Origin of the sequence: Streptomyces sp. NPDC001678 (assembly GCF_042892945.1) — a bacterium.
Lineage (GTDB): Bacteria > Actinomycetota > Actinomycetes > Streptomycetales > Streptomycetaceae > Streptomyces.
The window spans coordinates 244,284-470,973 of record NZ_JBIAUP010000001.1; the positions used below are offsets into that span (position 1 = coordinate 244,284).

The window sequence follows — 226,690 nt, forward strand, 5'->3', positions numbered from 1 at the left end:
ACCTACCTCACCTCCGCGCCCCCCCCCCCCCGCCGGGGGGGGGGGGGGGGGGGGGGCCCCCCCCCCCCCGGGCCCCCGCCCCTCAAGCGCATTCATGGTGGTGCCGGCTCAGCCTGCCAGGCAGGACGGGCCGAGCAGCTGCTTCAGGTCGCCGAAGAGCGCCGGATCGGGTGTCACCCGGTGGCGGTCGAGCCGGAGGACGGTCGTCTTGCGGGCGCCCTGGAGCTTGATCCGTACCTCGGTCGAGCCCCGGTGGTGGCTGAGCACCTGGCCCAGTCGCTCCACCAGCGGCGGGGTGACCTTGACCGTGGGGATGGAGATGATCACCGGGGCGTTGGTGCCGGCGTTGGAGAGGTCGGGGACCATCAGCTCCATGGCCACCAGCCGGGGGATGTCCTCGCGCTTGTCGAGGCGGCCCTTGACGAAGACGACGGCGTCCTCGACGAGCTGGGTGGAGACCAGCTGATAGGTGGCGGGGAAGAACATGCAGTCGATGGAGCCGGCCAGGTCCTCGACGGTGGCGATGGCCCAGGCGTTGCCCTGCTTGGTCATCTTGCGCTGGAGGCCGGAGATGATGCCGCCGATGGTGACGATGGCACCGTCGGCGTGCTCACCGCCGGTGAGCTGGGAGATCGAGGCGTCGGCCTTGTCGTTGAGGACGTGCTCGATGCCGAAGAGCGGGTGGTCGGAGACGTAGAGGCCGAGCATCTCGCGCTCCTGCGCGAGCAGATAGGCCTTCTCCCACTCGACGTCGGAGAACTCCACGTCCAGCCCGAAGCCGGGGCCGTCGTCGCCGCTGTCGTCGCCCATGCCGCCGAAGAGGTCGAACTGTCCCTCGGCCTCCTTGCGCTTGACCTGCACCACGTTGTCGATCATCGGTTCGTAGTGCGCGGTGAGGCCCTTGCGGGTGTGGCCCATCTCGTCGAAGGCGCCGGCCTTGATCAGGGATTCGACGGTGCGCTTGTTGCAGACGACGGCCTCGACCTTGTCGAGGAAGTCCGGGAAGGTGGTGTACTTCCCCTTGGACTTGCGGCAGCGGATGATCGAGTCGACCACGTTCTGCCCGACGTTGCGGACGGCGGTGAGGCCGAAGAGGATCACGTCGTCGCCCTGGGCGGCGAAGTTGGCCTCGGACTCGTTGACGTTCGGCGGGAGCACCTTGATGCCCATGCGGCGGCACTCGTTGAGGTAGATCGCCGACTTGTCCTTGTCGTCGCGCACCGAGGTGAGGAGCGCGGCCATGTACTCGGCGGGGTAGTTCGCCTTGAGGTAGGCGGTCCAGTACGAGACGAGGCCGTACGCGGCGGAGTGGGCCTTGTTGAAGGCGTAGCCGGCGAAGGGGACCAGCACGTCCCACAGGGCCTGGATGGCCTCGTCGGTGTAGCCGTTCTTCCGGGCGCCGGCCTGGAAGATGGTGAAGTTCTTCGCCAGCTCCTCGGGCTTCTTCTTGCCCATGACGCGGCGGAGGATGTCGGCCTCGCCGAGCGAGTACCCGGCGATGATCTGGGCGGCCTTCTGGACCTGCTCCTGGTAGACGATCAGGCCGTAGGTGACGGCCAGGACCTCTTCGAGGGGCTTCTCCAGCTCCGGGTGGATCGGGGTGATCTCCTGCTGCTTGTTCTTGCGCAGCGCGTAGTTCGTGTGCGAGTTCATGCCCATCGGGCCCGGCCGGTACAGGGCGGACACGGCGGAGATGTCTTCGAAGTTGTCGGGCTTCATCAGCCGCAGCAGCGACCGCATGGGCCCGCCGTCGAACTGGAAGACGCCGAGGGTGTCACCGCGCTGGAGGAGCTCGAAGGTCGTGGGGTCGTCGAGCGGGAGGGCCAGGAGGTCGATGTCGATCCCCTTGTTGGCCTTCACCATCTTGACGGCGTCGTCCATGATCGTGAGGTTGCGCAGGCCGAGGAAGTCCATCTTCAGCAGGCCGAGCGACTCACAGCTCGGGTAGTCCCACTGGGTGATGGTGACGCCGTCGGAGTGCCGGACCCAGACCGGGACGTGGTCGGTGATCGTCTCGCTGGACATGATCACGCCGGCCGCGTGGACACCCATCTGACGGACCAGGCCCTCGACGCCGCGCGCGGTGTCGATGACCTTCTTGACGTCCGGCTCGTTCTCGTACATCCCGCGGACCTCGCCGGCCTCGCTGTAGCGCGGGTGGGAGGGGTCGAGGATGCCGGAGAGCGGGATGCCCTTGCCGAGGACGTCGGCGGGCATGGCCTTGGTGATGCGGTCGCCCATCGCGTACGGGTAGCCGAGGACGCGGGCGGAGTCCTTGATCGCGTTCTTGGCCTTGATGGTGCCGTAGGTGCCGATCATGGCGACCTTGTCGGCGCCGTACTTCTCGGTCACATAGCGGATCACCTCGGCGCGCCTGCGCTCGTCGAAGTCGATGTCGACATCGGGCATCGAGATGCGCTCGGGGTTGAGGAAGCGCTCGAAGATCAGGCCGTGCGGGATGGGGTCGAGGTCGGTGATGCCCATGGCGTAGGCCACGATCGAGCCGGCCGCGGAGCCTCGGCCGGGGCCGACCGCGATGCCCTGGTTCTTCGCCCACATGATGAAGTCGGCGACCACGAGGAAGTAGCCCGGGAAGCCCATCGAGATGATCGTGTCCATCTCGTACTCGACCTGCTTCATGCGGTCCTCGGGGATGCCGCCCGGGAAGCGGCGGTGCATCCCGCGCATGGTCTCCTCGCGGAACCAGGTGACCTCGGTGTAGCCGTCGGGGATGTCGAACTTGGGCATCAGGTTCCGGAACTGGAACATGCCCTCGGTGTCGATCTGGTCGGCGACCAGCTTGGTGTTGGCGCAGCCCTCCTGCCAGGCGTCCGAGGAGTCGATGGCGTACATCTCCTCCGTGGACTTCAGGTAGTAGCCCGAGCCGTCGAAGCGGAAGCGGTCCGGGTCGGAGAGGTTCTTGCCGGTCTGGATGCACAGGAGGGCGTCGTGGGCCTCGGCCTCGTGCGCGTAGGTGTAGTGCGAGTCGTTGGTGACCAGGGGCGGGATGCCGAGCTTCTTGCCGATCTCCAGCAGGCCGTCGCGGACGCGGCGCTCGATCTCGATGCCGTGGTCCATCAGCTCCAGGAAGTACCGGTCCTTGCCGAAGATGTCCTGGTACTCGGAGGCGGACTTCAGGGCCTCGTCGAACTGGCCGAGGCGCAGCCGGGTCTGCAGCTCGCCGGAGGGGCAGCCGGTGGAGGCGATCAGGCCCTCGGACCACTGGCTGATGGTCTCCTTGTCCATCCGGGGCCACTTGGTCAGCCAGCCCTCCTTGTAGGCGTCGGAGGACAGCCGGAAGAGGTTGTGCAGGCCGGTGGCGTTGGCGGCCCAGATCGTCTTGTGGGTGTAACCACCCGAACCGGAGACGTCGTCCCGCTTCTGGTGCGGCTGGCCCCACTGGATGCGGCGCTTGTTGCGCCGGGACTCGGGGGCGACGTACGCCTCGATGCCGATGATCGGGGTGATTCCGGCCTTCTGGGCGGAATGGAAGAAGTCGTACGCCCCATGGAGGTTGCCGTGGTCGGACATGGCGATGTGTGTCATGCCCATCTCATTGCAGGCATTGAACATGTCCTTGAGCCGCGCGGCACCGTCCAGCAGGGAGTACTGGGTGTGGACGTGCAGGTGCGTGAAGGGCGGCTTGTTGGCCACGGTGGGAGACCTCCGGCGGGAGCGGGCAGCGGGGCGGACGGGACTGTTTTGAAGGTTACCGGCCCCCACCGACAGCCGGGGGCACGCGCCGGTACCCTCACGCGTTGAGCACGACAGCACACACGTTCGTTCCATGCCCCACCCCAGGAGGAACCCGCGATGGCGACCGAGCACGAGCGGGCCGCACAGCGCGGCGAGGAGATCCTCGCCGTCTTCGACACCGCCTTCGGCGAGCTGCTGGCGGCCGACCCGGCGGCCTTCCGCGTGAAGTTCCGGAAGATGGCCGCCTCCGCCTTCGCCTTCTACCGGGGCACCGCCTGCCTCTTCTACTCCGACCTGGCGCGCGGGGGCGACGCCGGCCCCTACCTGGACGAGCGCACCGGCCGGGTGTGGATCCACGGCGATCTCCACGCCGAGAACTTCGGCACGTACATGGACGCCAACGGCCGCCTCGTCTTCAACGTCAACGACTTCGACGAGGCCTACGTCGGCCCCTTCACCTGGGACCTCAAGCGCTTCGCCGCCTCCGTGGCGCTGCTGGGCCACGCCAAGGCGCTCAGCGACGAGAAGATCTCCGAGCTGGTGCGGATCTACGCCGCCGCCTACCGCGAGCGGATCCACGCCCTGGCCACCGGCGCCAAGGACGACGAGATCCCGCCCTTCACCCTGGACACCGCCGACGGCCCCCTCCTCGACGCCCTCCGCGAGGCCCGCTCGCTGACCCGCTTCGGGCTGCTGGCCACGATGACGGAGATCCGCGACTTCGACCGGCGCTTCCTGCCCGGCGAAGGCACCGTCGAGCTGGACGCCGCCACCCGCTACAAGATCCTCGACGCCTTCGACGGCTACCTGGAGACCCTCCCCGACACCAGCCTGGCCCGCCCGGACTCCTACCGCGTCAAGGACGTCGTCGGCCGCCGGGGCGTCGGCATCGGCAGCGCCGGCCTGCCCTCGTACAACATCCTCCTGGAGGGCAACAGCGACGCCCTGGAGAACGACGTCGTCATCTACATGAAGCAGGCGCAGACCCCGGCGGTCTCCCGGCACATCACCGACCGGGCCGTGCGCGAGTACTTCCACCACGAGGGCCACCGCACGGTGATCTCCCAGCGGGCGCTCCAGGCGCACGCCGACCCGTGGCTGGGCTGGACCGAGCTGAACGGGACCGGGCAGCTCGTCGCCGAGGTCTCGCCCTACGCCGTGGACCTCGACTGGTCGGACATCGACGACCCCGAGGAGATCGCCGCCGTCGTCGCCGACCTGGGCCGGGCCACCGCCGCCATGCACGCGGCCGCCGACGACCAGAGCGGTCACTCGCTGGTGCCGTTCTCCACGGAGCGTGCCATCGACGCCGTGATCGCCGCCGACGAGGAAGGCTTCGCGACGCTCCTCGTGGACTTCGCCCACACCTATGGCGCCCGGGCCCGCGCGGACCACCAGATCTTCGTGGATCTCTTCCGCAACGGCCGTATTCCGGGCCTTTAGTCGCCTTTAGTCGAGGTTTATCGCGCGACATGACAGACTCGGCCCTCATGGACATATCAGCGGCACGGTTGCGGGCACTGCGCGCGGCGCTCTTCGCGGCGCTGTGCGTACTGCTGTCCGCGGCCTCCCACGTGCTGCTGTCCGGAAAGCCGCTGCCGCCGGCGACCGTCGCCGGGGCCGGCGTCGCCGTCTTCGCGCTCGCCTACGCCCTCGCGGGCCGCGAGCGCGGCTACGGGCGCATCGCCGCCCTCCTGGTCCCGCTGGAGCTGGGCGCCGCCGCGCTCTTCACCGCCGGGCAGGACACCTGCTACGGCCGGCCCGGCCACCCCGCCACCGGCGGGGCGCTGACCTGGCTGTGCGAGGGCGGCATGGGCGGCCCGCTGGCCCGCTGGGCCGCCCCCGGCACCGCCCCCTGGCTGCTGCTCGCCGGGCACGTCGCCGTGGGCCTGCTGGCCGCCGTCTGGCTGCGGCGCGGCGAGGCCGCGCTCGCCGGGCTGCTGCGCGCCACGGCGGCGGTGGCCTTCCGCCCGCTGCGGCTCGCCGCCGCGGTGCTGGACGCGCGCGCCCGCGCCGCCGCGGGGCCCGTGCGGTCCGTACGGGCCCGCCGCGAGGCCCCCTCCCGCCACGCCTTCCCGCTCCTGGTCCACTCCGTCGTACGACGCGGTCCGCCGGCCCCGCTGCCCACGCCCTGCTGACCGCCGGCCCGTCCGCCCCCGGACGGGCCCCGCGCAGGCCGGGCCGCACGCGACCGACAGCCACGACACGCATCACCACGCATCACGGAGAAGACCACCATGAGCAAGCGCAACAACTGGGAGAACAAGCAGTCCGCCCGCGACCGGCTGCGCGCCGAGCGCGAGAAGCAGGCGAAGCAGGAGAAGACCCGCCGCCAGCTCCTCGTCGGCGGCGCGATCGTCGGCGTCCTGGCGATAGCCGGCGGCGTCGGCTACGCGGTGACCCAGTCCGGCGGCAAGAGCGACTCCGCCTGGTCCGCCGCCGCCGACAAGACGCTCGTCAAGCCCGCCAACACCGGCGGCGACAAGGGCACCGAGATCGTCGTCGGCAAGAAGGACGCCAAGCACACCCTGGAGATCTACCAGGACATGCGCTGCCCGATCTGCTCCGTCTTCGAGCAGAACGTCGGCGGCACCATCGACAAGGACGTCAAGGACGGCAAGTACAAGGTCTCGTACCACATCGGCACCTTCCTCGACCGCAACCCGCAGATCCGCGGCGACGGCTCGAAGAACGCCCTGAGCGCGCTCGGCGCCGCGCTGAACGTCAGCACCGACGCCTTCAGCGCCTACAACAAGGCCCTCTACTCCAAGGCCAACCACCCCGAGGAGACCAAGGACGACTTCGCCAAGGACGACGTCCTGCTGAAGGTCGCCCAGCAGGTGCCCGCGCTCAAGGGCAACGCCGCCTTCGAGAAGGACGTCAAGGACGGCACCTTCGACAAGTGGGCCCTGGAGATGTCCGACTCCTTCGACAGCCACAAGGACGTCACCGGCACGCCCACGCTCAAGCTCGACGGCAAGAAGCTGTCCGTGAAGACCGCGTACGGCGAGGGCGCCCCGAACACGCCCGACAAGTTCAGCGAGCTGGTCGCCGCGCAGCTCAAGTAGCGCCCCCGAGGGGCGGGCCCGGCCCGCCCCTCATCGATGCCGAATCTTGACCGGACAGCCGACGGCCGCCGTGGCACACTCCCCCTCATGGAGGGGACGGGCGTTCGGCTCAGGGCGGTGCGCGCCGGGCTGTTCACGGCGCTCTGCCTCACGCTGTCCTCGGCGGCCCATGTGCTGCTCTCGCACGCCCCGTTGCCCCTGTCCACGGTCGCCGTGCTGGCCGCCGCCTTCTTCGCCGTCGCCTACGCGCTGGCCGGCCGGGAGCGCGGTTTCTGGCCGATAGCGGCCCTGCTCGTCCCGCTGGAGCTGACGGCGGACACCGTCTTCACCACCGGCCAGCACGCCTGTTACGGCCAGGCCGGCGGCCCGGTCGCGGGCCCCCTCCACTCGATGGGCGTCGATCTGGTCTGCCGGGGCGGCGAGTTCGGCTCGCCCCTGGCCGGCGGGCCGGCCGCCACGAGCTCCGCGACGCCCTGGCTGCTGCTCGCCGCGCACGTCACGGTCGGGCTGGTCGCGGCCGCCTGGCTGCGGCGCGGCGAGGTGGCCGTGGCCCGGCTGCTGCGCGCGCTGGCCGCGCTGGCCTTCCGCCCGCCGCTGCCGGCCGCCGAACTCCGGGCGTACGGCCCCGCCGGCACCGCGCCCGTACGGCCCGTACGCGACACCCTGTACGCCCGTACGCTCCCCCTGCTCGTCCACTCCGTCGTACGGCGGGGACCGCCGTCGCTCCCGGCCTCCGCCTGAGCACGGCAGCACATCCCTTCCGTACCTTTTCTCTCCACGGAGCCGAGTCATGAGCAACCCCCAGAACAAGGCCGCCGCCCGCGAACGCCTGCGCGCCGAGCGCGAGAAGCAGGCCAAGCGCGACAAGACCCGCCGTCAGCTCCTCATCGGCGGCGCGATCGTCGTCGTCCTGGCGGCGGCGGGCGGCATCGGCGTGGCCGTCACCAAGGCCACCGACGGCGGCAAGAACACCAAGGTCAGCAGCGAGGACTGGGAGACCGCGGCCAAGGACCGGGGATTCAAGCAGCCCGCCAACACCACCGGCGACAAGGGCACCACGGTCGTCATCGGCAAGCAGGACGCGAAGAACACCCTGGAGGTCTTCGAGGACATGCGCTGCCCGGTCTGCTCCGGCTTCGAGCAGGCCGTCGGCTCGACCGTCCGGAAGGACATCAAGGACGGCAAGTACAAGGCCCAGTTCGAGATGGGCACCTTCCTCGACCGCAACCCGATGATCAAGGGCTCGGGGTCGAAGAACGCGCTGAGCGCGCTGGGCGCGGCCCTCAATGTGAGCCCGGACGCGTTCCTGGCGTACAAGGAGGCTCTCTACTCGGCCAAGAACCACCCCGACGAGCGGGACGACGCCTTCTCCGACGACGGCAAGCTGATCTCCGTCGCGCAGGAGGTGCCCGCGCTCAAGGGCAACGCCGCCTTCGAGAAGGACGTCAAGGACGGCACCTTCGACAAGTGGGCCCTGGAGGTGTCCGCCGCCTTCGACAAGCAGGTCGGCCCGAACAAGCCCATCCAGGGCACCCCCGGCCTGAAGCTCAACGGCAAGGTGCTGGGCGACCAGCGCGGCCAGGCGCCGCAGGACCCGAAGACGTTCACGACGCTGGTCGACGGGGCGCTCGTGAATTGAAACCTCCCCTCCCTGATGGGAGGGGATTCCTGGCTCAGGCCGCCTCCTGGAGCAGCGCTCCAGGAGGTCTTCCGCCATCAGCACCAGCCGGGTTGAGACCAGCCCGGACGAGCATCACGCGTGCGGAGTTCTTGTCCCGTGGGGACACATTTCCACACGTGATGCAGGTGTAGGTGCGCTCTCCCAGCGGCAGTGCGTGCTTGGCTCTCGCTCCGCAGTGCGCGCAGTCCATCGTGGTGTGCGCGGGGTGTACCAGGCGGATGTCCCGCCCGTGTTTGCGGCCCATCTCGATCAGGGCGGCCTTGGTGGCGCCGATGGCGGCGTCAGCGGCTTTGCGGGCCATGGTGCTCCTGGCCAGGAACCTCGGGCGGAAGTCCTCGACAGCGATGGCGTCGTGGTCGCGGACCACCTTCTTGGCCCACTTACGGCCGGTGTCCTTACGCCGCCTCGCGACCTTCTTGTGCGCCTTCGCCCGCAGCTTCCTCGCCTCACGGTAGCCCCTCGATCCGGGACGGCCCTTCTCCGGCCTGCGGCGGGCCATCATCCGGTCATACCGGGACACCTTCGCCCGGGCCTTCTTGCCATGCTCGGCGTGCGGCAGGTCGTGCGCGTCCGACGTGGTGGTCGCGGTCTGCTTCACACCCCAGTCGACGCCGAGAACGCGGCCGGTCTCCGGCAGCGGCTGGACCTGGGCGGGGACGACGAACGAGCAGTACCAGTGCCGCAGGCTGTCCTGATAGACGCGCACCGAGGACGGCTCGGCCGGCAGATCCCGCGACCACACCACGGTGACGACGATGCCCCCGGCCAGCTGCAGCCGACCGCCCTTCAATCGGAATCCGCGCCGCGTGTAGTTGAGGGTCGGCAGCGCCTCGCGCTTGGCCTTCCACTTCGGCATCCCCGCCCGGCGCGCCATGGGCAGGCGCTCCGCGATGTCCTTGTGCGCCTTGGCGCGGGAGCGGCCGAAGTCGCGGACGACCTGCTGCTGGGGAACCGACGAGCCCTCACGCAACCACGACGTACAGGCACGGGCCTCGGTCAGCATCCTGTCGAGCCGAGCCGGGCCACACGTGGCCTTCCGGCCGGTGGCCTTGTTGTGCAAGTGCACGGCCCTGGACTTGGCGACACACTCGTTCCACACCCACCGGCACCGGTCCCACTCCGCCACCAGAGCAGCGCGAGCGGCGGAGGACACGCGAAGCCGGTAGGTGTAGCGAGCATGCCCGGCATCCGCAGCCACCCTCACCCACGCCACCTCCCCCATGGTCCCCGGCCGGGAACCATGACATCCCCACCCCCCGAAGGACCATACGCACGACTGCCGCACACACGTACCTCGATTTCATAGCAGCCACCCCAACCAGCGACAGCAGGTGCACGTGTTCGTATCACCTCGGCGATGACTGACAGCGATACGGGCGCTCCACGCCCTGAACCGGATGAGGCAACGCTCCGAGCCACGGCATCCGGATGTGATCCCCCCGGCGCGGACGCCGGGACCTCCTCGCAAGAATCAGATGACGGGCGACCAACGCCCCACCGGCTGATGAGCCATCATGGATGTGACGGGCGGACGAACACTCGGTGATCGTCCGCCGAAGCCCTTGTCACAGGACTTACCGCTGGTTCTACCGGGCAGTAAAGTGACGGCCCGTGACATCCCACCACATATCCCGCCGCACCGCCGTCACGGCCGTCGCCGCCACCGCGACCGCCGCCCTGATCCCGCTGGCCACCGCCCCGGCCGCCCTCGCCGACTCGGACCCCCCGGGCCCGCCCCGCCCGGCCTTCCTCCACGGCGTCGCCTCCGGCGACCCGCTGCCCGACGGCATCCTGCTGTGGACCCGCGTCACGCCGGTACCGGACGCCGTGCCCGGCTCCGGGCTCGGCCCGGACGTGGACATCGCCTGGCAGGTCGCCGAGGACGCCGGCTTCACGAAGGTCGTCGCCCGGGGCACCGTCACCGCGACCGCCGCCCACGACCACACCGTCAAGGCGGACGTCCGCGGACTGCGCCCGGCCACCGCCTACTTCTACCGGTTCACCGCCGGGGACACCGCCTCCCCGACCGCCCGCACCCGCACCGCCCCCGCCCACGACGCGGCCACGGCCGGGCTGCGCTTCGGCGTGGTGTCCTGCGCCAACTGGGAGTCCGGCCACTTCTCCGCGTACCGCCACCTCGCCGGCCGCAAGGACCTGGACGCGGTCTTCCACCTCGGCGACTACATCTACGAGTACGGGACCGGCGAATACCCCGCCGCCAAGTACGTGGTCCGCCGGCACGAGCCCACCCACGAGATCATCTCGCTGGCCGATTACCGCACCCGCCACGGCCGCTACAAGACCGACCCGGACCTCCAGGCCGTCCACCACGCCCACCCGATGGTGGCCATCTGGGACGACCACGAGTTCGCCAACGACGCCTGGTCCGGGGGCGCCGAGAACCACACCCCGGGCGCCGAGGGCGCATGGGCGGACCGGGTCGCCGCGGCGAAGCGGGCGTACTTCGAGTGGATGCCCGTACGCCCCTCCGTCGAGGGCACCACCTACCGCCGGTTGCGCTTCGGCAAGCTCGCCGACCTCCACCTGCTGGACCTGAGATCCTTCCGCTCGCAGCAGGTCAAGCCCGGCAGCGGCAAGGTCGACGAACCCGGCCGCACCATCACCGGCCGCGTCCAGCTCGACTGGCTCAAGGAGGGCCTGGCGAGCTCCGACACCACCTGGCGGCTGGTGGGCAACCCCGTGATGATCTCCCCGGTCGCCTTCGGCGCCCTCCCCGCCCACCTCCTGGAGCCCGTCGCCAAGCTCCTGGGCCTCCCGGCGGGCGGCCTCGCCGTCAACACCGACCAGTGGGACGGCTACACCGAGGACCGCCGCGAGCTGATCGACCACCTGGAGCGGCGGGCCATCCGCAACACCGTCTTCCTCACCGGCGACATCCACATGGCCTGGGCCAACGACGTCCCCAAGCGGGCCGCGACCTACCCGCTGTCGTCGTCCGTCGCCACGGAGTTCGTGGTGACGTCCGTGTCCTCCGACAACCTCGACGACCTGCTGCACGTCGCGCCCCACACGCTGTCGGTGCCCGCGGCGGCGGCCATCAAGGCCTCCAACCGGCACGTGAAGTGGCTCGACATGGACGGCCACGGCTACGGCGTCCTCGACGTCACGGCCGAGCGGGCGCAGATGGACTACTACGTCCTGTCGGACAAGCGCGACGCGAAGGCGACGGTGTCGTGGGCGCGCTCGTACACCACGCGTTCGGGCACCCAGCGCGTGGAGCGCGCGGACGCACCGGTGCGCTGACGTTCCCCGAGGCTCCGTCCCCCGGCCCCGGGATCCGGGGGCGGAGCCCCGGCGGTCAGGGATGTGCCTGGAAGTGCGCGTCGCGGCCCATGGCGGCGAGAGCGCGCTGCGCCGCGGGGTCACCGCCCAGGGAGTAGTCGCAGGAGTCGTGGTGGGCGTGATCGTTCCAGTACAGGACCGCGCCGATCTGCTGATGGGCCGCCACGTAGCCGGTCATGGCGCGGACGTACGAGGCCCGTACGTCGGATCCGGTGAACGGGACGCTGCCCCACTCCGGGACGAACACCGGCTTGCCCGGGGCGTGGGCGGCACTCCAGGTCAGCGCCGAATCGAAGACAGTGCCGGGCTTCGGGGCGGTCTTGGACGGATTCACGTAATTGCCGCTGGCCTGCTTCGAGCAGCCGCCGGAGACATATCCGTCGACCCCGACGACATCCACATTCTCGGCACCCGGCCAGTAGCGCTCGGGGGTGCCGGACTGGTGGAAGCCGTTCGCGGTCAGGATCCACACCCAGCTCAGGTGGCCGCCGTTCCGGGCGTCCAGGCGTGCGTCGGTTGCCAGTCGACGCATGTGCCGCCAGGCCGCGACGAACTGCGCCGGGCTCCCTTTCCTCTCGTTCTCCTTTGCATTGGGCTCATGGCTGAACGACACGTAGACCGTCTTCAAGTGATGCGTTGTGGCGGCGCTGTCGACCGCACGCAGGAATCCGAGCGCAGCGGTGTCGGATTTCCCCGCGGCGACGGACGCCCAGTCCCGGTCGCGCCCCGTGCCCAGACTGGCCAGCAGAGTCGCTCCGGCGCTCAAGGCACGAGTCTCCTCTGCGGAGGGGAATGCCTTGGCATTGTCCAAGGTGTCATAGGTGCGCACGATCGCCGGGGACCGGCCGAGATCCGGCAGACCGGTCAGTTGCGCGTCGCCGCCGAACAGCACGCCCGACGACGCCGCCGGTGCGGGGGCGGCGCCCGGCTTCGACGCGTCCGCAGCAGCCCCCGGCTGCGCGGCCGCGCCTTGGCCGGAACAGCCGGCCGAGGCCAGCGCGACCAAAGCCAAGGAGGCGGCCGCGCCCGCCGCGCGCCGACGGGTACGGGGCCTTCGGAACGAACGCATGACTTGCCAACCTCCTCCTGGGCAGCTGCCGCAGCCGCCCGGTGCAGGTCATAGGACGGCGCAGGCCAACGCGAGGGTTCGCGAGATTCCTATGGATTCCCCAAGGGGTCGGCTGGGAGATCGTCCGAGCCAAGTCGGATATCTCCTGCACTTACCGAATGCCACCCGAGTCACGCCTGGGCAGCCATACTCCACGAGATCGTTTCGGCAACGGCCTCCGGTGAGTCATGGAATTGCCCCCGTACATAGCTCTCTGCGTAGAGGACTTCGCTGCCATCCGGTCTCCCGAGCAAGATAAACGGCGTCCCTCTGGGTGGGGCGCCGAAGGGAAGCACCTGCACCGTGATCCGCGGGTGCTCCGATACTGCTGCGAGATACGCCGGGTTGCCCGCGCCGACTGCTCGCTGGCGCATGCGCGCGTACACGCCTGGAGTACCGAACACCTTGTCGCACTGCTCGGCGAAAGTGACGCTGGCGAGCTGCTGCCCGCGGGCGTACCTGATCTCCTTGCCGAACGTCACCTCGGGCGACTCCGGTTCGCTCACGCGTTCAACTCCCCGCATTCCGGAAGGGTTTGGAATGCAAGACACCCTGGTCAACGCGTCAGCGCGGGTGGAATCTGAGCCTCAGTAAGTGGCTCTGTCGCCCTCGCACGTCGACACAGCGCTGGTCGCATGGAAGGAGCCCACTGCATGGGGAAGAAGGACGACGACTGGGACCCGAACGAGAACCGGGACCAGGTCACCGACCCCGATACGCACGTCTCGCAGAACGGTAACGTCTACAGCAGCATGGCCGACGACGAGGAGCGCGAAGGGAAGTAGCGCGATGGTCCACGGCGAGAACCTGGCGAAAGACCTGCGGCGCGACCACGGCTTCGTCCACGTCGGGCGCACCAGGGACGGCAAGGCCGTGATCATGCGTAAGGGTGCCCGCTGGACCGTCGTCCCCCTGCGGTGGCTCACCAGTGACGCCGTGGACACCATCAAGGCCCAGGCCGGGATCGGCCTCGTCTGAGCCGTGCCGTGAACGGCCCCCGCCCGCGCGGGGGCCCGTTCGCGGGCGGCTACGCCGCCACGTCCTCCAGGAACGCCAGGGCGACCGCCCACGTCCGCTCCGCCGCCTCCGCGTCGTAGTCGTCCAGGTCCGGGTCCGTGAAGAGGTGCCCCGCGCCGTGGTAGCGGTGGACCTCCACGTCCGCGCCGGCGCGGCCCATGCGCAGGTACCACGCGTTCAGCCAGTCGTGGGGCTCGAAGGGGTCCGGGTCGGCGACGTGGAGCTGGACCGGCAGCTCGTCGACGGCCGCGTCCTCCGGGAGGTCGGACGTGCCGTGGAGGAGCAGCAGGCCGCGGGCCTTCTCGTCGGCCAGGGCCAGGTTCTGGGCGATGGAGCCGCCGAGCGAGAAGCCCGCGTAGACCAGGCCCCGGTCCGACAGCGGGGCCGCCGCGGTCACGGCGCGCCGCAGGAGCTCCTCGTGGCCGATCTCGTCCTTGATGGCCATGCCGTCCTCGACGGTCTCCGCCGTGCGCCCCTCGTACAGGTCGGGCACGTGCACCTCGTGCCCGGCGGCCCGCAGGCGGTCGGCGGCGGCGTGGACGGCCGGCCGCAGACCGTAGGCGGAATGGAACAGAACAATCGTGGTAGGGGACGTCACTGGAGTCACTTCCTTACGGCATGGATCGCGTGCCCCCATCGTGCCAGCCAGCTACGTTCGAAAGAGCGGAGGTGTTGCTCATGGAGCACATACTGCGTCCCCTCGCGGTTCTCGGCGGGGCGGTCCTGATCACCCTCGTGGCGGGGTGGATGGCCGACCAGGCGGTGCGCCGCGTGGGGGCACTGCATCCCGAGACCCCGCTGTGGGGGCTGCTGGAGCGCTGCCGGATGCCGTTGCGGCTGGTGCTGTGCACCGCGCTGCTGCGCGCCGGGTATCCCTCGGCGGAGCTGCCGAAGGGGTCCCGGGGCGCGGTCGGGCAGGTGCTGACGCTGATATTGATCGCGGCGTGCGCCTGGCTGGCGGTCCGGGTGGCGGCCGCCGTCGTGGAGTCCGGCTACGCGCGCTACGCGGCGGGCGCGCAGGATCCCTACCGGGTGCGCCGGGTACGGACCCAGGTGACACTGATCCAGCGGGTCGTCACGGCCGCCGTGTCCGTCGTGGCGGTGGCGGCGATGCTGCTGACCTTCCCCGCGATGCGGGCGGCGGGGGCGTCCCTGCTGGCCTCGGCCGGAGTGATCGGCGTCGTCGCGGGCATAGCCGCCCAGTCGACGCTGGGCAATCTCTTCGCCGGGCTCCAGATCGCCTTCGGCGACATGGTGCGCATCGGGGACACGGTCGTGGTCGACGGCCAGTGGGGCACCGTCGAGGAGATCACCCTCACCTATCTGGTGGTGACCACCTGGGACGAGCGGCGCATCACGATGCCGGTGTCGTACTTCACCAGCAGGCCCTTCGAGAACTGGTCCCGGAGCAATCCCCGGATGACCGGCACCGTCTTCCTCCATCTGGACCACGCGGCCCCCATCGACCTGATCCGCGAGCGGCTGCACGAGGTCCTCAAGGAATGCCCCGAGTGGGACGGGCGCGGCTGGAGCCTGGTCGTCACCGACACCACGCCCTCCACCGTCCAGGTGCGGGCGCTGGTCACGGCCAAGGATCCCGACGACATCTGGACGCTGCGCTGTGTGGTCCGCGAGGCGCTGATCGCCTGGCTGCGCCGGGAGCACCCGTACGCGCTGCCGCGGATCAACACCGCTCCCGCGCCCGGCCTGAAGCAGGCCCCGGACCGCCGGCAGGCCCCTCCCACGTCGGGGGACATCGGTCCCGGGCCGGGGACCACCTGAGTAGATCGCTCACGCCCCGCGCAGGCTCCGCATGTCGAGCTGCCGCAGCACCCGGTCCACCACCTCCGGGTCCATCCACGGCTCGCTGCGCGCGTCGAGCACCGCGTGCCGGGCTGCCGAGAGGAGTTCGGCGTGGATGGTCTGGATGGTGCGCAGCCGCTGGACGCGCTGGACGTGGGCCTCGCGGCGTTCCTCGTCGACCATCTCGGGGCTGATGCGGGCGCCGATGTCGTAGGCGCGCCGGTGGAGCATCTCCACCAGGTCCTCGGGGAGCTCTTCCTGTCGTTCGATCTCCAGCAGCCGGTGCTTGGCGGCCTTGGCGGCGCGGATGGCCAGCTGGCGCTCCAGCTCCCGGGTCCAGTCGGAGTCGGCGCGCACGCCGAGGAGCTTGACCAGCCGGGGCAGGGTGAGGCCCTGGACGACGAGGGTGGAGACGATGACGGCGAAGGCGATGAAGAGGATCTCGCCCCGGGCGGGGAAGGGCGACTTGTCGTCCGTGGTCAGCGGGATGGCCAGGGCGAGGGCCACGGAGGCCACGCCCCGCATCCCGGACCACCACATCACCAGGGTCTCCCGCCAGTTCGTCAGGATCTCCTCGTCGACGTCGCGGCCCTTGTGCAGCCGTCTGGCCAGCCAGGCGGCCGGCAGGAGCCAGGCCAGGCGCACGCCCACCACGACGGCGATGACGACGCCGCCGATGCCGAGCATCTCGCCCCAGCGGCCGTACGCGGTGCTGATGGCGTTGTGCAGTTCGAGGCCTACGAGGCCGAAGGCGACGCCGGTGACGAGGGTGTCGACGATCTCCCAGAAGGTGTGCCCGGCCAGCCGGCCCAGGACGTCGTCGGCGTCGCTCGCGAACTCGGCGAGGAAGAGCGCGGTGGTCAGCACCGCGAGCACCCCGGAGCCCTTGAACTCCTCGGCGAGGACGTAGGAGACGAACGGCACGAGCAGGGTGAGCCCGATCTGGAGCGTGGGGTCGCCGAGGACGTCCATCAGCCGCTTGGCGATCCAGCCGAGCCCCAGGCCGACCACCACGGCCACCACGGCGGAGAACACCAGTTCGCCCGCCGCCCTGGGCAGGGAGAAGCTGCCGCTGACGGCGGCCGCGATGGCCACGTGGTAGAGCACGATGGCGGTGACGTCGTTGAAGAGCCCCTCCCCCTCCAGGATGGAGACGAGGCGGCGGGGCAGCCCCAGGGAGCCCGCGACGGCGGTGGCGGCCACGGGATCGGGCGGGGCGACGAGCGCGCCCAGCGCCACGGCGGCGGCCAGCGAGATCCCGGGCACGATCGCGTTGGCGACGGCGGCGACCGCGGCGGTGGTGACGAAGACCAGCGCGACCGCGAGCAGGAAGATCGGCCGCCGGTTGGCGGCGAACTGCCGCCAGGAGGTGCGCTGGGCGGAGGCGTAGAGCAGGGGCGGCAGGACCAGCGGGAGGATGAACTCCGGCGGGATGTTCACGTTCGGCACGTACGGCAGCAGCGCCAGGACGATCCCGCCGAGCGTCATCAGCACCGGCGGCGGCAGCCCGAGCCGGTCGCCCAGCGGCACGGTGACCAGCGCCCCCAGCAGTAGGACGAACAGCAGGGCGAGCTGGTCCACGGATGCCCTCCGGGCGGGTCGGTCGGTGCGGGTGTGACTGCCGGGGCCGTTCCCCCAGCCTGCCTCACCCGCCTCCGGCCCGCCCTCCGGGCCGTTCCCCCGGACCGCCCTCCGGGCCCGGCGGCTACGCGCTCTCGGCGCGCACTGTGTCCAGGGCGTACCGCAGATCGTCGGGGTACTCGCTCTCGAACTCCACCCAGCGGCCGTCCGAGGGGTGCTCGAAGCCCAGGCGCACGGCGTGCAGCCACTGGCGGGTGAGCTTCAGCCGCTTGGCGAGGGTGGGGTCGGCGCCGTAGGTCATGTCGCCGACGCAGGGGTGCCGGTGGGCGGACATGTGCACACGGATCTGGTGGGTGCGGCCCGTCTCCAGCTTGATGTCCAGCAGGCTGGCGGCCCGGAACGCCTCGATGAGGTCGTAGTGGGTCACGGACGGCTTGCCGTCGGCGATGACGGCCCACTTGTAGTCGTGGTTGGGGTGCCGGCCGATGGGGGCGTCGATGGTGCCGCTCATCGGGTCCGGGTGGCCCTGGACCAGCGCGTGGTAGCGCTTGTCGGTGATCCGCTCGCGGAACTGGTGCTTGAGGTGGGAGTAGGCGCGCTCGGACTTGGCGACCACCATCAGGCCCGAGGTGCCGACGTCCAGGCGGTGGACGATGCCCTGGCGCTCGGCGGCGCCCGAGGTGGAGATGCGGTAGCCCGCGGCGGCGAGGCCGCCGATCACGGTGGGGCCCGTCCAGCCGGGGCTGGGGTGGGCGGCCACGCCCACCGGCTTGACGATCACGACGATGTCGTCGTCGTCATGGATGATCTCCATGCCCTCGACGGGCTCGGCGACGATCTGCACCGGCGCGGGCGCCGCGGGCATCTCGACCTCCAGCCAGGCGCCGCCGGTCACCCGGTCGGACTTCCCGGCCGCGGCCCCGTCGAGCTGGACCTTTCCCGCGGCCGCCAGCTCGGCTGCCTTGGTGCGGGAGAAGCCGAACATACGGGCGATCGCGGCGTCGACGCGCTCGCCCTCCAGGCCGTCGGGAACGGGCAGGGCGCGGATCTCGGGAATGGTGCTCACCCGTCGAGTATGACGGACGGGTGCGACATCCCCGCCCCGGGCCTCGGCCGGGGCCCGGCCAGGGGCTCAGTCCGGGGCTCGGCCCGGGGCTCAGTCCTGGTGGACGGTGCCGTCCGGGTCCAGGCCCCGGAAGGAGAGGATCACGATCAGGAAGCCACCGCAGACGATCGCGGAGTCGGCGAGGTTGAAGACGGCGAAGTGGGCGGGCGCGATGAAGTCCACCACGCCGCCCTGGAAGCCGCCGGGCGAGCGGAACAGCCGGTCGGTGAGATTGCCGAAGGCGCCGCCCAGCAGCAGGCCGAGCGCGATCGCCCACGGCATGCTGTGGAGCTTGCGGGCGATCCGGGCGATCGCCACGATCACGGCGGCGGCGATGACCGTGAAGACGATCGTCATCGCCTCGCCGAAGCCGAAGGCCGCGCCCCGGTTGCGGATCACCTCGAACTGGAGCCAGGTGCCGAACACCTGGATGGGGTCGTGGTGCTCCAGCTGGGCGACCACGAGGAGCTTGCTGCCCAGGTCGAGGAGGAACGCGAAGGCGGCCACGGCCAGCAGCGTCCCGATGCGCCGCGGGCCCTTGGGCACGCTCTCTCCACCGGCCGTCGCCGTCGCCCCGGTGGGCTCGGTGGGCCGTCCGGCCTGTTCCGCCTCAGTCACGTGAATCCCTGGATGTCGTCCCTGCTGGCTGAGGACGAGGGTACGGCACATGGTGCGGGGGCGGTCAGCGACGTTCCTGCCGCTGCTTGCACTCCACGCACAGCGTGGCCCGGGGAAATGCCTGCATACGGGCCTTGCCGATCGGTTTGCCGCAGTTCTCGCAGAGGCCGTACGTACCGGCGTCCAGGCGCTCCAGCGCCCGCTCGGTCTGCTCCAGCATCTCCCGGGCGTTGGCGGCGAGGGCCAGTTCGTGCTCCCGGGTGATGTTCTTGGTGCCGGTGTCCGCCTGGTCGTCGCCCGCGCCGTCGCCCGAGTCGCGCATCAGGCCGCTGATCGCGGCCTGGGCGGCCTCGATCTCCGCGCGCAGCCGCATCGTCTCGCTCATCAGCTCGGTACGGGCCTCGGCCACCTCCGCCGCGGACCAGGGCTCCTCCCCCGGCCGTACGGCGAGCTCGCCGGGCGCGGCCGCGGCCGTGCCGGTCGTGCCCGCGCGGGCCCCCGGCACCTTCTTCGCGGCCTGCCCCATGGTCTTCTTCGCAGCCACCGTCCTGGCTCCCGTCTCCTCAGCGGACAGCTCATCGGCGGCGGCCGCGCCCTGCCGGGCCCGGCCGCCCTTCTTCGCTGGTGCGGTGGCCTCGGCGGCTCCGCCCTTACGGGCCGCCGCGGCCGTGGCCACCGTGGCAGTCTTCCCCGCCGCGGCGCTTTCTCCCGTGCCGCCGGACTTTTTGGCCGGGGCGACCCCCTTGGCGGCCTCGCCGCCGGAGGCGGCCTTACGGGCCGGGGTGCCCCCCTTGGCAGCGGCCGCCGCACCGGAGGCGCGCGTCCTGGCGGGGGCCGCCTTCGCAGCGGACGGGCTCTCCTTGGCAGAGGCGCGTCCCTTCGCCGGGGCGGCGACCTTCCCGGCCGGGGCCCCCTTACCACCCCGCGCGCTCCCCGAGGGGACGGCCTTCGCGGCCTTGATCGCTTTGGCCGCGACCTTGGCTGTCTTGGCCGCCGTACCGCCGGAGGATGCCGCGGCCTCGGACGCGGCTGCCCCGGCTTTCGCGCCGGAGGCACGCGTGCGGGCGGGGGCGGCCTTCGTGGCGGTGGTGCTCTCCATGGCGGCGGCGCGCCCGTTCGCCGGGGCGGCCTTCGCCGCCTTCGCGGCCTGCTTGGCGGGCGCCGCCTTCGTGGCGGAGGTGTCCTCCTTGACGGCCACGCGTCCCTTCGCCGGAGCGGCGGGAACGGTCTTCGCCGCCTCCGCCGCCTTCTTGGCGGGAGACGCCTTCGGGACGGGGGCGGCCTCCGTGGCGGCGGCACGCCCCTTCGCGGGCGCGGCCTTCTCGGCCGGAGCGGCCTTCCCGCCAGTGGCCTTCTCCTTCCCCGCCGAGGCAGCCTTGGCGGCCTTCCCGGCCGAGGCAGCCTTCTTGCCGGGCGCGGACGCCCCGGCCGCGGTCTTGGCCGAGGCTGCCGTCTTCACGGTCTTCTTCGCGGCGGCCTTGCCCGGCGCGGCCTTGCCGGACCCGGCGGCCTTCGCGGCGGGAGCCGCCTTCGCGGCCTTCTTCGCGGAAGCGGCCTTCTCCGGCGCCGCAGCGCCCTTGGCCGGGGCCGCCTTCCCCGCCGCCTTCCCGGCCGGCACGGCCTTCGCCGCCTTCCCTGCCGCGGACGCGGCGTTCGCCTTCCCCGCCGCGGACGCGGCATTCGCCTTCCGGCCCGCCGCGGCCGACTTCGCGGCCGACGCCGACTTCCCTGCGAGCGCAGGCGCAGCCGCCGCCGCAACCGCCGCCGACTTCTCCGCCATGGCCGCGATCCCTTCACATTTTATGATCTTGGGCGCAAATCGTGCGGGAACGATAAATCGCCCGGGCCCCCTCGGCAACGGGGCTCGCCGGTCTCCCCCTCCGCACCCCGCCTCCGGCCCCATATTCGGTCGGCCGACCCGTCGTGCGCCCCGTACACTGGGCGCAGCGAGAGGCGTGGAAGGGACCAGTAGCGCCGCACGCAGCCATCAGCGATCCGGGGACGGTGCGAGCCCGGGGGTGTGCGCGGAGTGAAGATCAGCCCGGAGCCGCCGGAAGAACGCCCCTGGACCGACAGCCGGCAGGGGTCAGTAGAACCGGCTTCGCGAGCCTAATGAGGGGGCTGGAGACGGGGAGCGTCTGCGGCCAAGGAGGGTGGTACCGCGGGAGCGCGCAGCGCGTCTCGTCCCTCCGACGGACAGTGCGATGACGTTCCGCCGGAGGAAGCCGATGACGCAGTACCGCCAGGTACCCGCACAGGTCGACCTGCCCGCCCTCGAGCACGCGGTGCTCGAGTTCTGGCGCGAGCACAAGACCTTCGCCCGCACCCTGGAGCAGTCCGAGGGCCGCCCCGAGTGGGTCTTCTACGAGGGCCCGCCGACCGCCAACGGCATGCCGGGCGCCCACCACATCGAGGCCCGCGTCTTCAAGGACGTCTTCCCGCGTTTCCGCACGATGCAGGGCTACCACGTCGGCCGGAAGGCCGGCTGGGACTGCCACGGCCTCCCCGTCGAGCTCGCCGTCGAGAAGGAGCTCGGCTTCTCCGGCAAGCAGGACATCGAGGCGTACGGCATCGCCGAGTTCAACGCCAAGTGCCGCGAGTCCGTGACCCGCCACACCGACGCCTTCGCCGAGCTCACCACCCGCATGGGCTACTGGGTCGACCTCGACGACGCGTACCGGACGATGGACCCGGACTACGTCCAGTCCGTCTGGTGGTCCCTGAAGGAGATCTTCAACAAGGACCTGCTGGTCCAGGACCACCGCGTCGCCCCCTGGTGCCCCCGCTGCGGCACCGGCCTGTCCGACCACGAGCTGGCGCAGGGCTACGAGACGGTCGTCGACCCCTCCGTCTTCGTCCGCTTCCCGCTGACCTCCGGCCCGCTGGCCGGCGAGGCCTCGCTGCTGGTGTGGACGACCACTCCGTGGACGCTGGTCTCCAACACCGCGGCCGCCGCGCACCCCGACGTCACCTATGTCGTGGCCACCGACGGCACCGAGAAGCTGGTCGTCGCCGAGCCGCTGCTGGAGAAGGCCCTCGGCGAGGGCTGGACGGCCACCGGCCAGAGCTTCAGCGGTCGTGAGATGGAGCGCTGGGCGTACCGTCGCCCGTTCGACCTGGTCGAGTTCCCCGAGGACGCCCACTTCGTCGTCAACGCCGAGTACGTCACCACCGAGGACGGCACCGGTCTGGTCCACCAGGCCCCGGCCTTCGGTGAGGACGACCTCCGGACCTGCCGCGCCTACGGTCTCCCGGTCGTCAACCCGGTCCGTCCGGACGGCACCTTCGAGGAGGGCCTCGGCCTCGTCGGCGGTCTGTTCTTCAAGAAGGCCGACGAGAAGCTCGTCGCCGACCTCGCCGAGCGCGGCATGCTCTTCAAGCACGTCGCCTACGAGCACAGCTACCCCCACTGCTGGCGCTGCCACACCGCTCTCCTCTACTACGCGCAGCCGTCCTGGTACATCCGCACCACCGCGATCAAGGACCGGCTGCTCCAGGAGAACGAGAAGACCAACTGGTTCCCCGACTCGGTCAAGCACGGCCGCTTCGGCGACTGGCTGAACAACAACATCGACTGGGCCCTGTCCCGCAACCGCTACTGGGGCACCCCGCTGCCCATCTGGCGCTGCGAGGACGACCACCTCACCTGCGTCGGCTCGCTGGCCGAGCTCTCCGAGCTCACCGGCACCGACCAGAGCGCCCTGGACCCCCACCGCCCGTACATCGACGACGTCACCTTCACCTGCACGGCGGAGGGGTGCTCGCACACCGCCGTCCGCGTGCCGGAGGTCATCGACGCCTGGTACGACTCGGGCTCCATGCCGTTCGCCCAGTGGGGCTACCCGTACAAGAACAAGGAGCTCTTCGAGCAGCGCTACCCGGCGCAGTTCATCTCCGAGGCCATCGACCAGACGCGTGGCTGGTTCTACACGCTGATGGCGGTCGGCACGCTCGTCTTCGACAAGTCGTCGTACGAGAACGTGGTCTGCCTGGGCCACATCCTGGCCGAGGACGGCCGGAAGATGTCCAAGCACCTGGGCAACATCCTCCAGCCCATCCCGCTGATGGACCAGCACGGCGCCGACGCGGTCCGCTGGTTCATGGCCGCGGGCGGCTCCCCGTGGGCCGCGCGCCGTGTGGGTCACGGCACGATCCAGGAAGTCGTCCGCAAGACCCTCCTCACGTACTGGAACACGGTCGCCTTCCAGGCCCTCTACGCCCGTACGTCCGGCTGGGCCCCCTCGGCGTCCGACCCGGCGGCGGCCGACCGCCCGCTGATCGACCGCTGGCTGCTCGGCGAGCTCAACACGCTCGTCGACCAGGTCACCCAGGCCCTGGAGGCCTACGACACCCAGCGCGCCGGCAAGCTGCTGTCGTCCTTCGTCGACGACCTGTCCAACTGGTACGTCCGCCGCTCGCGCCGCCGCTTCTGGCAGGGCGACGCCGCCGCGCTGCGCACGCTCCACGAGGTCGTCGAGACCGTCACGCGACTGATGGCGCCGCTGGTGCCGTTCATCACCGAACGCGTGTGGCAGGACCTGGTCGTCCCGGTCGACCCGCAGGCCCCGGAGTCGGTGCACCTCTCGTCCTGGCCGGTCGCGGACGCCTCCCTGATCGACCCGGCGCTCTCGCAGCAGATGCTGCTGGTCCGCCGGCTGGTCGAGCTGGGTCGTGCCACGCGTGCCGAGTCCGGCGTCAAGACGCGCCAGCCGCTGTCGCGCGCGCTGGTCGCTGCGGCCGGTTTCGAGACGCTGGGCGAAGAACTGCGCGCCCAGATCGCCGAGGAGCTGAACGTCTCCTCGCTCGCCTCCCTCTCGGAGGTCGGCGGTTCGCTGGTCGACACCACGGCCAAGGCGAACTTCCGTGCCCTGGGCAAGCGTTTCGGCAAGGGCGTCCAGGCGGTGGCCAAGGCGATCGCGGCGGCGGATGCCGCTGCGCTGTCGCTGGCCCTGCGCGAGGGGAACGCGACCGTCGATGTCGACGGCGAGACGGTCGCGCTGGCTCCCGATGAGGTGATCATCACGGAGACCCCGCGCGAGGGCTGGTCCGTGGCCTCCGACTCGGGCGCCACGGTCGCGCTCGACCTGGAGATCACTCCGGAGCTTCGGCGTGCGGGCCTGGCCCGCGATGCGATCCGGCTGATCCAGGAGGCGCGGAAGAACAGCGGTCTGGACGTCGCCGACCGGATCGCTCTGCGCTGGCAGTCCTCCGACGAGGAGACGGTGACCGCTCTGGGCGAGCACGCCGGGCTTATCGCGGACGAGGTCCTTGCCACGGACTTCGCGTCCGGCTCCGCCGACGACACGTTCGGTGAGCCCTTCACCGACGAGGGGCTCGGACTGACGTTCCGCCTTCGTAAGGCGTAAGCAATCGGGTGACCCCCGGCGCTACCGCGCCGGGGCTTTCGCCCACCCGCCCGCCCGGACCGTCATCGGCACCGACGGACTGACCGTGCCGGGTAATCGGGCGGGCGGGTGGGCGAAACCCGCGCCGAAGGCGCGGCAAAACGGGCCGGGGCCCCTGGACAATCCAGGGGCCCCGGCCCGTATAAGCCGCTCGCAGAGCAAACGGTCAGTTGTCGTCCTCATCGATGAGGAACCCACGCATCGGCGAAGGCGCCTGCATCGGCTGCTGACCCTGCGGCCGCACCGGAGCCATCGGCTGCGTCATGGCCGGCGACATCTGCTGCTGACCGCCGTACGACGGGGCACCCGTCGACGGACCGCCGTGGCCGCCCATGGACTGGTTGCCGCCCATGGAGTGACCGCCCATGCTCGCACCGGCCGAGGCCATCGACCCGCTCATCGAGGGGGCCGGCGGCAGCGACGCGGCGGCCGGGGTGCGCGGCGGGGCCAGCGAGTCGTCCGCCTGGTTCTCCAGCTGACGGAGCTGGCTCTCCAGGTAGGACTTCAGTCGCGTGCGGTATTCGCGCTCGAAGCCGCGCAGGTCCTCGACCTTGCGCTCCAGCGTGGCGCGGGCGGACTCCAGGGAGCCCATCGCGACACGGTGCTTCTCCTGGGCGTCCCGCTCCAGGGCGTCCGCCTTGGCACGGGCGTCCCGCTCCAGACCCTCGGCGCGGCTGCGGGCCTCGCCGACGATCTTGTTGGCCTCGGAACGGGCCTCCGCGATCGCCTGATCGGCCGTCTGCTGCGCGAGCGAGAGAACACGGGCCGCACTGTCGCCACCCGGGCCCTGGCCCGGCTGCGGCAGCTGCGGTGCGCCCATGGGGCCGTTCTGCGCCATGGGGTTCTGGCCCATCGGACCGTTCTGGCCCATAGGTCCGTTCTGCCCCATGGGGTTCTGCCCCATCGGTCCGTTCTGTCCCATGGGTCCGCCCATCGGGCCGTTCTGGCCCATCGGGCCACCCATCGGACCGTTCTGTCCCATCGGGCCGGGACCGTGCGGACCCTGGGGACCGTGGCCGTGACCGCCCGGACCGGCCGGCAGCTGCGGGGCACCGCCCGGAAGCTGCGGCGGACCGCCCATCTGCTGCTGGTTCGGCGGCACCGGCTGCGGGCCCGATATGGCGGCGGGCACCGGAGCACCGGGTCGCTGGTCCTGGGGCTCCGGCTTGCGCATGTTCTGCTGCTGGTTCTGCGCGGCGGCACGCGTCGCGGCGGCCAGCTTGGCGCGCAGGTCCTCGTTCTCCCGGAGCAGGCGGGTCAGTTCCGCCTCCACCTCGTCGAGGAAGGCATCGACCTCGTCCTCGTCATAGCCTTCTCGGAGGCGGACGGTCGTGAACTGCTTGTTCCGCACGTCCTCGGGGCTCAGCGGCATCTCTTCTTCACCTCAACGTAGTCGTCGGCAATCGGCAAGACCGTATCGTTCACAGCCGCGTTCACAGCCGGCTCACGACGGTGATCAGGATGTAGACGATGATCATCAGTACGAAGAAGGACAGGTCGAGCGCTACGCCCCCGAGACGCAGCGGCGGGATGACCCGCCGCAGAAGCTTGAGTGGCGGATCGGTGACAGTGTAGGTGGCCTCCAGGAGGACCACCATCGCCTTACCGGGTTGCCACGAGCGGGCGAACTGGAAGACGTAGTCCATCACCAGCCGGAAGATCAGCACGATCAGGAAGCAGTACAGCGCGATGTAGATCACCTGCTGTGCGATGCCCATCTCGCGCTTCCCTCTCCCCTTGCTCGTACCTCGGCCTGACTGGCCGTTGTCCGGATTGCCCGGTGTTGCGTCTCAGCTCTGGTTGAAGAACCCACCCTCTGCGATACGGGCCTTGTCCTCCGCCGTGACATCGACGTTAGCAGGCGACAGCAGGAACACCTTCTGTGTCACCCGCTCGATGCTGCCGTGGAGTCCGAAGACCAGACCGGCCGCGAAGTCGACAAGTCGCTTCGCATCGGTGTCGTCCATCTCGGTGAGATTCATGATCACCGGAGTGCCCTCGCGGAAGTGTTCCCCGATGGTACGGGCCTCGTTGTAGGTCCGGGGGTGCAATGTCGTGATGCGGTAGGGCTCCCGCTCGGACACAACCTTGGGCATGATCACCGGTGCGTTCTTCTCCAGAGAGTGGCGTTCGGGTGTGATGGACGACACGGGGGCGATTCGGGCGGGTCGTCCCGGTTCCGCTACGAGCGGAGCGGGTTCGCGCTGCGCGGGCGGCTGGGCGACTCGAACCGGTTCGTCCGATTGCGTCTGTTGTGCCGTGTGCGCCTGGTGTTGCTGCTGCCGGCGCCGGTCCGGCTCCGGCTCGGGTTCGAACTCGTCATCGGGGTCGAACCCCGGGCCGTCGTACCCATCGTCCTCCACGAGGCCGAGGTAGACCGCCATCTTGCGCATCGCGCCGGCCATTCTCCGCATCCTCCGCTCTGTGGTGGATCGGCTCCGTCAACGGCGCCCGGATCCACGCGGTCCGCCCGCCTTTTGGCGGGAATGACCATATTTTCTGCTGTGGTCCGACTTCCTGGCGACGTTACCCGAGCCGGGGTCGGACTCCGAGTACCGCTGAGCCGACACGTACATGTGTCGCACCGGCCGCCACGGCGTCCTCGAGATCCGCGCTCATCCCTGCTGACACCATGTTCGCAGTCGGATGAGTCGCGCGCAGGTCCGTTGCGATTTCCATCAGCCGGTCGAAGGCCGCCCTCGGTCTGCCCGCGTAAGGGCCGCTGAGCGGAGCGACCGTCATCAGCCCCGCCGGTCGCAGCCCTTCCGCCTCGGCGATCGCGTCGGCCAGGGCCGTCACGCCGTCGGGCGCGACACCTCCCCGGACCCCGCGCTCCCCGGACTCCGCGTCGAGCGCCACCTGGATCAGGCAGTCCAGGTCGGCCTCCCGGCCGGACCGGACGACCGACTGGGACAGAGACGTGACCAGTCGGTCCCGGTCAACGGAGTGCACCAGACCGGCGTAATCCACCACCGACCGGACCTTGTTCGTCTGCAACTGTCCGACGAAGTGCCAGGTAAGGGGCAGATCCGAGCACTGGGCCGCCTTGGGGGCGGCGTCCTGGTCGCGGTTCTCCCCGACGTGACGGACCCCCAGCTCCGCGAGGAGACGGACATCGCTCGCGGGGTAGGTCTTGGTGACCACGATCAGGGTCACCTCCTCCCGCTGTCTGCCGGCCGCGGCGCAGGCGGTGGAGATACGTTCCTCCACCCGGGCGAGGTTATCGGCCAACAGGGTCTTGCGGTCCGTCATGACTGCTCCTCCAGCCACACATAGGAGGCCAGCCGTCCCGTGGTCCGCTCGCGCCGGTAGGAAAAGTGGTCGGCGGACTCCATCGTACAGACGTCCGATCTGCCGACGCCCGTGACGCCCATTCGGCCGAGCTGGGCCGCGACCCCGTTCGCCACGTCCACCGCCGGGGTGCCCCGCCGGGTGGTGGCCCAGGACCCGGGCGCCGCCTCGGCGACCTCGGCGCGCATCGCCTCGGGCACCTCGTAGCAGCCGCCGCAGACCGAGGGGCCGATGCGGCCGACGATCCGGTCCGGCTCGGCGCCGAGCCGGAGCATCTCCGTGACCACCGCCGGGACCACCCCGGCGACCAGTCCCGGCCGCCCGGCGTGGGCGGCGCCCGTGACCCCGGCGACCGGGTCGGCCAGGAGCACCGGGACGCAGTCGGCGGTGAGCACCGCGAGGGCCAGGCCCCGACGGGCGGTCACCACCGCGTCCACCGCGGGGGTTTCCCCCTTTTGCCACGGTCCGTCCACGACTGCGACGTCCTTGCCGTGGACCTGGTTCATCCAGACCACGGCGGCGGGGTCGAGGCCGAGGGCCTCGGCGGCCCGCCGGCGGTTGGTGCGCACGGCGGCCGGGTCGTCGCCGACCGCTCCGCCGAGGTTGAGCTCCGCATACGGAGCGGCGCTCACCCCGCCCCACCTGTCGGTGGAGGCGAAGTGCGCGCCGCTCGCATGTGCCACGTGTTCTACGGGGGGCACGATGTGCTGTTGCCCTATCACTCGGTGCTGGTCAGCCGTTCCCTGAGAGGGTGGCCCGGGGCTACTTGAGGAAGTCGGGGACGTCGAGTTCCTCGGCCGTCGAGTCCTGGTACGGACGGGCCGGCGGCACCTGCGGGGAGCTGACCGGCGGCGGCGGGACCTCGGCGACCGGCGACGGCTCGGCCGCGGGCTCCTCGGTGCGCGGGGTCACGCTGCCGAGGCCGCCGAAGGACGGGCGCGACGGCTCGGACTGCGCCGGGGCCGGCCGGCTGGGGGCGCCGGCCTGGTTCTCCTCGCGGCCGGAGCCGTAGGAGGAGGAGCCGCCGAGCACCTTGTCGCGGCTGCCCTTGGCCGGCGGCTGACCGCCGTCGAAGCCGGCCGCGATGACCGTGACACGGACCTCGTCGCCCAGGGCGTCGTCGATGACGGCACCGAAGATGATGTTGGCCTCGGGGTGGGCGGCCTCGCTGACCAGCTGGGCGGCCTCGTTGATCTCGAAGAGACCGAGGTCGGAACCGCCGGAGATGGAGAGCAGCACACCGCGGGCGCCGTCGATGGACGCCTCCAGCAGCGGCGAGGAGATGGCCATCTCGGCGGCGGCCACGGCGCGGTCGTCGCCGCGGGCCGAGCCGATGCCCATGAGGGCCGAGCCCGCCTCGGACATCACGGACTTGACGTCGGCGAAGTCCAGGTTGATCAGGCCCGGGGTGGTGATGAGGTCGGTGATGCCCTGGACACCGGAGAGCAGGACCTGGTCGGCCGACTTGAACGCGTCGAGCACGCTCACCTGGCGGTCCGAGATGGACAGCAGCCGGTCGTTGGGGATGACGATGAGGGTGTCGACCTCGTCGCGGAGGCTGGCGATGCCGTCCTCGGCCTGGTTCGCCCGGCGCCGGCCCTCGAAGGTGAAGGGCCGGGTGACCACACCGATCGTCAGGGCGCCCAGCGAGCGGGCGATGTTGGCCACGACGGGCGCGCCGCCGGTGCCGGTGCCGCCGCCCTCGCCGGCGGTGACGAAGACCATGTCGGCCCCCTTGAGGACCTCCTCGATCTCCTCGCGGTGGTCCTCGGCCGCCTTGCGGCCGACATCGGGGTTCGCGCCGGCGCCGAGGCCGCGGGTGAGTTCCCGGCCGACGTCGAGCTTGACGTCGGCGTCGCTCATCAGCAGGGCCTGTGCATCGGTGTTGATCGCGATGAACTCGACGCCCTTGAGACCGACCTCGATCATCCGGTTGATGGCGTTCACGCCACCGCCGCCGATGCCGACGACCTTGATGACTGCGAGGTAGTTCTGCGGTGCTGCCACGTCGAAGGCCTCTCGCCTCGAGTTACGTATGCCTGGGGGCGGTTCTCAATGCCGACCCGAACCCTAACGTTGAAGTTTAGGGTTACCGGTGTCACTGTTCCCTGGGTTCTCTGAAGCAGGACACTAAGTCGACAAGCGGCGGCGCTTCAACGAACACGCCGAACCTCCCGTTTTTCTTTTCACCCTATGTGATCACCCATAGCCGTAGCCAACCAGGGTGCTGGCCAGCCGGGAACGACGTCAACTCCCGGACACCGCGGGCGCCGCCGGGGCGCTCACATCGAAGTGTTTCGCGCCCCCCGCGGCCTTGAGGAGCGCGACGAGCGTACGGGCCTTCGCCTCGCCCCGCTCACCACTGCCCCAGGCGATCGTCCGATCGTCCGTCAGCTCCACGGTGATGGAGTCGTAGGAGCGCACCCGGATGGCCCGGGTGTCCCGGCGCACGTCGGCGGGCAGGTCGGCGGCGACGCGGGCGGCCTCGCGCTCCAGCCGTTCCACCCCGAACCGGCGGTTGACGGGCGAGCCGGAGTCCTCCACCACGAGCCGGGGCACCCCGGGCACGGCCTGATCGACTGTGGCGAAGCGCACTCCGCTGCCGTCGATTTCAATAAACTTCCCGCTCTTTTCGAGCAGGACCTTGGGGCGGCGTTCGGTCACTTTCAGACCGATCGCGTGCGGCCAGGAACGTACGACGTCCACCGACTCGATCCGCTTCAGCCGGGTCAGCAGCCGCTCCTCGATGGCGTCGGTGTCCACGGACGCCAGGGGGTCGCCCAGCGGCACCCGGGCCGCCTCGGTCACCTGTGCGGCCGTCAGCACCGTGGCGCCGCTGACCTCCACGCGGGTGACGCGCAGCCAGCCGGAGCCGTAGAGCACCCAGATGGCGGCGGCGCCGGACAGCAGGCTGACGACCGCCCAGACGAGCGGTCCGCGCACACCGGAGCGGAGGCGGGCCCGGGGGCCGCCCGGGCCGCTCCGGCGGGGCGCGCGGCCCCGCCGGGGCGTGCCGGAGGACGGTGACCGGGACGGCTTGGGCCGCCTGGGCGATCCGGAGGACCCGGAAGACCTCGCGGCCCCGGAGGACTTGGACTTGCCGTTCTTAGCGGCCCCACGCCGGGCGGTCGTCGGTCCGGCCACGTTCCCCAGCCTCCTGCTCCTACGGGCCGTCAGCCCGCTCTGCGTGCGGCGATCGCCTCGTACACCATGCCGACCAGCAGCTCGTCGGCGTCGCGCCGGCCGAACTCGGCGGCGGCCCGGGACATGTCGTACAGCCGGTGCGGATCGGACAGCACCGGAAGCACGTTGGACGTCACCCACTCGGGGGTGAGCTCGGCGTCGTCGACCAGCAGGCCGCCGCCCGCCTTGACCAGCGGCTGGGCGTTGAGTCGCTGCTCGCCGTTGCCGATGGGCAGCGGGACGTAGGCCGCCGGGAGGCCGACGGCGGACAGCTCGGCGACGGTCATCGCGCCCGCGCGGCAGAGCATCATGTCGGCCGCGGCGTACGCGAGGTCCATCCGGTCTACATACGATACCGGGATATAGGGCGGCATTCCGGGCATGTTGTCGACGCGCGGCAGTTCGTTCTTCGGACCCACCGCGTGGAGGACCTGGATGCCGGCGCGCTGGAGGAACGGGACGACGTTCTGGACGACCTCGTTCAGCCTGCGGGCGCCCTGCGAGCCGCCGGAGACCAGCAGTGTGGGCAGGTTGGGGTCGAGCCCGAAGGCGGCCCGGGCCTCGGGGCGGACGGCCGCCCGGTCCAGGGTCGCGATGGTGCGGCGCAGCGGGATGCCCACGTAGCGGGCGTTGCGCAGCTTGCTGTCCGGGGTGGACACCGCGACGGAGGCGGCGTAGCGCGAGCCGATCTTGTTGGCCAGGCCGGGGCGGGCGTTGGCCTCGTGGACGATGATCGGCACGCCGAGCCGCTTGGCGGCCAGATAGCCGGGCAGTGCCACATAGCCGCCGAAGCCGACCACGCAGTCCGCCTTGGTGCGCTCCAGGATCTGCTCGGCGGCCTTGATGGTGCCGCGCAGCCGCCCGGGGACGGTGATCAGCTCCGGGGTGGGCTTGCGGGGCAGCGGTACGGCGGGGATCAGCCCCAGCTCGTAGCCCCGCTCGGGCACCAGCCGGGTCTCCAGGCCCCGCTCCGTGCCGAGCGCTGTGATCCCCACGGTCGGGTCCTGCCTGCGCAGGGCGTCCGCGAGGGCGAGCGCGGGCTCGATGTGTCCGGCGGTTCCTCCGCCGGCGAGTACGACATGCACCGAAATTCACCGCTCTCCGGACGGTCGCTTCTTGACGCGCCGTCTCATCGTCTTCCATCTCACCCCAGGCTGCCGCATGGCCAGCGCCGCCCGCGCACCGGGTTCGTCGCGCGCGAAGGCGATGAGCAGTCCGATGGCGAACATGGTCGGCAGCAGGGCGGACCCTCCGTAGGAGAACAGCGGGAGCGGGACACCGGCGATCGGCAGCAGTCCGAGCACCGCACCGATGTTGACCACGGCCTGGGCCGTGATCCAGGTGGTCACACCTCCCGCGGCGTACCTCACGAAGGGGTCCTCCGTGCGTCCGGCCACGCGGATACCCGCATAGCCTAGAGCCGCGAACAGGGCGAGTACCGACAGCGTCCCCGCGAGACCCAGCTCCTCGCCGGTGATGGCGAAGATGAAGTCCGTGTGCGGCTCGGGTAGTTCACCCCATTTTTCCACACTCGCCCCGAGTCCGGCACCGAACCAGCCTCCGTTGGCCAGCGCGTAGATGCCGTGCACGGCCTGCCAGCACTGGTCGTGGTCGCCCGGGTCCGTGGCCCCGATGCACTCCAGCCGGGACATCCGGTTCGCGCTGGTCTTGATGAAGAGTACGGCGAGGGCGGCGGTGACGCCGAACACCCCGGAGAAGAGCCTGGTGGGGGCGCCCGCCACCCACAGCAGGCCGAGCAGCACCGCGGTGAGGACCACGGTGGTGCCCATGTCGCCGCCGAGCATGATCAGGCCCAGCAGCAGGAAGGTGACGGGCACCAGCGGCACCAGCAGGTGCTTCCACTGGGTGAGGAGCTTCTTGGAGTGCTTGCGGGCCAGCAGGTCGGCGCCCCACAGCACGAGCGCGAGCTTGGCGAACTCGCTGGGCTGCATCTGGAAGGGCCCGCCGAGCGAGATCCAGTTGGTGTTGCCGTTGATGGTCTCGCCGATGCCGGGCACCTGGACCAGGCAGAGCAGGAAGACCGAGACGGCCAGCAGCGGGTAGGCCAGGGCGCGCAGCAGCCGGACCGGGGTGCGGGCGGCCGCGAGCAGCAGGACGGTGCCGATGGCGGCGGCCAGCAGCTGTTTGCGGAAGAAGTAGCTGGGGGCCAGGCCGTTCTGGAGGGCCTTGATCTGGGAGGCGGAGTAGACCATCACCAGGCCGAGCACGGTGATCAGCAGGGAGCCGCCGAGCACCAGGTAGTACGCGGTCAGCGGCCGGTCCCAGGCGCGCCTGGCGCGGGCGTGGAGGCCCCGCAGGCCGCCGCCCCGGCCGCCGGGGGGCCGCCGGGGCGCGGGGGCGCGCCCGGCCCCGCCACGGGCCGCCGGGCGGGGCCGTACGGACCGGGAGCCCGCCGCGGTCCCGCGCAGGGCCGTCCACACGCCGGCCGGCGTCAGCATGTCGTCCGCGTGCATCCGGGTCGCCCCTCCGCTGTCTGCCGCGCCGTCCGGCCGCGTCGCCGGGGCCGGATCGCCGCGCTTGTCGGTAGCTGACGGGCGCGGCGCCCGGCCGCGGGGACCGGCGGGCTACGCGTCCTTGCCGCGGCCGGCCGCCAGGGCCCGCACCGCTTCGGCGAAGGCCTCGCCGCGCTCGTTGTAGTTGGTGAACATGTCCATCGACGCACAGGCCGGGGCCATGAGGACGGTGTCCCCCGGGCCGGCGAGCCGCGCCGCCTCACGGACCGCCTCGGCCATCGCCCCAGTGTCGGTCCGGTCGAGGTCCACCACCGGCACATCCGGGGCGTGTCGCGTCAGGGCTTCCCTGATCAGCGCCCGGTCGGCCCCGATCAGGACGACTCCGCGCAGCCGCCCGGCGGCGGAGGCGACCAGTTCGTCGAAGGTGGCGCCCTTGGCGAGGCCGCCGGCGATCCACACGATCGACCCGTACGCCGCGAGGGAGGCCTGGGCGGCGTGGGTGTTGGTGGCCTTGGAGTCGTCCACGTAGGCGACGCCGTCGACGTCGGCGACGTGGGCGATGCGGTGGGCGTCGGGCCGGAAGGCGCGCAGGCCGTCCCGGACGGCCGCGGCCTCCACGCCGAAGGCGCGGGCCAGGGCGGCGGCGGCCAGGGCGTTGGCGATGTTGTGCGGCGCCGGCGGGTGGACGTCGGAGACCTCGGCCAGCTCCTGGGCCTGCTGGTGGCGGTTCGGAGCGAAGGCGCGGTCGACGAGCAGGCCGTCGACGACGCCGAGCATGGAGGGGCCGGGGGCACCGAGGGTGAAGCCGATGGCGCGGCAGCCCTCCTCGACGTCGGCCTGCTCCACCAGGCGCTCGGTGCGCGGGTCCTCGACGTTGTAGACGCAGGCGATCGTGTTGCCCTCGTAGATCCGGCCCTTGTCGGCGGCGTAGGCGCGCATGGAGCCGTGCCAGTCGAGGTGGTCGGGGGCGAGGTTGAGCACGGCCGCGGAGTGGGCGCGCAGTGAGGGCGCCCAGTGCAGCTGGTAGCTGGAGAGCTCGACGGCGAGGACGTCGTGGGGCTCGTCGCCGAGCACCACGTCGATGATCGGGGTGCCGATGTTGCCCACGGCGGCCGTGCGCAGCCCGGCGGCCCTCAGGATGGAGGCGAGCATCTGCACGGTGGTGGTCTTGCCGTTGGTGCCGGTGATCGCCAGCCAGGGCGCGGCGTCCGGGCCGCGCAGCCGCCAGGCGATCTCGACGTCGCCGACCACGTCCACGCCCGCCTCGGCGGCGGCCGCGAAGAGCGGGCTGTCGGGCCGCCAGCCGGGCGAGGTGACGACGAGGTCGGTGCCCTCGGGCAGGGTGTCCGCGTCGGCGAGGCGGACGGTGATCCCGGCGGCCTCCAGGGCGGCCGCGCGCTCGCGCAGGGCCTCGCCGTCGCCGCCGTCGACGACGGTGACCCGCGCGCCGAGGCCGGCCAGGGCGCGGGCGGCGCTGACGCCGCTCACGCCGAGGCCGGCGACGGTGATGTGCTTGCCGCTGAACTCTGCGGTGCTCACTTGATGGCCAACCATCCGGCGTAGAAGATTCCGAGTCCGACGGCCACGCACAGGCCCTGGATGATCCAGAAGCGGACCACCACAAGGACCTCGCTCCACCCCTTGAGCTCGAAGTGGTGCTGGAGCGGGGCCATCCGGAAGACGCGCTTCCCGGTCATGCGGAACGAGCCGACCTGGATCACCACGGACATGGTGATGAGGACGAACAGACCGCCGAGGAGGGCGAGCAGCAGCTCCGTGCGGGAGCAGATCGCCAGGCCCGCGAGGGCGCCGCCGAGGGCGAGCGAGCCGGTGTCGCCCATGAAGATCTTGGCGGGCGAGGTGTTCCACCACAGGAAGCCGAAGCAGGAGCCCATCAGGGCCGAGGCGACCACGGCGAGGTCGAGCGGGTCGCGCACCTCGTAACAGGCGGCGCCGGCGGTGAGCGAATTGCCGCACCACTGGCCGTGCTGCCAGGTGCCGATGAAGACGTACGCGCCGAAGACCATCACGGAGGCGCCGGTGGCCAGGCCGTCGAGGCCGTCGGTGAGGTTCACGCCGTTCGACATCGCGAGGATCATGAACAGCGCCCAGATCACAAAGATCACGGGGCCGACGGACCAGCCGAAGTCCTGGGTGAAGGACAGCCGCGTGGAGGCCGGGGTCTGGCCCCGGGTGTCGGCGAACTGCAGCGCGAGGACGGCGAAGGCGATGCCGACGATCAGCTGGCCGGCCATCTTCGCCTTGGCGCGCAGACCGAGGCTGCGCTGCTTGACGATCTTGATGTAGTCGTCGAGGAAGCCGACCAGGCCCATGCCGGCGGTCAGGAAGAGCACCAGCAGGCCCGAGGTCGTGGGCGCCTTGCTGGTGATCACCTTCGTCAGGGCGTACGCGATCAGCGTGGCCAGGATGAAGGCGATGCCACCCATGGTGGGCGTGCCCTTCTTCCCGGCGTGGCCGCGGGGGCCGTCGTCGCGGATGAACTGGCCGTAGCCCTTGCGGGCGAGGAACTTGATCAGCAGCGGGGTGCCGATGAGGGTCAGGAACAGACCGATGACACCCGCGAAGAGGATCTGGTTCATCAGCCGGCGACCTCGCCGTCGACCGCGAGCAGCGCCTCGGCCACCCGCTCCAGCCCCGCCGACCGGGACGCCTTCAACAGCACGACGTCTCCCGGGCGCAGCTCACTGCGCAACAGGTCGACGGCCGCCTGCGCGTCGGACACGTGCACCGACTCCTCACCCCACGAACCCTCGTTATAGGCGCCCATCTGCAACCAGGCCGCTTCCCTGCCCCCGACTGCCACGAGCTTGCCGACATTGAGCCGGACGACCAGCCGTCCGACCGCGTCGTGCTCGGCGAGTGACTCCTCGCCCAGCTCGGCCATCCGACCGAGTACTGCCCACGTCCGTCCACCCCTAGCCCGGGCGGCTTCGCCCATCGCGGCCAGCGCGCGCAGCGCCGCTCGCATGGATTCGGGGTTCGCGTTGTAGGCGTCGTTGACGATCGTCACGCCGTCCGCGCGCTCGGTGACCTCCATCCGCCAGCGGGAGAGCTGGCCCGCCCCGGAGAGCGCGGCGGCGATCTCCGCTACGGGCATGCCCAGCTCATGGGCGACGGCGGCCGCGGCGAGCGCGTTCGACACGTGGTGCTCACCGTACAGCCGCATGGTCACGTCGGCGCACCCGGTGGGCGTGTGAAGCGTGAAGGAGGGGCGGCCGAAGTCGTCGAGGCGGACGTTCTCGGCGCGGACGTCGGCGTCCGGGGCCTCGCCGAAGAGGAGCACCCGGGCCTTGGTGCGGGCGCTCATGGCGCGGACCAGGGGGTCGTCGGCGTTGAGCACGGCGACGCCACCCTGCTCGGCGGCGGGCAGCACCTCGACCAGCTCGCCCTTGGCCTCGGCGATCGCCTCGCGGCCGCCGAACTCGCCGATGTGGGCGGTGCCGACGTTGAGGACGAGGCCGATGCGGGGCGGGGTGAGCCCGGCGAGGTAACGGATGTGGCCGATGCCCCGGGCGCCCATCTCCAGGACGAGGTGACGGGTGTCGTCGGTCGCCATCAGCGCCGTGACCGGCAGGCCGATCTCGTTGTTGAAGTTGCCGGGCGTCCACACGGTGGGGCCGAGGCGCTCCAGCAGCTGGGCGATCAGGTCCTTGGTGCTGGTCTTGCCGGCCGAGCCGGTGAGCCCGACGACGGTGGCGCCGAGCCGCTCGACCACGGCGCGGGCGAGGGCACCCAGTGCCTCGACGACGTCGGGGACGACGATCGCGGGTACGCCGACGGGACGGGCGGCCAGTACGGCCGTCGCGCCCGAGGCGATGGCCCGCTCGGCGTAGTCGTGGCCGTCGACGCGGTCGCCGGGCAGCGCGGCGAACAGGCTGCCGGGCCGCACCTCACGGGAGTCGATCACGACCGGGCCGGTGGCGATGAGCCCCGGGTCCGGTATGTCGTGCTGCTGTCCGCCGACGATCTCGGCGATCTCGGCGAGGGACAGTGCGATCACCGGAGGTCACCTCCTGCCGTTCGGGGGAGCTGCCGGGGGGAGGGTTGTGCGCGCATGGCGGTTGGTCATCCCTGGTCGTTCCGGTGCGTGATGGCCGCCTGACGGTGCTCGATGGCCTCGCGCAGCACCTGGCGGTCGTCGAAGGGGCGTACCACTCCGGCGATGTCCTGGCCCTGTTCGTGGCCCTTGCCCAGGATCAGGACGGTGTCGCCGGGTTCGGCGCGGGCGACGGCGGCGGCGATGGCGGCGGCGCGGTCCTCCATCAGGAGGACGGTGCCGCGCTCGGCGGCGGGCACCTCGGCGGCGCCCGCGAGCATGGTGGCGAGGATCGCGAGGGGATCCTCGGAGCGGGGGTTGTCGGAGGTCAGCACGGCCGTGTCGGCGAGGCGGGCCAGCGCGCGGCCCATGGGGGCGCGCTTGGTGGTGTCGCGGTCGCCGCCGCAGCCGAGCACGGCGTGGACGCGGCCGCTGCCGACCGCGCGCAGGGCGTGGAGAACCGATTCGACGGCGTCCGTCTTGTGGGCGTAGTCGACGACGGCCAGGTAGGGCTGGCCCGCGTCCACGCGCTCCAGCCGGCCGGGGACGCCGGGGACGGCCGCGACGCTGTCGGCGGCCGCCTGCGGATCCGCGCCGGCGGCGACGAGCGCGACGATCGCGGCCAGGGCGTTGGCGACGTTGAACGGGCCGGCGAGCGGCGCCTTGGCGGTCACACGGACGCCCTCGGGGCCGAGCACGGTGAAGGCGGAGTCGAACGGGCCGATCTCGACGTCGACGGCGCGCCAGTCGGCGTCCGCGCGGCCCTCGGCGGAGAAGGTGATCACCGGGACCTCGGACTCGCCCGCGGCGAGGCGGCGGCCGTACTCGTCGTCGGCGTTGACCACGCCGAGGCGGCTGCGCTCCTTGGTGAACAGCTCCGCCTTGGCGGCGAAGTAGTCCTCCATGCCCGAGTGGAACTCCATGTGCTCGGGGCTGAGGTTGTTGAAGACGGCGACGTCGAAGACGCAGCCGTCGACGCGGCCGAGCCGCAGGGCGTGGCTGGAGACCTCCATGGCGACCGAGCGGACGCCGCGCTCGCGCATCACCGCGAACAGCGCCTGGAGGTCGGTGGCCTCGGGGGTGGTGCGCTCCGACTTGATCCGCTCGTCGCCGATGCGGGACTCCACGGTGCCGATCAGGCCGGTGGGGCCGCCCATGGCGCGCAGGCCGCCCTCGATCAGATAGGCGGTGGTGGTCTTGCCGGAGGTGCCGGTGATGCCGACGGTCAGCAGCTCGTCGGCGGGCCGGCCGTAGATCGTGGCGGCCAGGGCGCCCATCCGGTCGCGCGGGGCGGCCACGGTGAGCACGGGCAGGCCGGTGGCGGCGGCGCGCTCGGCGCCGGCCGGGTCGGTCAGCACGGTGGCGGCGCCGAGGCCCGCGGCCTGCGCGGCGAAGTCCGCGCCGTGGAAGCGGGCGCCGGGCAGGGCGGCGTAGACGTCTCCCCGGCGGACGGCGCGCGAGTCATGGGTGATCCCGGTGACCGCGACGGCCTCCGCGCCCTCGGGGGCGGTGATGCCCAGCTGAGCGGCCAGCTCCGTGAGGGGCACGGGGCTGACCCGGGTGGGGCGGGGCGCTCCCGGGGACACGGCGGGCGCGTCCTGGGAGGTGGTGTGGGACTGATCAGCGTGGGGCACGGCGGTGAGCGTACCGGGCGCACCCGCCTCGTCGCGAAGCGAGGGGCGTCGCCGGCCGTGGTTCCCCGGGTCGGGAGTGATCGTCGTCACGGCGGGCCCGGCTCACTCGTAGGTCACCGGCAGCCGCGGCGGCCGGGTGCCCGACGGGGGCACCTGGAGGGTCTTCAGCGCGAACTCCATGACCTGCTTGAAGACCGGTCCGCAGACCTGGCCGCCGAAGTAGCTGCCCTTGGTGGGGTTCTGGATGGCGCAGTAGACGGTGATCCGGGGCTGGTCGGCGGGGGCGAAGCCGGCGAAGGAGGCGGTGTAGCCGTGGTAGCGGCCGGTGGTGGGGTCCACCCGGTTGGACGTGCCGGTCTTGCCGGCGACCCGGTAGCCGGGGATCTTCGCCTTGGTGCCGGTGCCCTCCTGGTCATCGACGACCGACTCCAGCATCTCCGACAGCTGCCGGGCGGTCTTCTCGCTGATCACGCGGGTGCGCGGGGAGGTGTCGGCGGGGGTGAAGCGGCCGTCGGGCCCCTTGAAGCCGCGCACCAGGGAGGGCTGTACGCGCTCGCCGCCGGCCGCGATGGTGGAGTAGACGGAGGCGGCCTGGACGGCGTTGAGCGACAGGCCCTGGCCGAAGGGGATGGTGTAGGCCCGCGAGGACTTCCACTCCCCCGGCCTGGCCAGCAGACCGGGCGTCTCGCCGGGGAAGCCGAGGCCGGTGGGGCGGCCGATGCCGAACTTGCGGAGGTAGGTGTAGAGGACCTGGTTCGCCTCCTCCCGGGTCTTGCCCAGCTGCTCGCTGGCGAGGATCGTGCCGATGTTGCTGGACTTGGCGAGCACTCCGTTGAGGGTCAGGTGCCAGGTGGGGTGGTCCACGTCGTCGGCGAAGGCGCGGTCGGCGCGCGGCAGCCGGTTGGGGACCTCCACATGGGTCTCGGGCGTGGCGACGCCCTCCTCCAGCACCGCGGCCATCGTCATGATCTTGCTGACGCTGCCGGGCTCGTAGGCGTCCTGGAGGGCGGCGTTGCCCAGCGCGGAGCGGTCGGCGTGCTCCAGGTCGTTGGGGTTGTAGCCGGGGGCGTTGGCCATGGCCAGGACCTCGCCGCTGCGGGTGTCCTGGACGACGACGTAGCCGCGGTCCGCGCCGGACTCGCGCACCTGCTTGGCGACGGCGTTCTGGGCCGCCCACTGGATGTCGCGGTCGATGGTGAGCTCCACGTCGGAGCCGGGCACGGCGGCCTGTTCCTTCATGTCGCCGGTGGGCACCTGCCGGCCGCCGGACTGGGCGTAGACGCGTTTGCCGTTCTTGCCGGCGAGGGTCTCCTCCAGCTGGGCCTCCAGGCCGCCGCTGCCCCGGCCGTCGCCGTTGACGAAGCCCAGCAGGCCGGCGGCCAGGTCACCGTTGGGGTAGACGCGCTTGCTGTGCGACTCGCGGTTCACCCCGGCCAGGACGTTGGCGCCCTGCTTGCGGCGGGCCTTCTCCGCCTGCGCCTTCTTCAGCTCCGAGATCTTCTTCCAGACCTGCGGGGTCTGCCGGCGGGCCAGCACGACGTACTTCGACTTGGGGTTGGCGGTGAGCTTCTCCTCCAGCACGGCCGCGTCCTCGCCGAGGACGGGGGCCAGCAGCCGCGCGGCCTGCCCGGCCGCGCCCTCGGCCTTGATCCGCTCGGGGGTGAGCAGGTCGGGGGCGGCGGTGATGTCGTAGGCGTCGACGGTGGTGGCCAGGTCCACGCCGGTGCGGTCGGTGATGGCGCCGCGCTCGGCGGCCAGCGTCACCGGGATGTAGCGGTTGACGTTGGCGCGGGCCGCGTAGGCGCTGGCGTCGACGGCCTGCACCTGGAGCAGCCGGACCGTGAAGACCAGCAGGACGAGCGTGAGCCCCACGCCGATCGCCCGCAGCCGGGGCCGGGGGTTGCCCAGCCGCAGGGAGCGGTCACCGGGACGGGGGCGGGCCGGCCGGGCGACGGGGCGCGCGGGCCCGGGAACCGGGCGGCGGGGCTGCCTGGGCGCCGTCACGACTCACCTACCTGACCTGTTGGGGGTTCCCGCCCACCGGGGCCGGGGGGAGGGCCGGGTTGGGACGTGCCGGCGCGGGGGCGTCGGCGGGCCGCCGGTCGGCCGGGGGCCGCACGGGGGCCTGCGCCGCCGGGGAGGGCGCGTCCCCGCCGCGTAGCACGGCGGGCGGCGGCCCGGGGGTGGCCGCCGGGGCGACGAGGGGGTCGGGGGCCAGCGGGGGCAGGCCACGGGGCTCGGGGGGCGCGAAGGCCGCCGGGTCGGCGGGGTTGGCGGTGGTCGCCGGGGCGGGGGCGCCCTTGACCGTGCCGTCGGGCAGCAGGAAGGCGGGGCTGCCGCCGGGGATCATGCCCAGCTCCCGGGCGCGGCGCTCCAGCGCGTCCGGGGCGGCGAGCTGGTCGACGTCCTGCTGGAGCGCCTGCTGTTCGTCGGTCAGCTCGGTGGTGGTGCGCTGGAGCCGGCTGAGCTCGAAGGAACCCTGGTTCAGGGAGGAGTTCAGCAGCAGCAGCGAGATGAGGCCGGAGCCGAGGAGCACCACGACCAGCAGGACGAACGGCGTGCGCTTCGCTCCCGCGGGCCCGGTGGGCAGCAGCCGCACCAGGCGGCCGCCCCGGCGTCCGGCCGGGCTCACCGGACGTCCTCGCGGATGCGCTCGGCGCCGCGCAGCCGCGCGGGGGCGGCCCGCCGGTTCTCGGCGATCTCCTCCTCGGTGGGCAGCTCGGCACCGCGCGTCAGCAGCTTCAGGCGCGGCTGGTAGCGCTCGGGCACCACCGGCAGCCCGGGCGGCGCGGTGCTCGTGGCGCCGGCGGCGAAGACGCTCTTGACGATGCGGTCCTCCAGCGACTGGTAGGACAGCACCGCGATCCGGCCACCGACGGCCAGGGCCGCGACGGCGGCCGGGATGGCCGCCTCCACGCTGGCCAGCTCGGCGTTGACCTCGATGCGCAGCGCCTGGAAGGTGCGCTTGGCGGGGTTGCCGCCGGTGCGCTTGGCGGCCTGCGGCAGGGCGTCGCGGATCAGCTCGACGAGGCGGGCGCTGTTGCTGAAGGGCTCCTTCTCCCGCTCGCGGACGATGGCCGAGACGATGCGTTTGGCCTGCTTCTCCTCGCCGTACTGGCGCAGGATGCGCACCAGCTCGCCCGGCGGGTAGGTGTTGAGGACCTCGGCGGCGCTCATGCCGGTCGTCTGGTCCATGCGCATGTCCAGCGGGGCGTCCTGCGCGTAGGCGAAGCCGCGGTCGGCCTCGTCGAGCTGCATGGAGGAGACGCCGAGGTCGAAGAGGACGCCCTGGACCTTGGGGATGCCGAGGCGCTCCAGCACCTCGGGCAGCTCGTGGTAGACGGCGCGCACCAGCGTGGCGCGGTCGCCGTAGGGGGCGAGCCGCTCGCCGGCGAGCGCGAGCGCGGTGGGGTCGCGGTCGAGGGCGACGAGCCGGGCGTCGGGGAAGGTCTTCAGCAACGCCTCGCTGTGCCCGCCGGCGCCGAGGGTGCAGTCGACCACGACGGCTCCGGGCGCGGTCAGCGCGGGGGCGAGCATGTCCAGGCAGCGCTGGAGCATGACGGGGACGTGTCGCGCGTTGCTGCTCATGCGCCCTTCTGAGATATGGGGAGGCGCGGCGCCGCGTACCGCCGGGTCCCCGCCCGCTCGAAGGGGAACGGACGTTCCGGCGCCGGGGAAGTGACGCCGGGCGACCGGGAGCGGGAGGAGGCCGAGGGGTACGTACGCACCGTGCCACGTGGTGGTTCTTCGGTTCCGGGGAGCGTTCCGGGGAGCGTTACGCCTCCCACTTCGCGCCACTTTAGTCCACTCCTCCTCGCGGTCAATCAACCGGCCGGTGCGTGCGCGTCCCACCCCCCGCGCGGCGGGGACCACCCGGCGGAACGACCGGCTCCGGGCGGTGGCCGGCGGGGCCGGTGAACGGCCGGTTACCGGGCGCTGCCCTGGTCAGGGACGCCCGCGCGTGCGCGGCGGCCGGTCAGCGGCTACGTTCATCCCTATGCCGATATCCGCGTCACCGTCGCACACGCCCGGCCCCGGCCAGGGCCGTACGGGCACTCCGGAGCCCACCGTCACCGACCGGCTGGTACAGGCCAACGCCCAGTACGCGGCCGCGTTCGCCGACCCGGGCATGGACGCCCGGCCCGTGCTGAAGGTCGCCGTGGTCGCGTGCATGGACGCCCGTCTCGACCTGCACGCCGCCCTGGGCCTGGAGCTGGGCGACTGCCACACCATCCGCAACGCGGGCGGGGTCGTCACGGACGACATCATCCGTTCCCTCACCATCAGCCAGCGCGCCCTGGGCACCCGCTCGGTCGTGCTGATCCACCACACCGGCTGCGGTCTGCTGGACCTCACCGAGGACTTCCGGCACGAGATCGAGGCCGAGGTCGGCCAGCGGCCGGCGTGGGCCGTGGAGGCGTTCAAGGACCTCGACCAGGACGTCCGCCAGTCCATGCAGCGGGTGCGGACCTCGCCGTTCCTGCCCCACCGCGACGACGTGCGGGGCTTCGTCTTCGACGTGACGACCGGCCTGCTGCGCGAGATCGACCCGCGCCCCTGACCGCAAGGCCTGTGGACAACTGGTGCGGCGCGCGCCGCACCAGTTGTCCACAGGCGGTGACGCCACGCCGTGCGGGCGGCCAGAATGCGTAGGGACGCCCGGCCGCCACACGGCCCCGGGTGCCACAGCGGGGTGGGCCGGGCCGTGCGCCGCCGGAGGTTCCGGCGGGCCCCCGGCCCTGGTGAAGGGCCGAGGAGGGCCGGGTGACGACCTATGACGAGCGAGCCAGCCATGGGAGTCCGCCCGCTCCGGCGGAGCCGGGGGGAGCGGCGGGGCTGACCGCCACCGCGGAGCGGGTGCGCCGCTCGGTGGAGAGCGTGATCGAGGGCAAGCCGGAGGTCGTGCGGCTGGCGCTGACCGTGCTGCTCGCCGAGGGGCACCTGCTGATCGAGGACGTGCCGGGCGTGGGCAAGACGATGCTCGCCAAGGCGCTGGCGCGGTCCGTCGACTGCTCGGTGCGGCGCATCCAGTTCACCCCCGACCTGCTGCCCTCCGACATCACCGGCGTGAGCGTCTACGACCAGCAGCGCCGCGACTTCGAGTTCAAGCCCGGCGCGATCTTCGCGCAGATCGTCATCGGCGACGAGATCAACCGCGCCTCGCCCAAGACGCAGTCGGCGCTGCTGGAGTCGATGGAGGAGCGCCAGGTCACCATCGACGGGCACACCTATGAGCTGCCCAGCCCCTTCATGGTCGTGGCCACGCAGAACCCGGTCGAGATGGAGGGCACGTACCCGCTGCCCGAGGCCCAGCGCGACCGCTTCATGGCCCGGGTGTCCATCGGCTATCCGGGCCCCGAGGCCGAGCTGCGGATGCTGACCACCCACGGCGGGCTCTCCCCGCTGGACGACCTCCAGCCCGTCGCCCACGCTCACGAGATCGCCAAGCTGATCGACGCGGTCCGCGCCGTGCACGTCACCGAGTCCGTGCTGCGCTACGCGGTGGACGTGGTCGGCGCCACCCGGCAGCACCCCGAGCTCAGACTCGGCGCGTCGCCGCGCGCGACACTGCATCTGCTCCGGGCGGCGAAGGCCGCGGCCGCGCTGGCCGGGCGGGAGTTCGCCCTGCCCGACGACGTCCGGGCGCTGGCGGTGCCGGTGCTCGCCCACCGGCTGCTGCCCACGGCGCAGGCCCAGCTCGGCCGGCGCACCGCCGAGCAGATCGTCGTGGACATCCTGCGGCGCACCCCGCTGCCCGACCCGTTCGGCCAGCAGCAGCCGGGCGCCCGGCGGCTGTGATGCCCGCCCCGGGCGGCCCGCCCGACGACGGGGAGGCGCGCGGCGGGGAGGCCCGTGACAGGGAGGCGCGCGACGGCGAGGCGCGCGGCGGGCTGTGGGCGGCGTTCGGCGGGCTGACCACCCGGGGGCGCTCCTTCCTGGCGGCGGGCGTGGCCGCGGCGGCCTGCGCCTATGTGCTGGGCCAGGAGAATCTGCTGCGGGTGGGGCTGCTGCTGGCCGTGCTGCCCGTGGTGTGCGTGGTGGTGCTCCACCTCACCCGGCACCGGGTCACCGGCAGCCGCCGTCTCGCGCCCGCGCGGGTGCCCGCCTCCGCCGAGGCCCGGGTGAGCCTGCGCGTCGACAATGTCTCGCGGCTCCCCACGGGCCTGCTGATGCTCCAGGACCGGGTGCCCTACGTGCTGGGCCCGCGCCCCCGCTTCGTGCTGGACCGGATGGAGCCGGGCGGGCGGCGCGAGGTCTCCTACCGGGTCCGCGCCGAGCTGCGCGGCCGCTACCCCCTGGGCCCGCTCCAGCTGCGGCTGACGGACCCGTTCGGGATGTGCGAGCTGACCCGGGGCTTCAGCGCGTACGACACCCTGACGGTCGTGCCGCGCGTCGACCGGCTACCGCCGGTGCGCCTGGGCGGCGAGGCGGCGGGCCACGGCGACGGCCGGTACCGCGTCCTCGCCCTCGCCGGGGAGGACGACGTCATTCCGCGTGGCTACCGGCACGGCGACGATCTGCGCCGGGTCCACTGGCGCTCCACCGCCCGCTACGGCGAGCTGATGGTGCGCCGCGAGGAGCGGCCGCGGCGCGCGCACTGCACGGTGCTGCTGGACACCCGGGCCGTCGGCTACGAGGGCGCCGGGCCCGACTCCCCCTTCGAGTGGGCCGTCTCGGGGGCGGCCTCGGTGGCGTCGCACCTGCTGGAGCGGGGCTTCACCCTGCGGCTGCTGACCGACACGGGCAGCTCACTGCCGGGCCACGACGCCCCCGGCGGCTACGCGAGCGCCTCCCCCGACCCGTCCGGCGCCGCCGGCCTGATGCTGGACGCCCTCGCCGTGATCGACCATTCCGAGGGCACCGACCTGTCCCCCGCCCACGAGGCGCTGCGCGGCGCCGGCGGGGAGGGCCTGCTGGTGGCGTTCCTCGGCGACCTGGACGAGACACAGGCCGTGCTGGCCGCCCGGATGCGCCCACGCGGCGGCACGGCGGTCGCCTTCGTCCTGGACGCGGCCGCCTGGGCGGGCGCCCCCGAGGCCGCCCCGGCCCGGCGCGCGGCCGACGAGCGGCTGCGTGTACTGCGCGACGCGGGCTGGACGGCCCTGCCCGTCGCCCCGGGCACGGCGCTGCCCGACCTGTGGCGGCTGGCGGCCGCGCCGGGCCCCGCGGGCGGCGGGCAGGGCGGCCCGTACCTCGCGGGCGCGTACGGCGTGCCGGGCGGCACGACGGCCGGTGGCGGAGCACCAAAGGCGGCGGATGCCGGCGCGGCGGGCGCGGGCGCGCCCGGCGCGGTCGGCGCCGCGATGCCCGGCGGCAAGCCATCCGGGGTCGACGGCGCGGGCCCGGCGGGCGCCACGGGCGCGGGCCCGGTGCGTGGTGAGGTGAAGCCCGGCGGCGGAGCCGGTGGGCGGGCGGCGGGGGGCCCGGGGTGAGCGGGCGGGTGCGGTTGGCGGTTTGCGGGGTGCTGGCCACGCTGGGGGCGGCCTGCGCGATGCTGCCCCTGGTCGTCCGGACCGTCTGGATCCTCCAGGCCGCGCTCCTGCTGTGCGTCCAGACGGCGGTCGGCGTGGCGGCCCGCCGGGTGCCGCTGGCCCGGTGGCTGACGGTCGCGGCGCAGGCCCTGGTGGCCCTGCTGCTGCTCACGCTCGTCTTCGCCCGCGAACGGGCCCTCGGCGGGGTGCTGCCGGGCCCCGACGCCTTCGAGGAATTCGGCCGACTGCTGCGGCAGGGCGTGTCCGACGTCGGGCAGTACGCCATCCCCGCGCCCGCGACGCCGGCCATCCGGCTGCTGCTGATCGGCGGCGTCCTGCTGGTCGGGCTGGTGGTGGACGCCCTGGCGGTCACCTTCCGCGGCGCCGCCCCGGCGGGCCTGCCCCTGCTCGCGCTCTACTCGGTCGGCGCCGGGCTGTCCAAGGGCAGCGCGGACTGGCTGTGGTTCCTCGCGGCGGCGGCCGGCTATCTGCTGCTGCTCCTGGCCGAGGGCCGGGACCGGCTCGCGCGCTGGGGCAGAGTGTTCGGCGGCGCCCCGCCGGGCGCCGCCGCGGGCCTCGCGGCGGGCGGCGGCCCGGCCCTGGCCCCGGTGCGCACCGGGCGGCGCATCGGGGCGCTCGCACTGGGGCTCGCCCTGGCGCTCCCGGTCGCGCTGCCCTCGATCGACGGCGGGCTGCTGGCCGCGCGCGGCACGGGCGAGGGCCCCGGCTCCGGGGGCGGCACCATCTCCGCGGTCAACCCGCTGGTGTCGCTCCAGAACAGCCTCAACCAGCCGGAGAACCGGGAGCTGCTGCGCTACCGCACGTCCGCGCCGTCCGTCCAGGACCTGTACCTGCGCATCGTCGCCCTCGACCGGTTCGACGGTGCGTCATGGCGCGCCTCCGAGCGGCGCATCACCGATGTGCCCGACCCGCTGCCCACCCCCGCCGGCCTGGCCGCCGGGGTCCGTACGACCCGGATCGGCGTCTCCGTCGCGGCCTCCGACGGCTACGGCCAGAACTATCTGCCCCTGCCGTATCCGGCCGAGCGGGTGCGGGTCCCGGGCCAGTGGCGGTACGAGCCGGAGGGCCGGGCGCTGGTCGGCGACCACGGCCAGACCACGCGAGGCGTGCGCTACCAGGTGTCGGGGCTGCTCGTGGAGCCGACGTCCGCTCAGCTCGCGGCCGCGCCCGCGCCCCCGGAGCAACTGCTGCGCGAATACACACGGGTGCCCTCCGTGATGCCCAAGGTCGTGGCGGACACGGCCCGGAAGGTGACCGCCGGGGCCACCGACTCCTACCAGCAGGCGGTGAAGCTCCAGGACTGGTTCGCCGCGAGCGGTGGCTTCCGCTATGACACGGAGGTGCGTTCGGGCAGCGGCCCCGACGCCATGGCGCGCTTCCTGGAGGAGAAGCAGGGCTTCTGCGTCCACTTCTCCTTCGCCATGGCCGCCATGGCGAGGACGCTGGGCATCCCCGCGCGCGTGGCGGTCGGCTTCACCCCGGGCACCCCGCAGCCGGACGGCACGGTGTCGGTCGGCACCAAGGACGCCCACGCCTGGCCCGAGCTGTATTTCGAGGGCGCCGGGTGGACGCGGTTCGAGCCCACGCCGAGCCGTGGCACCCCGCCCGAGTACACGGTCGCGCAGGCTCCTTCCGCCCCCGACCCGGGCGTCCCGGCCCCGGAGCCCGGCCGGACCAGGGCGCCGCAGCCGGCGCCCTCGGCGAACGGCGGCTGCCCGCCCGAGCTGAAGAAGCTCGACGGCTGCCCCGGCGCCGTCCAGCGGGCGGAGACCGCCGAGGTCTCCGGCGGTACGTCGCCGCTCGCCCTGGCCGGCGTCCTCGTGGCCGCGCTGGCCGCCCTGCTGCTGCCCGCGCTGCCCCACCTGTGGCGCAGACGGGCCCGCGCCCGGCGGCTCGACGGCCGGGCCGGCCCGCGCCCGCTGGCCGCCTGGCGCGAGCTGACCGACTCCGCGTGGGACTACGGCATCCCGCCGGACGACTCCCTGACCCCCAGGATGGCGGCGGCCCGCATCGTCCGGGACGCGCGGCTGGCCGGGCCGCCCGCGGAGGCGGTGGGGCGGCTGGCGACGGCGGTCGAGCAAGCGCTCTACGCCCCGTCGCCCCCGCCGGCCGAGGCGGCGGCCGGCGCCGATGTCGAGGCCGCCCGGGCGGGCCTGCGGGCCTCGGCGGGGCGCTGGGCGCGGATGCGGGCCGTCGTGGCGCCGCGGTCGGCGGTGCGGATCGTCTGGGCGTGCGGGACGGCCCGGGCTAGGGCCGGGGCGCGGCTGCGGCGGGCCGTTCCCGAGCGCCGGACGGGCTGAGACCGGCCCCCGGATACATGTGGGGCCAGGACGTCCGTCCTGGCCCCACATGTCACGTGTAAAGACAGAGCAGGCTAGTGCCCCTGCTCATCCCGTCGTCGCTGCCACCGCTGTTCGATGCGGTCCATCATGCCGCGCCGGCGGCCGACCGGCCGCCGTGCCATACCGGCGGGCCCGCCGGGCCCGCCGACGCGCCGGACACCGGGCCTGGGCGCCTTGCGCCACCCCGTCACCGCGAGGACCGCGCAGCCCAGCATGACGAGGAAGCCCGCCACGCTGATCCAGATCCGCTGGGTGACCATTCCGGCCATGAGGAGCGCGATGCCCACCAGAAAACCCGCGACCGCCTGGTAGACCCGTCGCCGGGTGTACGTGCGCAGGCCGCTGCCCTCGAGCGCCGTGGCGAACTTGGGATCTTCGGCGTACAGCGCTCGCTCCATCTGCTCGAGCATGCGCTGCTCGTGCTCCGAGAGCGGCACGGAGTCCTCCTACTCGTCGGTCGCGGGGGGCGACCGGGTGCGACCCTTTCAGGATAGGCAGGGAATCGCCCCCGTGAAACCCGCCCCTCTGCGCCAATTCGGCCACCGGCCCCGGTGTGGCGATCGATGCCGTCGGGACGTACATTCCCTGCCTGCCGATCGGCCATGCCGGACGGTGTCCCCCGATCATACGGGGCGAACGAGCTGATCGGGTGGGGTCCGCCCGAGGGGTGGAGTCAGTCCCGCTCGGCCAGGACGTGCAGCTGCGTGGCGATGGAGTGGAAGGCCGGCAGTTCGGCGGCGGCGGCCTCCAGTCGCAGCAGGGCGTCCAGCGCGCCGGGCTCGTGGTCGACGAGCACGCCGGGCACCAAGTCGGCGAAGACGCGCACGCCGTGCACCGCGGAGACCTCCAGGCCCGCGTCGCCGACGAGGCCGGAGAGCTGCTCGGCGGTGAAGCGGCGGGTGACCGGGTCGCCGGCGCCCCAGTGGCCGGAGGGGTCGGCGAGGGCCTGGTGGGCCTCGGTGAAGTGCCCGGCGAGGGCGCGGGCGAGCACGGCGCCGCCGAGGCCGGCGGCGAGCAGGCTGAGGGTGCCGCCCGGGCGGAGCGCCGCGACGACGTTGCGGACACTGTCGGCGGGGTCCTCGACGTACTCCAGCACGCCGTGGCAGAGCACGACGTCGAAGCCGCCGCGGTCGACGACGTCGAACAGGCCGTGGGCGTCGCCCTGGACACCGCGCACCCGCTCGGCGACCCCGGCCTCGGCGGCCCTGCGCTCCAGCGCGAACAGCGCGTTGGGGCTGGGGTCGACGACGGTGACGTGGTGTCCGAGCCGGGCGAGCGGCACCGCGAACTTGCCGGAGCCGCCACCGGTGTCGAGGATCTCCAGGGCCTCCCGGCCGGCGGCCTTGACCCGGCGGTCGAGGGCGTCCTTCAGGACATCCCAGACCACGGCGGTACGGAGGGACGCCCGGGGGCGCAGCGGGTCTGACACGGCGGGTGACTCCTCGGCGGGTGACTGACGTCGGGCGGCACCAGCCTAATGGGCCGGGGCCCACGGCCCCGCACCTCTCGCCACGCGCCCTCGCGTACCCCTGCGAACCAGCCACGACCTGCGTGAACTCGACGGCGGAAGAGCGGGGTTGACGGCGGAGGGGAGCGATCCGCCATACTTTTGCACTGACCGGTCAGTCCAAGGTTGTCTGGAGGTCCTGTGGACGGCACTCCGAACGGAGCCGCGATCGCGGCGGAGGGCCTCGGCGTCCGGGGGCCGCGCGGCTGGGCGTTCCGCGCGGTGGACGTCGACGCGCCACCCGGTTCGCTGGTGGCGGTCGTGGGCCCCTCCGGCTCGGGCCGCACCTGTCTCCTGCTCACTCTCACCGGCCGTATGCGGCCGTCCGCCGGACGCGCCGAGGTCGCGGGTCTGGCCCTGCCCCGGCGGATGGCGGCCGTCCGGCGCGTGAGCGCCCTCGCGCACGTCCCGGGCGTCGCCGAGCTCGACGGCTCCCTGACCGTCGGCGAGCACCTGCGCGAACGGGCGCTGCTGCAGCGGAGGTTCGGCGCCCCGCCCGGCGCACTGTTCCGCACCGGCACGCTGTTCCGCACCGGGGCACTGTTCCGCACCGGGGAGGAGAAGGCGGCGCGGGAGGCGGCCCGTACCGAGGCCGTGCTCATGTCCGCCGGGCTGGACGTGTCCGCGCTGCCCAAGGGCGCCGGCACACCCGTGCGGGACCTGGGGCGGCTGGAGGCGCTGCGGCTGGCGCTGGCCCTCGCGCTCGTCGGCGCGCCCCGGCTCGTCGCGGTGGACGACACCGACCTCAAGCTCACGGCCGCCGAACGCGACCGGGCATGGGCGCTGCTGCGCTCGCTCGCCGGGGCCGGTACGACCGTGCTCGCGGTGTGCGCGGAGGCGCCGCCGGGTGACGCGGTGGTCGTCCGTACCGCCCCGGCCATGCCCCAGGCCATGTCCCAGGCCCCGTCACAGGCCCCGTCCCAGGCCCCGAAGGGAGCGGCGGATGCGCTCGCCGAAACTGGCCGTCCTTGAGCTGAAACGATTCGGGAGGGGCCGGCTGCCGCGCGCCGCGCTCGTCGCCCTCCTCCTGCTGCCCCTCCTCTACGGCGCGTTGTACCTGTGGTCCTTCTGGGACCCCTACGGGCGGCTCGACAAGGTGCCGGTGGCGCTGGTCAACGCCGACCGGGGCACGACCGTGGACGGGCAGCGGCTGGCGGCGGGCGACTCGATCGTCAAGGGCCTGCGCGACTCCAAGTCCTTCCAGTGGCACGAGACGAGCGCCGACAAGGCCCGCGAAGGGGTCGAGAAGGGGACGTACTACCTGTCGTTGACCATCCCGGCCGACTTCAGCGAGCAGCTCGCCTCCAGTTCGGGCGACTCCCCCGTGACCGGCGCGCTCCAGGTCCGTACGAACGACGCGAACAACTACATCGTCGGCCAGATCTCCCGATCGGTCTTCTCCGAGGTCCGCGCGGCCGCGTCCCGCAGGACGTCGCGTTCCTTCTACGACAAGATCTTCGTCTCCTTCTCCGGCCTCCACGGAAAGACGGAGGAGGCGGCGAAGGGCGCCGACCGGCTCGGCGAGGGCATCGGCGAGGCCCGCAAGGGCGCCGGGGACCTCAAGGACGGCCTGACCCGCGCCCGGCACGGCAGCGGCGAGCTGGAGCAGGGCGTGGACCGGCTCCACGCCGGCGCGGGCACCCTGGACTCCGCCGCGCGGCAACTGGCCACCGGCGCCGCGCGGGTGGCGGACGGCACCCGGCAGCTGGCCGACAAGGTGAACGGCGTCGCGGGCAAGGAGGGCGCGTTCGTCAAGGAGCACGCGGGCGAGATCGGGGAGGCCGCCCGCGGCGTCGCCCGCGAGGCGCGGACCGTCCGCGAGCACCTGGCCGACCTCCCCTCCCCCGCCGTCACTGGCCCGCTCGCCAGGGCCGGCAGGCGCGGCGCGGACGACCTGTCCGCCGCCTACGACAGGCTGTGCGCCGGGCCCGCGCCCGGCACCGGCACCGGCACCGGCACGACAGGGGACTTCTGCCCGGCCCTGAAGAAGGCCGTGTTCGCCGCGCGGCAGTCGGCCGAGGGCGCCGAGAAGCTCGACGCGCTCATGCGGAACGAGGACGGCGCGCTCGACCGGCTCCCCGGCCGGCTGGACGCCCTGCGCGCCTCCGCCGAACGGCTCGCCGACGAGGCCCCGCACCTGGCGCGGGACATCGACGGCGCCGTACGGAAGGTCAACGCCCTCAACGACGGCGCCCAGCAGGTGGCCGAGGGCGCCGGCCGGATCGGCGCGGGCGCCGGTCGGCTGCGCGACGGGCTCGGCACCGCCCGGACGGGCGCCGCCGATCTCGACGACGGCATCGGCAGGCTGCGCGAGGGCGCGGACACGCTCCAGGGCGGCATGGTCAAGCTGTCCGACGGCTCCACCCGGCTCGCGGGCGGCCTCCACGACGGCGCCGCGAAGATCCCCGACTACGGCAAGAAGGACCGCGACGCCCGCACCGAAGTGATGGCGGACCCGGTCGCCCTGGCCTCCAAGGCGCTCCACAAGGCCCCCGACTACGGCACCGGATTCGCCCCCTACTTCATCCCGCTCTCGCTCTGGGTGGGCGCGATGGTCGCCTACATGCTGATCCAGCCCCTCAACCGGCGCGCGCTGGCCGCCGGCGCCTCCGCCTGGCGGATCGCCCTCGCGGGCTGGCTTCCCGTCGTCGCCGTCGGCGTCCTCCAGGCGGCCGCGCTGCTCGCCGTCCTCCACTGGGCGCTGGGCCTGCGACCGGAACGGGCGGCGGGCACGGCCGCCTTCCTCGTCCTCGTCACCGCGTGTTTCGCGGCCGTCGTCCAGTGGCTGAACGCCCGCTTCGGGCCCGCCGGGCGCATCCTCGTCCTCGCCCTGCTGATGCTCCAGCTGACCTCGGCGGGCGGCACCTACCCGGTGCAGACCAGCCCCGGGTTCTTCAACGCGATCCACCCCTTCCTGCCGATGAGTTACGTCGTCCAGGGGCTGCGCCACCTCATCACCGGCGGCGGGCTCGCCCCCGTCTGGCAGGCGTGCGGAGTCCTCGTGGCCTTCACCGCCGCGGCCCTGGCCCTGACGGCGCTCTCGGCGCGGGGCAAGCAGGTCTGGTCCGTGGACCGGCTCCACCCGGAGCTGAGCCTGTGAGCGCGAATACGCCCGGTACAGGGAGAATCACCCTCATGGACAGCAGCGGTACGCGCCGGCAGAACACTCGACGCAGGCTCTTCGAGGCAGCGGTCACCCTCATCGCCGAACAGGGTTTCTCCTCCACCACGGTGGACGAGATCGCCGAGCGCGCCGGCGTCGCCAAGGGCACGGTCTACTACAACTTCGCCAGCAAGACCGTGCTGTTCGAGGAGCTGCTGCGGCACGGCATCGAGCTGCTGACCGACTCCCTCCAGGCCGCCGCCGACGAGACCGCCGAGCGCGGCGGCAGCCGGGTCGACGCCCTGGACGCCATGATCCGGGCGGGCCTGGACTTCATCACCCGCTACCCCTCGCTCACCCAGCTCTACGTGGCCGAGCTGTGGCGCACCAACCGGGCCTGGCAGTCGACGCTGACGCAGGTGCGGCGCAAGGCGATCGCCGTCATCGAGTCCGTCCTCACGGAAGCGGTCGCGGCGGGCGAGCTGAGCGTGGAGCTGGACATCCCGCTGACGGCGTCGGCGCTGTTCGGCATGGTGCTGGTGGCGGCGCTGGACTGGCAGTCGTTCCAGCCGGAACGGTCGATCGACGAGGTGCACTCCGCGCTGTCACGGCTGCTGCAGGGGCGGGTGAGCGGCGCCGGCCGCTAGCGCGCGAACGTCCGCCGGCCCGGTGCGGTCCGATCCCCCTCGGTCCGCACCGGGCCGGCGTTCCCCCGTGCCTCCCCCGTGTCTCCCCCGGTCGCGTCGGGGTCCGCCGTCCGCCGTTCCGCCGCCCCGTATCGGCGGTGCCGGCTCCGGCGGCCCCTTCCGCGACCACCACTCTTCCTCCCCGACGGGGTGCGCCCCATCCGCGCGCGTACTCATCTCCGCCCCTGAGTACGCGTACTCAGGCGCCCCGGGGAAGGCGGTTACGATCATCCGCGTGTCGGTGCTTCCTTTGGTGTTCACGAGCGGCTGGGCCAGCGGTGTCAACGCCTATGCCGTGGTCCTCCTGCTCGGTCTGCTCGGTGCGACGGGGGTGAGCGACGACGTGCCCGGGGCGCTCCAGCGCCCCGACGTCCTGATCGTGGCGGGCGTGCTCTTCCTCTGCGAGGCCGTCGCCGACAAGATCCCGTACGTGGACACGGTCTGGGACGCGGTCCACACCGTCGTCCGGCCCATCGCCGGAGGCGTGGTGGGCGCCCTGCTGGCCGGCCAGAACGGCTCCCTGCCGGAGCTCGCGGCGGGTGCGGTGGGCGGCTCGGCCGCGCTGCTGAGCCACCTGGTGAAGGCGGGCACACGCATGGCGGTCAATACGTCGCCGGAGCCGGCGAGCAACATCGTGCTGAGCCTGGTGGAGGACCTGGGCGTCGCGGCCCTGATCGTGTTCGCGATCTTCCACCCGCTGGCCGCGGCGGTCGTTGCGGGGACGCTGCTGGCGGCGGGGATCGCGGTGGTGGTGTTCCTGTGGAAGCGGGTGCGGGCGTTCCTGCGGCGCCGCCGCGAGCGGCGGCACGAACGGCGGCGTGCAGTCAGCCCGTCCGGGGTCTGAGGGCCAGGGGTCCGGGGGCTCCGCCCCCTGAAGAAACCCCAGATAGGGTCGACCCCATGGCAAGGATCGCAGTAATCGGCGCGGGCATGGGCGCCATGGCAGCCGCCGCCCGGCTCGCCGTCGCAGGCCACGGCGTGACCGTGTACGAGCGGGCGGAAACGCACGGCGGAGGCGTCGAACGGCTCACCCGGGACGGCTTCGTCTTCGACACGGGCCCCACCCTCCTCCACCTGCCCGCCGTCTACCGCGATCTGTTCGTCAAGACCGGCAAGGAGTCGCTGGAGCAGAGCGTCGGGCTCGTCCAGGTCGACCCGGCGAGCCGCCATCTCTTCGCCGACGGTACGGACTTCACGCTGCCCAACGCCTCCCGGGCCGGTGTCGTCGCCGCGCTCGACGCGGCGGTGGGCGCGGGCGCCGGCGAGCGGTGGAGCGAGCTGGTGAACCGGGCGCGCGAGGTGTGGGACGCGACGCGCCGCCCGCTGCTGGAGGAGCCGCTGCGCGCGGAGCGCGCCGAGGCCCTGGGCCGGGATCCCTATCCGGCGCTGCCCCACCGCAGGGGGCTGTTCCGCCGCCCGGTGCCGGTGACGCTCGCCTCCGTCGCCGAACGGGAGCTGACGGACCCGCGTCTGATCGCCCTGCTGGAGAGCCACGCCCTCGCCTACGGGCTCGACCCGCGCCACGCGCCCGGGAGCGCGACGGTCCTGCCGTACATGGAGCAGACCTTCGGCAGCTGGTACGTGACCGGCGGCATGCGCGCGCTCGCGGACGCGCTGTACGAGCGGTGCCTGGCGCGGCGCGTGGAGTTCCGCTTCGGTTCCGGCGTCGTCGGCGTCGTGGAGAGGGACGGGCGCGCGGCCGGGGTGCGGCTGGCCGACGGAAGCGTGGCCGAGGCCGATGTGGTGGTGGCCGGGGTCTCCCCCGCCCGGCTGGCGGCCATCGCGCCGGGCGCGGTGGAGTCCGCGCCGGCGCCCTCGGCGCCCGTGCCGCCGGGCAGGTTCAGCGTGTTCCTGGCGCTCTCCGGCGCCCGCCCCGAGGGCACCGCGCACCGTACGGTCGTCCACGGCGGTGACCGCGCGGCGGAGCTGGACGCGGTCTTCGGCACCGCCGCCGCGCCCGCCTACCGCCCGACGGTGACCGTCCTGCGGCCGGGTGACCCGGCGACCGTCCCCGCCGACGGGTACGAGGCCGTGACCCTCACGGCCACGGTCGCGCCGCACGGCGGGCGCGTCGACTGGCGTGACAAGCCGACCGCCAGGGAGTTCGCGGACCGGATGGTCGAGGCCGCGAAGGCGGCGATCCCGGATCTCGCGGAGCGGCGGCTGTGGCGCGGGGTCCGCACTCCCGCCGACACGGAGGCGACGACCGGGGCCGAGGGCGGCGGGGTGCCCGCGCCCGTACTGGCCGGTGCGCGGGGGGCGTTCCTGCGCCCGGGCAATCTCACGCGGCTGCCCGGGCTCCATCTGGTGGGCGGCTTCGCCCACCCCGGCGGCGGGCTGGCGCACGCCGGGATGTCGGGGGCGATGGTCGCGGGCCTGGTGGTCTCCGGGGCCGACTGGCGCGGCTCCCAGTAGGACGCCGGGGCCCGGGGCCGGCCTCGGCCCGGCCTCAGTAGCGGTAGTGCTGTTCGTCGTACCCGTGGCCGTACGGCGGGTTCTGCTCGGGCGGGGTGGCCGGGGCCGCCGGGGTGCCCGGGGTGTCGGTGTCCCGCTGCTGCGGCACCCAGACTCCACCGGGCGGGGTGTCCGTGTCGTACTGCTGGGGGGCGTACGCGCCCGCCGAGTAGGCGCCGACACCGTACTGCTGCTGGGGGTAGGACTGCTGCTGACCGTAGGCGTCGTACGTCTCGTAGGACGGGGGACGGTTGCCGATGTACGGGTCGGAGTAGGCCGCGTACTGGCCCTGGGCCTGCCCGTAGTCGAAAGCGCCGTTGTCGAAGGCACCGTTGGCGCCGTTGTCGTAGCCGCCCTGGGCGGGCGTGCCGCCGTACGGGCCGAAGCCGTCGCCGCCCGGGGCGTCGTGGCCCATGAGGTGGGGCTGTTCGGCGGTCGGCTGGTGGGGGACGCCCGGCATCGGGTCCGGCATGCCCGCCACGCCGGCGGCGACCGTCGGCATGGCGTCGGGGCCGGAGACGGGCAGGGTCATGTCGGGGGCGGCCGGCGCGGGCCCGGCCGGGGCCGGAGCCGGGACGCGCTCGCCGCCCTTGCGGCGGCGCGCGGCGCGGCCGCCGGCCGCCCGGGACTTCGCCGGTGCCGGACCGGCCGGCCCGGCGCCGTCGCCGTCGTCGGCGCCCTTGCGGAGGGCCCAGCCGCGGGAGAAGCCGCGCCGGAAGGAGAGCGTCACAAAGGTCTGCCCCACCCCGAAGGCGAGGGCGCCGATGACGATGACGACCACGGACGGCACGATCACGCCGGCGACCACGCCGAGGAAGCCGGTGAAGGCGAGCAGCCGCCAGCGCAGCCGCGCCTTGTACTGCAGCAGCACCTCGGCGAGCAGCCAGAGCGCGACGACGCCGAACGCGATGTAGAGGACCGTCCAGCCCATCCAACGCCCCTCTCGTACGGCCGCCGTCGCCGGCCGGCCGTCAGGACCGCTGGTGCAGTCCCAGGTTCTGGTAGATCTCCAACGTGGCCGTGGAGTGGTTCAGGGTAATGAAATGCAACCCGGGAATCTCCTCGGCCATCAACCGAGCACACAGGTCCGTCGCGTACTCGATCCCGATTGAGCGTACAGCGGCCGTGTCGTCCTTGACCGCGAGGATCCGTTCGGCGAGCTCCGAGGGGAACGCCGCGTTGCTGAGCTGAGCGAATCGTTCGATCTGCCGCACGTTGGTGACCGGCATGATTTCCGGGATGATCGGGGTGTCGCAGCCGGCCGCCGCGACCCGGTCGCGCAGCCGCAGATAGTCCTCCGGGTGGAAGAACATCTGGGTGATGGCGAAGTCGGCGCCCGCCCGGCACTTGTCCACGAAATGACGGACGTCCGAGTCCCAGTCCGTGGAGCGGGGGTGCATCTCGGGGAAGGCGGCGACGCCCACGCAGAAGTCGCCGGACTCCTTGATGAGCCGGACGAGCTCGGCGGCGTAGCGGACGCCGTCGGGGTGGCGCACCCACTCGCCCATGGGGTCGCCGGGCGGGTCGCCGCGCAGCGCGAGCATGTTGCGGATGCCCACGTCGGCGTACTGCCCGATGACGTTGCGCAGCTCGGCGACCGAGTGGTTGACGGCCGTCAGATGGGCGACGGGGGTGAGGGTGGTGTCGGTGGCGATGCGCTCGGTGGCGCGGACCGTGCCCTCACGGGAGGAGCCGCCGGCGCCGTAGGTCACGGAGACGAAGGTGGGAGCGACGGCTTCGATCCGCCGGATGGCGTCCCACAGGGTCCGTTCGCCCTTCTCCGTCCTGGGGGCGGCGAACTCGAACGAGTACGAGCGCTCGCCGGAGGCGAGCAGCTCACGGACGGTGCGCGCGTGGTCTGTCCTGGTGGAGGCAGTGCCAAGGGCCATACCGGCAAGTTAACCAGCGGTGCGGTGGACGCCCCAACCAAGAATGGTGTTATGCCCGTTTGATCCGACGGATGTCCATGATCTGTCCCACTCCTTGGACAGCGGTGGTCACACGTCGTAGGCGCGGACGCGCTCGGCGAGCCGCGCGGCGGCCTCGCCCGGGTCGTCCGCCTCGGTGATGGCGCGGACGACGACCACGCGGCGCGCGCCCGCCTCCAGCACCTGCTCCAGATTGCCCGCGTCGATGCCGCCGATGGCGAACCACGGCCGGGCGGGCTCGAGGGAGGCCGCGTAGCGGACGAGGGAGAGGCCCGGGGCGTGGCGGCCGGGCTTGGTGGGCGTGGGCCAGCAGGGGCCGGTGCAGAAGTAGTCCACGCCGGGCTCGGCGACGGCGGCGGCCACCTCGGCCTCGGCGTGCGTGGAGTGGCCGATCAGGACCTCGTCGCCGAGGATCGCCCGGGCGGCGGGCACGGGCAGATCGCCCTGGCCCAGGTGGAGCACGCCGGAGCCGGCGGCATGGGCGACGTCGGCGCGGTCGTTGACCGCGAAGAGCTTGCCGTGGCGACGGGCGGCCTCGGCGAAGACGGCGAGGTGCTCCAGCTCCTCACCGGCCTCCATGCCCTTGTCGCGGAGCTGGACGATGTCCACTCCGGAGGAGAGGACCGCGTCGAGGAACTCCGGCAGGTCGCCCTGGCGCTTGCGCGCGTCGGTGCACAGATACAGCCGGGCCTCGGCGAGCCGCTCGCGCGCGGTGACGGACATCGGGTGCTTCTCCCCCAGGTGGGCGGTGTGCGGGCGCGGGGCAGGGCCCCGCGCCCGCACACCGGACGGTGCTTCAGGCGGTGCTTGCTAAGGACAGGTCAGACGGCGAGCGCCTGGGCGCGGCGCTTCACCTCCGTGCCACGATTCTCGCTCAGCGCCTGCGCGGGGGTGCCGGGCAGGGTCGGGTCGGCGGTGAACAGCCACTCCAGCATCTCCTCGTCGCTGAAGCCGTCGTCACGCAGCAGCGTCAGGGTCCCGGCCAGGCCCTTGACGACCTTGCCCTCGCTGATGAAAGCGGCGGGCACCATGAGCACGCGGTTCTCGCCCCGGCGCACGGCGATCAGCTGGCCCTCCTTGACCAGCTGCCGGACACGCGTCACCTCGATGCCCAGCATCTCCGCGATGTCGGGGAGGTTGAGCCAGGCGGGTACGAGCGCATCGATCTTCACGTCAATCTCGGTCACGGGACAAGCCTGCCATCCGGGACTGACAGCCGGTAGCCGGGTTGACCCGAGCCGGGCCCCGGCCACCCCACCGGCCCCCCGCCGGCCCTCCTCCGGCCCCCGGATCGGCCTCGTGCCCGCCCCGGACGACGGACCGTCCTCAGACCACGGCGGCCTTCAGCGGAACGGACGCGTCCGCCGCCCTGGCCCGGTCCAGGACCGCGCCCTTCTCGATGAGCTTGCGCCCCTGCGCCAGATCGCGCGGCCGCCCCACGGCCAGCAGGGCCACCAGGACGCCCGAGCGCAGCCAGCACACCGTCCAGGCCAAGCCTGCGGGGTTGCCCCGCCAGACGAGCTCGTCGGCGGCCGCGTGGTGCCCCGCGTACTGCACGAACCGGCCGAACTGCTCGGACCAGAAGTACGGCACCGGGTCGTAGACCGAGCCCTCCTCGGGGCCGTGGACGATGTTCTCGGCGACGGTCCGGGGGCCCTGGAGGGCGTTGTCCCAGTGGTGGACCAGCAGCCGCTCGCCGTAGCGGGCCGAGGGGAAGGAGGCGCAGTCGCCGACCGCGTAGACGTCCGGCAGCGAGGTGCGCAGGCGGTCGTCGGTGACGACGGAGCGGTCCGCCGCCAGCTCGATCCCCGAGCCCGCGAGCCAGCCCGTGGCGGGGCGCGCCCCGATGCCGACGACGACGGCGTCGGCGGGCAGCCGGGTGCCGTCGTCGAGGACGACAGCGCCGGGCTCGACGGCCGTGACCCGGGCGCCGGTCAGCAGCCTTGCGCCGCTGTGGGCGTACCAGTCGACCATGTGGGCGGCGACCTCGGCGGGCATGGCGCCCGCGAGCGGCCGGTCGGCGGCCTCGACGACCGTCACCCGGCAGCCCGCCTCCCGGGCGGCGGTGGCGAACTCGGCGCCGATCCAGCCCGCTCCGACGGCGACGATGTCCTGCTGCCGGGCGAGGACGGGGCGCAGCCGCTCGGCGTCGTCGACGGTGCGCAGGACGTGGACGCCGGGCAGGTCCCCGGCTCCGGGCAGGCCGATGGGCTCGGCGCCGGTGGCGACGACCAGGACGTCGTAGCCGAGGGGCCCCTCGGCGGTGTCCAGGACGTGCTCGGCGGCGCGCAGGCCGGTGGCCGCGAGGCCGAGCCGCAGGTCGATGCCGAGCGAGTCGAAGTCCACGGCGAAGGCGGAGCCCTCGGCCTTGCCGAGCAGCACGGACTTGGACAGGGGCGGCCGGTCGTAGGGCTGGTGGGGCTCGTCGCCCAGGAGGGTGATGGTGCCGGTCCAGCCCTGTTCGCGCAGGGCGATGGCGGTCTGCACCCCGGCCATCCCCGCGCCGACGATCACGACGCGCCGGTCACTGCTGGTGTTCGTCTCCTCGCTCACACGATCAACTGTAGGCCCGATGCCCCGGTACGCCGGAGCGCCGCGTGAGGAGACCTCTGACACAACGTCACCGCACGGGGGCGGCGCGGGGCCGCCGACCGTGCCCGGCCGCCCTTCCGGGCGGTCCTCGGGCCGTACTAGGGTGGCAAGCTGCAAGCACTCGCGGGAGCCCGGGCGGACCGGGCTGAGAGGGAGGCTGGACGGCCTCCGACCGTACGAACCTGATCCGGGTCATGCCGGCGAAGGGAGGGGCTGGACGCCCATGCACGCGCATCGAACCCCTGGGGATCGAACACCGGCACATCGAACCAGGGCGCGCCCCGCGCGCCCGTACCGTCCGGGTCCCGCGCCGCGGACACCCGACGTCCTGGTGATCGGCGGCGGACTGATCGGCCTGGTCACGGCCTGGCGCACGGCCCAGCGCGGGCTGCGCGTGGCCGTGGCCGACCCCGCGCCCGGCGGGGGCGCGGCCCGGGTGGCCGCCGGGATGCTGGCCGCCGTCACCGAGCTCCACTACGGCGAGGAGACCCTCCTCGCCCTCAATCTGGCCTCGGCGCGGCGCTATCCCGCCTTCACGGCCGAGCTGGAGGAGGCCGCCGGCCTGGAGACCGGCTACCGCGCCTGCGGGACGCTCGCGGTCGCCCTGGACGCCGACGACCGGGCCCATCTGCGGGAGCTCCACGACCTCCAGCGCCGCTGCGGCCTCACGTCGCAGTGGCTGACCGGGCGCGAGTGCCGCCGGCTGGAGCCGATGCTCGCGCCGGGCGTGCGCGGCGGCCTCCACGCCCTCGGCGACCACCAGACCGACCCCCGGCGGCTCGCCCGGGCGCTGCTGGTGGCCTGCGAGCGCGAGGGCGTGGCCTTCCACCGCTCGGAGGCCGTACGGCTGCTGCTGACCGGGGACCGGGCCACGGGGGCGCTGCTCGCCGACGGCACCCGGCTCGCCGCCGGCCGGACCGTCCTGGCCGCCGGGAGCCTCAGCGGCCGGCTGACGGGCCTGCCCGAGGACGTCGTACCGCCGGTCCGCCCGGTCAAGGGCCAGGTCCTGCGACTGCGCGTGCCGGAGTCGTACACGGCGGTCAACGGGCCCTTCCTCTCCCGGACCGTCCGGGCCGTGGTGCGCGGCGGGCACGTCTACCTCGTGCCGCGCGAGAACGGCGAGCTGGTCGTCGGGGCGACGACCGAGGAGCTGGGCTGGGACACGACCGTGACGGCCGGCGGCGTCTACGAGCTGCTGCGCGACGCCCACGAGCTGGTGCCCGGCATCACCGAGCTGCCGCTCGTGGAGACCCTCGCCGGGCTGCGCCCCGGCTCGCCCGACAACGCCCCGCTGCTGGGCCCGACCGCCCTGCCGGGCCTGTTCGCGGCCACCGGCCACCACCGCAACGGCGTGCTGCTCACCCCCGTCACCGGGGACGTGATGGCCGAGGCGCTGACCACCGGCCGGCTGCCCGAGGAGGCCCGGCCGTTCTCCCCACTACGCTTCACCCCCGCACTTCAGGAGCAGCCCGCATGACCGGCAGCGACATGACCACGCACATCATCAGCGTCAACGGCGAGCCGACGACCGTCCCGGCGGGGACGACGCTCGACGGGCTCGTGGCGACGCTCACCACCGAGCGCGGCGGGGTCGCCGCCGCCGTCAACGAGGCCGTGGTCCCCCGGGGCCAGTGGCCGGCGACCGCCCTCGGCGAGGGCGACCGGGTCGAGGTGCTCACCGCGGTTCAGGGAGGCTGATCAGCACAGATGGCGGACGATCTGCTCACCATCGCGGACACCCCGTTCACCTCCCGGCTGATCATGGGCACGGGTGGCGCCCCCAGCCTGGACGTCCTGGAGCGCGCCCTGCTGGCCTCCGGCACGGAGCTGACCACGGTCGCGATGCGGCGGCTGGACGCGACGGTACGGGGCTCCGTGCTGTCCGTCCTGGAGAAGCACGGCATCCGGGTGCTGCCGAACACGGCGGGCTGCTTCACCGCGGGCGAGGCGGTCCTCACCGCCCGGCTGGCCCGGGAGGCGCTCGGCACGGACTGGGTGAAGCTGGAGGTGATCGCCGACGAGCGCACCCTGCTGCCCGACCCGATCGAGCTCCTGGACGCCGCGGAGATCCTCGTCGACGACGGCTTCACCGTGCTGCCGTACACCAACGACGACCCGGTCCTGGCCCGCAAGCTGGAGGACGTCGGCTGCGCGGCGATCATGCCGCTGGGCGCGCCCATCGGCTCGGGCCTGGGCATCCGCAACCCCCACAACTTCCAGCTGATCACCGAGCGGGCGTCCGTCCCGGTGATCCTGGACGCGGGCGCGGGCACCGCGTCGGACGCGGCGCTGGCCATGGAGCTGGGGTGCGCGGCGGTGATGCTGGCGTCGGCGGTGACGCGGGCGCAGGAGCCGGTACTGATGGCGGAGGCGATGCGGCACGCGGTCGAGGCGGGGCGGCTGGCGCATCGCGCCGGGCGCATCCCCCGCCGCCACTTCGCGGAGGCGTCCTCCACGATGGAGGGCCTCGCGGCCCTCGACCCGGAGCGGCCGGCGTTCGCGTAGCGGGAACGGTGCGGCCCGGTGGGCCCGTTTGTGCCCACCCTCCCCCAGCTACCGCTGGGAGGTGCCCCCAGCCTTGCGGAACGCCTGCCCACAAACGGGCGGGGGTGCGAGGGGGCGCAGCCCCGCTCGGAAACGGTGAAAGGGCGGGGCTGGGGCGAGCGCCCGCAGGGCCCGCCACCAGCGCCCCTGTCACCGTTCGGCTGCAGAACAGACGCACGAGCCGCAGGCCATACGGGCCACCCGGCAACGCCTCGTAGACTCGTGTGCCGTGGATACGACCCTGCCCGACCCCCTTGTCGACCAGCTGCTCGACGGCCGCTACCGCGTCGAGGCGCGGGTCGCCGTGGGCGGCATGGCCACCGTCTACCGTGCCCTGGACACCCGGCTCGACCGGGTGCTCGCCCTGAAGGTGATGCACCCCTCGCTCGCCGCGGACGGCGTCTTCGTGGAGCGTTTCATCCGCGAGGCCAAGTCCGTGGCCCGGCTGGACCACCCCAATGTGGTGAGCGTCTTCGACCAGGGCACCGACGGCGCGTACGTCTATCTGGCGATGGAGTACGTGGCGGGCTGCACCCTCCGCGACATCCTGCGCGAGCGCGGCGCCCTGGGCCCGCGCGCCGCGCTCGACATCGCCGAGCCCGTGCTGGCCGCCCTGGGCGCCGCCCATCTGGCGGGCCTGGTGCACCGGGACATGAAGCCGGAGAACGTGCTCATCGGCGACGACGGCCGGGTCAAGGTCGCCGACTTCGGGCTCGTCCGGGCGGTGGACACCAACACCACGAGCAGCACCGGTGCCGTCCTGGGCACGGTGTCGTACCTCGCGCCCGAGCAGATCGAGCACGGCACGGCCGACCCCCGCGCGGACGTCTACGCCTGCGGCGTCGTCCTGTACGAGATGCTGACCGGCGCCAAGCCGCACAGCGGCGGCACCCCCGCGCAGGTGCTCTACCAGCACCTCCACGAGGACGTGCCGGCCCCGTCGGCCGCCGTCCCGGGGCTCGCGCCGGAGCTGGACGCCCTGGTGGCCTCGGCCACGGCCCGGGACCCGCTGCTGCGCCCGGACGACGCGGCCGCCCTGCTGGGGCGGCTCCGCCAGGCGCGCGCGGCCCTGTCCGCCGAGCAGCTGGACCTGGTCCCGCCGCGGGCGGCGGCCCCCGCCGCCGGTGCCGTCCCGGCCGGCTCCGAGGACCGTACGAGCGTCATCCCGCGCCCGGCCGCGTCGCGGCCCCTGCCGCCGCCCGCGCGGGAGGACGCCCTCAACCGCACCACCCGGCTGGAGCTCCCGGCCACGCCGCCGCCCCCGCCGCCGGGCCCGGCGCCCGCCCCCGGGCCGCGCCGGGGGCCGCTGGCGGGGCTGTCCCGGCGCTGGGTCCTCGCCGTCGCGGCCGCCCTGCTGGCCGTGCTGGCGGGCACCGGCGTCTGGTACATCAACTCCGGCCAGTTCACCTCCGTGCCGGCGGTCCTGGACATGACCCAGGACAAGGCGACCGCCGAGCTGGACAAGGCCGGGCTCGGCGTGAAGACGCAGCAGGCGTTCAGCGACACCGTCGAGCGCGGCCACGTCATCGCCACCGACCCCAAGCCGGGCGAGCGCATCCGCAACACCGGCAAGGTCACGATCACCGTCTCGCGCGGCCCGCAGAAGGCCGAGGTGCCCAATGTCGCCGGGCTGTCCCTCGACGAGGCGAAGCAGAAGATCCAGGGCCAGGGCCTGACGGTCGGGGACGTCACCCAGCAGTTCAGCGACGAGACCCCCAAGGGGTCGGTCCTGTCCACCGACCCCAAGCCGGGCACCGAGCTGCGGCCCGACACGGCCGTGGCCGTCGTCGTCAGCAAGGGCAAGCAGATCCCCGTGCCGAACGTGACGGGCATGCCGCTGGCGGACGCCACCGCCACGCTGCGGGACGCCGGTTTCGACGTCAAGGTCGCGGACGCCCAGGTGTACTCCGACAAGCCCCAGGGCGCGGTGGCCCAGCAGTCCCCGGGCCAGGGCGAGAAGGCCGCCCAGGGCGACAGCGTCACCCTCACGGTCTCCAAGGGCAGGGAGATGGTCACGGTCCCGGACGTCACCGGGAAGAGCGAGGCCGTCGCCAAGCAGATCCTGACCGCCGCGGGCTTCCAGGTGAAGGTCGACCGGCCCTTCTTCTTCCCGCAGGACTCCGTCGACAGCCAGTCGGTGCGGGGCGGGTCGCAGGCGGCCAAGGGCGACACCGTCGTCATCAAGCTGAAGAGCGGTTTCTGAGCGTCATGAACGGCATGAGCGATACCCACGACCTCCTCCTGCCCGGCCCGGCGCGCAACCCCGTCGGCGGCCATGTCCCCGTCGCCGGCGGGCTGGCCAGGGTCGGTCTGTCCTACGCGCGGGAGCTGGCCGCCGAGGCCGTCCAGGTCTTCGTCGCCAACCCGCGCGGCTGGGCGACCCCGCCCGGTGACCCCCGGCAGGACGAGGAGTTCCGGTCCGTCCGCGCCGCCGAGGGCATACCGGCCTACGTCCACGCGCCCTATCTGATCAATTTCGGCTCGCACACCGAGGCCACCGTGGAGAAGTCCGTGGACTCGCTGCGGCACTCACTGCGCCGGGGCCGGGAGATCGGCGCGCTCGGCGTCGTCGTCCACACCGGCTCGGCGACCGGCGGGCGGGCCCGGGCGGAGGCGCTGGCGCAGGTCCACGAGCGGCTGCTGCCGCTGCTGGAGGAGCTCACCCACGACGACGACCCCCGGCTGCTGCTGGAGCCCACGGCCGGGCAGGGCTCCTCGCTCTGCTCCCTGGTCGAGGACCTCGGCCCGTACTTCGCGGCGCTGGAGCACCATCCGAAGCTGGGCGTCTGCCTCGACACCTGCCATCTCTTCGCGGCCGGGCACGACCTCGCGGAGCCCGGCGGGATGAAGCGGACGCTCGACGAGCTGGTCGCCGTGACCGGCCCGGGGCGGCTGGGGCTGATTCACGCCAATGATTCCAAGGACGTCGTCGGCGCCCACAAGGACCGGCACGAGAACATCGGTTCCGGCCACATCGGCGCCGAGCCCTTCGCCGAGTTGTTCCGGCACCCGGAGACGGCGGGCGTGCCGCTGACGATCGAGACGCCCGGCGGCAAGGCGGGCCACGCCGCCGACGTGGCCCGCCTGAAGGCGCTGCGCGAGCCGGCCTGAGCGGGACGCGCCCCGTAAGGGGCGCGAGGCCGTAACACTATGCGGCTCCGCCGCGTGGGCGCGCCCAGCCACAACGGGCCCGCAGCCGCCCGTCACCGCTCCCGGCGAAGCCTAAAGCTCCGGCCCCTCCCCCGGCAGCTCCTGGTACGAGTACCGCTGCTCGTGCCACGGGTCGCCCACGTTGTGGTACCCCCGCTCCTCCCAGAAGCCCCGCCGGTCGGCGGTCATGTACTCCACGCCCCGCACCCACTTGGGGCCCTTCCAGGCGTAGAGGTGCGGGACGACCAGCCGGGCGGGGAAGCCGTGCTCGGCGGTGAGGAGTTCGCCGTCCTTGTGGGTGGCGAAAATGGTCTGTTCCGCGGTGAAGTCGGACAGCCGCAGATTCGAGCTGTAGCCGTACTCGGCCCACACCATCACATGCGTGACCTCGGGCGCGGGCGGCGCCAGTTCGAGGATCGTACGGGCCGAAACCCCACCCCACTCGGCGTCGAGCATGCTGTACTTCGTGACGCAGTGCAGATCCGCCACCACCGTCGTGTACGGCAGCGCGGAGAATTCGTCATGCGTCCAGCAGCGCTTGTCGCCGTCGGCGGTCGATCCGAAGACACGGAACTCCCAGCGGTCCGGCTTGAACTTCGGTACCGGGCCGTAGTGCGTCACCGGCCATCCGCGCTGGAGCCGCTGCCCCGGAGGCAGCTGAAGATGTTCCCCTTTGCGGCTTTCGGTGTTTTTCGAGAGCCCCATGGCTCAATGGTGTCAGACCCATGGGGGTGCTGATGACCGGGGACGGCCCAGGACGGGCCCTGTCATGCCATATTCGGGCAACTCCCCTAAGTGTGCACTTACTGGACGGCTCTCCCGGGTGGTGCAAGGATGCGCGCAACCTGCTGGACACCTGCCGAGAAGGAGCCTCTGCGATGCAGGGAGACCCCGAGGTCATCGAGTTCCTCAACGAACAGCTGACCGCCGAGCTGACCGCCATCAACCAGTACTTCCTGCACGCCAAACTCCAGGAACACCACGGCTGGACCAAGATCGCCTCTCATACCCGGGCCGAGTCGTTCGACGAGATGCGGCACGCGGAGGTCCTGACCGACCGGATCATCTTCCTGGAGGCGCTGCCCAACTATCAGCGGCTCTTCCACGTCCGGATCGGCCAGACGATCACCGAGATGTTCCAGGCCGACCGCCAGGTGGAGGTCGAGGCCATCGACCGGCTGCGGCGTGGGGTGGAGGTCATGCGGGCCAAGGGCGACATCACCTCGGCCAATATCTTCGAGTCGATCCTCGCGGACGAGGAGGATCACATCGACTATCTCGACACCCAGCTGGAGCTGATCGAGAAACTCGGCGAGCCGCTGTACATCGCGCAGTTCATCGAGCAGGAGAACGGCGGGAGCGCGTAGGCCCACGGCACCGGCTCGCGGCTAGGCGGCGACCGACGCCATGGGCTCGGGGGCCGGTATGAGCGCCGTACCGGCGCCCAGCACATCGGCGTCCCCCTGGTCGGCCAGCTCCCGGCGCGGGCACGCGCCCCGGCCGAGCAGGGCCTGGATACGGCGCACACAGCTGCCGCAGTCGGTGCCGGCCTTGCAGGCGGAAGCGATCTTGCGGGGGGTGCACGCCCCCTTGTCCGCGTGCTCGCGCACCTGCTGCTCCGTGATGCCGAAGCACGAGCAGACGTACACGCGGTCACCGCCTTGCCGGGGAACGAAGGGCCGAAGACCTTATTGATCAATAAGGTTACCCTTACCTTACCCGCCCGGGCGGCCGAAAAACAACGCCGTGGGGCGCGGATCACGTCGATCCGCGCCCCACGGCGTCTCGCTATGAGGTTGTTCCCGGGTGTTCCTACTGGTCGCGGTACATCTCGGCGACCAGGAACGCCAGGTCCAGGGACTGGCTGCGGTTGAGGCGGGGGTCGCACGCCGTCTCGTAGCGCTGGTGGAGGTCGTCGACGAAGATCTCGTCGCCGCCGCCCACGCACTCGGTGACGTCGTCACCGGTGAGCTCGACGTGGATGCCGCCCGGGTGGGTGCCGAGGGCCTTGTGGACCTCGAAGAAGCCCTTGACCTCGTCCAGCACGTCGTCGAAGCGGCGGGTCTTGTGGCCCGAGGCCGCCTCGAAGGTGTTGCCGTGCATCGGGTCGCAGATCCAGGCCACCTGGGCGCCGGAGGCGGTGACCTTCTCCACCAGGGTGGGGAGCTTCTCGCGGACCTTGTCCGCGCCCATCCGGGTGATGAACGTCAGCCGGCCCGGCTCGCGCTCGGGGTCGAGCCGCTCGATGAGGGTGAGCGCGTCCTCGGGCGTCGTCGTCGGCCCGAGCTTCACCCCGATCGGGTTGCGGATCTTCGAGCAGAACTCGATGTGCGCCCCGTCCAGCTGCCGGGTGCGCTCACCGATCCAGACCATGTGGCCCGAGACGTCGTACAGCTGCCCGGTGCGCGAGTCCACACGGGTCAGCGCGGACTCGTAGTCCAGGACCAGCGCCTCGTGGGACGCGTAGAACTCGACGGTCTTGAACTCCTCCGGGTCCACCCCGCAGGCGTTCATGAAGTTCAGCGCGCGGTCGATCTCGCGGGCCAGCTGCTCGTAGCGCTGGCCGGAGGGCGAGGACTTCACGAAGTCCTGGTTCCAGGCGTGGACCTGACGCAGGTCGGCGTAGCCACCGGTGGTGAAGGCGCGCACCAGGTTCAGCGTGGAGGCCGAGGCCTGGTACATCCGCTTCAGCCGCTGCGGGTCCGGCGTACGGGCCTCGGGGGTGAAGGCGAAGCCGTTGACCGAGTCGCCGCGGTAGGTCGGCAGGGTCACGCCGTCGCGGGTCTCGGTCGGCTTCGAGCGCGGCTTGCTGTACTGGCCGGCGATACGGCCGACCTTCACGACCGGCACCGAGCCGGCGTAGGTGAGCACCGCGCCCATCTGGAGGAGGGTCTTGAGCTTGTTGCGGATCTGGTCGGCGCCGACGGCGTCGAAGGCCTCGGCGCAGTCGCCGCCCTGAAGCAGGAACGCCTCTCCACGGGCGACGGCTCCCAGACGCTGGCGCAGCTGGTCGCACTCGCCCGCGAAGACGAGAGGCGGATAGGACTCGAGCTCGGCGATCACATCGCGCAGAGCCTCTTGGTCCGGCCAGTCAGGCTGCTGCGCCGCGGGCAGGGAGCGCCAGGTGTTGCCACCGGCGTGGATTTCAGCGTTCACGGTCACGCTCTCAACACTACGGGGTCGCGACGCCGGTCCCACGGCAGGACCGGACTCTGAGACACGCACTGAGACAGATTTAGGGAAAACCGGCGACATCGCGACCGGCCGTCGGGTACTGTGCCGCTCATGTACGTGCTCTCCAACCAGCTCTGGTGGTGGACCGCTCCTTCGGCGGCCCACTGACGCGCGTACCCACCAGACGTTCTCGCGAAGGCCGCCCAGAGGGGCGGCCTTCGGCGTCTCCGGCGCCAGGACGAGGGCCGTTCCTCCCCCACCAGGAAGGAACCCGCCCATGCCGCCCCTGTCCCGCACCGCCGCCGATCTCCTCGCCCGGCTCACCGCAGCGGACCACCCGCCCTTCGCCCTGCTCCACCGCCGCACCCCCGGCCGGCCCGAGGACGTCGTCGAGCTGCTCACCGGCCCGGTCGCCGAGGTGGAGCGCCTGACCGACATCCCGCTCCCGGCGGGACCACCCGCCGCCGGCGCGCCCATGCACGACGCGCTGGCCCTCGTGCCCTTCCGCCAGATCCGCGAGCGCGGCTTCGACGTCCGCGACGACGGCACCCCCCTGCTGGTCCTGCGGCCGGATGAGGCCCACGAGCTGCCGCTGGAGGAGGTCCTCGGCGCCCTCCCCACCCACGACGTGCGGGTGGAGGGCGGGGCCTTCGACGTGGCCGACGAGGAGTACGCGGAGATCGTCCGGCGTGTCGTCGAGGACGAGATCGGCACGGGCGAGGGCGCCAACTTCGTCATCCGCCGCACCTTCGAGGGCGAGATCCACGGCTTCCAGGCCTCCGACGCGCTGGCCCTCTTCCGCAGGCTGCTGTCGGGCGAGCGCGGCGCCTACTGGACGTACGTCGTCCACACCGGCGAGCGCACGCTGGTGGGCGCCAGCCCCGAGGTGCACGTCCGGATGGCGGGCGGCACGGTCGTGATGAACCCCATCAGCGGCACCTACCGCTATCCCGCCGGGGGCCCGTCCGCCGACGACCTGCTCGGCTTCCTCCACGACCGCAAGGAGGTCGAGGAGCTCTCGATGGTCGTCGACGAGGAACTGAAGATGATGTGCACCGTCGGCGACATGGGCGGTGTCGTCGTCGGCCCCCGGCTGCGCGAGATGGCCCACCTCGCGCACACCGAGTACGAGCTGCGCGGACGCTCCTCGCTGGACGTCCGTGACGTGCTGCGCGAGACGATGTTCGCCGCGACCGTCACCGGCTCCCCCGTGCAGAACGCCTGCCGCGTCATCGAGCGCCACGAGCCCCAGGGCCGCGGCTACTACGCGGGCGCCCTCGCCCTCATCGGCCGGGACGCGGGCGGCGCCCAGAGCCTGGACTCGCCCATCCTCATCCGCACCGCCGACATCGACCGGCGCGGCAGGCTCCGGGTCGGCGTCGGCGCGACGCTGGTGCGCCGCTCCGACCCGCACGGCGAGGTCGCCGAGACCCACGCCAAGGCGGCGGGCGTCCTGACGGCCCTCGGCGTGCGCCGGGGCCCCGTACGCCCGGCGACGGCGCCGGACGTACGGCTGTCCGACGACCCCCGCGTACGGAGCGCGCTGGACGCCCGCCGCGCGGACCTGGCCCCTTTCTGGCTGCGGATGCAGTCCGCCGACTCCGCTCCCGTACTGAGCGGGCACGCTCTGGTCGTCGACGGCGAGGACACCTTCACGGCGATGCTCGCCCATCTGCTGCGCACCTCGGGGCTGACGGTGTCGGTGCGGCGCTACGACGAGCCGGGGCTGCGGGACGCCGCGCTGGGCCATGAGGGCCCGGTGGTGCTGGGGCCCGGCCCGGGCGACCCGTCGGACGCCGCCGACCCGAAGATGCGGATGCTGCGCGGGCTGGCGGGCGACCTGCTGCGCGGGCACCGGCAGGGGCTGCTGGGCGTGTGCCTGGGGCACGAGCTGATCGCGGCGGAGCTGGGGCTGGAGATCGTACGGAAGGACGTGCCGTTCCAGGGGGCGCAGGAGCGGATCGACTTCTTCGGGCGGGAGGAGACGGTGGGGTTCTACAACACGTTCGTCGCGCGGGGCGGTGAGGTCGAGGGCGCCGAGGTGTGCCGGGATCCCGGCACGGGGGAGGTCCACGCGCTGCGGGGGCCCGGCTTCGCGGGCGTGCAATTCCACCCGGAGTCGGTGCTGACGCTGAACGGGTCGGCGATCGTCGCTGAGCTGCTGACCGCCGTCCTGGTGTAGCCGCCGCTGACGCGGCGGTTTCGCCCACCCGCCCACCCGATTACCCACCCACGTCATGACGTTTCCGGGTAATCGGGCGGGCGAGTGGGGCAGGCCCGCGCCGAAGGCGCGGAAACCCCGACGGCGGGTCAGCCGAAGAACGTCTTGGCCTCCTCGTAGAGCGCGACCGGCACGGTCTTCAAGCGTGCCGTGGCATCGGTCAAAGGAACGCGGACGATGTCCGCGCCCCGAAGCGCGACCATCGTCCCGAAGTCCCCGTCCCGCACGGCATCGATGGCGTGCAAGCCGAACCGCGTGGCGAGCCACCGGTCGAACGCACTCGGCGTCCCCCCGCGCTGCACATGCCCCAGCACGGTCGTCCGCGCCTCCTTCCCCGTGCGGGACTCGATCTCCTTGGCCAGCCACTCCCCCACCCCGGAGAGCCGGACGTGGCCGAAGGAGTCCAGCGCGGCGGCGCCCTTCAGGACCACGTCGCCGTCCCGCGGCACGGCGCCCTCCGCGACGACCACGATGGGTGCGTAGCTGGCCCGGAAGCGGGAGGTGACCCACCCGCAGACCTCGTCCACGTCGAACCGCACCTCGGGGACGAGGATGACGTTGGCGCCGCCCGCCAGGCCGGAGTGGAGGGCGATCCAGCCCGCGTGCCGGCCCATGACCTCGACCACGAGGACCCGCATATGGGACTCGGCGGTGGTGTGGAGGCGGTCGATGGCCTCGGTGGCGATGTTGACGGCGGTGTCGAAGCCGAAGGTGTAGTCCGTGGCGGACAGGTCGTTGTCGATGGTCTTGGGCACGCCGACGCAGCGGACGCCGTACTCGTCGCTCAGCCGGGCGGCGACGCCGAGGGTGTCCTCGCCACCGATGGCGATCAGGGCGTCCACGCCGTGTCCGGCGAGGTTCTCCGTGATGCGGCGGACGCCGTCGGGCTCCTTGAAGGGGTTGGTCCGGGAGGATCCGAGGATCGTGCCGCCGCGCGGCAGGATGCCCCGTACCGCCGGGATGCCGAGCGGGACGGCGGAGCCGTGGAGCGGGCCGCGCCAGCCGTCCTTGAAGCCGATGAAGTCATGACCGTGGTCCTGGACGCCCTTGCGGACGATCGCACGGATGACCGCGTTGAGGCCGGGGCAGTCGCCGCCGCCGGTGAGCACTCCGATCCGCATGACACACCTTCCGTTCGCCGGGAGGGCTCGAAGCCGCCCGGCCGGGAACGCGTGGTCAGGCGTCGTCGAGGCCTCGCTCTATCGCGTAGCGGACGAGCTCCACACGGTTGTGCAGCTGGAGCTTGCCCAAGGTGTTCTGCACATGGTTCTGCACAGTCCGGTGGGAAATAACCAGCCGCTCGGCGATCTGTTTGTACGACAGTCCCTTGGCGACGAGGCGGAGGACCTCCGTCTCGCGGTCGGTGAGCCGGGGCGCCCGGGGCTCGTCGGGGGCGGCGGGGGCGGGGTCGGCGGCCAGCCTGCGGTACTCGCCGAGGACGAGCCCGGCCAGGCCCGGGGTGAAGACGGGGTCGCCCACGGCCGTGCGGCGGACGGCGTCCACGAGCTCCTCCGTGCTGGCGGACTTCAGCAGATAGCCGGTGGCGCCGGACTTGACGGCCTCCAGGACGTCGGCGTGCTCGCCGCTCGCGGAGAGCACCAGGACGCGCAGTTCGGGCCGGTCCGCGACCAGCTGCTTGCAGACGGCCGCGCCGGGCAGGCCGGGCAGGTTGAGGTCGAGGACCAGGACGTCGGGGAGGGCGGCCCGGGCCCGGCGCACCGCCTGGGGGCCGTCGCCGGCGGTGGCCACCACGTCGTACCCGGCGGCGGCCAGGTCGCGGGCGACGGCGTCGCGCCACATGGGGTGGTCGTCGACCACCATGACCTTCACCATGTCTTCCGCCGTCACAGCCGCCGCGGTCCCAGCCGTCACAGACGTCTCTGTCGTCATCGCTTCTCGCTCCCCCGTGGAACTCTCATCTCGACCTCGGTGCCCTGCCCGGGCACCGAGAGCAGCTCGGCGGTGCCGCCGAGGTCCCGCAGCCGGCCGCGGATGGACAGGGCGACGCCCATGCGTCCCTCCCGCTCGGCGGCCGCCAGCCGTCCCTCGGGGATGCCCGGGCCGTCGTCCCGCACGGTGACGATCACCTCGTCCGGCTCGTCCTCCAGCAGGATCCAGGCCCGCGCGCCCGTTCCGGCGTGCTGGGTGACATTGTCCAGGGCGGCACCGACGGCGGCCGCCAGCTCCGCCGCCGCGGCCGACTCCAGCAGCACGGGCGTGCCGGGCCCCGAGAAGGTGACGTCGGCGCCCGTCCGGGGGGCGAGCAGCGCCCGCAGATCGCAGGGGCCGGCGGGCGGGACGAGGGCGGGGGCCGTGGCGCCGGCGGGCCCGTCGTCCTCGGCGAGCGGCGTGGTGGAGCGGCGCGGGGGCACCAGGCCGCCCGCGACCAGGGTGCGCAGGGCGATCTCCTGCTCGCCCGCCAGCCGGCCCAGCTCGGCCGCCTCGCCGCCGATGGCCGCGCCCCGGCGCTGCACCATGGCGAGGACCTGGAGGACGCTGTCGTGGATGTCGCGGGCGAGGCGCTCGCGCTCCCGGGTGGCCGCCTCGATCTGGAGGGCGCGGGCGAGGGTGCGCTCACTGGCGCGGGCGACCTCGACGATGTAGCCGATGGCGATGCTGGAGACCCAGACCAGCAGCACATTGTGGACGGTGTCACGGGCCGGGTGGCCGCGCTCGACGAGATTGGCGGCGGCGACCAGCGTGGAGCCGACGGCTGCCCAGCGCCAGCCGCCCTTGATGGCCAGGCCCAGTACCGCGCCACCGGTCCAGATGGACGGGAGGGTGGCCGCGCCTCCGTCGACGCGCTGGGCGGAGTCGACGACGGCGCTGAGCAGAACTCCGCCGAGCGCGATCGTCAGATCGGCGATCAGGAAGGACCTGGTACAGCGCTCGGGGGCCGAGACCTTGTTCCAGGTGAACAGCATCCACAGGGTGAGTACGCCCATGTAGAGCGCCGCGCCGAGCGGGTGTGCGTACTCGTGGTAGTTGACGCAGAACAGGGCCAGCGCGTAGCCGAGTGTGAGGATGCGGTAGCCGGTGAGGGCACGCCACAGCGGCAGCTCCACCGACATCCGCACGGCACGCGGTCGCCCGGTGCCGGTGCGCTGTGTCATGGACGTGACCCCCCGGGCCCGGGCGGTTACGCCTCGGGCTTGTCCTCCGCCTTCTCCGTCTTCTCGGCCGTGTCGGCCGTGTCGGCCTTTTCGAGCCCGGCGGCCTTCGCCGCCTTCTCCTCCTCGGCCTTCCGCTTCGCCTCGTCCGCGATCTGCCGCTTGGCGGCGGTCGCGTAGATGTCGACGTACTCCTGGCCGGAGAGCTTCATGATCTCGTACATGACCTCGTCGGTCACCGAGCGGAGGATGAAGCGGTCGCCGTCCATGCCGTGGTAACGGCTGAAGTCCAGCGGCTTTCCGATCCGGATGCCCGGCCGCATCAGCTTGGGGACGACCTTGCCGGGCGGCTGGATCTTCTCCGTGTCGATCATCGCGACGGGGATCACCGGGGCACCGGTGGCCAGCGCCACCCGGGCGAGCCCACCGGGCTTGCCGCGGTAGAGACGGCCGTCCGGGGAACGGGTGCCCTCCGGGTAGATGCCGAAGAGCTCACCGCGCTCCAGCACCTCGATACCGCTCTTGATCGCGGCCTCACCGGCACCACGGGCACCGGAACGGTCGACCGGGAGCTGGCCGACGCCCTTGAAGAACGCCGCCGTCAGCTTCCCCTTGACCCCGGGGGAGGTGAAGTATTCCTGCTTGGCGATAAACGTGATCTTGCGATCGAGAACCGCGGGAAGGAAGAAGGAGTCCGAGAACGACAGGTGGTTGCTCGCGAGGATCGCGGGCCCCTCGGCCGGGATGTTCTCCAAGCCCTCCACCCACGGCCGGAAGGCAAGCTTCAGCGACCCGCCGATGGACAGCTTCATTGCGCCGTAGAACAACCGAGAACCTCCTGTGTGTGACGAGGAGACCTTAACCTGCCTACCCGCCGTGCGGCGCTCCGCGTAGGCTGAGGGCCAGACCCTCTCGTTTCCCGTTGTCTCGTTCCTTGATCGGAGATCCCGGTGCCGCTCCTCCCCGGAGCCGAGCCGTTCCGCCATGACGGCGGAGAGGTCGGCGTCCTCGTGTGTCACGGCTTCACCGGTTCCCCGCAGTCCGTAAGGCCCTGGGCCAATTATCTCGCGGAGCGGGGCCTGACGGTCTCACTTCCCCTGCTGCCGGGGCACGGCACCCGCTGGCAGGACATGGCGATCACGGGCTGGCAGGACTGGTACGCGGAGGTCGACCGCGAACTGTGGAGGCTGCGGGAGCGGTGCTCCCGGGTCTTCGTGTGCGGACTGTCGATGGGCGGCGCCCTGACGCTGCGCCTCGCGGCCCGTCACGGGGCGGCGATCTCCGGCATCGTCCTGGTCAACCCCGCCAACAAGGTGCACGGCCTGGCCGCCCGGACGCTGCCGGTGACGCGCCACCTCGTACGGACGACCAAGGGCATCGCCAGCGACATAGCCAAGCCGGGCGTCGAGGAGACCGGTTACGACCGGGTGCCGCTCCAGGCGGCGCACTCCTTCCGCGGCTTCCTGCGGAAGCTGGACTCCGAACTGCCGCAGGTGACGCAGCCCTTGCTGCTGATGCACAGCCCCCAGGACCACGTGGTGCCGCCGGCCGACTCGGCGCGCATCCTGTCCCGGGTCTCCTCCATGGACGTCACCGAGCGACTGCTGGAGAAGAGCTACCACGTGGCCACCCTGGACCACGACGCGGAAACGATCTTCGAGCAGACCCACGCCTTCATCAGCCGGCTCACCGGCTCCCCCGCGGCGGCGTCCCATGGCTGAACCCGACGCGAACCGCGACCGCGACGACAGCCGCGACCCCCTGGACGAGGACCGCGCCTGGGCCGAGCTCGTCGCCGCCTACGGCGAGCAGCCGGACCCGGAGAAGGGCCGCTGGCCCGCGACCGGCGACCTGGACGAGGTGAAGAACGCCGCGCCGGAGCCCCCCAGGACCGAGCCGGCCCCCGAGGAGCAGCCCCCGTCGGCCGAGCCCGGGCGGCCGGGCGGCTCCATCGTCTTCGCCCCGGGCGTCGGCCCCCGCGACTGGACCACGCCGGAGCCGGAGCCCACCGACACGGGTGCGGTCCCGGCGGCGGACGAGGGCCACTTCGTCCCGCCGGAGCCCCCGCCCCTGCCGACCGGCGACGTCACATCGCGCTTCGCCTGGATCGCGGTCCTCGGCGGCCCCTTGCTGCTGCTCGTCATGGTGCTGCTGCGCCAGGAGCTGACCTGGTGGGTGACGACCCTGGGGGTGGGCGGCTTCCTGGGCGGCTTCGCCACGCTCGTCCTGCGCATGAAGGACGGCGACGAGGACGATGACGACGACCCGGGCCGCGGCGCGGTGGTTTAAGTAGTAGCCCCTCCGGCGTTTGAGGAGCGGGGTCTGGGGCGGAGCCCCGGGAAACGGTGGAAGGGCGGGACTGGGGCCTCCTCCCCCGCCTAAGCCACAGGCACCCGCAGGGCAGCCAATACCGGCAGGTGATCCGTGGCGGATCGCAGATCCGCCTCGCTCACCCCCGTCAGCCCCATCGGCACCCCGCACCCCAGCACCTCGACGCCCTCGGTCGCGAAGACCGCGTCGATCCGCTGGAGCGGGTCGCCGAGCCGGGTCGTGTGCTCACGCCCCCACGGCTTCACGGCCCAGCCGTCCTGGAGTTCGCCGGCCAGCAGGCCGAACGTCCGCCCGTCGGGCCGGTCGTTGAGGTCGCCCGCCACGACGGCGTGCGGCACCCCCAGCCCCCGTACCCGCTCCAGTACCAGCCGCCCCTGCTCGTACCGCTCGTCCGCGTCGATGCTCAGATGGCAGCTGACAACTCCCAGCCGGGCCCGCCCGAAACCCAGGACGGCCGTGGCCAGCCCCCGCTGGTGGAGACCGCGGCGCCGGGGCAGCAGCAGGGCCTCCGCGCACTCCACCCGGGCACGCAGGGAGGTGAGGATCATCGGACCGGAGGCAGTCCCGCCGCCGGTGACGTACACCAGCTCCGACTCCCGGGCGAGGCGGGCCGCCGCCTTGCGCCAGCGGAAGAAGCGCGGCGCCTCCTGAACGCAGACGACGTCGGGCGCACAGGCCCGGATGACCCGGGCCAGCGCCGCGACGTCGTCACGCATGGAGCGGATGTTGTAGGAGAGCACGCGGACAACGGACGTTTCCGCGTCGGTCGAGGATTCCGGCAGGTCCGCGAGCATCGCCCCTCCGCTCAGAAATGCACCGGTGCTCAGCCCTGACGGGCCAGGTCGGCCGCTCCCACCAGACCGGCCTTGCCACCCAGCTGCGCGGCGAGCACCTGCGCGTGGGGGCGCCACTGTCCGCCGACGAGCCAGCGGCGGAAGGACTTCCGGATCGGGTCGAGGACGAGGTCGCCCTCGTCGGAGACGCCGCCGCCGACGATGAACGCCGAGGGGTCGAAGAGCGAGGCCAGGTCGGCCAGGCCCGCGCCGGCCCAGCGGGCGAGCTCACGGAAGGAGTCGATGGCCACCGGGTCGCCCTGGCGGGCGGCGTCGCTGATGTGCTTGCCCTCGATGCCCTCGGGGGTGCCGTCGCCCATGCCCAGCAGGATCTCGGCGTTCTCCGGGGTGGCCTGGGCGCGCTGCTTGGCGTAGCGGACGAGCGCGCGGCCCGACGCGTACTGCTCCCAGCAACCCTGGCTGCCGCAGCCGCAGAGCAGGCCGTCCGGCACCACACGGACGTGGCCGAACTCGGCGGCCACGCCGAAGCGGCCGCGACGGAGCTTGTTGCCGATGATGATGCCGCCGCCGAGGCCGGTGCCGAGGGTGATGCAGATGACGTCGTCGTGGCCCTGGCCCGCGCCGAAGCGGTACTCGCCCCAGGCGGCGGCGTTGGCGTCGTTCTCGACGACGACCGGGAGGCCGACGCGCTGCTCGACCTTGTCCTTGAGCGCCTCGTGCCGCCAGTTGATGTTCGGGGCGAAGAGGACCGTGGCCCGCTTGTCGTCGACGTAGCCGGCGGCGCCGATGCCCACGGCCTCGACCTCGAAGCCCTCGCTGACCGTACGGACCGCGTCGGCGATCGCGTCGATCACGCCCTCGGGGGTGTCCGGGGTCGGCACCTTGCACGTCGCGAGGATCGAGCCCTCTTCGTCGACCACGCCGGCCGCGATCTTCGTGCCGCCGATGTCGACGCCGATGGTGAGTCCCATGTGTACCTCGGTTTTTCGCTCGAACCCCGCCAGGGCTAACCGTACCGGAGGGCCGGATCAGTCGAGGTCGATGCGCTCACTGCCCCCGCTCTTCGCCTCCCCCTCACGCGGCGCGGAGGGCTCGTGCGCCGGCTCGTCGCGGGTCCAGCGCGCCTCCTGTCTCGTCACCGCGGCGCGGTAGGCGGCCAGCAGTTCGGAGCCCGCGGCGGCCAGGTGGTCGAAGACCTCGGGGTTGCGCTCGATGACCGGCAGGGCGGCCGCCTTGGCCTGTTCGACGATCTCCCGCACGGCTCCCTGCGCGGTCGCGCCCGCGAGCGGCAGCTGGAAGGAGGAGACCTTGCCGGCGACGGCCTCGACGAGTTTGCGCAGCTCCTCGGCGGCGCTGCCGGGCTGCTCGCCCGGTCCGCCGGCGGCGCGGCGGCGGGCTTCCTCGGCGGCGAGGTCCTCGGCGCAGGCCCGTTCCCAGGCGTCGGGGTCGGGCGCCCGGCCGGGACCGGGGCGCTCGGTGGCTTCGCTCATGACGGACTCCCGCTGGCTGGATTTTCCTTCGACGTTACCCGAACGACGCCGGACGACGCCGGGCCGTTCAGGGCGTCCGGGGCCACAGGCCGGGGTCGGGGACGAAGCGCACGCACAGCTCGCCGTCGTGCAGCCCGGCCCCCGCGACACCGCAGCGGCGCAGCGCGGAGGGCAGCGTGAGGACGCGGCGGAACGGCCCGGCGGAGACGACTAGTTCGTCGCCCCGGCGGACGAGGCCGAGGCCGTCCCGTGTGGCGCCGGGCAGCGGGATCCGCCAGATCAGCATCCCGTCGGTGGCGAGGCGGTCCTCGACGGCCCAGGGTTCGGCGGGCGGGTGGTCCGCGGTGGGCAGGGTGGCGCGGGCGGCCAGGATCTCCAGGTCGTCCGGGCCCTGGGGGGCGCGGCCGAGGTGGGGCAGTTCGCGCACGGTGACGCCGTCGGCGAGGAACTCCTCGCACAGCGTCTTGTGGGCGTCGCGCCGCTCGGCGGCGAGCGCGGCCAGCCAGGGGTCGGTGGAGTCCTCGGGCAGCAGCCGGTTCGCCACGAGCGAATCGATCCGGCAGCCCTGGAGGGCGAGCCCGGCGCGGGCGGCGCGCAGGGCGGCGAGGGCCTGTGGGCCGGGTTCGGCGACGAGCCGCACGGTCGTGTCGGGCGACTCCAGGACGTCGCGGACGGCGGCCAGTTCCCGCTGCCAGCGTTCGGCGGTCTCGTAGAGCCGCTGGGCGGGCATGGGCACGCCGGCGAGCTGGGCGAGCATGGGGCGCAGCGCTCGGGCGGCCTGGCGCTCGGGGGGCAGCAGCCGGCGCAGATAGCGGCCGAGCTGCTCGGGCAGGCCCAGCAGGGCCACGGTCTCCAGCAGGGGCGGCATGTCGACGACGAGCAGGTCCCAGCCCGTCGCGGTGTGCGCGGCCCGGAGGGCGGCGAGCAGCGCCAGGGGTTCGGCGCCGGGGAGTTCGGTGAGCTCCTCGGGGTCGAGGGGGGTGGCGCCCAGGAGGTCGAAGACGCCGGTGCCACGCTTCTGGAGGTCTTCGGCCAGGGCGTGGAAGTGCGCGGCCGGGGCCACGCGGGAGGCCCACAGCCCGGGGGCGGCCTCGCGCGGGGGCGCCCACGGCCAGCCCCAGGCCTCGCCGCTGCCCTCGGTGGGGAGGGTGGTGCCGAGGACGACGTCCGGGGCGGGGCCGCGGTCGCTGGTGAGCAGCAGTGCGTGGCGTCCCGCGCGGGCGGCGGCCATGGCGGTGGCCGCCGCGACGGTGGTGCGGCCCGCGCCGCCGGGACCGGTGACGAGGACCGTGCGCAAGGAGAGCCCTTCAGGCGGAGTGGTGCGTAATGGTCGGTGGTGCGTATCGGTGGTGCGTGAGGGTCAGGGGGTCAGGACGCGGCGCCGCTCTCGACGCGGGTCTTCAGCCCGTCGAGGGCGCGGTCGATGATGACCTTCTCCGCCTTGCGCTTGATCATGCCGAGCATCGGGATCTTCACATCGACGGTGAGCGTGTACGTCACCTTGGTGTGCTTGCCGCCGGCCTCGGGCTCCAGGCTGTACGAGCCGTCGAGCTGGCGCAGCATCTGGGACTTGTCCAGGGACCACTCGACGACGCCGGCCGAGGGCCAGCTGTAGTTGAGGGTGTGGTCGTCCTTGATGGCGCCGGCGTCCAGGACCAGGCGGACCTTGCTGGCGCGGCCCTGCTCGTCCTGCTCGAGCACCTCGGCCTGCTTGACCTCGCCCGTCCACTCCGAGTAGCGGCCGAAGTCGGCGATGACCGCCATGACCTCTGCCGGCGTCGCCTCGATGGTGATGCTCGAGCTGGTGTGTTCGGCCATCTGTGTGGCTCCTCCGTACCGGTGCGCGCCCTGGTGAATGGTCAGCTGAAAGGTCTGCCGGTGCAGGCTACCTCCCGCCGCGAGTCACCACTCCAGCACCCAGGGTGTCGCGGTGGAGGCGAAGTGGCCGACGTTGACGCATTCGGTCGCCCCGATGCGCATTCTGCGCGCCAGCGGCTGGTGAACATGGCCGAAGAGCGCGTATCTGGGGCGGGTGGCGCGGATGGCCTCCAGCAGGGCCGCGCTGCCGCGTTCGAAGCGGCGGGCGACGGTGTCGTAGCAGAGCTCGGGCACATCGGGCGGGATGTGGGTGCAGAGCACGTCGACCTCGCCGAGGGCGGCGAGCTTGGCGGCGTAGGTCTCGTCGTCGATCTCATAGGGGGTGCGCATGGGCGAGCGCAGGCCGCCGCCGACGAAGCCGAAGACGAGGCCGCCGATCTCGACGCGCTGGCCGTCGAGGACGGTGGTGCCGGGGCGGGCGAATTCCGGCCAGAGGGTGGGGATGTCCACATTGCCGTAGGTGGCGTAGGTGGGGGCGGGGAAGGCGGCGAAGAGCTCGGCGTATTGCTTGCGCACCGCTTCTTCGACGGCCTTGTCGCGGTCGATACCTTCCCACAGCGCGCGGGAGAGGGCGCGGGCCTCCTCGAAGCGGCGGGCGGTGCGCAGCTCGACGATCCGGTCGGCGGCCTCGACGCCGAAGAGTTCGGGGAAGATGCCGCGCGAGTGGTCGGCGTAGTCGAGGAAGAGGACCAGGTCCCCGAGGCAGACCAGGGCGTCGGCGCCGTCGCCGGCGCGCGCCAGCGCCTCGGCGTTGCCGTGCACGTCGCTGACCACATGGACTCGCATACGGATCACCCTAGGTGTTGTGGCGGGGCCTCCGGAAGGGTCCCGACCTGCGGTTACTTCCCGGTCACCTGGCCGAGGGGCTAGGGTGCGGGGAGCGGTCCCGTGGCATGTGACGCACGGAACATCTGGGCGCGACCCTCTGTTCGAAATCCGTACTGGTGGGTAACGTCCGGGCAGTCCACGCTGTCCAGCACCCCCTAACGCCTGATCAATGGACCGCAGCCGACGCAGCGCCCCTCGAAGACGCGGCGGCGCCGGCGCCCGACGAGGAGCAGCAGTCTTGCGCGAGTTCAGCCTTCCGGCCCTGTACGAGGTCCCCGCCGACGGCAACCTGACGGATCTCATCCGCCGGAACGCCGCTCTCCACCCCGAGGTGGCCGTCATAGGGCGCAAGGTCGACGACCGCTGGGAGGACGTGACCGCCGCCGGCTTCCTGGCCGAGGTGCGGGCCGCCGCCAAGGGACTGATGGCCGCGGGGATCGAGCCGGGCGACCGGATCGGCCTGCTGTCGCGCACCCGCTACGAGTGGGCGCTGCTGGACTTCGCCATCTGGAGCGCGGGCGCGGTGACCGTGCCGGTCTACGAGACGAGCTCCCCCGAGCAGATCCAGTGGATCCTCGGCGACTCCGGCGCCGTGGCCTGCCTGGTGGAGACGCCGGCGCACGAGGCGGCGGTCGAGTCGGTGCGCGACCGGCTGCCGGACCTCGCCAACATCTGGCAGATCGAGCGCGGTGCCCTGGACCGGCTGCGCGCGGCGGGCGAGGCGCTGTCGGACGAGGCGGTCGACGAGCGGAGCGCGCTGGCGACCGCGGACTCGCCCGCGACCATCGTCTACACCTCCGGCACCACGGGCCGCCCCAAGGGCTGTGTGCTCACCCACCGCAGCTTCTTCGCGGAGTGCGGCAATGTCGTCGAGCGGCTCAAGCCGCTGTTCAACGTGGGCGAGTCGTCCGTACTGCTGTTCCTGCCCGCCGCCCACGTCTTCGGCCGCCTGGTCGAGATCGCCTCGGTGATGGCCCCGATCCGGCTGGGCATGGTCAGCGACATCCGCAACCTCACCGACGACCTCCAGGGCTTCCGCCCCACGCTGGTCCTCGGCGTGCCGCGCGTCTTCGAGAAGGTCTACAACGGCGCCCGGGCCAAGGCCCAGGCCGACGGCAAGGGCAAGATCTTCGACAGGGCCGCGGAGACGGCCATCGCCTACAGCCGGGCGCAGGACACCGCGTCGGGCCCTTCCTTCGGCCTGCGGCTCAAGCACAGGATCTTCGACAAGCTGGTCTACAGCAAGCTGCGCGCGGTGCTCGGCGGCCGGGCCACCCACGCGATCTCCGGCGGTGCCCCGCTGGGCGAGCGGCTGGGCCACTTCTACCGGGGCATCGGCTTCACGGTGCTGGAGGGCTACGGCCTGACGGAGTCGTGCGCCGCCACCGCCTTCAACCCGTGGGACAAGCCGAGGATCGGCACGGTCGGGCAGCCGCTGCCGGGCTCGGTGGTGCGGATCGCCGACGACGGCGAGGTGCTGCTGCACGGCGAGCACCTGTTCACCGGCTACTGGAACAACGAGGCGGCCACCGCCGAGGCGCTCTCCGACGGCTGGTTCCACACCGGTGACCTCGGCACCCTCGACGAGGACGGCTTCCTGCGCATCACCGGCCGCAAGAAGGAGATCATCGTCACCGCCGGCGGCAAGAACGTCGCCCCCGCCGTGATCGAGGACCGCATCCGGGCGCACGCGCTGATCGCCGAGTGCATGGTCGTCGGCGACGGCCGCCCGTTCGTGGGCGCGCTGGTCACCCTGGACGAGGACTTCCTGCCGCGCTGGCTGGAGCAGCACGGCAAGCCCGCCGGGCTCACGGCCGCCGAGCTGACCGACGACCCGGACCTGCTCGCGGATGTGCAGAAGGCGGTGGACGACGGCAACGCGGCGGTCTCCAAGGCCGAGTCGGTGCGCAAGTTCCGTATCCTCCCCGCGCAGTTCACGGAGGCCTCCGGGCATGTGACGCCGTCGCTGAAGCTCAAGCGGAGCGTTGTCGCGAAGGACTTCGCGGACGAGATCGAGGCGATCTACCACGGCTGAGCCGCCGTCAACGGTCAATGGGTAAGGGGCTCGCGCCAAGGCGCGAGCCCCTTACCCATTGCTAGAGGAGTTCCTTGAGGCGCTCCGCCAGCAGGTCCCAGCGCCAGCGCTCCTCGACCCACGCACGGCCGCGCTCGCCCATGCGGCGGCGCAGCTCCGGGTCCTTCAGCAGGGTGACGATCCGGTCGGCCGCCTCCTCGGCGGAGCCGCCGCGCACGACATAACCCGTCTCCCCCTCCAGCACCGCGTCCGGGGCACCCCCCGAGTCCCCGCCGACCACCGGCAGGCCCGTCGCGGACGCCTCCAGGTAGACGATGCCGAGCCCTTCGACGTCCAGGCCGCCCCGGCGCGTACGGCAGGGCATCGCGAAGACGTCGCCCGCGCCGTAATGGGCGGGCAGTTCCTCCCAGGGGACGGGCCCGGTGAAGCGGACCGCGTCGGCGACCCCGGTCTTGGCGGCGAGTTCGCGCAGGTCGTCGGCGTAGGGGCCGCCGCCGACGATCAGCAGCACCGCGTCGGGCACGGCCGCGAGGATTCGGGGCATGGCCTCGATCAGGGTGTCCTGGCCCTTGCGGGGGACGAGCCGGGAGACGCACACCACGACCGGCCGGTCCGCGAGCCCTAGCCGGGCCCGGGTCTCGGCGCCGCCGGAGGCGGGATGGAAGGTCTTCTCGTCCACCCCGGGCGGCAGTTGCGCCATCCGCGCCGCCGCCTCGTCCGTCAGCGCGGAGGCGATCCGGGACCTCGTGTACTCCCCCAGATAGGTGATCGTGTCGACGCCCTCGCCGATCCTGCGCAGCAGTTGCCGCGAACCCGGCAACTGGGCCCAGGCCGCCTCGTGCCCATGGGTGGTGGCCACCAGCCGGCGGGCCCCGGCCCGCCGCAGCGCGGGCGCCATCAGCCCCAGCGGCGCGGCCGCCCCGAACCACACCGACGTACAGCCGTGCTCCCGCAGCAGCTCGGCCGCGCGCCGGGTCACCCGGGGCGTGGGCAGCAGCATGGTCGTCCGGTCGCGGACCACCGGGAAGGGCTGCTCGGCGTCGAAGCGCGCGGTGGCCTCACGGCCCTCCTCGCTCCGCTTCCAGGTGGAGGCGTAGACGACGATGCTCGCCGGGTCCAGGCGCAGCGCCATGTTGTGGAGGAAGGCCTGGATGCCGCCGGGGCGGGGCGGGAAGTCGTTCGTGACGATCAGGGTCTTGTGCATCGCCGCCGACAGTACCGGGTTCGAACAGCCGTCAACCGCGCCGCGTCGCCGCGCGCACGGGCCCCCTCGACCGGCATGATTCCTCTCAGTTACCACGCGCCTACGGCGGGATGAGGTGAAGTGATGGTGGCGGGCACTGGTCTGCGGCTCTCGATCGGGGTGTGGGCCGTCACCCGGGCCGTTCTGATGATGTGCGTGTTCCGGGTGTGGGACATGCCCGGTTCGGACGTGTCCGTCGACATCGAGGTGATCTACCAGGGCTGGTACGGCGTCCTGCGCGGCGGCATCTTCCCTTACGACGACGTCACCTGGCAGTACCCGCCGGCCGCCGCGCTGGCCGTGCTCGCCCCCGGACTGCTGCCGTTCCTCGCCTACGCGCCGGCGTTCTTCGTCCTCTGCCTCGTGGCCGACGCGGCCGTCATGGGGATGCTGCTCCACTCGGTGCGCGGCGGCGGGCGCGGCCCACTGGGCGTCTGGGTGTGGGTGACGGGCGTACCGCTGCTCGGGCCGATCGTCTACGCCCGCTACGACGTGATGGTCACCGCCGTCGCCGTCGCCGCCCTGCTGGCGGTGGGTCGCCGCACCCGGCTGGCGGGATCCCTGATGGGCTTCGGCGCACTGCTCAAGATCTGGCCGGTCCTGCTGGTCATCGGCACCCCGCGCGGCCGCGCCACCCGGTCCGTCTGGAGCGCGGCCCTGGTGACGGCGGCGGTGCTGGGCATGTTCTTCACGGCCGCGATGCCGGGGGCGCTGGCGTTCCTGACCTTCCAGCGCGACCGGGGCACCGAGGTGGAGTCCCTGGGGTCGATGGTCTTCCACCTGGCCCGGCACATCGGCTGGCACGGCAAGGCGCGCCTCAACTACGGCTCGGTGGAATTCCTCGGCCGGCACGTCCACGCGGTGAGCGCGCTGGCCCTGGGCCTGAGCGTGCTGGCGTTCGGCTGGCTGCTGCTGTGGCGGCTGCGGGCCCGCCGCTTCACGCCGACGACGCCGTACGACGCGGCGTTCGCGGCGGTGCTGCTGTTCACCACCACGAGCCGGGTGATCAGCCCCCAGTACATGATCTGGCTGATCGGCCTGGCGGCGGTCTGCGTCACGATGCGGACGCCGCGGCAGCGGTTGCCGATCCTGCTGGTGCTGCTGGCGGCGCCGCTGACGCAGCTGGAGTTTCCCATCTGGTTCTCGCATGTGGTGGCGAGCGACAAGTTGGGGGTGGCGACGCTTACGTTGCGCAATGCGTTGCTGGTGGCGGCGACGGTGGTCGCTTGCGCGAGGCTTTGGCGGGAGACGGTGACCGAGGCGCGCGCGCCGGAGGGGGAGCCGGAACCGCCGGCGGAGCGGGAGTCGGCGCTGGTGCCGAGCTAGCGGGCCGGGTGCGGGCCGGTGGTCGCGTTGTGCCCACCCGTTCCGCCCTGCGGAACGATTGCCCACAACGCGGGCACCTCAAAAGGCCCCCGCCACATACGACCGCCACTTCGCCGTGAAGTCTCCCTCGCTCATCCCCAGCACCTCCCGGAACCCATCCTTCCCCGCCCGGTAGAACGCCACCAACGCCCCCTCCCCCCACCCCTCCGCGATCATCCGGCAGGCCAGCCATCCGCCCTCGTAGGCCCGCGCCAAGCGCCCCGCCTCGCCCGTGAAGGCGAAGTCGCCGTTCGCGGGAAGCCCCGACGGCAGGTCGCCCGCGTCGACGGACGCGGCGAGCTCGGGGGCGGCCTGCCGGGCCGTGCGGTCCGTGCCCCGGTACGCGGCCCAGTCGGCGAAGCCCTCGGAGAGCCACTTCGGCGTGGCCGCCGTCGTCACCGCCCGCGTCGCGACATGCGTCGTCTCGTGCGTGAGCACGATCCGCCGGCCGAAGTCGCCGAGCTCCCCGTACGCCTCGGGATTGACGACGATCCGGTCGCCGGTGGCCACGGCCGCGATGCCCCGGTAGTTCGCGGCGGGCGTCTGAAGGAGGGCGCCCATCCGCTCCAGGGAGGCGGGCACCTCGACCACCACGCGCTTCGCCCAGCGCCCGCCCCACGCCGCGTCCACCGCCGGCACCGCGGCGTCCGCGAGGCCGGCCACCGCGCTCAGCAGGCGCTCGTCCTGGCCCACGCCCAGGACGAGGCTCCGCCCGCCCCGGACGGCCGCGACCCGGCCCTGCTCCCACAGCTGCCCCGCCGGGTGCCCGGTCTCCTGCCCGGCCACGTACCAGCGGCCGTCCCGCCGCGTCAGCGTGAGCCGGAGCGGGGCGGTGACGGGAGCCGTGTCGTACCCCGCGAGGCGGTAGCGCAGCTCCGCCTCGGCCACCGTGCCCGCGAGCCGCACCAGCCGGTACTCCCAGGAGGCGAGCGGCACGGCGGCGAGGTTGGCGAACACCAGGCGGCGCTCGGCGCGGTAGCCGTCGGCGGCGGGGTCGACGACGGCGAGGTACGCGTTCTCGTCCCGCCGCCGCACCGCCGCCGCCCAGTGGTCGAGCAGCCGCCGCACGGACGCCGCGTCCGGCTCCGGGGGCGCGGCGGGGGCGCCGGGGCCGCAGCCCGTCAGCGCGGCCGCGGCGAGACCGAGGCCGAGGCCGCACACCGCCCGCCGCCCGACCGGCCTGCCGCCATCACCGTCACCGTCCGTCACCCCCGCATCGTACGCACCGTGCGGGCGGCCGCCCTCAGGGGCGGGTGACGGACGAGATGGGCATCATGTCGGCCCGGTCGTAGCGCACCCGCGCCCCCGGGTAGGGCGCGTGCACGACCTGGCCGTTGCCCACGTACATCCCCACGTGGCTGGCGTCGTCGCGGTAGATCACCAGGTCTCCGGGGCGGGCCTCGGAGAGGGAGACGTGCCGCCCGGCGTTGCGCTGCGCCTGCGAGGTGCGCGGCAGGCCCACCCCGGCCCGGCCGTAGGCCCACTGCATCAGCCCGGAGCAGTCGAAGGCGCCCGGCCCGGTGGCACCCCAGGCATAGGGCGAGCCGACGGCCTGGCGGACCGCCATGACCGCGGCGAGGCCCCGGCCGGAGCCGACGACCTCGGAGACGTCGCCGAGGGACGACAGGGCGGCGGCCCGCAGCGGGCCGCCCGAGCGCTCCCCGGAGCGCGAGGCGCGGGCGTACTCCTGGCGGTCGGCGTCCGGCAGGGAGTTCAGCAGTCGGCGGGCGGTGGCGAGTCTGTCCTCGACCTCCCGTTTGTGCTGCTCGACCGCCCGGCGGCTGTCCTCCAGCTCGGCGAGGGTGCGGGCGGCCTCCTGGCGCTCCTGGCGCAGGGTGCGCTGGGCGGCCAGCAGGGCGCGCAGCTCCTCGGCCTGACGGCCCGTGACGCGGTCGAGGGTGGCGGCCTTGTCGAGGTAGCCGTCGGGGTCCGAGGAGAGGATGAGCTCGATGGCGGGGTCCACGGCACCGTGGCGGTACTGGGCGGTGGCGATCAGCCCGAGGGCGTCGCGCATCCGGTTGACCTTCTCCTGGCCGCGCGCGACGCGGTCGGCGACCTGTTCCACGCGCTCCCGCAGGGCGTCGGCGCGCTCCCCCGCCGCGTTGAACTTCTCGGTGGCCCGCTCGGCCTGTTCGTAGAGCTGGTCGAGCTGTGCCTTCACCGTCCCGGAGGCCTTGGAGTCGTCGGCGGGGGCACCGGGCCGGGCGAGCGCGGGAGCCGCCGAGAAGGCGGCCGCGGCGGTGGCCATGGCGGCGGACAGGACGGTGACCCGGACACTCTGGGTGAGACCGGACTGCGAACGGCGATGGGACGCCACGGGGTGCCGCACTCCCTTCCACTGTGTGCGGACCCTGCCGCCCGGTCGACGGGCGGACGACGGCCGGGCACCGCGCGCCAGACAGTAGCGGCGCGCTCACCCCCGGTTCAAAGACCTCGCGGCCGGCAAAAACGGCGCCCCGCCGTCAGACGCAGGTCATCGGCGGGGCGCGGTGTCACTTGCCGTAGTCGTGATTCGCCCGAAAGGGCGGCATGGCGCGGCGGAAGTGATGAACGGCAGAGGTTCAGCAGAGGTGTTAACCCGATCAGCCGACGCGCACACCGAACTGGAAGGGCATGTTGCTCATGGCCTCGTAGCGCACAAAGGCGCCGGTGCGGGGTGCGTGGAAGACCTGGCCGTTGCCCGCGTAGAGGCCGACGTGGTGCTGGTCGCCGTAGAAGATGACGAGGTCGCCGGGCTTGAGCTGGCTCTGGTCGTAGATCCGGGTGCCGGCGTTGGCCTGGTCCTGGGAGATGCGCGGGAGGGAGACGCCGGCCTGGCCGTAGGCCCACTGGGTCAGGCCGGAGCAGTCCCAGGTGGACATTCCGGTCGCGCCGTACTCGTAGGCCTTGCCCTCCTGGCTCTGCGCGTAGGCCAGGGCGGCGGCTGCGTGACCGGAGCCCGCGGGGATGTTCGGGCGGCTGTCGGAGCGGCTGGCGCGGCCGCTGTCGCCGCTCTTGCCGCTGTCGCCGGCCTTGCCGCCGGAGCCGCCCTTCTGGTCCGCGCCGGTGATCTCGGCGCGTTCCTTCTCGCTGAACTGGTTGAGCACCTTCTGGGCGTCGGCGAGCTTGCCCTGGACCTCGTCCTTGTGCTGCTCGACGGCCTTGCGGGTGGACTCCAGGTCCGCGAGTTTGGCGGAGGCCGCCGCGCGCTCCTGCTTGAGGGTGCGCTGCTTGGCGGCCATCAGCCGGAGGGTGTCGGCCTGCTTGGCGCTCAGCTGGCTGAGCCTGGAGGCCCGGTCCAGGTAGGTGTCGGGGTCCGAGGTGAGCAGCAGCTGGAGCGTGGGGTCTATGGACCCGGTGCGGTACTGCGAGGCGGCTATCAGGCCGAGGGCGCCGCGCATCCGGTTGAACTCGTCCTGGCCGCGCGCGACCTTGTCCTGGAGCTCGCTGACCTGCTTCTCCAGCTTGTCGTGCTGCTCCTTGGCCCCGTTGTACTTCTCGGTGGCCTGCTCCGCCTCTTCGTAGAGCTTGTCGACCTGGTCCTTGGCCTCGGACTTCGACAGCTTGGTGTCGGCGTGGGCGGCCTGCGCGGAGAGGGCGACGGCCATGGCCGCGGTAGCGGTCAGCACGGTGGCCCGAGTACGGCTCGGCTTCTTGGGACGACGGTGGGACGCCACGGAGACGAGCTCCTTCTTCTCTGGGCCGCCCGCCGCGCGAAGTCCTCGGGCGCGACGGGACCTTCACCGCGCACCCGAACGGATGACCTGCCGGATGAAGGTTCGAGGCACGACCCTAGTGACCACCGTCGCCACCGTTCAAATTTTCCTGCGAAAAATCTTGGTCAGCGCCGCATCCTTTACCAACCTGACACAGTCGGTAATGACCACTTGACGGTCAGGTGCGTGCAAGTCGCTTGAGCAGCAGGGCCGATGCCACGGGCCGCGCCCCGGCCTTGGCCACCCCGTCCGCCACCTCGCGGTCAGTGGAGACCACCACGACCGGCCGGCCCGGCGGCTCGGCCCGCACCAGCTGACGGATCAGCTCGTCCGCCGTCACACCCGGCTTGCTGAACAGCACCCGCACCCCGCGCGGCGGCGCCAGCAGCACCGGCGCGGCCAGCTCCGCGCCGTCGAAGACGCAGGTGACCTCGGCGCCGGACTGCGCGGCCAGCATCGCCAGCCCGCCCAGCAGCCGCAGCCGCTGCTTGTCCAGCGGCATCGTCGGATAGCCGGTCTTGGTGACGTTGTAGCCGTCGACGAGCAGATGCGTCTGAGGCAGCGCCAGCAACTGGTCCAGCAGCGCCGGATCGGTCTCCGACAGCGCCCGCGTCGCGATGTCCCGGGGCGTCATCGTGCCCGGCCGCACCGCGTCCACCGTGTCCGCCGGGGGCACCGAGACCGGCGGCAGCGCCAGCTCGCGGCGCAGCCCCTGCGCCGCGTCCAGCACGGTGTCCAGCAGCAGCCGCAGCCGGACGTCCTCGACGCTGCGGCCCTCGCGCGTCGCCCGGCGGCTCGCCTCCAGGGCCGCCTCGGCCTCCGAGAGCCGGGCCTTGGCCCGCCGCGCCTCGCCCTGCGCCGCCGCCTTCTCGGCGGCGGCCTCGGCGCGCAGCGCCTCCAGCTCGCCCTGGGCCTTGCGCAACGCCGCCTCGCCGCGCCGCACATCGCTCTGCGCGCTGCGCAGCTTGCGCTGCAACGATTCGGTGTCCCGTCTGACGGCCTCCAGCTCGGCCCGGACCCGGTCGGTCTCGGCCTTCGCCTCCGCCCGCGCCGCGGCCAGCTCCTCGCGCAGCCGCGTCAGCTCGTGCCGGGCCTCCTCGTCGGCCCGCTCGGCGCTCGCCCGGGCCGCCTCCTCGCCCGCCGCCGTGACCAGCTTGACCCAGCCGGCCGGCCGCAGCACGAACGCCATGGCGGCCACGTCCTCCGGATCGGCGGCCGCCGGCGGCGACCCGGCCTCCAGGGCCTCCGCCAGCTCCGAGCCGCTCTCCCGCAGCCGTGCGGAGATCCGCTGCCGGAAGGCCGTGTCGCTCTCCACGGCGGCGGCCATGGCGTTCCCCGCGAACTTGGCCCGACGGGACGGGGTGAACCGGGCGTACTGCCGCAACTGGGGCGGCAGTTCCGTGACCGTCAGCCCGCCGAACGCCTCCGCGACAAGCCCGATGACCCGCCGCCTGATGCCTTCGGGCAACGGGCGGTCGAGCACCTCGCTGACGCCGTCGTCGGCCCCGCCGGCGTCACCGGCCGCCTCCACGCCGTCCGTGTGCTCCACCACCGCTTATCGCTCCCGTTCGTCAGGCATCGGCGCCCGGCCGGGCCACCAGCTCGATCTGGTCGACGGCGTTGCACCAGCGGCAACGCACGGACTCGATCGTCTCACTGACGATCTCGCGCTCCTCCACCGCGGGCTCCCCCGCCAGGTCGAGGTGCACGAACTCCACGGCCTTGGTCGTCCGCGTGACGTCGAAACGCGTGAGGTTGCCGCACAGGGTGCAGCGCCACCGGGTCCCGGCTGCCGGCTGGGGAACAACGCCCATCGTGTCGTCCGTCCTCGTCTGTGGTCCGCGGGGTGCTCCCCGTAACCCTACGGCCTGCCGGTCGCCGGGCGCGGGGCGTGCGGCCCGCGCGGACGACCCGGCGAGGCGCTCTGCACGGGTTGCGCCCGGTACGCCATGATCTGGCCATGATCGAAACGGCAGGGCGCCGGGGCCACGCCGGCACCCCCTGGGTGACCTGGACGGTCCTGGCCGTCTGCGGCGCGGTCTTCCTGATCGGCCCCGTCTCCGGCCTGAATCCGGCCTACGGCACCGGACCCGGACTGCTGTCCGCCCAGACCGACTACTTCGCACGCTGGGGGGTCGTGCCCCAGGAGCTCCTGCACGGCTCCCCCTGGGCTCTGTGCACCCCGCTCACCGCGCTCTTCGTCCATGGGAACTGGCTGCATCTGCTGGGCAACATGCTCTTCCTCTACGTCTTCGGCGCCATGACCGAGGCCCATCTGGGCCGTGCCGCGTTCCTCTGCTGCTACCTCCTCACCGGCTATCTCGCCCTGTTCGGCTACGCGGCCGTGCACGCCCACTCCGAACGCACGCTCGTGGGGGCGTCGGGAGCCATCTCCGGGGTGCTCGGCGCGTTCCTCTATCTCTTCCCCAGGGCGCGGGTCACCAGCCTCTTCCCTTTCCTGTTCTTCCTGCCGCTGCGCTTTCCCGCCTGGGCCGTACTGCTGTTCTGGTTCGCGCTCCAGTGGCTGGCGACGGGGACGGACGCCGGGCGCCCCGGGGTCGCCTATCTGGCCCACGTCGTGGGGTTCGCACTCGGATTCGGCTACGCCTGGGGCCTTCGCACACCTGCGGCTAGAGTGAAGGACGCAGCCAGGTCCACCGAAGGAGACAAACCGACGTGATCACTTCGATCGTGCTCATCAAGACCGACGTGGACCGGATCCCCGAGATCGCCGAGAGCATCGCCGCCATCGAGGGCGTGAGCGAGGTCTACTCGGTCACCGGTGGCGCCGATCTGATCGCGATGGTGCGAGTGGCCCGGCACGACGACCTCGCGGACCTCATCCCGGGCCGGATCAGCAAGGTGCCGGGCGTGGCCTCGACGGAGACCCACATCGCCTTCCGCACCTACTCCCAGCACGACCTGGAAGCGGCCTTCGCGATCGGTCTCGACAACTAACAGGCCCCGAAGGGGCGCGGGGAACTGCGCGACCAGCCCAAACCGGCCCGCAGCCGAAAATCTACGCGGCACCGTCGCCGACAAGCTCCCGCACAGCCCCCACGAACCGCTCCACATGCTCGTCGGGCGTCCCCGCCCCGAAGCTCACCCGAACGGCATTGAGGGACTGTCCCTCGTCGGCCGCCCCGCAGTCGCCGGGCGCGTCCCGGTCGCCACCCAAAAGCGTCCGCACCAGCGGATGCGCGCAGAACAGCCCGTCGCGGACCCCGATGCCGTACTCGGCGGAGAGCGCCGCCGCGAAGCGGGAGCTGTTCCAGCCGTCCACGACGAAGGAGAGGACGCCCACCCGCGGCGCGTCCGGGCCGAACAGCGACAGCACCCGGACCCCCGGGACGTCCGCCAGCCCGGCCCGCACCCGCGCGATCAGCTCCCGCTCCCGCTCCACCAGCCGGTCGAAGCCCGCTTCCTGGAGCGCCTTGCAGGCGGCGGCGATGGCGTAGGCGCCGATGACGTTGGGCGAGCCCGCCTCGTGCCGGGCCACGGTGTCGTGCCACTCGACGTCGACCCCGCCCTCGGCGTTGCGGGCCACGCTGCGGCTGGCGCCGCCGCCCGCCAGATACGGCTCGGCCTCCCGCAGCCAGTCCGCGCGCCCCGCGAGTACGCCCGCGCCGAACGGCGCGTACAGCTTGTGCCCGGAGAAGGCGACCCAGTCGACGTCCCACCCGGCGACGTCCACGGGGTGGTGCGGCGCCAACTGGGCGGCGTCCAGCACGATGCGCGCGCCGTGCGCGTGCGCGGCCGCCGCCAGCTCCTTCACGGGCCACAGCTCACCGGTCACGTTCGACGCGCCGGTCACGCACACCAGCGCCGGGCCGTAAGGCTCCCGGTCGGCCAGCGCCCGCTCCAGCGTCTCGACGGCCTCCCCCGGCGAACGGGGGGCGTCGAGATAGGTGACCTCGGCACCGCGCCAGGGCAGCAGGGCGGCGTGGTGCTCGGTCTCGAAGACGAACACCCGGCAGCCGGCGGGCAGTACGGACGCCAGGAGGTTCAGCGAGTCCGTGGTGGAGCGGGTGAAGACCACCTGGTCGCCCTCGCGGCAGCCGAGGAAGGAGGCGACGGTGGCCCGGCAGCCCTCGAACAGATCGGTCGACAGCTGCGAGAGGTACCCGGCGCCCCGGTGCACGCTGCCGTAGTACGGCGCGTAGGCGGCGACGTCGTCCCACACGCGCTGCAACGCCGGTGCGCTGGCGGCGTAGTCGAGCGCCGCGTAGGTCACCTCGCCCCCGGTGGCGAGCGGGACACGGACGTCACGACCGAGGACGGGCAGCGGCTCGGCGATGGTGGAAACAGGGGCAACAGGGCATACGGACATGGCGAATTCTCCCGGCAGGGGTGATGGATGGAGGCGTACCGGAGAAGGGGCCGGAACGGCCCTAGAGCATTCGCTGCAACACGGAAGGGTCTCCCTCGACAACCAGGATCCCTGGCGAGGGATCCGCGCTTGCCGCAGACGTCGCTGCCCGCGGCCTGGTCATCACCCGGGGCACCCCGCCACGGAAGGAGGGTTGCCGGACAGCAAGCCGGGGCCGAAACGCTGTCACTCGTGACCTGCGCAGCATCATGCCACAGGATCTTGAATGCGCAAGGGCGCGGTCCGCATCGCGGACCGCGCCCTTGCCGGAAGGCCTACGCGTTGCTGGCCGTCACCCACTTCTCCAGCACCCGCCGGGCCGCGCCCGAGTCGATGGACTCGGCGGCCCGCCCCATCCCGGCCCGGATCCGCTCCGTGAGCGGCGCGTCCGTCGGCGTCAGGGCGGCCAGCGCGGCGGCGGAGTTGAGCAGCACCGCGTCCCGGACGGGGCCGGTCTCGCCGGCGAGCAGCCGGCGGGCCACGTCCGCGTTGTACGAGGCATCGGCGCCCCGCAGCGCCTCGATGGGCACCAGGTCGACGCCGACGTCCCGGGGGTCGAAGGACTCCTCCCGCACCCGGCCGTCCCCCACGATCCACACCCGCGAGGTGGCCGTCGTGGTGAGCTCGTCGAGCCCGTCGTCACCGCGGAAGACCAGCGCCGAGGAGCCGCGCTCGGCCAGCACCCCGGCCAGGATCGGCGCCATCCGGGCGTCCGCGACCCCGGTCGCCTGGGCCTTCACCCGCGCGGGGTTGGTCAGCGGGCCCAGCACGTTGAACGTGGTGCGGATGCCCAGCTCCCGGCGGGCGGGGGCCACGTAGCGCAGGGCGGGGTGGAACTTCACGGCGAAGCAGAAGGTGATGCCGGCCTCCTCGGCCACCTCCACCACCCGGCGCGGGGTCAGCTCCAGATTGACCCCGAGCTTCTCCAGGACGTCCGAGGCGCCGCTCGCGGAGGACGCGGCGCGGTTGCCGTGCTTGACGACCTTCGCCCCGGCGCCCGCGACGACGATCGAGGACATGGTGGAGATGTTGACGGTCTTGGCGCCGTCGCCACCGGTGCCCACGATGTCGACGCTGGGGCCGGGCACCTCGATGAGATTGGCGTGCCGGTACATCGCCCGGACCAGGCCGGAGATCTCGGCGACCGTCTCGCCCTTGGCGCGCAGGGCGACCGCGAAGCCCGCGATCTGGGCGTCGGTGGCCTCCCCGCGCATGATCCGGTCCATGGCCCAGGCCGTGTCGTCGGCGCCGAGGTCCACTCCGCTCAGCAGGGCGTCCAGGAGGCCCGGCCAGGTGTGTGCCACCGAGCGCTCGCCGCCTGCGGGGGTCACGTTCATGGTCCACACTCCTGGTGGTCGGTCCCTGGTGGGGCCGTCGGGGGCCCGTTACGCGGTCCAGCCTATCCACGTCCGGGAACGGCGAAGAGCCCCGTCCAGTACTGGACGGGGCTCTTGCCGTGGCGATCAGTGATCAGCTGGGGGGGGGATCAGTGGTGGCCGTGGCCGCTCGTGATCTCCCGGTACTCCTCCGCGGTGGCCTTGGGGATGTGGGTCCCCTCGCCGTAGAAGCCCTTCGAGAGCTTCACGCGGAGCTTCTGGCCGGCCCCGAGCTTGCGGGCCACGCCGTTCTCGTCGACCTCGGGCTCCAGCTCGAGCGGCTTGGGCTGCTCGTGGGCCGTGAGGGTGTGCATCTGCTCCTGCGAGAGCGGCTCGTGGACCTCGACGAACTCACCGTGCGGCAGGCGCTTGATGATGCCCGACTCGCGGCCGTGCAGCACCTTCTCCTTGTCGCGGCGCTGGAGACCCATGCAGATCCGGCGCGTGGCGATGAAGGCGACGACCGGGCCGACGAAGAACGCGATCCGGACGAACCAGGTGATGGCGTTGATCGACAGGTGGAAGTGGGTGGCCCACAGGTCGTTTCCACCACCGACGAGCAGCACCAGGTACCAGGTCAGCCAGGCGACACCGAACGCGGTGCGCGTCGGGGCGTTGCGCGGGCGGTCCAGCAGGTGGTGCTCACGCTTGTCGCCGGTGACCCAGGACTCGATGAACGGGTAGACGGCGATGGCGGCCAGCACCAGCGGGAAGATCATCAGCGGGATGAACACGCCCAGGACGAGCGTGTGGCCCCACAGGTTGATCTCCCAGCCCGGCATCACACGGATGAGGCCCTCGGAGAAGCCCATGTACCAGTCGGGCTGGGCGCCGGTGGACACCTGGTCCGGGCGGTACGGGCCCATGGCCCAGATCGGGTTGATCGACGCGAGGCCGGCGACGGCCGCGATCACACCGAAGACCAGGAAGAAGAAGCCTCCGGCCTTGGCCATGTAGACCGGCAGCAGCGGCATGCCGACCACGTTGTTGTTCGTCCGGCCGGGGCCGGGGAACTGCGTGTGCTTGTGGTAGAAGACCAGGATCAGGTGCGCCACCAGCAGGCCGAGCATGATGCCCGGCAGCAGCAGCACGTGGATCGAGAAGAACCGCGGCACGAAGTCCGAGCCGGGGAACTCGCCCCCGAACAGGAACATCGAGACGTAGGTGCCCACGATCGGGATGGAGAGGATCGCGCCCTCCATGAACCGGACACCGGTACCCGAGAGCAGGTCGTCCGGCAGGGAGTAACCGGTGAAACCGGTGAACATGCCGAGGACCAGCAGCAGGAAGCCGAAGACCCAGTTGACCTCACGCGGCTTGCGGAACGCGCCGGTGAAGAAGACGCGCATCATGTGCACGAGCATGGCCGCGACGAAGATGAGCGCCGCCCAGTGGTGGATCTGCCGGATGAGCAGACCACCGCGGACGTCGAAGCTGATGTCCATGGTCGACTTGAACGCCTCGGACATCCGCATGCCCTGCATGGGGACGTACGAGCCGTGGTAGACGACCTCGTTCATGCTCGGGTGGAAGAACAGCGTCAGATACACACCCGTGAGGATGATGATGATGAAGCTGTAGAGGCAGACCTCGCCCAGCATGAAGGACCAGTGGTCCGGGAAGATCTTCCGCATGTTGACCTTGGCCAGGCTGTAGATGCCCAGTCGGCCGTCGGCCCAGTCGGCGACCCGCTCGCCCGCGGGTGCCTTGCGGCGGTTGTCAGTGGTGGCAGTACTCATCCGCGCTCCCAGTACGCAGGACCGACGGGCTCGGAGAAGTCGCCCATGGCCTCAAGGTAGCCCTTGTCATTGACCTTGATCCGCAGCTGCGGAAGGGCGTGGCCGGCCGGGCCGAAGATCACTCGACCGCCGTCGGCGAGGTCGAAGGTCGACTGGTGGCACGGGCACAGCACGTGGTGCGTCTGCTGCTCGTAGAGGCTGATCGGGCAGCCGACGTGGGTGCAGATCTTGGAGTACGCGACGATGCCGTCGGCGGACCAGTCCAGGGACTTCTTGTCCTTGATGTTCTCCGGGCGGAGCCGGACGATCATCAGGGCGGCCTTGGCGATCTCCTTCTGGAAGTCGTGGTCCTCCTCGGACATGCCCTCGGGCATGGCGAAGGTGAGGGAGCCGACCTGGACGTCCTCCGGGCGCAGCGGCTGCAGCGTGTTCTGGTTGATGAGCATCTTGCCCTCGGACCAGGCGGTCTTGCGCAGCTTGGTGCCGGGCAGCGGACCGAGGTCGCGGAGCAGCATCACACCGGAGAGCGGCACCAGGGCCAGCGCGCCGAACATGGTGTTGCGCAGCAGCTTGCGGCGGCCGAAGGTCGACTCCTCCGCGCCCTGCTTGAAGTCGGCCAGCACCTTGGCCTTGACCTCCGGGGAGGCCTCGATCGGGTGCCGGTCGTCCGCGGTCTCCACGTCGGACATCAGGGTGCGGGCCCAGTGGACCGCGCCCGCGCCGATGCAGAACAGCGCCACGCCGAGGGTCAGGCCCAGCGAGAAGTTCAGGGCGCTGATGTGACCGATCGGGAAGACGTAGATGCTCTTGTCGACCGGGAGGGACACATAGGCGGCGATGAAGCCGACCGTGGCCAGCATGGACAGGGTGAACAGGAACGCGACCACGCGCTCGGAGCGCTGGGCGGCCCGCTCGTCGATGTCCTGCTTGCGGTGCTCGTGCGGCGGCAGCCCCGGGTCGGCGAACGGGTCGTCGGCGGTGGCTACGGCACCGTGCGCGGCGCCCTGCGCGGCGGGCAGGGTCTCTTCAGGAATGTCTTGGCTACTCATGACTTCTTGGCCTTAGCGGTGTGGGCCGCGACCCAGATGGCGACGGCGATCATGGCGCCGAGACCGAAGATCCACGCGAACAGACCCTCGCTGACCGGGCCGAGCCCGCCCAGCTCAAGGCCGCCCGGGCTCTTGGTCTTGTCGCTGTTGACCGTGTCGAGGTACGCGATGATGTCCTTCTTGTTCTTCTCCGACATCGTGGTGTCGGGGAAGGAAGGCATGTTCTGCGGGCCCGTCTGCATGGCCTCGTAGATGTGCTTCGGGTTGACGCCCTCGAGCGAGGGGGCGTACTTGCCGTTCGAGAGCGCGCCGCCCTTGCCGGTGAAGTTGTGGCACTGGGCGCAGTTCGTGCGGAAGAGCTCGCCGCCCTTCGCGATGTCGGCGCCCTCCGGGCTGTACTGGCTCTTCGTCGGCTGGGCCGGGCCCGCGCCGAGGGAGGCGATGTACGCGGCCAGCTGGTCGATCTCCGCCTGGGAGTAGATCGCCTTCTTGCGGGGCGCCTGGGCGCCCTGCTGCTGGAGCGGCATACGGCCGGTGGCGACCTGGAAGTCGACGGCGGCGGCGCCCACGCCGACCAGGCTCGGCCCGTCGGTGGTGCCCTGACCGCCGGTGCCGTGGCAGCTTGCGCAGCCCACGGAGTAGAGCTTCTTGCCCTCCTCGATGGCGAGGGACTGGGCGCTGTCATCGGCCTTGGCCGTGTCGGCCGGCGCGAACGCGGCGTACAGCCCCCCAGTTACCGCCAGCGCGAAGAGTAGGACGACGACCGCCGCCAGCGGATGGCGTCGTCGTGCGGAGAGCTTTTTCACGGATTACCCCGGTGTCAGGATCTTCTGCGTCGATCTGGACTGTTGGTCCGGTGCGGGACAGGACCGATTACTTGATCAAGTAGATCGTGGCGAAGAGGCCGATCCACACCACGTCGACGAAGTGCCAGTAGTAGGACACGACGATGGCCGCCGTCGCCTGGTGGTGGGTGAACCTCTTGGCCGCGTACGTCCTGCCCAGGACCAGCAGGAAGGCGATGAGACCGCCCGTCACGTGCAGGCCGTGGAAGCCGGTCGTCAGGTAGAACACCGAGCCGTACGGGTCGGAGGAGAGGGAGAGGCCCTTCTCCTTGACCAGTTCGGTGTACTCGAACACCTGGCCGCCGATGAAGATGGCACCCATCACGAAGGTGATCATGAACCACAGGCGCAGCTTCTTCACGTCACCGCGCTCGGCGGCGAAGACGCCGAGCTGACAGGTGAGCGAGGAGAGCACCAGGATCGTGGTGTTGGTGGCCGAGAACGGAAGGTTCAGCGCGGACGCCATTTCCTTCCAGTGGTCGGGGCCGGTCACCGATCGCAGGGTGAAGTACATCGCGAAGAGGGCCGCGAAGAACATCAGCTCGGAACTCAGCCAGATGATGGTTCCGACGCTGGTGAGGTTCGGTCGATTGACCGACGGGTGCGCGTGCCCGGTATCTGTTGCTGTTGCTGTCGCCACGACCGACATTATGTCGGTCGCTTATCTCGCGCTCACCCCGGGGGGTGCCGTTCGGTGTGTCAAGACCGTATGCCCAGCTCGTATGGCCCATTGGGACGGTCCCCCAAAGGGAGGAAGCGGCACTTCGGGCGCCTGGCGGGGGCCGCCGGCCCCTCCTCCCGGGCGGTGTTCGCGGAGTAGCATCCGCGCACAACAGCCCTGCCTGCCCACGAGCATGGAGGAACGATGCGGACGACCGCCACGGTGCTGGTCTACAGCGACGACGCGAGCAAGCGGGAGCAGGTGCGGCTGGCCGCGGGGCGGCGGCCGGCCGCCGACGTGCCCGAGGTGCGGTACCTGGAGTGCGCGACCCTGCCCGCGGTGCTGCGGGCCCTGAAGGAGCACCGGGTGGACGTGTGCGTCCTGGACGGCGAGACGGCCCCCGCGGGCGGCATGGGGGTGTGCCGGCAGCTGAAGGACGAGGTGTTCCGCTGCCCGCCGGTGCTGCTGCTCATCGGCCGTCCGCAGGACGCCTGGCTGGCCACCTGGAGCCGGGCCGACGCGGCCATCACCCATCCGGTGGACCCGGTGGCCCTCGCGGACGCGCTGGCCGGGCTGCTGAGGCAGCGGCAGTCGGTGGACGCCTGACGGCCGCGGGCCGGCGCGGCGGGGGCGGCGGGGGCGGCGGGGTTAGAGCCGGGGGCGCAGCCGGGCCGTGTCGGCCGGGCTCGTGCCCTCCCGTTTCCCGGCGGTCAGGGCGCTGCCCTCGCGCCACTGCTTCCAGGGCATGTTCCAGTCGCCGAAGCCGTTGTCGAAGGGCGTCATGGTCGCCCCGGCGCTGCCCACGACCTTGACGATGTCGCCGACGCGCACGTTGTCGAAGAACCACTTGGCGTTGGCGGTGCTCATGCCCGTGCAGCCGTGGCTGACGTTGTCCGCCCCCTGCGATCCCTCGGACCAGGGGGCGGCGTGGACGTACTCGCCGCTCCAGGTGACCCGGGTGGCCCAGTAGACGGGCAGGTCGTAGGCGTCCGAACTGCCCTCGGAGATGCCGATGCTGGTGCCGCGCATCCGTACGAAGGCTTCCTGCCCCAGGATGACCTTGACCCCGTTGCGGGTGGCGTAGCCGGGCTTGCCGGTGGTCACGGGGATGGAGCGGACCTCCTGGCCGTTCTTGAGGACGGACATGTAGTGGGCGCTGGCGTCGGTGACGGCCTCCACCCGGTCGCCGGTGGTGAGCCGTACGCCCTTGACGGGGCCGCCGTAGAGGCCGCTGCCGACCTTGATGCCCTCCAGGGTGGCGCGCACGTCGATGGTGGCGTGGGCGGGCCAGTACTCCTGCGGGCGGTAGTGGAGGGTCTTGTTGTCCACCCAGTACCAGGAGCCCTGGACGGCGGGTTCGGACTCCACTTTGAGGGTGCGTTCGACGACGGCGCGCGCGGCCGGGTCCTGGACGGGCTCGCTGAGCTCGGCCGTGATGGGCTGCCCGACGCCGTAGGTGCCGCTCTGCGGGCCGAACGCGACCCGCAGGACCCGGTTGGCCCGGCTGGTCTCGAAATCCATCGTCCGGCGGCCCTGGGCGCCGTCCTCGTCCTCCGTGCTGACGCGCACGGTGTAGCGCACCCCGGCGGACAGGGCGCCGGTGCTGTGCCAGCGGGAGCCGTCGGGGTCCAGATCGCCCTTGACGCGCCGTCCCGAGGCGTCCGTGACCGTCACGTCCGTGATCCGGTCGCCGCCGTCGGTGCTCACCTCGATGGGTTTGCCGGGATCCGCCTTCTGGCCGTCCCCGGCGCCGCCGGCCAGGCCGACGTCCGTGGCGTCGTAGGGCTCGTCGGCCAGCGGGTTCGACGAGCCGCCGCACGCGGTGACCACCACCAGGGCCACGGAGGACAGCAGCAGGGTCCAGAAGGGCACCGTGCCGTGTCGGGGTGACTGACTCATGGTCACACCGTAGGAAGGATCGACGCGCGCGGCTTCCGGTGCGACTGCACACGGGTGAACAACGCGACGGGCCCCGCACACCATGAGGTGTGCGGGGCCCGTCGTGTGCTGCGCGGAACCTACTGGTTCTGGTTCTCGCCGCGGTAGAACTCGAACACCCAGCCGAAGAGGCCGATCAGGATGATCGGGGCCGAGAAGTACATGAGCCACCAGCCGAAGCAGATGCTCATGAAGGCGAGGGCGCCACCGACCGCCAGGGAGAGCGGCTGCCAGCTGTGCGGGGCGAAGAAGCCCAGCTCGCCGGCGTCGTCGGCGACGTCCGCCTCCTTGTTGTCCTGGGCACCCGCGTCCACCCGGCGCGCGGTGAACGCCAGGTAGTAGCCGACCATGATGCACAGGCCGAAGGACATGAAGAGCGCGGTCGTGCCGACCGTCTCCTTCGACCACACGCCATAGACGATCGCCATGGCGAGGATGAAGACGGAGAGCCAGATGAACATCTTGCCCTGGATCTTCACTTGCCGGCCTCCTTGCCACCCGCGAGGGCCTTCTCGGCCGCGAGGTTCTCTTCGAGCTCCAGGGCCGCGATCTCCGGGTGGTGGAGGTCGAACGCCGGGGATTCGGAGCGGATCCGCGGCAGCGTGAGGAAGTTGTGCCGCGGCGGCGGGCAGGAGGTCGCCCACTCCAGCGAGCGGCCGTAGCCCCACGGGTCGTCGACCTCGACCTTCTTGCCGTACTTGGCGGTCTTCCAGACGTTGTAGAAGAACGGCAGGATCGACAGGCCCAGCAGGAAGGAGCTGATGGTCGAGATGGTGTTCAGCGTGGTGAAGCCGTCGGAGGCGAGGTAGTCCGCGTAACGACGCGGCATGCCCTCGGCACCCAGCCAGTGCTGCACCAGGAACGTGCCGTGGAAGCCCACGAACAGCGTCCAGAAGGTGATCTTGCCCAGGCGCTCGTCCAGCATCTTGCCGGTGAACTTCGGCCACCAGAAGTGGAAGCCGGAGAACATCGCGAAGACCACGGTGCCGAAGATGACGTAGTGGAAGTGCGCGACGACGAAGTACGAGTCCGAGACGTGGAAGTCCATCGGCGGCGAGGCCAGGATGACGCCGGTCAGACCACCGAAGGTGAAGGTGATCAGGAAGCCGACGGCCCACAGCATCGGGGTCTCGAAGGACAGCGAGCCCTTCCACATGGTGCCGATCCAGTTGAAGAACTTCACACCGGTCGGGACCGCGATCAGGAAGGTCATGAAGGAGAAGAACGGCAGGAGCACGCCACCGGTGACATACATGTGGTGCGCCCACACGGTGACCGAAAGACCGGCGATGGAAATCGTCGCCGCGATCAGGCCCCAGTAACCGAACATCGGCTTCCGGGAGAACACCGGAATGACCTCGGAAATGATGCCGAAGAACGGCAGCGCGATGATGTACACCTCGGGGTGGCCGAAGAACCAGAAGAGGTGCTGCCAGAGCAGTGCTCCACCGTTTTCCGCACTGAATACTTGCGCCCCGAATTTACGGTCCGCCTCCAGGGCGAACAGCGCGGCGGCCAGCACCGGGAAGGCCAGCAGGACCAGCACACCGGTCAGCAGGACGTTCCAGGTGAAGATCGGCATGCGGAACATCGTCATGCCGGGCGCGCGCATGCAGATGATCGTGGTGATGAAGTTGACCGAACCGAGGATCGTGCCGAAGCCGGAGAAGGCCAGACCCATGATCCACATGTCGGCGCCGACACCCGGCGAACGGACCGCGTCCGACAGCGGGGAGTAGGCGAACCAGCCGAAGTCGGCGGCGCCCTGCGGGGTGAGGAAGCCACCCACCGCGATCAGCGAGCCGAACAGGTAGAGCCAGTAGGCGAACATGTTCAGCCGCGGGAACGCCACGTCGGGCGCGCCGATCTGCAGCGGCATGATCCAGTTCGCGAATCCGGCGAACAGCGGCGTCGCGAACATCAGCAGCATGATCGTGCCGTGCATCGTGAACGCCTGGTTGAACTGCTCGTTCGACATGATCTGCGTGCCGGGACGGGCCAGCTCGGCGCGCATGAGGAGCGCCATCAGGCCGCCGATGCAGAAGAACGCGAACGACGTGACCAGGTACATCGTGCCGATGGTCTTGTGGTCAGTGGTGGTGAGCCACTTGATCACCTGACTGCCGGGCTGCTTCTGGCGTACGGGCGGTGCTGCCGTGGCTGTTGCGGCGGCGGCACCCTGGGGTTCGTTGAGGATGCTCACTTGTTCTTGGTCTCCGCGTTCTTCGCGTGATCCGTCTGCGCGATGCCCGCCGGCTGGTAACCGGTCTGGCCCTTCGCCGCAAGCTCCTTCAGGTGCGCCTTGTATCGCTCAGGAGAGACGACCTTGACGTTGAAGAGCATCCGGGAGTGGTCCTGACCGCAGAGCTCGGCACACTTGCCCAGGAAGGTGCCCTCCTTGTTGGGGGTCACCGTGAAGCTGTTGGTGTGGCCGGGGATGACGTCCTGCTTCATCAGGAACGGCACCACCCAGAAGGAGTGGATGACGTCCCGCGAGGTGAGGACGAACTCGACCGTCTCGCCCTTCGGCAGCCACAGGGTCGGACCCGGGTTGCCGGTCTGCGGGTTGCGGTCACCGGGGACGCCGACCTCGTAGACACCCTCCGCTCCCTGCGGCGCCTTCTTCAGGAACCGGTCGGGAATGGCGTTGAGCTCCTTGTTCTCACGGAGCGGCTGCGCCGGGGTGGCCGTGTTGCCGTCGACGTTCTCGATGTAGTTGAACGCCCAGCTCCACTGGAAGCCGACCACGTTGACCACGTGCTGCGGCTTGTCAGGGTTGGTCAGCAGCTTGTTCTCGTCACGCGCGGTGAAGTAGAAGAGCACCGACACGATGATGATCGGGACCACGGTGTACAGCGCCTCGATGGGCATGTTGTACCGGGTCTGCGTGGGGATCTCCACCTTCGACTTGCTGCGCCGGTGGAAGATGACGCTCCAGATGATCAGGCCCCACACCAGGACACCGACCGCGAGAGCGGCGGCCCAGGAGCCCTGCCAGAGGGAGAGGATCCGCGGCGCCTCTTCCGTGACGGGCGTTGGCATGCCCAGGCGGGGGAAGTCCTTCGATGTGCAACCGGTGGCGGTCGCCAGGACAGCGCCCGCGGCCAGCGCCTGCAGCAGCTTCCGCCGCACCGGGCGCCGCGACGAGCGGTCGGAGCCGTTGGGACTCACGTAGCGCCTTCCCGAGAGTCTCGCCCGTGCGGCCGGCTGCGGCCGTCTCGCTGGTCGGTCGCCGGCCCGCTGCGGGCAGGGGTTTGGATGTTTATGCGGACCAAACCCTACTGGACGCTATTTGGGGTCGCGCGGGGAGGGTGGCCAACGCGCCGATCCGGTCCCCGAAGGGGTGGAATCCAGGGCTCCGGAGGCCATCTGGAGGACCGTCAGGAAGGGGCGTCCGCGCAGCCCAGAGCCCTGCGGGCGGCTTCGGCGACGACCCCGGCGACGGGCGGGCGGGAGCACCCCCGCGGCCGGCCCCCACCCGGGGTTAGCGTTCATATGTGCCCTACTTCGACGCCGCTTCCGCAGCCCCCCTCCACCCGGTCGCCCGCCAGGCGCTGCTCGCCGCCCTCGACGAGGGCTGGGCCGACCCCGCCCGCCTCTACCGCGAGGGCCGCCGCGCCCGGCTGCTGCTGGACGCCGCGCGCGAGGCCACGGCCGAGGCCGTCGGCTGCCGGCCCGACGAGCTCGCATTCACTCCTTCGGGTACCCGCGCCCTGCACGACGGCATTGCCGGCGCCCTCGCCGGACGCCGCCGGACCGGCCGCCATCTGGTGGTGTCGGCCGTGGAGCACTCCGCCGTCCTCCACTCGGGCGAGGCACTGGAGGCGGACGGCGGCGACCTCACCCGGGTCCCCGTGGACCGGGCCGGCCGCGTGGACCCCGCCGGCTACGCGGCGGCCCTGCGCCCGGACACCGCGCTCGCGGCCCTCCAGTCCGCCAACCACGAGGTGGGCACCGAGCAGCCGGTCGCCGAGGTCGCCGAGGTGTGCCGGGCGGCGGGGGTGCCGCTGCTGGTGGACGCGGCGCAGTCGCTCGGCTGGGGCCCGGTGGACCCGGGCTGGTCGCTGCTGGCCGCGAGCGCGCACAAGTGGGGCGGCCCGGCGGGGGTGGGCCTGCTGGCCGTGCGCAAGGGGGTGCGGTTCGCGGCGCGCGGACCGGTGGACGAGCGGGAGTCCGGCCGCGCCCCGGGCTTCCCCGACCTCCCGGCGATCGTCGCCGCGGCGGCCTCGCTGCGGGCCGTGCGGGCGGAGGCGGCGGAGGAGGCCGCGCGGCTGCGGGCCCTGGTGGACCGGGTGCGCGCCCGGGTGCCCGAGCTCGTACCCGACGTGGAGGTCGTCGGCGACCCGGTACGACGGCTGCCGCACCTGGTGACGTTCTCCTGCCTCTACGTCGACGGGGAGGCGCTGCTGCACGCGCTGGACCGCGAGGGCTTCTCGGTCTCGTCCGGCTCGTCCTGCACGTCCAGCACGCTGGAGCCAAGCCATGTGCTGCGGGCGATGGGGGTGCTGTCGGAGGGGAATGTGCGGGTTTCGCTGCCGCGGGGGGTTTCCTCGGAGGACGTGGAGGAGTTCCTCCGGGTCCTGCCCGGGGTCGTCCGGGAGGTACGGGAGCACTTGGGTGCCCCCACGGGGGCGGCGCCCGCTCCCGTGGGAGCGGAGGAGGACCTCGTCGTCGACTCGCTCGGGAAGCGGTGTCCGATTCCCGTCATCGAGCTGGCGAAGGTCATCGGGGATGTGCCCGTGGGCGGGCTCGTGACCGTGCTGTCCGATGACGAGGCGGCGCGGCTCGACATTCCCGCGTGGTGCGGGATGCGGGGGCACGAGTACGTGGGCGAAAGCCCGGCGGAGCGCGGGGTCGCCTATCGCGTGCGGCGCCGCTCGTAGCCGCCGCTACCGCGGCGGTTTTCGCCCACCCGCCCGCCCGATTGCCCACCCACGTCATGACGTTTCGGGGTGAACGGGCGGGTGGGTGGGCGAAACGGGGGTGTGGGGGCGGAGCCCCCACAGGGGAGGGTCAGGCCAGGTGGGACTGGACTTCGGCGGCCGCCTCGTGCCCGTACGCCTTCGCGAACCGCTCCATGAAGTGCCCGCGCCGCAGCTCGTACTCCTGCGTGCCCAGCGTCTCGATGACGAGCGTCGCGAGCATGCAGCCCAGCTGGGCCGCGCGCTCCAGCGACAGCTCCCAGGTGACGCCCGCGAGGAAGCCCGCGCGGAAGGCGTCGCCCACGCCGGTCGGGTCGACCTTGGCCTCCTCCTGGGCGGGGCCGACCTCGATGGCCGGCTCGCCGAGGCGCTCGATGCGCACGCCCTGGGCGCCCAGCGTGGTGACGCGGGTGCCGACCTTGGCCAGGATCTCCTCGCCCGTCCAGCCCGTCTTGGACTCGATGAGCGCCTTCTCGTACTCGTTGGTGAAGAGGTAGGCCGCGCCGTCGATCAGCACCCGGATGTCGTCGCCGTCGAGGCGGGCGAGCTGCTGGGAGGGGTCGGCCGCGAAGGGGATGGCGCGGGCGCGGCACTCCTCGGTGTGGCGCAGCATCGCCTCGGGGTCGTCCGCGCCGATCAGGACCAGGTCCAGGCCGCCGACGCGGTCGGCGACGGGCTGGAGCTCGATCTGGCGGGCCTCGCTCATCGCACCGGTGTAGAAGGACGCGATCTGGTTGTGGTCGGTGTCCGTGGTGCACACGAAACGGGCGGTGTGGAGGACCTCGGAGATGTGCACGGAGGAGGTGTCGACGCCGTGGCGGTCGAGCCAGGCGCGGTAGTCCGCGAAGTCCGCTCCGGCGGCACCCACCAGGACCGGCTTCAGACCGAGCAGACCCATGCCGAAGCAGATGTTCGGGCCCACGCCGCCGCGCCGGACGTCGAGCTCGTCGACGAGGAAGGAGAGGGAGACCGTGTGCAGCTGGTCCGCCACGAGCTGATCGGCGAAACGGCCGGGGAAGGTCATCAGGTGGTCGGTGGCGATGGAGCCGGTGACAGCGATACGCACGACGGGTCTGCTCCCTGGGGGCGGTAACGGCGGGTGACAAAGAACGACGGCTCTCCGGCACAGCCGCAGAGCCACACCACGCTACCGGGTCCCGGGCGGATGACCAGGTCCGCTTCCCGCCACTCAAGACGTAAATCTACCTAATAGTAGGTCTTTCATCTCGGGCTCTCCCGTGCGTACGGTGCGGATATGCCGAAGACTGTGAAGGACGTCACTCCGCACGTCTCCGCACCCGACCCGGAGTCACTGGCCGAGCTGCGCGAGGACTGCGCCCGGATGGCACGCGACTGGACCGTTCCCCCCGCCTCCCGGGAGACCCGGCGGGTGGGGAGGACACCGATCTCGCTCATCCACGGGGTCTCCGTACCCGCCAAGTCGGCCCGGCTGCTGGACGGAATGTCCGAGTACGGCGACTGAACCACCCGCCGGGGCCACTCCCGGTGGAACCGCTCGCTCCTGCGCTCCGTCCAAGCGGCGTCCCCCTCCAGGGGGATGCGGCTGTACATCACTTTGAGCGGAGCGAAGGAGCGATGCGGTGAGCACCGAGGGCGGCGGTCCGGGCGGCAGCCCCGGGAATCGGCGGCGCAGGCACTCGCCGCTGGCGGTGGCGTCGGTGGCGGCGGCGGTGCTGCTGGCGGGCGGAGGAGGCGCGTACTGGGCGACGACGGCGTCGGGCGGTGGCGGTGGCGCCCCGCCCCGGGCGACCGACGCCGGAGGCACTCCCCCGCCGCTCGCGCTGGACGGCTACGGCCGTACGAGCGGTTCCGGCGGCCCGTCCCAGGGCATCGCGGTCGGCGAGCCGGACCCCCATGGGGCGCGCTACCGGGCGGAGGGGAAGCTGCCCGACGGGCCGCGGACCGGCGCCGTGCGCGTCGCCGATCACGAGGTGACCGCGGAGCAGGTGGCGGAGCTCGCCAAGGCCCTCGGGGTCACGGGCACGCCCCGGCTGGTCCAGGACACCTGGACGGTCGGCGGCTCCCCCGACGCGGCGGGCCCAACGCTCCAGGTGGGCCGGAAGGGGCCGGGCGACTGGGCGTACTCGCGCTACGGCGTGCCGGGCGGGACGCACTGCGAGCACCCGCCGGGCGCGGGCCCGAAGAAGGCCACGGACTCCCCGGCCTGCCCGTCCTTCCGGGACGGCGCCCCGTCCCTCCCCCCGGACCCGGCGGCCTCACAGCCGGTGCCGGAGGACAGGGCGAGGAGCGTGGCCGCGCCCGTGCTCAAGGCCCTGGGCCTGGACGGCGCGAGGACGGACGCCCGCAAGACGTACGGGGCCGTACGGGTCGTCACCGCCGACCCGGTGGTGGACTCCCTGCCCACCTACGGCTGGCCGACCAGCCTGCGGGTCGGGGCCGACGCGCAACTGGTCGGCGGCAGCGGACGGTTGCTGATCCCCGCGAAGGGCACGAGCTATCCGCTGGTGACCGCCGCCCAGGCGCTGGACGAGCTCAACAAGGGCCGGGCGCCGGGCACTCCGGCCATCGGCGGCTGTGCGACGCCGGTGCCGTACAAGGACGACGCCCCGGCGCCCTGCGAGGGGAAGCCGGCCGGTCCCGCGACGGTCGCCGTGCGCGGCGCGGTGGCGGGGCTGTCCGCGCAGTACGTCGGCGGGCGCCCGGCGCTGGTGCCCTCGTGGCTGTTCACGGCCGATCTGCCGGGCGGCGGCAAGGGGGACACCATCACGATCGCCCAGCCGTCCGTGGACCCGAGGTTCATCGCCCGGCAGAGCGCTCCCCCGCCGGGTAGCCCGGCCGGGACGCCGGGGTCCGGCCCGGCGAAGTCCGGGGTGATGCGCGTGGAGTCGTACACCGCGACCGACGGCGGCAGGAAGCTGACCCTGCACTTCTGGGGCGGGGTGTGCAGCGACTACACGGCGGCGAAGGAGGAGTCCGGGGCGGCGGTGACGGTGAAGGTCACGGGCACGGAGAAGGAGCCGGGCCGGTACTGCGTGATGATGCTCAAGCGCTTCGACACGACGGTGTCCCTGGACCGGCCGCTGGACGACCGCAAGGTCGTTGACCTGGGGACGGGCGGGACCGTGCGCGAGCAGCAGCAGAAGTGACGTAGCGCGGGAACGGCGAAGGGCGGCACCCCCACCGGGGGGTGCCGCCCTTCGCTGCGGTGCTTAGCTGAAGGAGTCGCCGCAGGCGCAGGAGCCGGTGGCGTTGGGGTTGTCGATCGTGAAGCCCTGCTTCTCGATGGTGTCGACGAAGTCGATGGAGGCGCCGCCCAGGTACGGGGCGCTCATGCGGTCGGTGACGACCTTCACACCGTCGAAGTCCTTGACGACGTCGCCGTCGAGCGAGCGCTCGTCGAAGAAGAGCTGGTAGCGCAGACCGGAGCAGCCGCCCGGCTGAACGGCGACGCGCAGGGCGAGGTCGTCGCGGCCCTCCTGCTCCAGCAGGGTCTTGACCTTCGCGGCAGCGGCGTCGGACAGGAGAATGCCGTCGCTCACCGTGGTCTTCTCGTCCTGAACGGACATCTGCTTCACTCCCGGGTCGTTCGGTACGGGTGCGGACTGCTTGCTCTCGCCAGCAACCGCCGAGATCCCGGATTCATTCCGGGCGTGGACTGTGATGTCCGCCTTTCATGCTCGCACACCGGTCGCCCGAACGGGAATGCGTCACATCGACGCGATGGCCATCGTCAAAGTGACGTGAACGGGTTATGATAGATAGCGTCAAATTGACGACAAGGCTCGGCGGGAGGTCCGCCCGCGCCGTCCGCAGAACAGAAAGGGTGCGTGTCGTGACCACCGCCCAGCCCTTGGATGTCCAGCCCACTCCCCTCGCCCTCCTGCTGCTCGGGCGGGAGTCCGACCCGCGGAGCGAGCGCGGTGTGGAGTGCCCCGGCGACCTGCCGGCGCCGTCCGACCCGGACCTGGTGGAGCGCGCCCGCGCGGCCAAGGCGAAGCTCGGGGACAAGGTCTTCGTCCTCGGCCACCACTACCAGCGCGACGAGGTCATCGAGTTCGCGGACGTCACCGGCGACTCCTTCAAGCTCGCGCGCGACGCGGCCGCCCGGCCCGACGCCGAGTACATCGTCTTCTGCGGTGTGCACTTCATGGCCGAGTCCGCGGACATCCTCACCACCGACGCCCAGCAGGTCGTCCTGCCGGACCTGGCCGCGGGCTGCTCGATGGCCGACATGGCCACCGCCGAGCAGGTCGCCGAGTGCTGGGACGTGCTGACCGAGGCCGGCATAGCCGATGTGACCGTCCCGGTCTCGTATATGAACTCCTCCGCCGACATCAAGGCCTTCACGGGCGAGCACGGCGGCCTCATCTGCACCTCCTCCAACGCCCAGCGCGCCCTGACCTGGGCCTTCGAGCAGGGCGAGAAGGTCCTCTTCCTGCCCGACCAGCACCTGGGCCGCAACACCGCCGTCCGCGACATGGGCATGTCGCTGGAGGACTGCGTCGTCTACAACCCGCACCGCCCGAACGGCGGTCTGACCGCCGAGCAGCTGCGCGCCGCGAAGATGATCCTGTGGCGCGGGCACTGCTCGGTGCACGGCCGTTTCTCCCTCGACTCGGTCAACGACGTGCGCGAGCGCATCCCGGGCGTCAATGTGCTGGTGCACCCCGAGTGCAAGCACGAGGTCGTGGCCGCCGCCGACTACGTCGGCTCGACGGAGTACATCATCAAGACGCTGGAGGCGGCCCCGGCCGGCTCCAAGTGGGCCATCGGCACCGAGCTGAACCTGGTCCGCCGCCTGGCGAACCGTTTCGCCAGTGAGGGCAAGGAGATCGTCTTCCTCGACAAGACGGTCTGCTTCTGCTCGACCATGAACCGGATCGATCTGCCGCACCTGGTGTGGGCCCTGGAGTCCCTCGCCGAGGGCAAGCTCGTCAACCGCATCCAGGTCGACCCCGAGGTCGCCCGCTACTCGAAGCTGGCGCTGGAGCGGATGCTGGCGCTGCCGTAACCGAGGCCGGTGCCACGACGGCGGCCCCGCACCGGACGACGGTGCGGGGCCGCTGTCGCTATCCCCGCAGGGGCAGCGCCTGCCCCGAGACCACCAGCAGCACGTGCTCGCACTCGTCGCCGACCGCCGCGTTGAGCCGGCCGAGCTCGTCGCGGAAGCGCCGCCCCGACGCCGTCGCCGGCACCACGCCCGAACCCACCTCATTGCTGACCAGCACCACCGTCCGCCGGGTGGCCCGTATCGCGGCGACCAGCTCCGCCATCCGCTCGGCCAGGGCCTCCGCGCCGCCGTTCGCCCACTTCTCGTCGTCCCACGCGCCGACGGAGTCCATCGCGTCGGTCAGCCACAGCGCCAGGCAGTCGATCAGCATCGGGGGGCCGTCGGCGGCCAGCAGCGGCACGAGATCGCAGGTCTCGGCCGTGCGCCAGGAGCCCGGCCGGCGCTCGCGGTGGTGGGCGACGCGCGCCGCCCAGTCCCGGTCGTCCTCGCGGGTGCCGCTCGTGGCCACGTAGAGCACCTCCGGGAAGGACTCCAGCCGCCGCTCGGCCTCCACGGACTTGCCCGACCGGGCGCCGCCCACGACGAGCGTCCGCCGGGGCAGGTCCGGTACGGCGTGGTAGTCGCCGACGACGAGCGTGGTGCCGTCCGGCACCGTGCGCGCCCCCGCCGCCGCCAGCCGGCGGTGGAGCTCCCGGCCGGGCGGCACGTCGTGGTCCAGGTGGACGCCGATGACATCGGTCGTCGAGCCCGCCGCGCCCGTCTCCCGCAGCCGGGCCAGCGCGTCGGGCCGCCCGAGCACGTCGAGCAGCACCATCCCGTACGGGCCCGGCCGCGGGGCCTGCGACAGCCCGGCCGGCGCGGCGCCCGGCGGCAGGTAGAGCAGCCGCTCGCCGTCCGGCGCCGTCACCTCGTACCCCGTGCCCGGCGCGTCCAGCGCCATGGCCCGCACCCGGTGCCCGCTGATCACCGACAGCTCGCGCCCGTCCGGCACCCGCACCGGCGCGGGCAGCCCCGCCGGGAACTCCACGGCCGGGCCGTCGTGCGGGTGGGAGAGCAGCACCTGGCGCACCCCGGCGATCGACCGCCCCGCGCGGGCGGCGGCGAAGGCGGGCCCGGGGGTGAGGTCCAGCAGCAGCGCGCCGTCGACGAGCAGGGACGTCGCGGCCCGCGCCTCGTCCCCCACGGCACAGGCGCAGGCGGCACAGGGACAGTCGGGGCGCGGCAGGCCCTCGGGGGCCCCGGTGCCGAGGAGAGTCAGTTCCACCCCCTGATCGTCTCGCGTCGACGGGCCCGGCGCGATCCACCACTACTCCGCGTGACCGGTGACCATTAGGCTGCGACCGCAGAGGTTCCCGATCCCCCAGGAGGCGGACATGGCGTGGACGTGGCGGTTCGAGAAGGCCGACGGGACGGAGACGGTGCCGGCGGTGGAGCCGGAGGAGTTCACGACGCAGGGGGACGCGGAGTCCTGGATCGGCGAGGAGTGGCGCGCCCTGCTGGACGGCGGCGTGGACCAGGTGCGGCTCTTCGAGGACGACACGGAGATCTACGCGGCGCCGATGAGCCTCCACGAGGCGGCGGACGCGGGCTGACGATTTTCGGGGCTCCGCCCCGGGCCCCGGTCCTCAAACGCCGGACGGGCTGACAAAGTCAGCCCGTCTGGGGGCACCTCCCAGCGGTAGCTGGGGGAGTTTGAGGACACCGCGCGTCAGCCGCCGCGCACTCCGCACACGTGCAGCAGCGCCGCCACCGCCCGGTACGGGTCCGTGCGCCCGGCCCGTTCCTCCGCGGCCAGCAGTCGTTCCAGGCCCTCCCCGGCAGGGGGCGTCGCCCCGTCCTCCGCCAGGTCGGAGAAGACCCGCACCCCGTACCACGCCCGCAGCGGCGTCCCGATCCCCGCCAGCGTCGCCGCCAGCGTCTCCCGGCGGTCCGCGCGGACCTCGAGGCCGAGGCGGTTGGTGTAGGCGGGCGAGTCGAACGCCGCCAGCGCGGTGGCGAAGTCACCGGACAGCCCCGGCCGCATCGCCAGCGCGTCCGCGTTGCGGACGAGCAGGGAGAGCAGCCCGCCCGGGGCGAGCACCCGGGCCAGCCCCGCGAGCAGCGGGTCCGGCTCCGGTACGTACATCAGGACGCCGTGGCAGAGCACGACGTCGAAGGCGCCCGGCAGGAAGTGGGCGCCCGTGTCCCGGCCGTCGCCCTCGATCAGCCGCACCCGCTCCCGGATGCCCTGGGGCTCGTCCGCCAGCGCCGCGCGGACCGCGGCGATCATCTCGGGGTCCGGTTCCAGGCCGGTGACCTCATGGCCGGCACGGGCCAGGCGCAGCGCCTGGGTGCCCTGGCCGAGGCCCACGTCGAGGACGCGCAGCCGACGGCCGACCGGGAACCGGCCGGCTATCTGCTCGTCGATCTGGCGGGCGACCAGTTCCTGGCGAACGGTGTTCCGCAACCCCCCGAGCCCGCCGCACCATGCCGCGGCGCCGCCCCCGAAGCCCGATGTGAAGGCGCTCAGCGCTTCTCCCCGCGCTTGACCTTGGGCTTGGGCAGGCGCAGCCGGCGCATCTGGAGGGTGCGCATCAGGCCGTAGGGGACGGCTCCGCGCAGGTTCTCGTCGGGGAAGCGCTGCTTGAGGGCGCGCTTGAGGGTGATGCCCGTGATCACGGAGTTGAGGACGATCAGGAGGATCACCACCAGCCACGCGAGCAGGACGTACGCCTGGAAGGCACCTCGGTTGATCATGCTCAGTACGAGGATGAGCACGGCCAGCGGCAGGAAGAACTCCGCGACCGAGTAGCGCGCGTCGACGAAGTCGCGGACGTAGGAGCGGATCGGGCCCTTGTCACGGGCGGGCAGATAGCGCTCGTCACCGCTGGCCAGGGCCTCGCGCTGCTTGGCCATGTCCGCGCGGCGGGCCTCGCGGGTGCGCTTGGCGGCCTCCTTGCGGTTGGCCGGGGTCGCGGCCAGGGTGCGGCGCTGGGAGTTGGCCTCGCTGCGCTTGGGCGTGGGGCGGCCCTTGGGCGCCTGCGGGTCACGGGGCTGCTTGGGCTGGTCCGCGGTCACCTCGGGGGTCGCGGCCTGCGCTTTCGAACGGCTTCGGAACACGGGACCCAAGGGTACGGGCTTTCCGTGCCCGATCGCGGTCCGGCCGGGCACGATCCGGCAACGACCGGCGTGCGCCCCGGCGCCCGCGCCTCCCCTCCCCCGGGTTTTCCACTCCTCCTTGCGCGTGAGGCGGCCGGGTCCTGATCGTCCTGGAGGAGGAGCGCATCCGGGCCCGGACAGTGCGGTAATGGAAGCGGGGCCCGTACTGTGGGTTCTGAAAGATGTGCCGGAGCCTAAGCCCGAGCCAAGGTCGGTCAGAAGGGGGCGCGCGAGGCCCATGAGCGGTGTCATGAAGCGGATGGGGATGATCTTCCGCGCGAAGGCCAACAAGGCCCTGGACCGGGCCGAGGATCCGCGCGAGACCCTCGATTACTCGTACCAGAAGCAGCTGGAGCTGCTTCAGAAGGTGCGGCGCGGCGTCGCCGATGTGGCCACGTCCCGCAAACGCCTGGAGCTCCAGCTGAACCAGCTCCAGAGCCAGTCCGGGAAGCTGGAGGAGCAGGGCCGCAAGGCCCTGGCGCTCGGCCGGGAGGATCTGGCGCGTGAGGCGCTGACCCGCCGGGCCGCGCTTCAGCAGCAGGTCAGCGATCTGGAGACGCAGCACCGGACGCTCCAGGGCGAGGAGGAGAAGCTCACGCTCGCCTCCCAGCGCCTCCAGGCCAAGGTGGACGCCTTCCGGACGAAGAAGGAGACCATCAAGGCGACCTACACGGCCGCCCAGGCCCAGACCCGGATCGGCGAGGCGTTCTCCGGCATCTCCGAGGAGATGGGCGACGTCGGTCTGGCCATCCAGCGGGCCGAGGACAAGACCGCGCAGCTCCAGGCCCGCGCGGGCGCCATCGACGAGCTGCTGGCCTCGGGCGCGCTCGACGACCCGACCGGTATGGCCAAGGACGACATCACCGCCGAGCTGGACCGGCTCTCGAGCGGTTCGGACGTCGAGATCGAGCTCCAGCGGATGAAGGCCGAGCTGGCCGGCGGCAGCGCCGCCAAGCCGGCCATCGAGGGCGGGGCGCCGGGGCAGGAGCGGCAGGCCCAGCCCCAGGACCGGCCGCGCTTCGACAAGAGCTGAGCCGCGCCGAGCGGGAGCCGACCCGAGCAAGGGAGAGACCGTCATGATCGTACGGATCATGGGGGAGGGCCAGGTGAAGCTGGCCGACAGCCACTTCACCGAGCTCAACAGCCTGGACGACGAGCTGCTCGAGGAGATGGAGAGCGGTGACGAGGAGGGCTTCCGGCGCACGCTGGGGGCGCTGCTCGAAGCCGTGCGCCGGCTGGGCGTTCCACTGCCCGACGACGCGCTGGAGCCCTCCGAGCTGATCCTGCCCGCGCCCGACGCCTCGCTCGAAGAGGTCCGGCAGATGCTCAGCGACGACGGTCTGATCCCCGGCTGACGTTTCCCGGCCGGGCCCGCCGAAGCCCCGCCGGGCGGCGCGCCACCACGGCACTCCGGCATGCCTCCGCGCCCTCGTTCCCCCCCCCGGGAACGAGGGCGCGGCCGGTCTCCGTACCTCCGATGGGATCGCGATGAACTCCCTCGCCGCCACGGGCCTCGCCCGTACGCGCCGCTGGCTGAGCGGTCATCCGCTCGCCGCCGACACCCTCCTGTCCGGCCTCGTCTTATGCCTCGTCGTCGTGGGCGCGTTCCTGGCGCCGCGCGCCGAGCGGCATCCACCGGGCGCCCTCTTCCTGCTGCTGTCCGCCGCCGCCTGCGGCGCGCTGGTGTTCCGCCGCCGGGCGCCCCGTACGGTCCTCGGGGCGACGTGCGCGCTGACGGTCGTGGCCGTCGTGCTCACCCGTGGCGACGGGCCCCCGCGCACCACGATCGCCATGAGCGCCGCGGTCGCGCTCTACACGCTGGCCGTCCGCAGCGAGCGCCCCGCCGCGCTGCGGACCGTCGTCACCACCGTCACCGCGCTCACCGGCGTGGTGATGCTCCTGGGCGCCCCGCCCTGGTACGCCCAGGAGAACTTCGGCCTCATGGCGTGGACCGGGCTGGCGGGCGCGGCGGGGGACGCCGTGCGCAGCCGCCGGGCCTTCGTCGCGGCCATCGAGGAGCGGGCCGTACGGGCGGAGCGCACCCGGGAGGAGGAGGCCCGCCGCCGGGTGGCCGAGGAGCGGCTGCGCATCGCCCGTGAGCTCCACGACGTCGTCGCCCATCACATCGCGCTCGTCAACGTCCAGGCGGGCGTGGCCTCCCACATCATGGACAGCCGCCCCGAGCAGGCCAAAGAGGCCCTCGCGCACGTCCGGGAGGCGGGCCGCTCGGCCCTGGCCGAGCTCCGGGCGACCGTCGGCCTGCTGCGGCAGTACGGCGACCCGGCGGCCCCGACCGAGCCGGCGCCGGGCCTCGGCGACCTCGGGCGGCTCGTCGAGGGCTTCGTCCGGGTGGGCCTGTCCGTCGACGTCATGGCCGTCCCGGCGCCGCCCGGCGCGCCCGGCGGGGCCACGGGCCCGGCCGTCGGTGCCGTGGGCGCGGGCCCGGACGCGGCGGCGGCCGCCGTGGGGGCGCTGCCGGGGGCGGTCGACCTGACGGCCTATCGGGTGCTCCAGGAGGCGCTGACCAATGTGCACAAGCACGCGGGTCCCGGCGCGCGGGCCGAGGTCACGCTGCGCCGCGGCCCGTACGCCCTGGAGCTGACGGTGGTGGACGACGGCGGGAAGCGTCCCGGGGCCGTGGAACCCCCGGCCCAGCGCGGGCCGGAGGCGGGCGGGCACGGGCTGCTCGGCATGCGGGAGCGGGCCGTGGCGCTCGGCGGCAGCTGCGCGGCGGGCCCGCGCGGGCCGGGCACGCCGGGCTTCCGGGTGTGCGCGGTGCTGCCCCTGCCGGGCCCCGGCGCGCCCGCCCCTAGGGTGAGCGCATGAGCGATCCGATCACGGTTCTCCTGGCCGACGACCAGGCGCTGCTGCGCAGCGCGTTCCGGGTGCTGGTGGACTCCGAGCCGGACATGCGGGTGGTGGGCGAGGCCGCGGACGGCGAGCGGGCGGTGGAGCTCGCCCGTGCGCACACGCCCGACGTGGTCCTGATGGACATCCGGATGCCGGGCACGGACGGTCTGGCGGCGACCCGGGCGATCTGTTCCGACCCGGCGCTGGCGGCCGTGCGGGTGGTGATGCTGACGACGTTCGAGGTCGACGAGTACGTGGTGGAGTCGCTGCGCGCGGGCGCGTCCGGGTTCCTCGGCAAGGGCGCGGAGCCCGACGAGCTCCTGGCGGCGATCAGGATCGCGGCGGCGGGCGAGGCGCTGCTGTCGCCCGCCGCGACGAAGGGGCTGATCGCGACGTTCCTGGCGCAGGGCGGGGGCCCCGCCGCTCCCCCGGCGGAGCACGCCGAGCGGCTGGCGGCGCTCACCGGCCGCGAGCGGGAGGTGCTGACGCACGTGGCCGCGGGGCTGTCCAACGAGGAGATCGGGGGGCGGCTGGCGGTCAGCCCCCTGACGGTCAAGACGCACGTCAACCGGGCGATGTCCAAGCTCGGCGCGCGCGACCGGGCGCAGCTCGTGGTCGTCGCGTACGAGTCGGGGCTGGTGCGGCCGGGGGCGGGCTGACCTGCGCCGGGGCGGGCGGTGGCGGCCCCGTCGGGGCACCGCCCCAGTGGCGCCTGGAATAGGGCAAGTTGGACGGCACTGGCCAACTTGCACAGGAACGGTAGTGTGTCGCGGATGAGCGGTCTGAATCTGGATGAGTTCGCCACGCTGATCGAGCGCCCCGACTCCGCCGCCCGGCGCGACGCCGAGGCGCGGCGTGCGCGCCTGGGCCCTGGGCCCGGTGCGCTGGGGCGGCTGGACGAGCTGGGTGAGTGGCTCGCCGCCGCCCAGGGCGCGGCGCCGGTGAAGCCGGTCGAGCGGCCCAGGGTGCTGCTGTTCGCGGGCGACCACGAGGTCGCGTCCCTGGGTGTCTCGGGCGGGCCGAAGGGCGGGGCCGCCGAGCTCGTCCGGGCGACCCTCGACGGTACGAGCACCGTGGCGATCCTGGCGCGCCGTTTCGACGTGGGGCTGCGCGTGATCGACATGTCGGTGGACTGCGACCCGCAGGAGCTGCCCGAGGAGGTCACCCGGCACCGGGTGCGGCGCGGCTCGGGCCGGATCGACACCGAGGACGCGCTGAGTGCCGAGGAAGCCGAGCGGGCGTTCCGTACGGGCATGGCGCTGGCGGACGAGGAGGCCGACTCCGGCACCGACCTGGTCGTCCTGGGCGATCTGAGCGTGGGCGGCACCACGGCGGCGGGCGCCCTGATCGGGGCGTTGTGCGGCACGGACGCGTCCGTGGTCACCGGCCGGGGCGGCTTCGGCATCGACGACCTGGCCTGGATGCGCAAGTGCGCCGCGATCCGGGACGCGCTGCGCCGGGCCCGCCCGGTCCTGGGCGACCAGCTGGCGCTGCTGGCCACGACGGGCGGCGCGGACCTGGCCGCGATGACCGGGTTCCTGCTCCAGAGCGCGGTGCGCCGGACGCCGGTGATCCTCGACGGTGTGGTCTCGGCCGCGTGCGCGCTGGTGGGCCAGCGGGTGGCCTTCCGGGCGCCGGACTGGTGGCTGGCGGGCCAGACCGGCGGTGACCCGGCGCAGACGAAGGCGCTGGAGCGGATGGCGCTCAACCCTCTCCTCGACCAGGGCGTCAGTGTGGGCGAGGGGACAGGGGCGCTGCTCGCCCTGCCATTGGTGCAGGCGGCCGCGGCCCTGGCGGCGGAGCTTCCCGAGCGCTCCTGACGCCGGCCGCGACAGGCCGGCGGATCACGGTGAGCGCACGGAATTCCCCGCAGAAGGTGCCCCATATGCTCACTTTTCATGGGAGAAGTCCGCTTGACTCCGGATGAGGGCGTCCACAGCGACCGAGGCGCGGTCCGGCGGCGGCGAGCCGCCGGCTTCGCCGTCTGGTACCTGCGTGCCGTTACGTTCGTCAACCTGCTCAGCGCCGTCTGGGTGTCCTTCGGCGCCGACATCCGCAGGCACAACGTCGACGAGTTCTTCACGCCCTACCTGCTGACGGCGGGCTTCTCGTCGACGGTGGTGTCGCTGTTCATGGCGATCACCATGCGCCGGCGCAAGCGGGCGGCGTGGATCCTCAACCTGGTGCTGGCGGGGCTGCTCCTGCTGGTGCTGGCGTTCGTGATGTTCTTCCCGGAGTTCCGCCGGCACCCGCTGAACTGGTTCTCCCTGATCGTCACCGCCCTGTTCACGCTCTCCCTGCTGGTGGGCCGCCGGGAGTTCTACGCCAAGGGCGACCGCTCCAACCCCAAGCTGGCCGCCGCGGTCGCGGCGGTGGGCCTGCTGGTCGCCTCGCTGCTGGCGGCCGGACTGGTGACGATCACCAACGAGTCCACGGACGAGCAGCGCTCCACCTTCCTGGACCGCTGGCACTACGGCGTGATGCGGCTGATCTCCATCGCCGCCGACGACTCCCGCTACGCGGGCATCGCCACCCCCGGCTGGGTCGACGTCACCATCAACGTGATGAGCGCGGCCCTGGTGGTCGGCGTGGCCTTCGCGGCCTTCCGCTCCCGCCGCGCCGCCGACCCCCTCACCCCCGAGGACGAGTCGCGGCTGCGCGAGCTGCTGGGCCGGTGGGGCGACCGCGACTCCCTGGGCTACTTCGCGCTGCGCCGCGAGAAGAGCGTCATCTGGTCCCCCTCCGGCAAGGCGGCGGTGACCTACCGCGCCATCGGCGGGGTCTCGCTGGCCTCCGGCGACCCCATCGGCGACCCCGAGGCCTGGCCCGGCGCCATCGAGCCCTGGCTGGCCGAGGCCCGCGAGCACGGCTGGATCCCCGCCGTGATGGGCGCGAGCGAGGAGGGCGGCACGATCTACTCCCGGCACGGCCTGGACGCCCTGGAACTCGGCGACGAGGCGATCGTCGACACCGCCGAGTTCACCCTGGAGGGCCGGGCCATGCGCACCGTCCGCCAGGCGTACAACCGCGTCAAGCGCGCCGGATACACCGTCACCGTCCGGCGCCACGAGGACATCCCCGAGGAGGAGATGGCCACGCTGCTGCGCCGCGCCGACGACTGGCGCGACGGCGCGACCGAACGCGGCTTCTCCATGGCGCTGGGCCGCCTCGGCGACCCGGACGACGGGCGCTGCGTGATGCTGGAGTGCCACGACGGCGAGGGCGAGCTGCGCGCCGTGCTGAGCTTCGTGCCCTGGGGCCCCAAGGGCCTCTCCCTGGACCTGATGCGCCGTGACCGGGACTCCGAGAACGGCCTGATGGAGTTCATGGTCATCGAACTGCTCCAGCGGGCGAAGGAACTCGGCGTCACCCAGGTGTCGCTGAACTTCGCGATGTTCCGGTCCGTCTTCGAACGGGGCTCACGGCTCGGCGCCGGCCCGGTGCTGCGGATGTGGCGCTCGCTGCTGAGCTTTTTCTCCCGCTGGTGGCAGATCGAGTCGCTCTACCGAGCAAATGCGAAATACCGCCCCATCTGGGAGCCTCGTTTCATGCTGTTCGAGAAGAGCAGTGACCTGCTGCGGATCGGTGTGGCCGCCGCCCGGGCCGAGGGCTTCCTGGAGGCACCCGGCCTGCCCAAGTGGCTCAATCGCAAACACCTGGAGAGCCGGCGATGACCCGCGCGGCGCTGCTCCGCGCCGCGCGCACCGAATGGGGCCCGCTGTACGCGGCCGTACGGGGGACGTTCGCCCGTAAACGGCTCGCGGCCGTCCCCATGACGCTCACGGCCGTCGCCCTCACGGCGGTCTTCCAGGTGGTCCAGAACCAGTCCTGGGGCTACGGGCCCGTCCAGCGGCTCGGCTCCGTCCAGGCGGATCTGCCCTGGTGGGTCGCGCTGCTGCGCACTCCCCTGTCGCTGTTCGTGCCCGCGCTGGACCTCCCGGTGTGGGGGGCGCTGGCCCAGATCCTGATCGTCTTCGGCCTGGCCGAGGCGTGCCTGGGCAAATGGCGCACCCTGGCCGTCGCCTACACCGCCACCCTCGCGGGGACGATGTACGCCCGGCTGGGCGTCGACCTCGGCCCCGGCTCTCCGCTGGGGCTGCCGCCGGAGGCCGCCAAGGTCATCGACACCGGCCCCTCGGCGGCCGTCGTGGGCCTCGCGATCTACGTCTCCTGGCGCTACCGGGCCTGGTTCACCTGCGGTCTGGTGGTGGCGGCCATGATCGCCGAGGTGATCGTCAAGCCCAACCTCGCGGGCAAGGAGCACATCGCCGCCATGACGGCGATCCTGGCCGTGTGCGCCGTCGACGAGCTCCGCCGCCGGCGCAAGCCCCGCCGGGACGCCCACCGCGAGCGCGACCGGCGGCCCGGCACACCCCTCAGGGGCACGCTCAGCGATCCGGCGCGCCCGCCAGGAGGTCGTGAATCCTGATGCGCACGGCCGCCCAGCGCGCGTCGTGCCGGTAGGCCCGCACCCGGGCCCGGCGCCGGGCCCGGGGCCGCCGGCGGTAGAAGCGCCGGGCCCAGGGCGAGCCCGGCCGGGCCAGCCGCACCGCGCCCACGATCGCCACCAGCGGCACCACCGCCCCGATCAGGGCCAGCCGGGGCTTGCCCTTGGCCAGGGAGACCAGCGCCAGCAGAAAGTTGGCCAGGGTGTTGGTCACCACGATGGTGCGGTTCTGGAGCTCGTCGGGGGTCAGCTCGTTCACCCCGAACGGGGAGAAACCGGCGAGCACCAGCGCCACCAGAGCGGCCGTCAGCACCACGATCTCCACGCTCTTGCGGCCCTGCTCGGTCCAGTACACGTCGTCCAGGTGGAGGATCAGCGCGAACTCGTCCAGCACCAGCCCCGCGCCCATACCGAAGAGCACCGCCGCGACCGACGCCCCGAAGCCGTGCCGGCCCTCCGCGACCGCCGCGAAACCACCGACCACCATGAGCACCACACCCGGTACCACATGGTGGACGTGCAGCCCGCCCGGGCGGATATTGCGGAACGGGCCCCGGCCCGCCCGGATCAGCCGGGTGATGACCCGGGTCACCAGGAACGTCAGGACGAAGGCCCCGAGCGCCAGCAGCAGCGGCAGCTTGCCCGGCTCGACGATATTGCGTGCCAGCCAGTGACCCATCGGACTCTCCGCTCCCGCACCCGCCTTGACCAGGCCGTAAAGCAAAAATACTGCCGCCGGGCGCGGGATACCCTGCCCGCGATGACCGACACGACCTCCGCCCGCGCCACCGCCGGGGACGCCCTGCGCTTCGCCTTCGGCACCCTCACCGCCCTCCCCGTGCGCCTCACCCGCTGGGACCGCGCCGCCGCCCGCGGCGGCATGCTGGCGGCACCCCTGGCCGGGCTGGCCGTCGGCGGCTGCGCCGCCGCCACGGGCCTGGCGCTCCTGTGGCTGGGCGGCGGCCCGCTGCTCGCGGCCGTGGCCTCGGTCGCCGTCCCGGCGGCGCTCACCCGCGGACTGCACCTGGACGGGCTCGCGGACGTCGCCGACGGACTGGGCAGCGGCAAACCCGCCCCCGACGCCCTGCGGATCATGAAGCAGTCGGACATCGGCCCGTTCGGCGTCATCACCCTGCTGCTGGCCCTCCTCGGCCAGACCGCCGCCCTCGCCCGGGCGTACGAGGCCGGCCCGGCGCGCGGCGCCCTCGCGGCGGTGACGGCGGCCCTCGCGGCCCGCTGCGCCCTCACCCTCGCCTCCCGCGCGGGCGTACCGGCCGCGCGCCCGGAGGGGCTGGGCGCCGCCGTCGCGGGCGCCGTCCCCCGGACGGCCGCCTGTGCCACGGCCGCCGCCGTCACCGCCGCCGCGGCCGGGGCGGGCGCGCTCCTGGGCCCGTACGACGCGGTGCGCTGCGCCCTGGCCGTCCTCCTCGCCCTGGCCTCGGGCGAGGCACTGCTGCGGCACTGCCGACGGCGGTTCGGCGGGGTCACCGGCGACGTCTTCGGGGCGCTCGCGGAGACCGCCGCGACGGCGGCCCTGCTCGCCCTGGCCCTGGGCCGGGCGTGACCGCCGGGGATACGCTCTCGCGTGCCGGGCGGCCCGGGCCCGGACGGTCCGTGCACGGCGCATACGATCACTGGGTGCGGCCGGCCCACCACTATCGGCCGAGAATTCAACGGAAGTAGGGACACCCACCACCGTGACTGCTCTGACTCTCAGCACTTCCAGTGCGGCGACGCTGCGCGCGGACGCCGTTGTCGTCGGTGTGGCGAAGGGCCCCAAGGGCCCCGTCGTCGCGCCCGGCGCCGAAGCCGTGGACCAGGCGTTCGACGGCAAGCTGGCCGCCGTCCTGGAGACCCTCGGCGCCTCCGGCGGCGAGGGCGAGGCCACCAAGCTGCCCGCCCCGTCCGGCCTGAAGGCCCCGGTCGTGCTGGCGGTCGGTCTCGGCGAGCTGCCCGCCGAGGACGAGGGCTTCGCCGAGGAGGCGCTGCGCCGCGCGGCCGGCACCGCCGCCCGTGCGCTGGCCGGCGTCAAGAAGGCCGCCTTCGCCCTGCCCGTCGAGGACGCCGAGTCCGTCTCCGCCATCGGCGAGGGCGCGATCCTGGGCGCGTACTCCTTCACGTCGTACCGGGGCACGGACGGCAAGAAGGAGACCGCCAAGGCCGACAAGAACGCGCCGCTGGCCGAGGCCGCCATCCTGGGCGGCAAGCCCCGCGACAAGGCCTTCAAGGCCGCCGTCGAGCGGGCCGCCGCCGTGGCCGCCGAGGTCAACCGCGCCCGCGACCTGATCAACATCCCGTCCAACGACCTCTTCCCCAAGAGCTTCGCCGCCGAGGCCCAGACCGCCGCCAAGGAGCACGGTCTCAAGGTCGAGGTGCTGGACGAGAAGGCGCTGCTCAAGGGCGGCTTCGGCGGCATCATGGGCGTCGGCCAGGGCTCGGCCAACCCGCCCCGCCTGGTCCGCATCGCCTACACCCACCCGAAGGCGGAGAAGACCCTCGCCCTGGTCGGCAAGGGCATCACCTACGACTCGGGCGGCATCTCCCTGAAGCCGGCCGGCCACAACGAGACCATGAAGTGCGACATGAGCGGTGCCGCCGCCGTGTTCGCCGCGGTCGTGGCCGTCGCCAAGCTCGGCCTCGCGGTCAACGTCACGGGCTGGCTGGCCCTCGCGGAGAACATGCCCTCCGGCACCGCCACCCGTCCGGGCGATGTGCTGAAGATGTACAGCGGCAAGACCGTCGAGGTGCTGAACACCGACGCCGAGGGCCGCCTGGTGCTGGCCGACGCCCTGACCCGCGCCTCCGAGGAGAACCCGGACGCGATCGTGGACGTCGCCACCCTCACCGGCGCCATGGTCCTCGCCCTGGGCGAGCGCACCTTCGGCGTCATGGCCAACGACGACGCCTTCCGCGCCGCGATCCACGAGATCGCCGAGGAGGTCGGCGAGCAGGCGTGGCCGATGCCGCTCCCCGCCGAGCTGCGCAAGTCCATGGACTCCTCGATCGCCGACATGGCCAACATGGGCGACCGGATGGGCGGTGGCCTGGTGGCCGGCCTGTTCCTGAAGGAGTTCGTGGGCGAGGGCATCACCTGGGCCCACCTGGACATCGCGGGCCCGGCGTTCTGGGAGAAGGCCCCGTACGGCTACACCCCGAAGGGCGGCACCGGCTCGGCCGTCCGCACCCTGGTCCGGCTGGCGGAGCGCACCGCCGACGGCGACCTCGGCTGAGGCACCCGGGGGCCTTCGGCGACGCGGCCCCGGGAATGCCCCGGGGCCGCGTCGCGTTCCGTCCCGGCGAGTGTTCGCTCATGACGACGGCGCGTGTTCGCTCGGGGCGAAAACTCACATTTCTACGCACTGGTAACCCCCGAAGGTGACGCATCAGTCGTCACTCAGGCCCGGCCCGGCGTCCCGCCCTCCGTCAACAAGTGCGAAGATGTTGTCCCGGCAGGACAGGGCCCACCCATCACAGGGCCGAAGCAAAGCGGCCGTACGACAGCCGCCGCCCGGTCACCGACGACCGGACGGCGCACCCATGCATGGAGGACGTGACGTGGCGAACGACGCCAGCACCGTTTTCGACCTAGTGATCCTCGGAGGCGGCAGCGGTGGTTACGCCGCCGCCCTGCGTGGAGCCCAGCTGGGTCTCGACGTCGCCCTGATCGAGAAGGACAAGCTGGGCGGCACCTGCCTCCACCGCGGCTGCATCCCCACCAAGGCTCTGCTGCACGCCGGTGAGATCGCCGACCAGGCTCGCGAGGCCGAGCAGTTCGGTGTCAAGGCCTCCCTGGAGGGCATCGACATCGCGGGCGTCCACAAGTACAAGGACGACGTGATCTCGGGCCTGTACAAGGGTCTGCAGGGCCTGGTCGCCTCCCGCAAGGTCACCTACATCACCGGTGAGGGCCGCCTGTCCTCCCCCACCTCCGTCGACGTCAACGGCCAGCGCATCACCGGCCGCCACGTCCTGCTGGCCACCGGCTCCACGCCGAAGTCGCTGCCGGGCCTGACCATCGACGGCGACCGCGTCATCTCCTCGGACCACGCGCTGGTCCTGGACCGCGTCCCGAAGTCCGCGATCGTGCTGGGCGGCGGCGTCATCGGCGTCGAGTTCGCCTCCGCGTGGAAGTCCTTCGGCGCCGACGTCACCATCGTCGAGGCCCTGCCGCACCTCGTCCCGGTCGAGGACGAGAACAGCTCCAAGCTGCTGGAGCGCGCCTTCCGCAAGCGCGGCATCAACTTCGCCCTCGGCTCCCGCTTCTCCGGCGTCGAGTACACCGCCGACGGTGTGAAGGTCTCCCTGGAGAACGGCAAGACCTTCGAGGCCGAGCTGCTGCTCGTCGCCGTCGGCCGCGGCCCGGTCTCCCAGGGCCTGGGCTACGAGGAGGCCGGGGTCGCCATGGACCGCGGCTACGTCCTCGTCGACGAGTACATGCGCACCAACGTGCCGACCATCTCGGCCGTCGGTGACCTCGTCCCGACCCTCCAGCTCGCGCACGTCGGCTTCGCCGAGGGCATCCTGGTAGCGGAGCGTCTGGCCGGGCAGAACCCCGTGCCGGTCGACTACGACGGCGTGCCGCGCGTCACGTACTGCCACCCCGAGGTCGCTTCCGTCGGTATCACCGAGGCGAAGGCCAAGGAGCTGTACGGCGCCGACAAGGTCGTCACCCTGAAGTACAACCTCGCCGGCAACGGCAAGAGCAAGATCCTGAAGACCGCGGGCGAGATCAAGCTCGTCCAGGTGCGGGACGGTGCCGTGGTCGGCGTCCACATGGTCGGCGACCGCATGGGTGAGCAGGTGGGCGAGGCCCAGCTGATCTACAACTGGGAGGCGCTGCCCGCCGAGGTCGCCCAGCTCATCCACGCGCACCCGACGCAGAACGAGGCCATGGGCGAGGCCCACCTGGCTCTCGCCGGCAAGCCGCTGCACTCGCACGACTGAGTCCCGAGCGCACCAAGCATCCGCACTACTCGTAAGGAGCAACCGCAATCATGGCGGTTTCCGTAACCCTGCCGGCGCTCGGCGAGAGCGTGACCGAGGGCACCGTCACCCGTTGGCTGAAGGCCGAGGGTGAGCGAGTGGAGGCCGACGAGCCGCTGCTCGAGGTCTCCACCGACAAGGTCGACACCGAGATCCCGGCCCCCGCTTCCGGCATCCTCGCCTCCATCAAGGTGGCCGAGGACGAGACGGTCGAGGTCGGCTCGGAGCTGGCCGTCATCGACGACGGCACCGGCGCCCCCGCCGCTGCCCCCGCCCCGGCCGCCGCCGAGGCTCCGGCCCCGGCCGCCGAGGCCGCTCCGGCCCCCGTGGCCGAGGCCGCCCCCGCCGCCGCTCCGGTCGCCGAGGCCCCGGCCGCGGCCGCTCCGGCCGCCGCTGCCTCCGGTGTCGACGTCACCCTGCCCGCGCTGGGCGAGTCGGTCACCGAGGGCACCGTCACCCGCTGGCTGAAGGAGGTCGGCGAGGAGGTCACCGAGGACGAGCCGCTGCTCGAGGTCTCGACCGACAAGGTCGACACCGAGATCCCGGCCCCCGCCTCCGGTGTCCTGCTGGAGATCGTCGTCGGTGAGGACGAGACCGCCGAGGTCGGCGCCAAGCTCGCCGTCATCGGCGCTGCCGGTGCCGCTGCCCCGGCCCCCGCCGCCGCTCCGGCTCCGGCTGCCGCTCCGGCTCCGGCCGCTGCCCCGGCCGCCGCTCCGGCTGCCCCGGCCGCTCCGGCTCCGGTCGCGCCCGCCGCCCCGGCTCCGGCTGCCCCGGCCCCCGCGCCGGTCGCCCCGGCCGCTGCTCCGGTCGCCGCCCCGGCCGCTCCGGCCGCTCCGGCCGCTGCCCCGGCCGCTGCCCCGGCGACGGATGGCGCCTACGTCACCCCGCTGGTGCGCAAGCTCGCCGCCGAGTCCGGCGTCGACCTGCGCAACGTCGCGGGCACCGGCGTCGGTGGCCGCATCCGCAAGCAGGACGTCATCGCCGCCGCCGAGGCCGCCAAGGCCGCCGCTCCGGCTCCGGCCGCCGCCCCGGCCGCCGCTGCCGCCCCGAAGGCCCCGGCCCTCGAGGTCTCGCCGCTGCGCGGTCAGACGGTCAAGATGCCGCGCATGCGCAAGGTCATCGCCGACAACATGATGAAGGCGCTGCACGGCCAGGCTCAGCTGAGCTCCGTGATCGAGGTGGACATCACCAAGATCATGCGGATGCGCGAGAAGGCCAAGGCCGGCTTCGCCGCCCGCGAGGGCGTCAAGCTGTCCCCGATGCCGTTCTTCGTCAAGGCCGCCGTCCAGGCGCTGAAGGCCCACCCGGTCATCAACGCCCGGATCAACGAGGACGAGAACACCATCACCTACTTCGACTCCGAGAACGTCGGCATCGCCGTCGACTCGGAGAAGGGCCTGATGACCCCGGTCATCAAGGGTGCCGGTGACCTCAACATCGCGGGTATCGCGAAGAAGACGGCCGAGCTGGCGGGCAAGGTCCGCTCCAGCAAGATCAGCCCGGACGACCTCGCCGGCGCGACCTTCACGATCAGCAACACCGGCTCGCGCGGTGCGCTGTTCGACACGGTCATCGTGCCGCCGAACCAGGTCGCGATCCTGGGCATCGGTGCGACCGTCAAGCGCCCGGTGGTCATCAACCACCCGGAGCTGGGCGAGACCATCGCCGTCCGCGACATGACCTACGTGACGCTCTCCTACGACCACCGTCTGGTGGACGGCGCCGACGCCGCCCGCTACCTGACCACGGTCAAGCAGATCCTGGAGTCCGCCGAGTTCGAGACCGAGATCGGTCTCTGATCCTGGCTGCACCGCGAAGGGCGCGGCCCCGGCTTCGTATGCGTACGAGCCGGGGCCGCGCCCTTTTGCGCGGGCGCGTCTTCCGGGGCGGGCGCCCCCTGCCGGGACAATCCGCCCTGCCGGGATAATGGGGCCAGATCCCCCGCCGAGGAGCACCACATGTCACGGCCCGTCGTCCATTCGCTGCGCGAGCAGATCCGCGAGCACATCCTCGAAGGGATCGTCAGCGGCCGCTGGCAGCCGGGCGAGCGGATCGTGGAGCGGCGGATCGCCGCCGAGCTGCTCGTCAGCCAGACCCCCGTGCGCGAGGCGCTACGGGAGCTGGAGTCGCTGCGGCTGATCGAGTCCGCCCCCAACAAGGGCGTCCGGGTGCGCGACCTCACCGCCGCCGACCTCAAGGAGAGCTACCCGGTCCGGGCGGGCCTGGAGGCGGTCGCCGCCGAACTGGCGGCGGACGCCCTGGCCGAGGACGTCTCCGCGCTGGAGCGCGAGGTGGCCGCCCTGCGGACGGCCGACCGGGCGCGCGACAGCGAGGCCCAGGCGCGCCACACGGTGGCCTTCCACCGCGAGATCGTGCGGGCCTCCGGGAACTCCGTGCTGCTCCACACCTGGGAGTCCCTGGGCATCGAGGTGTGGACGACCCTGTCGATCCGCTGGCTGAGCCCGGAGCCACGGGCCCACGCGGAGGACCACGCCGCGATCGTCCAAGCCTTCCGGGAGCGCGACCCGGGCATCGGTGAGCTGCTCAAACGGCATGTGCTGAGCTGCGCGCCGCAGATCTGACGTCCTCGTCCCCCGTGGTCCGGGGGTGGTTCCGCCCCGGAACTTTCCGGGAAGGATTGATCGATCATCGATCAAAGGCGTATCGTCTCTCGTTGGAGCCGCATCGCGCCGCCCTGTCCTGTGTCGCGGTACGGCTCAGGGGTGACGACAGGACCCCGCGCGCTCGATCCGATGCCCTGGCTGGCACGCGGGTTCCTGTCGTCGCGCCCCACCACGCGCCGCGTTGTCAGTGGTCCCCGGCATCATGAGGCCATGCGCGCGGCTCGTCTGATCAAGCTCGTTCTGCTGCTCCAGAACCGCCCGTCCATGACCGGCGGTGAGCTGGCGCGCGAGCTGGAGGTCTCCGAGCGGACCGTCGCCCGGGACGTCCTCGCCCTCTCCGAGGCCGGCGTGCCCGTCTACGCCGATCGCGGCCGCGCGGGCGGCTACCGGCTCATCGGCGGTTACCGCACCCGGCTCACGGGGCTCGGCCGGGCCGAGGCCGAGGCCCTCTTCCTCTCCGGCGTTCCCGCCGCGCTGCACGACATGGGCCTGGCCGACGCCGCGTCCGCCGCCCGGCTCAAGGTTTCCGCCGCGCTGTTGCCCGAGCTCGGTGACGCTTCTGTCAGCGCCGCCCAGCGCTTCCATCTGGACGCCCCCGCGTGGTGGCGGTCCGGCGACCCGCCCGAGCTGCTGCCCGCCGTCGCCGACGCCGTCTGGGACGACCGCCGGATGACGGCCCGCTACGCCCGGCGGGGCGGGGAGGAGGTCGAGCGCGACCTGGAGCCGTACGGGCTGGTCCTCAAGGCGGGCGTCTGGTACCTGGCGGCGCGGTCGGGTGAGCAGTTCCGTGTCTACCGGGTGGACCGCTTCACGGCCGTGACGGTGGGTGAGGAGCGTTTCGCGCGGTCCGAGTCCTTCGACCTGCCGGCCTTCTGGGAGGAGCGGGCGGCGGAGTTCGCCCGCTCGATCCTGCGCGAACGGGTGGAGGTACGGCTGACGGCGGAGGGGGCGCGGCTGCTGCCGCACGTCACGGACCGGCGGGCGGCGGAGGAGGCGCGGGCAGCGGCGGGTGCCGCGGACGACGAGGGCCGGGTCACGGTGACGCTTCCGGTGGAGTCGCTGGAGGTGGCGTACGCACAGCTGCTGGCCCTGGGGCCGGAGGCGGAGGTACTGGGGCCGCCGGCCTTGCGGGCCCGCTTCGCGGAGGCGGCGGCCCGGGCGGCGGCGCTCTACCGGTAGGTGGGTGGGTCGGGGGCGGGGCGGGGCGGACGGGCCCTTACGGGGCTGACCTCTTCGCGGTGCCTGCCACTTCGGTGAGGGGTGCCCCGCATTCGGCTCCAGCGGCGAAGAGCTCTTCACGCCCCTACCAGGGCCCATCCACCCCACCCCGCCCCCTTCCGTCACTACCTCGTGGCTGCGGTTCCGGGCAATCGGGCTGGGGGCACCTCCCAGCGGTAGCTGGGGGAGGGTGGGGTAGAACCGCGCCGAAGGCGCGGAAAACCCCCACGGCGGCGAGCCGGCAAGTCAGCGGAACCCCGCACGGAAGAACCCCCACCGGGGGCACCCGGAAAGCGACGGGCGCCCTTACCGGTAATCCTCCGCGGACGCGGAAACGTCACCGAAGACGACATCCCTGAAGTACCCGTCACAATCCGGCCGCGACCCGTCCACGTCAGTGACCCCGTACTCCCGCGCCAGTTGCCCGCTCGAAACGGACTGCCCGTTCCAACGGGCACGCTCCGGATCGGAAGCCAGCGCGGCCAGCGCCCGCCCGATGAACACCGGGGACTCGGCGATCGCGAAGTGCGGTTCCTTCGAGACCGCGTCGCGCCACGTCGCCTCCGTGACACCGAAGTGGTCCAGCATCTCCTCCGACCGCAGGAACCCCGGTGTCAGGCACACCGCCGTGCCGCCGTACTCCTTCAGCTCCTGGGCCAGCCCGAACGCCATCCGGATCGGGCCGCACTTGGCGAGGTCGAAGAAGAGGTTGCCCCGGTAGGCCCGGTTGGACTCCGCCGTGCCGTCGGTGATCTCCACGAGCAGTCCCCCGGGCCGCCGGATCAACAGCGGCACGGCGAAGTGGCTGGTGATGGCGTGGGCGTCGAGCGAGAGCCGGAGCATCCGCAGCCCGTCCGCCAGCTTCACCTCCCACACCTTCTTGTCGAACTCGAGCAGGTGGTCCCCGCCCCAGACGTCGTTCACGAGCACGTCCAGCCGCCCGTGCTCCTCGTCGATCCGTTCGACCAGCGCCCGTACCCGCTCGGGCTCCAGGTGGTCGACCGGCACGGCGATGCCCGTGCCGCCCGCCGCCGTGATCAGTTCGGCCGTCTCCTCGATGGTCTCGGACCGGCCCACCTCGCTGCGCCGCTCGCGTGTGGTGCGCCCCGTCGCGTAGACGACGGCACCCGCGCGCCCCAGCTCCACGGCCATGGCCCGGCCCGCGCCCCGGGTGGCCCCGGCGACCAGGGCGACCTTGCCGTCAAGGGGACGAACCGCGCTCTCCGATGCAGTCACGACAACATGTCCTCTCACTCGTTCCGTGCGACGGGCATGACGTTCGCATCGAAACCGGACACCTTGTGTCGGGTATCCGACCGGATAAACGGCATCCGGCATCGCCCTCCCCGGTACTCGCCGATAACAACACGGCCGCATCCGAGCCCCTCCGGGTGCGTGGCCCCCCGGCAGGACCGATGCTGGAGCCGTGATGGACGAGACCGAGTTCTGGGAGCTGATGGACAGCACTCGCGAGGCCGCCGAAGGGGACGCCGAGGATCAGGCGGACCTCCTGGTCGAGAAGCTGACGCAGCTCGACCCGGACGCCGTGCTGGACTTCGCCCGGCACTTCGAGGCGCGCTACAACCGCGCCTACCTCTGGGACCTGTGGGGGGCCGCCGCCGTGCTCCTCGACGGGGCGAGCGACGACGTGTTCGACTACTTCCGGTGCTGGCTCATCGGCCAGGGCAGAGAGGTCTTCGAGGGCGCGGTGCACGATCCGGACAGCCTGGCCGAGCTCCTGGACGACTTCGACGACGAGGTCGACGGGGACGGCGAGGACCTCGGCTACGCTGCGGACGAGGCGTACGAACAGCTGACCGGTACGGAGCTCCCGGACCTGGGACTGCCGCCCCAGCCCCCCGAACCGGTGGGCGCCCCCTTCGACCTGGAGGACGAAGCCGTGCTGGCCGAGCGCTTCCCCGCCCTCTGGGACCGCTTCCGGGAGTGACGATGCGTGTCGCGATCACCGGGTCGTCCGGCCTCATCGGCTCGGCGCTGACCCGGTCGCTGGAGAACGACGGTCACGAGGTGGTGCGGCTGGTGCGCCGCGCGCCCCGGAGCGCCGGGGAGGCCGAGTGGGATCCCGGGCGTCAAGTCGACCCCCGGGCCCTGGCCGGCTGCGCGGCCGTCGTCCACCTGGCGGGCGCCGGGGTGGCCGCGCACCGCTGGACGGCCGCGTACAAGAAGGAGATCCGCGACAGCAGGGTGCACGGCACGGGGGCGCTCGCGGAGGCGCTGGCCTCCCTCGCCGACCCGCCCCGCGTGCTCCTCTCGGGCAGCGCGATCGGCTTCTACGGCGACACGGGCGACCGCGCGGTGGACGAGGACAGCCCGCCCGGCAGCGGTTTTCTCGCCGAGGTCTGCCGGGACTGGGAGGCCGCCGCTGGCGCGGCGACGGAGGCGGGCGTACGGACGGTCCTGCTGCGCACCGGGATCGTCCTCTCCCGGCAGGGCGGCGCGGCGGCGAAGCTCTTCCCGCTGTTCCGGGCGGGGCTCGGCGGCCGGCTCGGCGACGGCCGCCAGTACTGGAGCTTCATCGCCCTGCGGGATCACATCGCGGCCCTGCGGCACCTCCTGGAGGCGGACGTGTCCGGCCCGGTGAACCTCACGGCGCCCCACCCGGCCACCAACCGGGAGGTGACCGAGGCGGTGGGGCGCGCGCTGAAGCGTCCGGCACTGCTGCCCGCGCCCGCTCCGGCGCTCAGGCTGGCCCTGGGCGAGATGGCCACGGAAGTCCTGGCCAGCTGCCGTGCCCTGCCCACCCGACTGCTGGACTCCGGTTTCCGCTTCGCCTGCCCGGACGTCGAGAGCGCCGTACGCGCGGCGCTGACCGACAGCTGACGCCTCCGCTCCAAGCTTCAAGTACCCGGACCGTGCGACCGCCGTGCGACCGTGCTCGCCCCGTGCGCGACTGTTATTGACCGGAATTCTCTCTACGGTCGAGGCGAACTCGCGCATTGGCGCCGCCCGTTGGGGGCATCAGGCCCCCAGCGAGCGGACCGACCCCGGGAGGGCACGTGCTCGACAGCGCACGCCACACCGCACACCACGCTGACGTCGTCATCGTGGGAGCCGGCCTGGCCGGTCTCTCCGCGGCCCAACAGCTCACCGCCGCCGGAGTGACGGTCACCGTCCTGGAGACGGCCCACCGCACCGGCGGCCGTATGACGACCGACAAGGCCGACGGGTTCCTGCTGGACCGCTCCGGCCAGCTGCTCAACACCTCCTTCCCGGAGCTGATCCGCACCCCGGGCCTGGAGGCGCTCAAGCTGCGCCCCTTCACCCCCGGGGTGCTGGTCCACGCCGACGGACGCAACCACCGCACCGGCGAACTCCGCGGCGCCAAGCGCGCCTTCACCACCGCCCGCGCCTTCGCGGCGGCCCGCGCGTCGCGGAGCGCCGGCCTCGATCAAGCGCGGCTCGGCGCGGCACTGGCCCGCCTGGCCGCGCTGCCCATCGACCGGATGCTGGCCCGGCCGGACCGCCCCACGTCGGCGACCCTCACCTCCCGGGGGCTGCCGACCCGCACGGTGGAGGGCTTCCTGCGCCCCTTGCTGACGTCCCTGCTCTCCGACCCGGACCTCACCACGTCCAGCCGCTGCGCCGACCTGGTGCTGCGCGGCTACGCGCGGGGCCGGCTCTGCCTGCCTTCCGGGGGCTCCGGCGTCATCCCCGAGCTGATGGCCGCCCAGCTCCCGCCCGGCACGGTCCGTACGGGGGTGGAGGCCGTCTCCGTCGGCACGACGTCCGTGGGCACGGCCGGGCACGGTACGTTCACCTGCCGCTCCGTCATCGTGGCGACGGGCGCCCGGGCGGCGGCCGAGCTCATCCCCGGCCTCCGGCTCCCCGACTTCCACCCGGTGACGGTCCTCCACCACACGGCCGACGAACCGCCGCTGCGGGACGCCTCACTGATCCTCACCGGGACCCGCCGGGGGCCGGTCGCCCACACCACGGTCGCCAGCGAGGTGGACCCGGACCGGGCGCCCCTGGGCCGTGTGCTGATCAGCTCGACGGTGCTGGGGGAATCGGCCGCGCTGCCCACGGCCGAACTGGACCGGCTGGCCAAGGAGCAGCTGGCCCACGTCTACGGCACGTCGACGTCGTCCTGGCGCCTGCTGACGGCCCACCACGACCCGGACGCGGTCCCGGCCATGCCGGCGCCCCACGACGTCCGCCGCCAGGTCCGGCTGCTGTCGGGGCTCTACGTCTGCGGCGACCACCGCGACACGAGCACGGTCCAGGGTGCGCTCTTCTCCGGGCGGCGGGCCGCGCAGGCGGTCCTCCGCGACCTGGGCATCCGCCCGGGGTACGGCACGCCCACCTTGCGGGCGGCGTAGCGTTCCGGCTGCCCGCCGGTGGGGCTGCCCGCGCCTGGCGGCGCGGGCCACCCACCCGCCCGATTGCCCGGAACCGCAGCCCAGGAGGTACGGGCGTGAGGGGGCGGGGTGCGTCAGAGCAGCCCCGCCACCTTCTCCCGGTACCCCCGCACCGCCGCCGCGTCCCGATAGGGCTCCAGCCGCCGCTCGAAGTCCCGCACGTACTCCAGCGCCCGCACCGACCGCATCTCCGCCGCCGCCTGCGCCGCCTCCACCCCCAGCGCGCACGCCTGCTCCAGCTCGCCCAGCCCCAGCCGCGCCGACGCCAGCACCACCCGGCAGAACAGCCGCGACCGCGCATATGCGGGCGAACGCAACTGCAACGACCGTTCCGCATGCTGCGCGGCCGCCCGGTACTGCTGAAGATCCCGGTGGCAGTGGGCGAATTCGTCCGCCAGCTGCGCCTCGTCGAAGAACCGCACCCAGTACGGCACGTCGTCGCCCGCCCGCGAGCTCTCCAGGGCCCGTTCCGCCCGTGCCAGCGAGGCCGAGCAGGCCCGTACCTCGCCGAGCACCCCGTGCCCGCGCGCCTCCACCGCGTGGAGCAGCGACTGGACCACGGGCGGCGCCCCGGACCCGACGCCCTGCTGGGCGACCCGGGCGAGCTGCACGGCCTCCCGCCCGTGCCCCAGATAGACCGCCTGCCGACTCATGGTCACGAGCACATAGCTCCCGTAGGCCCGGTCCCCCGCCGCCTGGGCGAGCCGCAGCGCCTGGACGTAGTACCGCTGGGCGAGCCCGTGCGCGGCGATGTCGTAGGAGGTCCACCCGGCGAGCCGGGTGAGATCGGCGGCGGCGGCGAAGAGCCGCCGCCCCGTGGTCTCCCCGTACGTCCCCCGCAACATGGGCTCGGTCTCGTGCTCGAGGTACCGCACCAGCGCCTGGCGGGCGTGCCCGCCCCCGTAGGCGTGGTCGATGGTCCGGAAGAGCTCGCCGACCGACCGCAGGGCGGCGATGTCACCCATGGACACCCGCCCCCCGGGAGCGCGCTCGGCGGCCCGCTGGCGCGGCATCGGCCCGCCGCGCGCCTGAAGCGGCAGGCGCGCGCCCTCGCCGGAGGGCGCGGGGCTCATACCGCGCGCCACCCGTTCGTCCGCGCGCCCGATCAGCCAGTCACGGCTCGGCACCACGAGCCCGGCCGGGGTGAAAGCGATCTTCCGCAGCTCGGTGTGGCTGCCGGAGTCCTTGCGCCAGAGCCCGCTGACGATGTCGATGGCCTCTTCGGGCGAGGCGGCGAATTCCAGCCCCGCGTACACGGGAGCGCACGCGTCCAGCCCGAGGTCCTGGGCGGACAGCCGCCGCCCGAGCCGCCGGGTGAACACCTCGGCGATCAGCGCGGGCGTGGTGCCACGCGGCTGCTGCCCGCGCAGCCACCTCGTCACCGATGTCTTGTCGTACCTCAGGTCGAGCCCGTGCTCGAGCCCGAGCTGATCGACGCGGCGGGCCAAGCCCGCATTGGAAAAGCCGGCCTCCGCGATGAGCGCGGCGAGTTGACGGTTGGGGATGCGCTGTGGGGGTCGTTCCGTCATCAGCCTGCCGGTCTCCCTGATCTTTGTTCCTGGAACGGCGTGAACTTAGCGGTCTTCCTCGCCCCGAAAGCCGCCTTCGCCCCGCATTCATCCGATCGTGTGAGGACAGGCAGAATCCCGAAAAAGGGCTGCCGGGCCTCCCGGGGAAGATCGCCCGGCCCCCGGCCGACTGCGGGGTACACCGGAGCCGGTCGTACAGTGGGCACGGGCGTGCGAGGCGCGACGGCACGCGACGGGCACGCCCTCAAGACCAGCAGACCGGGCCGGGACGGGTTCGGAACCGGTTCGAGGAGGAGCTGCCGTGAGTGAGCTGCGCTTTGTCCATCTGGGCTTCGGTGCGGACGCGGTCGAATACCAGCAGGCCTGGCAGAAGCAGCGCGAGGTCCACGCGGCACGGTTCGCGGACGAAATTCCGGACACCTGTCTGCTGATGGAGCACCCGGCGGTCTACACGGCCGGACGGCGCACGGAGGACAGCGAGCGCCCCCTGGACGGCACCCCGGTTGTCGACGTGGACCGCGGTGGCAAGATCACCTGGCATGGCCCCGGCCAGCTCGTGGGCTACCCGATCCTCAAGCTGCCCCGCCCGGTGGACGTCATCGCGCACGTCCGCCGGCTGGAGGAGGCGCTGATCCGCGCCTGCGCCGAGCTCGGGCTGGAGACGACCCGTATCGAGGGCCGCAGCGGCGTGTGGGTCCTGGGCGACCCGCTGGAGCAGCGCCCCGCACTCGGCGGCCTCAGCCTGGACTTCGACCCCCGTCTGACGGACGAGGAGTTCGACCCCCGGCTGAACGGCCCGGAGTACGCCCCGTCCAACGCGGGCCAGCGCCGTGAGGACCGCAAGCTGGCGGCGATCGGCATCCGGATCGCCAAGGGCGTCACCATGCACGGCTTCGCGATCAACTGTGATCCCGACAACACCTGGTTCGACCGGATCGTCCCCTGCGGCATCCGCGACGCGGGCGTGACGTCCCTGTCGAACGAGCTGGGCCGCCGGGTGACGGTGGCCGAGGTGGTGCCGCTGGTGGAGAAGCACCTGCGGGAGGTCCTGGCGGAGGAGGCACCCAGCCCCCGCGCCGTGGACGCCAAGGCCGTGGACCCCAAGCCCGAGGCGGCCCCGGCCGCGGCGGGCTGAGCCGGACCCATGGCGGGCTGAGCCGGGCCCCTCAGCGGGCCCTCAGCGGGAATGCGCACCGGGATCCATCGGTTACCCAGGGCGCAGAAGTAAGAGCACAGGAAATAACGGGCGTACCCTGGTGTCCGCCGAGGAATCGAAGTCATAGGGAGCCGGACGTGTCCGCAGTCGCACCCGACGGACGCAAGATGCTGCGCTTGGAGGTCCGGAACGCCCAGACCCCCATCGAGCGGAAGCCCGAGTGGATCAAGACCCGCGCGAAGATGGGCCCCGAGTACAAAGAGCTCCATGGCCTGGTGAAGCGCGAGGGCCTGCACACGGTGTGCCAGGAGGCGGGCTGCCCCAACATCTACGAGTGCTGGGAGGACCGCGAGGCCACGTTCCTCATCGGTGGCGACCAGTGCACCCGGCGCTGTGACTTCTGCCAGATCGACACCGGCAAGCCGCAGGCGCTCGACCGCGACGAGCCCCGTCGCGTGGGCGAGTCCGTGGTCGCGATGGACCTGAACTACGCCACCATCACCGGCGTCGCCCGCGACGACCTCGAGGACGGCGGCGCCTGGCTGTACGCGGAGACCGTGCGCCAGATCCACCAGCAGACGGCGGGCCGCGAGGGCGGTCACACCAAGGTCGAGCTGCTCGCGCCCGACTTCAACGCGGTGCCCGAGCTGCTCCAGGAGGTCTTCGAGTCCCGCCCGGAGGTCTTCGCCCACAACGTGGAGACGGTCCCGCGCATCTTCAAGCGCATCCGCCCGGGCTTCCGCTACGAGCGCTCGCTGAAGGTCATCACCGACGCCCGTGAGTTCGGCCTGGTGACGAAGTCCAACCTGATCCTCGGCATGGGCGAGACCCGTGAGGAGATCAGCGAGGCCCTCCAGGACCTCCACGACGCGGGTTGCGACCTGATCACGATCACCCAGTACCTCCGCCCGTCGGTGCGCCATCACCCGGTGGAGCGCTGGGTGAAGCCCCAGGAGTTCGTGGAGCTCAAGGAGGAGGCCGAGGAGATCGGCTTCGCCGGCGTCATGTCCGGCCCGCTGGTCCGCTCCTCGTACCGGGCCGGCCGACTCCACCAGCAGGCCATCGAGAAGCGCGAGGCGGCCGCTTCGGCCCAGGCGGTCTGACCGGCGATCCGACCCGTTCGGCCCTGCAGCGGACCCTGACGCGGCCCGTACCGTTCCTTGCGAAAGCAAGCGAACGGTACGGGCCGCGTCAACGTTTCATAGGTGTTTGACCAAGAGGTCATGCGTTGGTAACACCGTTCGGTGACGATGGGACCACGCACAGCAGTGCGACACCCTCCACGCAACCGAATTCCTTCCGCTCCCGAGGGGACATCGACATGCAGGTCGCGCCCGGTAACGCAGTCTTGGCGACCGCCACCCGCGCCTCCACCGCTCTGCCGTCCACGCTCTCCGTACGGCCCCCGTCCGTCACCGGGGCCCTGCGCGCGCTGGAACGGCTGCTGATGCGCGGTGGCCAGCGCACCGCACGGCGCAACGCGTGGACCGCCGTGCTGGAGGACCGCCGCCGGGCCAAGGACCGGCGCGAGGCCCAGCATGTGCTGGAGGCCATGGCGGCCCCCGGCCCGCGGGCCACGTAAACTTCGCCATATGGCGAGGAAGGAAACATCCGAGAACCCCGGGCGACTGAAGCAGATCGCCCAGACCTACAAGATGACCAAGAAGGTCGACTCGAAGGTCGGTCTTGTCGTCGCGGCTGTGGGCATTGTCACCTTCGGTGTACTCCTTGCCATCGGCTTCTGGCTCGACCACCCGGTCTACCTGGGCATCCTCGGCTTCCTGCTGGCCTTCCTCGCGATGGCGATCGTCTTCGGACGCCGCGCCGAGCGCGCTGCCTTCGGGCAGATGGAGGGCCAGCCGGGAGCCGCCGCCGCGGTCCTGGAGAACATCCGTCGCGGTGGCTGGACGACGACACCCGCGGTCGCGATGAACCGCAATCAGGACGTCGTCCACCGGGCCGTCGGCAAGGCGGGCATCGTGCTGGTCGGCGAGGGCAACCCGAACCGGGTGAAGGCCCTGCTGGCCGCCGAGAAGAAGCGCATGTCGCGCATCGTCGGGGACGTTCCGGTGCACGACATCGTCGTGGGCGAGGGCGAGGGCCAGGTGTCGCTGAAGAAGCTCCACACCACCCTGCTCAAGCTGCCGCGCGTGCTGCCCGGCGCGAAGGTGACGGCCGTGAACGACCGCCTCCGGGCGCTGGGCGACCTGATGAGCAACATGCCCATCCCGAAGGGCCCGGTCCCGGGCAAGGGCATGCGGATGCCGAAGGGCCGCTGACGACACGAGACGACCGAAGCGCGAGGGCGGCTGGAACCACAAGGTTCCAGCCGCCCTCGCGCTTTTACGTGCTCAGATTTACGTGCTCAGATCCGGACCTGAACGGCCCGGGCGAGCCGGTCGTGCAGCCCGCGCGTGTCCCGGTCCCAGATGACGGCGGGGATCACGAGCAGCAGCAGCACGCTGCGCACCAGCACCCGCGGCAGGGAGAGCCGTGTGCCGTCCTCGGCGATGACGCGCAGGCCGAAGACGCGCTTGCCGGGCGTGGAACCGACCGTGCCCACGGTGAGCAGGCTGAGCACAAGGAAGATCAGCAGTGCCCAGTTGCCGGCGCGCTGCTGGTTCCCCTGGGCGAGGAACGCGAATGCGATGAGCATGCAGAGCGCCCAGTCGATGGCGAGGGCGCCGAACCGCCGTCCGAGCGGGGCGACGGAGCCCGGCCCGCTCTCCGGCAGACCGAGGCGCTCACCCCGGTGCCCGAATTCGATGCCCATGTCCTCCGCGGCCGCGCGGGGCCCGGAGAGCCATGATCCGATTGCTTGCCTGTTGTCCACCCGTCCACGGTACTGGGCCCGCATACGTTTCCAGGGTCCCGGGTCCCCCGAGAAGGCCCCTTTTACCCGGCGTACCCGACGAGACCGTCCCTCCGCCGGTTAACCTCGGCGAAACAGATGGGTCATCCTTGAGAAATCCCGTCTCTCTAGGGTCGACGACAGCGCGTCCATGCGGTACACGCGCCGCCGAAGCAATCCCCGACCGCGAGCGGCCGGGCTAGGAGGACTTGGATGTTCCAGAACGCCGACGAGGCCAAGAAGTTCATCTCGGATGAGGACGTCAAGTTCGTCGACGTCCGCTTCTGCGACCTGCCGGGCGTGATGCAGCACTTCACGATCCCGGCCACGGCGTTCGACCCCGACGAGGAGCTGGCCTTCGACGGCTCCTCCATCCGCGGCTTCCAGGCCATCCACGAGTCGGACATGGCGCTGCGCGCGGACCTCTCCACGGCCCGTATGGACCCGTTCCGCCGCGACAAGACGCTGAACATCAACTTCTTCATCCACGACCCGATCACGGGTGAGCAGTACAGCCGCGACCCGCGCAACATCGCCAAGAAGGCCGAGGCCTACCTCGCCTCCACCGGCATCGCGGACACCGCGTTCTTCGGCCCCGAAGCCGAGTTCTACGTCTTCGACAGCGTCCGCTTCGAGACCAGCGCGAACCAGTCCTTCTACCACATCGACTCCGAGGCGGGCGCCTGGAACACCGGTGCGGAGGGCGACAACCGCGGCTACAAGGTCCGTTACAAGGGCGGCTACTTCCCGGCCCCGCCGGTCGACCACTTCGCCGACCTGCGCGCCGAGATCTCCCTGGAGCTGGACAAGGCCGGCCTGCAGGTCGAGCGCCAGCACCACGAGGTCGGCACCGCCGGCCAGGCCGAGATCAACTACAAGTTCAACACGCTGCTCGCCGCCGCCGACGACCTGATGCTCTTCAAGTACATCGTGAAGAACGTCGCCTGGCGCAACGGCAAGACCGCGACCTTCATGCCCAAGCCGATCTTCGGTGACAACGGCTCCGGCATGCACGTCCACCAGTCCCTGTGGAGCAACGGCGAGCCCCTCTTCTACGACGAGCAGGGCTACGCGGGCCTCTCGGACACCGCCCGCTACTACATCGGCGGCATCCTCAAGCACGCCCCGTCACTGCTGGCCTTCACCAACCCCACGGTGAACTCCTACCACCGCCTGGTCCCGGGCTTCGAGGCCCCGGTCAACCTGGTCTACTCGCAGCGCAACCGCTCCGCCGCCATGCGCATCCCGATCACGGGCTCCAACCCCAAGGCCAAGCGCGTCGAGTTCCGCGCCCCGGACCCGTCCTCCAACCCCTACCTCGCCTTCTCGGCCCTCCTCCTGGCCGGCCTCGACGGCGTCAAGAACAAGATCGAGCCCGCCGAGCCGATCGACAAGGACCTCTACGAGCTCGCCCCCGACGAGCACGCGAACGTCCCCCAGGTCCCGACCTCCCTCCCGGCCGTCCTCGAGGCCCTCGAGGCCGACAACGAGTACCTCCAGGCCGGCGGCGTCTTCACCTCCGACCTGATCGAGACCTGGATCGACTACAAGCGCACCAACGAGATCGCCCCGATCCAGCTGCGCCCGCACCCGCACGAGTTCGAGATGTACTTCGACATCTAAGCCGCGGTTTCCGTGCGAAGGCCGCCACTCCGCTCCGGGGTGGCGGCCTTCGCCGTGAGGGCTTTTACGCGGAGGGAGCGAAACTACGCCGCAGGCGGCTCAGGGACACGCCAGGTGATCCGGAACCGCTCGGTATCGGGAAGCCCGAGCGGGCCCACGGGACTAATCTGCTTGATCAGATAGCCGAAGACCATGTGATGCGCCTCCTCCGACACCTCGCCCCAGGTGTCCGGAGTCACGATCATCACCTCGCGCATCAGGCTCAGGTCCGACTCGTTCTCCAGCATCTCCGCCCGGTCGTCCCGATCCATCGTCTCGTCGGCGTGCATGGCACGGATCGACGCCGCGAGGAGATTCGGCTCGCGGCTCAGCCGCCGGAGAATCTCCTGGCAGCCGTACCGAAAGACCGCGTACGCCTCCATGGCCTCCCGGTCGGGATTGTGGTATCCGTACGGCGCGCCCTGCTCCGCCCCTACGTAGTCGCCCTTCAGTATGTGCAGCAGGACTCTCAGCGTGTGTTCGGCTCCATGCTCCTCTATCTCCTTCACCATCAGCCGGACCCAATCGTCCTCCGATACCAGCGGCTCGTGCGGAACAGCGAGCGACGGGTGGATCTCGATGGCGCTGAACGGGTTGAGCATCACGCCCATGACCAGCTCCGGCGTCCACTTACCGTCCTCACCTCCCCAACCGCCGTTGACGAGCTCCTGGAACGACTTCAGGGCACCCGACTCCCCTTCACGGACGGCGCGCCACAGTGGCAGGAACCTGGCGCTCTCGGACTCCTCGTCCCGGGGCGGGCTGCACTGGCCGGCCAGGACCACGACGATGTCGCGGACGGTTTCCCAGCGCGGCACCCGTTTCCCGTTGACGGCGGACCGCACGGTCTCATGGCTGGCTGCCGACATCAGGTCTTGGCGGCCGTTGATGAGCGTGCTCACCTTCCGGAAGCTCAACAGGCCTGCGGCCCGGTGGAGCTCCTGCAGCGCTTCGACCAGCTCTCGGTGCGGGCCGTTCGGTTGGGGCGAGGTGTTGGAAGCGGGCACGCGAGTTCTCCCTGCTCAAGGTGTCAAGTTTCGCCAACACCGTAGAAGCCGCAGGCCAGAGCCGAGGCAGCTTTCGTCAAGTTCGCCATCCGGCCCGCCAAACCGTGACTCGCGGCCGGACAGCGAGGTGAGCATGGAAAAGGCGCCGATCGGAGCGCCACCATCCAAGGAGTTTGTCACTCATGCACATCCCTGCCTACGCCCGTGCCACGATCCGTGCCGCCCTGCCGATCGTGCCCACCTCGCGCCAGGTCGGCGGCCTGGACTGCTGTCTGTGCGACGAGCCGTTCGGCGAGGACCTTGCGGCCATACCCCTCGGGCCGACACCGACGTCCGGGCTGTTCGGGTGCCGTCCCTGTCTGACCCGGTTGATCACCCGGGCACGGCGGACCCGCGACGCCGCTCTGGCCCAGGACGCCGAGCGGGCCCAAGCGGAGTCCGCGGCCTGGCTGCCTGTACGTGAGCGGCATCTCGCCCGGCTCGACAGCGTGCGGCAGGCCGCGGAGGCCGTGGCCGGGCTGGCCAGGGACGGTGGGACCGAGGCGCTGCAGGTCGCCTGGCTGCTGGTCTCACTGGAATCGGCGCACACCTGGGTCCCGGACGCACCCGAGCCGCCGGCATCTGTGGATCGCGAGGACTCGGAGCTGAGGGACGAGGCCTTCCGGCTCGACCTGGCCATGATCACGGCACGAGAGGCGGTGGCAGAGCGGCTCGTCTACCACCTGATCAATGAGGCGCAGCCCGCGGAACCGGAGATGTGCGAGGAACTCGAGTGCCCGGAAGGCTGCTCGGGCCGCCATGACTCCTCACACATCGACTGCGGGCCCGACGCCGTCTTCGAGGATCTGGCGAGACACGGAATCACCGTGGAACAGCCGGAGCCCGAACCCCTGTCATCTCTGCTCGGGACGCTCTTGGGGCCTGCCGAGGCCGAGGAAAAGCGCTCACCGCTTCCGGACATCGAGGAACAGTTCTCCGTTGTCCTGGCCCACTTCGGCATCGACGCGAACGATACGGACGTCCTACTGAGCGCGGCAGCGGTCGGTCTGGTCGCCGACGCCTGGCGTGAAGGACCGCTGGAGGTGATCCACGCGGCCGACGACGGGCCGAGCGATGGGGAGATCTTCGCCCAGAGTGTCGATCTGTACCGCAGGGCCCGCGCGGCGCTGGCGGCTGCGCGGGACGACAGGCCCGAGGCGCTGCGCGCGTTCGTGGCCGTCGCCTCGAACGTGGACCTTCCGTGGGCCGGCGGCTCGCGTTTTACGCTGCGGGCGGTGTCCGGATCCGTGACGGAGTTCGTCCAGCACGTCGACGCCCGGGTCCGGTCCACCACTGAGGTGATGCGTGAGCAAGGCTGGCGCGCGGCACTGCTGCGTAGAGCCGCCTCGGCCGCGTTCAAAGCCCCCGCCCCACTTCGGAATGCCGGGCTGGCCTGGCGCCGTCGCCTCGGCGATGGAGCGTCTGGCCGCGCTGGACCGGTCGGGCGCACCCGAGGCACTGTCCGACCTCGCGGCAGTGGAGGCCGCGTTGCTCAAAGCGCCCGACCGGTTGGGGGCGGACGCCCTCGACTGGATGTCCCGCCAGGCCCTGCTCGCCTAACGCGCCCACCCGGCCCGCCCGTCCACTGACAGGATCGGGTCGGGAAAGCGCTCGCACCCAGATATACCCCCGATGCATCCGGCTCGCGGAGAGTCGGCGGGCGGCAATTTCCTACGGGCCCCGGCACCCGAGGACGCCGCACATGGGCGTGGTTCGCCCAGCCTCCGCAGACTGACACCAGTGGTTCACCAGGTATGCGACCTGAAGTGCCAGCCGGGGTGGCGCGAGGTATCGACATGCCCAGAAGCACTGACAAATCCCTGGCCCGTACCCGTATGCAGTTCTTGGGCGAGCCCAGGCAAGCCGCTCTCGGCGCAGTTCCGCGTGACAGCACTCTCGGTCTGGAAACTTGTTCACCGGCTCAGCGCCGGCTCCGAGCCCTGCTGGCACTCGGGCTGTTCAACCGCCCAGGGGCCTGGCAACCCTACCGCGAGGCTGCCGCCCGGGGACTGCACACCCTCGTTGCATACGACATCATCGTCTCTGCGCAATTCGAACAGCTCGTGTTCATCACGGACGTGCCTCACAATGCGACCCCGTACCTCCTGCCGAGGCCCGACGGCGTCACGAGTCTGCCGGGACTCCGGCTTGAGGAGTTCCGCGGACCGTGTACCTATCTGACGCGCCATCTACCCACCGGCGCCAAGCTCGTTATCACTGGCAACCGCTCGGGAACCTGGAACGGCGCGCCGCGCCCTTCCCCTCAATGGGATTTCCACACCGCCGACAGACCGCTGATGAAGACCGAACGCTCACGCCTGAATCAGGTACCCGAGATCAGTGACGAGGCAGAACAGCTGTTGGCCGGACTCATCTGCCGCATCGCGGCCAGGGACCCACACAGCAGATGGGCGATCGGCAACTGGTTCTCCGGCCTCTTGGAACGCCCAGGTTGGCACCGCATCGGAGACGAGGGCCGGTATGAGAAGCAGCTCAGTGAAGTGGGTAACCGATGGACGCTTCGGTGGAGCGGCTTCCCGTATGCCAACGATGCGGCTGCCTCACTGACCAGCGCGCCGATCGGTATCCCCGGCGCCGTCGCGCATGTTGTCGATGACTGCATCGATGTCAGACTCGGTCACGCAGTCCTGCGTCTCTTCGCGTGGCGCGGCCCGTCCCGGCAGAAGGCGGGGGCCGCGCTGTGAAGTGGGACGAAGTAACCCTGGTCATCCTCGCAGCGTTCGGCTGCGTCACGCTGCTGCTGACGCAGATCAGCGAGGTGCTGTCGAGGGTGCCACAGGTCATCCGTGCGTGGCGGCAGGTACGGCAGGAACTGAACGGCGGTACCGACTCCGGTTCTCGGGCCCGCTCAACGAGCGCCACCACCCCAGACACACCCATGGCCGACCCCAACGATGGAGGCCGGACCCTCAGAGAGCCCAGAGCCGAGCAGGACGAGGGCTGATCCAGTCAACGGCCCCACCGGTAAAACCTGTTTGGGATTGCCAACCCTTTCCCTGTCACATTCCTTCCTCCACGGACGTCATGGCAGCGGAGATCACGAAACAGCCGCGAAGCGAACGGGGAAGAGCCATGACGACGTCCACCATCCTGGTCACCGGAGGCACCGGCACGCTCGGGAAGCTCGTCGTCCCGTTGCTGCGGGAGGCCGGGCGGGAGGTGCGGGTGCTGAGCCGTCGTGGGGGTGAGTCCGGGGGCGGGGTGACGCATGTGACCGGTGATCTGGTCAAGGACGAGGGGGTCGAGGCCGCCGTCGAGGGGGCCGGGGTCGTGCTGCATCTCGCGGGCGGGCCCAAGGGCGACGATGTGGCGACCCGGAATCTGGTGCGGGCCGCGCGGCGGGCCGGGGTGGGGCATCTGGTGTACATCTCCGTCATCGGGGCGGACACGGTCCCGCTGGGCTACTTCAGGGCCAAGCTGGAGGCCGAGCGGCTCGTGGCGGGGTCCGGGCTGCCCTGGACTACGCTGCGCGCCGCCCAGTTCCATGATCTGGCCCTGACCGTGGTGGCGAAGATGACGAAGCTGCCGCTGGTCCCGGCCCCCGGTGGGGTGCGCTGGCAGCCGGTCGACGCGCGCGAGGTGGCCGCCCGGCTGGTGGAGCTGGCGCTCGGCGAGCCCGCCGGCGCGGTGGCCGATCTCGCCGGGCCGGAGGTGTTCGAGCTGGCCGAGCTGAGCCGCGGCTATCTGCGGGCGAGTGGCAGGCGGCGGCCGATGGTGCCGGTGCGGGTACCCGGCAAGGTAGGCCGGGCGTACCGGGCCGGGGAGAACCTCGTCCTCGACGGGGCCGTCACGGGGCGGCGGACCTGGGAGGACTTTCTGACGGAGCGGGTGGGCGGCCGGTAGGCCCCGGGGCTTTACTGTCGGGTCATGGAGATCTGGATCAATCCCGCCTGTTCGAAGTGCCGCAGCGCGCTCTCGTTGCTCGATGCCGAAGGAGCCGGTTATTCCGTCCGGCGTTATCTCGAGGACGTGCCCACCGTCGAGGAGATTCGCGCTGTCCTGGAGCGCCTGGGGCTGGAGCCCTGGGACATCACCCGGACCCAGGAGGCCGTGGCCAAGGAGCTCGGGGTCAAGGACTGGCCCCGGGACGCGACTGCGCGCGATCGGTGGGTGGAGGCGCTGGCGGCCCATCCGAAGCTGATCCAGCGGCCCATCATCACCGCCGACGACGGCTCGGCCGTGGTGGGGCGTACCGAGGAGGCCGTACGGGAGGCGCTGGCCCGGTCGTCACGAGGCTAGGTCACGCCGCTAGGTCACGCCGCCGCTGGGTCGCCCACGCCGAAGGTGTCCGCGAGCCCGCGTGTCCCCGCCTCCGTGAGGTGGACGACGCGTGGGCTCGCCCCGTGCCGGAGCCAGCCTAGGGTGAAGAGCCGGGCGGTCAGGGCGGCGCCCAGCGCGCCGGCGAGGTGGTGCTGGTGTTCGCTCCAGTCGACGCAGTACCGGATGGCCGGGCGGCGCCGGGGCAGGCCCTCGACGTCCACGCCGAAGGCGGTCAGGGCCGTGCGGCCGGGGGCGGTGAGCCGGTACGCGGCGTCGTGGCCGTAGGCGGCGGGGCGGTCGCGGACGGCGGTCTCGGAACGATGAGTTCCGTCGTGGCCGGTGAGCAGGCCGCGGTCGAGGAGGGCGCGCATCAGGGCGACGCCGACGTGGCCGGCCAGGTGGTCGTAGCAGGTGCGGGCGCGGTGGAGGGCGTTGGCGACGCCGCTGTCGCGCAGGGAGCGCACCGGCAGGGGCGGGGCGATGAGGGCGAGCGCCTCCAGCGCGGTGGCGACGTCGGGGCCGGTGAGGCGGTAGTAGCGGTGCCGGCCTCCGCGCACGGCCGTGACCAGGCCGCCGGACGTGAGCCGGGCGAGGTGGGCGCTGACGGTGGGGGCGCTCACGCCCGCCTCCCTGGCGAGGGCGCCCGCCGACAGGGGGCGGCCGTCGCACAGCGCCTTGAGGATCCGGGCGCGGGACGGGTCCGCGATCAGGGCGGCGGCGCGGGCGACATCGGGCTGGTGGTTGATCACAGGACTCACGGGGCTCATGGGACTCACAGGGCTCACAGGGCTCACTAGGTCAATCTACGACGAGCATGCTTCGATGATCAGCGAAGTGTGCGAGGTCGAGACTCGTCGTCGTGACAGTGACCACAGCACCCTCGCGGCTTCCCCTCCTCTCCCTCAGCCTCGGCTACTTCCTGGTGATGCTGGACGTCACCGTCGTCACCGTGGCCGTCCCCGACATCGGCGCCTCGCTCCACGCCGGGCCGGCCGCCCTCCAGTGGTGTGTCGACGGATACAGCACCGTCTTCGCGGGGCTGTTGCTGCTCGGCGGCGGGCTGGGCGACCGGTTCGGGCACCGGCGGGTGTTCCTGTGGGGGCTGGGCGTCTTCATCGCCGCGTCGGCCGCCTGCGGGCTGGCCACCACGGCGGGTGCCCTGGTGGCGGGGCGGCTGGCGCAGGGCGCGGGGGCCGCGTTCCTGGTGCCGGCCTCGCTGGCGCTGCTGCGCGCCGCCCATCCGGAGCGGACCGCGCGGGCCAGGGCGGTCGCGGTGTGGGGGGCCGTGGCCTCGATCGCCTTCGGGGCGGGGCCCGTGGTGGGCGGGCTGCTGGTGGCCGGGCTGGACTGGCGGGCGGTGTTCTGGCTGAACCTGCCGGTGGGCGGCCTCACCGTTCTCCTGACCGTAAGACACATTCCCAACGTCCGGAACGGCGGCCACGGGCGGATGGACCCCGCCGGTCAGGTGCTGGCCGTGGTCGGTCTCGTGGCGCTGGCCGGGGCGCTCAACGAAGCGGGGACGGCCGGCTGGACCGCTCCCCCGGTGCTCGCGGCGGCCGCGACGGGCGTGGCGGCGCTGGCCGCGTTCGCCGTCGTGGAGCACCGGCTGGAGCACCGGCTGGAGCGCCGACTGGAGGACCCGCTGGGGGCCACGGCGACGGACCGACGTCCGCTGCTGCCGCTCTCCCTGTTCCGGCGAAAGGCCTTCTCCGCCACCGCCGCCGTCGGCTTCCTGATCAGCTTCGGCTACTACGGCATGCTGTTCCTCTCCACGCTCTACTTCCGGCAGGAGCGCGGTTACGACGCCCTGGAGACCGGGCTGGCCCTGCTGCCCTCGGTCTGCATGGGCCTGGTCGCGGCGCCGCTGCTGAGCCGGGTGAGCGCGCGTACGGGCCCGTACGCGCCCATGACCGCCGGGCTGTTCGTGGGGGCGGCGGGTTTCCTGGGCTGGCTGGTCGCCGGGCCGGGCGTGCCGTATCCCGCGCTGCTGTTCGCGCTCGTCGCCACGGGCCTGGGCCAGACGACGACGGCGCTCGCCGCCACGGCCGCCGTCATCGACGCGGCGCCGGCGGACGGTACGGGCGTGGCGTCCGCGGTCTTCAATGTCGCCCGGCAGGTGGGCAGTGCCACCGGGGTGGCCCTGTTCGGCACGGTGACCACGGCGGCGGGCGGCTTCACCGCCGGGCTGCGGGTGTCGGCGGTGCTCGCGGCGGCCGCGTTCCTGACGGGTGGGGTGCTCGCCACCGCGCTTCTGCTGGGGGCGCTGAGGAGGCGGCGACGGCTCTTGTCCCGCGCGTCGGCTGACGGAAACCTGCCCGCCATCGGGTGCTAACGGCAACTGATCTGATGTGCCGGGCCCGTTGAGGATCACCGACCGTCCAGGGAGTCGCTGTGCCGTTCACGAAGACCGCCGGATCCATCGCCCTGTCCGCCGCCGCCCTGCTCACCGCCGCCGTCCTGCCGCAGCAGGCCCGGGCGGCGGAGCGGGCCGACACCCCGCGGCTGAAGGTGCTCACTTACAACACGTTCCTCATGAGCACGAGCCTCTACCCCAACTGGGGCCAGGCGCACCGCGCCAAGGAGATAGCCGCCGCCGGTTTCTTCCAGGGCAATGACGTCGTGGTGCTCCAGGAGGCCTTCGACAACGCCGCCTCGGACGACCTGAAGGCCCGGGCGGCCGCGGGCTATCCGTACCAGACGCCGGTCGTCGGCCGGAGCAAGGACGGCTGGGACGCGACCGGGGGCGCCTTCTCCACGACGACCCCGGAGGACGGCGGGGTGACCGTGCTCAGCAAGTGGCCGATCGTCCGCAAGGAGCAGGTGATCTACAAGGACGCGTGCGGCGCCGACTGGTGGTCCAACAAGGGCTTCGCCTATGTCGTCCTGAACGTGAACGGCACCAAGGTGCACCTGGTGGGGACGCACGCCCAGTCGACGGACAGCGGCTGCAAGGCCGGGGAGGCGGAGGCCGACCGCGCCAAGCAGTTCCGGCAGATCGACGCGTTCCTCGACGCCAAGCACATCCCGGCGGACGAGCAGGTGATGGTCGCGGGCGACCTGAACGTGGACTCGCGGAGCGAGGAGTACGCCTCGATGCTCGCCGACGCCGATCTGGCCCCGGCGGACGGCCGCACCGGGCACCCGTACTCCTTCGACACCAAGGAGAACTCGATCGCGGCATACCGCTACCCCACCGACCCCCGCGAGGACCTCGACTACGTCCTCCACCGCAACGGTCACGTCCGGCCCCTGGGCTGGACGAACTCCGTGATCAAGGAGAGCTCGGCACCCTGGAAGGCCTCCAGCTGGGGCAAGGAGTACACGTACACCAACCTCAGCGATCACTACCCGGTGGCCGCCTCGGCGAGTTGATCAGGACTCGGCGAGCCGATCAAGAGTTGATCACCTCACGGGCCGACCGCCGGTAACCCGGCCCATAGCAACACCCAAGATCGCCAAGGTTCCGTATTCACTGGTCGGCAGGGCTCCTGTCGCGTGGCCGGCCATGCTTCAATAGGGGGCATGGCCAGCTACCAGAACTCCGCGACGGGTCGCTTCGACCTCGAGCCCTTCTGGCCTTCCCGTCAGCACCACGACTTCGACCGAGTGTGTTGTCGCGCGATTCCCGCGCAGGCCCACTCCTCCCGCTGACCCGCGTCGAAGTCAGCCGCCGGTACCGTTTCCGGCCAAGCGGCCCGCGCCACGCACGTCCTCTCGACGGCTTCTCGCGCGAAAGAGCTGAGCTCTCCATGACGAACCTCCGCACCCTCACCGCGTCCCCGCAGATCCCCGCCCAGGCCGGCCATGGCGACCGCCGCCACCGGCTGCGGGCCGTGGCCCCGGACGAGGTGCCGCCCGTCGCCGAGCTGCTGCACGCCGGGGCGACCTGGCTGCCGGCGCCCCAGCACGCGCTGCCCACCCTGCCGGGCCGGCCGCCGATGATCGGGTACCTGGTGCTCGTACCGGCCGAGCAGGCCGAGGCCGCCCTGACCGGGCAGCCGGGGCCGGACGGCCGGCCGGGGCAGGACGGACCGGCCGCCCCGCAGACCGCGCCCGCCACTGAGGGCGACGCGCTGGTGAGCATCGACCCCGAGCAGCGAACGGCGAGCGTCGCGGGCCGCCCGCTGGACCTGACCTACCTCGAGTTCGAGCTGCTGGCCCACTTCGTCGCCCACCCGCACCGGGTGCACACCCGCGACCAGCTGGTGACGACGGTGTGGGGCTACGGGCACGTGGGCGACGGACGCACCGTCGACGTCCATGTCGCCCGGCTGCGCCGCAAGATGGGCGCCGAGTACCGCTCGTCGATCGTCACCGTCCGCCGCGTCGGCTACAAGTACGCGCCCCCGGCGTCCCTCTGAACCTGCCCCAGACCCTGGCCTCCCCTCCCATGGTGGTGCTGGGTACACCCCCGGCCGGCGTCCGGACCCCGTGACCGGGCGCGGCCGGACCCCGCAGACTTGTTCCCGCGGGCCGGCGCACGGCCCGCGGGACGATCCGTGGGGAGAGGGAAGCATGAAGGTCCGGGAAGGCCTGCTGGCCGGGGCGCGTGGATTCTGGCTGGCGGTGTCCGGGGCGGTGGCGGCGACCGTGCTGTTCGCGTTCACGATGGTGTCGATCGTCCTGATCGTGCTGGGCGTGGGACTGTTCACGACCCCGCTCGTGCTCAGGGCCGTCCGGGCCCACGCCAACCAGTGCCGGGCCCAGGCGCTGGACTGGTCCGGGGTGCGCATCCCGGTCCCCTACGGGCCGCCGCCCGTGACGAGGGGCGGGTTCACCGGCCGGGTCGAGCTGTGTCTGGCCCTGCTCAAGGACCGCACCACATGGCGGGACGCGCAGTGGCTGCTGGTCCAGATGACGGGCGGCATCCTCACCGCGATGCTTCCGGCCATCCTGCTGGTGTACGCGGTCTGGGGCCCGGTGCTGGCCCTCGGCGTCTGGAAGCCGATCGTGAACGCCGGGGGCAACGAGTGGTTCGCGTTCATCCACATCACCGACCAGACGTCGGCGAACATGGCGGCCGGCCTCGGCATCGCCCTCGGCATCCTCGGACTCTTCGTCAACCCCCGTCTGCTGCGCTTCCACTTCGGGCTGGCGGCGGCCCTGCTGCGGCCCACCCGGGAGACCGAGCTGGCCCGGCGCGTCGACCGGCTCACCGAGACCCGCTACGAGGCCGTGGACAGCTCCGCCGCCGAACTGCGCCGTATCGAGCGCGACCTCCACGACGGGGCGCAGGCCCGGCTCGTCGCCATGGGCATGAGCCTGGGCACCGTCGAGGCGCTGATCGAGAAGGACCCCGCCGAGGCCAGACGGCTGCTGGCGGCCGCCCGCGCCGGTACCGCGGAGACCCTCACCGAGCTGCGCGACCTCGTCCGGGGCATCCACCCGCCCGTGCTGGCCGAGCGGGGGCTCGCCGACGCCGTGCGCGCCCTGGCGCTGCGGCTGCCGCTCGCCGTCGAGGTGGACGTGGAGCTGGCGGGCCGGGCCGCCGAACCGGTCGAGTCCGCCGCGTACTTCGCGATCAGCGAGGCCCTGACCAACGCGGCCAAGCACTCCGGCGCCGCCCGGATCTGGCTGGACGTCCGGCACGTGGAGGGCACCCTGCGGATCGCGGTGACCGACAACGGCCGCGGTGGCGCCGACCCGGCGGGCGGCACGGGGCTGCGCGGCATCGAGCGCCGGCTGGGCGCCTTCGACGGTGTGCTGGCCGTCAACAGCCCGGCGGGCGGCCCGACGATGGTCACGATGGAGATCCCCTGCGCCCTCACCCGGTGACGCCGGGGCGGGGTGCCGGTGGGAGAGTGGGCGCATGACCGAAGCCTCCGAAAGCTTCACCGACGAAAGCTCCACCGAACGCTCCGGGCTGGTCTCCCTCCTCGGCCTGCGGCCGCATGTCGAGGGCGGCTGGTTCCGGGAGACCTGGCGGACCTCCGGCACGGCCGTCCCGGAGGGGTACCCGGGCCCGCGCGCCCACGCCACCGGCATCTACTTCCTGCTCCACCCGGGTGAACGTTCCCGCTGGCACCGGGTCCGCTCGGACGAGCTGTGGCTCTGGCACCGGGGCGGCCCGCTGCGGCTGCGCCTGGGCGGCGACGGCCCGGAGCCCGACGACGCCGGCGCCGAGGAGCTCGTCCTCGGCGCCGGCGTCGAGCGGGGCGAGCTGCCGCAGGGGCTGGTCCCCGGCGGGGTGTGGCAGTCCGCCGAGCCCGCGGGCGCCGAGCCGGTGCTGGTGACCTGCGTCGTCTCCCCCGGCTTCGACGAGACGGACTTCACGCTCGCGGAGGGCCCGTGCGCGTAGTGCTCGCCGAAGACCTGTTCCTGCTGCGGGACGGTCTGGTCCGGCTGCTGGAGGCGTACGGCTTCGAGATCGCGGCGGCGGTCGCCAGCGGCCCGGAGCTGACCCGGGCCCTGGCCGAGGAGCGGCCGGACGTGGCGGTGGTGGACGTACGCCTCCCGCCGTCCTTCACCGACGAGGGCCTCCAGTGCGCCCTGGCCGCCCGCCGCGCCACCCCGGGGCTGCCGGTGCTCGTGCTGTCGCAGCACGTGGAACAGCTCTACGCGCGGGAGTTGCTCGCGGACGGCAGCGGTGGCGTCGGCTATCTGCTGAAGGACCGGGTCTTCGACGCGGAGCAGTTCGTCGACGGCGTACGGCGCGTGGCGGCGGGCGGCACCGCGATGGACCCGCAGGTCATCTCCCAATTGCTGACGCGGCGTGAGAAGGACCGGCCGATGGCGAGGCTCACGCCGCGCGAGCGCGAGGTGATGGAGCTGATGGCGCAGGGCCGCTCCAACACGGCGATCGCCGAACGGCTGACGGTGACCGAGCGGGCGATCGCCAAGCACACGTCCAACATCTTCGTGAAGCTCGGGCTTCCGCCGTCCGACGACGACAACCGCCGGGTGCTGGCCGTGCTGGCCTATCTCGACAAGGGGTGAGGAAGTGTCCCGGACACCCTCCCGGAACTCACGGATCTCCCGGATCTCCCGGACACCTCACGCGCTGCCGCTGTTCGCCCCCGCCTATGTCGGGGGCGTGCAGCTGGGCGCGTACGCCGCGCGGCACCTGCTCACGCCGGGCGCACGCGAGCGCCTGCTGCGCCGCTGCTCCACCAATGTCGACAACCTCGCCGCGGGCCGCTGGGACACCCTCGCCGGCAGCGCCTTCCTGGTCGAGGCCCCCATGGAGCTGCCGTACGCGCTGCTCCTGCTGGCGGTGCTGGGGTACACGGAGTACGCGTACGGAGCGTGGTGGGCGGCGGGGGCGTTCGCCTACGGGCACGTGGGCGCCTCGCTCCTCGTCTACGCGGGGCTGCGTGCCCTGCGCGCCGGTCCCCGGACCCGGTCCGCGACGGACGTGGGCGTCAGCTACGGCCTCAACGCCGTCGCGGGCGCCCTGGCCGCCGCCCTGCCGCGCGGCCCGGCCCGGACGGCCGCCTGCGCGGCGCTGCTCACGCTCGGTGTCCGCCCCTGCCTCCAGGGGCGGGGCCGGACGACCTTCACGGACGTGGGCCACCTGCTGGCGCTGACGCTGGGCCTGGGGCTGGGCCCGGCGCTGATCAGGGGGCGCCGTCGCGGACTCGGCCGGCGTTCCCCACAATAAGAGGGCAGAAATTGCGATAAGCCGCAAAAAGCGGATGAGGGAGACCGGCCCATGCCCCAGCAGTTCGACGCCTCGACGATCACGAACCTCCGCGACCTCGGCGGCATCGCGCTCGTCGGCAACTCCGCCGTCCGCCCCGGGCTGCTGCTGCGCTCCGGAGGGCTCGACCGCCTGGACCCGGTGGCCGACCCGGCCGTCGCCGCCCTCGGCATCCACACGGTCGTGGACCTGCGCAGCGAGAACGAGCGCCGCGAGCGGCCCGACCGGCTGCCCGAGGGCGCCCGTCTGATCGTCGCGGACGTCTTCGCCGGGCCGGGCGCGACCCACCCCGGCGACGGCGACCAGGTGCCCGGCAAGCTCGAGGACGTCCTGGGCAGCCCGGCCGCCGCCGAGGAGCACCTGGGCGGCGGCAAGGCCGAGAAGGTGATGAGCGACGTCTACCGCTCCTTCGTCACCTCCGAGTCCGCCTGCCAGGCCTTCCGGCTGCTGCTGACCACGCTCGCCGAGCCGGACTGCGGGCCGCTGCTCTTCCACTGCACGGCCGGCAAGGACCGCACGGGCTGGGCGGCGACGGTCGTCCTGCTGCTGCTCGGGGCGGACGAGGCGGCGGCCGAGCGGGAGTACCTGGCGGTGGAGCCGGCCGTGAAGGCGGCGTTCAAGCCGGTCATCGACCGTTTCACGGCCGCCGGCGGCGACCCCGCCATCGTCGACGCCATCCTCGGCGTGCGGCCCGGCTATCTGGCGGTGGCGCTGGAGGAGATGCACCGGACGTACGGCGGGGTGACGGGCTACGTGCGCGACGGGCTCGGCATCCCGGACACGGCGGTGGACCGGATCCGGGCGCGCTGCATCGCGTAAGCGCTTCGCTGGAAGCGAGGTCATGCGGCTGCGGGCCGTCCGTGGCCGGTCGCGCGGTCCGCGCCGCCCAGTCGGGTGACGGGTGAAGTGACCATCGCATCATTCACTCGTTCTACCTACGTGCAGCAGCAAGCAACGGCCGCCCGGCCCCCCGCCCCGCCCACCGTCGACGTCGAGCAGGCCGAAGCCGCGCTCATCGAGCACTATCCGCGTCTGGTACGGCTCGCCTACCTGGTGCTGCCGCCGTCGCTGGGCCGGAACCGCCGCGTGCTGACCGCGCACGCCCTCGTCCAGCGGGCCCTGCCCCGGGGCCGGGCGGGCACCCGGGACGAGGAGACCGTCCTGCCGGGCCCCCGGAGCTCCCACGGTTCGCCGGAGGACCCGGGGTACGCCTACGTCCGGCAGCGAGTGCTGGATTCCGCGCTGGCCGCCGCGCGCCCGCGCGGCCGGTTCCGGCTGCCGCGCGCCGGGCAGCTGCCGCCGCCGTTGCCGCAGGTGTGGGGGCTGCGGCTGTTCCCGCGCTCGGGCGGCGCCGACGAGCTCGTGCTCGACCAGGCGCTCTCCGCCCTCTCCGCGCCCGGCCGGGCCGCCTACGTGCTGCGCGCGCTGGAGCTGCCGGACGAGCGCGACGTGGTGCGGATGCTGGCCGCCGCCGGGGTGCCGGAGCCGGGTGCGGCGCTGGCCGAGGCCGACGGGGTGCGGGTGCCGCCGGGCAGCCGGGACGCCTCGCTGCTGGAGTCGGTGGAGTTCGACCCCTGCTCCCTCCAGGCCCGGCCCACCGACCTGATGCGCCGCCGCCATCACACCAGGGCCGCCCTGGCCGCCGCCGCGGCGGTCGTGGTGTGCGGGACGCTGATCGCCCTGCCCGACGGCGGCTGGGGCCCCGACGGCGCGGCCGCGCCCCCGTACGCGCGGAACGCGGCCGCCGAGCAGGCCCTCGACCCGGCCAAGGTCGTCAAGGCCGCCCCCGCCGCGTGGAAGAGCGCCGACCGCCCCGGCTTCGCCTCCTGGCCCGCGCGCGGCGGCCGCACCGGCGATACGGAACTGCTGCGCCGGGCGCTGGCCGTCTGGGCCCGGCCGGGCCCCTCCGTGCAGGTCACCGCGACGCCCGGCACCGCCACCGGGCCCGCCGCCGGGCCCCCGCAGCTGCTGTACGCGGGCGAGGCCGACGCGGCGACGGTCGTGCTGTTCTACGACGGGCTGCGCGTCGTGCGCTACGCCGAGTCCAAGGACGGCGACACCGGCGCGGCCGCCCTGGACTTCGCCCGCGCCGACGCGGCCGACACCGCCGGCGCCACCGCGCTCGTCGTCGGCCGCACCGACGGCAACGTCCGCTATCTGACCGCCCCCTGGATCGCCGACGCCGCCGTACGGGACCTGCTCGCCCCGGGCGCCGCCGACGAGCCGCTGCGCCGGGCCGCCGACGGCGTCACCGACTCCGTGCCCAGCCCCACCGGCGCGGGCGACTGCCACGCCTGGACGGCCCTGCGCTTCGGCGACCACCTGGTCACCGACCTCGGCGAGCTGATCCCCGCCCGGCTCACCGCGGGCGCCCCCGCCGCCCCGCACGACGCGACCGGCGCCAAGGACCGCGCGGCCTGGGCCCGTACGGCCTGCCGGCTGACGACCGTACGGGGGCAGGGCGTGCGCTCGGTGAACGCCTGGCAGTTCGCCACCCAGGCGCTGCCCGGGTCCGCCGGGAGCGCGGAGTGGTTCTGCACCCGGGCCGAGACCTGGCGCGGCGCGGGCAGCCGGGTGCTGGCCCAGTTCCTGGCCCCCGGCGGCCGGGCGGGCGCGTCCGCCGCGGTCGTCGGCCGCGCCGAGTCCACGCTCGCCTGCGGGGCCCGCGACCCCCACGTCCTGGCGGGCGCCCTGTGGAAGTCCCCGGGCGGCACCTGGTACGCGCTGGCGGCGGGCGGCGGCGACGTCGCCTCCGTCACGGCGACCGGTGACGTGCACGGCAGCGACCGGGGCCCCCTCCTGGCCGTGCCCGCCCGGCAGGGCGCCCAGTACGAACTGACGGCCCGTCTGGAGGACGGCACCAAGCTGACGCAGTTGCGCTGAGCCGTTCGGCCCGGGCCGAACGGGCCCCGGTACGTACCGGTTTAGGATGACCGCCATGACGACCGGGGTACGCCGCAGGATGGGCGTCGAGCAGCGCCGCGAGCAACTGATCGCGGTCGCCCTCGACCTGTTCGGGCACCGCCCGCCCGACACCGTCTCCGTCGACGACATCGCCACCGCGGCCGGGATCTCCCGGCCGCTCGTCTATCACTACTTCCCCTGCAAGCAGAGCCTCTACGAGGCCGCGCTGCGCCACGCGGCCGAGGAGCTGACCGCCCGCCTCGCCGAGCCGTGCGAGGGCCCGCCCGGCGGCCGGCTGTCACGGGTGCTGCGGCGCTTCTTCGACTTCGTGGAGGCCCATGGCCCGGGCTTCGCCGCCCTGCTGCGCGGCGGCCCGGCGATGGCGGGCACCGGGCCGTCCTGCGCGATGATCGACGGGGTGCGGCAGGCCGCGTACGGCCACCTGCTGACGCACCTGGGCGTGCGGGAGCCCTCGGCCCGGCTGGAGCTGCTCCTGCGGTCCTGGATCTCGCTGGCGGAGAGCACCGCGCTGCTGTGGCTGGACGGCCGCCGCGTCCCGCGCGCGGAGCTGGAGCGGCAGCTGACGCATGCCTTCGCGGCGCTCGTCGCGGTGAGCGCCGCCTACGACGAGGGGGTGGCGGCGGTGCTGGTCCGGGTCCTGGGGGACGAGCCGGTGGACGGGCCCTTCGTCCGGTTCACGGCCCTGGGCGGCGCGCCCGGCCCCGCCCGGCTGCCCGTGGGTGCCGCTCAGCCCTCGGCCGTCGTGATCGGCTGAGGTTCCTTGCGTCGTCCCTGGGTGGCCACCAGCAGGTGGCGGAAGAGCAGGGGCGTCGCGACGCGCGGATACAGGCAGGCGTACATGCGGAACTCGCCGCGCATGGCGTTCAGGCCCCGGGAGCTGAGCACATAGACGTGGACGCCCTGTTCGACGTGGACGACGCGGGTGACGAAGGACCGCTCCAGCAGGGCGCTCCAGACGTCCGCGTCGGCGTCGGACGGGTGGCGCACCGCGATCCCCTCCGCCCCTGTGTCCACCAGCGAGACCATGGCGCGCCACTGCCGGGCGCTCATGGCCTCGGCGAGGAAGGAGCTGAGGACCTCGGCGGAGCGGGCGGGGGCCGTCTCCACGAGCCCCGTGAACCTGCGCCGGCGCTCCTTGGCCGCTCTGGCCGCGTGCTCGTCCTCGGCATAGGCCGTCTCCAGCTCCGCCATGGCCTGGCCCCGCAGGAGCCGCCGGTAGCGGACCAGCTCGTTGTTGACGAGCCGGCAGACGACGGTGGGCACACGCTGGACGAGGGCGGCGACGGCCCGCAGCCCTTCGTCGTCGGGGGTGACGACGGCGGGGGCGTGCGTCCGGTGGGCCTGCTGGAACAGTGCCGTCAGGTGGTCCGCGATCTGGGCCCGGCGGGCGATGGCCAGGGGGTGGTGGTGGAGTGCGCGGTTGATCCGGCCGAGGGGGACGCCCAGGCAGGCGGCGAGCCGGATGCGGAGGGTGCCGTCGTCCCGGACGGGAAGGCGGGCCATGCTCTCGACGTCGCGGTAGGTCCTGCGGCTGACCCCGAGAAAGACCGCGACCTGCTCCGCGGTCAGGCCGGCGTGGACCCTCAGGTCCCGGACGGACAGATGGCGGGCGTCGGAGGCCGAGAGCCGGTCCGGGGGGATCTTGAAGACCCGGGCCAGTTCGGCGATGCGCGCGGGCTCGGGCACCGAGCGGTTGTTCTCGTAGGCGAGGATCCGGGCCTTGGACGTCCCCACCCGTGCGGCGAGGGCCGCGGCGCTCAGCAGCCGTCCGTCGACGGGCCGGGTCGCGCGGAGCACACGCAGGGCGTGCCCGTCGAAGTCCGCCCTCCCACGTGCCACCGGCACCGCCTCCCCGTACGGGAACCGAAAGGTCTGGCCACGGTACCGCTTAGGTCAACTCCCCTCCAGGGACACTACCCGCAGGGGTTCCCCCCGCTCCCCTGGTCGGGCCGGGTTTCCTGGTACCGTTTAGGACTAATCCTCGTTCCGTTACCGGCTTTTGGGCGGGAGGGTCGAGGGGTCGGCGGAAACGTCGGCGAAGGAGTTCATCCTTGCGCGGGCATGTTGCTTCTCGCGCAATCGGGGGCACTCAAGCAGTACGTACCCAGCGATATCACGATGGGCCCGCGTCGGTAGCGAGCCAGAGCGCGGGCCCATCAGCCGGCTGGGTATCAGCCGGCGGATGAGGGGTCAGCCCCTCATCCGCCGGTGCCGTCGAGGTCGAGGACGATCCTGATGATCCAGAGGATCATTTCGAGGATCATCCGGTTCCGCACCCTCGACGGCGCGACACCTCGGTCCGACTCCTCGTGGCACCGGCATTCCGGGGCCCGACGGTTCCGGCCCGCATCGGGATCACCCTGCGGGACGGCTCCCTCTTCGCCCGGCTCGCGCGGCCGCTCGGAGTCAGCCATGAGAACCTCACTCTCTTCGGGGAATCCGGGTCGGTCGACCCGTACGGAATCAACCGGCACTGGTTCCGGAGAGAGCTGGGCAAGAGCCTACAGGGTGTCACGAGCGCACAACGCCCCGCAGCACGAAGCCCCCGAAGGTCATCAACACGCGGGCACCCCGGGCCCTTTCGATTGGCAGACACATCCCGGACCGGAAGCCCTTGAGCCCATTGTCAGAGTCGTGCGAGGCCTTTCATCGCAAGGGGGGCGCGCGCAACTACGTGTGAAACAAAAGGATTTGTTACCTTCAAGTAGGGCGGAAGCGAGTCGTGCACCCCTGGAGGGCCGCGCTCAGGGCACGAATGCCGGCGATCGCGGCCCCGCAATCAGCGTTCACTTTCCGTCATTTACCCATGTCCGGTCCCATCGGCGCTACAGTGTCGCGCCCCGGAAGACCGCGACCGTCCGGCCCGGCACGGTGAAGGTGCCCGTTGCGGCGGCGTAGGACGCGGACTTGACGACGGGGTCGGCTCCGTGCGCCTGCACCGGGTGCAGGCTGTAACCGGTGCCCGCGAGGGCCGGGACCGTCTGGGCGCGCTCCTGCGGGGTGGCGTTGAGGACGACGACCAGATCGCCCAGGCGCATGGTGATCACGCCCGGGGTCTCGTCCCGGCCGGAGAGCGGGAAGGACAGGGCGGCCTGTACGGCCTCGGCGGTCGGCAGGCTGAAGGCCTTCTCGGTGGTGCGGACGCGCAGCAGGTCCCGGTAGGCGGCCGAGGCCGCGGCGATGGGACCGCAGCCGGGCCGCAGGGCCGGGTCGGCCAGCAGCGGGCGGGCGTACGGCCACTTGGCCGCGTTGTCGGCGGCGGGCGGCAGGCCCCGGCCGAAGCCGTTGCCCTCGGCGCAGTTCCAGTGGATCGCGTTGAACCAGTCGCCGCTGTCGTAGGAGTTGCGGTCCAGGGACTTGGAGCGCAGCAGGTCCGTACCGGCCTGGGAGAGCGCCGGTCCCTGGGAGAGGGTGGCGGCGGCCAGGGCGAGGACCTGGGCGCGGGCCCGGTCGGCGGCGGAGGTGGCGGGCGGGAGCTTGTAGGCGAGGGCGTCGTAGAGGGTCTCGTTGTCGTGGGCGTCGGCGTAGGACAGGGCGTCGCCGGGCGCGGCGGCGTATCCGGCCGGAGAGCCGTTGTAGTCGACGTCGGCGCCGCGCACGGACCGGCCGGTGGAGTCGGTGAAGCGGTACGCGGCGAGGTTGCCGGTCAGGCCGACCTTGATCAGGTCCTGGGCGTGGAGGAGCCGGGCCCGCTGTTCGGCGGGGGATCCGTTGGCGGGCGAGGCGTTGGGGTCGGTGAAGAGGCCGGAGGCGAAGCCCTGGACGCGGGGGTCGTCGTCGAAGGGTCCGCCGCCGCGGATCGCGTCGCGGGAGCGGTCGGAGAAGGTGGCGATGCCGGTGCCGGCCATGTTCTTCTGCGTGGCCTGGACGAAGCGGGCGTCGTTGGCGACCTCGCCGAAGTTCCAGCCCTCCCCGTAGAGGATCACGGACTTGCCGTCGACGCCGTCCTTGGCGGGGGTGAGGGCGTCGAGGGCCGCGCGCACGGCGAGGATGTTCGCCTTGGGGTGGTGTCCCATGAGGTCGAAGCGGAAGCCGTCGACCTTGTACTCCTTCGCCCAGGTGACGACGGAGTCGACGACGAGCTTGCCCATCATGGCGTGCTCGGGCGCGGTGTTGGCGCAGCACGTGGAGGTGGCGACGGCGCCGTCGTCGAGGAGCCGGTGGTAGTAGCCGGGCACGATCCGGTCGAGGACGGACTTCTCGTCCTGGCCGGAGGCGGCGGTGTGGTTGTAGACGACGTCCATGACCGTGCGCAGCCCGGCGCCCGCCAGTCCTTGCACCATCCGCCGGAACTCGACCGTGCGGCGGGGGCCGTCGGGGTCGGAGGCGTACGAGCCCTCGGGGACGGTGTAGTGCAGCGGGTCGTAGCCCCAGTTGTAGGCGTCGCGGGCGGCGGTGCGGGCGACGCACTTCTGCTGCTCTTCGGAGTCGGCGGGCAGGGAGGCCAGGTCGCAGGGCGGGGTGGCCTGGTCGGCGCGGCGTTCGGGGACGGTCGCGAAGTCGAAGACGGGCAGAAGGTGGACGTAGGAGGTCCCGGCGTCGGCGAGGCTCTTGAGGTGGCGCATGCCGGGCGAGGCGGGATCGGTGAAGGCGAGGTAGTCGCCGCGCGGGGAGAAGTCCCGGACGTGCAGCTCCTGGATGCGGGCGTCGCGGAAGGGGACGGGCTCGGGCTTGCGGAGGCTCTGCCAGCCGGGCGGGGCGAGGGCGGGGGCGGCCAGGTCGGTGACCAGGCTGTGGGTGGAGTCGGCGGTGAGGGCGGTGGAGTAGGGGTCGGTGACGTGGTTGACGACCGTCTTGCGGAGGGTCGGGGCGTGGACGGTGACGGCGTAGCGGTAGGGCTTGCCGGCCCAGGACCGGGGGCCGGTCGCGCTCCAGACGCCGCTGGCGGCGTCGCGGCGCATGGGGAGCGTACGGCCGTCGAGCTCGAGCGCCACGTTCTTGGCCGTGGGCGCCCAGACGGAGAGGGTGGGGCGGCCGTCCCGGAAGGTGGGGCCGAGGTGGGCCTTGGCGGCGGCGGGGGCGTAGAGGTCGTCGAGGACGCCGGGGATCTGGACGCCGGTGGTGACGCCGTCCGTTTCGGCTGTGAGGGGGCCGCGGAGGGCGGTGCGCACCTGTTCCGGGGTCGCCTCGACGTGGAAGGCGTCGTAGGCGGCGTAGGCGGCGGTGAGCCCGCCGGGGCGGGGGGTGAGCGTGAAGGCTCCGCCTTCGTGGACGAGGCGGTGGGGGCGGGTGGGGTCGCCGAGGTTTTTGGGCCAGGCGACGGTTTGTCTGTCGAGCCATTGGACTTTTGCGTCGGGTTTTTGCGGGGCGGCCGGCTCGGCGTGCGCCGGGGCCGGGCCCAGCAGGGGTATCAGGGCCGTTAAGGCGACGGCCAGGCGTCTCATGGAAGGGTGCTCCTTCGGTTCGGAGGTACGAAAAGAGTCCCCAGGGTGACCTGGGGACTCTGAGCAGTACGTCTTGTACCAGCGCTTCCCCCGCTTCCCCCAGAGCCCGAAGGGCGGGTTGCGCTGAGTCGGTGGGCAAGCGGGCGGGCCGATTCCTAGCGCACCCGTTCCGTCGTCGTGCGGGTGCGGCGCCCGCCCGGGGCCACCGGTTCCGGGCGGGACGGGGCCCGGCGGCGTTGCCTCGGTGCGCGGCCGGCGGGGTTGCCCGTGCCCGGACCGCCCGGACCAGCGTCCCGCCGGTCGCTCTTGATCGCCACATGGCGGGGCAGCCGGTGAGGGAGCGCCCCGAACCACGCCCGGGACAGGGTGAAGCCGAGCGCCAGGCAGAGCAGACCGCCCACCGCGTCCAGCCAGAAGTGATTGGCGGTCGACACGATCACCACCAGGGTCGCCACCGGGTAGAGCGTCCCCAGCACCCGTACCCACACCGGCCGCGCCAGCGACGCGATGATGACGCCGCACCAGGTCGACCAGCCGATGTGCATCGAGGGCATCGCCGCGTACTGGTTGGAGACGTCCGCGAGATTGCCCGAGGCCATCGAGCCCCAGGTGTGGTGGACGACCACCGTGTCGACGAAACCGAGGTCCTCCATCAGCCGCGGGGGAGCGAGCGGATACAGGTAGTAGCCGAGCAGGGCCACACCCGTGGTGGCGAACAACGTCAGCCGGGCCGCCGCGTACCGCCCGGGGTGCCAGCGGTAGAGCCAGACCAGCACACCGATGGTCAGCACGAAGTGGAGCGTCGCATAGTAGTAGTTCATGCCCACGATCAGCCACGTCACCGAATTCACGGCCCGGTTGACCGTGTGCTCCACGGCGATGTGGAGGCTCTGCTCGGCCTGCCAGATCCAGTCGGCGTTGCGCAGCGCGGCGGCTCTCTGCTCCGGCACGGCATTGCGGACGAGCGAGTACGTCCAGTAACTCACCGCGATCAGCAGCACCTCGAACCACAGGCGTGGTCGCCTCGGCGTACGGGGTCGCCGCAGCCGGAAGCGGTCCGCCCGCGGCCGGACCGCGCCCGGCGCGCCACCCGCCTCGGTGGGTGGCGCGCCGGCCGTGCGGCCTTCCAGGGTCTTTGCTGTCGCTTCACCCATAGGGAAAGAGTCTGCCAGACGGCGGTCGACGGCAGATCGGCCACCCGTCCGGTTCACGCCACCTACGCCCCGGTTCGTCCTCCTTCGGGCGGTCGGAGCCGGGCGCCTGTACGAGGTTCAGGTACGCGCTCCCGGCGCCGAGGCGGTGGAGCCCCTGACGACCAGTTCGGGCAGGAAGACGAACTCGCCGTACGGCGCGGGCGTCCCGCCGATCTCCTCCAGCAGCGCCCGCACCGCCGCCTGCCCCATCGACTGGACCGGCTGCCGGATCGTGGTCAGCGGCGGATCGGTGAACGCGATGAGCGGGGAGTCGTCGAAGCCCACCACCGAGATGTCGCGCGGGACTTCGAGACCGTGCTGCCGCGCCGCCCGGACCACCCCCAGCGCCATCATGTCGCTGGCGCACACCACCGCCGTGCACCCCCGGTCGATCAACGCGGCGGCCGCCGCCTGACCACCCTCAAGAGTGAACAGCGAATGCTGGATCAGCTCCTCGGCCTCCTCGCGGCCCATCGCGAGCTGCTCCCGCATGCTGTCCAGGAAGCCCTCGATCTTCCGCTGCACGGGAACGTACCGGCGGGGCCCGAGGGCCAGTCCTATCCGGCGGTGGCCCAGTGCGGCCAAATGGGTGACGGCCAGCCGTACGGCGGCCCGGTCGTCGGGGGAGACGAAGGGCGCCCGGACCTCCGCCGAGAAGCCGTTGATCAGCACGAACGGCACACCCTGGGCCCGCAGCCGGGCATAGCGCTGCATGTCCGCCGAGGTGTCCGCGTGCAGCCCTGACACATAGATGATCCCGGCGACCCCCCGGTCGACCAGCATCTCCGTGAGCTCGTCCTCCGTGGAGCCGCCCGGCGTCTGGGTCGCCAGCACCGGCGTATAGCCCTGGCGGGTCAGCGCCTGCCCTATGACCTGCGCGAAGGCCGGAAAGATGGGGTTGTCCAGCTCCGGGGTGATCAGTCCCACCAGGCCCGCGCTGCGCTGCCGCAGCCGTACCGGCCGCTCGTAGCCGAGCACGTCGAGCGCGGCCAGCACTCCCTCGCGGGTGGAGGCGGCCACCCCCGGCTTTCCGTTGAGGACTCGGCTGACGGTTGCTTCGCTGACACCCGCCTGGGCTGCGATGTCGGAGAGCCGGGCGGTCACAGGAGGTGACTGTACCGGTCGCATGTCAGACTGCCCACCACACGCATGAATCCGAGGGGATCCGCACCGTACCGCCCGTGAATTCCAGGGCAGTGCTCGCCAGCACCGGACGGCCCGGCACCGGCAGCGTCACCTCGTCGCCCAGCGTGTTCAGCGTGCACACAAAGCCCGGCCGGGAGAACGCCAGCACCCCCTCCGGGGCGTCCAGCCAGGCCATCTCCCCATCCCCCAGCCCCGGCAGCTCCCGTCGCACGGCCAGCGCCGAGCGGTAGAGCTCCAGCGTGGAGCGCGGGTCCCCCGACTGCGCCTCCACCGACAGCGCCGCCCACGCGGCCGGCTGCGGCAGCCAGCTGCCGCCGGGCCCAAAACCGTACGGGGCCTCCTCGCCCGACCACGGCAGCGGCACCCGGCAGCCGTCGCGCAGCCCGTCCTGGCCGTCGCCCCGGAAGAACGCCGGGTCCTGCCGCACCTCGTCCGGCAGCTCCACGACCTCCGGCAGCCCCAGCTCCTCGCCCTGGTAGACATAGGCCGAGCCCGGCAGCGCCAGCATCAGCAGCGCCGCGGCCCGCGCCCGGCGCAGCCCCAGCTCCGTGTCGCCGGCGCCGTAGCGCGTGGGGTGCCGCACCACGTCGTGGTTGGACAGCACCCACGTCGTGGGCGCCCCCACCGAACGCGTCGCCGCCAGGGAGGCGTCGATGACGGTGCGCATCTCCGCCGCCTCCCAGTCGCAGGTCAGGAACTGGAAGTTGAACGCCTGGTGGAGCTCGTCCGGCCGGACGTACAGGGCCAGCCGCTCCGATGTCGGCGCCCACGCCTCGGCGACGCCGATCCGCTCGCCCGGGTAGGAGTCCAGCAGCCGCCGCCAGGAGCGGTGGATCTCGTGCACCCCGTCCTGGTCGAAGAACGGCAGCACCTGCGCGCCGATCAGCTTGGCCTGCTCGGTGCGGCCGATGTCCGGCAGCCCCGGTGCCTTGACCATGCCGTGCGCCACGTCGATGCGGAAGCCGTCCACGCCCAGGTCCAGCCAGAACCGCAGCACGGACGCGAACTCCTCGCGGACCTCCGGGTTCTCCCAGTTGAGGTCCGGCTGCTCGGACGCGAACAGGTGGAGGTACCACTCGCCGGGCGTGCCGTCCGCGTCCGTCGTACGCGTCCAGGCCGGGCCGCCGAAGACGGATTCCCAGTCGTTCGGCGGGAGTTCCCCGTTCGCACCGGTGCCCGGTCGGAAGTGGTAGCGCTCGCGGGCCGTCCCCCCCGGACGGTCCGCGAGCGCCTCCTCGAACCAGGAGTGCCGGTCCGAGGTGTGGTTGGGCACGATGTCGACGATCACCCGCAGACCCAGCCGGTGCGCCTCCCGTACCAGGTCGTCCGCGTCCGACAGCTGCCCGAACAGCGGGTCCACCGCCCGGTAGTCCGCGACGTCGTAGCCCCCGTCCGCCTGCGGCGAGGCGTAGAACGGCGTCAGCCACAGCGCGTCCACGCCCAGCCCCGCCAGATACGGCAGCCGCTCGCGGATCCCGCGCAGGTCGCCGATGCCGTCGCCGTCGCTGTCGGCGAACGAGCGCACGTACACCTGGTAGATGACGGCGCTGCGCCACCAGCCGTCCGCCGCCCGCGCGGCGTCGTCGGCGGCGTCCGGGCGGACGGAGGGCGCGAGGTCCTGGGTCATGTACGTCCTATCGGTTCGTAGGGTCGCTGGTTGGCTGGCTGGTTCGCCGGTTCGCCGGTTCGCTGTCGGTTCGGGGGTGCGTCTCGGGGGCGCGTCGTACGCGGGCGGGCCGTCGTCAGCCCTTGGTGCCGCCCGCGGTGAGCCCGGCGACCAGGTGCCGCTGGGCGAGGAAGAAGACCACGCCGGCCGGGACGGTGATGAGCACGGCCGCCGCCGTCATCAGCCCCCACTCGGCCTTCTGCTGACCCACGAAGGTCTGGAGGCCCACGGCGAGCGTGTAGTGCTCCTCGCTGCTCATGAACTGGGAGGCGAAGGCGACCTCGCCCCAGGCCGTGATGAAGGAGTAGAACGCGGTGACGGCCAGCCCCGGCCGGGCCAGCGGCACGATCAGCCGCCAGAACGTGCCGAAGGGCGTCAGCCCGTCCACCCGGCCCGCCTCGTCGATCTCGGCGGGGATCGTGTCGAAGTAGCCCTTGAGCATCCACGCGCAGAACGGCACCGAGACCGAGCAGTAGGTGACGATCAGGCCGGCGTAGGAGTCGAGGAGCTCCAGTTCTCCGAGGAGGTTGTAGAGCGGCACGATCAGCACCGCCATCGGGAACATCTGGACGACGAGGAACGTCCACATCAGCGGCCGGTGGCCAGGGAAGCGCATCCGGGAGACGGCGTACCCCGCGCTCGCCGCGACCAGCACGCCCAGCACGGTCGCCCCGAGCGCGACGACCACGGAGTTGCCGAACCACGTCAGGAACTTCGTCTGGCCCAGCACATGGGTGTAGTTGTCCAGGCTGAAGCCCACGAGACGGGTGGGCTCCTGCCAGCCGTCGCGGCCGCGCAGCGAGACGAAGACGACGAACAGCACGGGGAAGAGCGCCACGGCCGAGGCGGCGATCAGCGCGGTGTGGAGCCCGGCCGAGGCCGCCCGGGAGCGCTGGCCGCGAGGCCGGGGGCCGGGGGTGGTGCTCGTCATCGCGAGGCCTCCTGTCGGGCGAGCGTCCGGCGGTAGAAGACGGCGAAGACCAGGAGGAGGGAGAGGATGAGGATCCCGTAGGTCGCCGAGCCCGCGTAGTCGCGGATGCCCTGGAAGGCGAGCCGGTAGGAGTACGTCACCAGGATCTCGCTCTCCGAGCTCGCCCCCTGCCCGATCAGCAGGTAGATGACCTGGAACATGTTGAACGTCCAGATGACGCCCAGCAGGATCACGGTGCCGCTCACCTCGCGCAGCCCCGGCAGCGTCACATGCCGGAACCGCTGCCACGGCGAGGCCCCGTCCATCTCGGCCGCCTCGTGGAGCTCGGCGGGGATCGCCTGGAGCCCGCCCAGGATGGCCACCATCATGAACGGCACGCCCAGCCAGACGTTGACGGCGACCGCCGACACCTTCTGCAGGAAGCTGTCGCCGAGCCAGTCCACCGGGTCCAGGCCCAGCGTGGTCATGAAGGAGTTGAGGACGCCGTACTTCTCGTTGAAGATCAGCCGCCAGGAGAACGTGGCGACGAACGCCGGCACCGCCCAGGGCAGCACCAGCAGCACCCGGTACAGCGTCCGGAACCTCATCTGCCGGTTGAGCAGCAGCGCCAGCCCCAGGCCGATGGTGTAGTGGAGCACCACACAGGACGCCGTCCACACGACCGTCCAGCCCAGCCGCGAGTAGAAGTGGCCCTCCTGGCCGGAGAGCACCTTCCAGTAGTTGTCGAGGCCGACGAACCGGTACGTCGACGGGATGTGGTTGACGCCGATCGTCCGGCCGACGTTGGCCTCGTTGGCGTCGGTGAAGGACAGATAGACGCCCCGTCCCAGCGGATACCCGACGAGGACCGCCAGCACGATGACGACGGGCAGCACCATCGCCCACGCGTACCAGTGCGTGCCGAAGGAGCGCTTGACCCGGGTGACGACTGTGGCAGCCATGGGGGTCCTACTCCTCGACCCCGTAGTCCTTGAGGAGCGCGGACTGCCAGGCCTTGGCCGTGGCCGTCAGGCCCGCCTTGGGCTCCTCCTTGAGCGTCAGGATCTTGGTGTAGTGCTGGAGCCACTCGGTGAAGAGGTCGCCGCCCTGCGGGATCGGGGGCCGCGGGTGGGCCTTGCCCAGCGCCTCGTAGTAGGACTTGCGCACCGGGTCGGCCAGCACGGCCTGGGTGTAGGCCGACTTACGGGTCGGGAGCACACCGATGGCGGTGGAGACGCTCTCCTCCTGGGCGGCCTCGGTCATGAACCGGGTGAAGAGGTAGGAGGCGTCGAAGTTCTTGGACCCGGCGTAGACGACGAGGTTGTGGCCGCCGACCGGGGCGCCCGCCGTACCGGTGGAACCGGCCGGGACGGGGGCGATGCCCAGGTTGTCCCGGGACTTGTAGGCGTCGCCGCCGAAGATCTCCTTGGTCGCCCAGGGACCGTCGACCAGCATCGCCAGCTTGCCGTTCTTGAAGTCCGTCTTGAGGACGTTGTAGCCGTCGGTGCCGGCGGGCTTGGGCGCGGCGCCGGACTTCACCAGGTCGACGGCGGTCTCGATGCCCTTGAGGGAAGCGGCGTTCGCGATGGTGATCTTCTTCTTGGCGGCGTCGACCATGTCGCTCTTCTCGCCGTAGAGGAAGGGCAGCGAGTAGTAGCTGTCGGGGCTCAGACCGATGCCCTCGGCGCCCGTCTTCTCCTTGATCTTCGCGGCCGCCTCCTTCACCTCCTGCCAGTTCGCCGGGGCCTTGTCGACGCCGGCCTTCTGGAAGAGCTCCTTGTTGTAGAGGAGCCCGAGGGTGTCGGTGACCTGGGGGACGCCGTAGGTCTTGCCCTGGTACGCGGCGTTCTTCAGCGGGCCTTCGAGGAAGTCGCCGGTGTTGTCGAGAGCGGGGGTGCCGGTGAGGTCCTTGAGGTAGCCGAGCTGGGCGAAGCCCGGGGTCCAGCCCACATCGGAGCGGAGCACGTCCGGGGCGCCCTTGCCGGTGGCGGCCGCGGTCTTGAACTTCTGCTGCGCCTGGTCGAAGGGGACGTTGACGTAATCGACCTTGATCTTCGGGTACTTCGCCTCGAAGTCCTTGGCCAGCTTCTTGAAGGCCGGCGCCTCATTGGTGGCGTCGGAGGTGTCCCACCAGGTGATGGTGCCGCTCACGGCGCCCGGGTCGTTCGCCGCCTTGGAGCCGTCGCCGCCGTTGTCGCCACCACCACCGCCGCACGCGGTCATGGTCAGGGCCAGCGCACCGACAACGGCGGCGACCGATATGCCTCTTCGCATATGGATGCTCCTCTTCCAGGAGGCCGCCTGAGGGGAGGGCGGCCCGAGCTGAGGAGGAAGCTAACAGGCTGCAATCTCTTGCGAAAGACCTTGCAAGGAGGCAATCGCAAGATTTCGCGGTTGTAACCATCCCGTGTCCGGAGGGTTGACCGGTGCGGTTGGGGCTCGTACGGTCTCGACCGGCAAGCGATTGCACTCGTGCGGGCAACTTTGCTGCAAGAACCTTCATGGAACTTCATGGGCCTTACGGGCAAGGCGGTTTGCCGCGCGGGGTCGTCCACCTCACCGCCACCCACCCCCCACGCCAGGAGACGCCGTGCCCCCCACTCGCATGCCCGGAATCGCCCGAAGAATCCTGACCGTCGCGGCCGCGCTGATCGCGGGAACGGCCGTCTGCGCCCCACAGGCGGCGGCGAGCGCCCCCGGCGAGAAGGACGTCACGGCCGTCCTCTTCGAATGGGACTACAAGTCCGTGGCCCGCGAGTGCGCGAACACCCTCGGGCCCGCCGGCTACGGCTACGTCCAGGTCTCCCCGCCCCAGGAGCACATCCAGGGACCCCAGTGGTGGACGTCCTACCAGCCCGTCGGCTACCGGATCGCCGGCCGGCTCGGCGACCGCGCCGCCTTCACGGAGATGACACGCTCCTGCCACGCGGCGGGCGTGAAGGTCGTCGTCGACGCCGTCGTCAACCACATGGCGGCCGGCACGGGCGTGGGCACGGGCGGCACCTCGTATACGAAGTACGGCTACCCCGGCCTCTACGGCGACACCGACTTCCACACCTGCCGCAAGCCCATCAGCGACTACACCAGCCGCACCGACGTCCAGAACTGCGAACTCGTCGGCCTCGCCGACCTCGACACCGGCAACGACCACGTCCGCACCGCCATCGCCGGCTACCTCGACGACCTGCTGTCGCTGGGCGCCGACGGCTTCCGCATCGACGCCGCCAAGCACATCGCCGCCGACGACCTCGCCGCGATCAAGGCGAAGCTCACCCGCCCCGGCGTCTACTGGAAGCAGGAGACCATCTTCGGCGCGGGCGAGGCCGTCCAGCCCGAGGAATACGTCCGCACCGGAGACGTCCAGGAATTCCGCTACGCCCGCGACCTCAAGCGCGTATTCCAGCGCGAACGGCTGGCCTACCTGAAGAACTACGGCGAGGGCTGGGCCTATCTGCCGAGCGGCCAGGCGTCGGTCTTCGTCGACAACCACGACACCGAGCGCAACGGCGACACCCTCACGTACAAGGACGGTGCGAACTACACGCTGGCGAATGTCTTTATGCTCGCCTGGCCGTACGGCTCGCCCGACATCCACTCCGGCTACGAGTTCACCGACCGCGACGCGGGCCCGCCGCGGGGCGGCGCGGTGGGGGCGTGCTGGCAGGACGGCTGGAAGTGCCAGCACGCGTGGCCGGAGATCCGGAGCATGGTGGGGTTCCGCAACGCGGTGCGGGGGACGCCGGTGACGGGGTGGTGGGACAACGGCTACCAGGCGATCGCCTTCGGGCGGGGCGACAAGGGGTACGTGGTGGTCAACCACGAGGGGTTCGCGCTGAGTCGGACTTTTCAGACGGGGCTGCCGGGTGGGGACTACTGCGACGTGCAGAGCGGGCGCGCGGTGCGCGTCGGGGCGGACGGCACGTTTACGGCGACGGTCGCGCCGAACACGGCGCTGGCGCTGTACGCGGGCGCGCGTGGCTGTGGCTGATGCTGTGACAACAGGCGGGCCCCGTAGCCGTTCTCGTCGCAGCGGGTGCTGGAAGATCGCGGTGCTCCTGGACGTTGGCCGTAGGTATGAAGATCGGCGAGGCTTCCAGAGTCAGCGGTGTGAGTGCGCGCTCGTTGCGGCACTACGAGGACGAGGGCTTGATCGTCCCTGGCCGTTTCAGCAATGGATTCCGTGACTACTGCCAGTCCACCATCGACCGGGTGCTCGTCATCCGCTCGTTGCTGGAGTCCGGGCTGCCCGTGCGGTTGATCAGGGAAATCCTGCCCGGCCTCACCGACGGATCCGGTGCCGGCACCGACGTGGTGTGCGCGGAGTTCCTGCACGAGGTGCGGAGCCATCGCGATCGGCTCGCCGCTCGCATCGCCGTTCTCAGCGACCAGCAGACGGCACTCGACGTCTACCTGCGAGAGGCCCACCGCACAGATCTCTGACGGGCCGCTTGACCTTGACGCAAGTGTCAGATTCCTACGTTCGGTGCATGGAGATCGACAAGCGGCGGAACACCGCCGAGCAGACCGTACGAGCACTGGTCCAGCGGTCGCACCGGGGGCCGGAGGATCTGACCCTCACGACCGATCACCGCCGCCCTGTCCCGGGGCCGGGCGAGTACCTGATCCGCGTCGGCGCCGCCGGGGTCAACTTCGCAGACGTCATGCAGACCCATGGCACCTACGGAGGAGGCCCTCAGGCACCCTATGTGGCGGGCTTCGAGGCCGCCGGCGAGATCGTGGGTGTCGGCCCGGACGTCGAGCGCCCGCTGCGGCTCGGCACCCACGTCGTCGGAGCCGGACCGGGCGCCTTCGCGCAGTACATGACGATGCCGGCCGCAGGCGTGCTTCCCGTGCCGTCCGGCTGGAACGACGCCGAAGCCCTCGGCCTGGTGCTGAACTGGGCCACCGCCTTGGCGGCACTGAAGCCGCTGGGCGAGATCAAGGCAGGTGAGGTGGTCCTCGTACATGCCGCGGCCGGAGGCGTCGGGCAGGCCGCCGTCCGTCTCGCCCGCCACTACGGCGCACGCGTGATCGCCACGGCCTCACCGGAGAAGCACCACACCGTCGAAGCCCTCGGCGCCGACGAGGTACTGGACAGCCGACGCCCTGACCTGGCCGAGGAGATCACCCGCCTGACCGGCGGTGTCGACCTGGTCCTGGAATCAGTGGGACAGGCCACGTTCAAGACCAGCCTGTCCGTCACCAAACCCTTCACCGGACGCGTCGTCGTGTTCGGCGCCGCCTCCGGCGACGCCACTTTGACCACCCACGACCTGGTCTTCACCCACCAGGTCCAGATCAAGGGTCTGCACATCGGTGCACTGGCGGTCGCGGCCCCGTCCCTCTACCAGTCGTTGCTCGTCGAGATCGAGGCCCTCATCGCCCACGGCGTGTACCCGCCCGGCACCCCCCACGTGTATCCCCTGGCCGAGGGGCCGAGGGTGCTCCGGCAACTCGAAGCGGGCCGGACCCAGGGCAAGCTTGCCCTCGATCCCTGGCACTAGGAACGCTCAGCGGGGGCCCGGGCTCCCGTAGAAGAGGTCCTCGACCACCGCCCGCGCCCGCCGCGTCGTACGACGGTAGTCGTCGAGCATCTCCCCGCCGTGCCCCGGCGGATACCCCAGGTACCGCCCCACCGCGGCCAACTCCCGCGCCTCGCCCGGAAACGTGTCGCCGGACCGCCCCCGTACCAGCATCACCGCGTTGCGCACGCTGGTGGCCAGCACCCACGCCTCGTCGAGGATGCGGGCCTCCTCGGCGGTGAGCAGCCCGGCCGCGTGGGCCGCGGCGAGGGCGGCGCGGGTGCGGGTGGTGCGCAGGCCGGGCTCGGCCCAGCCATGCCGCATCTGGAGCAGCTGCACCGTCCACTCCACGTCCGACAACCCACCCCGCCCCAGCTTGGTGTGGGTGGTGGGGTCGGCGCCGCGCGGCAGCCGTTCGGACTCCATCCGGGCCTTGAGCCGGCGGATCTCGCGGACGGCGTCCTCGCCGAGGCCCTCGGCGGGGTAGCGCAGCGGGTCGATCAGCTCGATGAACCGTCGGCCCAGGTCGGGGTCGCCCGCGACGGGCTCGGCGCGCAGCAGGGCCTGGCTCTCCCACACCAGCGACCAGCGCCGGTAGTAGGCGGCGTAGGAGGCGAGGCTGCGGACGATCGGCCCGGACTTGCCCTCGGGCCGCAGGCCGGCGTCGACGAGCAGCGGCGGGTCGGTGGTGGGAAGCTGGAGCAGCCGACGCATCTCCCCGGCGACGGCGAAGGCGGCCTTGGCGGCGTCCTCGTCGGAGACGCCCTCGCGCGGCTCGTGGACGAACAGGACGTCCGCGTCGGAGCCGTAGCCCTGCTCGTGGCCGCCGAAGCGGCCCATGCCGATGACCGCGAACCGAGTGGGCAGGGTGTCGCCCCACTCGCCCCGGACGGCCGCGCGCAGGGCGCCGGCGACGGCGGCGGCGTTGACGTCGGAGACGGCGTCGCCGACGATGCCGGCGCGGGCGGCGTGGTCGTTCCCGGCGGTCTCGGCGGCGCCGCGCGAGCCGGTGCCGTGCTCGCCGGAGGCGTGGGCGCGGGGGGCGGGGCCGGCGTGCCCGTAGGCGCCGATGATGTCGGCGGCCGCGGTGCGGAACAGTTCGCGGCGGCGTACGCCGCGCACGGCGACGATGGCCGCCTCGGGGTCCTCGGCGCGGCCCACGGCGGCGAGGACCTCCTGCTCCAGGGCCTCGCGGCCGCGCGGGCGCAGCCCGCCGGAGTCGCCGAGGAGGGCGACGGCCTCGGGGGCGCGCAGCAGCAGGTCGGGGGCGAGCCGGCCGGCGGAGAGCACCCGGGCGAGGTTCTCGGCGGCGGCGCCCTCGTCGCGCAGCAGCCGCAGGTACCAGGGGGTTCTGCCGAGGGCGTCGGAGACCTTGTGGAAGTTGAGCAGGCCGGCGTCGGGGTCGGCGGAGTCGGCGAACCAGCCCAGCAGCACGGGCAGCAGCGTGCGTTGGATGGCGGCCTTGCGGGTGACGCCGGAGGCGAGGGCCTCCAGATGACGGAGGGCGGCGGCGGGGTCGGCGTAGCCGAGGGCGGCCAGGCGCTGGCCGGCGGCCTTGGGGCTGAGCCGGATCTCGCCGGGTTCCAGCTGGGCGACGGCTTCGAGCAGCGGCCGGTAGAAGAGTTTCTCGTGCAGCCGGCGCACCTCGCGGGCGTGGAGCTTCCACTGCCGGCCGAATTCGGCGACCGGTTCCTTGCCGGGGGCCCATTCGTAGGTACGGGCCAGGGAGCGGCCCAGGCGGCGGAGGTCCGCCTCGCGGTCGGGCACGAGGTGGGTGCGGCGCAGCCGGTGGAGCTGGATGCGGTGCTCCATGGTGCGCAGGAAGCGGTAGGCCTCGCCGAGGGACTTGGCGTCGGCGCGGCCCACGTAGCCGCCGGCGGCGAGGGCGTCGAGCGCGTCGAGGGTGGATCCGGAGCGCAGGGTGGCGTCGCTGCGTCCGTGGACCAACTGGAGGAGCTGGACGGCGAATTCGACGTCTCTCAGTCCGCCGGGGCCGAGTTTGATCTCGCGGTCGACCTGGGCGGCGGGGATGGAGTCGACGACGCGGCGGCGCATCTCCTGGACGTCGGTGACGAAGTTGTCGCGCTCGGCGGCCTGCCAGACGAGGGGGGAGAGGGTGTCGACGTAGTCCTGGCCGAGGGCGAGGTCGCCGGCGACGGGGCGGGCCTTGAGGAGGGCCTGGAACTCCCAGGTCTTGGCCCAGCGCTGGTAGTAGGCGAGATGGCTGGAGAGGGTGCGCACCAGGGGGCCGTTGCGGCCTTCGGGGCGGAGGTTGGCGTCGACGGTCCAGATGGTGCCCTCGGGGGTGACGTCGGAGCAGATCCGCATCATGCGGGAGGCGAGGCGGGTGGCGGAGCGCAGGGCGGTGGCCTCGGCGGTGCCGTCGCGGGCCTCGGCGACGAAGATGACGTCGACGTCGGAGACGTAGTTGAGCTCGCGGCCGCCGCATTTGCCCATGCCGATGACGGCGAGCCGGCAGGCGGCGGCGTCGGCCGGCTGTTCCTCGGTGGCGATGGCGAGGGCGGCGCGGAGGGTGGCGGTGGCCAGGTCGGCGAGTTCGGCGGCGGCCTCGGCGACGTCGGTGCTGCCGCTGACGTCGCGGGCCGCTATGCCGAGGAGGGCGCGCCGGTAGGCGGCGCGCAGGGCGTCGGCGGGGGGCAGCCCGGCCTCCCGGCCCCGGCGGGACCCGTCGGCGAGGGCCCATTCGAATTCGGGAACGGCGGGGTGGAGGTCGGCCGCCTCGAAGCTGTCGAGGGCGTGCCAGTCGCCGGGGTGCCGGGCGAGGTGGTCGCCGAGGGCCTCGGACGTGCCGAGGACGCCCAGCAGCCGGTCGCGCAGCGGCTTGGCGGCGGCGAGGGTGTCGAGCAGGGCCTGCCGGTCGGCGTCGTCGCGGGCGGCGAGGGACTCGGCGAGCCGGACGAGCCCGCGCAGCGCGAGATCGGGGTCGGCCGTGGCGCCGAGGGCGTCGAGCAGCACCGGGCCGGCGCCCAGGGACCCCAGCGCGGGGGTCCCCAGGAGCCGCTCGGCCTCGGGCACGGCGGTGAACCCGCAGCGCAGCAGCCGGCTGTAGGTACTGCTGCGGCGCCCGTCGGGCACGGTCATCGCCGGTCCTCTCGCCTGTGGTGCGGGGTGGCCGGGGTCAGAGCACCGGCAGCATCTTGCGCAGCTCGAACGCGGTCACTTCCGACCGGTACTCCTCCCATTCCTGCTTCTTGTTGCGCAGGAAGAAGTCGAAGACGTGCTCGCCGAGGGTCTCGGCGACCAGTTCGCTGCGTTCCATCAGCTCGATGGCCTCACCGAGGTTCTGCGGCAGCGGCTCGATCCCCATGGCCCGGCGCTCGGCGTCGGACAGCGCCCACACGTCGTCGTCGGCGCCCGCGGGGAGTTCGTACCCCTCCTCGATGCCCTTGAGACCCGCCGCGAGGAGGACGGCGTAGGTCAGGTAGGGGTTGGCGCCGGAGTCGATGGAGCGGACCTCGACCCGGGTGGAGCCGGTCTTGCCGGGCTTGTACATGGGCACGCGGATGAGCGCGGAGCGGTTGTTGTGGCCCCAGCAGATGTACGAGGGGGCCTCGCCGCCGGCGCCGGCGGTGCGCTGGGAGCCGCCCCAGATGCGCTTGTAGGAGTTGACCCACTGGTTGGTGACGGCGGAGATCTCGCCCGCGTGCTTCAGCAGTCCGGCGATGAAGGACTTGCCGACCTTGGACAGCTGGTACTCGGCACCGGACTCGTGGAAGGCGTTGCGGTCGCCCTCGAAGAGGGAGAGGTGGGTGTGCATGCCGGAGCCCGGGAACTCCGAGAAGGGCTTGGGCATGAACGTGGCGTGGACGCCCTGCTCCAGCGCCACCTGCTTCATCACGATGCGGAAGGTCATGATGTTGTCGGCGGTGGAGAGCGCGTCGGCGTAGCGCAGGTCGATCTCCTGCTGGCCGGGGGCGCCCTCGTGGTGGCTGAACTCGACCGAGATGCCCATGGATTCGAGCATGGTGATGGCCTGGCGGCGGAAGTCCATGCCGACGCCGGTGGGCGTGTGGTCGAAGTAGCCGGAGGAGTCGGCGGGCTGGGGGCGGGTGCCGTCGACGGGCTTGTCCTTGAGCAGGAAGAACTCGATCTCGGGGTGGGTGTAGAAGGTGAACCCGAGGTCGGAGGTCTTGGCCAGGATGCGCTTGAGGACGTAGCGCGGGTCGGCGTACGACGGGGACCCGTCCGGCATCAGGATGTCGCAGAACATCCGGGCGGTGCCGGGTGCCTCGGCGCGCCACGGCAGGATCTGGAAGGTGCCCGGATCCGGCTTGGCGATCATGTCCGATTCGTATACCCGCGCGAAGCCCTCGATCGCCGAGCCGTCGAAGCCGATGCCCTCGTCGAAGGCCTGCTCCAGCTCGGCGGGGGCCACGGCCACGGACTTCAGGTAGCCGAGGACGTCGGTGAACCACAGCCGGACGAACCGGATGTCGCGCTCTTCGAGCGTGCGGAGCACGAACTCCTGCTGCTTATCCATAGCTACCTATCCTTGCAGGTCAGACGGCTCGTTCACCGGGTGCGGGCACGGGCTGGACCTTGAGTATCACGTCCCCGGGTTACCTGTGGGTTTCCGGACGACGCCGCTTCCCCTTCGGCTTCCCGAGTGCATCGTACTTATGCCCATATGAAAAGTGCTGCTGATCGCATACCGGTACGTAGTCCGCTATCGTCCGAGACGGAGCGAGGGAGGACGCCTGATGACCGCGATTTCCGACCGGCCGCAGATGCTGCCCGAGGAGTTCGAGGAGTTCGCGCGCCTGGCCGCCCGCACCGTGGAGGGCGTGCGCCTGGAGTTCATCAACGGGAAGCTGGGGGTCAAGCCCGTGCCGGACGGCGACCACGGCCGCATCATCCAGTGGCTGTTGCGTATCTGCATCCAGGCCCGTCCGGAGCTGTTCCTGCACGAGCAGGGGCTGAAGCTCCCCGCCTACCGCAAGGGGAATGCCCGCCCGGACGGCACTCTCGCGCCCAGCGACGCCTTCGTCGGTCAGGGGGAGTGGGCCTCGGTCGAGGGCGTGCTCATGGTCGTGGAGGTCACCTCCTACGACTCGGACACCGACCGGCGCGACCGCTCCGAGAAGCCCCGTGCCTACGCCGAGGCCGGGATCCCGGTGTATCTCCTGATCGACCGGGACACCTGCGAGGTCGTCGTGTACAGCGACCCCGACGGTGTCCGCTACGAGCAGGTTCGAATCGTCCCCTTCGGCAAGCCGCTGGCCCTCCCCGACCCGGTCGGTATCGAGCTGGACACCGAGCCCCTCAAGGACTGGGTGCGCTGAGCCGGCCCCCGTGCGGCCCGTCAGACGCCGCCCGCCCGCGCCAGTTCCCACTCGTGTTCCGGGCCGTCGCCGCCCGGTAGCACCATTCGGAGGCCGTACGCGCCCTCGCCCACCCGGTGGCCCACGTGGACGGCGAGTTTGTCGGCGGTGGAGTGTTTGTGGCTGAGGAGGGCGCGGCCGGTCCAGTTCCAGCGTTGGTCGCGGCCGGCGGGGGTGGCGAGGCGGCGGAGGGCCGGGCCGTGGCCGGAGGGGCCGAGGAGGAGGGTGAGGACCCGGGGGACGTACTCCTCGGCGTCGGCGGCGAGGGTGACGATCCCGGTGTCCGCGTCGATGTGCCAGGCGCAGTGCCGCGCGGAGACGGTGGCGCGGTCGCGGACGTCGACGAAGCCCTCGGTGGCGTGCCCGCAGAGGACGTAGCGGGGATCGTTCCGCCACCGGACGACGTACCGGGCGCCCCGGTCCAGCGCGCCGGTGAAGGGGGTCTCGTGGTGTTCCGGGATCACGTGGGTGCTCCTTCACCGCGGCGGTGCGTTCCGCCGCCCACCCTCGCGCACCCGCCCGCCCCGCACCCGCCGGCCGCCGCCGACCGGGTGGTCGGGCGTGGTCGGGCCCGTATGAATCAGGCCCGTATGAACGGGGTCGCCAGCACGGCCGCCGCGATGGCCTGCGGGCGGTCGTACATCAGCAGGTGGCCGGCCGGGGCGACGGCCTCGAAGCGGCCGTCGAGGCGGTCGGCGAGGGCGCGCTGACGCTCCAGCCAGCGGCGTTCCTCGGCGGAGCCGGTGCCCGGGGAGGCGGCGAGGACGGTGACGGGGACGGGCGGCAGGCCGTGGTGGGCGCGCAGGTCCTCGAGTTCGGCGGCGACGTCGCGGTAGCGGGCGTTCTCCATGACGATGGCGCGCGCCACGCGCGCGGTGCCGTATGTCCGGCGCACCAGGTCCTCGTCCGCGGGGTCGTGGCGGGTGACGGAGGCGGCGCGGACGGCGAGGCGGCGCAGGGCCGGTCCGAGGGCGCGCGGCAGCCCGGTGGCGGCGAGGGCCCGGCCGCGTACCCGGGCGGCGGCGGTGCGCAGTTCACGGCCGGGCACGGGCCGGGCGTCCGGTACGACGCTGGCGTCGACGAGGACGAGCCCGGTCGTGCGCTCCGGGTACATCCGGGCGTAGGCCTCGGCGTGGAAGCCGGCCAGGGAGTGGCCGACGACCGTGGCCGGGCCCGGCAGGCCGAGCGCGTCGAGGACTCCCGTCATCCGGGCGGCCTCGGCGGCGGCGGTCGGGGGTTCCAGCGGCGCGGCGCTGAAGCCCAGCCCGGGTCGGTCGAAGCGGACGACCGTGCGGTGCGGGGTGAGCAGGGGGACGACCGGCTCCCAGTCGAACCAGCCCATGCCGAGGCCGGCGCTGAGGACGCACACGGGCCCCGAGCCCTCGCGCAGCACGTGCAGGGGCACACCGCCGACCCGCAGCATCCGGCCCGGTGGCCGCCCCGGCGGCTGTCCCGGTGGCCGTTCCGTGCCGTGCGTACCGCCGCCCGTAGCGCTCATCGAGTCCCCCTCGGTCCGTCCCCGCCGGCCGACGTCGTCGTTGGCCGGCTTCGGAGAGCACGGACAAGCTACTCGACGGGGGTGGTCTCCTGATGCCCGGCCGTCACCCAGTGCGGCTTGCGCAGGGCGAGGAAGGCCAGCGGCACGAGGAAGCCGAGCGTGAGCAGCCCGCCGCCGACGATGAGCAGATAGCGCCACAGCGGCTGGCCGCCGAACTGCTCCGGCGGTACGAAGCCGATGAACATGGCCCCCACGGAGGCGGCGAAGCCGACGCCGGCGACGAGGCCCAGGGCCGGGACCTTGAAGCCGCGCGGCTGGTCGGGACGGGTGCGGCGCAGCCGGAGGGCGGCGGCGAACATCAGCAGGTAGACGACGAGGTAGATCTGCGTCGTGACCACCGAGAAGATCCAGTAGGCGCTGGAGACATCGGGGATGAAGGCGTAGAGCAGGGCGATCAGCGTGGTCAGGGCGCCCTGGGCGACCATGATGTTGCGCGGGACGCCGTTCTTGTTGAGCTTCTGGAGGGCGGGCGGCAGATAGCCCTCCTGGCGGGCGACCATCAGCAGGCCCCGGGACGGTCCGGCCAGCCAGGTGAGCATCCCGCCGAGCGCCGCGGCGACGAGCAGGACGCCGACGACCTTGGTCAGCCAGCCCACGTGGAAGTGGTCGAAGAAGCCCTGGAATGCCTGCATCACACCGGCCGTCAGGCTGAGGTCCTTGCCCGGCATCACCCAGCTGATGGCCAGCGCGGGCAGGATGAAGATCAGCAGAACGAGTCCGGTGGCGGCGAAGACCGAGCGCGGGTACTCCTTGCCGGGCTCGCGCAGCGAGGAGACGTGCACGGCGTTCATCTCCATGCCCGCGTACGACAGGAAGTTGCCCACGATCAGCACGAGGCTGGCGAGCCCGGTCCACGGCGGGAGGACGTGGCCGCCGTCCATGGGCGCGGCCGACGGATTGCCCTGGGCGAGGAAGACCATGCCCAGGACGACGAGCACGACGCCCGGGATCAGGGTGCCGACGACCAGGCCGACGCTGGAGAGCCCGGCCACGGCCTTCGTACCGCGCGCGGAGATCAGCACCCCGGCCCAGTACACGACGACGATGACGAGCGCGACGTAGAGGCCGTTGTTCGCGAGGGACGGGTCGATGACGTAGGCGAAGGTGCTCGCCACATAGGCCAGCAGGCTGGGGTAGTACGCGATGGTCATCGCGAACTGGCACCAGACGGCGAGGAATCCGAGCCGCTTGCCCAGGCCCTCGCTCACCCACCGGTAGATGCCGCCCGTCCAGCCGGAGGCCAGCTCGGCCGAGACCAGGGCGGTCGGCAGCAGGAAGACGACGGCGGGGAGGAGGTAGAGGAAGACGGCGGCGAGGCCGTAGAGGGCCATGGAGGGGGCCGGGCGGAGGTTGGCCACGGAGGCCGTGGTCATCATCGCGAGGGTCGCCCACGAGATGAACTGCGTACGGGTGGCGGTGGCTCCGGCGGCATCGGCTCCGGTGGCGGGGGCAGCCGTGGGGGGACGTTCGTCCCGGACCTGTTCCGTGATGGTCATTGTTGGGGAGAGCGTCCTTCAGGGCGTGCGTCAAGGGTTTTCGTCCCATAATCGGGGCTTCGCGCCGCCGTTCGCACATCCGGCCCTGTCGCCCGCCCCTCCGCCCGCCTGGAGGGCCGATACCCCGTGGGGGTAGGGTGCCCGGAGGTCAACGGGCTTGTGGAGGCGGGCGATGCACGGACGGCGGAGGGTCGCCGCGTGGTGCGGCCGGCTGCTGCTGTTCGCCGCGTTGCTGCTCGGCATCGTGACGATGCACACACTCGGGCACCCACGTGACCACGCGCAGACCGTCGCGCATGCGATGCCGGGTGCGCACGCGTCCGCGCCGACGCCGACGGTCGCGCCGACGTCGACAATCGCGCCGGACGACCACTTCTCCGGGCCCACCGCCTCCACCGCCCACGGCGGCGGTCACGGCGGCATGGACCCGCTGTCCGTCTGCCTCGCCGTGCTCGGCGCGGGCTGGGCCGCGGCCTTCCTGCTCTCCCTCGCCGCCTTCTTCCGCGACCGGTCCGGTACGGGCCCGGTGGCCGCCCGCGCGTGGTTCTCGCGCGCCCTGTGGCCGATCCCGCCCCCACCACGGCACAAGGCCCTCGCCCGGTTGTCGGTGCTGCGCGTATAGGGGCGCGTTCCGCTGCCCGCCTCGTCGGCGGCAGCGCACGCGCTCGTCATCACGCACACCCACCGACACCACAGAGGTGCACTCCCATGCGCACAACCACCCGCCGCGCCGTGCTCGGCGCGGGGATCGCCGCTGCCGGAAGCGGACTGCTGGCCGCCTGCTCGAAGGGCACCGGCGACGGCCCTTCCCCCTCCACTTCCTCCGCCGACACCGCCGACACCGCCGGATTCGTCTCCCCCGACGGCCGCGAGGTGGCCGCCGCCGAGGCCCGGCGCGGCACGGGCCCGGTCCGCCGGGTGCGGCTCACCGCGACCCCCGCGCGGCTGGACCTGGGAGGCGGCCGTACCGTCGCGAGCTGGGCGTACGGCGACGCGCTGCCCGGCCGGGAGGTCCGTGTCACGGCCGGTGACACCCTCGCGCTCACCCTCGCCAACCACCTGCCCGTGCCCACGTCCGTGCACTGGCACGGGCTGGCGCTGCGCAACGACATGGACGGCGTCCCGGGGCTGACGCAGCGCCCGGTCGCGGCGGGGGCGTCGCACGACTACCGCTTCACGGTCGCGCACCCGGGCACGTACTGGCTGCACCCGCACTCCGGCACCCAGCAGGACCGGGGGCTGTACGCGCCGCTGATCGTCGAGGACCCGAAGGAGCCGCTGGCGTACGACAAGGAGTGGGTCGTCGTGCTCGACGACTGGGTCGACGGGGTCGACGGCAGCACTCCGGACGCGGTGCTCGCGGAGCTCGCCAAGGGCATGGACATGGGCGGCATGGACCACGGCGGGGGACACGACATGCCTGGTATGTCGCACATGTCGATGACGTCCACAGGCCAGGCCGCCGCCTCCTCCCCCTCCCCCGCCGGACCGCCCCGGATGCTGATGGGCGCCACCAGCGACGTCCTCGGCGGTGACGCCGGCGATGTCGCCTACCCCTACTACCTGGTCAACGGGCGGACGCCGGAGAATCCGGAGACCTTCACCGCGAAGCCCGGCGACCGGGTCCGGATCCGGCTGATCAACGCGGGCGGTGACACCGCCTTCCGCGTCGCCCTCGGCGATCACCGGATGACCATCACCCATACGGATGGTTTCCCCGTCGAGCACATACAGACGGACGCGCTCCTGCTCGGTATGGGAGAGCGCTATGACGTCCTGGTGGAGGTCAAGGACGGCGTCTTCCCGCTGACCGCCCTGGCCGAGGGCAAGAAGCGCACCGCGCTGGCCCTGCTGCGGACGGGCGGCGGCTCGGCGCCCGGGGCGGACGTACGCCCCCGGGAGCTGGAGAGCACCCCGCTGACCGCGGACCGGCTGAAGGCCGCCGGCGGCGTCGCGCTCGAGGAACGCCGGCCGGACCGCACGATCACGCTGAAGCTGACGGGCTCCATGGCGAAGTACGACTGGGCGATCAACGGGCGGACGTACTCGCCCTCGTACCGCCATCCGGTGGCGGCGGGCGAGCGGGTCCGGCTCGCCTTCGTCAACGCCACCACGATGTGGCACCCCATGCATCTGCACGGGCACACGTTCGCGCTGCCGGGCGGCGGGGCGCGCAAGGACACGGCCATCGTGCTGCCGGGCAAGCGACTGGAAGTCGACTTCGACGCGGACAACCCGGGGCTGTGGATGATCCACTGCCACAACGTCTACCACGCGGAGTCGGGGATGATGACGGTCCTCGGCTACCGCGCGTAGCGGAAAGACGGAAAAGGGGAGGGTCCACGCCGGGCCCTCCCCCTCTACCGCCCTCTACCGGCGCACCGGCTTCACCCGGATCAGACCGCCAGCGGCACCTGGGTGCCGGGCGCGGTCCCCCGGTAGTGGTCGACGACCTTGTTGAGCTCGCTCTGGTAGTACAGCGGCCACAGGCCGAAGAGGAAGATCAGCAGCAGGCCGAGACCGCCGCTGCAGCTGGGCTGGAGACCGGCCGCGCGCTGGGCGTCGGCTATGCGCCTGCCGGTGTTGTAGATGGACACGAACGGCGGGATCAGCAGGATGCCGCCGAACAGGAGGGTGAGCAGGCTGCCGCCCGGGCTGATCTTGCGACGGCTGTCGAACTCCGCCATCTCCTTGTGGATCTTGTAGTACCAGACCAGGGTGTAGATCCCGAGGGTGATGATCGGCAGGCCCAGCCAGACGCCGAAGACGTTGCGGCGCTTCATGGCCAGGCCGTAGTGGGCCGAGCCCTGCGGCTGGCCGTAGGGGGCCGGGGGCTGGGCGGCGGGCGGGTAGCCGTAGCCGGACTGCCGGCCGTAGGGCTGAGGCTGACCACCATAGGGCTGCTGGTCCCCGTAGGGCGACTGGCCGCCGTACGCCTGCTGACCGCCGTAGGGCTGCTGCTGACCGCCGTACGGCTGCTGGCCACCGTAAGGCTGCTGCCCGCCATAGGGCTGCTGCGGCTGACCGCCCTGATACGGGCCGGGGGCGCCCTGGGGAGCGGGCGCGGCCGGAGGGTAGGGGCCGTTCCCGGAAGGCTGCGGACCCCACTGCGGCGGCGGCTGCGTGCTCAACGGATCTCCTTGGCGTCAATGCTGACAAGACATCACGAAAACCCACGGCAGGACACCCCATGGGCAGATCGCGCAGCTTGTCACAAGATCACATTCCGTGGCCAGATCCACACACTTCCGTCCCGGCCCCCCGTGGCGGCCCTCACACCACATCGCGTCAGTCAGACGATTACACTGAGGCGCGTGGCTCAACTTCGTCTCGCCCTGAACCAGATCGACTCCCGCGTCGGCGACATCGCCGGGAACGCCGAGCGGATCGTCCACTGGACCCGGCGCTCCGCCGAGCAGGGCGCCCATCTGGTGGCGTTTCCCGAGATGGCGCTGACGGGATACCCCGTCGAGGACCTCGCCCTGCGTTCCTCCTTCGTCACGGCCAGCCGGGACGCGCTGCGCGCGCTGGCCGCCCGCCTCCAGGCCGAGGGCCTGGGCGAGCTCCCCGTGATCGTCGGCTATCTGGACCGCAGCGAGGAGGCCCGGCCGCGGCTGGGCCGCCCCGCCGGGGCCCCGCGCAACGCCGGCGCCGTCCTCCACCGGGGCGAGGCCGTGCTGACCTACGCCAAGCACCACCTGCCGAACTACGGCGTCTTCGACGAGTTCCGCTACTTCGTGCCCGGCGAGACGATGCCGGTGCTGCGCGTCCACGGTGTGGACGTGGCGCTGGCCATCTGCGAGGACCTCTGGCAGGAGGGCGGCCGCGTGCCCGCCGCGCGCTCCGCCGGGGCCGGGCTGCTGCTCTCCATCAACGCCTCCCCCTACGAGCGCGAGAAGGACGACACCCGCCTCGACCTGGTGCGCAAGCGCGCCCAGGAGGCCGGCTGCGTCACCGCCTACCTCGCGACCACCGGCGGCCAGGACGAGCTGGTCTTCGACGGCGACTCGATCGTCGTCGACCGCGACGGCGAGGTCATCGCCCGCGCCCCGCAGTTCGAGGAGACCTGCCTCGTCCTCGACCTGGACCTGCCGGCCGCCCCGGCGGCGGCCCCCTCGGGCGTCGTCGACGACGGCCTGCGCATCGAGCACGTCACGATCGGAGCCGACCCCCTCCCCGCCTACGAGCCGGAGCTCACCGGCGGCCTCGCCCCCCACCTGGGCGACGACGAGGAGGTCTACAAGGCGCTGGTCACGGGCCTGCGGGCGTACGTGGAGAAGAACGGCTTCCGCAGCGTCCTCATCGGTCTGTCCGGCGGCATCGACTCGGCGCTGGTCGCCGCCATCGCCTGCGACGCGGTCGGCGCGGACAACGTGTACGGCGTGGCCATGCCCTCCCGCTACTCCTCCGACCACTCGATCGCCGACGCCGAGGAGCTCGCCCGCCGGACGGGCCTCCACTTCCGGACCGTGCCGATCGCCCCGATGTTCGACGCGTACATGGGCTCGCTGGGCCTCACCGGCCTCGCCGAGGAGAACCTCCAGTCCCGGCTGCGCGGCACGATGCTGATGGCCGTCTCCAACCAGGAGGGCCACATCGTCCTGGCCCCGGGCAACAAGTCCGAGCTGGCCTGCGGCTACTCCACGCTCTACGGCGACTCGGTCGGCGCGTACGGCCCGATCAAGGACGTCTACAAGACCGGTATCTTCCGCCTCGCCAAGTGGCGCAACCAGGCGGCGGCCGAGCGCGGCGAGACCCCGCCGATCCCGGAGAACTCCATCACCAAGCCCCCGAGCGCCGAGCTGCGCCCCGGCCAGGTGGACACCGACTCCCTCCCGGACTACGACGTCCTCGACCGGATCCTGGAGCTCTACGTCGACCGCGACCGGGGCCGCGCCGACATCGTCGCGGCGGGCTACGACCCGGAGCTCGTCACCCGCATCCTGCGGCTGGTCGACACGGCGGAGTACAAGCGCCGCCAGTACCCGCCGGGCACGAAGATCTCCGCGAAGGGCTTCGGCAAGGACCGCCGCCTCCCCATCACCAACGGCTGGCGCGAGGCCTGATCCGCGTCAGCGGCCGGAGGGCCCACGGCAGCGCGCCGTGGGCCCTCCGGCCGAAAACCGTGAGGCCTTGAGGCGTTACGCCTGCGGCTTCCGGAACGCCTTGATCATCGCCGCGTAGCTGTTCTTCGCGTGCCCCTGCCCGATGATCTTCTCCATCAGGTCCTGCGAGTACTTCGGCAGCTCCGCGTCCACGCCCAGCGCCTCGCTCTCGTGGACGAGGTGCTTGATGGCCCCGAGGTGGGTCTCGAGGGTGGCGTCGTTGGCCGGGAACTCGCCGTCGCCCGCGTCGATCTGGTTGGCGTATTCGGTCGTGAACATCTTGATGGCGTCGAGCCACATGTGCGCCCACGGCAGGTACGCCTTCGCCGGGACGTCGGCGGTGCCGACGACGGCCACGCCGTGCAGGAAGGCGTTGAACGTGCCCCACATCAGGCCGAGCAGCGACACGTCGTAGAGCGCCGGCATGCCGTAGTCGGCGCCGAGGTAGGTGGTGCCGCCGCCGAGCAGGCCCAGGGTGGACTCGTGGGCCTTGAAGACCTCTTCGTCACCGGCGTAGAAGAGCACCGAGGTCTCGGCGCCGATACCGGGCGGGGTGGTCATGATGACGCCGTCGAGGTACTTGACGCCCAGCTTGCCGAAGCGCTCGGCGGCCACGCGGGCCTGGTCCGAGGAGCCGGAGGTCAGGTTGACCAGGACCTTGCCCTTGAGGGCCTCGTCCAGGCCGTCCAGGATGCCGTCCAGGTTGTCGTAGGTCGACACGCAGACGACCAGCAGCTCGCCGGCGGCGACGGCCTCGGCCGGGGTGGCCGCGAGGACCGCGCCCTCCGAGACGAGCTTGTCGGCCTTTTCGGCGGAGCGATTCCACACGGTCGTCCGGTGACCGGCCTTGAGGAACGCGGCGGCAAGCGCCTGACCCATCAGGCCGAGACCGATGACCGTCACCGGGGCGTGGTTGTCGCCCATAACTGTGCCCTCCAGAGAAATTTCTGTGCAATGCAGTTCCGCGCAACGGAGCTTTGTTGCGGGGAATGCTTTACAGATTGGCCGACGCCGCTGGTGCACCACAAGCACGCACTTAAAAGTGGGTACTTACCGCGAGGTAAGGCCTGGAAATATTCCCGCCTCGTAACCGGGATCAATGAGCGGCCCCACGAGGGCGAATTCGGTGTCGATTACCGTCCGGTGGCCGGGCAATTCACCATGACGGCCGGAATGGCCCGGGAAACCCCGACAACATCCGTGGCACGACAATCAATTGGCAGCGTCCGCTGCCCCGGGGCGTCACTTCGCGCCCCGCACCACCAGCCCGTCCAGCAGCCTGGCCGTCGCCTCCGCCACCGCGTCCACGGCCTCGTCGAAGACGGCCCGGTTGTGGGCGGCGGGGGCGCGGAAGCCGGAGACCTTGCGGACGTACTGGAGGGCGGCGGCGCGGACGTCGTCCTCAGTCGCCTCGGGCGTGACCGGCGGTCTGAGCGTCTTGATGCTGCGGCACATGCTCCAAGTGTGCGCCCGCGACCACCCGCGAGGCCCCCTCGCCGCCCCGGTCGAGCCGGCCCGCGAGGACCGCGATCGCCAGTCCCACCACGGCCAGGGCGGCGCCCACCAGCGTGGGCGAGGTCCAGCCCCAGCCCGCCGCGATGGCGACGCCGCCGAGCCAGGCCCCACCCGCGTTGGCGAGGTTGAAGGCGGAGTGGTTGGAGGCGGCGGCCAGGGTGGGGGCGGCCTTGGCCTTGTTCATGATGAGCATCTGGAGCGGGGTGCTGGTCATGGAGCCGGCGGCGCCGAGCAGGACGACCGTCACCAGCGCGGCCCACTTCACGTGCACGGTGAAGTCGAAGACGACGAGGACCGCCGCGAGACCGGCCAGGGCCCCGTAGAGCGTGGGGCGCAGGGCACGGTCGGTGAGGGGGCCGGCCGCGAGGACGCCCAGGGTCATACCGGTGCCGAAGAGCGCCAGCACGAACGTGACCGAGGTCTCGGAGAAGCCGGTGACCTCCACCGCCATCGCGGACAGGTAGCTGTAGACGGCGAAGACCCCCGCGAAACCGAAGACCGTGGCCAGCAGGCCCAGCAGCACCTGGCGGCCGCCCAGGGCGCGCAGCTCCTTGCCCAGGCCCGCGCCCTGCTCGGGCGGCAGCTCGGGGATCAGGCGGGTGAGGGTGGCCATCGCCGCGAGGCCGATCACGGCCACGACGAGGAACGTGGCGCGCCATCCCAGGTGCTGCCCCAGGAGGGTGGCCGCCGGGACGCCGATGATGTTGGCGACCGTCAGGCCGAGGAACATCATGGCGACGGCCCGGGCCTGCCGTCCCTCGCCCGCGAGGCGGGCGGCGACCACGGAACCCACGCCGAAGAACGCGCCGTGCGGCAGCCCCGCCAGCACCCGGGCGGCGACGAGCAGCCCGAAGTTCGGGGCCAGGGCGGAGGCGAGGTTGCCGACCGTGAAGACCGCCATGAGCAGGATCAGCATCCGCTTGCGCGGGATCCGCGCGCCGAGCGCGGTGAGCAGCGGGGCGCCGAAGACGACGCCGAGGGCGTAGGCGGAGACCAGGTAGCCGGCGGTGGGGACGGAGGTGCCGAGGTCGTCGGCGACGTTGGGCAGCAGGCCCATCATCACGAACTCGGTCGTTCCTATGCCGAAGGCGGAGACGGCGAGCGCCAGCAGCGCCAGGGGCATGGGAGGCCTTTCGGAAAGGGTGCGACCGGAGTGCGACAGGTGTACGGAGCAGCCTTCCAGCCTACGGGGTACGGCTACGGGCCCGTACCCGGGAGGTGAACTCGCGGGTACGGGCCCGTGCGGACCTGGATGACGTCGTCAGATCTTGACGCGGGCCGCCACCGGCAGGTGGTCGCTGGGCGTCGCGGGGAGGGTCCACGCGGAGACCGGGTCCATGCCGCGGACCATGATCTGGTCGATGCGGGCCATGGGGAAGCTCGCGGGCCAGCTGAAGCCGAAGCCGTCGCCGGCCGCGCCCTGGGCCGAGCGGAGCTGGGAGGTGACGGGGGCGAGGGAGCGGTCGTTCATGGTGCCGTTGAGGTCGCCGAGGAGGACGACCTTCTTCACCGGCTCGTGGGCGATGGCCTGGCCGAGCGCCTGGGCGCTGTTGTCGCGCTGCCCGGCGGTGAAGCCGGCGTTGAACTTGACCCGTACCGAGGGCAGGTGGGCGACGTAGACGGCCACCGGGCCCTGCGGCGTCTCGACGGTGGCGCGCAGCGCGCGGGTCCAGCCCATCTTGATGTCGACCGGCCCGGCGTCGGTCAGCGGGTACTTGCTCCACACGCCGACCGTGCCCTGCACGGAGTGGTACTTGTACGCGCCCGCCATCGCCTTCTCGTAGCGTGAGGCGTCGCTGAGCTCCTCCAGGGCCACGACGTCGGCGCCGGAGGCGGCGACGGCCCGGGCGGTGGCGGCCGGGTCGGGGTTCTCGGCGTTGACGTTGTGGGTGGCGACGGTGAAGTTGCCGCCCTTGCCGGACTTGTCGGTCAGCAGCCCGCCGAAGAGGTTGACCCAGGCGACGGCGGGCAGCAGCAGGGCGATCAGCGCGGTCGCCGAGCGGCGTACCAGCGCCAGGACCAGCAGCACCGGGACGAACAGGCCCAGCCAGGGCAGGAAGGTTTCGGTGAGGCTGCCGAGGTTGCCGACCTTGTTGGGCAGGTCGGCGTGGATCAGCATCAGCAGGCCGAGCAGGACGGCGAGCACGGCGAGCACGACGCCGCGCCGCCAGATGCCGGGACCCCGCCACTGGCTCCGCCAGTGCTCCAGCCGGCTCTGGAGCGCCGGGGCCCCGGAATCGGTCCGCGCGGGGCCCGCTCCCTCAAGGCCCGTCTCCTCCATGTGCGCCTGCGGCATCGGCTGTCCTCACTGCTCCATCTGCTGCTCGCCCCCGGTACCGGACGATAGGTGATCATGGCACGCGGGGCTGACCGGAACGCTCCTGACCGGGGCGTCGGGTGGGAGGACGACCGTCCGGTCCCAACGGGTTCCTCGATACGGGCCCGGCACGGGATGCTGTGACAGAACGGGCACATGAGGACGTCCCAGGCCACCCGGAACCCCCCGGAATCAGGACTTCCGGCCCGGGACGGCGGGGCCGGACGGCCCGGGCGGGTCGCCCGCACCGTCCGCCGGGCGGGCGCGTACGCCCTCCAGCACCGTGTCGACGATCTGCTCGGCCAGCCCCTCCGGCAGCTCCTGCCAGTCGTGGAGGATCGCGCGGGAGAGCATGGGGCTGACGAAGAGGTCGGTGAGGAGGTCGACGTCGAGGTCGGCCCGGATCTCCCCCGCCGCCATGCCGCGCCGCAGCACCTCGTGGAAGGCCCGGCGCCGGGCCGCGACGACCGTGTCGTGGTACTCCTGCCACAGCCGGGGGTGGGCGCGGACCTGTGCGATGGCCGTGCGCAGCACGGCCGAGGAGCGTTTGGCCAGGCCGCGCCGGCGCAGGAACTCCAGCAGGGCGACGAGGTCGTCGCGGGCCGGGCCGCCGGCGAGTTCGGGGGCGCTGTCGTCGAGGGAGCGCAGCACGTCGAGCATCAGCGCCTCCTTGCCCGCCCAGCGCCGGTAGACGGTGGCCTTGCCGACGCCCGCCTCGCGGGCTATCCGCTCCATGGACAGCTCGGCGACCGTGACCCCGTCCTCCAGCAGCCGCAGCACGGTCTCGATGACGGCCCGGTCGACGGCGGCGCTGCGCGGCCGCCCGCGCCGCTCCCCCGGCGCGGGCACCTCGGACGTAGCGCTCACTGGCCCGCCCCCGCGCCCTCTTCCGTCTTCTCCGCGGTGCCCGGCCGGGCCGCGCCCCCGCCGGGGCGTCCCGGCCGCCCCGACGGCAGGAAGAGCACGGCGACGAGCGCGCCCAGCAGCGCGACGGCGGCGGCGCCGAGGACGGTGACGTGCATGGCGTGCACGAAGGCGTCACGGGCCGGGCCGACGAGCTCGTGCCCGGCCGGGCTGAGCCGCCGGGCGGCGGCCAGGGTGGCCTCGATGGACTCGCCCGCGGCGTGCCGGGCCTCCGTGCTCAGGCCGGGTACGGCGTCGAGCCGGTCGCGCATCCCCGAGCGGTAGACGGTGGAGAGGAGCGAGCCGAGGACGGCCACCCCGAGCGCGGCACCGAGCTGCCGGAACGTGTTGTTCACGGCGGAGCCGGAGCCGGCCTTCTCCCGGGGCAGCGACTGCATGATCGAGACGGTGGCGGGCGGGCTGATGTGGGCCATCGCGGTGCCCTGGCAGAAGAACAGCACCTCCATCAGCCAGACCGGCCCGTCCCGGTCCAGCAGGACGTAGCCCGCCATGGTGATCGCGATCATCACCATGCCGCCGGTGCACACCGCCCGGGCCCCGAAGCGGGCAACGGCCAGCCGGGCGCGCGGCGCGAAGACCATCTGGGCGGCGGCCAGCGGCAGCATCAGCAGCCCGCTGTGCAGCGGGGTGTAGCCGCGGGCGCTCTGGAGGTAGAAGACCATGAGGAACGTGACGCCCATCAGGCCGAAGAAGACCAGCGCCAGCGAGGTGACCGCGGCGGAGAAGGCCGGGTTGCGGAAGTAGCGCACGTCGAGGGCGGGGTGCTCGCTGCGCCGCTCGTGGAGCACGAACAGGGTCAGTACGAGCAGGCCGGCGGCCGCCGTGCCGTAGACCTCGGGCACGGTGAAGTCGGCGAGCTGGCCGCCCTTGATGATGCCGTACACCAGCAGGACGAGCCCGACGACGGACAGCAGCACACCGAGCGGGTCGAGCCGGCCCGGGCGGGGGTCCTTGGAGTCGGGGACCAGGACCGTCATCGCGACGAGGGCGACGGCCACGATCGGGATGTTGATCAGGAAGACCGAGCCCCACCAGAACCGGCTCAGCAGCAGGCCGCCCGCGATCGGCCCCATGGCGATGGCCAGCCCGACCGCGCCCGCCCAGATGCCGATGGCCTTGGGCTGCTCCTCGCGCTCGAAGACGTTCATGATGATCGCGAGGGTGGCGGGCATGACGAACGCGCCGCCGAAGCCCATCACCGCCCGGTAGGCGATCAGCTCGCCGGGCGAGCCGGCCATGGAGGCGAGGGCGGAGCCGACGCCGAACACCACCATGCCGAAGAGCAGGACCTTCTTGCGGCCCAGCCGGTCGCCCAGCAGGCCGGCCGTGAACAGTATCCCGGCGAAGACGAGCGTGTAGGCGTTGATGGCCCACTCCAGCTCGCTCTGGGTCGCCCCGAGCCCGGTGGGGGCGGGTGCGGCGATCGTCTTCATCGCCACGTTGAGCACGGAATTGCCCAGGACGACCATGAGCAGGCTGAGCAGCAGCACGGCCAGGACCGCCCAGCGTCTGCGGTGGACGGCCTCGGGGACCCGGCGGGAGGGGGACGGCGCGGCCTCGGGGGTTGCCATGCACACACCCTACGGTTATTTCGAGACGGACCCGTTCCGTATTGAGCAGTCTTTACGCCCGTGAGCGGGGCGTGACACACCACATGTGCCGTACAAGAAGTTTCCCGGGGGGTCACTACCGCCCCCGGAGAGGGCGTGTCAGCATGGGAGGTGATCCGGGGACGCCGTCAGGGCGCCTCGAGACGACGAATACAGGAGCCACGGCAATGACGCATGCCTTGAAGACCCCCGACAGCAGCCAGAAGAGCAACAAGGCGCTGTACGGCGGCACGAGTTCCCGGCGCATCACCGTCCGTGACATCGCCGCCGCCAAGGAGCGCGGCGAGAAGTGGCCCATGCTCACCGCCTACGACGCGATGACCGCCTCCGTCTTCGACGAGGCCGGCATACCCGTCATGCTCGTCGGCGACTCCATGGGCAACTGTCACCTCGGCTACGAGTCCACGGTGCCGGTCACCATGGACGAGATGACCCTGCTGTCGGCGGCCGTCGTACGCGGCACCAAGCGCGCCCTCATCGTCGGCGACCTGCCCTTCGGCTCGTACCAGGAGGGCCCGGTCCAGGCGCTGCGCAACGCGACCCGGCTGGTGAAGGAGGCCGGGGTCGGCGCGGTCAAGCTGGAGGGCGGCGAGCGTTCGGCCCACCAGATCGAGCTGCTGGTCCAGGCCGGCATCCCGGTCATGGCCCACGTCGGCCTCACCCCGCAGTCCGTCAACGCCTACGGGGGCTACCCGGTCCAGGGCCGCGGCGAGGAGGCGGCCCAGCAGCTGCTGCGCGACGCCAAGGCCGTCCAGGACGCGGGCGCCTTCGCGGTCGTCCTGGAGCTGGTCCCGGCGGAGCTCGCCGCCGAGGTCACCCGCATCCTCCACATCCCCACCGTGGGCATCGGCGCGGGCGTGGAGTGCGACGCGCAGGTCCTGGTGTGGACGGACATGGCCGGCATGACGCCCGGCCGGCTGCCGCGCTTCGTCAAGCAGTACGCGAAGCTGCGCGAGGCGCTCGGCGACGCGGCAAAGGCATTCGCCGAGGACGTCGTCGGCGGGGCGTACCCGGCGGAGGAGCACTCCTTCCACTAAGCGGCCCTGTCGAAGTCCGGTGCGGTTCGGTAGCGCCCCGAAGGGGCGCGGGGAACTGCGCGACCAGCCACGACGCACCCGCGGGTGCGTACCGGACTTCCAGCGGAGCGCTTAGTCCCCGGAGGGACGGCGTCGGCGTCGTGTCGGTGATCTGTCGGCGGCCCGCCGGCGCCGTCCACACGCTGTCGGCCCGATGTCAGTGCCCCCTGGCACCGTGGTCGGCATGACGCGAAACGACATCCCCAGCCGCGGCGGCAACGCGGTGGAAGTACGGGGCCTGGTCAAGCACTTCGGTGCCACCAAGGCCCTCGACGGGGTCGACCTGGACGTACGCGAGGGCACCGTCCTCGGTGTCCTCGGCCCCAACGGCGCCGGCAAGACCACGCTCGTCAGATGCCTGTCCACGCTGCTCCGGCCGGACGCGGGCAGCGCCCGGGTCGCCGGGTACGACGTGCTGACCCAGCCCCGGCAGCTGCGCCGGGTCATCGGGCTGACCGGCCAGTACGCCTCGGTCGACGAGAAGCTCTCCGGCTGGGAGAACCTCTATATGATCGGGCGGCTGCTCGACCTCTCCCGCAAGGACGCCCGTCGCCGGGCCGAGGAGATGCTGGAGCGCTTCTCGCTCACGGAGGCCGCCAAGCGCCCCGCCATGCACTACTCGGGCGGTATGCGCCGCCGGCTCGACCTGGCCGCCTCCATGATCGGGCAGCCGGCGGTCCTCTATCTGGACGAGCCCACCACGGGTCTCGACCCGCGCACGCGCAACGAGGTGTGGACCGAGGTCCGGCGGATGGTGGCCGAGGGCGCGACCGTCCTGCTCACCACCCAGTACATGGAGGAGGCCGAGCAGCTCGCCGACGAGCTGACGGTCGTCGACCGGGGCAAGGTGATCGCGGGCGGCCGGATCGACGAGCTCAAGGCCAAGGTCGGCGGCCGCACCCTCCAGATACGCCCGTCCGACCACGCCGAGCTGGCGCGGATGGCCGAGGCGGTGGAGCTGGCCGGGCTGGCCGGGATCGCCGGCGCGACCGCCGACGAGGCGGAGGGCGTGGTCAACGTCCCGATCGTCAGCGACGAGCAGCTGACCGCCGTGGTCGGGCTGCTGGGCGAGCGCGGCTTCGCCATCGCGGGGATCAGCACCCATCTGCCCAGCCTGGACGAGGTGTTCCTGGCCGTCACGGGCCAGAAGACGTCCCTCGGAGCCGAGCCCCTCGACTCCACCGGCACCACTGACACCACCCGTACCGACGAGCCCCAGGAGGTCGCGGTATGAGCGCGGCGACGATCGAAGCGCCCGCGGCGGCGCCCGCCGGCGAGGGGCGGATCGGCCTGCGGGCCAATCTGCGGCACATCGGCGCGCTCGCCCGCCGCAACCTGCTCCAGATCAAGGCGGACCCGGAGTCGATGTTCGACGCCGTCCTGATGCCGGTCATCTTCATCCTGCTGTTCACCTATGTCTTCGGCGGCAACATCGCCGGCAAGGGCCACGAGCAGGAGTACGTGGACTACCTGGTGCCGGGCCTGATGGCGATGATGGGTATGAACATCGCCATGGCCGTCGGCACGGGCATCCACGACGACTTCAAGAAGGGGGTGATGGACCGCTTCCGCACGATGCCGATAGCCCGGTCCTCCGTCCTCCTCGCGAAGATAGTCGTCGAGGCCGGCCGGATGCTCGTCGCGACGTCGATCCTCCTGGGGATGGGCTTCGCCATCGGCCTGACGGTCCACACCTCGGTGTTCCACCTGCTGGCGGCCGTGGCGCTCGCGATGGTCTTCGGCGCCTCGCTGATGTGGATATTCATCCTGCTGGGTCTGACCATGAAGACGGCGCAGGCCGTCCAGGGGGTCGCCATGCTCGTGCTCATGCCCCTGCAGTTCGGCAGCTCCATCTTCGCCCCGACGCAGAAGATGCCGGGCTGGCTGGAGTCCTTCACCAAGTACAACCCGCTCTCCAACCTGGCCGACGCCTCCCGCAATCTGATCAACGGCGGTCCGGTGGCCCACTCGGTGTGGATGACGCTGGCCTGGGCGGCGGCGATCACGCTGGTGACCGCTCCGCTGGCGGTGTCCAGGTTCCGCCGCAAGACCTGACGGCGCGTCCACCGGTCGCGTCATACGGCTCGTACAGCAATGCATACGACTCGCACGGCGGTGGATCCGGGCATTGCCGGCCCGGATCCACCGCCGGCTCAGACGAGGGCGGCCGCCTCCGTGGGGGAGAGGCGGGCGCCCTCGGCGTACGCGCGCTCGTACGCCTCCGGGCCCAGCACCGCCCGGGCCAGCCCGGCGACCTGCTCCCGGAGCTCCCGCTCCTGCGAGACGACGAAGTGGCCCTCCGGCCGCAGCGTCACACCGGCGCCCAGGAGCCGGGCCGCCGTCCGCGCGTCCTCCTCGCCGCCGAGGGTGGCGTGGGCGAGCGCGGCCTGCTGCATATGGACCATCGGCAGGTGCGAGGCGACGAGCCCGACGAGCGGGTCGTCGACCAGGTCCATCGACCTGCGGAGCTTGGCCAGGCCGTCGGCCGGGCGGCCCTCCAGGGTGTCGAGCCAGCCCAGCAGCCCCAGCATCATGCACTCGAACAGGGGGAGGGCCCGGTGCGTGAACTCCTCCGCCATCGCGTCGAAGTGCTCCCTCGCCTCGGCGAGCCGCCCGGCCCGGGCGAGCCGGATGCCGAGCTGGACACGGGTGAAGGCCGCCCCGTCGGGGTGGGACAGCTCGCTCTGCGCGAGCACCTCCGTGAGCATCCGCTCGCCCTCCTCCGCGCTGATCGCCCCGTCCTCCAGGAGCACTTCGGTGAGCCGGGCCCGCAGATGGGGCACCTGACCGTGCGAGCCCAGCGCCCGGACGCGCTCGATGGCCTCGCGGTAGTCGTCGGCCGCCGCGGCGAACGCCCCGGCCCGCTCGTGGGCCTCGGCCCGTCCCGACAGCGCCTCGGCGACACCCCAGGAATCGCCGAGACGGCGGAAGATCTCCAGGCTCTCGTCGGCGTCCCGGCTCCCCAGGGCCGCCCGTTCGGGGATCTCGTTGAGGAGCTTGGCGCGCAGCTGGAGGGCGGTGGCGAGCTCCCAGGAGTAGCCGAGCTCGCGGCAGCGCTCCACGGCGGTGTCGACGACCGTGCACAGGTCGTCCACGGCGTTGGTCAGCAGCAGCGCGAAGAACCACATCATCCCGGGCATCCGGAGGTTCTGCGGCTGCCCGTCACCGTAGGCCTCGATGATCCCGTGCAGCCGTCGCTGCGCCTCTGGGGTGCCGATGTCGCGCAGGTCGGCGTCGTTGTGGATGACGGCGAGCAGCCGGACGCCGCGCCGCGCCTCCATCAGCAGGTCCGGCGGCATCGGCGGCGGCGCTTCGGTGCAGGAGACGAACAGCGGCGGAGCGAGCTCCACGGGCTCCTCGAAGGGGTCCGGGCCCAGGGTCGCGGCGGCCTCGGCCCAGTTGCGGGCCTCGACGCGGTGGTCGCGCAGCTGCCAGAACCAGCCCAGGGAGAGCACCAGGCACAGGGCCTCCTGCTCGTCCCGCACCGCCATGGCGTGCCGCAGGGCGGTCCGCATGTTGTCGTGTTCGAGCTCCAGCCGTTCCAGCCAGGCGCGCTGCTCCGGGCCGCGCAGCAAGGGATCGGCGGTACGGGCCAGTTCCCGGAAGGCGACCAGGTGCCGGCGCGTGGTGTCCGCCCGCTCGCCGGCCTCGTCCAGCCGCTCGCCCGCGTATTCGCCGACGGTCTCCAGCAGCCGGTAGCGCATCTGGCCGTCGGCGGCGGGCGCGGCGACCACCAGCGACTTGTCGACGAGCGAGCCGAGCAGCGCGGCCACGTCCCGCGCGCCGACGGCGCCGTCGGCGCACACCTCCTCGGCGAGGTCGAGGTCGCAGCCGCCGGAGAAGACGGACAGCCTGCGCAGCACGGCCCGTTCGGGCTCGTCCAGCAGGTCCCACGACCAGTCGACGACCGCGCGCAGCGTCTGCTGGCGCGGCAGCACGGTCCGGCTGCCGGAGGTCAGCAGCCGGAAGCGGTCGTCGAGACGGTCGGCGAGCCCTCGGGGGGTGAGCAGCCGCAGCCGGGCGGCGGCCAGCTCGATGGCGAGCGGCAGGCCGTCCAGGCGGCGGCAGATCTCGGCGCAGGCCTCGGGGTCGTCCTCCACCCGGAAGCCGGGCCGCGCCGCCGCGCCCCGGTCGGCGAGCAGCCGCAGCGCCGTGGGGTCGGGCAGCGGCTCCACGGGCCGTACCAGCTCGCCGGGCACGGCGAGCGGTTCCCGGCTGGTGGCGAGCACGGTGACGCCGGGGCAGTGGGCGAGGAGCGTCTCGGCGAGCCGGGCGGCGGCGTCGACGACGTGCTCGCAGTTGTCGAGGACGAGCAGCATCCGGCGCCGCTCGCAGTGCTCGGCGACCCGGGCCAGCGGGTCGAGCGCGGTGGTGTCGGTGGCCGCCCGCAGCCCCTCGGCGGTGGTGCCGCGCACCATGGTCTCGCGGGCGCCGAGGGCGGTGAGGACGGCCTCGGGGACGTTCTCCGGATCCTCGACGGGCGCGAGCTCGGCGAACCACACGCCGTCGGGCCACGGCCCGTGAGCCGCCTCCGCCGCCTCCTGCGACAGCCGGGTCTTCCCGGCGCCGCCGGGGCCGAGGAGGGTGACCAGCCGGTGCCGCGTCAGGTCCTCGCGGATGAGGACGAGGTCGTCCTCGCGCCCGACGAAGGAGGTGAGGCGGGCGCGGAGGTTGCCACGGGGAGGGGTGTCCGGCACCGCCGGGCTCGCCGGTGCGGGGTGCTCTCCCCCAGCTACCGCTGGGAGGTGCCCCCAGTCGCGGCGGGGTGAAGGCCCCTGCCCCGCCCCTTCCCGTTTCCCGGGGGGCAAGCCCCCCGGACCCCCCGAGGGGTGGGCCCCCGGGGTCCGGGGCTGCGCCCCGGTTCCGGGAAGGGGCGGGATCGGGGAAGGATCCCCGCCGCCGCGGCGGCCGGCCACGACGCTCGTGACCGGCGGTGCCGAACCGGCCTCCACCGAAGACCCCGGCCCCGGTCCCGAAAGCAGCTCCGCGTGCAGCGCCCGCAGTTCCGCCCCCGGCTCCGTCCCGAGGCGGTCGGCCAGGTGCCGGCGTACCGCCTCGTACGCCGCGAGCGCCTCCGCCGGCCGTCCCGCCGCGCGCAGCGCGCGCAGGCGGAGGGCGTGGAGGGGCTCGTCCAGGGGGTGCTCGGCGCACAGCTCGGCCAGGGCGGGCAGGGCCCCGGCCGCGTCGCCCAGGGCCACCGCCGCGGCCAGCCGGGCGCGGCGGACGGCGAGGCGGCGGGCCTCGCGCCGGGTGGCGGCCGTGGCGGCCGCGCCGGGCAGGTCGGCGAGGACCGGGCCGCGCCAGAGGGCGAGGGCGTCGTCAAGGAGGACCGCCGCCTTCGCGGGGTCGCCGTCGGCGAGCGCCCGTTCCCCCTCGTCGGCGAGGCGCTCGAAGCGGTGGAGATCGACGTCGTCGGGCTCGGCGCACAGCCGGTAGCCGCCGGGCGTGGAGGCCACCGCCTCCCGGCCGACGGCCCGGCGCAGCCGGCCGACCAGCGCCTGGAGGGCGCCCGTCGCGTCGGCGGGCGGCTCGCCGTCCCAGACCGCGTCGATCAGCGCGGCCACGCTCTGGGGGCGTCCGGGGCGCAGGGCCAGCGCTGCCAGCAGCGCGCGCAGCCGGGCGCCGCCGAGGGCCAGGGGCCTGCCGTCGTCGGTATGGGCCGTAGTGGTGCCGAGGATGCCGTAACGCACCGGCCCATTGTCCCGTGTCCGGTACATGATCGAGCAGTCGGCCACTACGCGTTCCACGGGCCCACCGGGTACGGTCGCGCGGTACGTTCGTACGCCCGGACAATTCCCGCAGTCCAGACGAGCTCAGGAGCACACGCATGGCAACGCAAGCGACCCGCGGCGAAGGGCGTGTGAGCCCTGTCTTCCTCGCCCTTGTCGCCATCATGGCGGTCTCCATATGGGCGGTGTGGACGGACTACTCGGCGTCGCCGGGCTTCGCGGTGTTCCTCTTCGTCGTCTCGGCCTGGATCGTCTCGCTGTGCCTCCACGAGTACGCGCACGCCCGCACGGCCCTCCACGGCGGTGACATCACGATCGGGGCGAAGGGCTATCTCACCCTCAACCCGCTCAAGTACACCCATGCCCTGCTGAGCATCGTGCTGCCGGTGGTCTTCGTGATCATGGGCGGGATCGGTCTGCCCGGCGGCGCCGTCTTCATCGAGCGCCACCGCATCCGCGGCCGCTGGAAGCACAGCCTGATCTCCGCGGCCGGCCCGCTGACGAACCTCGTCTTCGCGGCCGTGGTCAGCGCCCCGTTCTGGCTGGGCGCGCTGGACGGCGTGCCGGACAACTTCCGCTACGCCCTGGCGTTCCTGGCCCTGCTGGAGGTCACCGCCACGATCCTGAACCTCCTGCCGGTGCCGGGGCTGGACGGCTACGGGATCATCGAGCCCTGGCTGTCGCCGAAGGTGCGCCGTCAGGTGGAGCCGTTCGCGCCGTTCGGGCTGCTCGCGGTCTTCGGCTTCCTGTGGATCCCCGAGGTCAACCACGCGTTCTTCGACATGATCGACGCGATTCTGCGGAGGGCGGGCATCACGGAGTGGGACACCTACTGGGGCCAGGAGCTGTTCCGCTTCTGGCAGGGGACGCCGGAGATCCCGCCGCTGAACGCGCTCGACCTGGGCTGATCCCCGGGGGCCCGGGCCGGTCGCCGGGCGTGGTCAGCGCCCGGCAGCGGCCTCCGCGGCCTTGTCGTTCTTCGCCTTGCGCACGTAGTACCAGGCGATGTTGGACGAGACGCCCAGCATCAGGATCCACACGATGCCGAGCCAGCTGCCCCGGGCGAAGGAGACGACGGCCGCCGCGACCGAGAGGACGCAGACGGCGATGGCGTAGAGGGCGAGGCGGGGCATGGGGGCGGCTCCTACTCCGGGTCCGGGGCGCATGTGCGTACGATCCCGGTCATTGTCCCCCATGCCCCGGCGGCATCAGACGTCGGTGACGCCCGCCCGTCAGATGTCGGTGACGCGCAGGCCCGCGTGCGCCTTGTAGCGGCGGTTGGCGGAGATCAGGTTGGCGACCAGCGACTCCACCTGGTGGGCGTTGCGCAGCCGGCCCGCGTAGACGCCGCGCATCCCGGGGATGCGGCCGGCGAGGGCCTGCACGATGTCCGTGTCGGCCCGCTTCTCGCCCAGCACCATCACATCGGTGTCGATCTCCGCGACCTCGGGGTCGGAGAGCAGCACGGCGGACAGGTGGTGGAAGGCGGCGGTCACCCGCGACTCCGGCAGCAGCGCGGCGGCCTGCTGGGCGGCGCTGCCCTCCTCCGGCTTGAGCGCGTAGGCACCCTGCTTGTCGAAGCCGAGCGGGTTCACGCAGTCGACGACGAGCTTGCCCGCGAGGTCCTCGCGCAGCGCCTCAAGGGTCTTGCCGTGGCCCTCCCACGGCACCGCGACGATCACGATGTCGCTGCGCCGGGCGCACTCGGCGTTGTCGAGCCCCTCGATCCCCAGGCCCAGCTCCTCCGCCGCGGCCTGGGCGCGCTCGGCCGCACGGGAGCCGATGATCACTCGCTGGCCGGCCTTGGCCAGCCGGTAGGCGAGGCCGCGGCCCTGGTCACCGGTGCCGCCGAGGACCCCGACCACCAGGCCGGACACGTCGGGAAGGTCCCAAGGGTCCTTCGCGGGCACCTTCTTGGCGTCTTCAGAAGTAGTCATGCCGGCGATACTGTCACGCCCGCGTCCCGCCTCCCGGACCGGTCCGGGCCCCCTGTACCACCCCCGCGCCCGAACGGGTGAGGCATTCGCCAACCGGTCTTTCCTGCCCGGCGGTTGGGGCAGGATGCGGCGCATGGACGCCGTACGGGTCGCGCTGCTGCGCGAGGCACTGGCCGGGACCGAGTGGCTGCGGGACACCCGCCGCTTCGCGGGGACGCTGCGCGGCTCGGTCGGGGCGCACGGCGGGGGGCTGCTGCTGGTGGGGACGGCCGACTACGAGCCGTGGCACCTGGCCGCGCACCTGGACGACGAGGCCGCCTGGTCCGGTCTGACGGAGCTGTCCCCCACGCTCGTCCGGCACCGTCCGCCGCCCGGCGCGCCCGCGCACCTGTCGGTCGGGCTGGGCCGGCTGGAGGCGGCGGGGCGCGGGGAGACGCTGCTGGTGGTGGCGGAGGGGAGCGCCGGCGAGGGGCTGCTGGAGCGGGTGCACGACGCCCGGCGCGGCGGTGCGACGGTGCTGGCCCTGGACGGGACGCCCGACGGCGGCCCGGCGCCCGACGGCGGCCCGGCGGCCGTGGCGCGCACGGACCTGCGCTCGCTCGCCCATGAGGCGCTGGCCGTGCCGGACTCGGCGGGCCTGGACCTCGACACGGTGCAGCACCTCGTCAGCGCGGCCGCCGGGGAGAACGGGCCGGTCCCGGGCGTGCGGGGGCGCCGCTTCCGCGACCGGCTGGCGCGGCTGGCGGACCAGTTGTCGGCGCCGCCGAACCGGTGGTGAGCGGTGTGACGGCGGTCGGCGGCCGGTGAAAAACGGTTTGCTCCGGGTCCGGGCGCACCCGACCATGGTGCCCCGTGACCGAGCACCATCCCCCTCCCTCAGACTCCTCTACGGAGCCCCCCTCCGCCGGCCGGATACGCGCGCTCCTGCCCGACCTCTCCCCCTGGCACTCCTCCCGGGACTTCCGCCGCATGTGGCTGGCGGGTCTCATCACGGTCTTCGGCAGCTTCCTGACCTTCATCGCGGTGCCGCTCCAGCTCAAGGAGCTCACCGGTTCCGCCCTCGCGGTCGGCGCGGTGGGCGCGGTCGAGCTCGTACCGCTGATCGTCTTCGGCCTCTACGGCGGCGCGCTCGCCGACGCCCTCGACCGCCGCAAGCTGATCCTGTGGACCGAGGTGGGGCTCGCCGTCCTGAGCGCGGTGCTGCTGCTCAACACGCTGCTGCCGCATCCCATGATCTGGCCGCTGTACGTGGTGGCGGGCCTGGTCAGCGCGCTCAACGGACTCCAGCGCCCGGCGCTGCACGCGATCGTCCCCCGGATCGTCGCGCACGACCAGCTGCCCGCGGCGATCGCGCTGAACTCGATGCGCTGGACGCTCGGGGCCATCGCCGGCCCCTCCCTGGCGGGTGTCGTCATCGCCCTCGCCGGGCTGAAGCTGGCCTACGCGCTGGACGTCGCCACCTTCGCGATCTCCCTGGTCCTGCTCGCCGGACTCACCCCATCCCCCGCCTCGCACGACGCCGAGAAGCCGTCGCTGCGCGGCATCGCGGAGGGCGCGCGCTACGCGTGGGGCCGCAAGGAACTGCTCGGTACGTACGCGGTGGACCTGGCGGCGATGTTCTTCGCGATGCCCACCGCGATCTTCCCGTTCCTGGCGGACGAGCTGCACGCCCCCTGGGCGCTGGGCCTGATGTACGCGGCGGGCGCGGCCGGCTCCCTCGCGGTCAGCCTGACCAGCGGCTGGGTCTCCCGTATCAACCGGCACGGCCGGATGGTGGTCCTCGCGGCGGCGGGCTGGGGAGCGGCCATGGCCGCGGCGGGGTGGCTGCACAACATCTGGCTGGTGCTGTTCTTCCTGGCCGTCGCGGGCGGCTGCGACATGGTGAGCGGCCTGTTCCGCTCGGCGATCTGGGACCAGACCATCCCGGACGAGCTGCGCGGCCGTCTCGCGGGCATCGAGCTGCTGTCCTACTCCGTAGGCCCGCAGCTCGGCCAGGTCCGCGCGGGCGGCATGGCCACGCTGACGGGCGTCCGTACGTCCGTCTGGGCGGGCGGCGTGGCGTGCGTGGCGGCGGTGGGCCTGCTGGCGGTGTCCCTGCCCAAGCTGATGGCCTACGACCAGCGGACGGACGAGCACGCGGTACGGATGCGCCGCCGCAAGGCGGCGGAGGCGGAGGCGCGGGCGGTGGCGGAAGCGGCCTGACCACGCCCGGCCCGGCCGGGCTCCCGGGCGGGCCCCACGCTCCCGTGGCCCCGGGGGCGGCGGGAGCGAGGGTGCCCCGGTCCCGCCCTTTCACCGTTTCCTGGGGGCAAGCCCCCAGCCCCCCGAAGGGCGAGGGGCTTCGCCCCCGCCCGGGCCACCGCGAGGTGCCCGGCGGTGCCGGAGGACGCCCGGCCCTCGTCGTTCAGTCCTCGTCCTTCCAGCGTGGATCCTCCCGCCACGCCTCGTTCCGCTCGCGCGCCGTCTCCATCGCGTGGGACGCCTCCTCCCGCGTGCCGTACGGGCCCATCCGGTCCGCCGCCCGGCACTGCGGCCCCTCCTCGACCGTCCTGTGCTCCAGGCAGTAGTACCACTCGCCCGGCTTCCCGGCCGCGCGCCGCTTGAACAGTGCCATCAGCTCTCCTCCAGCGTGTGTTCCATCGCAACTACACTCGCAGACATGTCTGGCCAGTCGCTTCTTGTCCCGGGGAGACTCTCCCCCACCCGCCCCGTCCCCGCCTCGATCCCGCGCCCCGAGTACGTGGGGAAGCCGGCGCCGACCCCGTACAGCGGTCCCGAGGTCCAGGACGCCGAGACGATCGAGAAGATGCGGATCGCGGGCGGCATCGCCGCGCGGGCGATGGAGGAGGCGGCCAAGCACATCGCCCCCGGCGTCGCCACCGACGAGCTGGACCGGGTCGCGCACGAGTACATGTGCGACCACGGCGCCTACCCCTCCACGCTCGGCTACCGCGGCTTCCCCAAGTCGCTGTGCGCGTCGATCAACGAGGTCATCTGCCATGGCATCCCCGACTCGACCGTGCTGCGCGACGGCGACATCGTCAATCTCGACGTGACGGCCTACATCGACGGCGTGCACGGCGACAACAACGCCACCTACCTCTGCGGCGACGTGGACGAGGAGTCGCGCCTCCTCGTCGAGCGCACGCGCGAGGCGCTGAACCGGGCGATCAAGGCCGTCAAGCCGGGCCGCCGGATCAACATCATCGGCCGTGTCATCGAGTCGTACGCCAAGCGCTTCGGCTACGGCGTCGTGCGCGACTTCACCGGGCACGGCATCAACTCGTCCTTCCACTCCGGCCTGATCGTCCCCCACTACGACAGCCCCCACCACGACACGCTCATCCAGCCGGGCATGACCTTCACCATCGAGCCGATGCTGACGCTGGGCACGTACGAGTACGACATGTGGGAGGACGGCTGGACGGTCGTCACCAAGGACCGCAAGCGGACGGCCCAGTTCGAGCACACGCTCGTTGTGACGGAATCGGGTGCGGAGATCCTCACCTTGCCGTAGCGTGGCACCAGGTTTTTACCGACAGCACGTCGGGAAGCAATTGACTTAGGTAAGCCTAAGTAGAGAGGATGGGCGGTGACGGCGCGCGCTCCGGCGCACCCGTTGCCGCCTGTTTTCTCCCCGCTTCTTCCCGTCCCCTCGGTCACCGGAGGTCCGCCTTGGACGCCCCCGCCACGACTCCGTTCTCCACGCTCATCCGCACCGCCTCGCACGAGCAGCACACGGAAGCGGAGAACTCGTCGTTCATGAGCGACATGCTGGGCGGCCGCCTCGGAGTGGCCGCCTACCGTCGCTACACGGAGCAGCTCTGGTTCGTGTACCAGGCCTTGGAGTCCGCCTCCGACGTCCTCGCCGACGACCCCGTGGTCGGGCCGTTCATACGTCCCGAGCTGCGCCGCTCCGCCGAGCTGGAGCGGGATCTGGCCCACCTCGGCGGCCCCGGGTGGCGTACGGGCATCACGCCCCTGCCCGCGACGGCGGCGTACGCGGCCCGGATCGAGGAGTGCGTCCGCGACTGGCCCGCCGGCTATGTCGCCCACCACTACACGCGTTACCTGGGCGACCTCTCCGGCGGCCAGATCATCCGTGGCACGGCCGAGAAGACATGGGGCTTCGCCCGCAAGGGCGACGGCGTCCGCTTCTACGTCTTCGAGGGCATCTCCAACCCGGCCGCCTTCAAGCGCGAGTACCGCGAGCTGCTCGACGCCCTGCCGCTGGACGACCTGGAGAAGCAGCGAGTGGTCGACGAGTGCAAGCGCGCGTTCGCCCTCAACACGGCGGTCTTCAGGGAACTGGGCGAGGAATTCCCGCTGAGCGCGTAGAGCGCGTTGTGGGCAGGCGTTCCGCAGGGCGGAACGGGTGGGCACAACACCACGGACGGCCCGCACCCGCAAAACGAAACCCGCGCCCCCCGGTGACCGTAACCGGGGGGCGCGGGCTGTTCATGGGACAGGCGAAGGGCGTCAGCCCTTCGCGAGCGCCGACCGCCGCCGCGTCGCGTAAACCGCCGCCCCGCCCGCCAGCGCGAGCGCCCCCGCCCCGCCGAGGAGCGCCCCGGTGGGCATGCCGGCGCCCGTCGCCGCCAGCGACGCCTCCTCGCCGGTCACGCCACCCTTGGCCCCGCCCCCGCCGGCGGGAGTGCCGGCCGCGGCAGCCGGAAGCTTGGCGTTGCCGCCGACCGTGACGGCGAGGGTCACCGGGTCGAGCGCGGTGCCTTCCTTGTACATGGCGCGGCCCTGGTACGAGAAGACGCCCGCGCCCTCGGCGGTCAGGGTCGCCGGTACGGCGGACAGGGTCACGACCCCGTTCCGGGCCTTGAGGGCGTTCGCGTCGACCTTCAGCTTCGCGAGCGTCACCGTGCCCTTGGAGGCCACGTCCGCGCTGAGCGTGGCGTCGCCGGAGCCGGCCGCCTTGACCTTGAAGTTGCTGAACCGCAGGTCCAGCTGTCCCTCGTGGCCCGTGAAACGGACCTCCCCCTTGAAGGCGACGTCGAGCGTGTTGGTGACCGTGTCGTACGTGCCGCCGGCCTTGGTGAAGCGGTAGCCGTCGGCGAGCTTCGTGGCGTCGCCGAAGACCTCGGCCTTGCCCTGGGCGAACCCGCCGGTGACGTAGTCGCGGAAGGACTTCTTCAGGCCCCAGTCGAGCCTGCCGTCGTTGACGGTGCCGGAGACGGGCTTGTCGTCGCCCTTGGCGAGAGCCTTGTCGCCCTTCGGGGCGCCGTCGCCCTTGGCCGCGCCGTCGTTCTTCGACGCACCGTCGTTCTTCGACGCACCGGCCTCCTTCGACGTACCGGCGTCCTTCTTCTCGTCGCCGCCCTCCGACGGCTTCGGCTTGGGCTTCGGCTTCGGCTCGGGCTGCGGCTGCGCGTCGGTCACCGCCGTCGTCGTGAACGTCGCCTTGTCGAGCTCGGCGCCCTGCTTGTACATGGAACGGCCCTGGTACGAGAAGACCTTCGCACCCTCGGCGGTCAGCGTCGCGGGTATCCCGTCGAAGGTGACCTTGCCGCCCGCGCCCATGGTGCGCTTCGCCGCCGCCAGGTCCAGCGCGGCGATCGGCACGTCGTCCTGGGTCGTGCCGTCCTTCGTGACGTCGGCGGTGATACGGCCGGTCTTGCCGCCGGCGTCGCCCGCCAGCTTCAGGTCGGCGAAGGTGATGTCCAGTTCCCCGTCGTGGCCGGTGAAGCGCACGCTGCCCTTGAAGGTGCTGCTGACCGCGTGCGTGGACATGTCGTACGCGCCCTTGCCGTCGGTGAAGGCGAAGGAGCCGTCGGCGGCCCGCCGCGCGCCGTCGGCGACGCTGACGGCACCGTTGGCGAAGCCGCCTTCGACGTAGTCGCGGAAGGACTTCTTCAGGCCCCAGCCCAGCGTGCCGTCCTTCAGCGTCATCGGCGGCGGCCCGCCCGCGGCGTGGGCGGCCGGGGCGATCAGGGCGGTGGCGCCCAGGGCCGCGGCGGCCGTGGCGACGGCGGCCACGAGGGCGAGGGGGCGTCGGCGTGCGGCGACGGTCATGGTCTGTTGTCTCCTCAGTCGGGGGTGCTGATGGATTTCAGGGGAGGGGGAGGGAGGGGGCCGCACCGGCCGCTCGGTGAGGGGGGAGGCAGCGGCCGGTGCGGAGTCGGTCAGTCCACGGAGGACGTGGAGGACGTGGGGGCCGTCGGCACCCCGGTGGCGGTCCGGCGCCGACGGGTCATCAGGAAGGTGGCGACCGCCGCCGCCACGACCACGGCGACGGTCACCGCGACCGGCACCGCGGGGAAGGAAGCGGAGTCGGACGACGAGGAAGCGGCGGACTTCGTGCGCGGCTCCGACGAGGGCGAGGACGGGGACGAGGACGGGGCGGCGCTCGACCCGCTGCCGAGGTCCGGCAGCGGCGGCAGCGCGGCCTTGGCGTCCAGCGGCACGGCCAGGGAGACCGGGTCCATGTCCGTGCCCTCCTGGTACATCCCGCCGAAGGCCTTCGCTCCCTCGGCCGTGAGCTTCGCCGGGGCCTCGGCGACGGCGGCGAGCCCGTCCTTCTCCTTGAGCCCGGAGGCGTCGAAGGTGACGAGCGGTACGCCCTTGGCGGCGGTGCGGCCGTCGCCGGTCACGTCCGCCGACAGCGTGCCCCGGCCCTCCTTCACCGTGACCCCGACCCCGCCGAGGGTGAGGTCGAGGTGCTTTCCGGTGAAGCGGAGGGTGCCGGCGAACGCGGCGTCGAGGGAGCCGGCACCGGCGTCGTACGTGCCCTTGCCGCGCGGGAAGCGGAAGAGCGCGCCGCCGTCCTGGGCGCCGTCGCCGAGCTTCCAGGAGCCCTGGGCGATGGACCCGGTGACGTACTCGCGGAACGTGCGCCGCACGCCCCAGTCGACGACCGCTTCCGTGAACCCGCCCTTGGGCGCCCGCTTCTCCTCCGAACCCGTGGACGGGGCCGGGCTCGCGCTCGGCGACGCCTGCGCGGCGGCCGCCAGGATGTCGGCGGAGAGGGTGACGGGGTCGAGTGCCGTGCCCTCGGTGTAGTAGCCGGCGAAGGCCTTGGCGCCCTGCGCGGTGAGGGTGGCCGGGACGTCGGCGAGGCCGATGTGCGTCCCGCCGCCGCGCAGGTCGACGCCGGAGACGTCGAGGGCGGCGAGGGGCACCTGGGCGGCGGTCGTGACCTCGCCGGTGCCCTTGGCCTTGCTCGTCATGTCGGCGTAGAGGGTCCCCGTGAGGGTGCCCGCGCCGCCCGTGAGGCGGACGGTGGGGCGGGTGACGGTCAGGTCGAGCTCGTGGGAGCCGTCCGGCTTGCGGTGCCCGGTGAAGTGCACGCCGCCGGAGAAGGCCGCCTCGAAGGCGCCGCTGTCGGGTGTGTAGGAGCCCTTGGCGGAGTGGAAGCGGAACCGGCTGCCACCGATCGTCGCCGCCCCGCCCCGCAGCTCCCAACTGCCCTGAGCGATCGGCCCGGTGACATAGCTCTGGAAGGAGGACTTGATCCCCCAGTCGAGCCGGCCGCCGGACACCTCCCGCGTTCCGGTTGACCCGGGTCCGTCCGCCGCGCGGGCGGCCGGGACGAGCGCGGTCGCGGCCGTCAGCAGTGCCGTCAGCAATGCCGCGAGGAGCGCGGCGACGGGCGCGCGGGCAGGTCTGGACGGCAGCATCGGGGAACCCCTCTCGGGCAATGGCGATTAAGGTAAGGCTAACCTAAGCTACAGCTCAGCGGGTGGACAGCCCATCCGGAGGAATCCGCACCGGAAAGGCGGGAACGTGTTTCAACGGCATTCGGCAGGAGCCCTGTTGTGCGCCCCACGCGTCCCACGCCTCGTCGGCGCCCTCGCGGGACTGCTCGCCATGGCCGCCGTCCTCACCGGCTGCGGCACGGCGGACGGGGATTCCGGAAAGCCGTCGGGAGCCTCCGGGACCGCCGACCGGCAGCGGCCGGCGGCCGACCGCGTCGAACCGCTCGCGTCGGCGCCCAGACCCGGACTCCCCGTCACCGTGCGCTCCGCCGACGGCCGGGACGTCACCGTCAGCGGCGCCGACAGGATCGTTCCGCTTTCCGGCTCGCTCTCCGAGATCGTCTTCAGCCTCGGCCTCGGCGACCGGGTCGTGGCCCGTGACATCACCGCCACGTTCGAGCAGGCCCGCGAACTGCCCGTCGTGACACGCGCGCACGACGTCTCGGCGGAGAGCGTGCTCTCCCTGCGGCCCACGCTCGTCCTCGCCGAGACCACCACCGGCCCGGCCGAGGCCATCGGCCAGATCCGCGCGGCGGGCATCCCCCTCGTCGTCCTCGACCCGGCGAAGAAGCTCGGCGACGTCGGCACCCGGATCGACAAGGTGGCGGCCGCGCTCGGCGTCCCCGCCGCGGGCAAGGAGCTCCGCGAACGCACGGAGAGCCGTATCGAGGCCGCGAAGCGGAACATCCCCCGGAACGCCGGGAAGAAGCCGCGCGTCGCCTTCCTCTACCTGCGCGGCTCGGCCTCCGTCTACCTCCTCGGCGGCGCGGGCTCGGGAGCCGACTCGCTCATCCAGGCGGCGGGCGGCGTCGACGCGGGCGTCGATTCGGGCCTGAAGAAGGACTTCACACCCATCACCAGCGAGGCCCTCGCCAAGGCCGCGCCCGATGTGATCCTCGTGATGAGCAAGGGCCTGGACTCCGTCGGCGGCGTGGACGGGCTGCTCAAAATCCCGGGCGTCGGCCAGACCCCGGCCGGGCTCGACCGCCGGATCGCCTCCGTCGACGACGGCGTCCTGCTGAACTTCGGCCCGCGCACCGACACCGTGCTCAAGTCCCTCGTCGAGCAGATCCACAAGGGCGGGGCGTGACATGACGACCGCGCTCAAGGAATCGGCGACGCGCGCGGTACCCCGCGTGCGCCCGACGGCCACGCTGCTGGGCGGCGCGATGGCCGTCGCCCTCGCCGTCCTCTGCCTCCTCTCCGCCGGCCTCGGCGCGTACGACATCCCCGTCGGCGACGTGCTGGGCTCGCTCCTGCACCGCGCCGGGCTCGGCGGCACGGCCCTCGACCGCGTGGGCGAGAGCGTGCTGTGGAACGTCCGGCTGCCGCGCGTGGCACTGGCGCTGCTCGTCGGGGCGTCGCTGGGGTGCGCGGGGGCGCTGACGCAGGGCGTGTTCGGCAATCCGCTCGCCGAGCCCGGCGTCATCGGCATCTCGTCCGGCGCGGCCGTGGGCGCGGTCGCCTCCATCTCCCTGGGCCTGACCCTCTTCGGCACCTGGACGGTGACGGTCTGCGCGTTCGTGGGCGGGCTGGTGACGGTGGTGCTGGTGTACGCGCTGTCGCGTTCGGGCGGGCGGACGGAGGTGGTGACGCTCATCCTCACCGGCATCGCGGTGAACGCGTTCGCCGGCGCGCTCATCGGTCTGTGCGTCTTCTTCGCGGACAACGCGCAGATCACCCAGATCACCTTCTGGCAGCTGGGCTCCCTCGCCCAGGCGACCTGGCCCAAGGTGCTCGCCGTCCTGCCGTGCGCCCTGGCCGGGCTGGCGATCGCGCCCTGGTACGCCCGGAAGCTGGACCTGCTGGCGCTGGGCGAACGCCCGGCGCGGCACCTGGGCGTGGACGTCGAACGGCTGCGGATGGTGCTGGTGCTGGTGGTCGCGCTGCTGACGGCGGCGGCGGTGGCCGTCGCGGGCATCATCACGTTCGTGGGGCTGCTGGTGCCGCATCTGCTGCGGATGGCGGCGGGCCCGGGGCACCGCTTCCTCGTGCCGGGCAGCGCGCTGGGCGGCGCCCTCGTCCTGGTCGCCGCGGACCTCGCGGCCCGCACGGCCGCCCAGCCGGCGGAACTGCCCCTGGGCGTCCTGACAGCGTTGTTCGGCAGCCCGTTCTTCTTCTGGCTGCTGCGCAAAACACGACGGAAGCAGGGGGGTTGGGCGTGATGCGCGCACTCGTCCGGCCGTTCCTCGGGCGCCCCCGGCGCCTCCCCTCCCCCGCCCCCGCCGGAACCGTACGGGCCGAGGCCCGCGCCCTCCGGGTACGGCTCGGCGGCCGTACCGTCCTGTCCGGGGTCGACCTGCGCGTGAGTGCCGGCGAGGTCGTCGCCCTCGTCGGCCCGAACGGCGCCGGGAAGTCCACGCTGCTCGCCGCGCTCGCCCACGACCTGCCCGCCGAGTCCGGCGAGGTGCGGATCGACGGCCGTCCGGCAGCAGAATGGAGCGCCGGCGAACTCGCCCTGCGCCGGGCCGTGCTGCCGCAGTCGGCCCAGCTCTCCTTCCCGTTCGCCGTCGAGGAGGTCGTACGGATGGGCCGGGCCCCCTGGGCCGGTACGCCCGCCGAGGACGAGGATGATCCGGCCGTGCGGTCGGCGATGGCCGCCGCCGAGGTGGCCGGATTCGCCTCCCGGCCGTTCGCGGAGCTGTCCGGCGGCGAGCGGGCCCGGGTCGCCCTGGCCCGGGTGCTCGCGCAGCGCACCCCGCTGCTGCTGCTCGACGAGCCGACGGCCGCACTGGACCTTCGCCACCAGGAGCTGGTGCTGCGGGTGTGCCGGGAGCGTGCCGCCGCCGGGGACGCGGTGGTGGTCGTCCTCCACGACCTCGGCCTCGCGGGCGCCTACGCGGACCGCGTGGCCGTGCTCCACGAGGGCCGGATCGCGGCGGACGGCCCGCCCGGACGGGTCTATGCGCCCGAATTGCTGAGCCGTGTCTATTCCCAGCCGGTCGAAGTAATTGATCATCCACGCACGGGGGAGCCTTTGGTGCTGCCGAGGCGGGATGGCCGAAATTTTGCCTCGTGAGAGCAGAATCACGCACCCGGTGGGGAACAGGGTAGGCAAGCCTCAGATAAGTTAGGGCGGCCTTATTCGGCCATGCAGTTTCGGCCATGGCCGATATCCGCCCTCTCCGAGCACGCCTGGAGCCCACATGCGAGTCCTTCGCTCGTCCGCCGTCACCGCCATCGCGGCGGTCGCGACTCTGACCGCCGTGTCCGGCTGCGCCGAGAAGTCCGACGGGAAGAGCTCGGACGGGGCCGTCAATGTGACGGCCTCCGACGACAAGTGCGAGGTCTCCAAGACCTCGTTCCCGGCCGGGCACGTCAAGATCAATGTGGAGAACAAGGGCTCCAAGGTCACCGAGGTTTATGTCTACGCCCCCGATGACCGAATTGTCACCGAGCGCGAGAACATAGGCCCGGGCACCAAGGCGGAGATCACCGCGACGATCAAGGCGGGCTCGTACGAAATCGCCTGCAAGCCCGGCATGAAGGGCGACGGCATCCGCCAGAAGATCACCGTCTCCGGTGACGGCGCGGCGAAGAAGAGCGACCCGGCGCTGGACAAGGCGGTCGCCGAGTACCGCAAGTACGTGCAGCAGCAGGCCGACGAGACCATCCCGGCCGCGCAGAAGTTCGTGGACGCCGTGAAGAAGGGCGACCTGGACGAGGCGAAGAAGAACTACGCCCTCTCCCGCACCGGCTGGGAGCGCACCGAGCCGGTCGCCGAGTCCTTCGGCGACATCGACCCGAAGGTCGACGTCCGCGAGGACGGCCTGGAGAAGGACCAGAAGTGGACCGGCTGGCACAAGCTGGAGAAGTCGCTCTGGGACGCCAAGGCCATCACGGACGAGGACAAGACCCTCGCCGACCAGCTGATGAAGGATCTGGAGGACTGGCGCAAGCGCGTCGGCACCGCCGAGATCACGCCGACCAGCATGGCCAACGGCGCCAAGGAGCTCCTCGACGAGGTCTACCGGAACAAGATCACCGGTGAGGAGGAGCGCTACAGCCACACCGACCTGGTCGACTTCGAGGCCAACGTCGACGGCGCCGAGAAGGCGTACGAGCTGCTGAAGCCGGTCGCCACCAAGAACGACGCCGAGCTCGTCAAGACCCTGGACGCGCAGTTCGCCGCCGTGAAGAAGGCGCTCGGCGACTACCGCGACGGTGACGGCTTCAAGTCGTACGACTCCGTGGGCAAGGACGACCGCAAGAAGCTCTCGGACGCCGTGAACGCGCTGTCCGAGCCGCTGTCCAAGCTCGCCGCCGCGGTCGCGAAGTAAGCGGGGGAACGACGATGACGGAATCTTCGAAGCCCAAGCCCTCCTCGGAAGCCGCGGAGACGGCGGAGGCCGCCGCGAGCGCGGGAGCCGCTGAGGCCACCCCGACCGCTGAGGCCGCCGAGGCCACCGCGAACGCCGGTGGTGCCGAGGCGACCCGCGAGGCCGCCGACGAGGCGAAGGCCGGCGCCGACGCCGGGCCCCGGCGGGCGCCCTCGCGTCGCGCCCTGCTCGGCTGGGGCGGCGCGGGCCTCGCGCTCGGCGCCGCCGCGGCCGGCGGCACGGCCGCCGCGCTGCGCGTCGGCTCCGACGCCTCCCCCAGCGCGTCCACCGGCGACGCGGTGCCGTTCCACGGCGCCCACCAGGCCGGTATCGCCACGCCCGTCCAGGACCGGCTGCACTTCGCCTCCTTCGACGTGACGACAACCGACCGGGCCGCGCTGATCAAGCTGCTCCAGGAGTGGACGGCCGCCGCCCGGGCGATGACCGCCGGGCACGAGGTCGGCGCGGGCGCGATCAGCGAGAACGAGGAGCTGCCGCCGGACGACACGGGCGAGGCCCTCGGTCTCAAGCCGTCCCGGCTGACCCTGACCTTCGGCGTCGGCCCCGGCCTGTTCGAGAAGGACGGCAAGGACCGCTTCGGCCTGAAGGCCCGGCGTCCCCAGGCCCTCATCGACCTGCCGGTCTTCCCCAAGGACAACCTCGACCCCGCCCGCAGCGGCGGCGACCTGTGCGTCCAGGCCTGCGCCGACGACCCGCAGGTCGCGGTGCACGCGATCCGCAACCTCGCCCGGATCGCCATGGGCCGGGCGTCGATCCGCTGGTCGCAGCTGGGCTTCGGCAAGACGTCCTCGACCACGCCCGACGCCCAGACGCCCCGCAACATGATGGGCTTCAAGGACGGCACCCGGAACATCGCGGGCGACGACACCGCCCGTCTCGACAAGCACGTGTGGGTGGGCGAGAAGGACGGCCCCGACTGGATGGTCGGCGGCTCCTACCTCGTCGCGCGCCGCATCCGGATGCACATCGAGACCTGGGACCGCACCTCGCTGGCCGAGCAGGAGGACGTCTTCGGCCGCGACAAGTCCGAGGGCGCGCCCGTGGGCAAGCAGCGCGAGCACGACGAGCCGCTGCTGAAGGCGATGAAGCCCGACGCGCACGTGCGCCTCGCCCACCCGGACTCCAACAACGGTGTGACGATCCTGCGCCGCGGCTACTCCTTCACGGACGGCACGGACGGCCTGGGCCGGCTCGACGCCGGGCTGTTCTTCATCGCGTACCAGCGCGACGTCCGCGACGGCTTCGTGCCGCTCCAGAAGAACCTTTCGCGCAGTGACGCGCTGAACGAGTACATCCAGCACGTGGGGTCGGCGGTCTTCGCCGTCCCGCCGGGCGTCCGGGACAAGGGCGACTGGTGGGGCAAGGCCCTCTTCGCCTGACCGCTGGTCCCTTTCTGAGAGGAGATGCCGGGTGTTCGGCAACTACCTGATCGGCCTGCGCGAGGGCCTGGAGGCCAGCCTGGTCGTCTGCATCCTCGTCGCCTACCTGGTCAAGACCGGCCGCAGGGATGCCCTGCGGCCGGTGTGGACGGGCATCGCGGTGGCGGTGCTGCTGAGCATGGGCTTCGGCGCCCTGCTCCAGTTCGGCTCGCAGACGATGACGTTCAAGGCCCAGGAGGCGCTCGGCGGCACCCTGTCGGTCATCGCCGTCGGCCTGGTGACCTGGATGGTCTTCTGGATGCGGCGCACCGCGCGGCACCTGAAGAAGGAGCTGCACGGCAAGCTCGACGCGGCGCTCGCGATGGGCACGGGCGCGCTGGTCGTCACGGCGTTCCTGGCCGTCGGCCGGGAGGGCCTGGAGACGGCGCTGTTCATCTGGACGGCCGTGCAGGCGACGAACGACGGTGTGCGGCCGCTGGTCGGCGCGCTGCTGGGGCTGCTGACGGCCGTGGTGCTGGGCTGGCTGTTCTACCGGGGCGCGCTGAAGATCAACCTGGCGAAGTTCTTCACGTGGACCGGCGGGATGCTGATCGTGGTCGCGGCGGGTGTCCTCGCCTACGGCTTCCACGACCTCCAGGAGGCCGACGTCCTGCCGGGCCTGGGGGACAAGGCCTTCGACATCAGCGAGCAGATCCCGGTCGACAGCTGGTACGGCACGCTACTGAAGGGCGTCTTCAACTTCCAGCCGGACCCGACGTGGCTCCAGGTGGCGGTGTGGGCGCTGTATGTGGTGCCGACCCTGCTGGTGTTCTTCGCTCCGGGGCGGACGGGTAGGGTTGCGCCGTCCCGGGCAGTCACGGAGGAGTCGAAGCGCGATGAGGTTCCCGCATCGGGTGTTCCCGCGTCGGGCGGCGATTCTGACGGTGCCGGTGCTGCTGACGGCGACGGCGACCGGGTGCGTGACGGTGCACGGGGAACGGGCGGTCATCCCGGCGGTGAGCGGGAAGGCTGAGGCCGAGAAGGTCCTCCGCCGTTTCACCGACGGCTACAACGACGCGTACCGCAAGCTCGACCCGGCCCTCGTGGACCGGGTCGAGACCGGTGCGCCGGCCGAGATAGCCCGGGCCGACCTGGCCGCGCAGCGCGCGGTGACGCCGGGCGGCAACCCGGGCTATCCGCCGCTCGTCCTCGACGACGCGCGGTTCACGATCCCGAAGATGGCGGGCTGGCCGAAGTTCTTCGTCGCCGACACCCGCAGCAATCGTGACCAGCACCGCTGGCTGCTGGTCTTCACCCGCGCCGACGCGGGCCGGCCGTGGAAGGCCGCGTATCTCTCGCTGCTGAACCAGGGAAGCGTCCCGCAGTTCGCGTTGGACAAGGACGGCTACGCGCAGGCGGTGCCGGGCGGGAACAAGGAACCTCTCGCCGTACGACCGGAGGCGCTCAGCCCCGCGTACACCGACTTCCTGCGCACGGGCGCGGGCGACGTCTTCGCCCCCGGTACGTCCACCACGCAGATCCGCGCGGAACGCGCGAGGCTCGCCCGGACGCCCACGTTCTGGACCGAGTACATCGACACCCCGGAAAAGGCCCCGGGCTTCCCGGCACCGGCCCTGCGCACCAAGGACGGCGGCGCGCTCGCCTTCTTCACGGCGCACCACCGGGAGCGCCGCACCGCGGTCGCGGGCGTCCGCCCGGAGGTCACCGACCCGCGCACGAAGGCGCTGCTGAAGGGCGACCTCAAGCAGGCGGTGACCTACACGCGGGTCTCGGAGTCAGCGGTCGCCATCCCCGGCAGGGGCCCGGTGGTCTTCCTCAACAGAATCGAATCGCTGACGGAGGCGAAGGGGGAGTAGGGCCCGGTTGTGGGCGGGCGTTCCGCAAGGCGGAACGGGCGGGCACAACCGACCACCGGCCCCAGCGCCGCAAGCGAGCCTCAACGCACCTCAGCGCCCGATCGGCCAAGGATGAGCCGGCTCATGATCGTCCTGCCGCTCCCCCGCGTACGCGGCACACGCGTCCGTCAGCGCCTCCAGCAGTGAAAGCGGGTCCGGCAAGGGCCGCTCGGCCCCGAACCCGGCGACCCAAGCCACCCGCTCCTCTCCCGGCAAAAGAGAAGGCGGCAGCAGCACATAGCTGCCCCGGCAGTGCCATCGCAGCCCCGGGTGCTCGTCCATCGTCTCGGGGTGGCAGTCCAGCTCGCAGGGCCACCACTCGTCCTCGTCGTCGGGGGTGCCGCGGGTGGCGGTGAAGAAGAGCATGCGGTCGGGGGCGACGGTGGCGACGGGGCCGGCTTCCACTCCGGCGGCCGTCAGCCGTTCCAGCGCCTGCCGGCCGGCCTCGGCGGGGACGTCCAGGACGTCGTGGGCGATGCCGGTGGCGGTGACGAAGTTGGCCTCCGGCTGGCCGCGCAGCCATTTGGTGACCTTGTCGGCGTCGGTCGAGGCGAGGGTCTGCCAGGCGAAGGAGACGGGGTGCCGGCCGGGGGTGGGGCACCCGATGCGTTCACAGGAACACCCGTAGCCCGAAGGGTGCGCGGCGGGCGCCAGGGGGAACCCCGCGGCGGCCGCGGCCAGGAGCAGTTCCTCGCGGGCGGCGCCGGTCGCCGCCCCCGTGCCCGTATCGCCGCCCGCTCCGCTCCTGGGGCGGCGCAGCCATTGGGAGAATCTGCTCTTGCGTTCCATCTATCCCCTCACTTCGACCGCGGTCTTCGGTCAATGCTGCCACCATCCTGCTCCTGGTGTGACCGCCGGACCTATCCGGGGGGTGTGAGACCGGCCGCGTCGGGGCCCGTTGGAGGAGGACGTGCCCATCCCCGGGACCCCCCAACCCCATTGACAAGACGAACCGTCTCGTTCAGAGTAGAGGGCGTTGCGAGACGGAGCGTCTCGCTGAAAACGGGAGGAGAACCACCATGACTCGAGGCGGATCACGCGGCATGCTCGGCGTCGGCGGCACCCGCAGCAACCTCTCCCGCGCCTCTCTGCGCGGCAACGGCGGAGGCGGCCGGGGGGCGAACGGCGGCACCGACCCGAACGCCCGGAAGCGCGAGCTGCTGCGCGCCCTCAAGGCGCAGCGGAACGGCGACACCAGTAGGTGAACGGGCGGCATATAAACCACCCGTACGGTTCATGCGCCAAGCCCTCACAGCGTGGACCATTTGGGCACGCACGATCCACGTGCGTGCCCAACGCCACCGTGAGGAGCGCGACTTGCGTACATCCCCGCGTGCATCCACTCCGCGCCGCTATCTGATGTGCCCGCCCACGTACTACCGGGTCACATATTCGATCAACCCCTGGATGGACCCGGGCAAGCCGGTGGACCTACAGCTCGCCCTCGCGCAATGGGAGGAGCTCCGCGACCGCTACCGCGCCCTCGGCCACACCGTCGAGGAGCTCGCCCCGCGCCCCGCCCTGCCCGACATGGTCTTCGCCGCCAACGGCGCCACGGTCGTCGACGGACGCGCGCTCGGCGCCCGCTTCGCCCATCCCGAGCGCTGGGCCGAGGCGGCGGCGCACCTGGAGTGGTTCCGCGCCCACGGCTACGAGGCGGTGCGCGAGCCGGAGCACATCAACGAGGGCGAGGGCGACTTCGCCGTCACGGCCAACTGGCTCCTCGCGGGCCGCGGCTTCCGCAGCAGCCCCCTCTCGCACCCGGAGGCCCAGGAGTTCTTCGGCCGCCCGGTGATCGGGCTCGACCTGGTCGACCCGCGCTACTACCACCTGGACACGGCCCTGTGCGTCCTGGACGACTCCACCGACACCGAGGTCATGTACTACCCGGGCGCCTTCTCCGCGGGCAGCCGGGCGGTCCTGGAGCGCCTCTTCCCCGACGCGCTGATCGCGACCGAGGAGGACGCCGCGGCGCTGGGCCTCAACGCGGTGAGCGACGGGAAGCACGTCCTGCTCCCCCAGGCGGCGGTCGGCCTCTTCGAGCCCCTGCGCGCGAGAGGCTACGAGCCGACCGGCATGGATCTGGGTGAGCTCCTCAAGGGCGGCGGCAGCGTGAAGTGCTGCACGCAGGAGCTGAGATAACGGGTCCGGGCGATCAGCCCGTCCGGCGTTTGAGGACCGGGGGTCCGGGGGCGGAGCCCCCGGGAAACGGTGAAAGGGCGGGACTGGGGCATCCCTCCCCGTAGCGGCCCCCGGCCGTCAGTCGTCCCCGGGCGGGGGCCACTCCCCGCCCCACTCCGCGTCGCGCGCCGCGCGGTAGAGCGGCCCGTGCCGCTTGGTGACGGTCTCCCGGGCCAGCCCGTCCTCGCGCGTGCACAGCTCCAGCAGCACCTGCCCCTTGCGGATCTGCGGCTTCCGCACGATCCGCGAGGGCGCCTCGCCGGCCTCGGGAATCTCCGCGTCCCGCACCGCCGCCACGTACGAGAACTTCTCGTCCTCGTAAGGCAGCGATCCGCCCTTCACCTGCCGGTGCAGCGAGGACCGGCTCACCCGGGCGGAGAAATGGCACCAGTCCGTACCCCGCTCAATGGGACAAGCCGCACTGTGCGGACACGGAGCCACGACCCGGAACCCGGCCGCGATCAGCCGGTCCCGCGCCTCGATGATCCGCAGATAGCCCTCGGGCGTCCCGGGTTCGACGATCACGACGGCCCGCGCCGCACGCGCGGCCGCGTCGGTGACCGCGTGCCGGTCGGCCTCGGTGAGCTCGCCCAGTACGTACGAGACGGTGACCAGGTCCGTGCCCTCGGGGAGGACGAGGCCGGAGTCGATGGCCCGGCGCTGCCAGCGCGCGCCGCTCAGCGCCGGCTCGGACCGTACCGTTCCGGCCAGCTCGGAGCCCAGGGCGAGCGCGGGCTCGGCCCAGTCCAGGACGGTGGTCGTCCGTTCGTCACCCGGCCAGGCCGCCGCGACCGCCCAGGTCGCGGCGCCCGTGCCACCGCCGACGTCGACGTGCGTGGCGGGGTGGAGGTCCGGCAGCCGGTCGCGGAAGGCCTCCAGCGCGGACCGTACGGCCTCGAAGGTCGCGGGCATGCGGTACGCGGCGTAGGCCGCCACGTCGGAGCGGTCGCGCAGGACGGGGGTGTGCGTGGGGGTGCGCCCCCGGTAGTTGGCGATCAGGCGCTCGACGGCCTGGGCCGCCTGCTTGGGCGGCAGGCCGTCGAGGAGCCCGGCGAGGGCGGTGCGCAGGGTCTCGCCGGTGACCGGGGCCTCGCCGGTCGGCGCGTGTGCGGGGGCGTGCATTTGCCGAAGTCTATGCGGTGAGCTCGTCCGATCGCCGTCGCCAGGGCCTGCACAGCCCCACGAAGCAGACCACCGCGGCGAGCGCGCAGCCGAGCTGGACGAGGGCCATCGGCACGGCCGTGTGCTCGCCCGCGATGCCGACGAGCGGCGAGGCGATCGCGCCCAGCAGGAAGGTGGAGGTGCCCAGCAGCGCGGACGCCGACCCGGCGGCGTCGCGGGAGCGCATCAGGGCCTGGGCGTTCGTGTTGGGCATGGCCAGGCCCATCGCGGACATCAGGACGAAGAGCCCGGCCGAGACCGGGACGAGCCCGGCCTCGCCGAGGACGCCGGAGGTCATCAGCAGCAGGGCCGCCGCGGCGAGGGTGATCACGGCGAGACCGACGGCGAGCGCCTTGTCGAGGCTGACCCGCCCGACGAGCACCTTGCCGTTGATCTGGCCGGCGATGACGAGCCCGATGGAGTTCAGGCCGAAGAGCAGGCTGAAGGTCTGCGGGGAGGCGCCGTAGATGTCCTGGACGACGAAGGGCGAGGCGGAGATGTAGGCGAAGAGCGCGGCGAAGGCGAAGCCGCCCGAGAGCATGTAGCCGGTGAAGACCCGGTCGGCGAGCAGCCCGCGCATCGTGCGCAGCGCCTGGCCGAGGCCGCCGTCCTGGCGGCGGGCGGGCGGCAGGGTCTCGTCCAGCCGGCGCCAGACGACGAGCGTGAGGAGGACACCGATGACGGTGAGGACGACGAAGACGCCGCGCCAGTCGGTCAGGCGGAGGATCTGCCCACCGATGAGCGGGGCGACGACGGGGGCGACACCGGATATCAGCATGAGGGTGGAGAAGAACCGGGCCATGGCCACGCCCTCGTACATGTCGCGGACGACGGCCCGGGCGATGACGATCCCGGCGGCCCCGGCGAGCCCCTGCAGCAGCCGGCAGCCGATGAGCAGCCCCGTCGTGGGGGCGACGGCGCAGGCGGCGGTGGCGAGGACGTAGACGACCATGCCCACGAGCAGCGGGCGCCTACGCCCCCAGCGGTCGCTCATCGGCCCGACGATCAGCTGTCCGAGCGCCATGCCCATGAGGCAGGCGGTGAGGGTGAGCTGGACGGTGGCTGCCGGGGAGCGCAGGGCGGAGGTGACCTCGGGCAGGGCCGGGAGGTACATGTCCATGGAGAGGGGCGGCAGGGCGGTGAGGCCGCCGAGCACGAGGGTGACGACGAGGCCGGTGCGGCGCGCGGCGGCCGCCGGCTTTGCGTCGCCGGCTGTGCGGCCCTCGTCCACGGCCTGGGAACGGCCGGAGTCCGTCATCGTCTCTCCATGGAAGGTCGAATCCTTGTAGTTTCAAATTACTTCCATGGTGTCATGGCCACGGCCACCAGTCGCCCCTTACGGGGGTGATGTGCGCTACGGAGACGTGCGCTACGGAACGGAATAGCGACCCGGCGGCGAAAAGTTGATCTGCCCATGCAGACGCAGACGAACACCCACGCCACCGGCGACGTCCTCCGTTACACCGCCTTCTCCTCTGACCCGTCCGGCGGCAATCCGGCGGGCGTCGTCCTGGACGCCTCCGGGCTCGACGACTCGGCGCGGCTCGCGATCGCGGCGGGGCTGGGCTACAGCGAGACGGCCTTCCTGACAGCGCCCCCGGAGGGGCTGGGCGAGCCGGGGCGCGCGTTCACGCTGCGCTTCTTCAGCCCGCTGGCGGAGGTGTCGTTCTGCGGCCACGCGACGGTGGCGACGGCGGTCGCGCTGGCGGAACGGCGGGGTCCGGGCGAGTTCGTCTTCGCGACGCCGGCGGGGACGGTGCCGGTGGAGGTCGACGAGCAGCTGCGAGCCACCCTGACGAGCGTGGAGCCGCACACGGAGGAGGTACCGGCGGCGGCCCTGGCGGAAGCCCTGGCAGCCCTGGACTGGCAAGCGGCGGACCTCGACCCGTCCTTCCCCATCCGCATCGCGTACGCCGGAGCACGCCACCTCGTCCTGGCGGCGGCCACCCGGGACCGGCTCTCACGCCTGGACTACGACTTCGACCGCCTGACGACGCTGATGCGCGCCCACGACCTGACGACGGTCCAACTGGTGTGGCGGGAGAGCGGGACGGTCTTCCACGTGAGGGACCCGTTCCCGGTGGGCGGCGTCGTGGAGGACCCGGCGACGGGCGCGGCGGCGGCCGCGCTGGGCGCGTACCTGCGGGAGTACGGCCTGGTGGGCGCGGCGGCCCGGCTCACCCTCCACCAGGGCGCGGACATGGGACGTCCGGGACTGCTGGGGGTGGAGCTGCGGGAGGGCGACCCGCGGGTACGGGTGACGGGCACGGCGACGCGGATCGGCTGACGGCCCGCTCTCCGGCCTTGGGGGCGCCCCCGTCCGACGCGCGCCCCCAACCGGGCCCGCCCCACCCCTGAATGGCCGATTCCGGGTGTACGGTCCGGATGCGCGGGGCGGATGAAGCACCCGGAACGACCGGAACGAGACGGCACCGAATCCGAGGGGGACGGCGACGTGAGCCCGGACGGAGACCCACCTCCACCACCAACGCACCCACCCTTCTGGCCGCGCGTCTGGACGTACTGGGTGACGGGCGGCCTGGCGGTGGTACTGGCGGCGGTGATCCCGGTCCTGCTCCAGAAGGGCCCCTTCGCCCCGAACAAGCCGACCCCGACGGCCTCCCCCATGACCCCGGCACCCCCGCGCCCGGACCTCAACACCACACCCCCACGCACCACCCCACCGCCCGCGCCCCCCACCCAGTCCCCCGTCACCGCCAGGATCACCGGCATCGCCCCCCTGGGCGCGGTCACCCCGACGGTGACCAAGGTCCAGGTGACCATGACCTGGACGGGCCTCAAGGGCCGCTCGGGCTATATCAAGTGGCACACGTACAACGACGCCACCAAGCTCTCCATGAGCGAGGACAGCACCATCAGCACCCCGGCCCTCAACTGGGACAGCACGGACTGGAAGCCCACCTTCATAGTCCCGACGCCGGCGGTCCACTGGCAGCTCCAGGTGACGGCGTACGCCCCGGACGGAACGCAATTGACGACGGGGCACTCGAACTTCACGTTCAACGGTCCGTAGAACCTCTCCGCCGCCCACGCGCATATCCGGTCGAGGAAAGCAGCCGGAGCTGCTTATCATCAAGCCGGATTTGTCGAGCGTGAGGCCATTCGCCCTACGACTCGCGCACGCTCAGCGAGGAGAAGGCAGCAATGGCGAGTCACCGCCGTGCACGGCACGGTGCGCGGGGGCGACGGTCGCTCCGGAAGCTTCCTCTGGTCGTCGTCACCGTGGCGGCGACCCTGCTCGTCAGCCTGGCCCTGTCCCTCACGGCAATGCTCGACGGCTCCGACAGCGCCGATGCCGAGTCCCTCGACGCCGAGGCCAAGCCCACCCCGCCCACCTGGACGCGGACCTGGAACACCGCCATGGCCACGGCCTATCCGTCCGACAAAACGAATGTGACCGGCCGTCAGACCTTGCGCATGGTCGTGCACACCGGCGTCGCCGGGACGGCCTCCCGCATCCACCTGGTGAACACCTTCAGCAAGGACCCCGTGACCATCGGGCACGCCACCATCGCCCGCCAGGCGCACGGTGCCACCGCGACGGCAGCCCCGGTGGCCGTCACCTTCAACGGCCGTCCGAGCACCGTCATCGCGCCCGGCGGGAGCGTGTACAGCGACACGGCCGCGTTCCCGGTCAACGCCGACGAGAATCTGCTGGTCAGCATTTACCTCCCCGACCCGGTCCGTACGGCGCCGTATCACAAATGGGCGCTGACGACCTCCTACACATCCGCGCCCGGGGACGCGGGCGACCGCACCATGGATACGGCGGACGGCGGTTTCACCACCAAATTCCCCTACTTCGCCTTTCTCGGCGGCGTCGACGTCATGACGAACAGCGCCGGCACCATCGTCCTCCTCGGCGATTCACAGACCGACGGTGCTCACACCACGGCCGACGGCAACCGCCGTTGGCCCGACGTGTACGCGCGGGCGCTGGGGGCAGCCGCGGGCCGGGGCAAGCCGATGA

At 72.3% G+C, this 226,690-nt stretch carries 202 protein-coding genes, 1 pseudogene and 2 riboswitches (1 of these 205 running past the window's edge); of the genes and pseudogenes, 101 read left to right on the plus strand and 102 right to left on the minus strand.

From position 1 onward, the window contains the following. Positions 1 to 108: 108 nt before the first annotated feature. On the minus strand, positions 109 to 3,654 hold the full coding sequence (dnaE, locus tag ACFYZR_RS01105; RefSeq protein ID WP_391903086.1) for a DNA polymerase III subunit alpha: 3,546 nt from the start codon (positions 3,652 to 3,654) through the stop codon (positions 109 to 111). Between the two features lie 159 nt (positions 3,655 to 3,813). On the opposite strand from dnaE, the gene ACFYZR_RS01110 reads away from it, so the two are divergent. The 5 genes from ACFYZR_RS01110 to ACFYZR_RS01130 all read left to right on the plus strand — a co-directional run bounded on the left by ACFYZR_RS01110 (position 3,814) and on the right by ACFYZR_RS01130 (position 8,403). Then, complete coding sequence (locus ACFYZR_RS01110) at positions 3,814 to 5,139, plus strand: DUF2252 domain-containing protein (protein WP_391903089.1); 1,326 nt, start codon at positions 3,814 to 3,816, stop codon at positions 5,137 to 5,139. Between the two features lie 47 nt (positions 5,140 to 5,186). Next, positions 5,187 to 5,834, plus strand: a complete 648-nt coding sequence (locus ACFYZR_RS01115) for a hypothetical protein (protein WP_391903092.1) — start codon at positions 5,187 to 5,189, stop codon at positions 5,832 to 5,834. Between the two features lie 99 nt (positions 5,835 to 5,933). Next, the gene (locus ACFYZR_RS01120; RefSeq protein WP_391903097.1) at positions 5,934 to 6,764 is read left to right on the plus strand and encodes a thioredoxin domain-containing protein; all 831 of its coding nucleotides are present in this window, start codon (positions 5,934 to 5,936) and stop codon (positions 6,762 to 6,764) included. Positions 6,765 to 6,851: 87 nt separating this feature from the next. Then, a complete protein-coding gene (locus ACFYZR_RS01125; RefSeq protein WP_391903100.1) occupies positions 6,852 to 7,505 on the plus strand; it encodes a hypothetical protein in 654 nt (217 codons plus the stop codon). A gap of 49 nt (positions 7,506 to 7,554) precedes the next feature. Then, entirely contained in the window at positions 7,555 to 8,403 is an 849-nt protein-coding gene (locus tag ACFYZR_RS01130; RefSeq protein WP_391903103.1) for a thioredoxin domain-containing protein, read from the plus strand. Positions 8,404 to 8,437: 34 nt separating this feature from the next. Here ACFYZR_RS01130 and ACFYZR_RS01135 read toward each other — a convergent pair whose 3' ends face one another. Then, positions 8,438 to 9,667 carry an RNA-guided endonuclease InsQ/TnpB family protein gene (locus ACFYZR_RS01135; protein WP_391903106.1) on the minus strand — a complete coding sequence of 410 codons (1,230 nt, stop codon included), beginning with the start codon at positions 9,665 to 9,667 and terminating at the stop codon, positions 8,438 to 8,440. 389 nt (positions 9,668 to 10,056) lie between these two features. On the opposite strand from ACFYZR_RS01135, the gene ACFYZR_RS01140 reads away from it, so the two are divergent. Next, positions 10,057 to 11,709 (plus strand): alkaline phosphatase D family protein, encoded by a 1,653-nt coding sequence (locus tag ACFYZR_RS01140; RefSeq protein ID WP_391903108.1) that lies wholly within the window; start codon positions 10,057 to 10,059, stop codon positions 11,707 to 11,709. Positions 11,710 to 11,764: 55 nt separating this feature from the next. Here the strand turns inward: ACFYZR_RS01140 and ACFYZR_RS01145 are convergent, their stop codons facing one another. Then, positions 11,765 to 12,817, minus strand: coding sequence for a hypothetical protein (locus ACFYZR_RS01145; protein WP_391903110.1), 1,053 nt, complete (start codon positions 12,815 to 12,817; stop codon positions 11,765 to 11,767). Positions 12,818 to 12,987: 170 nt separating this feature from the next. Beyond that, entirely contained in the window at positions 12,988 to 13,362 is a 375-nt protein-coding gene (locus ACFYZR_RS01150; protein ID WP_391903113.1) for a Scr1 family TA system antitoxin-like transcriptional regulator, read from the minus strand. Positions 13,363 to 13,509: 147 nt separating this feature from the next. On the opposite strand from ACFYZR_RS01150, the gene ACFYZR_RS01155 reads away from it, so the two are divergent. Together ACFYZR_RS01155 and ACFYZR_RS01160 are read left to right on the plus strand one after the other, a co-directional pair. Beyond that, positions 13,510 to 13,641 carry a hypothetical protein gene (locus ACFYZR_RS01155; RefSeq protein ID WP_391903115.1) on the plus strand — a complete coding sequence of 44 codons (132 nt, stop codon included), beginning with the start codon at positions 13,510 to 13,512 and terminating at the stop codon, positions 13,639 to 13,641. 4 nt (positions 13,642 to 13,645) lie between these two features. Next, positions 13,646 to 13,834, plus strand: a complete 189-nt coding sequence (locus ACFYZR_RS01160; protein WP_391903118.1) for a hypothetical protein — start codon at positions 13,646 to 13,648, stop codon at positions 13,832 to 13,834. 49 nt (positions 13,835 to 13,883) lie between these two features. On the opposite strand, the gene ACFYZR_RS01165 is transcribed toward ACFYZR_RS01160, so the two are convergent. Continuing rightward, on the minus strand, positions 13,884 to 14,510 hold the full coding sequence (locus ACFYZR_RS01165) for a dienelactone hydrolase family protein (RefSeq protein WP_391903121.1): 627 nt from the start codon (positions 14,508 to 14,510) through the stop codon (positions 13,884 to 13,886). Between the two features lie 41 nt (positions 14,511 to 14,551). On the opposite strand from ACFYZR_RS01165, the gene ACFYZR_RS01170 reads away from it, so the two are divergent. Further along, a complete protein-coding gene (locus ACFYZR_RS01170; RefSeq protein ID WP_391903123.1) occupies positions 14,552 to 15,655 on the plus strand; it encodes a mechanosensitive ion channel family protein in 1,104 nt (367 codons plus the stop codon). Between the two features lie 9 nt (positions 15,656 to 15,664). Here the strand turns inward: ACFYZR_RS01170 and ACFYZR_RS01175 are convergent, their stop codons facing one another. From ACFYZR_RS01175 to ACFYZR_RS01190, 4 genes are all read right to left on the minus strand, one after another. Next, positions 15,665 to 17,257: a Na+/H+ antiporter gene (locus ACFYZR_RS01175; RefSeq protein WP_391903126.1), complete on the minus strand. Its 1,593-nt coding sequence runs from the start codon at positions 17,255 to 17,257 to the stop codon at positions 15,665 to 15,667. Positions 17,258 to 17,381: 124 nt separating this feature from the next. Further along, on the minus strand, positions 17,382 to 18,323 hold the full coding sequence (locus tag ACFYZR_RS01180) for an RluA family pseudouridine synthase (protein ID WP_391903129.1): 942 nt from the start codon (positions 18,321 to 18,323) through the stop codon (positions 17,382 to 17,384). 90 nt (positions 18,324 to 18,413) lie between these two features. Continuing rightward, positions 18,414 to 18,980: a signal peptidase II gene (lspA, locus tag ACFYZR_RS01185; RefSeq protein ID WP_391903132.1), complete on the minus strand. Its 567-nt coding sequence runs from the start codon at positions 18,978 to 18,980 to the stop codon at positions 18,414 to 18,416. 64 nt (positions 18,981 to 19,044) lie between these two features. After that, positions 19,045 to 20,760, minus strand: a complete 1,716-nt coding sequence (locus ACFYZR_RS01190) for a TraR/DksA family transcriptional regulator (protein ID WP_391903135.1) — start codon at positions 20,758 to 20,760, stop codon at positions 19,045 to 19,047. Between the two features lie 448 nt (positions 20,761 to 21,208). Between ACFYZR_RS01190 and ileS the strand changes: the two genes are divergently transcribed. After that, a complete protein-coding gene (gene ileS, locus ACFYZR_RS01195) occupies positions 21,209 to 24,346 on the plus strand; it encodes an isoleucine--tRNA ligase (RefSeq protein WP_391903138.1) in 3,138 nt (1,045 codons plus the stop codon). Positions 24,347 to 24,551: 205 nt separating this feature from the next. Here ileS and ACFYZR_RS01200 read toward each other — a convergent pair whose 3' ends face one another. The 16 genes from ACFYZR_RS01200 to rsmH form a co-directional block, all read right to left on the minus strand. Beyond that, on the minus strand, positions 24,552 to 25,757 hold the full coding sequence (locus tag ACFYZR_RS01200) for a DivIVA domain-containing protein (protein ID WP_391903141.1): 1,206 nt from the start codon (positions 25,755 to 25,757) through the stop codon (positions 24,552 to 24,554). Positions 25,758 to 25,818: 61 nt separating this feature from the next. Further along, a complete protein-coding gene (locus tag ACFYZR_RS01205) occupies positions 25,819 to 26,103 on the minus strand; it encodes a YggT family protein (protein WP_086567466.1) in 285 nt (94 codons plus the stop codon). Between the two features lie 72 nt (positions 26,104 to 26,175). Then, positions 26,176 to 26,790, minus strand: coding sequence for a cell division protein SepF (locus tag ACFYZR_RS01210; protein WP_126913729.1), 615 nt, complete (start codon positions 26,788 to 26,790; stop codon positions 26,176 to 26,178). A 121-nt stretch (positions 26,791 to 26,911) separates the two neighbouring features. After that, a complete protein-coding gene (locus ACFYZR_RS01215) occupies positions 26,912 to 27,637 on the minus strand; it encodes a YggS family pyridoxal phosphate-dependent enzyme (protein ID WP_391903145.1) in 726 nt (241 codons plus the stop codon). Next, entirely contained in the window at positions 27,634 to 28,398 is a 765-nt protein-coding gene (gene pgeF / locus ACFYZR_RS01220; RefSeq protein ID WP_391903147.1) for a peptidoglycan editing factor PgeF, read from the minus strand. Before pgeF ends, ACFYZR_RS01215 begins: the two co-directional genes overlap by 4 nt. A gap of 40 nt (positions 28,399 to 28,438) precedes the next feature. Next, complete coding sequence (ftsZ, locus tag ACFYZR_RS01225) at positions 28,439 to 29,683, minus strand: cell division protein FtsZ (protein WP_391903151.1); 1,245 nt, start codon at positions 29,681 to 29,683, stop codon at positions 28,439 to 28,441. A gap of 240 nt (positions 29,684 to 29,923) precedes the next feature. Beyond that, positions 29,924 to 30,820 carry a cell division protein FtsQ/DivIB gene (locus tag ACFYZR_RS01230; protein WP_391903154.1) on the minus strand — a complete coding sequence of 299 codons (897 nt, stop codon included), beginning with the start codon at positions 30,818 to 30,820 and terminating at the stop codon, positions 29,924 to 29,926. A 29-nt stretch (positions 30,821 to 30,849) separates the two neighbouring features. Further along, positions 30,850 to 31,944: an undecaprenyldiphospho-muramoylpentapeptide beta-N-acetylglucosaminyltransferase gene (murG, locus tag ACFYZR_RS01235; RefSeq protein WP_391903157.1), complete on the minus strand. Its 1,095-nt coding sequence runs from the start codon at positions 31,942 to 31,944 to the stop codon at positions 30,850 to 30,852. A gap of 6 nt (positions 31,945 to 31,950) precedes the next feature. Beyond that, positions 31,951 to 33,318, minus strand: coding sequence for a putative lipid II flippase FtsW (ftsW, locus tag ACFYZR_RS01240; RefSeq protein WP_391904331.1), 1,368 nt, complete (start codon positions 33,316 to 33,318; stop codon positions 31,951 to 31,953). 126 nt (positions 33,319 to 33,444) lie between these two features. Further along, complete coding sequence (gene murD / locus ACFYZR_RS01245) at positions 33,445 to 34,887, minus strand: UDP-N-acetylmuramoyl-L-alanine--D-glutamate ligase (RefSeq protein WP_391903160.1); 1,443 nt, start codon at positions 34,885 to 34,887, stop codon at positions 33,445 to 33,447. Beyond that, positions 34,869 to 35,933: a phospho-N-acetylmuramoyl-pentapeptide-transferase gene (gene mraY / locus ACFYZR_RS01250; RefSeq protein WP_391903163.1), complete on the minus strand. Its 1,065-nt coding sequence runs from the start codon at positions 35,931 to 35,933 to the stop codon at positions 34,869 to 34,871. The genes murD and mraY overlap by 19 nt, the downstream gene beginning before the upstream one ends. Further along, positions 35,933 to 37,354, minus strand: coding sequence for a UDP-N-acetylmuramoyl-tripeptide--D-alanyl-D-alanine ligase (murF, locus tag ACFYZR_RS01255; RefSeq protein WP_391903166.1), 1,422 nt, complete (start codon positions 37,352 to 37,354; stop codon positions 35,933 to 35,935). The genes mraY and murF overlap by 1 nt, the downstream gene beginning before the upstream one ends. A gap of 65 nt (positions 37,355 to 37,419) precedes the next feature. Continuing rightward, positions 37,420 to 39,114, minus strand: a complete 1,695-nt coding sequence (locus ACFYZR_RS01260) for a UDP-N-acetylmuramoyl-L-alanyl-D-glutamate--2,6-diaminopimelate ligase (protein ID WP_391903170.1) — start codon at positions 39,112 to 39,114, stop codon at positions 37,420 to 37,422. A 12-nt stretch (positions 39,115 to 39,126) separates the two neighbouring features. Continuing rightward, positions 39,127 to 41,028, minus strand: coding sequence for a peptidoglycan D,D-transpeptidase FtsI family protein (locus ACFYZR_RS01265; protein WP_391903173.1), 1,902 nt, complete (start codon positions 41,026 to 41,028; stop codon positions 39,127 to 39,129). Positions 41,029 to 41,035: 7 nt separating this feature from the next. Further along, positions 41,036 to 41,656 (minus strand): septum formation initiator family protein, encoded by a 621-nt coding sequence (locus tag ACFYZR_RS01270; protein ID WP_391903175.1) that lies wholly within the window; start codon positions 41,654 to 41,656, stop codon positions 41,036 to 41,038. Further along, the gene (rsmH, locus tag ACFYZR_RS01275; protein ID WP_391903178.1) at positions 41,653 to 42,612 is read right to left on the minus strand and encodes a 16S rRNA (cytosine(1402)-N(4))-methyltransferase RsmH; all 960 of its coding nucleotides are present in this window, start codon (positions 42,610 to 42,612) and stop codon (positions 41,653 to 41,655) included. The genes ACFYZR_RS01270 and rsmH overlap by 4 nt, the downstream gene beginning before the upstream one ends. Before the next feature lie 409 nt (positions 42,613 to 43,021). Here rsmH and ACFYZR_RS01280 point away from each other — a divergent pair, with 409 nt between their 5' ends. The 4 genes from ACFYZR_RS01280 to ACFYZR_RS01295 all read left to right on the plus strand — a co-directional run bounded on the left by ACFYZR_RS01280 (position 43,022) and on the right by ACFYZR_RS01295 (position 48,817). Beyond that, positions 43,022 to 43,585, plus strand: a complete 564-nt coding sequence (locus ACFYZR_RS01280) for a beta-class carbonic anhydrase (RefSeq protein ID WP_391903181.1) — start codon at positions 43,022 to 43,024, stop codon at positions 43,583 to 43,585. 203 nt (positions 43,586 to 43,788) lie between these two features. Continuing rightward, a complete protein-coding gene (locus tag ACFYZR_RS01285; protein WP_391903183.1) occupies positions 43,789 to 44,823 on the plus strand; it encodes an AAA family ATPase in 1,035 nt (344 codons plus the stop codon). After that, on the plus strand, positions 44,823 to 46,457 hold the full coding sequence (locus ACFYZR_RS01290; protein ID WP_391903186.1) for a DUF58 domain-containing protein: 1,635 nt from the start codon (positions 44,823 to 44,825) through the stop codon (positions 46,455 to 46,457). The genes ACFYZR_RS01285 and ACFYZR_RS01290 overlap by 1 nt, the downstream gene beginning before the upstream one ends. After that, a complete protein-coding gene (locus ACFYZR_RS01295; protein ID WP_391903189.1) occupies positions 46,454 to 48,817 on the plus strand; it encodes a DUF3488 and DUF4129 domain-containing transglutaminase family protein in 2,364 nt (787 codons plus the stop codon). Before ACFYZR_RS01290 ends, ACFYZR_RS01295 begins: the two co-directional genes overlap by 4 nt. 74 nt (positions 48,818 to 48,891) lie before the next feature. Here the strand turns inward: ACFYZR_RS01295 and ACFYZR_RS01300 are convergent, their stop codons facing one another. Together ACFYZR_RS01300 and ACFYZR_RS01305 are read right to left on the minus strand one after the other, a co-directional pair. Then, positions 48,892 to 49,296, minus strand: a complete 405-nt coding sequence (locus tag ACFYZR_RS01300; RefSeq protein WP_311614316.1) for a DUF3040 domain-containing protein — start codon at positions 49,294 to 49,296, stop codon at positions 48,892 to 48,894. Between the two features lie 236 nt (positions 49,297 to 49,532). Further along, the gene (locus ACFYZR_RS01305) at positions 49,533 to 50,288 is read right to left on the minus strand and encodes a methyltransferase (RefSeq protein WP_391903193.1); all 756 of its coding nucleotides are present in this window, start codon (positions 50,286 to 50,288) and stop codon (positions 49,533 to 49,535) included. A gap of 219 nt (positions 50,289 to 50,507) precedes the next feature. Between ACFYZR_RS01305 and ACFYZR_RS01310 the strand changes: the two genes are divergently transcribed. From ACFYZR_RS01310 to ACFYZR_RS01330, 5 genes are all read left to right on the plus strand, one after another. Then, entirely contained in the window at positions 50,508 to 51,338 is an 831-nt protein-coding gene (locus tag ACFYZR_RS01310; RefSeq protein WP_391903196.1) for an ATP-binding cassette domain-containing protein, read from the plus strand. Beyond that, positions 51,310 to 53,466 (plus strand): YhgE/Pip family protein, encoded by a 2,157-nt coding sequence (locus ACFYZR_RS01315; protein ID WP_391903199.1) that lies wholly within the window; start codon positions 51,310 to 51,312, stop codon positions 53,464 to 53,466. Before ACFYZR_RS01310 ends, ACFYZR_RS01315 begins: the two co-directional genes overlap by 29 nt. 35 nt (positions 53,467 to 53,501) lie before the next feature. Further along, positions 53,502 to 54,116 (plus strand): TetR/AcrR family transcriptional regulator, encoded by a 615-nt coding sequence (locus ACFYZR_RS01320; RefSeq protein ID WP_391903202.1) that lies wholly within the window; start codon positions 53,502 to 53,504, stop codon positions 54,114 to 54,116. A 274-nt stretch (positions 54,117 to 54,390) separates the two neighbouring features. Beyond that, entirely contained in the window at positions 54,391 to 54,999 is a 609-nt protein-coding gene (locus ACFYZR_RS01325) for a DUF4126 domain-containing protein (protein ID WP_391903205.1), read from the plus strand. A 56-nt stretch (positions 55,000 to 55,055) separates the two neighbouring features. Further along, entirely contained in the window at positions 55,056 to 56,570 is a 1,515-nt protein-coding gene (locus ACFYZR_RS01330; protein WP_391903208.1) for a phytoene desaturase family protein, read from the plus strand. Positions 56,571 to 56,604: 34 nt separating this feature from the next. Here ACFYZR_RS01330 and ACFYZR_RS01335 read toward each other — a convergent pair whose 3' ends face one another. The 5 genes from ACFYZR_RS01335 to ACFYZR_RS01355 all read right to left on the minus strand — a co-directional run bounded on the left by ACFYZR_RS01335 (position 56,605) and on the right by ACFYZR_RS01355 (position 61,090). Continuing rightward, positions 56,605 to 57,540: a hypothetical protein gene (locus ACFYZR_RS01335; protein ID WP_391903211.1), complete on the minus strand. Its 936-nt coding sequence runs from the start codon at positions 57,538 to 57,540 to the stop codon at positions 56,605 to 56,607. Positions 57,541 to 57,580: 40 nt separating this feature from the next. Continuing rightward, the gene (metF, locus tag ACFYZR_RS01340; protein ID WP_391903215.1) at positions 57,581 to 58,498 is read right to left on the minus strand and encodes a methylenetetrahydrofolate reductase [NAD(P)H]; all 918 of its coding nucleotides are present in this window, start codon (positions 58,496 to 58,498) and stop codon (positions 57,581 to 57,583) included. 108 nt (positions 58,499 to 58,606) lie between these two features. Continuing rightward, complete coding sequence (gene thiE / locus ACFYZR_RS01345; RefSeq protein WP_391903218.1) at positions 58,607 to 59,260, minus strand: thiamine phosphate synthase; 654 nt, start codon at positions 59,258 to 59,260, stop codon at positions 58,607 to 58,609. A gap of 98 nt (positions 59,261 to 59,358) precedes the next feature. Then, positions 59,359 to 59,724 (minus strand): Rv2175c family DNA-binding protein, encoded by a 366-nt coding sequence (locus ACFYZR_RS01350; protein WP_229356771.1) that lies wholly within the window; start codon positions 59,722 to 59,724, stop codon positions 59,359 to 59,361. Between the two features lie 139 nt (positions 59,725 to 59,863). Continuing rightward, positions 59,864 to 61,090: an NAD(P)/FAD-dependent oxidoreductase gene (locus ACFYZR_RS01355; RefSeq protein ID WP_391903223.1), complete on the minus strand. Its 1,227-nt coding sequence runs from the start codon at positions 61,088 to 61,090 to the stop codon at positions 59,864 to 59,866. A gap of 152 nt (positions 61,091 to 61,242) precedes the next feature. Further along, positions 61,243 to 61,355, plus strand: a riboswitch (TPP riboswitch). Positions 61,356 to 61,460: 105 nt separating this feature from the next. Between ACFYZR_RS01355 and thiO the strand changes: the two genes are divergently transcribed. From thiO to ACFYZR_RS01380, 5 genes are all read left to right on the plus strand, one after another. Next, positions 61,461 to 62,606 (plus strand): glycine oxidase ThiO, encoded by a 1,146-nt coding sequence (gene thiO, locus ACFYZR_RS01360; protein WP_391903226.1) that lies wholly within the window; start codon positions 61,461 to 61,463, stop codon positions 62,604 to 62,606. Continuing rightward, positions 62,603 to 62,827 carry a sulfur carrier protein ThiS gene (gene thiS, locus ACFYZR_RS01365; RefSeq protein ID WP_391903231.1) on the plus strand — a complete coding sequence of 75 codons (225 nt, stop codon included), beginning with the start codon at positions 62,603 to 62,605 and terminating at the stop codon, positions 62,825 to 62,827. The genes thiO and thiS overlap by 4 nt, the downstream gene beginning before the upstream one ends. A 9-nt stretch (positions 62,828 to 62,836) precedes the next feature. Then, the gene (locus tag ACFYZR_RS01370) at positions 62,837 to 63,634 is read left to right on the plus strand and encodes a thiazole synthase (RefSeq protein ID WP_391903234.1); all 798 of its coding nucleotides are present in this window, start codon (positions 62,837 to 62,839) and stop codon (positions 63,632 to 63,634) included. A gap of 268 nt (positions 63,635 to 63,902) precedes the next feature. Then, positions 63,903 to 65,876, plus strand: coding sequence for a Stk1 family PASTA domain-containing Ser/Thr kinase (gene pknB, locus ACFYZR_RS01375; RefSeq protein ID WP_391903238.1), 1,974 nt, complete (start codon positions 63,903 to 63,905; stop codon positions 65,874 to 65,876). Between the two features lie 14 nt (positions 65,877 to 65,890). After that, entirely contained in the window at positions 65,891 to 66,784 is an 894-nt protein-coding gene (locus tag ACFYZR_RS01380; protein WP_391903241.1) for a deoxyribonuclease IV, read from the plus strand. A gap of 111 nt (positions 66,785 to 66,895) precedes the next feature. On the opposite strand, the gene ACFYZR_RS01385 is transcribed toward ACFYZR_RS01380, so the two are convergent. Then, positions 66,896 to 67,528 carry a sulfite oxidase-like oxidoreductase gene (locus tag ACFYZR_RS01385; protein ID WP_391903244.1) on the minus strand — a complete coding sequence of 211 codons (633 nt, stop codon included), beginning with the start codon at positions 67,526 to 67,528 and terminating at the stop codon, positions 66,896 to 66,898. Positions 67,529 to 67,701: 173 nt separating this feature from the next. Here ACFYZR_RS01385 and bfr point away from each other — a divergent pair, with 173 nt between their 5' ends. After that, positions 67,702 to 68,190, plus strand: a complete 489-nt coding sequence (gene bfr / locus ACFYZR_RS01390; protein ID WP_391903247.1) for a bacterioferritin — start codon at positions 67,702 to 67,704, stop codon at positions 68,188 to 68,190. A gap of 21 nt (positions 68,191 to 68,211) precedes the next feature. Here the strand turns inward: bfr and ACFYZR_RS01395 are convergent, their stop codons facing one another. Next, complete coding sequence (locus ACFYZR_RS01395; RefSeq protein WP_391903250.1) at positions 68,212 to 68,472, minus strand: bacterioferritin-associated ferredoxin; 261 nt, start codon at positions 68,470 to 68,472, stop codon at positions 68,212 to 68,214. A 163-nt stretch (positions 68,473 to 68,635) separates the two neighbouring features. Further along, a complete protein-coding gene (locus ACFYZR_RS01400; protein WP_229357183.1) occupies positions 68,636 to 69,985 on the minus strand; it encodes a class II 3-deoxy-7-phosphoheptulonate synthase in 1,350 nt (449 codons plus the stop codon). 289 nt (positions 69,986 to 70,274) lie between these two features. On the opposite strand from ACFYZR_RS01400, the gene ACFYZR_RS01405 reads away from it, so the two are divergent. Next, positions 70,275 to 72,179: an anthranilate synthase family protein gene (locus tag ACFYZR_RS01405; protein WP_391903253.1), complete on the plus strand. Its 1,905-nt coding sequence runs from the start codon at positions 70,275 to 70,277 to the stop codon at positions 72,177 to 72,179. 128 nt (positions 72,180 to 72,307) lie between these two features. Here the strand turns inward: ACFYZR_RS01405 and ACFYZR_RS01410 are convergent, their stop codons facing one another. The 4 genes from ACFYZR_RS01410 to ACFYZR_RS01425 are packed head-to-tail and all read right to left on the minus strand — an operon-like array spanning position 72,308 to position 76,155. After that, positions 72,308 to 73,339: a 6-phosphofructokinase gene (locus ACFYZR_RS01410; protein ID WP_391903256.1), complete on the minus strand. Its 1,032-nt coding sequence runs from the start codon at positions 73,337 to 73,339 to the stop codon at positions 72,308 to 72,310. 55 nt (positions 73,340 to 73,394) lie between these two features. Further along, positions 73,395 to 74,051, minus strand: coding sequence for a response regulator (locus ACFYZR_RS01415; RefSeq protein ID WP_391904334.1), 657 nt, complete (start codon positions 74,049 to 74,051; stop codon positions 73,395 to 73,397). A gap of 53 nt (positions 74,052 to 74,104) precedes the next feature. After that, entirely contained in the window at positions 74,105 to 75,331 is a 1,227-nt protein-coding gene (gene macS, locus ACFYZR_RS01420; RefSeq protein WP_391903259.1) for a MacS family sensor histidine kinase, read from the minus strand. 26 nt (positions 75,332 to 75,357) lie between these two features. Then, entirely contained in the window at positions 75,358 to 76,155 is a 798-nt protein-coding gene (locus ACFYZR_RS01425; RefSeq protein WP_391903262.1) for a lysophospholipid acyltransferase family protein, read from the minus strand. Between the two features lie 123 nt (positions 76,156 to 76,278). Between ACFYZR_RS01425 and ACFYZR_RS01430 the strand changes: the two genes are divergently transcribed. Together ACFYZR_RS01430 and ACFYZR_RS01435 are read left to right on the plus strand one after the other, a co-directional pair. Then, positions 76,279 to 77,049, plus strand: coding sequence for an alpha/beta hydrolase (locus tag ACFYZR_RS01430; RefSeq protein ID WP_391903265.1), 771 nt, complete (start codon positions 76,279 to 76,281; stop codon positions 77,047 to 77,049). Continuing rightward, the gene (locus tag ACFYZR_RS01435) at positions 77,042 to 77,617 is read left to right on the plus strand and encodes a hypothetical protein (RefSeq protein ID WP_391903267.1); all 576 of its coding nucleotides are present in this window, start codon (positions 77,042 to 77,044) and stop codon (positions 77,615 to 77,617) included. The genes ACFYZR_RS01430 and ACFYZR_RS01435 overlap by 8 nt, the downstream gene beginning before the upstream one ends. Positions 77,618 to 77,706: 89 nt before the next feature. Here the strand turns inward: ACFYZR_RS01435 and ACFYZR_RS01440 are convergent, their stop codons facing one another. From ACFYZR_RS01440 to ACFYZR_RS01465, 6 genes are all read right to left on the minus strand, one after another. Next, a complete protein-coding gene (locus ACFYZR_RS01440) occupies positions 77,707 to 78,453 on the minus strand; it encodes an endonuclease/exonuclease/phosphatase family protein (RefSeq protein ID WP_391903270.1) in 747 nt (248 codons plus the stop codon). Between the two features lie 29 nt (positions 78,454 to 78,482). Then, positions 78,483 to 79,424, minus strand: a complete 942-nt coding sequence (locus tag ACFYZR_RS01445) for an ROK family glucokinase (RefSeq protein ID WP_391903273.1) — start codon at positions 79,422 to 79,424, stop codon at positions 78,483 to 78,485. A 57-nt stretch (positions 79,425 to 79,481) separates the two neighbouring features. After that, the gene (locus tag ACFYZR_RS01450; protein ID WP_391903276.1) at positions 79,482 to 79,943 is read right to left on the minus strand and encodes a DUF5304 domain-containing protein; all 462 of its coding nucleotides are present in this window, start codon (positions 79,941 to 79,943) and stop codon (positions 79,482 to 79,484) included. Between the two features lie 67 nt (positions 79,944 to 80,010). Continuing rightward, positions 80,011 to 81,240, minus strand: coding sequence for an ArsA family ATPase (locus ACFYZR_RS01455; RefSeq protein ID WP_391903279.1), 1,230 nt, complete (start codon positions 81,238 to 81,240; stop codon positions 80,011 to 80,013). A gap of 71 nt (positions 81,241 to 81,311) precedes the next feature. Beyond that, positions 81,312 to 81,761, minus strand: a complete 450-nt coding sequence (locus ACFYZR_RS01460; protein ID WP_391903282.1) for an SRPBCC family protein — start codon at positions 81,759 to 81,761, stop codon at positions 81,312 to 81,314. A gap of 84 nt (positions 81,762 to 81,845) precedes the next feature. Beyond that, a complete protein-coding gene (locus tag ACFYZR_RS01465; protein ID WP_391903285.1) occupies positions 81,846 to 82,607 on the minus strand; it encodes a metallophosphoesterase in 762 nt (253 codons plus the stop codon). Between the two features lie 280 nt (positions 82,608 to 82,887). On the opposite strand from ACFYZR_RS01465, the gene ACFYZR_RS01470 reads away from it, so the two are divergent. Beyond that, entirely contained in the window at positions 82,888 to 84,684 is a 1,797-nt protein-coding gene (locus ACFYZR_RS01470; protein WP_391903288.1) for an AMP-dependent synthetase/ligase, read from the plus strand. 61 nt (positions 84,685 to 84,745) lie between these two features. Here ACFYZR_RS01470 and ACFYZR_RS01475 read toward each other — a convergent pair whose 3' ends face one another. Continuing rightward, the gene (locus ACFYZR_RS01475) at positions 84,746 to 85,888 is read right to left on the minus strand and encodes a glycosyltransferase family 4 protein (protein ID WP_391903291.1); all 1,143 of its coding nucleotides are present in this window, start codon (positions 85,886 to 85,888) and stop codon (positions 84,746 to 84,748) included. A gap of 123 nt (positions 85,889 to 86,011) precedes the next feature. On the opposite strand from ACFYZR_RS01475, the gene ACFYZR_RS01480 reads away from it, so the two are divergent. Beyond that, positions 86,012 to 87,253, plus strand: a complete 1,242-nt coding sequence (locus tag ACFYZR_RS01480; RefSeq protein WP_391903294.1) for a glycosyltransferase 87 family protein — start codon at positions 86,012 to 86,014, stop codon at positions 87,251 to 87,253. A gap of 78 nt (positions 87,254 to 87,331) precedes the next feature. On the opposite strand, the gene ACFYZR_RS01485 is transcribed toward ACFYZR_RS01480, so the two are convergent. From ACFYZR_RS01485 to ACFYZR_RS01505, 5 genes are all read right to left on the minus strand, one after another. Continuing rightward, positions 87,332 to 88,501: a hypothetical protein gene (locus ACFYZR_RS01485; protein WP_391903297.1), complete on the minus strand. Its 1,170-nt coding sequence runs from the start codon at positions 88,499 to 88,501 to the stop codon at positions 87,332 to 87,334. 34 nt (positions 88,502 to 88,535) lie between these two features. Next, a complete protein-coding gene (locus tag ACFYZR_RS01490; protein WP_391903300.1) occupies positions 88,536 to 89,609 on the minus strand; it encodes an NlpC/P60 family protein in 1,074 nt (357 codons plus the stop codon). A gap of 265 nt (positions 89,610 to 89,874) precedes the next feature. After that, on the minus strand, positions 89,875 to 90,948 hold the full coding sequence (locus ACFYZR_RS01495) for an NlpC/P60 family protein (RefSeq protein WP_391903302.1): 1,074 nt from the start codon (positions 90,946 to 90,948) through the stop codon (positions 89,875 to 89,877). A 217-nt stretch (positions 90,949 to 91,165) separates the two neighbouring features. Beyond that, positions 91,166 to 92,539 (minus strand): NYN domain-containing protein, encoded by a 1,374-nt coding sequence (locus ACFYZR_RS01500; RefSeq protein WP_391903305.1) that lies wholly within the window; start codon positions 92,537 to 92,539, stop codon positions 91,166 to 91,168. Positions 92,540 to 92,558: 19 nt separating this feature from the next. Beyond that, a complete protein-coding gene (locus ACFYZR_RS01505; protein ID WP_391903308.1) occupies positions 92,559 to 92,801 on the minus strand; it encodes a hypothetical protein in 243 nt (80 codons plus the stop codon). A 146-nt stretch (positions 92,802 to 92,947) separates the two neighbouring features. On the opposite strand from ACFYZR_RS01505, the gene ACFYZR_RS01510 reads away from it, so the two are divergent. Then, positions 92,948 to 93,667 carry a rhomboid family intramembrane serine protease gene (locus ACFYZR_RS01510; RefSeq protein WP_391903311.1) on the plus strand — a complete coding sequence of 240 codons (720 nt, stop codon included), beginning with the start codon at positions 92,948 to 92,950 and terminating at the stop codon, positions 93,665 to 93,667. Beyond that, positions 93,664 to 93,945 (plus strand): Lrp/AsnC ligand binding domain-containing protein, encoded by a 282-nt coding sequence (locus tag ACFYZR_RS01515; RefSeq protein WP_311614355.1) that lies wholly within the window; start codon positions 93,664 to 93,666, stop codon positions 93,943 to 93,945. The genes ACFYZR_RS01510 and ACFYZR_RS01515 overlap by 4 nt, the downstream gene beginning before the upstream one ends. 61 nt (positions 93,946 to 94,006) lie before the next feature. Here ACFYZR_RS01515 and ACFYZR_RS01520 read toward each other — a convergent pair whose 3' ends face one another. The 6 genes from ACFYZR_RS01520 to ACFYZR_RS01545 all read right to left on the minus strand — a co-directional run bounded on the left by ACFYZR_RS01520 (position 94,007) and on the right by ACFYZR_RS01545 (position 101,014). Further along, positions 94,007 to 95,317, minus strand: coding sequence for an aminotransferase class V-fold PLP-dependent enzyme (locus tag ACFYZR_RS01520; RefSeq protein WP_391903315.1), 1,311 nt, complete (start codon positions 95,315 to 95,317; stop codon positions 94,007 to 94,009). Between the two features lie 120 nt (positions 95,318 to 95,437). Next, positions 95,438 to 95,554, minus strand: a riboswitch (SAM riboswitch). Positions 95,555 to 95,631: 77 nt separating this feature from the next. Continuing rightward, positions 95,632 to 96,693 carry an anthranilate phosphoribosyltransferase gene (gene trpD / locus ACFYZR_RS01525; protein WP_391903318.1) on the minus strand — a complete coding sequence of 354 codons (1,062 nt, stop codon included), beginning with the start codon at positions 96,691 to 96,693 and terminating at the stop codon, positions 95,632 to 95,634. 149 nt (positions 96,694 to 96,842) lie between these two features. Next, entirely contained in the window at positions 96,843 to 98,471 is a 1,629-nt protein-coding gene (locus tag ACFYZR_RS01530; protein WP_391903321.1) for a cytochrome bc complex cytochrome b subunit, read from the minus strand. After that, a complete protein-coding gene (locus tag ACFYZR_RS01535; protein ID WP_391903324.1) occupies positions 98,468 to 99,520 on the minus strand; it encodes a Rieske 2Fe-2S domain-containing protein in 1,053 nt (350 codons plus the stop codon). Before ACFYZR_RS01535 ends, ACFYZR_RS01530 begins: the two co-directional genes overlap by 4 nt. After that, complete coding sequence (locus ACFYZR_RS01540) at positions 99,517 to 100,326, minus strand: c-type cytochrome (RefSeq protein ID WP_391903327.1); 810 nt, start codon at positions 100,324 to 100,326, stop codon at positions 99,517 to 99,519. Before ACFYZR_RS01540 ends, ACFYZR_RS01535 begins: the two co-directional genes overlap by 4 nt. 67 nt (positions 100,327 to 100,393) lie before the next feature. Next, positions 100,394 to 101,014 carry a heme-copper oxidase subunit III gene (locus ACFYZR_RS01545; protein WP_391903330.1) on the minus strand — a complete coding sequence of 207 codons (621 nt, stop codon included), beginning with the start codon at positions 101,012 to 101,014 and terminating at the stop codon, positions 100,394 to 100,396. Positions 101,015 to 101,230: 216 nt separating this feature from the next. On the opposite strand from ACFYZR_RS01545, the gene ACFYZR_RS01550 reads away from it, so the two are divergent. Next, complete coding sequence (locus tag ACFYZR_RS01550) at positions 101,231 to 101,632, plus strand: hypothetical protein (protein ID WP_391903333.1); 402 nt, start codon at positions 101,231 to 101,233, stop codon at positions 101,630 to 101,632. A 42-nt stretch (positions 101,633 to 101,674) separates the two neighbouring features. Here ACFYZR_RS01550 and ACFYZR_RS01555 read toward each other — a convergent pair whose 3' ends face one another. The 4 genes from ACFYZR_RS01555 to coxB all read right to left on the minus strand — a co-directional run bounded on the left by ACFYZR_RS01555 (position 101,675) and on the right by coxB (position 106,135). Continuing rightward, entirely contained in the window at positions 101,675 to 102,925 is a 1,251-nt protein-coding gene (locus ACFYZR_RS01555; RefSeq protein WP_391903336.1) for an Ig-like domain-containing protein, read from the minus strand. A 119-nt stretch (positions 102,926 to 103,044) separates the two neighbouring features. Continuing rightward, entirely contained in the window at positions 103,045 to 103,443 is a 399-nt protein-coding gene (locus tag ACFYZR_RS01560) for a cytochrome c oxidase subunit 4 (protein WP_126913790.1), read from the minus strand. Continuing rightward, positions 103,440 to 105,167, minus strand: coding sequence for a cytochrome c oxidase subunit I (ctaD, locus tag ACFYZR_RS01565; protein ID WP_229351302.1), 1,728 nt, complete (start codon positions 105,165 to 105,167; stop codon positions 103,440 to 103,442). The genes ACFYZR_RS01560 and ctaD overlap by 4 nt, the downstream gene beginning before the upstream one ends. Beyond that, entirely contained in the window at positions 105,164 to 106,135 is a 972-nt protein-coding gene (coxB, locus tag ACFYZR_RS01570) for a cytochrome c oxidase subunit II (protein ID WP_126913792.1), read from the minus strand. Before coxB ends, ctaD begins: the two co-directional genes overlap by 4 nt. A gap of 326 nt (positions 106,136 to 106,461) precedes the next feature. Here coxB and ACFYZR_RS01575 point away from each other — a divergent pair, with 326 nt between their 5' ends. Continuing rightward, on the plus strand, positions 106,462 to 107,847 hold the full coding sequence (locus ACFYZR_RS01575) for a cysteine desulfurase/sulfurtransferase TusA family protein (protein WP_391903341.1): 1,386 nt from the start codon (positions 106,462 to 106,464) through the stop codon (positions 107,845 to 107,847). A 130-nt stretch (positions 107,848 to 107,977) separates the two neighbouring features. Here ACFYZR_RS01575 and ACFYZR_RS01580 read toward each other — a convergent pair whose 3' ends face one another. Continuing rightward, a complete protein-coding gene (locus ACFYZR_RS01580) occupies positions 107,978 to 108,952 on the minus strand; it encodes a carbohydrate kinase family protein (RefSeq protein WP_391903345.1) in 975 nt (324 codons plus the stop codon). Positions 108,953 to 109,141: 189 nt separating this feature from the next. Between ACFYZR_RS01580 and ACFYZR_RS01585 the strand changes: the two genes are divergently transcribed. Together ACFYZR_RS01585 and ACFYZR_RS01590 are read left to right on the plus strand one after the other, a co-directional pair. Next, on the plus strand, positions 109,142 to 109,369 hold the full coding sequence (locus ACFYZR_RS01585; protein WP_391903348.1) for a hypothetical protein: 228 nt from the start codon (positions 109,142 to 109,144) through the stop codon (positions 109,367 to 109,369). Between the two features lie 118 nt (positions 109,370 to 109,487). Then, entirely contained in the window at positions 109,488 to 111,014 is a 1,527-nt protein-coding gene (locus tag ACFYZR_RS01590) for a hypothetical protein (RefSeq protein WP_391903351.1), read from the plus strand. A gap of 63 nt (positions 111,015 to 111,077) precedes the next feature. On the opposite strand, the gene erpA is transcribed toward ACFYZR_RS01590, so the two are convergent. Beyond that, positions 111,078 to 111,434, minus strand: coding sequence for an iron-sulfur cluster insertion protein ErpA (gene erpA / locus ACFYZR_RS01595; RefSeq protein WP_121798529.1), 357 nt, complete (start codon positions 111,432 to 111,434; stop codon positions 111,078 to 111,080). A 266-nt stretch (positions 111,435 to 111,700) separates the two neighbouring features. Here erpA and nadA point away from each other — a divergent pair, with 266 nt between their 5' ends. Then, complete coding sequence (gene nadA / locus ACFYZR_RS01600; protein WP_391903355.1) at positions 111,701 to 112,879, plus strand: quinolinate synthase NadA; 1,179 nt, start codon at positions 111,701 to 111,703, stop codon at positions 112,877 to 112,879. A gap of 58 nt (positions 112,880 to 112,937) precedes the next feature. Here the strand turns inward: nadA and ACFYZR_RS01605 are convergent, their stop codons facing one another. Then, entirely contained in the window at positions 112,938 to 114,143 is a 1,206-nt protein-coding gene (locus tag ACFYZR_RS01605) for a bifunctional adenosylcobinamide kinase/adenosylcobinamide-phosphate guanylyltransferase (protein ID WP_391903358.1), read from the minus strand. Between the two features lie 109 nt (positions 114,144 to 114,252). Between ACFYZR_RS01605 and ACFYZR_RS01610 the strand changes: the two genes are divergently transcribed. Next, positions 114,253 to 114,471, plus strand: a complete 219-nt coding sequence (locus ACFYZR_RS01610; protein ID WP_391903361.1) for a hypothetical protein — start codon at positions 114,253 to 114,255, stop codon at positions 114,469 to 114,471. A 116-nt stretch (positions 114,472 to 114,587) separates the two neighbouring features. Here the strand turns inward: ACFYZR_RS01610 and ACFYZR_RS01615 are convergent, their stop codons facing one another. Next, entirely contained in the window at positions 114,588 to 115,325 is a 738-nt protein-coding gene (locus ACFYZR_RS01615) for a class I SAM-dependent methyltransferase (protein WP_391903363.1), read from the minus strand. A 59-nt stretch (positions 115,326 to 115,384) separates the two neighbouring features. Further along, positions 115,385 to 115,978, minus strand: a complete 594-nt coding sequence (locus ACFYZR_RS01620) for a DUF3043 domain-containing protein (protein WP_391903366.1) — start codon at positions 115,976 to 115,978, stop codon at positions 115,385 to 115,387. Between the two features lie 277 nt (positions 115,979 to 116,255). Between ACFYZR_RS01620 and ACFYZR_RS01625 the strand changes: the two genes are divergently transcribed. The 7 genes from ACFYZR_RS01625 (at position 116,256) to ACFYZR_RS01655 (ending at position 123,296) form a co-directional block, all read left to right on the plus strand. Next, complete coding sequence (locus tag ACFYZR_RS01625; protein ID WP_391903368.1) at positions 116,256 to 117,050, plus strand: PspA/IM30 family protein; 795 nt, start codon at positions 116,256 to 116,258, stop codon at positions 117,048 to 117,050. Positions 117,051 to 117,093: 43 nt separating this feature from the next. Further along, positions 117,094 to 117,372, plus strand: a complete 279-nt coding sequence (locus ACFYZR_RS01630; RefSeq protein WP_391903371.1) for a hypothetical protein — start codon at positions 117,094 to 117,096, stop codon at positions 117,370 to 117,372. A 133-nt stretch (positions 117,373 to 117,505) separates the two neighbouring features. Then, positions 117,506 to 118,843: a sensor histidine kinase gene (locus tag ACFYZR_RS01635; RefSeq protein ID WP_391903374.1), complete on the plus strand. Its 1,338-nt coding sequence runs from the start codon at positions 117,506 to 117,508 to the stop codon at positions 118,841 to 118,843. After that, entirely contained in the window at positions 118,840 to 119,526 is a 687-nt protein-coding gene (locus ACFYZR_RS01640) for a response regulator (RefSeq protein ID WP_391903377.1), read from the plus strand. Before ACFYZR_RS01635 ends, ACFYZR_RS01640 begins: the two co-directional genes overlap by 4 nt. 114 nt (positions 119,527 to 119,640) lie before the next feature. Next, a complete protein-coding gene (locus tag ACFYZR_RS01645) occupies positions 119,641 to 120,687 on the plus strand; it encodes a nicotinate-nucleotide--dimethylbenzimidazole phosphoribosyltransferase (protein ID WP_391903380.1) in 1,047 nt (348 codons plus the stop codon). Between the two features lie 78 nt (positions 120,688 to 120,765). Further along, entirely contained in the window at positions 120,766 to 122,541 is a 1,776-nt protein-coding gene (locus ACFYZR_RS01650) for a phosphatidylglycerol lysyltransferase domain-containing protein (RefSeq protein WP_391903383.1), read from the plus strand. Further along, positions 122,538 to 123,296 (plus strand): hypothetical protein, encoded by a 759-nt coding sequence (locus ACFYZR_RS01655; RefSeq protein ID WP_391903386.1) that lies wholly within the window; start codon positions 122,538 to 122,540, stop codon positions 123,294 to 123,296. The genes ACFYZR_RS01650 and ACFYZR_RS01655 overlap by 4 nt, the downstream gene beginning before the upstream one ends. Here ACFYZR_RS01655 and ACFYZR_RS01660 read toward each other — a convergent pair. Further along, positions 123,256 to 123,993 (minus strand): hypothetical protein, encoded by a 738-nt coding sequence (locus ACFYZR_RS01660; protein WP_391903389.1) that lies wholly within the window; start codon positions 123,991 to 123,993, stop codon positions 123,256 to 123,258. The two genes, ACFYZR_RS01655 and ACFYZR_RS01660, sit on opposite strands and share 41 nt — an antisense overlap. A gap of 81 nt (positions 123,994 to 124,074) precedes the next feature. Here ACFYZR_RS01660 and ACFYZR_RS01665 point away from each other — a divergent pair, with 81 nt between their 5' ends. From ACFYZR_RS01665 to ACFYZR_RS01690, 6 genes are all read left to right on the plus strand, one after another. Further along, positions 124,075 to 124,878, plus strand: coding sequence for an adenosylcobinamide-GDP ribazoletransferase (locus tag ACFYZR_RS01665; RefSeq protein WP_391903391.1), 804 nt, complete (start codon positions 124,075 to 124,077; stop codon positions 124,876 to 124,878). Between the two features lie 133 nt (positions 124,879 to 125,011). After that, complete coding sequence (locus ACFYZR_RS01670; RefSeq protein ID WP_391903394.1) at positions 125,012 to 126,544, plus strand: leucyl aminopeptidase; 1,533 nt, start codon at positions 125,012 to 125,014, stop codon at positions 126,542 to 126,544. A gap of 325 nt (positions 126,545 to 126,869) precedes the next feature. Next, complete coding sequence (gene lpdA, locus ACFYZR_RS01675) at positions 126,870 to 128,258, plus strand: dihydrolipoyl dehydrogenase (protein ID WP_126913808.1); 1,389 nt, start codon at positions 126,870 to 126,872, stop codon at positions 128,256 to 128,258. A gap of 50 nt (positions 128,259 to 128,308) precedes the next feature. Continuing rightward, positions 128,309 to 130,096: a 2-oxoglutarate dehydrogenase, E2 component, dihydrolipoamide succinyltransferase gene (gene sucB / locus ACFYZR_RS01680; protein ID WP_391903397.1), complete on the plus strand. Its 1,788-nt coding sequence runs from the start codon at positions 128,309 to 128,311 to the stop codon at positions 130,094 to 130,096. A 159-nt stretch (positions 130,097 to 130,255) separates the two neighbouring features. Continuing rightward, the gene (locus ACFYZR_RS01685) at positions 130,256 to 130,879 is read left to right on the plus strand and encodes a GntR family transcriptional regulator (RefSeq protein WP_391903400.1); all 624 of its coding nucleotides are present in this window, start codon (positions 130,256 to 130,258) and stop codon (positions 130,877 to 130,879) included. Between the two features lie 252 nt (positions 130,880 to 131,131). Continuing rightward, a complete protein-coding gene (locus ACFYZR_RS01690; protein ID WP_391903402.1) occupies positions 131,132 to 132,100 on the plus strand; it encodes a helix-turn-helix transcriptional regulator in 969 nt (322 codons plus the stop codon). A 345-nt stretch (positions 132,101 to 132,445) separates the two neighbouring features. Here ACFYZR_RS01690 and ACFYZR_RS01695 read toward each other — a convergent pair whose 3' ends face one another. Then, on the minus strand, positions 132,446 to 133,375 hold the full coding sequence (locus ACFYZR_RS01695) for an SDR family oxidoreductase (protein ID WP_391903405.1): 930 nt from the start codon (positions 133,373 to 133,375) through the stop codon (positions 132,446 to 132,448). A gap of 193 nt (positions 133,376 to 133,568) precedes the next feature. Here ACFYZR_RS01695 and ACFYZR_RS01700 point away from each other — a divergent pair, with 193 nt between their 5' ends. The 3 genes from ACFYZR_RS01700 to ACFYZR_RS01710 all read left to right on the plus strand — a co-directional run bounded on the left by ACFYZR_RS01700 (position 133,569) and on the right by ACFYZR_RS01710 (position 136,479). Beyond that, positions 133,569 to 134,087: a DUF4240 domain-containing protein gene (locus tag ACFYZR_RS01700; RefSeq protein WP_391903409.1), complete on the plus strand. Its 519-nt coding sequence runs from the start codon at positions 133,569 to 133,571 to the stop codon at positions 134,085 to 134,087. A 2-nt stretch (positions 134,088 to 134,089) separates the two neighbouring features. Continuing rightward, positions 134,090 to 134,980 carry a TIGR01777 family oxidoreductase gene (locus ACFYZR_RS01705; protein ID WP_391903412.1) on the plus strand — a complete coding sequence of 297 codons (891 nt, stop codon included), beginning with the start codon at positions 134,090 to 134,092 and terminating at the stop codon, positions 134,978 to 134,980. 176 nt (positions 134,981 to 135,156) lie between these two features. Then, on the plus strand, positions 135,157 to 136,479 hold the full coding sequence (locus tag ACFYZR_RS01710) for an NAD(P)/FAD-dependent oxidoreductase (protein ID WP_391903414.1): 1,323 nt from the start codon (positions 135,157 to 135,159) through the stop codon (positions 136,477 to 136,479). Between the two features lie 113 nt (positions 136,480 to 136,592). Here ACFYZR_RS01710 and ACFYZR_RS01715 read toward each other — a convergent pair whose 3' ends face one another. Further along, a complete protein-coding gene (locus ACFYZR_RS01715; RefSeq protein WP_391903417.1) occupies positions 136,593 to 138,047 on the minus strand; it encodes a regulator in 1,455 nt (484 codons plus the stop codon). 301 nt (positions 138,048 to 138,348) lie between these two features. Here ACFYZR_RS01715 and lipB point away from each other — a divergent pair, with 301 nt between their 5' ends. The 4 genes from lipB to ACFYZR_RS01735 all read left to right on the plus strand — a co-directional run bounded on the left by lipB (position 138,349) and on the right by ACFYZR_RS01735 (position 141,482). Then, on the plus strand, positions 138,349 to 139,182 hold the full coding sequence (lipB, locus tag ACFYZR_RS01720; protein ID WP_391903420.1) for a lipoyl(octanoyl) transferase LipB: 834 nt from the start codon (positions 138,349 to 138,351) through the stop codon (positions 139,180 to 139,182). Positions 139,183 to 139,340: 158 nt separating this feature from the next. After that, on the plus strand, positions 139,341 to 140,306 hold the full coding sequence (gene lipA, locus ACFYZR_RS01725; RefSeq protein ID WP_391903423.1) for a lipoyl synthase: 966 nt from the start codon (positions 139,341 to 139,343) through the stop codon (positions 140,304 to 140,306). A gap of 218 nt (positions 140,307 to 140,524) precedes the next feature. After that, positions 140,525 to 140,785 carry a hypothetical protein gene (locus tag ACFYZR_RS01730; protein WP_391903427.1) on the plus strand — a complete coding sequence of 87 codons (261 nt, stop codon included), beginning with the start codon at positions 140,525 to 140,527 and terminating at the stop codon, positions 140,783 to 140,785. A gap of 10 nt (positions 140,786 to 140,795) precedes the next feature. Beyond that, positions 140,796 to 141,482 carry a DUF4191 domain-containing protein gene (locus tag ACFYZR_RS01735; RefSeq protein WP_311613601.1) on the plus strand — a complete coding sequence of 229 codons (687 nt, stop codon included), beginning with the start codon at positions 140,796 to 140,798 and terminating at the stop codon, positions 141,480 to 141,482. An 86-nt stretch (positions 141,483 to 141,568) separates the two neighbouring features. On the opposite strand, the gene ACFYZR_RS01740 is transcribed toward ACFYZR_RS01735, so the two are convergent. Further along, a complete protein-coding gene (locus tag ACFYZR_RS01740; protein WP_361697500.1) occupies positions 141,569 to 142,036 on the minus strand; it encodes an RDD family protein in 468 nt (155 codons plus the stop codon). Between the two features lie 231 nt (positions 142,037 to 142,267). Here ACFYZR_RS01740 and glnA (ACFYZR_RS01745) point away from each other — a divergent pair, with 231 nt between their 5' ends. Further along, the gene (glnA, locus tag ACFYZR_RS01745; RefSeq protein ID WP_391903432.1) at positions 142,268 to 143,677 is read left to right on the plus strand and encodes a type I glutamate--ammonia ligase; all 1,410 of its coding nucleotides are present in this window, start codon (positions 142,268 to 142,270) and stop codon (positions 143,675 to 143,677) included. A gap of 83 nt (positions 143,678 to 143,760) precedes the next feature. Here the strand turns inward: glnA (ACFYZR_RS01745) and ACFYZR_RS01750 are convergent, their stop codons facing one another. Continuing rightward, on the minus strand, positions 143,761 to 144,723 hold the full coding sequence (locus ACFYZR_RS01750; RefSeq protein WP_391903435.1) for a hypothetical protein: 963 nt from the start codon (positions 144,721 to 144,723) through the stop codon (positions 143,761 to 143,763). 182 nt (positions 144,724 to 144,905) lie between these two features. Here ACFYZR_RS01750 and ACFYZR_RS01755 point away from each other — a divergent pair, with 182 nt between their 5' ends. From ACFYZR_RS01755 to ACFYZR_RS01775, 5 genes are all read left to right on the plus strand, one after another. Beyond that, positions 144,906 to 146,351 carry a hypothetical protein gene (locus ACFYZR_RS01755; RefSeq protein ID WP_391903438.1) on the plus strand — a complete coding sequence of 482 codons (1,446 nt, stop codon included), beginning with the start codon at positions 144,906 to 144,908 and terminating at the stop codon, positions 146,349 to 146,351. Between the two features lie 207 nt (positions 146,352 to 146,558). After that, on the plus strand, positions 146,559 to 147,467 hold the full coding sequence (locus tag ACFYZR_RS01760) for a hypothetical protein (protein WP_391903441.1): 909 nt from the start codon (positions 146,559 to 146,561) through the stop codon (positions 147,465 to 147,467). Then, entirely contained in the window at positions 147,464 to 147,727 is a 264-nt protein-coding gene (locus ACFYZR_RS01765) for a hypothetical protein (RefSeq protein WP_391903444.1), read from the plus strand. Before ACFYZR_RS01760 ends, ACFYZR_RS01765 begins: the two co-directional genes overlap by 4 nt. A 128-nt stretch (positions 147,728 to 147,855) precedes the next feature. Then, on the plus strand, positions 147,856 to 148,626 hold the full coding sequence (locus ACFYZR_RS01770) for an SDR family oxidoreductase (RefSeq protein ID WP_391903447.1): 771 nt from the start codon (positions 147,856 to 147,858) through the stop codon (positions 148,624 to 148,626). A 24-nt stretch (positions 148,627 to 148,650) separates the two neighbouring features. Then, positions 148,651 to 149,022, plus strand: a complete 372-nt coding sequence (locus tag ACFYZR_RS01775) for an arsenate reductase family protein (RefSeq protein WP_391903450.1) — start codon at positions 148,651 to 148,653, stop codon at positions 149,020 to 149,022. A 14-nt stretch (positions 149,023 to 149,036) separates the two neighbouring features. Here ACFYZR_RS01775 and ACFYZR_RS01780 read toward each other — a convergent pair whose 3' ends face one another. Then, the gene (locus ACFYZR_RS01780; RefSeq protein WP_391903452.1) at positions 149,037 to 149,801 is read right to left on the minus strand and encodes an ArsR/SmtB family transcription factor; all 765 of its coding nucleotides are present in this window, start codon (positions 149,799 to 149,801) and stop codon (positions 149,037 to 149,039) included. A 101-nt stretch (positions 149,802 to 149,902) separates the two neighbouring features. On the opposite strand from ACFYZR_RS01780, the gene ACFYZR_RS01785 reads away from it, so the two are divergent. From ACFYZR_RS01785 to ACFYZR_RS01830, 10 genes are all read left to right on the plus strand, one after another. After that, a complete protein-coding gene (locus tag ACFYZR_RS01785; protein WP_391903455.1) occupies positions 149,903 to 151,375 on the plus strand; it encodes an MFS transporter in 1,473 nt (490 codons plus the stop codon). 59 nt (positions 151,376 to 151,434) lie between these two features. Next, on the plus strand, positions 151,435 to 152,415 hold the full coding sequence (gene sph, locus ACFYZR_RS01790; protein WP_391903458.1) for a sphingomyelin phosphodiesterase: 981 nt from the start codon (positions 151,435 to 151,437) through the stop codon (positions 152,413 to 152,415). Between the two features lie 377 nt (positions 152,416 to 152,792). Next, a complete protein-coding gene (locus ACFYZR_RS01795) occupies positions 152,793 to 153,404 on the plus strand; it encodes a winged helix-turn-helix domain-containing protein (protein WP_391903461.1) in 612 nt (203 codons plus the stop codon). A 154-nt stretch (positions 153,405 to 153,558) separates the two neighbouring features. Continuing rightward, entirely contained in the window at positions 153,559 to 154,818 is a 1,260-nt protein-coding gene (locus tag ACFYZR_RS01800) for a sensor histidine kinase (RefSeq protein WP_391903464.1), read from the plus strand. Between the two features lie 34 nt (positions 154,819 to 154,852). Next, positions 154,853 to 155,341, plus strand: a complete 489-nt coding sequence (locus tag ACFYZR_RS01805; protein ID WP_391903467.1) for a cupin domain-containing protein — start codon at positions 154,853 to 154,855, stop codon at positions 155,339 to 155,341. Then, the gene (locus ACFYZR_RS01810; protein WP_391903470.1) at positions 155,332 to 155,979 is read left to right on the plus strand and encodes a LuxR C-terminal-related transcriptional regulator; all 648 of its coding nucleotides are present in this window, start codon (positions 155,332 to 155,334) and stop codon (positions 155,977 to 155,979) included. The genes ACFYZR_RS01805 and ACFYZR_RS01810 overlap by 10 nt, the downstream gene beginning before the upstream one ends. 4 nt (positions 155,980 to 155,983) lie before the next feature. Next, positions 155,984 to 156,643, plus strand: coding sequence for a rhomboid-like protein (locus ACFYZR_RS01815; protein ID WP_391903473.1), 660 nt, complete (start codon positions 155,984 to 155,986; stop codon positions 156,641 to 156,643). A 51-nt stretch (positions 156,644 to 156,694) separates the two neighbouring features. After that, positions 156,695 to 157,501 (plus strand): tyrosine-protein phosphatase, encoded by an 807-nt coding sequence (locus ACFYZR_RS01820; protein ID WP_391903476.1) that lies wholly within the window; start codon positions 156,695 to 156,697, stop codon positions 157,499 to 157,501. 120 nt (positions 157,502 to 157,621) lie between these two features. After that, complete coding sequence (locus ACFYZR_RS01825) at positions 157,622 to 159,565, plus strand: hypothetical protein (protein ID WP_391903479.1); 1,944 nt, start codon at positions 157,622 to 157,624, stop codon at positions 159,563 to 159,565. Positions 159,566 to 159,620: 55 nt separating this feature from the next. Next, positions 159,621 to 160,361 carry a TetR/AcrR family transcriptional regulator gene (locus ACFYZR_RS01830; RefSeq protein ID WP_391903482.1) on the plus strand — a complete coding sequence of 247 codons (741 nt, stop codon included), beginning with the start codon at positions 159,621 to 159,623 and terminating at the stop codon, positions 160,359 to 160,361. Here ACFYZR_RS01830 and ACFYZR_RS01835 read toward each other — a convergent pair. From ACFYZR_RS01835 to ACFYZR_RS01875, 9 genes and pseudogenes are all read right to left on the minus strand, one after another. Further along, entirely contained in the window at positions 160,334 to 161,446 is a 1,113-nt protein-coding gene (locus tag ACFYZR_RS01835) for a helix-turn-helix domain-containing protein (protein ID WP_391903485.1), read from the minus strand. The genes ACFYZR_RS01830 and ACFYZR_RS01835 overlap by 28 nt on opposite strands. Before the next feature lie 359 nt (positions 161,447 to 161,805). Continuing rightward, positions 161,806 to 162,021, minus strand: a complete 216-nt coding sequence (locus ACFYZR_RS01840; protein WP_391903488.1) for a hypothetical protein — start codon at positions 162,019 to 162,021, stop codon at positions 161,806 to 161,808. Positions 162,022 to 162,432: 411 nt separating this feature from the next. Then, a pseudogene (pulA, locus tag ACFYZR_RS01845) lies at positions 162,433 to 165,039 on the minus strand (pullulanase-type alpha-1,6-glucosidase); the annotation flags it as partial. A 107-nt stretch (positions 165,040 to 165,146) separates the two neighbouring features. After that, a complete protein-coding gene (locus ACFYZR_RS01850; RefSeq protein ID WP_391903490.1) occupies positions 165,147 to 166,145 on the minus strand; it encodes a phosphatase PAP2 family protein in 999 nt (332 codons plus the stop codon). A 117-nt stretch (positions 166,146 to 166,262) separates the two neighbouring features. Next, complete coding sequence (locus ACFYZR_RS01855) at positions 166,263 to 167,288, minus strand: LacI family DNA-binding transcriptional regulator (protein WP_391903493.1); 1,026 nt, start codon at positions 167,286 to 167,288, stop codon at positions 166,263 to 166,265. A gap of 25 nt (positions 167,289 to 167,313) precedes the next feature. Further along, positions 167,314 to 168,957, minus strand: a complete 1,644-nt coding sequence (locus ACFYZR_RS01860; protein WP_391903496.1) for a glycoside hydrolase family 13 protein — start codon at positions 168,955 to 168,957, stop codon at positions 167,314 to 167,316. A 115-nt stretch (positions 168,958 to 169,072) separates the two neighbouring features. Then, positions 169,073 to 169,927 carry a sugar ABC transporter permease gene (locus tag ACFYZR_RS01865; protein ID WP_391903500.1) on the minus strand — a complete coding sequence of 285 codons (855 nt, stop codon included), beginning with the start codon at positions 169,925 to 169,927 and terminating at the stop codon, positions 169,073 to 169,075. Continuing rightward, positions 169,924 to 170,868, minus strand: a complete 945-nt coding sequence (locus ACFYZR_RS01870; RefSeq protein ID WP_391903503.1) for a carbohydrate ABC transporter permease — start codon at positions 170,866 to 170,868, stop codon at positions 169,924 to 169,926. The genes ACFYZR_RS01865 and ACFYZR_RS01870 overlap by 4 nt, the downstream gene beginning before the upstream one ends. Positions 170,869 to 170,875: 7 nt before the next feature. After that, positions 170,876 to 172,180 (minus strand): extracellular solute-binding protein, encoded by a 1,305-nt coding sequence (locus tag ACFYZR_RS01875; RefSeq protein ID WP_391903506.1) that lies wholly within the window; start codon positions 172,178 to 172,180, stop codon positions 170,876 to 170,878. Positions 172,181 to 172,520: 340 nt separating this feature from the next. Between ACFYZR_RS01875 and ACFYZR_RS01880 the strand changes: the two genes are divergently transcribed. The 3 genes from ACFYZR_RS01880 to ACFYZR_RS01890 all read left to right on the plus strand — a co-directional run bounded on the left by ACFYZR_RS01880 (position 172,521) and on the right by ACFYZR_RS01890 (position 175,410). Continuing rightward, positions 172,521 to 173,894 carry an alpha-amylase family protein gene (locus tag ACFYZR_RS01880; protein WP_391904336.1) on the plus strand — a complete coding sequence of 458 codons (1,374 nt, stop codon included), beginning with the start codon at positions 172,521 to 172,523 and terminating at the stop codon, positions 173,892 to 173,894. An 86-nt stretch (positions 173,895 to 173,980) separates the two neighbouring features. Further along, positions 173,981 to 174,346, plus strand: coding sequence for a MerR family transcriptional regulator (locus tag ACFYZR_RS01885; protein WP_391903508.1), 366 nt, complete (start codon positions 173,981 to 173,983; stop codon positions 174,344 to 174,346). Positions 174,347 to 174,393: 47 nt separating this feature from the next. Further along, entirely contained in the window at positions 174,394 to 175,410 is a 1,017-nt protein-coding gene (locus tag ACFYZR_RS01890) for an NADPH:quinone oxidoreductase family protein (RefSeq protein WP_391903511.1), read from the plus strand. Positions 175,411 to 175,416: 6 nt separating this feature from the next. Here the strand turns inward: ACFYZR_RS01890 and ACFYZR_RS01895 are convergent, their stop codons facing one another. Both ACFYZR_RS01895 and glnA (ACFYZR_RS01900) read right to left on the minus strand, forming a co-directional pair. Beyond that, positions 175,417 to 178,530 (minus strand): bifunctional [glutamine synthetase] adenylyltransferase/[glutamine synthetase]-adenylyl-L-tyrosine phosphorylase, encoded by a 3,114-nt coding sequence (locus tag ACFYZR_RS01895; protein WP_391903514.1) that lies wholly within the window; start codon positions 178,528 to 178,530, stop codon positions 175,417 to 175,419. Positions 178,531 to 178,567: 37 nt separating this feature from the next. Beyond that, on the minus strand, positions 178,568 to 179,929 hold the full coding sequence (gene glnA, locus ACFYZR_RS01900) for a type I glutamate--ammonia ligase (protein ID WP_391903516.1): 1,362 nt from the start codon (positions 179,927 to 179,929) through the stop codon (positions 178,568 to 178,570). A 220-nt stretch (positions 179,930 to 180,149) separates the two neighbouring features. Between glnA (ACFYZR_RS01900) and ACFYZR_RS01905 the strand changes: the two genes are divergently transcribed. Continuing rightward, a complete protein-coding gene (locus tag ACFYZR_RS01905) occupies positions 180,150 to 180,731 on the plus strand; it encodes a Uma2 family endonuclease (protein ID WP_391903519.1) in 582 nt (193 codons plus the stop codon). Positions 180,732 to 180,751: 20 nt separating this feature from the next. Here the strand turns inward: ACFYZR_RS01905 and ACFYZR_RS01910 are convergent, their stop codons facing one another. From ACFYZR_RS01910 to ACFYZR_RS01920, 3 genes are all read right to left on the minus strand, one after another. Further along, a complete protein-coding gene (locus ACFYZR_RS01910; protein WP_391903522.1) occupies positions 180,752 to 181,234 on the minus strand; it encodes a hypothetical protein in 483 nt (160 codons plus the stop codon). A gap of 116 nt (positions 181,235 to 181,350) precedes the next feature. Further along, positions 181,351 to 182,193, minus strand: coding sequence for an alpha/beta fold hydrolase (locus ACFYZR_RS01915; RefSeq protein WP_391904339.1), 843 nt, complete (start codon positions 182,191 to 182,193; stop codon positions 181,351 to 181,353). Between the two features lie 143 nt (positions 182,194 to 182,336). Then, a complete protein-coding gene (locus ACFYZR_RS01920) occupies positions 182,337 to 183,824 on the minus strand; it encodes an APC family permease (protein WP_391903525.1) in 1,488 nt (495 codons plus the stop codon). Positions 183,825 to 183,996: 172 nt separating this feature from the next. Between ACFYZR_RS01920 and ACFYZR_RS01925 the strand changes: the two genes are divergently transcribed. Together ACFYZR_RS01925 and ACFYZR_RS01930 are read left to right on the plus strand one after the other, a co-directional pair. Next, the gene (locus ACFYZR_RS01925; RefSeq protein ID WP_391903528.1) at positions 183,997 to 184,446 is read left to right on the plus strand and encodes a hypothetical protein; all 450 of its coding nucleotides are present in this window, start codon (positions 183,997 to 183,999) and stop codon (positions 184,444 to 184,446) included. A gap of 86 nt (positions 184,447 to 184,532) precedes the next feature. Beyond that, positions 184,533 to 186,140: a multicopper oxidase family protein gene (locus ACFYZR_RS01930; RefSeq protein ID WP_391903530.1), complete on the plus strand. Its 1,608-nt coding sequence runs from the start codon at positions 184,533 to 184,535 to the stop codon at positions 186,138 to 186,140. Between the two features lie 80 nt (positions 186,141 to 186,220). On the opposite strand, the gene ACFYZR_RS01935 is transcribed toward ACFYZR_RS01930, so the two are convergent. After that, on the minus strand, positions 186,221 to 186,955 hold the full coding sequence (locus ACFYZR_RS01935) for a DUF4234 domain-containing protein (RefSeq protein WP_391903533.1): 735 nt from the start codon (positions 186,953 to 186,955) through the stop codon (positions 186,221 to 186,223). A 183-nt stretch (positions 186,956 to 187,138) separates the two neighbouring features. Here ACFYZR_RS01935 and ACFYZR_RS01940 point away from each other — a divergent pair, with 183 nt between their 5' ends. After that, on the plus strand, positions 187,139 to 188,890 hold the full coding sequence (locus ACFYZR_RS01940) for an NAD+ synthase (RefSeq protein ID WP_391903536.1): 1,752 nt from the start codon (positions 187,139 to 187,141) through the stop codon (positions 188,888 to 188,890). 75 nt (positions 188,891 to 188,965) lie between these two features. Here ACFYZR_RS01940 and ACFYZR_RS01945 read toward each other — a convergent pair whose 3' ends face one another. From ACFYZR_RS01945 to ACFYZR_RS01970, 6 genes are all read right to left on the minus strand, one after another. Then, on the minus strand, positions 188,966 to 189,853 hold the full coding sequence (locus ACFYZR_RS01945; RefSeq protein WP_391903539.1) for an NAD(P)-dependent oxidoreductase: 888 nt from the start codon (positions 189,851 to 189,853) through the stop codon (positions 188,966 to 188,968). Positions 189,854 to 190,171: 318 nt separating this feature from the next. Then, positions 190,172 to 190,384: a DUF2277 domain-containing protein gene (locus tag ACFYZR_RS01950; protein ID WP_391903542.1), complete on the minus strand. Its 213-nt coding sequence runs from the start codon at positions 190,382 to 190,384 to the stop codon at positions 190,172 to 190,174. Then, positions 190,332 to 191,567, minus strand: coding sequence for an MFS transporter (locus tag ACFYZR_RS01955; RefSeq protein ID WP_391903545.1), 1,236 nt, complete (start codon positions 191,565 to 191,567; stop codon positions 190,332 to 190,334). Before ACFYZR_RS01955 ends, ACFYZR_RS01950 begins: the two co-directional genes overlap by 53 nt. A gap of 138 nt (positions 191,568 to 191,705) precedes the next feature. Continuing rightward, on the minus strand, positions 191,706 to 192,740 hold the full coding sequence (locus ACFYZR_RS01960; RefSeq protein WP_391903548.1) for an endonuclease/exonuclease/phosphatase family protein: 1,035 nt from the start codon (positions 192,738 to 192,740) through the stop codon (positions 191,706 to 191,708). 213 nt (positions 192,741 to 192,953) lie between these two features. Continuing rightward, positions 192,954 to 193,628, minus strand: coding sequence for a TetR/AcrR family transcriptional regulator C-terminal ligand-binding domain-containing protein (locus tag ACFYZR_RS01965; RefSeq protein WP_391903551.1), 675 nt, complete (start codon positions 193,626 to 193,628; stop codon positions 192,954 to 192,956). Next, positions 193,625 to 195,256: an MFS transporter gene (locus tag ACFYZR_RS01970; protein WP_391903554.1), complete on the minus strand. Its 1,632-nt coding sequence runs from the start codon at positions 195,254 to 195,256 to the stop codon at positions 193,625 to 193,627. Before ACFYZR_RS01970 ends, ACFYZR_RS01965 begins: the two co-directional genes overlap by 4 nt. Positions 195,257 to 195,462: 206 nt before the next feature. Between ACFYZR_RS01970 and panB the strand changes: the two genes are divergently transcribed. From panB to ACFYZR_RS01985, 3 genes are all read left to right on the plus strand, one after another. Further along, the gene (gene panB / locus ACFYZR_RS01975) at positions 195,463 to 196,332 is read left to right on the plus strand and encodes a 3-methyl-2-oxobutanoate hydroxymethyltransferase (protein WP_391903557.1); all 870 of its coding nucleotides are present in this window, start codon (positions 195,463 to 195,465) and stop codon (positions 196,330 to 196,332) included. Positions 196,333 to 196,555: 223 nt separating this feature from the next. Continuing rightward, positions 196,556 to 197,605, plus strand: a complete 1,050-nt coding sequence (locus ACFYZR_RS01980) for an ATP-binding cassette domain-containing protein (RefSeq protein ID WP_391903561.1) — start codon at positions 196,556 to 196,558, stop codon at positions 197,603 to 197,605. Further along, complete coding sequence (locus ACFYZR_RS01985; protein ID WP_391903564.1) at positions 197,602 to 198,426, plus strand: ABC transporter permease; 825 nt, start codon at positions 197,602 to 197,604, stop codon at positions 198,424 to 198,426. The genes ACFYZR_RS01980 and ACFYZR_RS01985 overlap by 4 nt, the downstream gene beginning before the upstream one ends. Positions 198,427 to 198,524: 98 nt before the next feature. On the opposite strand, the gene ACFYZR_RS01990 is transcribed toward ACFYZR_RS01985, so the two are convergent. After that, positions 198,525 to 202,088 carry a BTAD domain-containing putative transcriptional regulator gene (locus ACFYZR_RS01990; RefSeq protein ID WP_391904342.1) on the minus strand — a complete coding sequence of 1,188 codons (3,564 nt, stop codon included), beginning with the start codon at positions 202,086 to 202,088 and terminating at the stop codon, positions 198,525 to 198,527. A 110-nt stretch (positions 202,089 to 202,198) separates the two neighbouring features. Here ACFYZR_RS01990 and ACFYZR_RS01995 point away from each other — a divergent pair, with 110 nt between their 5' ends. After that, positions 202,199 to 203,008 (plus strand): site-2 protease family protein, encoded by an 810-nt coding sequence (locus ACFYZR_RS01995; protein WP_311613555.1) that lies wholly within the window; start codon positions 202,199 to 202,201, stop codon positions 203,006 to 203,008. Between the two features lie 33 nt (positions 203,009 to 203,041). Here the strand turns inward: ACFYZR_RS01995 and ACFYZR_RS02000 are convergent, their stop codons facing one another. Beyond that, the gene (locus ACFYZR_RS02000; protein WP_391903568.1) at positions 203,042 to 203,233 is read right to left on the minus strand and encodes a hypothetical protein; all 192 of its coding nucleotides are present in this window, start codon (positions 203,231 to 203,233) and stop codon (positions 203,042 to 203,044) included. Between the two features lie 99 nt (positions 203,234 to 203,332). Continuing rightward, the gene (gene npdG, locus ACFYZR_RS02005) at positions 203,333 to 204,037 is read right to left on the minus strand and encodes an NADPH-dependent F420 reductase (protein WP_391903571.1); all 705 of its coding nucleotides are present in this window, start codon (positions 204,035 to 204,037) and stop codon (positions 203,333 to 203,335) included. A 133-nt stretch (positions 204,038 to 204,170) separates the two neighbouring features. Between npdG and ACFYZR_RS02010 the strand changes: the two genes are divergently transcribed. Both ACFYZR_RS02010 and ACFYZR_RS02015 read left to right on the plus strand, forming a co-directional pair. Next, positions 204,171 to 204,815 (plus strand): hypothetical protein, encoded by a 645-nt coding sequence (locus ACFYZR_RS02010; RefSeq protein ID WP_391903574.1) that lies wholly within the window; start codon positions 204,171 to 204,173, stop codon positions 204,813 to 204,815. Positions 204,816 to 204,889: 74 nt separating this feature from the next. Beyond that, complete coding sequence (locus tag ACFYZR_RS02015; RefSeq protein ID WP_391903576.1) at positions 204,890 to 206,239, plus strand: MFS transporter; 1,350 nt, start codon at positions 204,890 to 204,892, stop codon at positions 206,237 to 206,239. A 202-nt stretch (positions 206,240 to 206,441) separates the two neighbouring features. On the opposite strand, the gene ACFYZR_RS02020 is transcribed toward ACFYZR_RS02015, so the two are convergent. Next, positions 206,442 to 206,651, minus strand: coding sequence for a hypothetical protein (locus ACFYZR_RS02020; RefSeq protein WP_391903579.1), 210 nt, complete (start codon positions 206,649 to 206,651; stop codon positions 206,442 to 206,444). A gap of 45 nt (positions 206,652 to 206,696) precedes the next feature. On the opposite strand from ACFYZR_RS02020, the gene map reads away from it, so the two are divergent. Together map and ACFYZR_RS02030 are read left to right on the plus strand one after the other, a co-directional pair. Further along, on the plus strand, positions 206,697 to 207,554 hold the full coding sequence (gene map, locus ACFYZR_RS02025; protein ID WP_391903583.1) for a type I methionyl aminopeptidase: 858 nt from the start codon (positions 206,697 to 206,699) through the stop codon (positions 207,552 to 207,554). A gap of 158 nt (positions 207,555 to 207,712) precedes the next feature. Beyond that, positions 207,713 to 208,375 carry a heme oxygenase (biliverdin-producing) gene (locus tag ACFYZR_RS02030; protein WP_391903586.1) on the plus strand — a complete coding sequence of 221 codons (663 nt, stop codon included), beginning with the start codon at positions 207,713 to 207,715 and terminating at the stop codon, positions 208,373 to 208,375. 141 nt (positions 208,376 to 208,516) lie between these two features. Here ACFYZR_RS02030 and ACFYZR_RS02035 read toward each other — a convergent pair whose 3' ends face one another. Both ACFYZR_RS02035 and ACFYZR_RS02040 read right to left on the minus strand, forming a co-directional pair. Next, positions 208,517 to 210,061 (minus strand): HtaA domain-containing protein, encoded by a 1,545-nt coding sequence (locus tag ACFYZR_RS02035; RefSeq protein WP_391903588.1) that lies wholly within the window; start codon positions 210,059 to 210,061, stop codon positions 208,517 to 208,519. A gap of 110 nt (positions 210,062 to 210,171) precedes the next feature. Further along, the gene (locus ACFYZR_RS02040) at positions 210,172 to 211,665 is read right to left on the minus strand and encodes an HtaA domain-containing protein (RefSeq protein WP_391903590.1); all 1,494 of its coding nucleotides are present in this window, start codon (positions 211,663 to 211,665) and stop codon (positions 210,172 to 210,174) included. Positions 211,666 to 211,855: 190 nt separating this feature from the next. On the opposite strand from ACFYZR_RS02040, the gene ACFYZR_RS02045 reads away from it, so the two are divergent. The 7 genes from ACFYZR_RS02045 (at position 211,856) to ACFYZR_RS02075 (ending at position 219,318) form a co-directional block, all read left to right on the plus strand. After that, positions 211,856 to 212,833, plus strand: a complete 978-nt coding sequence (locus ACFYZR_RS02045) for a hemin ABC transporter substrate-binding protein (RefSeq protein ID WP_391904345.1) — start codon at positions 211,856 to 211,858, stop codon at positions 212,831 to 212,833. Between the two features lies 1 nt (position 212,834). Next, the gene (locus tag ACFYZR_RS02050) at positions 212,835 to 213,908 is read left to right on the plus strand and encodes a FecCD family ABC transporter permease (protein WP_391903592.1); all 1,074 of its coding nucleotides are present in this window, start codon (positions 212,835 to 212,837) and stop codon (positions 213,906 to 213,908) included. Then, positions 213,908 to 214,762, plus strand: coding sequence for a heme ABC transporter ATP-binding protein (locus tag ACFYZR_RS02055; protein WP_391903595.1), 855 nt, complete (start codon positions 213,908 to 213,910; stop codon positions 214,760 to 214,762). The genes ACFYZR_RS02050 and ACFYZR_RS02055 overlap by 1 nt, the downstream gene beginning before the upstream one ends. Positions 214,763 to 214,889: 127 nt before the next feature. Next, on the plus strand, positions 214,890 to 216,023 hold the full coding sequence (gene efeO, locus ACFYZR_RS02060) for an iron uptake system protein EfeO (protein ID WP_391903597.1): 1,134 nt from the start codon (positions 214,890 to 214,892) through the stop codon (positions 216,021 to 216,023). A gap of 14 nt (positions 216,024 to 216,037) precedes the next feature. After that, the gene (gene efeB / locus ACFYZR_RS02065) at positions 216,038 to 217,462 is read left to right on the plus strand and encodes an iron uptake transporter deferrochelatase/peroxidase subunit (protein WP_391903600.1); all 1,425 of its coding nucleotides are present in this window, start codon (positions 216,038 to 216,040) and stop codon (positions 217,460 to 217,462) included. Positions 217,463 to 217,493: 31 nt separating this feature from the next. Beyond that, entirely contained in the window at positions 217,494 to 218,474 is a 981-nt protein-coding gene (efeU, locus tag ACFYZR_RS02070) for an iron uptake transporter permease EfeU (RefSeq protein WP_391903603.1), read from the plus strand. Then, positions 218,458 to 219,318: a hypothetical protein gene (locus tag ACFYZR_RS02075; protein ID WP_391903606.1), complete on the plus strand. Its 861-nt coding sequence runs from the start codon at positions 218,458 to 218,460 to the stop codon at positions 219,316 to 219,318. The genes efeU and ACFYZR_RS02075 overlap by 17 nt, the downstream gene beginning before the upstream one ends. A 90-nt stretch (positions 219,319 to 219,408) precedes the next feature. Here the strand turns inward: ACFYZR_RS02075 and ACFYZR_RS02080 are convergent, their stop codons facing one another. Then, positions 219,409 to 220,146, minus strand: a complete 738-nt coding sequence (locus ACFYZR_RS02080; protein ID WP_391903609.1) for a bifunctional DNA primase/polymerase — start codon at positions 220,144 to 220,146, stop codon at positions 219,409 to 219,411. A gap of 230 nt (positions 220,147 to 220,376) precedes the next feature. Between ACFYZR_RS02080 and ACFYZR_RS02085 the strand changes: the two genes are divergently transcribed. Together ACFYZR_RS02085 and ddaH are read left to right on the plus strand one after the other, a co-directional pair. Next, positions 220,377 to 220,562, plus strand: a complete 186-nt coding sequence (locus ACFYZR_RS02085) for a DUF6243 family protein (protein ID WP_391903613.1) — start codon at positions 220,377 to 220,379, stop codon at positions 220,560 to 220,562. A 31-nt stretch (positions 220,563 to 220,593) separates the two neighbouring features. After that, positions 220,594 to 221,499, plus strand: a complete 906-nt coding sequence (gene ddaH, locus ACFYZR_RS02090) for a dimethylargininase (RefSeq protein ID WP_391903616.1) — start codon at positions 220,594 to 220,596, stop codon at positions 221,497 to 221,499. Positions 221,500 to 221,616: 117 nt separating this feature from the next. On the opposite strand, the gene ACFYZR_RS02095 is transcribed toward ddaH, so the two are convergent. Both ACFYZR_RS02095 and ACFYZR_RS02100 read right to left on the minus strand, forming a co-directional pair. Next, the gene (locus ACFYZR_RS02095) at positions 221,617 to 222,660 is read right to left on the minus strand and encodes a small ribosomal subunit Rsm22 family protein (RefSeq protein WP_391903620.1); all 1,044 of its coding nucleotides are present in this window, start codon (positions 222,658 to 222,660) and stop codon (positions 221,617 to 221,619) included. A gap of 10 nt (positions 222,661 to 222,670) precedes the next feature. After that, the gene (locus ACFYZR_RS02100; protein WP_391903624.1) at positions 222,671 to 223,957 is read right to left on the minus strand and encodes a multidrug effflux MFS transporter; all 1,287 of its coding nucleotides are present in this window, start codon (positions 223,955 to 223,957) and stop codon (positions 222,671 to 222,673) included. A 156-nt stretch (positions 223,958 to 224,113) separates the two neighbouring features. On the opposite strand from ACFYZR_RS02100, the gene ACFYZR_RS02105 reads away from it, so the two are divergent. The 3 genes from ACFYZR_RS02105 to ACFYZR_RS02115 form a co-directional block, all read left to right on the plus strand. Continuing rightward, positions 224,114 to 224,986: a PhzF family phenazine biosynthesis protein gene (locus tag ACFYZR_RS02105; protein ID WP_391903626.1), complete on the plus strand. Its 873-nt coding sequence runs from the start codon at positions 224,114 to 224,116 to the stop codon at positions 224,984 to 224,986. A gap of 168 nt (positions 224,987 to 225,154) precedes the next feature. After that, a complete protein-coding gene (locus ACFYZR_RS02110; RefSeq protein WP_391903629.1) occupies positions 225,155 to 225,733 on the plus strand; it encodes a hypothetical protein in 579 nt (192 codons plus the stop codon). Between the two features lie 131 nt (positions 225,734 to 225,864). Continuing rightward, a protein-coding gene (locus tag ACFYZR_RS02115) for an FG-GAP-like repeat-containing protein (RefSeq protein WP_391903633.1) crosses the window boundary here: on the plus strand, positions 225,865 to 226,690 show its beginning. It continues 1,283 nt past the right edge of the window; 826 of the gene's 2,109 nt are visible here — the first part of the coding sequence; it begins with the start codon at positions 225,865 to 225,867; the stop codon falls past the right edge of the window.

What these genes read in the sequence shown, in the direction of transcription:
- ACFYZR_RS01330 (WP_391903208.1), top strand. Translation starts at nt 55,056, where the DNA reads ATGGCAAGGATCGCAGTAATCGGCGCGGGCATGGGCGCCATGGCAGCC.
- ACFYZR_RS01630 (WP_391903371.1), top strand. Translation starts at nt 117,094, where the DNA reads ATGATCGTACGGATCATGGGGGAGGGCCAGGTGAAGCTGGCCGACAGC.
- ACFYZR_RS02085 (WP_391903613.1), top strand. Translation starts at nt 220,377, where the DNA reads ATGACTCGAGGCGGATCACGCGGCATGCTCGGCGTCGGCGGCACCCGC.
- ACFYZR_RS01950 (WP_391903542.1), bottom strand. Translation starts at nt 190,384, where the DNA reads ATGTGCCGCAGCATCAAGACGCTCAGACCGCCGGTCACGCCCGAGGCG.
- ACFYZR_RS01840 (WP_391903488.1), bottom strand. Translation starts at nt 162,021, where the DNA reads ATGGCTGACTCCGAGCGGCCGCGCGAGCCGGGCGAAGAGGGAGCCGTC.
- ACFYZR_RS01480 (WP_391903294.1), top strand. Translation starts at nt 86,012, where the DNA reads ATGGTGGCGGGCACTGGTCTGCGGCTCTCGATCGGGGTGTGGGCCGTC.
- ddaH (WP_391903616.1), top strand. Translation starts at nt 220,594, where the DNA reads ATGCGCCAAGCCCTCACAGCGTGGACCATTTGGGCACGCACGATCCAC.
- ACFYZR_RS01885 (WP_391903508.1), top strand. Translation starts at nt 173,981, where the DNA reads ATGAAGATCGGCGAGGCTTCCAGAGTCAGCGGTGTGAGTGCGCGCTCG.
- ACFYZR_RS01165 (WP_391903121.1), bottom strand. Translation starts at nt 14,510, where the DNA reads ATGGGGGCACGCGATCCATGCCGTAAGGAAGTGACTCCAGTGACGTCC.
- ACFYZR_RS01980 (WP_391903561.1), top strand. Translation starts at nt 196,556, where the DNA reads ATGACGCGAAACGACATCCCCAGCCGCGGCGGCAACGCGGTGGAAGTA.
- glnA (WP_391903516.1), bottom strand. Translation starts at nt 179,929, where the DNA reads ATGGATAAGCAGCAGGAGTTCGTGCTCCGCACGCTCGAAGAGCGCGAC.
- ACFYZR_RS01335 (WP_391903211.1), bottom strand. Translation starts at nt 57,540, where the DNA reads ATGGGCTGGACGGTCCTCTACATCGCGTTCGGCGTCGTCGCGCTCTGG.
- ACFYZR_RS01130 (WP_391903103.1), top strand. Translation starts at nt 7,555, where the DNA reads ATGAGCAACCCCCAGAACAAGGCCGCCGCCCGCGAACGCCTGCGCGCC.
- ACFYZR_RS01755 (WP_391903438.1), top strand. Translation starts at nt 144,906, where the DNA reads ATGCACATCCCTGCCTACGCCCGTGCCACGATCCGTGCCGCCCTGCCG.
- ACFYZR_RS02035 (WP_391903588.1), bottom strand. Translation starts at nt 210,061, where the DNA reads ATGACCGTCGCCGCACGCCGACGCCCCCTCGCCCTCGTGGCCGCCGTC.
- ACFYZR_RS01645 (WP_391903380.1), top strand. Translation starts at nt 119,641, where the DNA reads ATGAGCGGTCTGAATCTGGATGAGTTCGCCACGCTGATCGAGCGCCCC.
- ACFYZR_RS01410 (WP_391903256.1), bottom strand. Translation starts at nt 73,339, where the DNA reads ATGCGGATCGGAGTGCTCACCGGCGGCGGCGACTGCCCCGGCCTCAAC.
- ACFYZR_RS01215 (WP_391903145.1), bottom strand. Translation starts at nt 27,637, where the DNA reads ATGACGGACCGCAAGACCCTGTTGGCCGATAACCTCGCCCGGGTGGAG.
- ACFYZR_RS01865 (WP_391903500.1), bottom strand. Translation starts at nt 169,927, where the DNA reads ATGACGAGCACCACCCCCGGCCCCCGGCCTCGCGGCCAGCGCTCCCGG.
- ACFYZR_RS01315 (WP_391903199.1), top strand. Translation starts at nt 51,310, where the DNA reads ATGCGCTCGCCGAAACTGGCCGTCCTTGAGCTGAAACGATTCGGGAGG.
- thiE (WP_391903218.1), bottom strand. Translation starts at nt 59,260, where the DNA reads ATGTCCGTCACCGCGCGCGAGCGGCTCGCCGAGGCCCGGCTGTATCTG.
- ACFYZR_RS01985 (WP_391903564.1), top strand. Translation starts at nt 197,602, where the DNA reads ATGAGCGCGGCGACGATCGAAGCGCCCGCGGCGGCGCCCGCCGGCGAG.
- ACFYZR_RS01380 (WP_391903241.1), top strand. Translation starts at nt 65,891, where the DNA reads ATGAGCGATACCCACGACCTCCTCCTGCCCGGCCCGGCGCGCAACCCC.
- ACFYZR_RS01820 (WP_391903476.1), top strand. Translation starts at nt 156,695, where the DNA reads ATGCCCCAGCAGTTCGACGCCTCGACGATCACGAACCTCCGCGACCTC.
- ACFYZR_RS01805 (WP_391903467.1), top strand. Translation starts at nt 154,853, where the DNA reads ATGACCGAAGCCTCCGAAAGCTTCACCGACGAAAGCTCCACCGAACGC.
- ACFYZR_RS01110 (WP_391903089.1), top strand. Translation starts at nt 3,814, where the DNA reads ATGGCGACCGAGCACGAGCGGGCCGCACAGCGCGGCGAGGAGATCCTC.
- ACFYZR_RS01655 (WP_391903386.1), top strand. Translation starts at nt 122,538, where the DNA reads ATGACCCGCGCGGCGCTGCTCCGCGCCGCGCGCACCGAATGGGGCCCG.
- macS (WP_391903259.1), bottom strand. Translation starts at nt 75,331, where the DNA reads ATGACACAGCGCACCGGCACCGGGCGACCGCGTGCCGTGCGGATGTCG.
- ACFYZR_RS01505 (WP_391903308.1), bottom strand. Translation starts at nt 92,801, where the DNA reads ATGGGCGTTGTTCCCCAGCCGGCAGCCGGGACCCGGTGGCGCTGCACC.
- ACFYZR_RS01475 (WP_391903291.1), bottom strand. Translation starts at nt 85,888, where the DNA reads ATGCACAAGACCCTGATCGTCACGAACGACTTCCCGCCCCGCCCCGGC.
- ACFYZR_RS01205 (WP_086567466.1), bottom strand. Translation starts at nt 26,103, where the DNA reads ATGGGCATCGCACAGCAGGTGATCTACATCGCGCTGTACTGCTTCCTG.
- ACFYZR_RS01190 (WP_391903135.1), bottom strand. Translation starts at nt 20,760, where the DNA reads ATGGCGGAGAAGTCGGCGGCGGTTGCGGCGGCGGCTGCGCCTGCGCTC.
- bfr (WP_391903247.1), top strand. Translation starts at nt 67,702, where the DNA reads ATGCAGGGAGACCCCGAGGTCATCGAGTTCCTCAACGAACAGCTGACC.
- ACFYZR_RS01440 (WP_391903270.1), bottom strand. Translation starts at nt 78,453, where the DNA reads ATGCTCGCGGACCTGCCGGAATCCTCGACCGACGCGGAAACGTCCGTT.
- ACFYZR_RS01460 (WP_391903282.1), bottom strand. Translation starts at nt 81,761, where the DNA reads ATGGCCGAACACACCAGCTCGAGCATCACCATCGAGGCGACGCCGGCA.
- ACFYZR_RS01550 (WP_391903333.1), top strand. Translation starts at nt 101,231, where the DNA reads ATGCGGACGACCGCCACGGTGCTGGTCTACAGCGACGACGCGAGCAAG.
- ACFYZR_RS01135 (WP_391903106.1), bottom strand. Translation starts at nt 9,667, where the DNA reads ATGGGGGAGGTGGCGTGGGTGAGGGTGGCTGCGGATGCCGGGCATGCT.
- ACFYZR_RS01625 (WP_391903368.1), top strand. Translation starts at nt 116,256, where the DNA reads ATGAGCGGTGTCATGAAGCGGATGGGGATGATCTTCCGCGCGAAGGCC.
- ACFYZR_RS01210 (WP_126913729.1), bottom strand. Translation starts at nt 26,790, where the DNA reads ATGGCCGGCGCGATGCGCAAGATGGCGGTCTACCTCGGCCTCGTGGAG.
- ACFYZR_RS01895 (WP_391903514.1), bottom strand. Translation starts at nt 178,530, where the DNA reads ATGACCGTGCCCGACGGGCGCCGCAGCAGTACCTACAGCCGGCTGCTG.
- ACFYZR_RS01760 (WP_391903441.1), top strand. Translation starts at nt 146,559, where the DNA reads ATGCCCAGAAGCACTGACAAATCCCTGGCCCGTACCCGTATGCAGTTC.
- ACFYZR_RS01290 (WP_391903186.1), top strand. Translation starts at nt 44,823, where the DNA reads ATGCCCGCCCCGGGCGGCCCGCCCGACGACGGGGAGGCGCGCGGCGGG.
- rsmH (WP_391903178.1), bottom strand. Translation starts at nt 42,612, where the DNA reads ATGAGCAGCAACGCGCGACACGTCCCCGTCATGCTCCAGCGCTGCCTG.
- glnA (WP_391903432.1), top strand. Translation starts at nt 142,268, where the DNA reads ATGTTCCAGAACGCCGACGAGGCCAAGAAGTTCATCTCGGATGAGGAC.
- ACFYZR_RS02080 (WP_391903609.1), bottom strand. Translation starts at nt 220,146, where the DNA reads ATGGAACGCAAGAGCAGATTCTCCCAATGGCTGCGCCGCCCCAGGAGC.
- ACFYZR_RS01170 (WP_391903123.1), top strand. Translation starts at nt 14,552, where the DNA reads ATGGAGCACATACTGCGTCCCCTCGCGGTTCTCGGCGGGGCGGTCCTG.
- ACFYZR_RS02040 (WP_391903590.1), bottom strand. Translation starts at nt 211,665, where the DNA reads ATGCTGCCGTCCAGACCTGCCCGCGCGCCCGTCGCCGCGCTCCTCGCG.
- ACFYZR_RS01435 (WP_391903267.1), top strand. Translation starts at nt 77,042, where the DNA reads ATGGCTGAACCCGACGCGAACCGCGACCGCGACGACAGCCGCGACCCC.
- ACFYZR_RS01920 (WP_391903525.1), bottom strand. Translation starts at nt 183,824, where the DNA reads ATGACCATCACGGAACAGGTCCGGGACGAACGTCCCCCCACGGCTGCC.
- ACFYZR_RS01955 (WP_391903545.1), bottom strand. Translation starts at nt 191,567, where the DNA reads ATGCCCCTGGCGCTGCTGGCGCTCGCCGTCTCCGCCTTCGGCATAGGA.
- ACFYZR_RS01660 (WP_391903389.1), bottom strand. Translation starts at nt 123,993, where the DNA reads ATGGGTCACTGGCTGGCACGCAATATCGTCGAGCCGGGCAAGCTGCCG.
- efeB (WP_391903600.1), top strand. Translation starts at nt 216,038, where the DNA reads ATGACGGAATCTTCGAAGCCCAAGCCCTCCTCGGAAGCCGCGGAGACG.
- ACFYZR_RS01125 (WP_391903100.1), top strand. Translation starts at nt 6,852, where the DNA reads ATGGAGGGGACGGGCGTTCGGCTCAGGGCGGTGCGCGCCGGGCTGTTC.
- ACFYZR_RS01280 (WP_391903181.1), top strand. Translation starts at nt 43,022, where the DNA reads ATGCCGATATCCGCGTCACCGTCGCACACGCCCGGCCCCGGCCAGGGC.
- metF (WP_391903215.1), bottom strand. Translation starts at nt 58,498, where the DNA reads ATGGCCCTTGGCACTGCCTCCACCAGGACAGACCACGCGCGCACCGTC.
- ACFYZR_RS01160 (WP_391903118.1), top strand. Translation starts at nt 13,646, where the DNA reads ATGGTCCACGGCGAGAACCTGGCGAAAGACCTGCGGCGCGACCACGGC.
- ACFYZR_RS02055 (WP_391903595.1), top strand. Translation starts at nt 213,908, where the DNA reads ATGCGCGCACTCGTCCGGCCGTTCCTCGGGCGCCCCCGGCGCCTCCCC.
- ACFYZR_RS02020 (WP_391903579.1), bottom strand. Translation starts at nt 206,651, where the DNA reads ATGGCACTGTTCAAGCGGCGCGCGGCCGGGAAGCCGGGCGAGTGGTAC.
- ACFYZR_RS01700 (WP_391903409.1), top strand. Translation starts at nt 133,569, where the DNA reads ATGGACGAGACCGAGTTCTGGGAGCTGATGGACAGCACTCGCGAGGCC.
- ACFYZR_RS01530 (WP_391903321.1), bottom strand. Translation starts at nt 98,471, where the DNA reads ATGAGTACTGCCACCACTGACAACCGCCGCAAGGCACCCGCGGGCGAG.
- ACFYZR_RS01990 (WP_391904342.1), bottom strand. Translation starts at nt 202,088, where the DNA reads ATGTACCGGACACGGGACAATGGGCCGGTGCGTTACGGCATCCTCGGC.
- ACFYZR_RS01690 (WP_391903402.1), top strand. Translation starts at nt 131,132, where the DNA reads ATGCGCGCGGCTCGTCTGATCAAGCTCGTTCTGCTGCTCCAGAACCGC.
- ACFYZR_RS01890 (WP_391903511.1), top strand. Translation starts at nt 174,394, where the DNA reads ATGGAGATCGACAAGCGGCGGAACACCGCCGAGCAGACCGTACGAGCA.
- ACFYZR_RS01735 (WP_311613601.1), top strand. Translation starts at nt 140,796, where the DNA reads ATGGCGAGGAAGGAAACATCCGAGAACCCCGGGCGACTGAAGCAGATC.
- ACFYZR_RS01705 (WP_391903412.1), top strand. Translation starts at nt 134,090, where the DNA reads ATGCGTGTCGCGATCACCGGGTCGTCCGGCCTCATCGGCTCGGCGCTG.
- ACFYZR_RS01465 (WP_391903285.1), bottom strand. Translation starts at nt 82,607, where the DNA reads ATGCGAGTCCATGTGGTCAGCGACGTGCACGGCAACGCCGAGGCGCTG.
- ACFYZR_RS01145 (WP_391903110.1), bottom strand. Translation starts at nt 12,817, where the DNA reads ATGCGTTCGTTCCGAAGGCCCCGTACCCGTCGGCGCGCGGCGGGCGCG.
- ACFYZR_RS01585 (WP_391903348.1), top strand. Translation starts at nt 109,142, where the DNA reads ATGCCGAAGACTGTGAAGGACGTCACTCCGCACGTCTCCGCACCCGAC.
- ACFYZR_RS01905 (WP_391903519.1), top strand. Translation starts at nt 180,150, where the DNA reads ATGACCGCGATTTCCGACCGGCCGCAGATGCTGCCCGAGGAGTTCGAG.
- ACFYZR_RS01450 (WP_391903276.1), bottom strand. Translation starts at nt 79,943, where the DNA reads ATGAGCGAAGCCACCGAGCGCCCCGGTCCCGGCCGGGCGCCCGACCCC.
- efeO (WP_391903597.1), top strand. Translation starts at nt 214,890, where the DNA reads ATGCGAGTCCTTCGCTCGTCCGCCGTCACCGCCATCGCGGCGGTCGCG.
- ACFYZR_RS01545 (WP_391903330.1), bottom strand. Translation starts at nt 101,014, where the DNA reads ATGTCGGTCGTGGCGACAGCAACAGCAACAGATACCGGGCACGCGCAC.
- ACFYZR_RS01715 (WP_391903417.1), bottom strand. Translation starts at nt 138,047, where the DNA reads ATGACGGAACGACCCCCACAGCGCATCCCCAACCGTCAACTCGCCGCG.
- ACFYZR_RS01800 (WP_391903464.1), top strand. Translation starts at nt 153,559, where the DNA reads ATGAAGGTCCGGGAAGGCCTGCTGGCCGGGGCGCGTGGATTCTGGCTG.
- ACFYZR_RS01770 (WP_391903447.1), top strand. Translation starts at nt 147,856, where the DNA reads ATGACGACGTCCACCATCCTGGTCACCGGAGGCACCGGCACGCTCGGG.
- ACFYZR_RS01995 (WP_311613555.1), top strand. Translation starts at nt 202,199, where the DNA reads ATGGCAACGCAAGCGACCCGCGGCGAAGGGCGTGTGAGCCCTGTCTTC.
- ACFYZR_RS01115 (WP_391903092.1), top strand. Translation starts at nt 5,187, where the DNA reads ATGGACATATCAGCGGCACGGTTGCGGGCACTGCGCGCGGCGCTCTTC.
- ACFYZR_RS01155 (WP_391903115.1), top strand. Translation starts at nt 13,510, where the DNA reads ATGGGGAAGAAGGACGACGACTGGGACCCGAACGAGAACCGGGACCAG.
- sucB (WP_391903397.1), top strand. Translation starts at nt 128,309, where the DNA reads ATGGCGGTTTCCGTAACCCTGCCGGCGCTCGGCGAGAGCGTGACCGAG.
- thiS (WP_391903231.1), top strand. Translation starts at nt 62,603, where the DNA reads ATGACCGGCAGCGACATGACCACGCACATCATCAGCGTCAACGGCGAG.
- ACFYZR_RS01925 (WP_391903528.1), top strand. Translation starts at nt 183,997, where the DNA reads ATGCACGGACGGCGGAGGGTCGCCGCGTGGTGCGGCCGGCTGCTGCTG.
- ACFYZR_RS01870 (WP_391903503.1), bottom strand. Translation starts at nt 170,868, where the DNA reads ATGGCTGCCACAGTCGTCACCCGGGTCAAGCGCTCCTTCGGCACGCAC.
- ACFYZR_RS01385 (WP_391903244.1), bottom strand. Translation starts at nt 67,528, where the DNA reads ATGGGGCTCTCGAAAAACACCGAAAGCCGCAAAGGGGAACATCTTCAG.
- ACFYZR_RS02100 (WP_391903624.1), bottom strand. Translation starts at nt 223,957, where the DNA reads ATGACGGACTCCGGCCGTTCCCAGGCCGTGGACGAGGGCCGCACAGCC.
- ACFYZR_RS02050 (WP_391903592.1), top strand. Translation starts at nt 212,835, where the DNA reads ATGACGACCGCGCTCAAGGAATCGGCGACGCGCGCGGTACCCCGCGTG.
- ACFYZR_RS02105 (WP_391903626.1), top strand. Translation starts at nt 224,114, where the DNA reads ATGCAGACGCAGACGAACACCCACGCCACCGGCGACGTCCTCCGTTAC.
- ACFYZR_RS01555 (WP_391903336.1), bottom strand. Translation starts at nt 102,925, where the DNA reads ATGAGTCAGTCACCCCGACACGGCACGGTGCCCTTCTGGACCCTGCTG.
- ACFYZR_RS01850 (WP_391903490.1), bottom strand. Translation starts at nt 166,145, where the DNA reads ATGGGTGAAGCGACAGCAAAGACCCTGGAAGGCCGCACGGCCGGCGCG.
- npdG (WP_391903571.1), bottom strand. Translation starts at nt 204,037, where the DNA reads ATGACTACTTCTGAAGACGCCAAGAAGGTGCCCGCGAAGGACCCTTGG.
- ACFYZR_RS02010 (WP_391903574.1), top strand. Translation starts at nt 204,171, where the DNA reads ATGGACGCCGTACGGGTCGCGCTGCTGCGCGAGGCACTGGCCGGGACC.
- ACFYZR_RS01200 (WP_391903141.1), bottom strand. Translation starts at nt 25,757, where the DNA reads ATGCCGCTGAGCCCCGAGGACGTGCGGAACAAGCAGTTCACGACCGTC.
- ACFYZR_RS01650 (WP_391903383.1), top strand. Translation starts at nt 120,766, where the DNA reads ATGGGAGAAGTCCGCTTGACTCCGGATGAGGGCGTCCACAGCGACCGA.
- ACFYZR_RS01520 (WP_391903315.1), bottom strand. Translation starts at nt 95,317, where the DNA reads ATGTCCGTATGCCCTGTTGCCCCTGTTTCCACCATCGCCGAGCCGCTG.
- ACFYZR_RS01775 (WP_391903450.1), top strand. Translation starts at nt 148,651, where the DNA reads ATGGAGATCTGGATCAATCCCGCCTGTTCGAAGTGCCGCAGCGCGCTC.
- erpA (WP_121798529.1), bottom strand. Translation starts at nt 111,434, where the DNA reads ATGTCCGTTCAGGACGAGAAGACCACGGTGAGCGACGGCATTCTCCTG.
- ACFYZR_RS01665 (WP_391903391.1), top strand. Translation starts at nt 124,075, where the DNA reads ATGACCGACACGACCTCCGCCCGCGCCACCGCCGGGGACGCCCTGCGC.
- map (WP_391903583.1), top strand. Translation starts at nt 206,697, where the DNA reads ATGTCTGGCCAGTCGCTTCTTGTCCCGGGGAGACTCTCCCCCACCCGC.
- ACFYZR_RS01320 (WP_391903202.1), top strand. Translation starts at nt 53,502, where the DNA reads ATGGACAGCAGCGGTACGCGCCGGCAGAACACTCGACGCAGGCTCTTC.
- ACFYZR_RS01510 (WP_391903311.1), top strand. Translation starts at nt 92,948, where the DNA reads ATGATCGAAACGGCAGGGCGCCGGGGCCACGCCGGCACCCCCTGGGTG.
- ACFYZR_RS01960 (WP_391903548.1), bottom strand. Translation starts at nt 192,740, where the DNA reads ATGCCGCAGGCGCACATGGAGGAGACGGGCCTTGAGGGAGCGGGCCCC.
- ACFYZR_RS01970 (WP_391903554.1), bottom strand. Translation starts at nt 195,256, where the DNA reads ATGGCAACCCCCGAGGCCGCGCCGTCCCCCTCCCGCCGGGTCCCCGAG.
- ACFYZR_RS01120 (WP_391903097.1), top strand. Translation starts at nt 5,934, where the DNA reads ATGAGCAAGCGCAACAACTGGGAGAACAAGCAGTCCGCCCGCGACCGG.
- ACFYZR_RS01610 (WP_391903361.1), top strand. Translation starts at nt 114,253, where the DNA reads ATGGCGTGGACGTGGCGGTTCGAGAAGGCCGACGGGACGGAGACGGTG.
- ACFYZR_RS01945 (WP_391903539.1), bottom strand. Translation starts at nt 189,853, where the DNA reads ATGGGCGACAACCACGCCCCGGTGACGGTCATCGGTCTCGGCCTGATG.
- ACFYZR_RS02095 (WP_391903620.1), bottom strand. Translation starts at nt 222,660, where the DNA reads ATGCACGCCCCCGCACACGCGCCGACCGGCGAGGCCCCGGTCACCGGC.
- ACFYZR_RS01730 (WP_391903427.1), top strand. Translation starts at nt 140,525, where the DNA reads ATGCAGGTCGCGCCCGGTAACGCAGTCTTGGCGACCGCCACCCGCGCC.
- ACFYZR_RS01535 (WP_391903324.1), bottom strand. Translation starts at nt 99,520, where the DNA reads ATGAGTAGCCAAGACATTCCTGAAGAGACCCTGCCCGCCGCGCAGGGC.
- trpD (WP_391903318.1), bottom strand. Translation starts at nt 96,693, where the DNA reads ATGAACGTGACCCCCGCAGGCGGCGAGCGCTCGGTGGCACACACCTGG.
- ACFYZR_RS01860 (WP_391903496.1), bottom strand. Translation starts at nt 168,957, where the DNA reads ATGACCCAGGACCTCGCGCCCTCCGTCCGCCCGGACGCCGCCGACGAC.
- murD (WP_391903160.1), bottom strand. Translation starts at nt 34,887, where the DNA reads ATGGTTGGCCATCAAGTGAGCACCGCAGAGTTCAGCGGCAAGCACATC.
- ACFYZR_RS01445 (WP_391903273.1), bottom strand. Translation starts at nt 79,424, where the DNA reads ATGGGACTCACCATCGGCGTCGACATCGGCGGCACGAAGATCGCGGCC.
- ACFYZR_RS02000 (WP_391903568.1), bottom strand. Translation starts at nt 203,233, where the DNA reads ATGCCCCGCCTCGCCCTCTACGCCATCGCCGTCTGCGTCCTCTCGGTC.
- ftsW (WP_391904331.1), bottom strand. Translation starts at nt 33,318, where the DNA reads ATGCTGACGCCGGCCGGCGTGTGGACGGCCCTGCGCGGGACCGCGGCG.
- mraY (WP_391903163.1), bottom strand. Translation starts at nt 35,933, where the DNA reads ATGAACCAGATCCTCTTCGCGGGTGTCATCGGTCTGTTCCTGACCCTC.
- ACFYZR_RS01915 (WP_391904339.1), bottom strand. Translation starts at nt 182,193, where the DNA reads ATGCTGCGGGTCGGCGGTGTGCCCCTGCACGTGCTGCGCGAGGGCTCG.
- ACFYZR_RS01795 (WP_391903461.1), top strand. Translation starts at nt 152,793, where the DNA reads ATGACGAACCTCCGCACCCTCACCGCGTCCCCGCAGATCCCCGCCCAG.
- ACFYZR_RS01930 (WP_391903530.1), top strand. Translation starts at nt 184,533, where the DNA reads ATGCGCACAACCACCCGCCGCGCCGTGCTCGGCGCGGGGATCGCCGCT.
- ACFYZR_RS01685 (WP_391903400.1), top strand. Translation starts at nt 130,256, where the DNA reads ATGTCACGGCCCGTCGTCCATTCGCTGCGCGAGCAGATCCGCGAGCAC.
- ileS (WP_391903138.1), top strand. Translation starts at nt 21,209, where the DNA reads ATGACGCAGTACCGCCAGGTACCCGCACAGGTCGACCTGCCCGCCCTC.
- ACFYZR_RS01635 (WP_391903374.1), top strand. Translation starts at nt 117,506, where the DNA reads ATGAACTCCCTCGCCGCCACGGGCCTCGCCCGTACGCGCCGCTGGCTG.
- ACFYZR_RS01640 (WP_391903377.1), top strand. Translation starts at nt 118,840, where the DNA reads ATGAGCGATCCGATCACGGTTCTCCTGGCCGACGACCAGGCGCTGCTG.
- ACFYZR_RS01415 (WP_391904334.1), bottom strand. Translation starts at nt 74,051, where the DNA reads ATGGTGAAGGTCATGGTGGTCGACGACCACCCCATGTGGCGCGACGCC.
- ACFYZR_RS01405 (WP_391903253.1), top strand. Translation starts at nt 70,275, where the DNA reads ATGCCGCCCCTGTCCCGCACCGCCGCCGATCTCCTCGCCCGGCTCACC.
- panB (WP_391903557.1), top strand. Translation starts at nt 195,463, where the DNA reads ATGACGCATGCCTTGAAGACCCCCGACAGCAGCCAGAAGAGCAACAAG.
- ACFYZR_RS01370 (WP_391903234.1), top strand. Translation starts at nt 62,837, where the DNA reads ATGGCGGACGATCTGCTCACCATCGCGGACACCCCGTTCACCTCCCGG.
- ACFYZR_RS01875 (WP_391903506.1), bottom strand. Translation starts at nt 172,180, where the DNA reads ATGCGAAGAGGCATATCGGTCGCCGCCGTTGTCGGTGCGCTGGCCCTG.
- ACFYZR_RS01830 (WP_391903482.1), top strand. Translation starts at nt 159,621, where the DNA reads ATGACGACCGGGGTACGCCGCAGGATGGGCGTCGAGCAGCGCCGCGAG.
- ACFYZR_RS02045 (WP_391904345.1), top strand. Translation starts at nt 211,856, where the DNA reads ATGGCCGCCGTCCTCACCGGCTGCGGCACGGCGGACGGGGATTCCGGA.